Here is a 230686-nt window from a genome sequence, read left to right on the forward strand (position 1 = left end):
GGCCTGCGCGTGACCGCGGCCGAAGTCGATGCCGCCGTGGCGGCCTGCGATGCAGAGACAGTGGATGCCCTGACATTCGCTCGCGACCGCATCGAACTGTTTCACAAGCGCCAGCTGCCCAAGGACGACCGCTTCACCGATGCTCTCGGGGTCGAGCTTGGCTGGCGCTGGAGCGCCATTGAAGCTGTCGGTCTCTACGTGCCCGGCGGCACGGCCGCCTATCCATCGTCGGTGCTGATGAATGCTGTGCCGGCGAAGGTCGCCGGCGTCGAGCGCGTGGTGATGGTGGTGCCGTCGCCGGACGGCAAGCTCAATCCGCTGGTGCTAGCCGCCGCAAAGCTCGGTGGCGTGTCCGAAATCTACCGCGTAGGTGGCGCGCAGGCCGTGGCCGCGCTCGCTTACGGGACCGCGACCATCGCGCCAGTGGCCAAGATCGTCGGCCCGGGCAACGCTTATGTGGCCGCCGCCAAACGGCAGGTGTTTGGCAAGGTCGGCATCGACATGATCGCAGGTCCGTCGGAAGTGCTTGTTGTCGCCGACGACACCGCCAATGCCGACTGGATTGCCGCCGATCTGTTGGCGCAGGCGGAGCACGACGTCAACGCGCAGTCGATCCTGATCACCGACAGCGAGCGCCTTGCGGACGATGTTATCCTTGCCGTCGAGGCCCAGCTCACCACACTGCCGCGCGCCGAGATCGCGCGTGCGTCGTGGGAGGATTTCGGCGCGGTCATTCTGGTCGAGACGCTCGATGACGCCGTGCCGCTCGCCAACGCCATCGCCGCCGAACATCTCGAAATCATGACGGCCGATCCTGAGGCGTTCTCGCTCAAGATACACAATGCTGGCGCCATCTTCCTCGGCGGCCATACGCCGGAAGCGATTGGCGATTATGTCGGCGGCTCCAACCACGTGCTGCCGACCGCACGCTCGGCGCGGTTCTCGTCGGGCCTCGGCGTACTTGACTTCATGAAGCGAACATCGATCCTGAAGTGCGGGCCAGATCAGCTGCGGGCGCTGGGACCGGCTGCGATGACGCTGGGCAAGGCCGAAGGCCTCGATGCCCACGCACGTTCGGTCGGATTGCGCCTCAATTTGCGATGAGTAACGCCCCTCCACCAGAGGATGACAGCAACAACCGCATCGTGGCGGTGACGCTCGATGAGGAATCGATCGGCCGTTCCGGGCCGGATATCGAGCATGAGCGCGCGATCGCGATCTACGACCTGATCGAGCAGAATCTGTTTGCGCCGGAAGGCGCGCATGTCGGCCCGTTTACGCTGCACATCGGCATCACCGGCAGCCGGCTGATGTTCGACATCCGCCGCGAGGACGGCACGCCTGTCGTCGCGCACCTATTGTCGCTGGGGCCGTTCCGCCGCATTGTGAAAGACTACTTCATGATCTGCGACAGCTACTATCAGGCGATCCGTACCGCCACGCCGGACAAGATCGAAGCCATCGACATGGGGCGCCGCGGCATCCACGACGAAGGCTCGCGGACATTGCAGGAAAGACTGGCCGGCAAGGTACGCGTCGATTTCGAGACGTCGCGACGGCTGTTCACGTTGATCTCCGTCCTTCACTGGAAAGGCTAGTCGCTGATGGCCGCGCCGCCACGCGCGCGTACGCCGCAGGCGGTGTTGTTTGCCTGTGGCCAGAATAGCGTGCGCTCGCCGATGGCCGCCAGCCTGTTGCAGCAGATGTTTCCGCAGGCGCTGTATGTGAAATCTGCCGGGGTGAAGAAGGGCGAGCTCGATCCCTTCGCGGTGGCCGTGATGGCCGAACTCGGCCAGGACATCTCCAGACATAAGCCCATGACCTTCGAGGAACTCGATGATTGGGAAGGGCTCAATTTCGATCTCATCATCACGCTGTCGCCGGAGGCGCATCACAAGGCGCTGGACCTGACGCGCACCGATGCCGCCGAGGTCGAATACTGGCCGACGGTGGACCCGACGGGAACCGAAGGTAATCGTGAACAGAAACTGGCCGCCTATCGCGAGGTCTGCGACGGCCTGCTACTGCGCATCCGCAAGCGTTTCGCCAAAGGCAGTGCTGCCAGCGGTTAAATAACCGCACCGCGGTTGTCGAAGCAGGGGGCTTCCGATAGGTTCCGGCCGCATTTCCAGGATCATCAGCCAGCATGCTCGGCCGTCCCAAATTCGTTCTCGCCTCCGGTTCGCCCCGTCGTCTCAGCCTGCTCAATCAGGCCGGGATCGAGCCCGATGCGCTGCGCCCCGCCGATGTCGACGAGACCCCGAAGCGGGGCGAACTGCCGCGCGCCTGCGCCAATCGCCTGGCTCGCGCCAAGGCGGAAGCGGCGCTGAAATCAGTCCAGCTCGACGACGAACTCCGCGGCGCGTTCATTCTCGCTGCAGATACCGTGGTGGCCGTCGGTCGCCGCATCCTGCCCAAGGCAGAACTGGTCGATGAGGCCTCGCAGTGTCTGCGGCTGCTGTCGGGCCGCAACCACCGCGTCTACACGGCGGTCTGCATCGTCACCCCCAAGGAAAGCTTCCGGCAGCGGCTGATCGAGACCAAGGTGCGCTTCAAGCGCCTTAACGAAGAAGACATCTCGACCTATATCGGCTCCGGCGAATGGCGCGGCAAAGCCGGCGGCTACGCTGTGCAGGGCATTGCCGGTTCCTTCGTGGTCAAGATGGTCGGCTCCTATACCAATATCGTGGGCCTGCCGCTCTACGAGACCGTCTCCCTGCTGGGTGGCGAAGGTTTCCCGATCCGTTTCGGCTGGTTGAATGCAAGCTAAGGTGTCCAAACCCGGCGAAAAGCCGTGCCCGATCTGCGGCAAGCCCGTCGTGGAGGCCTCCAAGCCGTTCTGCTCCGAGCGTTGTCGCGACGTCGATCTCAACCGCTGGCTGTCGGGCTCCTATGCGATTCCCGGCAAACCGACGGATGACGAGGACGCCGAATAGGCTCGACGGGCATTCGCGCGGTCCAAGCCAGTCCGAAGCTCCCATTTCCCATTGTTTTGACGGCAAAATCTTCGTTCACAGAAATCCCATCGGGCGGGTGGACAGGGCCGATTTGCCTGACTATAAACCGGCGCTCCCTGGACCTGATCCGGGGCGGCGCCCAGGTAGCTCAGTTGGTAGAGCATGCGACTGAAAATCGCAGTGTCGGTGGTTCGATCCCGCCCCTGGGCACCATTGTCCCCCCTAAGCCTCTGTTTTCCAAGACAAATAAGCAGGATCAAAGACTTAGCGCTACCCAATTGGTACACACGGGTGGTGCGCATGATCCTTGCTATGAGTCGTCCTTGGAAGCATCCGAAGAGCGGCATGTACCGGCTGCGCAAGCGCGTTCCAGACGATTACAATTGCTTGTGGGCAAGCGCGAAGAGAAGCGAAGTCTTCAAACTAGGGACCCCGTTGAAGCCAAACGGCGGCACGCTTAGGCACTCGCTGAGATCGATGCCAAATGGGCCAACATTCGGTCTGGGCAGAAGCAGCTCAGCGTCGCCCGTGCGTTCTGGCCGAGGCGTACGAGCCGGCTGCGCGATATGACCGACGCTCGCCCCGGTCCCGCGTCGAACAGCCCGACCTTGCGCCGAAATCGCGGCCATCAGGCCCGGGCGCCTGAAGATGTTGGAAAGAAGCCTCTCGTAGCTGCTCGCGGCGCGAGATGGAGTCCCAATGCGCGAACAGGGCGTCTAGCATGTCCGTTTTGCCGCCGTCATTGAGCATCAAGCTTACGAAACATCACGAGCGCATCAACATATTCGCCAGTTGGAAGCCGAAAAGCCTCAGGCAACCGCCCGACGATCGCGAAGCCCAACGTCGTCCAGAGTTTTACGGCGCGCGTGTTGTTGCTCACGACACAGTTGAATTGCATCGCGCGAAATCCGGAATTTTTGGCGTTGTCGAGCGAGTGTAGGCACATACTGCGCGCCACACCGCTGCCTTGCGCGCTCGCCAGCGTCATGTAGCCGCAATTGGCCACGTGGCTGCCACCACCGTCCTGGTTGGCACGGAGATAATAGGATCCCACGATCTGTCCCTGGCGCTCGGCAACAAATGTCCGTTTGTCCGGACTGTGCCAGTAGGACAATGCATCGTCCTTCGTCATGAACGGGTCCAATGCGTAGGTGGTCCCTGCACGGATGGTCGGCTCGATGACCGACCAGATGTCGGTCCGGTCGGTCGGCTCGGCGGGGCGAATGATCAGGTCGTTGGCGTGTTGCATGTCTACCAGCTCTGTCGTCTAAGCCAGACTGAAGACGCGCCGGCCTTCGCCGACGTCCGGTCCTTGGGGTTGTCCGATCGCCTTGCGGCGTTCCTCGGACGGGTTGGAGCCGAATGCAGCTTTGAAGGCCTTGCTGAGATGCGAGCCGTCGACGAAGCCGGTTTCGGCGGCGATGGCGGCCAGCGACAGGTCGGTCTTCAGCATCCAGCGCGCATGCTTCAGCCGGAGCCGCAGATAGGTGGCCTGCGGCGACTGTCCGGTTTCCTCTTTGAAGAGGCGCTCGAGTTGCCGCGTGCTCAGACTGACCTTGCCAGCCAATCGCGCGACCGACAGCGGCGCGGATAGGTTCTGTTCCATCATCAGTAGCGCGCGCGAGATTCGCCCGTCGGTCTCGGCAAATTCGGTCGGCGGCGCCGATTGAGCCGATGACCCCGGTTTCATGCGATCGATCAGCATAATGTGGAGCGCCTTCTGCGCGCTCGACAAGCCCATGCGCTGTTCGACGATATGCGCGGCGAGATAGGCAACACCCATACCGCCGGAACAGGTGATGCGGTTGCCGTCGATGACGAAGAGCTGATCGGCCACCGGGAGCGTCTCGCCGAATTCTTCCAGAAAGTCGCGATAGTGGTACCAACTGATGCAGCATTTCTTTTGATTGAGCAGGCCCAACCGCCACAGCACGAAGCTGCCGGTGCAGACGCCGATGAGGTCCACCTTGGTCTGTGCGGCCTCCAGCAGGTATCGCTTGGTCTTCTCGTCGATCTGCGGACCTTGATGTAGGAGGCCGCCAACGACGACGAGGTAGTCGAGTTCGCGCGGATCAAGGAACCGGGAATTCGGATACATGAGCAGGCCGCAGCTCGCGCGGATCGGCTCGTCCGTTTCGGCCATGATGTGCCATTGGCACCGGATCGGACGGCTGTTGTCACCCTCATCTGCGGCGAGACGCAGCACGTCCACGAAGCTCGCCAGCGCGGTCAGCGTGAAGTTCTTCGTGAGAATGAAGCCAACGCGAAGCGGACGGACCTTTGGCTGCATCACCCTACCTTAGCATTCACCATATGGTCGAATGGCACTCCGTGTGATCGCCGTGAGACGACCTCCAAAACGAAGCCATGTCGCATCATTACATGTCTCCAACGCGCTGGGGCAGGTATTTTTGACGGTCTGATCCTAAAAGTACATTACGGCAGGTGCAAGAGCGGGAAGCGTCTCGCCTTGCGTGTGTCGGCTCGACGCGTCTCTGGAACCCGGAGGCTGCGGTTGTAGGCCGCTGCAACCAATAGGCCCGCGGGTGAGGACGGCAGGGGAGGGTCAGCCGTTGGACGGCGGCTCTTCCGGCATCGCGAACAGGGCCTCACGACCGATTGCAGCGAGGAATGTGTCGAGTGCGTTGACCGACAGCGATGTCGTGCGGCTGTTGATGACGGGGTGGCAATTGATGCGCTCCGCCGACCGCAAGCGCACATCGATGACGGGAGTGACCGCTTGATTGGCATCGTTGTAGAGCGCCAGAATCGAGACCGATCCCGGTTCGATCCCAAGCAATTCCTTCAGGGCTTCCGCGCTTCCAAATGACAGCCCGCCTTTGGCACCGATCGTCTTTGCCAGCGACTTCAGGTGAACGGTCGCGGTTTCGTCGGTGACGAACAGGAAGAACCGTTTCTTGCCGTCGCGGAGGAACAGGTTCTTGGTGTGAATGCCGGGAATGTCGCCGCGCAGCGCACGCGACTCTTCCACCGTATGCACGGGCGGGTGTTCGAACGTCTCCACCGCGATCGACTTGTCCTTGAGGTATTGAAGAATCTCGTCGCTGCGTTCGATGCTCATTCTGCGTGTCCTTGATCGTCGGTGGCGGGACTGCGCGCGCCCGGGGCATGCCGTCCTGTCTCCATGGTAGCGATCCGTGTCGCATGGATACGTCGCAAATTCGAGAGCCCGGCGAGCGAAGCCGCGCGGGTTGTCGCAAATCTACGTGTTTCGTGTCGCGGCCTTGCAAACCTGCGGCGTGCCGATGTCGCTCTGATCCAACATGATTGGCGGGCTGATGCTGGCCGCGAAGCGGCAGCGAGTTGTAGGCTCCGTTCAATCACAACGTGGACAGCCATGCAGAAATTTTCAGCGCTTTCATTACTACGGGCAGGGCTGACCGGTCATGCCGGCTGGCAGCGACAGTGGCGTTCGCCTGAACCGAAGTCGGGCTACGACGTCATCATCATTGGCGGCGGTGGCCACGGGCTTGCAACGGCCTACTATCTGGCCAGCCGCTACGGCGTTAAAAATGTTGCGGTTCTGGAAAAGGGTTGGATCGGCGGCGGAAATACCGGCCGCAACACCACGATCATTCGCTCCAACTATCTGTTCGATGAAAGCGCTGGAATCTACGAGCACGCCCTCAAGCTGTGGGAAGGCCTCTCGCAGGAACTGAACTACAACGTCATGTATTCGCCACGCGGCGTCTTGATGCTGGCGCACAACATTCACGATGTGCAGAGCTTCAAGCGACATGTTCATGCCAACCGTCTCAACGGCATCGACAATGAATGGCTGTCGCCGGAGGAATGCAAAGAATTCTGTCCGCCGCTGAATGTCGGTGGGTCTATGCGCTATCCGATCCTTGGTGGCGCGCTGCAGCGCCGCGGTGGCACCGCACGCCATGACGCCGTGGCCTGGGGTTATGCCCGCGCTGCCGACGCGCTCGGCGTGGATATTATCGAGAATTGCGAAGTCACCGGCATGCGCCGCGCGCCGACTGGCGAGGTGGTCGGCGTCGATACGACGCGCGGCAGCATCAATGCGAAGCGCATCGGCGTCGTCGCGGCCGGCAATACCAGCACGGTGATGAATATGGCCGGCGTGCGTCTGCCGCTGGAAAGCTTCCCGCTGCAAGCGCTGGTCAGCGAGCCGGTCAAGCCGATCTTTCCCTGCGTGGTGATGTCGAACACGATCCACGCCTATATCTCGCAGTCGGACAAAGGCGAGATGGTGATCGGCGCAGGAACGGACGTCTACACGTCCTATACGCAGCGCGGCGGCCTGCACATCGTCAATCATACGCTGGATGCGATCTGCGAACTGGTGCCGGCGTTCCGGCGTCTGCGCATGCTGCGCAATTGGGGCGGCATCGTCGATGTCACGCCGGATCGCTCGCCGATCGTGGCGAAGACGCCGGTGTCCGGCCTCTACGTCAATTGCGGCTGGGGCACCGGTGGCTTCAAGGCGACGCCAGGATCGGGCGAGGTGTTCGCCAGCACGATCGCCAAGGACGAGCCGAACAAGATCAATGCGCCGTTCACCATCGAGCGATTCCGCGATGGTGCCGTGATCGACGAAGCGGCCGCGGCCGCCGTGGCGCATTGATAGCGGGGAAAACAAGATGCTGTTGATCAATTGCCCCTATTGCGGGCCGCGCCCGGAAGCCGAGTTCGCCAATGGCGGGCAGGCGCATATCGCCCGCCCGGCGGACCCGATGAGCCTCAATGACGAGGAGTGGGCCGCCTATCTCTATATGCGCGACAACACCAAGGGTCTGCATCACGAGCGCTGGCGGCACGCCAATGGCTGCGGCCGTTTTTTCAATGCCAGCCGCGACACGACCACGGACGTCATCAAGCGCACCTATCGCATTGGCGAGCGCCCCGAAGCCGAACATCAGGGTGCCAAGTCATGAGGGATACGTATCGCGTACGAAGCAGCGATGGCGCTAAGAGCCGCAACACAGTTCATTTCACGTTCGACGGAAAGTCGTATCAGGGTCTGGCCGGCGACACGCTGGCCTCCGCATTGATTGCCAATGGCGTGCATCTGGTCGGCCGTTCGTTCAAGTATCACCGGCCGCGCGGTTTCGTCTCCGCCGGCTCGGAAGAGCCGAATGCGCTGGTCGGTGTGGGCGCGACCCAGTCGCGCTATACGCCGAACCTGCTCGCGACCCAGGTCGAGATCTATGATGGGCTGGTGGCCGAAAGCCAGAATCGCTGGCCTTCGCTCGAGACCGATGCCGGCTTCCTCAACGAATATTTCTCGGCCTTCCTGCCTGCGGGTTTCTACTACAAGACCTTCATGTGGCCGCGCACGGCCTGGAAGAAGCTCTATGAGCCGGTGATCCGGCGGATGGCGGGTCTCGGCAAGGCGCCAGCCGAGCCGGATGCCGATCGCTATACGCAAGTGTTTGCGCATTGCGACGTGCTCATCGTCGGTGCGGGGCCTGCGGGGCTGGCCGCGGCGCTCGAAGCCAGCAACAGCGATGCCACCGTGATCCTGTGCGACGAGCAGGCGGAGATGGGCGGCTCGCTGCTGTCCGATCGTTCGGCATCGATCGACGGCATGCAGGCCGCCGAATGGGCACGCGCGGCGCTCGATGAATTGCGCAAGCGCCCCAATGTGAAGCTGATGTCGCGCACGACGGCGTTCGGCTGGTATCCGCACAATTTTGTCGGTCTCAACGAGCGCGTCACCGACCATCTCAGCAATCCCGCGGCGAACCAGCCGCGTGAGCGGCTCTGGCAGGTCAGGGCCAAGGAAGTCGTGCTGGCCGCCGGCGCGATCGAGCGGCCGCTCGTCTTCACCGACAATGACCGGCCGGGCATCATGCTGGCTGGTGCTGCCCGGACCTATGTGAATCGGTACGGCGTGGTGCCGGGCAAGCAGGTGGTCGTGTTCACCGCCTGCGACAGCGCCTATCGCGCGGCGCTGGACCTCAAGGCAGCCGGGGCCAAGATCCAGGTGATCGTGGATCTGCGCAAGAGCGTGTCAGGCCATTGGGTCGACAAGGCGCGCGCCGAAGGCATCAAGGTCCGCTCCGACAGCATCGTTCGCGGCACATCGGGCTGGCTGCGGGTAAAGTCGGCGCAGATCTCCAACGCGCAGGGCGGCGATGCCGAGACGGTGGCTTGCGATCTCATCCTGATGTCCGGCGGGTTCACCCCGTCGGTGCATCTGTTCTCGCAGAGCCGCGGCAAGCTCAGCTACAGCGAAGAGCTGCGTGCATATGTGCCTGGCGAGTCTGTCGAGCGTGAGCGGTCGGTCGGGGCGTGCAAGGGACTGTTTGCGCTCGAAAGCGTCATCGAAAGCGGCGCCAAGGGCGGCCGCGACGCTGCGGCCAAGGCCGGCTTCTCGCCGCGCGGCGAGCGCAGCTATACGGTCTCCGCCCAGTCGGTGGGCGCCGATGCGTTCATCGGCTCTGTGATGGCCGATCATCAGGCGGAAAAGCGCGCCTGGGTCGATTTCCAGAACGACGTGACGGCCAAGGATGTTCGACTCGCGACCCGCGAGGGCTTCCGGTCGATCGAGCACGTCAAGCGCTACACGACCACTGGCATGGCCACCGACCAGGGCAAACTGTCCAACATGAACGCCCTCGGCGTCGTGTCGAAGCAGATCGACGTGGCCGTGCCGAAGGTCGGCCTGACCACGTTCCGGCCGCCTTATACGCCGACGACTTTCGGATCCTTTGCCGGCCAATCGCGTGGGGATCTGTTCGACCCCGTGCGCAAGACCAGTATCCATCCATGGGCGGAAGCGCAGGGCGCACAGTTCGAGGATGTCGGCGTCTGGAAGCGTGCCTGGTATTTCCCGAAGGCGGGCGAGGACAAGCATGCCGCCGTCGCGCGCGAATGCAAGGCGACGCGCGCGTCGGTCGGCATCTTCGATGCCTCCACGCTCGGCAAGATTGAGATCGTCGGCAAGGACGCTGCCGAATTCATGAACCGCATGTACACCAATGCCTGGACCAAGCTGGAGCCCGGTCGGCTGCGCTATGGCGTGATGCTGCGCGAAGACGGCTTCATCATGGATGACGGCGTCGTCGGCCGCATGGCAACGGATCGTTTCCACGTCACGACGACGACCGGCGGTGCGGCCCGCGTGCTGTCCATGATGGAGGACTATCTCCAGACCGAATGGTCGGACCTCGAAGTGTGGCTCACTTCGACCACCGAGCAATGGTCAGTCATTGCCTTGCAGGGACCGAATGCGCGCAAGGTGCTGGAGCCGCTGGTCGAGGGCATCGATCTGTCGGCCGATGCCATGCCGCATATGAGCGTCCGCGAAGGACGTATCTGCGGCGTGCCGACGCGGCTGTTCCGCGTGTCGTTCACCGGCGAGCTGGGTTTCGAAGTCAACGTCCCCGCCGGCTATGGCCGGGCGGTCTGGGAAGCGATTTTCGCGGCGGGCAAACCTTACGGGATCACGCCCTACGGCACCGAGACCATGCATGTGCTGCGCGCGGAGAAGGGTTACATTATTGTCGGCCAGGAAACCGACGGCACGGTGACGCCCGATGACGCAGGCCTCGGCTGGGCTGTCGGCAAGGCGAAGCGGGATTTCGTCGGCAAGCGCTCGCTGTCGCGGCCGGCGCTGGTCAGGGAAGACCGCAAGCAACTGGTCGGGTTGCTGACGACGGACCCCAAGGTGGTTCTCGAAGAGGGCGCCCAGATCGTGCTCGATCCCACCCATCCGATTCCGGTGCCGATGATCGGTCATGTCACCTCCTCCTACTGGAGCGCGACGCTGAACCGCTCGATCGCGCTGGCACTCGTTCGCGGCGGTCGCTCGCGGATGGGTGAGGAGCTCTCGATCCCGATGCCGGACGGTGTGATCAAGGCGAAAGTCGTCGACTCGATATTGTTCGATCCGAAGGGGGAACGTTTGAATGCTTAGTCCCGCGGTCATGCGTTCGAACGCGTTGTCCCCAATGCAGTCATCCGGCACCACTGCTGCGCCCACCACGACGCTCTCGATTCTTCCCGATGCGGCGAAGCTGGTGTTTCGCGGCAAGACCGAGGCGGTCGAGGCTGCGGGGGCGCATTTTGGCGTCAAGCCGAGCCTTGAGGCCTGCCGCTTCGCGGCGGTCGGCGGCCGGTCGGTCTATTGGCTGGGGCCGGACGAATGGTTGTTCCAGGCGGTGAACGAGGATCCGATCGAGGTATTCGGCGGGATGTCGGCAGCGTTGCAGGTGCAGGCCTGCTCGCTCGTGGATGTCAGCCATCGTTCGGATGGCATCGCGGTTGCAGGTCCAACGGCGGCGCTGGTGCTGAACCATGGCTGCCCGTTGGATCTGTCCCTCAAGGCGTTCCCGGTCGGCATGTGCACGCGCACGGTGCTGGGCAAGGCATCACTTCTGCTATCACGTTCTGAAGAGCACGTGTTCCATGTGGATGTATGGCGTTCGTTCGCGCCCTATGTCTGGCAGTTCCTCGACGAAGCGCGAAACCTGTCCTAGCAGCCTGGCTGCGCCCTGGAGACCGTGCGATGATTGGAACGTTCGATCTCTTCAAGATAGGCATCGGGCCGTCGTCATCGCATACGATGGGACCGATGAAGGCCGCGGCGCTGTTTGCCAGCCAGCTTGCGGAGCGCGGTCTGTTGAAGGATCTCGCGCGCGTGAAGGTCGAGCTGTTCGGCTCGCTGGCCTGGACCGGTCGTGGCCATGGTACCGACAAGGCGGTCGTTCTCGGGCTTGCCGGCAAGTTCCCCGAAACGATCGATCCGGAAGAAGCGGAGACGCTGGTCGATGGCGCCCGCGCGGCGGGCACGCTGCGGGTGGCCGAGCGGCGCAATGTCCCGTTCGATTTTGCCAATGACATCGTTTTTGACGGCGTAACCGAGCCGCCAAACCATCCGAATACGCTGGCGCTCTCCGCCTTCGATGCGGCCGGCAATGTCCTTCACGGCGAGCGCTGGTGCTCAGTCGGCGGCGGCTTTGTCGTTCCGGAAGCGCAGGTCGGTGTGGTCGGGATCGTCGAGGACGTTCCCGTCCCGCATCCTTTCAGGTCAGGCAAACAGCTGCTCGAGATCGGTGCGAAAACCGGTCTGTCGATTGCGCAGATCGTCATGGCCAACGAGATGTCGTCGCTTCCGGCGGACGAGATCGAGCAACGGCTCGATCGCATCATCCAGGTGATGATGGACTGCATCGATCGCGGCATGACCAAAGAGGGGCAGCTGCCGGGCGGGCTGAACGTCAAGCGCCGCGCGCCCTCGCTGCATCGGCGTCTTGTCGCCGCTGCAAGTTCGAACAGTCGCGCCCAGCATGAGGTGATGGATTGGGTCAGTCTGTATGCGATCGCGGTCAACGAGGAGAACGCGGCGGGCAGCAAGGTGGTGACGGCACCGACTAATGGCGCGGCCGGCATCATCCCGGCCACGCTTCGCTATTTCCGCGACCATTGCCGCGAGGCGTCACCCGAAAATATGCGCGTGTTCCTGCTGACGGCCGCCGCGATCGGCGCGCTGTTCAAGATGAATGCATCGATTTCCGGCGCGGAGGTCGGCTGCCAGGGCGAGGTTGGCTCGGCCTGCTCGATGGCGGCTGCGGGGCTTGCGGCCGTGCTCGGCGGCACCAATGAGCAGATCGAGAACGCCGCCGAGATCGGTATGGAGCATCACCTCGGCATGACCTGCGATCCGATCGGGGGGCTGGTGCAGATACCATGCATCGAGCGTAACGCCTTTGGGGCCGTGAAGGCGATCAATGCAGCGTCGCTCGCATTACAGGGCGACGGCACCCATGTGGTGCCGCTCGACAAGGTGATCGCGACGATGCGCGAGACCGGGCGCGACATGCAATCGAAATACAAGGAGACCTCACTGGGAGGTCTCGCTGTCAATCTGGCAGAATGTTGAGGGAAGACCATGACCCAAGCCGAACGCGAGGCATTCTTCACAACCGATCTCGCCCAAGCAGACCCGACCATCTCGTCGTCGCTTGCCGGAGAACTCGGCAGGCAGCGTGACGAGATCGAACTGATCGCATCCGAGAACATCGTATCGCGTGCAGTGCTGCAGGCTCAGGGCTCGGTGCTGACCAACAAATATGCCGAAGGCTATCCGGGCCGGCGTTATTACGGCGGCTGTCACTTCGCCGACGAGGTCGAGGAAGTGGCTATCCAGCGCGCCAAGACGCTGTTCGGCTGCAGCTATGCCAATGTGCAACCGAATTCCGGCAGCCAAGCGAATCAGGCCGTCTTCATGGCGCTGATGAAACCCGGCGACACCTTCATGGGCCTCGATCTTGCGGCAGGCGGTCATCTCACCCATGGCGCCAAGCCGAACATGTCGGGCAAGTGGTTCAATGTCGTCAGCTATGGCGTTCGCCGCGACGACTGCACCATCGATATGGAGCAACTCGAGAAGTTGGCAGTGGAGCACAAGCCGAAGGTGATCGTCGCCGGCGGTTCGGCCTATTCGCGGTTCTGGGATTTTGCTGCGTTCCGCCGCATCGCGGATGCGGTCGGAGCCTATCTGTTCGTCGATATGGCGCATTTCGCTGGTCTCGTGGCCGGCGGCGTCCATCCGTCACCGTTCCCGCATGCGCATGTGGTGACTTCGACCACCCACAAGACGCTGCGTGGCCCGCGCGGCGGACTGATCCTGACCAATGACGAGGACATCGCCAAGAAGATCAATTCAGCGATCTTCCCGGGATTGCAGGGCGGGCCGCTGATGCATGTTATCGCCGCCAAGGCAGTATCGTTCGGCGAAGCGCTGCAGCCCTCGTTCCGTCAATATGCGGCCGATGTCGTTGCCAATGCGCGCGCGCTAGCGGACACGCTTTCAAAGGCCGGCTATCCGATCGTCACCGGCGGCACCGACAACCACCTGATGCTGGTCGATGTCCGGCCGAAGAATCTGAATGGCAAGCTCGCCGAGGCGGCACTCGGGCGGGCGAACATCACCTGCAACAAGAACGGTATCCCGTTCGATCCGGAGAAGCCGACCATCACGTCGGGCATCCGGCTCGGCTCACCGGCCGCGACGTCGCGCGGCTTTGGCGTTGCTGAATTCGTAGAAGTCGGCAAGCTCATTGCCGCCGTCCTGGATGCGAATTCCGGCGCGCCAGACCAAGGAGCGCCGGAGGTCGAGGCAAGGGCACGTGGCCGCGTCGCCGAGCTGGTTGCGTCGTTCCCTATCTATCGGTCCTGATCAGGCGGCTTGATGGAGCGCTTCGGAGAGGGGCAGGTAGAGGGGATATTCATCCAAGGGCTGAATGTTCACGCGCGCCACGGCTTGCTGGATTACGAGGCGCAACTGGGGCAGCGCTTCGTGATCGATATCGATCTGCAGGTCGATCTCTCCGATGCGGCTAGTTCGGACGATATAGGACAGACGATCGACTATGCGTCAGTCGTCGCCACCGCGACTGAGGCGTTTCTGGCGTCGCGCCATGTGCTGCTGGAGAGGGCCGCGGCAGCCATCGCCGACGGCATTCTCGATGTCCATGCGCGCGCAAGCGCCGTGCGCGTCACCGTCCACAAGCCGCAGGCGCCAATCACAGCGATCTTGGAAGACGTCGGCATAAAGCTGACGCGATACCGCGCCGACAGGCATCGGCGGACCGCGTGATGCGGGCGTCCACGCGATCGATCCCACCATCGAGACAAGCAAGATGACGAAGAAGAACTGGATCCTGACCTTCTATTGCCAGGATCGCCCGCGCATCGTGTCGACCGTCACGACGGCGATTTCCGATGTCGATAGCAACATCCTGGAAAGCGCGCAGTTCTGGGACAGGACGACCAACCGCCTGTTCATGCGGATTGCTTTCGAGACGCCGGATTCGATCAGCCGGAAGACTCTGGAATCGGTGCTCAATCCGGTGTTGTCGCGGTTTGAGATGAACGCGGTTCTGGTCGATGCCGCGTCGCGTCCCCGGGTGATCATCATGGTCTCCAAGTCGGACCATTGTCTTGAGCAGCTGCTGTATCAGGTCAAAGTCGGTTGGCTGAAAGCTGAGGTCGTCGCGATCGTGTCAAACCACAGCGATTGCGAAGCGATCGCCGAGAAGGCGGGGATCCCGTACTATCACTGGCCCGTCAGCAACGAGACCAAGCTGGAGCAGGAGCGGCAACTCTACGAGCTGTATCTGAAGGAAGGCGCCGATCTGGTCATTCTTGCACGTTACATGCAGGTCTTGTCGGATGACCTGTCGAGCAAGCTCTATGGTCACGTCATCAACATCCACCACTCTTTCCTGCCGAGCTTCAAGGGCGCGCGGCCCTATCACCAGGCCCACGACAGGGGCGTCAAGATCATCGGCGCCACCGCGCATTACGCGACGCCGGATCTCGATGAGGGCCCGATCATCGAACAGGAGACCGAACGGGTGACGCACGCGTCGTCCTCGGACGATCTTGTCGCCGTTGGGCGCGACATCGAGTCGCGAGTGCTGGCGCGGGCCGTGCGGCTTCATCTCGAACGTCGTGTCCTTTTGAATGGACGCAAGACGGTGGTGTTCTAGCGCCCGGAATGCGACGACGAATGACGCCACGAATGCTCGTTTGAAAAGCACGGACAGGCCAAGATTTAATCTTCGCGATGAATTTTGCAGCGCAGCGGAAATCATTGTGTTTGCTACGCAAAATAGTCTCGACGAGCGGTCGGCGCGCCAACCAAGAACAGGCAGTCGATATTCGGTAGTTATGACGCAATTCTACAAGCAACAGCGCGCGTGCATCCTATCTGCCGTATTCGCGGACCACTAGCGTCGCAGGCTGGATCAACCTGGGAGGATCAGCGATGGGGACGATTACCAAGCGTGGTTTGGCCGCATTGGCCGTTGCGAGCGTATTGCCACTGGCCTTTGGCAGCTTCAGCGCGGCCTTCGCCAAGGACAAGGTCAAGATAGCTTTCGTGGGTCCGCTGACCGGCGCTATTTCGCCTCACGGTATTGGCGGACGCAACTCGGCCGAACTGGCCGTGAAGCTGATGAATGCCGAGCCCAACACCAAATATGAGTACGAGCTCGTCGTGCTTGACGACGAGTGCAAGCCCAACGTTGGCGTGCAGGTCGTCACCAAGATCGCGTCCGATCGTTCGATCATTGCCGCGATCCCGCACTACTGTTCCGCCACGGCGATTGCCACCGTCGATATCTTCAATCGCTTCAAGATGCCGATGGTCGTATGGGCGGCGGTGCTGCCCGAAATTACCTATGCCAAGAAGTATCCGGAAGTGCACCGCGTCAGCGGCATCCTGATCGGCCAGAACCGCATCGGCGCGCAGTTCATGAAGGCACGCGGCTACAAGAAGTTCGTGTCCTTCGCCGACTCCACAGACTACGGCAAGTCGATGAACAAGTACTTCACCCAGTTCACGCTCGAGAACGGCAATGAGATCCTGGGCAGCTTCTCGGTCCCGCCGGATCAGCAGGATCTGTCCGCCGAGCTGACCAAGATCAAGGAGCTCAATCCGGAAGTCATCTATTTCGGTGGCCTGACGCCGCTCGGCGCACGCCTCCGTACGCAGATGGCCAAGTTCGGCATCAACGCGCAACTAGAGGGCAATTCCGGCATCATGGGCGACGCCTTCGTCAACGCCGCTGGTCCGGAGCTTGCCGAGGGCACGCTGACCTTCTTCGACAGCCCGCCGATGTCCAAGATGCCGGGTGGTAAGATGTTTGCGGATGCTTACAAGGCTGCCGGCTATTCCGAACCGCCGGAAGCTTATGGACCGTTCGCCTATGTCGCCACCCGTCTGATCATGGAAACCATCGAGAAGGTCGGGCCGGATCGCGCCAAGGTCACCGCCGACCTTGGCGATGTGAAGGATCGTCCGTCCATCGTCGGTCCGGTCACTTTCGACGACCATGGCCAGAACATCACGCCGTTGACCACGAGCTATGTCGTACAGGACGGCAAGTGGGTGGTCTGGGAAGAAAGCGAATACGTGTCCGGCAAGCGCAAGCTCAAGAATCTGCCATAAGCACGGATCGTCGGGGCATCCCATGGGTATGATCGGTCAACACCTGCTGAACGGTTTGATGCAAGGAACGATCTATGGCCTCGTCGCCATGGGGTTCACCATCTTCTTCGGCGTCATGAACGTGATCAAGTTCTCGCACGGGGACGTACTCACGCTCGGCGCCTTCGGAGGCCTCGTCGCCGTCTGGGCGGCGAACGCGCTGGGACTGTCGGTGCCGCTGCAGTTCATCGTCGCACTGTGCGTGGCAATGGCACTGACCGCGGTGGTTGGCGCCGGCATTTCACATTTTCTCATCATGCCGCTGCGGAATGCGCCGCCGCTCAACATGTTGCTGATGACGATGATGGTCGGTACGGCGATCCGTGAAGCCATCCGGCTGTTCTTTCCTAACGGCACCAATCCGCAGCGCTTTCCGGAGTTGCTGCCGGCCGGTGGCTTCAATATCGGTCCGTCGTTCTTCCGCACCGACGCCATCATCCTGATCATTGCCGGCGCCGCCTCGATCGGCGCCGTCTACTGGATCATCAATCACTCCAAATTCGGCCTCGCGATGCGTGCGGTCGCGGAAGACACCGAAACGGCACGTGTGATGGGGATCAATTTCGGTCGCATCATCCCGCTGACCTTTGCATTGGGCTCTATCACCGCGGGCTTCGCGGGCATGATCTATGCGCTGTATTACAGCGAGATCAATTACAGCATGGGCCTGCTCCTGGCCGTGATTGGCTTCACGGCTGCGATCGTCGGCGGTCTCGGCAATATCTGGGGCGCGATCATCGGCGGTTATCTGTTCGCGGGCCTACAGACCTTTGTCGTCGCCGCGATACCATCGATGAGCGACTACAAGAACGTGTTTGCTTTCGTGCTGATCATCGTCCTCATCACCTGGCGGCCGACCGGGCTTCTTGCCGAACGCGGGAGCGAGCGGGTATGACGCCGACATCTCGGACGCTTGCACGAGTGCCGGTGTGGCCGCTGTTCATTGCTGTGGCCTTCGCCGCAGCGGCACTCACGGCGCTGGTCCTGATCGAAAACCAGAAACTGCTCGGCGCCGCACTGGCGATCACGGCTGCGCTCTGCTTCTGCGCCGCCCGGTTCGGGGGCGTCGCCGCGACGGAAGTCGCCGCTTCGGAAAACCCCTGGCTGCTGCGCGGCCTGATCACGGTGGCGTCGTTCGCCGTCATCTTCGTGCTGCGCGACGATAATTTCGGCCTGCTGATGCTGGCAACGGTGTTGATCTACGCCACCATCTGCCTCGGTCTCACCGTGCAGATGGGCTATGCCGGCCTGACCAACTTTGCAGCCGCAGCTTTCGCCGGCACCGGTGGATATACCGCGGCGATGCTGGGGCAACAGGGCGGTCTGCCCGATGCGCTGGTTTTGGTCTGCGGCGGCTTGGTCGCGGTCTTTATTGGCTCGCTTCTCATCCTGCCGGTGCTGCGCACCCGCGGACACTATGGTGCGCTGACGACGATGGCGTTCGGCGTGATGTTCAACGTTTTTCTCGATGCCAATGACTTCTTCGGTGGTCCGCAGGGTCTGAAGCTTCCCGGCATTAATCTGTTCGGCTGGGACTTCACCAATGACATCCATATTTTCGGCCTCGTGCTGTCGTCTTATGTGAACTACGTGATCCTGACGGGTATTCTGACGGCGCTGGCGATGATCTTTGTCGGACTGCTGGACCGCTCATGGGTCGGTGTCTGGTTCGATGTGGTGCGCCTCGATGAGACCGCAGCATCCGTTTTCGGACTGAAGATCGCTTACTGGAAAGTGCTGGCATTCACGCTCGGCAACTTCCTGGCCGGCCTGATGGGAGCAGTCTATGCCAAAATGACGGGGTTCATCGCGCCTGCGAATTTCACATTCGGTGACTCGCTGGTGATGGTGTCCATCGTGATCCTCGGCGGCATCGGCAATCGCTGGGGCGTGCTGCCGGCGGCGCTGATCGTCGTCCTGCTGCCCGAAAAGCTCCAGTTCATCCAGGAATACCGGCTGATCTTCTATGCCGTCCTGGTCATCGCAATCCTGACCATGCGCCCGGACGGTCTGGTGGCGCGCCGGGTCCGGAAACTGCACACGGAGGCAAGCGCATGATGAGCTTGTCAAATGACGTGCTACTCGAGAGCCGCGGCTTGACGGTCCGGTTCGGCGGCCTGTTCGCACTCAATGAGTTGAATATCGACGTCCGCAATGGCGAAGTACTCGGATTGATCGGGCCGAACGGCTCGGGCAAGACCACCTTCCTCAATGTGATCAGCGGTGTCTATTCCGCAAGCGCCGGCAATATTCTGCTGGGTGGTATCGACATCACCCGCGAGAAGGCACACAACATCTCGTCCTACGGCCTGTCGCGCACGTTCCAGCGCTCGCGCCTCTGCCTGTCGCTGTCGGTGTTTGACAATATTGCGCTGGGTGCCCAGCGAACGCTGAACAATGGCCTCTGGCACAATATCGTGCAGCGGACATTATTCGCTGCGGAAACGCGGAAGATCGCGGATGAAGCCCGCGAACTGCTGCATGTCTTCAATCCCACGCTGCCGGACAAGCTATTCGATCCGGCGATCTCGCTCGGCATGATCGATCGTCGCCGGGTCGAGATCTGCCGCGCCTTGATCGGCAAGCCAAAGCTCGTGTTGCTAGATGAACCATCTGCCGGCATGACGCATGACGAGACGGATCAGGTGGTGGATGAAATTCTCGGCATCCGTAAATCGCTTGGCGGCCTCACGATCATCATCGTCGAGCACGAAATGGGGCTGATCGAGCGTGTCACCGATCGTTGCGTCGTGCTGAACTACGGCAAGAAGATCTGCGAAGGCAAATTCCGTGACGTCGCGGCCGACCCTGTGGTCCGCGAAGCCTATCTGGGGCAAGCATGAGCGGTCATCTCACAGTCGAGAACATCTTCACCGCCTACGACCGGGCCGACGTGCTGTCCGGCATTTCGATCGACGTGCAGCCGGGCAAGATCACCTGTATTCTCGGCTCCAATGGCGCCGGAAAATCGACGCTGATCCGCTCGATTCTGCGGCTGACGCCGCCGCGCGCTGGCTCCATCGCATTCGAAGGCAAGACGCTCGATCAGATGGCCACGCATGAGATCGTCGGTTTGGGGATTGCGTGCATTCCCGAAGGGCGCCGGATCTTCGCGAAGATGACGGTCGAAGAGAATCTTCGGGTCGGCGCCTATCTCGTCCATGCGGAGAAAACGGTCAAAGCGCGCCTCAGCAAGGTCTATGAGGTGTTTCCGCGCCTGAAAGAGCGCGCCAAGCAGCTTGCCGGCACCATGTCCGGCGGCGAGCAGGCGATGGTGTCGATCGGGCGCGGAATGATGACGGATCCCAAGCTTCTGATCATCGACGAGCCGTCGTTGGGCCTGTCTCCGCTCTTCGTACAGGAGAACTTCAACATCGTGCGCCGGCTCAACGAAACCGGCGTGACGGTTCTCCTGGTCGAGCAGAACGTCAACCAGACCCTTGCGATTGCCCATTACGGCTATGTGCTGTCGCAGGGCAAGATTATCGTCCAGGGCGACTCCGAGATGCTGGCAAAGAACGAGGAAGTCCAAAGCGCCTACTTTGGTGGGGCGCACTGATCAGAAAGAACGTCGCGCGCTAGCTGATATGGCTGCCGCATCACAACGAAAAGTCAGACTATCATCTGAAAGGAAACGTCATGTCCTCAACCATCCATGAAAGCGCCATCGTCGTCGATGGATTGATCATCTCGGATTTCGGGCGTCCGGTCTTCGAGGACATGCGCAAGGGCGGACTAACGGCCGCGAACTGCACCTGCTGCGTCTGGGAGGGCTTCGAAGCTACCATGCGCAACGTGGTCAAGTGGAAGCGCTGGTTCGCCGAGAACAGCGACATCCTCAAGCAGGTCTACACCACCGCTGACATCCTCAAGGCCAAGGAAGAAGGCAAGACCGGCATCATCCTGGGCTGGCAGAATGTCACCGGTATCGAAGATCAGATCGGCTATCTCGGTCTGTTCAAGGAACTCGGCGTCGGTATCATCCAGATGGCCTATAACACGCAGAACCTGGTCGGCACCGGCTGCTACGAGTCGAAGGACGGTGGCCTGTCCGACTTCGGTCGCGAGGTCGTTGCCGAGATGAACCGCCTCGGCATCCTCTGCGACCTGTCGCATGTCGGATCGAAGACCAGTGAAGACGTCATCCTCGCCTCCAAGCAGCCGGTTGCCTATTCGCACTGCCTGCCGGCCGGCATGAAGGAGCACCCGCGCAACAAGTCGGACGAGCAGCTGCGCTTCATCGTCGATCGCGGCGGCTTTGTCGGCGTCACCATGTTCCCGCCTTTCCTGAAGCGCGGTCCGGCATCGACGGTGGACGATTATGTCGAGGCGATCGAATATGTCATCGATATTTGCGGCGAGAACAGCGTCGGCATTGGCACCGACTTCACCCAGGGCTATGGCCAGGAATTCTTCGACTGGATCACCCACGACAAGGGCTATGGCCGCCGCCTCACCAATTTCGGCGACGTCATCAATCCCGAAGGCATCAAGACCATCGGCGAATGGCCGAACCTCACCGCGGCCATGGAAAAGCGCGGCTGGAAGGCATCGCGCATCGAGGCCGTCATTGGCAAAAACTGGGTCAATCTCCTGAAGACCGTCTGGGGGGCCTGAGATGGGGAAGCCGCAGGTTGACATCAATGTCGATGACCAAACTGGGCGCTGGTCGGTCGATGCGACGAACATGATCCTGGTGCCGCAGCATTTTTACATGAACAACCACTTCGCCATCGAGGCGGCGGTGGGAGCTGCAGAGCTAGAGCGCATTCTGCGGCCGGCCGGCCATCGCTCGGCCTATTACTGGTGTGAGAAGGAAGCCGAATTCCACGGCATGTCCGGCGTTGATGTGTTCCGTCACTATATGCGCCGCATCACGCAGCGCGGATGGGGCCAGTTCGACGTGCTCGACGTGTCGCCGGATGAGGGGACTGCGACTGTGCGTCTGCGCTATTCGGCGATGGTCGATGACGAGCGTCGCAATAGCGGGCGCAAGGTCTGCTACATGTTTGCATCCTGGCTCGAAGGCTCGCTCGAGTACGTTGCGGCAAGCGCTGGTCGTAAGATGACCCTTCGTGCTCAGGAAGTCTATTGCGAAGCGGAAGGCGAGCACGACCACTGCATGTTCAAGGTCGAGCCGGCCTAGTTTGCGCTAGCGAGATCCGTCGGCGGCTACACTGGCTGTGGCAACCGGAGCGGCCGAGCATTCACGGAGCAGGTCGCTATAAACGAAGACAAGATCGTCGGGATCACGACGGTCCGGCCTTAGCTAGAGGCGCTGACCTCTTCATGCGCACCTAACGTGAAGGCCGCCATCGAGGCCGCCGTACGCGAGGGCGGAGTGCGGGTTCTGTTTAGTGGACACTGCGTGGCAACGAAACATACGCGGCATCGCGGCTCCCTTCGTGTCCCGGGACGGCCGCACCAGAATGTCCATCAATTGCGTTACGAGGACCTTCGCGATGTCGGCGGAGACTTTGACCAACAAGTGGGACCCGCATTCGCGAACGTGGCGCAGGCCCTGTCAGCGCACATCTGAGCGGGCGGCTTTCGAGCGATACTTAAGCGCATCTACAAGCAGGCCGAATGCCGGAAAAAACCTGTCGCCGGCTTGGACGGCGACGGAACACGACGGGTCGTCACGGGGAGGATCCATGATGCAGTCGATCAGGCGGCCGCTGCGGTGCTCCTGATGGCGGCAACAAGTTCGTCGGTGGTCACGATCTCATGCGCCTACGTCGGCGCATCGATATGCACGTCTGCATGCATCGCTTCGTGGGAACAGACGGCGGTGCCGTCACAGACATAGGTGACGTGATAGCCAAGCTCCATGCCGATGTGGGCCGTTGCTTCCAGGCAAGTATTTGCCAGTAGTCTGGCGCAGACGATCTTCTCCTTTCCGTGCCGTCGCGGGAACCGGTCGAGATCAGTATTCGATCAGAGTCTTGCCGGGGGTCTCGTCATGAGCCTCGCAGCATGCGATTAGTCGTTCGGCTTCGCGTTGCGTCAAAGCGCCACAGATGGAACGTGAAGTGACGAATGCTGATATTTTCACCGAAAAGCGCAACGCCAAGCTAATATTCACGGGCGTGAATTCATTCTGCGCTAATTCTAGATCGCCCCCGTTTGGTGTCTCGCGCTGCAAGGCGATCACGCGGCAGTCGCCGCATCTGCCTTTTCTGAATATCGCGATGCTGCGAACGTTTCCGGTTTCCCGGAGCCTGCGATAGTAATTTAAGTATATCATAGGCGAGGGTCGATGACGTTTCGCCATGTTCATAGCGTGGATGCGGTATTACTCCACGCTCCCGATAGCGTTGTGAAGAAAACTCCCGAGTCTATGGGTTTGCTCGAAGTTAATATCATGCAACAGCGAGTGATCGGGTGGTGGTAGAGGCGCCGAGCGTCTTCGACGGATGCTCTCCGAAAAGCGTGTGGTAGTAGTAGGCAAAACGCCCCAATTCGATAAATCCATGTTCGATTGCGACTTTGGCCACTGTGGTTTGCGTCGAATCGCTTTCTCGCAGGATGGAATGAATGTCGCACAAGCGCTTGTGGCGCAGGAACGTCACCGGTCCCATACCCAGAACCTCATCAAATGCACGATGAAGGCTTCGACGAGATACAGCGAACTCGGTGCAAATCTCCGAGATGTGTATTGGCCTCGTGCCCGCCGTATCAATGTAGTTTTCGACGTTCCGGACCAGCGCGGTAGCGGACATGTGTAGCCTTGCAGTGTCAGACGGCAGTGAATGCAGGACAGTTGCCATCATGGCATCCGTGATTGATCGTCTCCAGAAATCGGCCGACTGATTAGGCAAGTCGCCAGTCGAATCCGCGAGGCGCGAGGCGATCTTGCGCAATCTATAAATTGCAATCGCGCCGAGGCGTGGATCGGCCTTGTAGTGGTTCTTTACACTCCATGTCGCGGGATCGGCCAAATCTGTTGCGCCGCCGAAGATGCTGGCGACGTCCGTCAAATCCAGACGAATGGCGGCGTAGGAGGAGGCGCCAAAGAACCTGCCGTCATGGTCGATGCTCGGCGGAATAACCAGAACGTCGCCGGGCTGCATGTCGTACGACCAGTGCGTTACGCGATTGCTGGATCCCAGCAGCATTCCGATGATGAGTTTTTGCTCCTTCGACGTCCGCTGCGTTCGAATTCCGGCTGAGAATGATCCAATGCTGAGAGAGAAATTCCCGATTCCGACGTGGGTCAGAGAACCACTTAGCTTGCCGCGCTCAAGTTGCATCACGTCCACGTGGGAGCCGTGAACTGCTTCGCGAAAACCCTCGAAGTCATTCACGCGGGCGGTTGTCACCGAAAGCTCACTCATCGTGTCGTCCCTTTCAATAGGACAGCAACAGGGTGAAGCACCCAAGACCCGCTTAGAACTTGGCCTTGATCGCTGACGGCATAGGCTTCGCCGATGAATCGACGCTGATGGGAAGCGAGACGGTGAAATAGCCTGCGGTTCCCTCCATGCGATTTTGCACATCGAACTCTCGATAGACCTTGATGCGCGTCGAGACCGGCAACTTTCCGACTTCAAACGTGTAGCCGACTGTTCCGCCGAGTGCGATGACACGGCCTTCAAAGGCCCCGAGGCTCGCGCCCGTACCGCTGTCGGCAGTCAATTGCTGATAGTAGTAGCCAACGAGACCGACGGTGAATTCCTTGGTGATGTACTTCGACGCGGCCCATTCGAGATGGAATTCATCGCCGCTCTTGTAATCCGTTGCCCGGTTGGCCTGATTGAACGTGACTCCCATGGCCATGGATAGATCAACACCGATTTTCGGGTCGAGCCACGTCAGCGTGCCGAAGACATCCACCGCCGGCCGGTTCAACGACGCATTGGACAATTGCCCAGGGACATAGCTTCCGGATGGAATGATGCCGCTGACACCGAGTTGCCAGTGAAAATTTCCTGAGTGCCATCCCAAGAATGAGCCGAGCTGGAAATCGCTCAGGTTGGTCTTGTCATCGGTCACGTTGAGACCAATAGGTCCGAGGCGGGGAGAATTGACCAGCAGGCTGGCATTGACGCGCGGCGCGCCAAAAGTCGGCATGGTCGCCGAGAACGCGAGATCGCCATCCAGAATTTTTACGGGCGTTACCCACAATGTCGTCGGGAGATTGAACCAGCTTTGGGCGCTCACATTTGCAACGAGCAAACCGCCGGTTGGAAGCGAGCGGCCGCCGCCGATCTTTCCCGAATAAAAATACGTGTCGTCCTGGAAATAGACGCCGGGCGGCGGAGTGAAGCCGGCGCCGGGACCGCGCGCGCCGAGTAGATAAACACCGAACCCGCCTTCCGCTGCATCTGCTGACCCGCTCGCAACACCGAGAAATAGCGTTGCCGCGACGCCGATGAAACGAGAAGCGTATCGCATCGTTATCTCCGCTCAAAGGAATCGACGTGCGACCGAGAGTATGGCCGCCTGCAATCTAAGCGGAATTTTTGCGGGACACCAACCTCAAAAGCCAGGCGTAGGAACTCGTGCTGCCTTTTACGCAAATTGCGAGCCGTGACGAGTGTTCCCTTAATCCTGACGGCGCAATCGAGAACTTTGGCACAAACTGCACATCCCAATTTCAGATCCTGCGCCTAGTGTGCTCCTCGCTGGCCATCAAGTGAACTGCGTTATCACCCGACGCGGCTACAGTTTGCTTTTGCTAAAATTTGATTGCGTTGAAACAAGAAGGGACAGACACCATGACCTTCGACGATTCAAGGCTTCGGCGGAATGCTGCGATTGTCATCGCGGCGGGCCTCTTCGTCGCGGTTCAACAAATGCCGGCGACCCGCCGCCGTGCCCGGTCATGGCGCATTGCACAAACTACACGTCCCGACACGTCAGCGGTTGTCTCGGTCGTGGTTATGCGCAGAGGCCGAGCCGTCGTTGGTTCGCGCGGCGGTATTGTTGTGCGCAGATTAACGGTTGTTCGCCCGGCCGTTCGGACTGGTCGCTGGGTGCGCCCCGGGTGGTACAGGTGGCCGCCCGGTGGCGCGATCCCGGCTGGTGCTGCCATCAGTTTCCTAACAGCGGCGACGGCGGCCGCGTGGGCGGAGTCCCCGCCAGCGCCCGGCTACTGCTGGTACTACACCGACCCAAGCCGGAGACAGGGATTCTGAGGCGTTTGCCAATAGTCGATGGTTGGTGGGAATGCATGACGATGTTGCGGGCTGACAACGAGCGAAGCGATCAATCAGCGGACGATCTGCGAATGGACGGTATGATGTGGATTCCGGGCGGGACCTTCCGCATGGGATCGGATCATCATTATCCAGAGGAAGCGCCAAGTCATCGCGTGACCGTTGATGGCTTCTGGATCGACAAAACGCCTGTCACCAACCGGCAGTTCAAGCAGTTCATGAAAGCCACGGGGCATGTGACGCTCGCCGAGGTTCCGCCAGATCCGAAGGACTATCCCGGTGCGATGCCTCACATGCTCTATGCGGGTTCGCTGGTGTTCACCCCGCCGCGCCAGCCGGTCGATCTGCGCAATTGGGCCGAATGGTGGTCCTTCATGAAGGGGGCCGATTGGCGGCACCCCTATGGCCCCAAGACCAACATCAACGTGCACGACAATCACCCTGTCGTGCACGTTTCGTATTCGGATGCGCTCGCTTACGCAAGATGGGCCGACAAGAAGTTGCCGACCGAAGCAGAATGGGAGTTCGCCGCGCGCGGCGGCTTCGATGGTACGGAGTTCGCATGGGGCGACGAGTTCACGCCGGGCGGTGCGCATATGGCCAATACCTGGCAGGGCGAATTTCCGCGGGAGAATCTTGGTCAGGATGGCTTTGAGCGCACGTCGCCTGTGACGGCGTTTCCGCCGAACGGCTACGGCGTCCACGACATGATCGGCAACGTCTGGGAATGGACCAGCGATTGGTACTCACCGAAGCATGAGGCTGATGCGCCAAAGGCGTGCTGCATTCCTGAAAACCCGCGCGGCGGCCGTGAAGACCAAAGTTACGATACCTGCCAGCCGAACATCAGAATTCCACGCAAGGTGCTCAAAGGCGGATCGCATCTCTGCGCGCCAAATTATTGTCGCCGTTATCGCCCGGCTGCCCGACACGCTGAACCGGTCGACACGTCGACCAGCCATGTCGGATTCCGCTGTGTGACAAGGAAACTCGCTACGCAATGACCTTCAACTTCTTTGGGAAGAACGGAGAGTGCAATGACGAGCAGTGCGAAAGACCAGGACAAAGCCGAAGCTGCATCGAACAAGGCCGTCAATCACGCTTTCAGCCGCCGGAATATTCTGCTGGGCTCATCGACGCTGGTGGCAATGGCGGCGATGACGCCGGCCGCAGAGGCTCAAACGCAGAAAGCCGCGCCGGCTACTGCACCGGCAGTGCCGTCCGGACGCAAGCCGAACATCCTCGTCATCTTCGGTGACGACGTAGGCCAGACCAACATCAGTGCTTATTCGTTCGGAGTGGTGGGCTACAAGACGCCGAATATCGATCGCCTTGCCAGGGAAGGCATGATGTTCACCGATTACTATGCGGAGAACAGCTGCACGGCGGGCCGGTCGACCTTCATCACGGGGCAATCCTGCCTCCGTACCGGCCTCTCCAAGGTCGGCGCACCCGGTGCTCCTGTTGGCCTCCAGAAGGGGGATATCACGATTGCCCAGGCGCTCAAGCCGCTGGGTTATGCGACGGGACAGTTCGGCAAGAATCACCTCGGCGACCGCGACGAGTATCTCCCGACCAACCACGGTTTCGATGAGTTCTTCGGCAATTTATATCATCTCAATGCGGAGGAGGAGCCGGAGCGACCTTATTGGCCAAAGGATGATCCGGCTTTCCTTAAGGCATATCATCCGCGCGGCGTGATCCGCAGCTATGCCGACGGCAAGATCGAGGACACAGGGCCGCTGACCAGGAAGCGGATGGAGACGATTGACGACGAGACGTCAGACGCCGCGGTCGATTTCATGACGCGGCAAGTTAAAGCCAACAAACCGTTCTTCACCTGGATGAATGCAACACGAATGCATGCCTTCACGCATGTACGGGAGTCGATGCGTGGACAGAGCGGCATGGTCGGGAATGAGTACGCCGATGGCATGCTTGAGCATGACGGCGACGTCGGAAAACTCCTGAAGGCCATCGACGATCTCGGCATCGCCGACAATACCATTGTCGTCTACACGACCGATAACGGCCCTAACCAATGGTCATGGCCCGATGCCGCAACGACGCCGTTTCGTAGCGAGAAAGATACCAACTGGGAAGGCGCATTCCGCGTCCCAGCGATGGTTCGTTGGCCTGGGAAAATCAAGGCCGGTGAGGTTTCGACTGGGATAGTTTCTGGTCTCGATTGGTTCCCGACGCTGCTCGCGGCTGCCGGCGACACCGACGTCAAGGATCGACTGCTCAAAGGATGGCAGCCGGCTGGCAATCCCACCACCTTCAAGAACTATCTCGATGGCTTCAACCAGCTCGATTACCTGACAGGGAAGTCGCCAAAGAGTGCGCGTAACGAGTTCTATTACTTCAACGACGACGGCGACCTCGTCGCGATGCGTTATGACGACTGGAAGGTGGTTTTCTCCGAGCAGCGTATGCCGGGCGGCTTCGTGGTCTGGGCGAATCCCTTCGCGACCTTGCGTGTGCCAAAGCTCTACAATCTTCGGATGGATCCTTATGAACGCGCCGACGTGGTATCGGATCAATACTATGACTGGCTCGCGAAGAACGATTACCTCATGGTCAAGGGGCAACTGAAGGCCGCTGCCTTCCTGCAGACATTCGCGGAATATCCGCCCAGCCAGCGTCCCGCGAGCTTTAATGTCGAGGGGGTGCGCAAGGAGGTCAACAAGGCGATCGACCAGTCGTTCAAGGCTCGCGGCATCGAGAAGTAGATGCAGCAACGGGGCGCCAGTTGGTGTTGTGCCGGCTGGCTCCCTGCTTTGACAAATTTCGATCGAGTGAGGTCTATCGATGACCGGGAAAATAGATTGTTTCTTTCGTCGCTGCGTCTCGGCTTCGCTTATCGCCAGTTTACTTTGCGTGTTCTTGAGCCAGCGCGCTGTTTCACAAAGCGATCCGCTGCCTTCATGGAACGATGCCGCCGCGAAGAAATCCATCACCGATTTTGTCGCAAAAGTGACCACGCAGGGCGGCGCGGATTTCGTGCAACCCGCCGAACGCATCGCAGTCTTCGACAATGACGGCACGCTGTGGTGCGAGCAACCGGTCTATTTCCAGGCCGCCTTTGCGCTCGACCGCGTCAAGGCGATGGCGGCGCAGCATCCCGAATGGAAGCAGCAGCAGCCGTTCAAGGCGTTTCTTGCCGGCGACAGGAAGGCGCTGGCGGAACAGGGCGAGAAGGGCCTGCTGACGCTGGTGGCCGCGGCGCATAGTGGCATGACCACGGATGCTTTCGCAAAGTCCGTCGCCGACTGGCTCGCAACCGCAAAACATCCGCGTTTCAACCGGCCGTATAACGAGCTGATCTATCAGCCGATGGTCGAACTGCTGGCCTACCTCCGCGCCAATGGCTTCAAGACGTTCATCGTGTCCGGCGGCGGCGTCGAGTTCATGCGGGTATGGGCCGAAAAGGCCTACGGCATTCCGCCCGAGCAGGTGGTCGGCTCGACCGGCGTCACGAAATATCAGCTCGACGCCGCGGGCAAGCCATCGCTGCTGAAGACGGCCAAGGTGCAATTCATCGATGATGGGCCGGGGAAACCTGCCGGCATCAACATGATCATCGGCCGCCGTCCGATCCTCGCCTTCGGCAATTCCGACGGGGACCATCAGATGTTGCAATGGACCATAGCGGGAAGTGGCCCCCGCTATGCCGGCATCGTGCACCACACCGATGCCGCGCGCGAATATGCCTATGACCGGCCGTCGAAGATCGGGCAGCTCGACAAGGCATGGGAAGAGGCGAAGGCAAAAGGCTGGACCGTCGTGGATATGAAGCAGGACTGGAAAAAGGTTTTTGCGTTCGAGCGCTGACAGTTTTCATAGGCATGAATGGGAGCGGGTCATGATCAGATTTGTTTGCGCAGCATTCGCTCTGCTTTTGACGACGGCATGGGCGGCGAACGCCCAACCGCAATCCGCCCGCATCCCGGATCAGGATATCAGTGACGCGTATGTCTATCTTCTTGGCCGGCTATTGGTCACACGTCAGCAGCAACTCGATTTCCAGGAGGGATTTAAATGGAACGAGCTGGTGCATCGCAAGCCCGGCGCCGTGGATTGGCCCAACCCCAATCTTGATGTTGCCTACTCCGAAGCCTGGGTCGCGGTCGACGACGGCAGTTGCACCATCGTCAGCGTTCCCAGGGTCGAGGGACGCTACTACACGGTCCACTTCCTCAATGGCTGGGGCGAGACGATAGCCAACATCAACGAGCGCCTCTTCCCCAAGCGGCCGTTCGGGGAGTTTGCCATGTGCCTCAGGGGCGCGAACGTTGCGATCTCTGCCGAAGCGACGCGCATCGATCTGCCCGTGAAATATTCTCGCGTGCTTGCCCGGGTCGAGCTTGGCTCCGATCCGGATGCGGCAATCGCCTTGCAACATCAGTTCAAGTTCCGGGCAACAGGCACGCCGAAACTCCCGGATATTCCCAAGACGCCGATATTCGAGCTTGAGATATTGCCGGGCGTCGAAGCTTTCGAGGCCGCCGATATCGCACTCGACAGCGAGAAGGACCTCAGCGTCGGGCTGGAAGCGCTAAGCGAGAAAGCCCGTGCCATCGCCAAAGGCGTCAAGGACCCTGCCGAGCGCGCGCGTGTGGATCAACTAATTCGCACCCGCGCCTTCGCCGATTTGGGTAAGGCCGGTGCCATCATCGGCCACGGAACTGTGCAGAATGGTTGGGCGCGTCCCGGTGTCGTTGGAGAATACGGCCTCGATTATCTGGCGCGGACATTGGTCAACAACGGGGGCATCTGGGCCAATATCAAGCCGGAAGTTCTTTACTATCGGGGAAGCCTCGATCAGGCCGGAGACGAGATCAGTGGTGACAACGTCTATACGCTGACCTTTCCGAAGGATGGACTGCCAGCTCAGTATGCGACGTTCTTCTGGTCGGTGATCGCCGTGGACGGCCACCGGTTCCGCGTGCTGCCGAATCCAATCAACCGGTTTCTGATCAACAACCAGTCGAAGCTGCACTACGGCGCGGACGGTTCGCTAACGCTCTATTTCGCCGATCAGAAGCCTGCCGATGCGCCCGACGGCAATTGGCTGCCGACGCCGAAAGGGCAGAAGTACCGCCTCACGTTCCGGTTCTATCGCCCGACGGAAGGCGTGGCGAACGGCACGTATTACCCGCCGTCGCTGGTCAAGCGGTGATGTGAGAGAAGGCGGAAGTTGCAGGCGACTTCGCTATTGCAGGCTGTGAACTGAACACGAAAGGAATTTTCGTCATGAAGACACTTATCACTCTTTTTGTTTCAGGATTGGTGTGCGCCGAAGTCGTCGCCGCGCAGGCTCAAGCACCAGCGGGCGGCACCGTGCCTGTCACTCTGGATAATTTTGCCCGTGCCGAGTCCGATGCCTATATCGGTAATCTTCTCAAGGACGGCAAGTTGGGAAAGTTCAAGCATAACCGCGAGCCGGCGAGCATCGATGATCAGACGGTCATTCGTCTCAACCGCGACACACTCTATTCCTTTGCCGTATTCGACCTCGACGCGGGGCCTGTAACCGTCACGATGCCGAACGCGGGCAAGCGCTTTATGTCGCTGCAGATTATTAACGAGGACCACTATGTTCCGGCTGTCTATTACGGTGCCGGATCATACAAGCTGACAAAGGAAAATGTCGGCACGCGGTACGTCGTGGCCGGTGTCCGTACGCTCGTCGATCCGAACAATCCCGCGGACCTCAAGCAGGTTCACGATCTTCAGGACGCGATCAAGGCGAGCCAGAAAGGCGAAGGGAAGCTCGATCTTCCGAATTGGGATCAGGCGGCCCGGAAAGATATCCACGACGCGCTTCTGGTGCTGGCGAAATATGCAGGCGGCTTCTCGCATGCCTTCGGCACCAAAGGGCAGGTCGACCCTGTCAGGCATTTGATCGGCACGTCGGCGGGCTGGGGAGGCAATCCCGACAAGGACGCGACCTATCTCAGCTTCTCGCCATCGAAGAATGACGGCAACACGATCTACAAACTCAACGTTAAGGACGTGCCGGTCGATGCGTTCTGGTCGGTCAGTCTCTACAATGCTGCCGGCTACTACGAGAAAAACCCGTACAACGCCTATTCGCTCAACAATCTTACTTCGAAAAAGAATGCCGATGGTTCGGTGAGCATCCAGTTCGGCGGCTGTGACGGCAAAATCCCAAACTGCCTGCCGACCATGAAGGGCTGGAACTACACCGTGCGGCTCTATCGTCCGCGCGCCGAAATCCTCACCGGAAAATGGAAATTCCCGGAGGCGCAAGCGGTCAATTAAGGAGGCCTGGATGAGCGGATTCGACATCTTCGCCTGGATCGTTTTGATCATCCTCGCTACCTGCATTATCGGCGTATTCTGTATCGCCGGCTGGCTGCCCGGGCACATCGCGAAAACCCGCGGTCATCCGCAGGCGGAGGCAGTGACGGTCGCGGGCTGGGTGACCCTGATCTGCGGCTTCGCGCTCTGGCCGGTCGCGCTCATCTGGGCTTACGTCGATGTCCCTGTCTCCAGCAAGAGGGAGCAGCAATCATGATGATCGCGATCATGGCGGTTTATCTGGTTCTGCTGTTCGTTCTTGTGCGAACTGGTATTGTTCGTTTCAACCTCTTCTGGAAATGCTCTCCTTTCATTGTCCTTCTGCTTTTGAACCTGTTGCTGTTCATTCCGATGGGATGGGGCGCGCCGCAGGGGCCCGCACTGGTGGTCCGCCACTCGGTCTCCATCGTCCCGGACGTCGCCGGTGAGGTGATCGATGTTCCGGTCGCCGCCAACACCCCGCTCAAAGCAGGTGATGTGCTGTTCAGGATCGACCCGGTGCCCTACGAAGCCCAGGTCAAGGCGATCGAGGCGCAACTGAAATTGTCGGATATGCGCCTTGCCCAGATGACGCAGCTGTTCGAGCGCGATTCCGGCCGCGGCTTCGATGTTGAGCAGCGGCAATCGGAGGTCGATCAGCTGAGTGCACAGCGCGATAGCGCGCGGTGGAATCTGGACAAGACCATCGTGCGCGCACCGGCCGATGGATATGTGACCAATCTCGCGCTGCGCAAGGGCGCGCGAGTGGCAAATCTTCCTCTGACGCCGGTGATGGCCTTCATCGACACGTCGGATACGATTGTCGGCGTCGAGATCGCGCAGAACGATGCGAGGTACCTGCGAGTCGGGCAGTCGGTCGAAGTGACGTTCAAGTTTCTCCCGGGCAAGATCTATACGGGGCGGGTGGAAAGTATCCTGCAAGCTGTCGCCACAGGGCAGACTCAGACGTCGGGCGTTGCCGTGATGCCGAAGGCAGTGCAGTCCGCGCCTTTCGTCGCCCGTGTGAAGCTCGACGACGCCGGGATTGCAGCGCAGTTGCCGGCGGGAAGTGCCGGCGAGGCCGCCATCTTCACCGAGCACGTCAAGGCAACCCATATTATCCGCAAGGTGCTCTTGAGGCAGATTGCGATCCTGAACTATGTCAATCCACTTTGAGTCCCGCGATGACCATTAAGCGTCCAGCAGAGCGGCGCCCACTTCGTATCGGGTTTCGCACATCCATCGTCACGCTGTTCGTGGCGGTGGTGCTGTTTGTCGGATTGACGCTGGTCTATCTCAGCTTCAGCCGTGTCTCCCTGATCACGCAGACAGCAGCAAGCACCTTCATCGACAAGGTGGCGCAGCTCGGTGCCGACCGGATCGATTCAAAATTCCGCAACGTGCGCGACAGCCTCGAAATTCTCGCCGGCCTTCCGTCCATCCAGTCAGCGGAAATCGAGGACAATTCGCGGCTCTACGGCCTGATGGCCTCGATGCTGCGCAACAATCCGCAGATATTCAATCTCTATGTCGGCTATGAGGACGGCTCATTTCTTGAAATGGATGTGATCGACCGGGCCAAGCCGGCTTTCCGTGCAAGCCTCGGCGTGGATGAGGATGCCGCCTTCCGCGTGGTCATCATTTCACGCACCGGCAACGCATCACAGTCGCCCGTGACCATCTTTCTTTCGGATAATCTGATCCAGGTGGCCGAAACCAAGGGCCCCGCGACCTATGATCCTCGTCAGCGGCCCTGGTACGTCGAGGCCTTCAAGGATGAGAAGACACTGCTGACCGGGCCGTATGTGTTCTTTGCGACCGGCCAGCCTGGTTATACTTTGCGCACAGCGCTGAAGGAGGGGCGCCGCGGCGTAGTGGCCGCCGATCTTCTGCTCAATCGCCTTGAGGTGATGCTGGACGAGCAAAGGCTCGGTGACTCCGGGGTTGCATTTTTATTCAATGATTCGGCGCGGATCGTTGCGCATCCCGAGATGAACCGGTTGATGGACGAAATTCCCGAGCGCGGCAACGAGCTGCCGCCAATGAGCGCGATCAGGCTGCCCGGTCTTTCGCAGGCGGTTGAGACGTGGCGAAAGGGCGGTGCGTCTCAGCAGTTTTTTGCGGACGATGCCGGACGAACCTATGTCGCCGCCTTCCACGGCATCGAGACAGCGGGCAATGCCGGTATCAAGCTCGCCGTGATCGCGCCGCTCGACGAGTTTTTCGCAAAGATTATTTCGGAGCGCCGCGGCTTGTTTGCGCTGGCTCTTGCTTTTGTGCTCGGCATGCTGCCGCTGGCGATCTGGCTTGGCTCCATGCTCGCGCGGTCGCTACGAAACCTCGCCCAGCAAACTGACGAGATCCAGCATTTTCGGCTCGCGGATCGCCCGCGCCTGCATTCGGTTATCGATGAGATCAACGACCTCGGCCTGTCGGTATTCACGATGCGAACGGCGATTCGCAATTTTTCAAACTTCGTCCCGCGGCCGATCGTGCGGCAGCTGATTGAGTCCGGAGCATCGATCGAGCTCGGAGGAGCGCGGCGGGAAGTCACCGTGCTCTTCACCGATGTCGCCGATTTCACTGCCAAAACGGAAAAAGCGGATCCTTCCGAGGTCATGATCTTTACGTCGCGCTATTTCGCAGCGCTGTCCGAGGTTATCATGAAACATCACGGCACGATCGATAAATTTATTGGCGATGCCGTGATGGCATTCTGGAACGCGCCCGATGATGACCCCGATCATGTCGTCCATGCCTGCGAGGCCGTGCTCGCCTGCGTCAAACGCAACAGCGAGCTGAACGAACAGTTCCGCGGCGCCGGGTGGCCCGCCTATGGCACCCGCTTTGGCCTGCATGCAGGCGATGCCGTCGTCGGCAATGTCGGCTCCTCCGACCGCATGAACTACACTGCGCTCGGCGCGACCGTTAACCTCGCCGCGCGCCTGGAAGGGCTCAACAAAAATTACGGGACGCAGGTGTTGGTCAGCGCCGCCGTGAAGGAGCGCGTCGAAGGACGCTTTGCTTTCCGCAGCATCGACGAGATCAAGCCGAAGGGCTTTGCGGAGGACGTACGGATCTTTGAACTGCGTTGCGAAGCGGATGGAGCTGCGGAGCATGCCTTCTGCCAGCGCTGGGAAATCGTCTACGCTGCGATCCGGCGGGATCAGCCGGCAGTGGCACTCGTGGCGGTCACCGACTTTCTTGCCCAGTATCCCGACGACGGCGTTGCGCAATACCATGCGGAACGGCTTCGCGTGGAGTTGCAAGCGCCGCGCCGTGTTGCTCGCGGAGCGATGCAATGACGCGCCTGCTCCGTCCTTTCAACAGGCGTCAGGTTCTGGCCGGTGGGCTTGCGGCAGGCGCCGCTTTTGCCGCTCCTGCGATCGCGCAAGCGCGCACACGCGTCCGGCTGGGATACCTCCATGTCGTCGCCGTCGACGGCCAGATCTTCACCGGCCTCGATCTTGGCTCGTTCGACAAGCAGGGTATCGATTTTGAGCTCGTCGAGCGCAACACCGGGCCGGAAGTGTTCGAGGCCATGGCGCGCGGGGAGGTGGACGTGCTGTCGGCTGGCGGAGTGATTTCGAACTATCTCGCGCTCGGCGCCGGTCGCGGCTTTCTGATCAACGATATCGAGATCGCCACCGCGCAGCTCTGGGTTCGCCCGGACCGCGGGGTCAAATCCTTCGCCGATCTCCGCGGCAAGCGCATCGCGACAACGACGAAGACCACGGCGCATATCTTTCTCGACCGTGCCTTGCGCGCCAACGGCCTTGGCCTCGCCGATGTTCAGGTGATCAATAGCAGCATGTCGCAAGCCGTGGGCGCGTTCATTGCCGGAGAGGTGCCTGCCGTCGCGTTGTGGGTGCCGTTTAACCTCAGCGTCCGCGACAAGCTGCCGGATGCCATCAAGCTGGTGGATGCGTCCGCCTTCTATCCGCAGTCGGCAGTAGTTGGCGGCTGGGTCGCGCGGCATGAGTATTATGCCGCCAACAGAGACGTCTTGCAGCGAATCATCCGAGGCTGGGCAGCGGCGAACGACCACATGGTGCGGAATCCCAAGGCCGCAGCGGAGTCTCTCCAGCAGCGGCACTATCAGAACGCCTCGATTGCCGACATCGCAGAGGCGCTTAAGGCGCAAAAGATGTTCTCGTCGCGGGAATGGAAACGGCTTTATGCCGACGGAACGGTTACAAAATGGCTGCAGCAAGTCAGCGATTTCTTCGTGGCGGAATCTGGCGTCACAACGGCGACGCCGGCCACGGACTATTTCGATTCTAGTCTATATTTAGCAACGATAAGCTAGCATCGACCGCAAACGACTCACAAAGAACACCATTTATAGGTGCCGTTCGATCGAGTTCCAATCAAATGGACCTCTGACTGCGGTTTTCTTCTCGTAGTAATTCTGGGTCGGCATACAAAGGAAAAGCATTTTGCCAGCGACCATATAAGAATTTTACGGGCTGCGTCGTCCCCCATGCGGTCGACATCGAACAATCGGCCAACGCGATGGTGACCGGTGCGACCAATTCGCGGAGGTTTCGGCAATGGCCCGTTATAGCGAACAGATAATGTTCGAGCGGAAATGGCCGCTTCTGGCGCAGAGCCGACGTCGAGATGCAAATTTGACCTATTTGATCTGGCCGGTATTTGACGTGGCGCCACGATCATCGGGTCTAGCGACCTTCGTGGAAATCGCGGTTGCTATTGATCGTATTCACTTGAGGGCAGCTGCGCTTCGAGAGATGTTCTCTGCCAAGGTCTGAAGGCTGGGCAGGAAGGTCTTGAGCAATTCACGTCGATCGATTGCAGAGATGAAATAAGTCATCCCAACGGTCGCAAGCACCTTGTCTCCACTCATGATCGGGATAGCGATCGTCCCGGATGAGCGAGGGTCGACGGCGCGATCTCGCTCGGCGTAGCCTTGCTTCCGGATTGATCTCAGCATCGTCAATGTCTGGGCGCGATCGCCGATGAGTTGATCTTCGTCATCCGTCGATCGTGAAAGAAGGTCGAGCAACATCAGGCGCTCCCCGATGGGGCAGAATGCCAGATAGGCACGACCTAACGCGCGGCGCAGCAGGCTGAGATGCATGTTGATCGTTCCGTGGAACGGCGACACCGGACTGTCGGCAATGGTGCTGAAGCGCACGACCACGGACGTGTGGTCGAGGACGCCGATCGCCAATGGCCACTGATGCTGTGACGTAAAGGACAGCGCCCACGGTCGCGCGGCTTCGACCACCAGCGGGTCACCGTGAAAGCCGTTGCTCAAAGATTTAACCCGCGAGGCAACTGTGTAGCCACCTTGCCTGCGATCGTTCGCGACATAGCCCATGGCGCAAAGCGATTTCATCAGCCGCACGATGGTCGATTTCGGCAGACCTGTCGCAAGATGAAGGATCTGGATAGAGGCGACGCGATGTCGGTTCAACTCTTCCAGCAGGATGAGCGTGCGTGCAGCCGCTTCGACCTTCGGTGAACGTGGGGCCATACCAAGATTCCACTCTGCGGAACGCTGGCGAATAGGTATGGCAAATGGCCCGGCCGGTTGCAATATCCGCCCAACAGAATGCGCCGGTGTCCGCTCAGGCCACCGAAGCGCAACCGTGTCGTGGGAGGAAGTGCCGTGTCTTGCGGAGAGGTCAGGGCGCCAATGGCGTCGTCGCACCGCACCAGTATCGCGTGGCTGTCGGTTCACCTGGCATGTCCGGAAAACGTCAGGTGTTGTCGCGATCTGTCGCGCGCGGGCCGATCTGGGCGTGTCGCGCGATGAGGTGCTGGCTGCGGCCCCGCCATTCATCGGCAGATCGCCATTTTCTCAGAACCAGCATCCACTGAAGGGCAGCCATCATGGCCGAGAATTCCGTTTCATATCCTGACACTGTCGCGCTCCCGCCGCTCTCGCGTCCGAAGGAGGTCGAGGAGCTGCTGGTCGATGCGATTGATCTGCACTGCCACAGCGGGCCCGCCGCGATGCCGCGGATACTTGATCACTATGAGGAGATGCAGGATGCTGCCGCCGCGGGTTTTCGCGCGGTGCTATACAAGGATCACTTCTATCCTGGCATGGCGCACGCCATTATTCTGGAAAAACTGTTTCCGCAGTTCGGCGTTCACCTGTATTCGGGCGTGGCGCTGAACAATGCGTCTGGCGGCATCAATCCGCACGCGGTCGATCATGCGATCAAGCTCGGCGGCAAGATCGTCTGGATGCCGACGCTTTCGGCGGCAAACCATATCAACGTTCAGGCCAGCGGTCAGGCCAAGACATTCCCGAAGACATCCCAGAAGATGCTGGATCCGATCCCGCTCACGGCGCTGGACGCCAACGGCAAGCTCACCGATGACACCAAGAAGATCATCGATCTGATCGCGGAGGCCAATATCATCTTGGCTGGCGGCCACCTTCACGTCTCGGAGCAGCACGTCCTGTTCGATGAGGCCAAGCGCCGCGGCGTCAAGAAGATGATGGTCAATCATCCGACCTATGTGGTCGGCTTTGCCGATAGCGATATTCGCCAGTTGGTCGCGCTCGGTGTGACGATGGAACATTCCATCTGCATGTTCATCGAAGGCAAGTCGAAGAAGTTCAGTGCGGACGATCTGGCCCATCTCATTGAGATCGCAGGCGTGGACCGCACCATTCTGTCGTCCGATTTGGGCCTGCTCGGTTCGCAGCGTCCGGTGGACGGTTTCCGCAGTGTCACGCAGATGCTGCTCGATCTTCAGATGCCGCATGCCTCGATCAAGAAACTGATCAGCGAGAACGCAGCGGCATTTCTCGATCTGCCGGCGAAGCGCGCCGCTCAATAGAATCCTGACCGACAAGAACGACCAGCGAAGGTCGGCAAACAAGATCGACGAGGAAATCATGAACGTGGATCGCGAAAGCGAAGAAGCCTTGATGAATCGCATCATGTGGCGGGTCATGCCGCTTGTGATGGCGATGATGATGCTGGCCGTGATCGACAGGTCGAATGTCGGCTACGCCAAACTGCAGATGGCCAGCAGCCTGGGTATGTCCGAGACCGTGTACGGACTGGCGTCCTCGCTGTTCTTTATCGGCTATTCGTTCTTCGAAATCCCGAGCGCGCTGGCCGCGCACAGGTTCGGTGCGCGGCTCTGGTTTGCGCGTATCCTGCTGACATGGGGCATGCTGACGGTGCTGCTGGGGTTCAGCATGACTGGCTCGATGTTTGCGGCGGTACGCTTCCTGGTCGGCGTGGCCGAGGCAGGGGCGTATCCGGGCATCATCTTCTACCTCACCCTCTGGTTCCCCAAGCGCTACCGCGTGCAGGCCGTGGCGCTTCTCACCATCGGCAGTCCGCTCGGCAATATGTTTGGCTCGCTGTTTGGTGGCATCCTGCTGGATTTCGACGGCATGCTTGGTCTCGCCGGTTGGCAGTGGGTCTTCATCGCCACGGGAGCGCCTGCGGCCCTGCTATTCGTGCTGGTGATGCGCTATCTCCCCGACAATCCGCAGACGGCCGGTTTCCTGTCGTCCGAGGAGAGGGCGCGGCTGGCAGACGCGCTCGGCCGCGATGAAATCGCCACCACCATGCATACCAATCCGCTCCGCGTCCTGATCGATGCAAGGGTGTGGTGGTTTTCGTTCGTCTACACGCTGATCACGCTGTCGCTTTACGGAATCATCTATTGGTTGCCAACGGTCGTCAAAGGCTTCGGCACGACCGGCACGCAGAACGGCGTCTTGAATGCACTGCCATGGGCTGTGGCTGCCGCGGTCCTTGTCTGGCTCCCGCGCCATCTACGCGAGCATCGCACAGTCCTGATCGGCATGGCGGTGATCGCTCTGTGCGGGATGGGGGCGTTCTTCACCTCGACATTGCTGACCGAGAACTGGATGCGTTATGTGGCGCTCGCGGTCGGCACGCCGTGCGTCTCGCTGATGTTTCCGTGCTTCTGGTATCTGCCGTCGCAGATCTTCAAGGGAGCGCATGCGGCGGCGGCGATTGCAGCCATCAGCACGATCGGCAGTCTCGGTGGCTTTGCTGCGCAGAATCTCATGCCGTGGGTCGCGGGCCTGTCGGGCAGTGCGCTTGCCGCGATGTCGGTGCCCGCCCTCAGCCTGGGTCTGCTGGCCGCCAGCGCATTCGCGATGTTGCTGACATGGCGCGTCCTGCCGAAGACGGACGGCGAGAGCGAGGTCACTGTTGCGGCTGCTGCCGCTCGCCGGCAGGCCGTATCATGACAGCGCTTCCGTCGGACATGCGGGCGGTCAGGATCACCCGCTTTGGCGGTCCCGAGGTGCTGTCGCTGGGCGAAGAGGCCTTGCCGACTTTGGCGCGCGGCGAAGTACTGATGCGTGTGGTGGCGGCCGGCGTGAACCGGCCGGACATCCAGCAGCGCCGCGGACTCTATCCGCCGCCGCCCGGTGCAACGGAGATCCCAGGCCTCGATATTGCCGGCATCGTGGTCGCAGTAGCGCCGGATGTGAACTGGCCTCGGGTCGGCAGTGCGGTCTGCGCCTTGGTCACAGGCGGCGGCTATGCGGAGTATTGCAGTGTGCCTGCCGTGCAATGCATGTCCATCCCGCAGGGATACGATTTCGCGCAGGCGGCGGTGCTCCCCGAGGTGCTGTTCACCTGCTGGAACAACGTCATTCTTCTCGGCAAGCTTGCGGAGGGTGAGAGCATCCTCGTACAGGGCGGCACCAGCGGTGTCGGCATGGCCACCATCCAGATCGCAAAGCTGCTGCGATCGGCGCGTGTCTTCGCCACGGCCGGGTCGGAAACGAAGCGTCAGATCTGCCGCGACCTCGGTGCGGAGATCGCGCTCGACTATCGCTGCGATTGGGTCAAGCCCCTGGTGGAGGCGACCAAAGGGCAGGGCATCAACGTCATCCTCGACTCGCAGGCTGGTCCTTACACCAATCTGGAGCTGGAACTGCTCGCCTTCGATGGCCGCCTTGTCCTGATCGCGAGTCATCTTGGTGAACGCGCCGACATCAATGTCCGACAGATCGTGCGCCGACGGCTGACGCTGACGGGGTCGACGATACGGCCGCGCCCGCCGGAATACAAAGGCTGGATTGCCAAGGCCCTAATGCGCGAGGTCTGGCCATTGCTCGAGGATCGGCGGATGCGGCTCAACATCTGCGCGGCATTTCCCCTGGAGGACATGGCCAAGGCGCATGCGCTGATGGATGCCAATGAGCAGATCGGCAAGGTCGTGCTGATTGTCGATCCGGCCCTTGCCTATGTGGTGCCGGATGACCGATCGAATTAGAGCACGAAAGACGACGTGATGAGTGATGTCCTGTCAATGCCGGTCGCGGCGGCCGAGGAGTTTCTCGCGGATCTGTTCGAGCGCGCCGGTCTTCCATTGCTGGCGTCCAGGCAGATGGCATGTGCGCTGGTCGATGCCGATGTCGCCGGTCTGCCGTCGCATGGTCTGTCGCAGGCTGAGATGTATATCCGCCGGCTTCGCCTTGGCAGCGTGTCCTCCGCGGTAGCGCCTGTGGTCGTCGAAAGTCGCGCGGCAATAGCTGTGCTGGATGCGCAGGGCATGTTCGGCCATCTGGCGGGTGACGCGGCCATGCAGATAGCCATCGAGCGCAGCAAAGAGACGGGCGTCGGTGTCGTGGCCGTTCGCAACAGTTTTCACTTCGGCGCGGCGGCCCGGTATACACGTCAGGCAAGCGCCCGTGATTGCATCGGCATCGCCATGTGCAACACAAAGCCGATGATGCCGGCACCGGGCGGCCTCGAGAAACTGGTCGGCAACAATCCGCTCTCGATCGCTCTTCCGGTGTCCGACGGGCCCGAATTTGTGCTGGACATGGCGCTGAGTGAAGCAGCGCTCGGCAAGATCCGCGTCTATGAGCGGGAAGGGAAGCCGCTTCCGCCGACATGGGCTGTCGACCGCAACGGCCAGCCCACGACGGATGCCAAGGCGGCGATCGACGGCATGCTGTTGCCGTCAGGCGGCGCGAAGGGCTTCGGCCTGTCGCTGGCGATCAATCTTATGTGCAGCCTGTTGTCGCAGGGGCCTGGTGGTGACGAGGTTGCGCCGCTCTATGGCGATCTCTCGAAGCCGTTTCTGTGCTCACTGCTGTTTCTGGCAATCGATATCGAACACTTCCGGCCGGCCGAAGGCTTCCGCAATGAGGCGTCCGCCGAGCTCGCGAAAATTCGCGGGTCGCGCGCACAGGTGCCGCCACGTACGCCGGGTGAACGCAGCTGGACGAAGCGCCAGAACGATGGCGGCCGGATCGATATTCCGCGCGCATTGTCCGCGACGTTGAACGCGCTCGCAGAGGAAATCGGATCGCCGGAACGTCTGCCGTCTTAACGGCACGCGCTGCCAAAAAGCATCACCGCAAAAACTGAAATGAGATCGGCCGTCATGTCGACGGCCGCAGAACGGACAGGAGCACGGGCGATGCAGGCGCCGCGTCAAAAAATCTTCATTACTTGTGCCGTCACCGGCAATCTGACGACTCCGGAACAGACACCGCATCTGCCGATCACGCCGGCGGAGATCGCCGAGGCCTGTCTCGGGGCGGCCGAGGCCGGCGCCGCGATCGTGCATATCCATGTGAGGGACCCTTCCACCGGGAAGCCTTCGATGGAGCTCGCTTACTACCAGGACGTCGTTGAACGGATACGCGCGAAAAACACTCAGCTGATCCTCAACATCACCACCGGGCCTGGCGGCCGTTTCGTTCCATCCACGGACCAGCCGCGCGTCGCAGCGGCGGGAACGACGCTGATCGCACCTGAAAAACGTGTCGAGCATATCGCGGCGCTCCGCCCGGATATCTGTACCCTCGATCTCAACACCATGAATTCGGGCAGGGAAGTCGTCATCAATACGCCCGGCAATGTCAGGCGAATGGCGAAGGTGATCCGCGAAGTCGGGGTCAAGCCGGAGATCGAGCTGTTCGATTCCGGCGATATCGCTCTGATGAATGATCTGCTGAGGGACAACACCCTCGACGGGCCCGTACTCTGCTCGTTCGTCATGGGTGTTCGCTACGGCTTCCAGCCAAGTCCCGAGACGGTCATCTACGCCCGCAACATGTTGCCGCCGGATGCTCAGTTCACCGCAATCGGCATCGGCAAGACGTCATTCCACAATGTCGCGCAATCCTATCTGTGCGGCGGACACGTTCGCGTGGGTCTGGAAGACGCCGTCTATCTGTCGCGCGGACAGCTCGCGCCGTCGAACGCGGCCATGGTGGAGAAGGCCCGTCGCATCGTCGAGGAACTCGGCGGAGCGATCGCATCGCCACGCGAGGCGCGCGAGATCATTGGCCTTCCTACCCGCCTTGCGGAACACTGAGAGGACTGACGGGATGACGCGTCTTAACGTGGCTGTCGGTCGGACGGTCCTCAAGAATCCGCTGATCGCGGGATCAGCCGAGCACCATATCGACCCTGAAGGCGTCCGGCGCGCGCTGCGCGCCGGCGTCGGCGCGGTGGTGGTCAAGTCCGTCAACGAATCCGAGCGTGGTCGTGACCAGTTGCAGCGCGCGGAGTATATGTTGCTCGACAGCGAGTGGCGCGAAATGGCGTGGACGCCGGATGCGCCTGACACGGCATTCATCGCCTGTCGCTCCGGCCTGACGCCGCAGAGCTTCGATGCGTGGCTCGATCAGACGGTCCAGCTCGACCGCGAGGCCAAACTGGTCGACTCCTATGCGGTCGCAAGCCTGATCGTTGCGGATGTCGCGCGGACGGTCGAAATGGCCAGGCAGGTTGAGCAGGCGGGCGTGCGCGTCCTCGAGCTGAATATCGGCACACCCTATGCCAGCCAGGCAAAAGGCGTGGTGTCCACCGAACTCGATCCCGAGCGGGTGTCCATGATCGTGTCGGCGGTACGGGAGGCGATCGGCATCCCGCTATGGGTCAAGATCACCGGACAGAGCGAACGTGTACCGGATCTGGCCGACGCCGCATTTCGCGCAGGCGGCGAAACCGTGGTCATGGCCGGACGGCTGCTCGGCTTCGTACCGGATGTCGAGACGATGCAGCCCTTTCTGGGAACAACGCTAGGCGTCGGTGGATACTGGAATCTGCCGCTGACATGTCACTGGCTGGCGGTGTCGCGGCAACAGCTTGGCGGCGACAAGCCTTTGATTGCGACCAACGGCGCGCGCTCGGGTCTTGATGTCGCGCGCATGATGCTCGCGGGCGCCAGCGCGGTGGAAATGGCATCGGCCGTGATGCTGCGCGGCGCGGCTGTGTTGTCATCGGCGCTGGATGAACTCGACGCTTACCTGCGCGGCAAGCAGATGACCGCAGCCGAACTGGTCGGCAGGGCTGCAGACCAGCGCAAGACATTCGCCGACATGCCGCTACGTACCGACAACTGGAGAAAATACATTGCCGATCAGCTTTAACGCGGGCGCGCAGTCCGCGCGCTGCGCTTGACGGGCGGTGGCTGATGCGCGCGGCCGTGCCCGAGCTTGTGCGAGATCTGGCGTGCTGCCTCGATGAGCTGGGCGACGTCGGATGGCCGTGTCTTCTCGGGCAGGACCTGGATCGATGCCACGATGGCGATCGAGGCGATGCAGGCATCCTGAGCGTCGAAGATCGGCGCGGCCACTGCATTCATTCCGATCAAGCTTTGCTCGGGGGCGGTGGCAAATCCAAGACGCACGATATCCAAATATTCCTGCTCGAGCTTGCGGACGGACACGACGGTCTTGTCGGTGAAGCGCTGCAGGGGCTGCGCGAGGACGCGCGCCTTCATGGGGCTGGGGGCAAAAGCGAGCAGGACCTTTCCCTGCGCCGACGCATGGAAGGTCAATTCGCTGCCCGGCCGGACGCCAAGTTCAATCGCTGCCGTCCCCGACAGCTTGTGCAGGATCAATGCGCCGCGCGGCGTCATTTCGGAGAGCACGACGAAATGACCAAGCGCATCACGCAACTGCCGCATCGGTCCTTCCGCGAGCTGGATGAGATCCGCATCCGGCGCATGCCGGGCGAGTAACCGGCCCTTCGGGCCGATGCTGTAGCGCGAGGTGCTGGAATTCTGCGTGAGATACCCGCGGTCGACCAGCGTCTGCAGATGCCGATGCACCGATCCTTTCGTCATGCCCAGACGGTCGGCGATCTGCGTCACGCCCAATTCATCGTCCGAGAATGCAACAGCTTCCAGTACGTCGATGGCCAGTTGCACGGAGTGGACGCCGGTTGATGCTGAATCGCTCATCGTTTCTCAATTTCGGGTTCGCCTGTGCTGAACAACGTAGCGAACTGGAATGCAAGTGCAATGTGATTGATGCGTGGAGGTTCGCGATCGTGGTCCCAGAAACTATTGACATGACGTCGCCTCGACCAGTATCTTAAAATGAAACGACGTTCCGCTGTCGCGAACGTCAATGAAGTCGACGGTCGTCAAGGCCGTCGGGATAAAATGCGGTGAGGGAATGACAGAGATAACTGACACCAAGGTCGAGGCGCGCATCGACGCGTTGCTGAAAGGCGCGATTGATCCGCATGTGCATAGCGGGCCGTCCATTGCGCCGCGCGGCATCGACCACGTCACGTTACTTCGGCAGGCCTCGCAGGCGGGTTTTGCTGCGGTCGTCACCAAGGATCACGACTACAGCGGCGTCATGACGGCCGAGCTGATCCGGCAGCACTTTCCTGAGCTGAAAACAAAAATCTATTCCAGCATCGTGCTCAATAATGTGGTGGGAGGCCTCAATCCCTATGCAGTCGAACACACCGCTGCGCTGGGTGGCAGGATTGTCTGGCTTCCGACGCTGGCTGCCGCAAACCATCTGCGATGGCAGGCATCGGCCAATTGGGTTCATCCCGCATCCACCGATCGGATGCGACCGGTCACCGCCATTCCCGTCCTCAACGGCGACAAGTCGGTGCGCGACGACATGAAGGAAATTATCGACATCGTCGCGCGCAACGACATGGTGCTGGCCAGTGGCCACCTGCATGTCAGCGAGACCTGGGTGATTTTCGAAGAGGCGCAGCGCCGGGGCGTCAAGCGCCTGGTGTTCACTCATCCCGAGGACATCGTCGATGCGTCGTTAAACGACGTCAAAGGCATCGCAGCGATGGGGGCCTTCGTCGAACACTCGCTCTGCATGTTCCTTGACGGCTGCAAGTTCAAGAGCCGCGAGGCCGAGGACCTGCGCGACCAGATCGAGGCCGCGGGCGTGGAGCAGACGATGCTGTGCTCGGACCTCGGCCAGACCGGGACCTTCAGCCCGCTCGATGGCTTCCGCCGCGGCATCAGGCTCTGCATGGATCTGGGCTACCACGATGATCAGATCCGCAAGATGGTCTCCGGCAACACCGCGCGCGCGCTGGGTATCGAAGCGGACGTAGCCGCGGCGCGGGCGAGTTAGCTTTCCGGACAAGGCACAATCTCAGGCCGGCGCATTGTGAAACGCCGGCTCCCAAAATTGACATCAAGGGAGATTCCACATGTACGACACCACTGATCCGAGGGCCAAGCTTGCGCCTGCAGCGACAAGCGCAGCGCCTGCAGGTCCTTTCGGCCAGGCGGAATATCTCCGGTTCTATGACGAGCCGCCGCAGGAGGATGGACCGTCAGGCAAGAGCTGGTATGGGCGCGGTCAGAACTTCTTGCTCGTGCATACGGAAGGAAAGGCGGGCGGCGTGCTGGCGCGCGAGGAGCAGCCGGACGAATATGCCGTCCTGTTGTCCGATCCCAAGGTGGTCGTGGAGATCACCACGGCGGATGGCACGCAGCGCGTCAATGGTCGGTCCCTGGCGTTTGTGCCGCCTGGACGGTCCAGCATCAAGATCATCGAAGCCGGCAAGATCGTTCGCATCTTCACCACGCGGTCGGAGGATCTTGCAGCGAAATGCGCCAATGCGGCCTCCTATGTCACGGCCAAGCCTTACGTCGCACCGCTGGAACCGTGGCCGGCGCCGAAAGACGGCTTTCGTCTGCGCGTCTACAGCCTCGACGTGCCGCCGGAGCCGGGCCGCTTCGGTCGCATCTGGCGCTGCACGACCATTATGGTGAACTACCTCGACGGCTATAACGGCCCCCGCGATCCCAGCAAACTGTCGCCGCACCATCACGACGACTTCGAGCAGTGCTCGCTCGCGGTGGAAGGGGAGTTCATTCACCATCTGCGCTGGCCATGGACGATCAACAAGAAGAACTGGCGCAAGGACGATCATGAACTGTGCAAGACGCCGTCCATCGCCGTCATTCCGCCGCCCTCGATTCACACCACCGAGGCCTGTGGAAGTGATTTCAACCAGCTCGTCGACATCTTCTGTCCGCCGCGGCTCGACTTTTCGCAGAAGCCAGGCTGGATCCTGAACGCCGACGAATATCCGATGCCGTAACCGGCAGCCCACCCAGCAACGGCAACAGGACTATTAAAGATGACAACTGCTTCCACATTCCGGCAGCGCATGCTTGGCGGCGAGAAACTGGTCGGCACGTTTCTCAAGACACCGACCGGTCATGGCACGGAAATCCTCGGCGAGATCGGTTACGACTTCGTCGTGATCGATCAGGAGCACGGGCCATTCGATCGCACCAGCAGCGACATCGCGCTGATGGCTGCACGGGCAACTGACACGCCGGCGCTGGTTCGGGTGCCGGGACCGGAGGCCATTCTCTCGGTGCTCGATTGCGGCGCGACCGGCGTTTTGGTCCCTCATGTAAAAAACGCGGCCTATGCGCGCGAAGTTGCGGCGATGTTGCGCTATCGCGGCGGTAGCCGCGGCTTTGCGACCAGCACGCGCGCAGGCCGCTATTCCGGCATACCGATGTGGCGGCACATTGCGGATGCGGATGCCCGGATGGTGTTCGTGGCCCAGATCGAAGATCCGGTGGCGCTGGACGAGATTGATGCCATCGCAGCCGTGGACGGCGTCGACTCGCTGTTTATCGGGCGCGGTGACCTGACCGCGGCCTTCGGCGATGAATCGAAGGACCCGCCCGATGTGTTGCGCGCAGTCGAACGGATCTCGGAGGCCGCACGCAAGGCCAACAAGCCAATCAGCGTCTATGTCGGCAATGCGAGCGAGGCGGCGTGGCTGAATTCGCTCGGCGCCAGCGTCTTCGTGCTCTCCTCGGATCAGGGTTTCCTGCGCCAGGCGGCGACCGCCGGCCTGCGCGATGTCCGGGACAAGGTCGGATGAGCACACACTAGACCAATCAATCTGCAATCAGCGTTCAAGCTGAGAAAAACAGACAGGGGACGGAAACATGAGACCACGCAAGGCGTTAATTTGCGCCACGCTGTTCGCGCTCACGCTGGCAATGCCGGCGTCTGCGCAGCAGACGATCAAGATCGGATCGTCGCTGGGGTTGACGGGATACGGGTCGGCGACCGACGGTCACTGGCGCGACGGGATGCAGATCGCCGTTGAGGCGGTCAATGCGCAAGGCGGTGTGCTCGGCAAGAAGCTAGAACTCGTGATCGAGGACAACAAGTCGACGCCGCAGCAGGCCGTGGTCGTCTATCGCAAGATGATGTCGGACGACAAGGTCGCAGCCTTTGACAGCGGTTGCATCTCGGCCGGTAACTTCGCCGCTGCGAGCTTCGTCTCCAGAGCCAAGCTGCCGATGTTCCTCTGCTCGATTCTGCCGCGCCAGCCGGATGAGCAGAAATGGGCTTTTCAATTCCTGCCGCCACCCAAATTCGAGGTGGATGCGCGCTATCAGTATCTCAAGGACAAGACCGATATCCGTAAGGTCGGAATTCTTTCCGATCCGAGCCCATACAGCCTGCTGATGCGCGGTCTGGCGGAAAAGGGCGCCGAGGAATTCGGACTGACCGTCGTGGCCAACGAATCCTACCAGCAGGATGACGCCGACTTCAGCGTCCAGATCGGACGCATCAATGCGGCTGGCGCCGGCGCTATCATCATGCTGGGGCAGGGCAATGCGGTGGTCACCGTCGCCAACAACATCCGCAGCCTCGGGCTGACCAAGATGCTGATGCTGGGCAGCATCAATGAGCTCGATATCCTGCTCTCGGCGGGCAAGGTGCTTGGCGACCAGTATCTGGTCCCGTCACCGCTTATTCAGGTGGCGGCCGATGACATCAGCGTCATCACGGACCCTGCCGCACGCGCCGCCGCCGAGCCGTTCGTCAAGGCGATGAAAGCCAAGTTTGGCAAGTCTGACAACGCGCAGGCGTCACGCGCCTGGGACTCCATCATGATGATGACCGCCGCCATGAAGAAGGCGAACTCGACGGACGGGACGGCGGTGCGCGATGCCTTCGAGAAACTCGGCCATTACGACGGTGCGGGTGCCTCCTACGACTTCAGCGCCGAGAACCACATCGGCATCACCAGGAATCCTTATGTGATCGCGTCCGTGAAGGACGGCGTTCTGGTTCTCAGGAAATGACGGCGACAACGGACATCACCCCGCTAATCGCGGTGCGCGATCTGACGGCGCGCTACGGTCATATCGAAGCGCTGCGGTCGACCGCGCTCCATGTGGCGCCGGGCGAGTTCGTCACCATTCTGGGGCCGAACGGGGCGGGCAAGACCACCTTGCTGCGTGCCATCACGCGATTGATCGCCAGCACCGGCCAGATCGTGTTCAACGGGCGGGACGTTACCCATCTGCGCACCCATGAGCTGGCGGGGCTCGGCATCATCATGGTGCAGGAAGGACGCGGGCTGTTCGGCGATATGAGCGTGCGGGAGAATCTGCAACTGGGCGCTTACAAACTGTCCGGACCGCAGGCCCACAGCGAGCGGCAGTTAGAGAAGGTTTTCTCCCTGTTTCCGCGGCTGCGCGAACGCATCGACCAGACTGCGTCGTCCATGTCGGGCGGCGAGCAGCAGATGCTGGCTGTCGGCCGCGCATTGATGGCGGATCCGAAGCTGCTCATTCTCGACGAGCCGTCGCTTGGCTTGGCGCCGCGCGTCGCCTCCGAAATTCTGTCGACGCTCGGTGCTCTCAACAAGGAGGGCCTCGGTATTCTGCTGGTCGAGCAGAAAGCACCGCTGGCGCTCAAGCTCGCCCAGCGCGTTTATATTCTTGCCTCTGGAAGCGTTCGGGCCGAGTTGCCGACACAGGAGATTGAATCGCATCATGACCTCGCTCGCTATTACTTCACCTAAGCCGGCTGCACGTCTGGATCGTTTCTCCCTGGGCCTGCTCGGCACCGGAGCGCTGCTGTTCGTCGCCGTCCTTATTTATGGCGGCTACCTGCTGACGGTGATGCAGCTCGCGATGATCTACGGCATCTTTTGCCTCGGATTGAATTTCTTCATGGGCTATACGGGCCAGGCATCCTTCGGTCAGAACGCCTTTGCCTGTATCGGCGGCTACGGCAGCGCCATTCTCTGTGTGCAGTATAATTGGGAGCCTGCGCTCGCCCTCATTGCCTCGATGGGCGTTGCGGGAATAGCCGCGCTCGTGATCGGTTATCCGACGCTACGCTTGCGCGGCCACTATCTCGCGATGGCGACCTTCGCGCTGGGCCTCATCACCTATGACATCTCGGTGCAGTGGACCAGCCTGACCCAGGGCTATATGGGCTATGCCGGCATTCCACCGCTCGGCATCGGCAGCCTGACCATCGAGGATGAACGGCTGAAGCTACTCTGTCTCGGGGGGCTGCTGCTCGTCGGATTCTGGATCTCGCAGCGTCTGCGCGATTCCCGTTTTGGCCGCGGATTGCGCGCCATTTCGGGAAGCGAGAACGGAGCCGCTGCGCTCGGCATTCGCATTTCGCGCTTCAAGCTCATCGCCTTCGTCATCGCCGGATTGTATGCGTCGGCCGCCGGATCGCTGTTTGCGCATACGGTCGGCTTCATCAGTCCCGAAGTGTTTGGTCCGCAGATGGTCATCGTGACCTTCACGATGCTTTATGTCGGCGGCGTCGGCACCCTGATCGGTCCGGTTGTCGGTGCCATCGTTGCATCTTTGCTGCCGGAAATCTTCCGCAGTACCGGCCGCTTCCAGGACATCGCCTATGCGCTGGTGCTGCTGCTCATGCTGATCTATGCGCCCAAGGGGCTCTCGGCCCTTGGAGCCCTGTTTCGCCCGCGCAAAGACAAAGGGGAGGCGTGACCATGGCTCTCCTCAAGGTCAAAGGTCTGACCAAGCGTTTCGGCGGGCTGCTCGCCAATAACGAAATCGATCTCGAAGTGCCCCAGGGCAGTCTCTTCGCGGTGATTGGTCCGAACGGTGCGGGCAAGACCACGTTCTTCAGCATGATCTCCGGCTTCCTCAATTCGACCTCGGGAAGCATCGCGTTCGATGGCCGCGACACCACGCGCATACGCCAGGATCAGATCGCTGCCATGGGGCTGATCCGGACGTTTCAGCTCGTGCAGTTGTTCAAGGGGATGTCCGTTGCCGAGAATGTCGAGGTCGGTTGCCACCTCGCCACCCGGGGCGGCGTCGCCGCGGCGCTGCTGCGACCGTCATGGTTTTGCCGGCAGGAAGCCGAGGTTCATGAACGGGCGCGCGAACTGCTCGATTTCGTCGGGCTCGGCGCGCAGGCTGATCTCGATGCCGAGCTGCTGCCCTATGGCCAGCAACGTCTGCTCGAAGTCGCGCGCGCGTTGGCATCCAGGCCGCGATTGCTGCTGCTCGACGAGCCGGCCGCTGGTCTCAATACGCAGGAGACCGATGGGCTCGCGCATATCATCCAGAAGATCAATCGCCAGGGCACCACCGTGCTGCTGATCGAGCATGATGTCGGTCTGGTCACGCGGATCGCGCACCGGATCGCCGTGCTCGATTTTGGCCGGAAGATTGCCGAAGGCACGCCCGACGAAATCAAAGTTCATCCCGAAGTCATTGCCGCCTATCTCGGCGTAGAGGAGGCAACACATGCCTAGCGCAGTCGAACTCGTTCAGAGCCTGGTCAACGGCGTCGGTATCGGACTGATCTACGGACTGGTCGCAATCGGATTTTGCGTCATCTACAATGCCAGCGGCATCGTCAATTTCGCGCAGGGCGTGTTCGTCATGCTCGGTGGCATGTTCGCACATACGCTGCTGACGCAATTCGGCTTGCCGATCTATGTCTCGGCGGTGCTCTCCACGATCCTGGTTGCGGGCATTGGCGTGCTGGTCCAGATCGCCATCATCAATCCGATGTGGCGTCGTAAGGCGCCCTTGTTCGCGATTATTCTCGCGACTCTGGCCATCCAGCTTCTGATCGAACAGGTCGTCATTCTCACTCTGGGCGATCAGCCGCGGACCTATCCGGAATTCACCCCCGGCGGGCCGCTGAAGATTGGGCCGATAGCGATCGGTTATCAGCTATTCTGGGTGCTCGGATGCGGCGCCTTGATGGTATTCGCACTGACGCAGTTCTTCAACCGCACGTGGATGGGCCGGGCATTGCGAGCCTGTTCGCAAAATCGCGAGGCGGCGGCACTGCTGGGCATTCCCGTCGAGCGCATGCTGATCGTGTCCTTCGCGCTGAGCGCGGCGCTCGGCGCAGCCGCCGGCATTCTCATCACGCCGACGCAATATACGGCCTACAGCGTCGGCGGTCCGTTCGGCATCAATGGTTTCATCGCGGCGATCATCGGTGGCTTCGGGAGTGCGCCTGCGGCGCTGGTCGGCGGCATTTTCCTTGGTGTCATCCAGTCCGGCGCCATCGTGTTTTTCGGCGCCGGTTTCAAGAACATCGTGGCGCTGACGGTGCTGCTCATCGTCCTTCTGTTCTTCCCGAGCGGTTTGTTCGCCGGCAGGGCGAAGAGCGCCTGATCTGAGGCAGATGCCGATGAGAGTATCGCGATGAATGTCCTGATGGTCTATGCGCATCCGGAGCCGACGTCCTTCACCGCAGCCTTGAAGGATGCCGGCGTCGCGACGTTGCGGCAGGCCGGCCACACGGTTGTGGTGTCCGATCTATATGCCGAGCAATTCGATCCGGTCGCCGGACGGCACGACTTCAATGCAGTGGCGGATGCGGAGCGGTTTCACTACCAGACCGAACAGGCCCATGCGCACGGCGCTGGCGGTTTCGCGGCCGATCTCGTGCGTGAGCAGCAGCGATTTCGCGACGCTGATCTTGTCGTCTGGCTCTACCCGATCTGGTGGGGCGGCATGCCCGCCATTCTGAAAGGCTGGTTCGACCGTGTCCTTGCCTTTGGCTTCGCCTATGCTGATGGCCGCCGCTTTGCCAGCGGCTTCTTTCCCGAGAAGCGCGGGCTACTATGCCTCAGCACCGGCGGCACCCGGCAACGGTTCTCGGCTGGCGATGCTTGTGGCGATATCCAGACCGTGCTGTGGCCGGCACAGCGCCTGATGATCGAGTATCTCGGCATGACAGCTCTTGAACCGTTCGTCGCTTACGCAGCGCCGCGTGTCGATGCCGAAGGCCGAGAAGTCTATCTGCGGCAATGGAGCATGCGGCTGCAGCAGGCCGTCGAAGACATGGCGTCGCATGCCAGCATCGCAGCAGTCACTTCCACCGCAACAGGTAGGTCATGAGCACCAGCGACCAAGGGCGGCCCGACCGGGATTCGTTGCGCGACAAGGTCGTACTGGTCACAGGCGGCTCGCGCGGGATGGGAGCTGCGATCGCACGGCGTTTTGCCGGCGCGGGCAGTCGCGTGGCGATTGGCTATCGCAATGAATCCGCAGCAGCGCATGCGGTGCTCGGTGATATCGCCGAGTTGGGAGCGCAAGGCATCGGTGTTGCCGGTGACATTTCCAATCCCGACGATGCACGGGCGATGGTCTCACAGGTCGTCGAGCGGTTCGGGCATCTCGACATTCTGGTAAATTGCGCCGGTATCGCGGAATATCGGCCGTTCGAGGCGGTTGATTCTGAGCTGTTTCGCGCCACTTTCGATACCAATGTCCTTGGCACGATCGCGGTCATTCAGGCGGCGCTCCCGCATCTGACGGCGCCGGGAGGGCGCATCATCAATTTTTCCTCCGCGCTCGCGACCCGGCCGATCCCGACCACCTCGATCTATGCGGCCTCCAAGGCGGCGGTGGCCGCGCTGTCGCATGCGCTCGCCAAGGAATTCGGCCCGCGCGGGATCACAGTCAACACAATCGCGCCTGGTGTGATCGAGACCGACATGACCACGCAGATCCTGGCCGAGCGCGGCGCAGGGATCGCGGCGATGACGCCGCTCGGTCGCATCGGGCAGACCGACGATATCGCCGGTGTCGCGCTGTTTCTGGCATCGCCGGAGGCGAAATGGCTTACCGGGCGGACGATCATCGCCGATGGCGGCGTGAGCTGACAGGGCGCATCGAACAGCAGCCCACATCCGCTGCGCGATCAAATGACGCAGGCTCGACAATAACGGCGGCATTCATACGCCGACCATGTCGGACGCGCCGCTCTGCACATCCGACGATATCACCGCGTGTGCGTGAGCCGCGGCACGCGCCCCATTTTGCGGAGCGACTCACTAAAGCGATCGCCTGCAATGTCGCAGCGAGGCGATACGAGCTCGGTTGGCGAGCTCGCGATCATCGTTCCCGACGTGCCGTGCGCATGCGTTTTGATAGTTGTTCGCGAAGACGAAACGACGCCCTTCATTTGTGCGTCAATGCAACGCGAATGACACACTCCGTTCATCATCGGTCAGGAATTCGTCGCCGTCGTTGACAGGTCGATCCCCCCATCAATATCTTACATCAAAACAGTGTTACGCCCTCGCGAACATCAAATGCGAGCCGGCGATGCGCGGCCAAGTAAGATTTAACTGAGGAAACGAAGGCAATTCGGAGGGCTATAATGACGACGACTATCAAGACTCTTGTTCTCGGCTCGGCTGCAGGGATTCTCGCGATCGGCGGTGCACATGCAGCCGATCTGCCGGTGAAGGCCAAGGCGGTCGAATATGTGAAGATCTGCTCACTTTACGGCGCGGGCTTCTATTACATCCCGGGCACCGACACCTGCATCAAGATCGGCGGTGCACTTCGCATCGATACCGCGTTCAATGCCGCGAGCAATTATGACGTGCCGTACTGGTTCGGCGGTGCTGGCGGCAACAATCTCTACACAAAAGATTACTTCAACACCAAGCCGCGGCTGACGCTGACCACCGATACGCGCACGGCGACCGAATATGGTCTGCTTCGCACATTCTCCAACATTCATTTCGACTTCGCGCAGGGACGTGAAAGCATCGCCGGCGGCTTCGTCGAGGTGGACTTCGCATTCATCCAGTTCGGAGGTTTCACCTTCGGTAAGGCCGTCTCGCAGTTCGACCCGCAATGGGCGCTCGCCAAGCCGACCATTGCCTCCGGTTTCTTCGCGGGCTCCAACAACGCGACTGGCATCCCGCAGCTGGCCTATACGGCGTCGTTCGGCAACGGCGTCTCCGGCACCATCTCGCTCGAGAATGCCTCGCCCTATCGCAATGCCGGCTTGTGGAATGTGAACACGTTCATCGTGGCGCCCGGTGCCTCGCAGTTCACCGGTGCATTCTACGGTTCGTCATCGAATACGTTCCTCGGTAATGCCGCGGGCGGCAACCATATGCCGGACGTTGTCGGCAACCTGCGCCTCGATCAGACATGGGGCACGCTGCATTTCGCCGCAGCCCTGCATCAGGCGACAGCTCAATACTACACCAATGAACCCTCGGGCCACCCTGACGATGCCTACGGCTTCGCCGTGAGTGGTGCTGTCGAGTTCAAGAACCTGCCCACCGGCGCGGGCGACAGCCTCAAGCTGGAAGCCTCCTACGCCAAGGGCGCCGCGAAATATGTCTTCGCGGGCACCGTCGATACGCTCGGCGGCGGGCGGTTCGCCAAGTTCGATGGCAACACGGTCGGCTTCGGCTACGTTCTCGATGGCGTCTATGCGCCCGGCGGTCAGATCGTGCAGAGCTCGGCCTGGGAAGTCAGCGGCTTCTTCGAGCATTACTGGAACCCGGCGTGGCGCACCTCTCTGTTCGCCAATTACAGCTACATCTCCTATGGCGACGCGGGTAACGCTCTGCTGGCAGGAGCCTTCGCCTCGACAACGCGGGGCTTCGGCACCAGTTCGTCCTCGGCAGCGGCTTCGTCCGCCGGCGTTCTGTCCGGGACCACCAACAACTTCGACTTTGCCACCACGCAGGTCGGCACCAGAACAGCTTGGACGCCCGTTCAGAATCTGACGCTCTCGGCGGAATTCATCTACAGCCGCCTGGATCAGAGCCTGGGTGGCACCTACACCGGCAACGTCGTCGGCAAGCCTGCCGGCACATCTTACGCCATCCGCGATCAGAACCTCTACAACGGCGCGGTTCAGATCCTGCGGTCGTTCTGAGCCTGATCGACCACCGCATCGGTGTTGAAAACAAGGCCCCCCGGCAGACATGCCGGGGGACTGTTCATGTAGGAGCGTGAGCAAGCCGTGCCGTACAGCGGAACGGCGGCACATTCCGCAACCGCGATGGCGGTTTGATTGTAGGACATCGAACAGGGAAAGCGCTGCGTAAGACGGCGCCGAACAAGCGGGCACAGCCTGCACATAAAATCGGAGGAAACATGCGTGCATTGTTAGCTGGCCTATGCGGTCTCGTGCTCGCCCTGACGCCCATCCACAGTGTTGTCGCGCAAGGGTGGCCGGAGCGGACGGTCACCATGATCGTGCCGTTTCCCGCAGGATCCGCCGTCGATACGCTCGCGCGCGCCGTTGGTCAGGCGCTGAGCGAGGCGCTCGGCAAGCAGTTCATTGTCGACAATCGTGCGGGGGCAGGCGGCAGCATTGGTGGTGCCGCCGTGGCCAAGGCGAGCGCTGACGGTTACACGCTCCTGTTCGGCACGCCTGCGCCGATTGCGCTCAACAAGCTGATGTATAAGGGGATGACCTATGATTCCGAAAAGGATTTCACGCCGGTCGTTCTCGTCGCCAAGTCTCCGCTCATTGTGACGACGCGCGCCGAATTTCCGGCGAAGACGTTCGAGGAGCTGATCGCTTATGCGAAGCAGAACCCCGACAAGGTCAATGTGGGACATCCTGGCAACGGCACGCTCGGACACATCACGTCGGAACTGGTGCAGAGGTCCGTCGGCGTCAAGATGACCAACGTGCCGTATCGGGGTACATCGCCACTGATGACGGATTTGCTCGGCGGTCAGATCGATGTCGCCATCGACTTCATGCCGACCTATGTGCCGCTGGTCACCTCTGGAAAAATTCAGGCGCTTGCCGTCACGACCAGCCAGCGTGCCGCGCAACTGCCGGCCGTGCCGACAGTGCAGGAGACGGGCTTCAAGGGCTTCGAGGCATCCGCGTGGTACGCCATGGTCGCGCCGACCGGAACGTCGCCCGAGATCGTCAACAAGTTGAACAGCATCGTGAACAGCTTTCTTCAGAGTGAAAAGGGGAAGGCCATTCTCGGGCAGAACGCATTGCTGGGCGTCGGCGGATCGCCGGATGATCTCAAGGCATTCGTCGCAGCCGAACTCGCCAAGTGGCGGCCGGTGATCGAGGCGGCAAAGATTGCAATGTAGCAAGGACGAGGCCGGCACGGCGCAGTGTAGCATTGTCCTCCTTGCGCTGAGTGCAGGCACGTCGACTAATGGTCGGGAGTAATCAAGTGACTGACGAGATCCGCATCGATGTTCCCGCATTATCGACTCCCGCCGTGGCGCTCGTCACCGGCGGCAACAGCGGGATCGGCAAGGCGACGGCGGCGCGCCTTGCCGCCGGCGGATCGGCTGTCGTGGTCGGCTACAACAGCCGCAAGGAACTGGCGGAAGATGTCGTGAGCGGGCTGCGGGGCGCTCGACATCTCGCTCTGCGCATCGCAATCGACGATCCATCCTCCATCGCCGAAGCCGCGGCACGGGTGGAGAAGGAGTATGGCCGGCTCGATGCGCTGGTCAATTGTGGAGGCGCCACGACGCCTGTGCCCGCCAACGATCTCGACGCGCTGACCGACGAAATCTTCGACCGCACCGTGACCATCAACCTGCGGGGGCCTTTTGCCATGGTGCGCGCTTTCCGTCCGTTACTGGAACGCGGCAGCTGCGCTTCTATCGTGAACATTTCGTCCATCGCGGCCCGCACCGGGCTGGGAAGCAGTCTTGCTTATCTGTCCGCCAAAGCGGGTGTCGACGCGCTGACGATTGCGCTCGCGAAAGTGCTTGCACCCAAAATCCGCGTGTTTTCCATCTCGCCGGCCGGCGTAGATACGGATTTCGTCGCTGGCCGGACGCGGGAACAATTGCAGCGGGTCGCTGAGAAACTCCCGCTTGCCCGCATCACGACACCCGACGATGTCGCAAGAGCGGTGATGGCCTGCATCGTCAACCTGACGAGCTCGACAGGGATCGTCGTGCCCGTGGACGAGGGCAGGCATCTCTAAGCACGCGGCGACGGGAGTTGCAGCGAGACAGCGACGGCGGGGCGGCGAGCCCCGGAAATAATGGCTACGCCTCGTATGGGCGTCACGGGTGGAGAAGATGGACAAGCTGAAGTTCTATATCGACGGTGCCTGGGTGGATCCCGCCGCATCGTCAACTCTTGAAATTTTCAATCCCGCGACGGAGGAGGCCTTCGCGCGGATCAGCCTGGGCTCCCGTCAGGATGTAGACCGGGCTGCGCAGGCGGCTCGCCGCGCCTTCGCGACATATTCGGAAGTGAGCGTGAAAGACCGCCTCGCCTATCTTCAAAAGATCATCGAAGGTTTCAGGGCACGTCTGCCGGAACTGGCGCGGATGATGACGCTGGAGATGGGATCGCCGATCACCTTTGCGACAGAACGCCAGGCGACCGTTGCGCTGTTTCATTTCGAGGAAGCTGCGCGCGTGCTTGCGGACTACAGGTTCGAAGAATCGATGGGAGGCGGGGTCGTTCGCCGCGAGCCGATCGGTGTCTGCGGCCTGATCACGCCGTGGAACTGGCCGTTGAACCAGGTGGCTTCGAAGGTCGCGCCAGCGCTGGCCGCCGGCTGCACGGTCATTCTCAAGCCGAGTGAGATCGCACCGCTGAGCTCCATGCTGTTCGCCGAGATCGTGCACAATGCCGGCCTTCCAGCGGGTGTGTTCAATGTGGTGAACGGTGATGGTCCGACGGTGGGCGAGGCAATCGCGGCGCATCCCGAGATCGACATGGTATCATTCACCGGATCGACAACGGCCGGCATCCGGGTGGCCAAGCTGGCGGCGGACTCGGTCAAGCGCGTCGCGCAGGAGCTGGGCGGCAAATCAGCCAATATCATCCTTCCGGATGCCGATCTGAAAGCTGCTGTGATACAGGGCGTACACGCCTGCTACACGAATGCGGGCCAGAACTGCCAGTCTCCCACGCGCATGCTGATCCCGCGCGCGCTGCGCGATGCAGCCTTCGCCGCTGCAAGCGAGGCCGTTAGCAGCATCCGTCTCGGCGATCCGCTCGATCCGGCGTCCACCATGGGGCCTTTGGTGAGCCAGGCACAGTTCGGGAAAGTGCAAGACCTGATCCAGTCCGGCATCGACGAGGGCGCGACTCTGGTCGCGGGTGGAACGGGGCGGCCGGCGGGACTCAATCGCGGATATTACGTTCGCCCCACGGTGTTCGGCGACGTGACGTCGCAGATGAGAATCGCGCGTGAGGAGGTGTTCGGGCCCGTGCTGTCCATCATGAGCTATGACAGCGAGGACGAGGCCATCGAGATTGCCAATGATACGCTGTTCGGACTGGCGGGCTTCGTGCAATCGCGTGACCGCAACCGAGCGCGTACCGTCGCCAATCGCATCCGCGCAGGGCGTGTTTACCTCAACGGCGCTGCATTCGACCGCAGCCTTCCATTCGGAGGATACAAGCAGTCCGGCAATGGGCGCGAGTTCGGGGTTTTCGGCTTCGAGGAATATCTGGAGGTCAAGGCGATCGTTGGGTAGCGAAGCCGGCTTCGCGCTCAAAACACGATAGCGGTTCGCCGCAACTAGTCCGCCACGAGGCTGTCATAGCTCTCGCGGCGCCGCGGTCGCGTGCTTCCTCCAAGTTGGCGCGCGGCCGCACATTTCTTCCCGCGGGGAAATTTGGGCTTCGACTTTGAGCCCGTGCCGCGCAAAGTGGCCCGTTCAGTCATACGGCCTAAAGGACTAGAGGTGAGCTGAGGGCGGCTCTCGGCGCAAAGCGGACAGCACGGGTTCAGCGACGTCTAAGAATGTCCGAAGTCCGGACGGGCGATTTCGCCGAGCCGGCGGCAGGCAACGTAATGCGCGTCGGCCTGGATTTCTAAAGTCGGGAGCGCGTCGCGGCATGGCTCGACCGCAAACGGGCAACGCTGCGCGAAGCGGCAGCCCGGCGGTGGATCGACCGGGCTCGGCGGATCGCCCTTGACTAGGTAGTCCTTCTTCAGCCGATCGCGCAGGGCGCCCGGAGGCGCGGCGGCAGCGATCAACGACCAGCTATAGGGATGCGACGGCGCCGAAAAGAACAGTTGTGCCGGGGCCTGTTCGACGATGCGGCCGAGATACATCACTGCGATCTCGTCGCAAAAATGCTGGATCACGCCGAGATCGTGCGAGATGAAGATATAGGTCAGGCCGCGTTCGCGCTGCAGCTTCTTCAGCAGATTGAGGATCTGTGCCTGAATGGCGACGTCGAGCGCCGACACCGCCTCGTCACAGACGATCAGGTCTGGTTCCGGCGCCATCGCGCGCGCGATGCAAAGGCGCTGCCGCTGCCCGCCGGAGAATTGATGCGGGAACAGGTCGGCAGCCTGCGGCGGCAGGCCGACTTCCTCCAGCAATTGCGTGACGCGTGCCTCGCGTTCGCGCGGCGAGCCGATGCCGAGCAGGTCGAGTGGCTCGCGGATCAGTTCGCCGGCGCGTCGTCGCGGATCGAGTGCCGAGAACGGATCCTGGAACACGATCTGGAATCTTCTGCGGGCGAGCCGCAACTTCTCACCGCGGAAGTCGGCGATGTTTTCGCCGCCGAATACGATCTGGCCCGAGGTCATCGGGATCAGCCGCATCACCGCCTGCGCGGTGGTCGACTTGCCGGAGCCGCTTTCGCCGACGATGCCGAAGGTCGTGCCGCGGCGGACGCGAAAGCTGACACCATCGACGGCGTGAACCTTGGACGGCGGACCGAACATGCCGCGGCGGCCGGCGGGGAAATGAACCACGAGATCGTTGACGTCGAGCAGGACGTCGTTCGGCGCCAACGGCGGCAATGTGTTCAATCCATCGCTCACGGCGCAATCTCCTGATGGCGCCAGCATGACACTGCGGCGCTGGCATCGACGCGGTCGAGCGGCGGTTGCGGCTGCGTGCGGCAGACGTCGCCGACAAAGGCGCAGCGTGGCAGGAACGCGCAATCCGAGCCACGCGCACCGAGCGACGGCACCATGCCTGGGATCTCCTCGAGCACCGCGGGGACATGGTCGCTGGCGCGGCCGAGCTGCAGATGAGGCACGCAGGCCATCAGCCCGCGCGTATAGGGATGGCGCGCATGGGAGATGATCTCATGCGCCGCGCCCTGCTCGATGCAGCGGCCGGCATAGAGCACGGCGACATCATCGGCGAGTTCGGCAACGGCGCCGAGATCGTGGGTGATCAATACGATGGCCGTATCGGTGTCATCCTGCAATTCGCCGAGCAGATCGAATATCTGCGCCTGCACGGTGACGTCCAGCGCCGTGGTCGGCTCGTCGGCGATCAGGAGCTTGGGCTTGCAGGCGAGTGCCATGGCGATCATCACGCGTTGCCGCATGCCGCCGGACAATTGATGCGGATAGGCCTCGACGCGCTTCTCGGCAGCCGGGATCTGCACGGCCTTGAGGAACTGGATTGCCTGTGCGGTGGCATCGCGGCGGCTGAGCCCGCGGTGCTGGCGCAGCACCTCGCCGATCTGGTCGCCGACCGTATAGAGCGGATTGAGTGCGGTCATTGGCTCCTGGAAGATCATCGACATCTTGTTGCCGCGCAGGCTACGCAACTCGCGGGAAGATACCAGCAACACGTCCTCGCCATCGAGCCGGATGCTGCCGGAGGTGACGCGAAAATCCTCGGGCAACAGCTGCATGATCGCCAGCGCCGTCATGCTCTTGCCGCAACCGGATTCGCCGACCAGCGCCATGGTCTTGCCCTGCGCGACATCGAAGGAGAGGTTTTCCAGCACGGGCACCGGGCCGTTGCTGCCATTCAGCGACACGCTGAGATTCTGGACCGAAAGAACAGGCGTCATGGCTCAGCCTCGCTTTCGCAGGCGCGGATTGATGGCGTCGTTGACGCCGTCGCCGATCATGCTGATGGCGAGCACGGCGACGAAAATGGCGAGGCCCGGGAAGGTCACTGTCCACCACGCGTTAAGCACGTAATTGCGGTTCTGGCCGAGCATCAGGCCCCAGCTCATGGTGTTGGGATCGCCGAGACCGAGGAAGCTCAATCCGCCCTCGAACAGGATGGCGACGCCGATGGCAAGCGTCGCTGAGACGATGATGGGCGGCAATGCATTCGGCAGCACCACCTTCAGGATGAGATGGCCGTTGCCGGCGCCTGCGGCGCGCGACGCCTTGACGAAATCGAGATTGCGCAGCCGCATGAATTCCGCGCGCGTCAGCCGCGCCGCCGCAGGCCAGCTGACGACACCGATGGCGATGGTGACGGTGGCCAGCGTCTGCCCAAACAGAGTGACCAGCACCATGGCGAACAGCAGCGCTGGTAGGATCTGGAAGAATTCCGTGACCTTGACCAGCGCGGTATCGATGCGGCCGCCGAAGAAGCCGGCGATCGAGCCGATGGTGACGCCGATGGTGATGGTGATCACCGCGGCAACGCCGCCCACGGTCAGCGTGGCGCGGCCGCCCTGCAGCAGGCCGGCGAGGATGTCGCGGCCGAGATAATCGGTGCCGAGCCAGGTGTCGGCGTCCGGCGGTGCAAACGGCGCACCGGCGATGTCGAGCGGATCGACGCCGTAGATCATGGGCCCGAACACCGTTGCCAGCACGATCATCAGCAGCACCACGGCGCCGACGACGCCTGCGGGGCTGCGGCAAAACTGCCGGAGTGCGAGCATGGCCGGCGAGGTCGCTGCGCGGGCGGGAAGCTCCGCCTTGTCGGGCCTCGTCGCGGTGGCTTCTATCGTAATCATTATGCCCCCAAGCGGATGCGTGGATCGACCAGACGATAGACCAGATCAGTGATGATATTGGCGGCCATGACGAGCACCGCCGAGAAGAACAGCACCGCGAGCAGCGTCGGATAATCGCGCCGCAGGATGGAGTCGTAGACCAGGCGTCCCATGCCGGGCCAGCTGAAGACGGTTTCGACCAGCACGGCGCCGGCGAACAGGTGGCCGAATTGCAGGCCCGCAATGGTCACGATCGGGATCAGCGTATTGCGTAGCGCATGTTTGCCGATGACGATGATTTCCGGCAGGCCCTTGGCGCGGGCGGTGCGGACATAGTCGGCCGTCAACGCGTCGATCATGTTGACGCGGGCAAGCCGGCTATATTGCGCGATGAACACGAGGGCGAGCGTGGTGGCCGGCAGCACCAGATGCTTCAAGACGTCGAACAGATAGGCAAAGCCGGCCTTCGGTCGCGCGACATCGGTCATACCGCTGACCGGAAGGATCGGCCACACCGAGCCGAACAGCAGGAGCAGCATCAGGCCGGTCCAGAACACCGGCGCGGCATAGCCGGCAAGCGAGATCACCGTGACGCCCTGGCTGAACCATCCGTTCGGCTTGCGGGCGCTGATGATGCCGAGCAGGGTGCCGATCACCACCGAGATCGCGAGGGCCGACAGCACCAGATAGAGCGTCGCGGGAATGCGCTGACCGATCAGCGTCAGTACGGGCTCGTTGAAATAATAGGAATAGCCGAAGTCGCCGGTGGCGACCTTGCCGACATAGGTGAAAAGCTGTTCGAGCAGGCTCTTGTCGAGGCCGTATTTCTCGCGCAGCGCAGCGACCACGTCGGCCGAGGCGCCGCCCATCTCGCCGGCGATCACCAATGCGGGATCGCCGGGAGCGGCGTGGATGAGACAGAAATTGAGGACCAGCACGGCGAGCAGAAGGCCAAACGCATTGGCCAACTGTCGCAGGACGTGGATCGCGAGATTCATGATGCTGGACCGTCGTGATGAAGCCTCAGACCATCAGGTCTTCGGCGGGATTTCCCAGTACAGTTCGTCGAGCGGCGACATCATGCCCCAGATCGTCGTCGGCAGACCGCCGAGGCCTTTGCTGAAGGCGTTGTAGTAAGGCGTCGCGTTGACGAAATAGATCGGCACGTCGGTGACGACGATCTTTTGGAATTCAGAATAGAGCGCCTTACGCTTATCCGGCGAGGTTTCCTGCGCGGCCTTGGTGAGCAGCTCGTCGACCTTCGGGTTGCTGTATTGCTGGGTGTTCGACCAGATGATGCCCTTGCGGATATTGCTGGAGAGATAGGTGCGATCGACGCCGATCACCGGGTCGCCCCAGTTGAAGACGGTGTCCATGGTGAGGTCGAAGTCGAAATTCGAGATGCGCTGCGCCCAGGTCGGGAAGTCGGAGGCGGCGCGGACATCGAGATTGATGCCGGCGCGCTTGAGTTGCGAGCGCAGATATTCGGCGACATTGCGCTGCTGCTCGTCGGCGCCGGGGATGTAGTCGATGGTCAGCGTCATGCGCGAGCCATCCGCCTTCTTCGGATAGCCAGCATCGTCGAGCAGCTTCTGCGATTTGGCGAGATCGAGTTTGTACATCTCGACGCCGGGCTCATCGAGCGGCGACCCCGGTGCGATCGGACTGGTGGCGATGGTGGCCTTTCCGCTCATCAGCTTGCTTGTGATGAATTCACGATTGGCGGCAAAAGCGATCGCCTGGCGCACGCGCACGTCGTCGAGCGGCTTCTTCTTGGTGTTGAAGGCGAGCCAGTTGATCGGGCCGACACCGGCGAAGCCCTTGTTGGTGATCGACACGCTCGGCATCTTTTCGAGGCGTTCGATGTCGCGGACGGCGGTGATGAAGGGAAGCGCATTGACGTCGCCGCGCTCCAGAGAAACCACGGCAGCGTTAGCGTCGGAGATCAGCTTGACGACGATCTTGTCGAGCTTGGGCTTGCCGGCAATGAAGAACTTGTCGAACTTCTCGAGCGTGTAATATTCGCCCTGCTTGTAGTCGGTGAGCCGATAGGGGCCCGAGCCGACCGGCTTCAGATTGGCCGGGTGGGACTTGATGTCCTGTCCGTCGCCATAGACATGTTTCGGCATGATCGGCATCAACGCCGGCGACATCGCCAGCAGCAGCGCCGGATGCGGATGCTTCAGGCGAATGACGGCGGTGAGCGGGTCTGGCGTATCGACCTTGTCCACCGCGGCCAGCATGGTCTGGAACGGGTGGTTGGCCTTGATGGTCATGATCGAGAACGCGACGTCCTCCGACGTCACCGGCTTGCCGTCATGGAACAAGGCATTGTCGACCAGCTTCAACGTCACCGACAGGCCGTCCGGCGCCACCTCCCACGACTTGGCGAGATAAGGCTTCGGATTCCAGTTGTCGTCGTAACGCAGAGGGCTGGCGAAAATCTGTGTGCTTGGCATCGCGGTTGCGACGCCGGACTGCACGGCGCCGTTGAAATGGCGCGGGACCTGCGAGGAGGCGATCACCAGCGTGCCGCCATCGGCGGCGAGCGCCGGCTTCACGCTCGGGATGACCGTGCTGGCGGCGATGGCGACGCCAAGGGCGCAAATCAGAAGAGAGGCTTTCAGCGAATGCGGTTGTCGAGACCAGATCGGAGACATGGAGACGGTCCTTCTCTCAGAGGGTGAATGTATCTTGCCGGCGGTTGAAGCCCGCCGTTGTCGGGAGTGTTGGTGAAACGTCGATCAGCGCGGCATCGAGAATGGCGTCGAGCGCGCCGGTATCGGGCAGGGCGTCGGTGCCGACGCCGACCAGCATGATGTCACTTTGTCGGGACATGTCATTCGGGGCATGCGTCAGTGCCCAGTTCTGTCCGACCATTTGCAGCAGCGATGCCGAATTTTCGTTGTCGATGAGGCACGGGCCCTTCAGGCGCAGCAGTTGAGGTGGCAGCGTCGCGAGCGCGTATTCCAGTTTCGCGCGATCGAACGCTCCACTGCGCCGATACGACCAGCGGCGGAAAACCCGCTCATGATCGGCGCGAGTCTCGGCTGCGATTGCAGCAAAGCGCGATGCCGGCTTGAATTCGCCGCTCGGTAGATCAGGCAGCGTATGTTCGGTGGTCTCGATGATCTGGACGCCCGGCCGAAGCGTTGCGACGTCCGCACGCGCGGCATCGACGGCAGCGCGACTGAGCAGGTCGACTTTGTTGAGCAGCACCAGATTGCAACGCTCGAACTGATTGCGCGCGGTGTCGCCGACCCGTGCATCCGCCAGCAATGCGGCGATGCGCGAAGCATCGGTCACCACGATTACGGCATTGAGACGCAGGCTCGGCTCCACCAGCGCGATCTCGGCGATGCGCCAGGGATCGCCGACGCCCGAGGCTTCGATGATAATGTGGTCGAACGGAATTTTGTCGTCGAGTATCCGGCCCAGGGTCGTCAGAAAGCCGTCGCCGATGCTGCAGCAGACGCAGCCATTGGTCAGCGTCATGGTGGTGCCGTCATGCTGTGCGACCAGGCCGGCATCGATATTGACCGCGCCGAAGTCGTTGACCAGCACGGCGTAACGGGCCGTACCGGTGCGCAGCAGATGATTGAGATAGGTCGTCTTGCCGGCGCCGAGAAAGCCGCCGACCACCGTCACGGGCATTTTTGCATGCGCCGGTGTTGTCATGCCCGTGGCGCCTCCCGCACGACGCCGCCGACGACGGTGCCCCACACGGCAATATCCTTGATGGTCTCCGGGGCGACCTCCAGCGGATTGTCGTCGAGCACTGCGAAGTCGGCATATTTGCCGGCCTCGATGCTGCCGACCACGTGATCGAGCTTCAGCGTATAGGCAGCGTTGATCGTGATCGCTGCGAGCGCCTGTTCGGCGGTCAGCGCTTCGGTGTCAGCGCCCAGCACGCGGCCGCCCGACGAGATGCGGTTGACCGCGCACCACGCGGTGAACAGCGGGCTGAGCGGCGTCACCGGCGCATCGGAATGAATGGCGAAGGGCACACCTAAACGCTGTGCGGTGGCGGTGGCGTCGAGCCGTCCAGCGCGCTCCGGTCCCATGGTCAGGTCGTAGTGCGAGTCGCCCCAGTAATACAGGTGATTGGAGAACAGATTGACGCAGATGCCGAGCGCCTTCATGCGCTTGAACTGCGCGGCGTCGGCCATCTGGCAGTGCTGCAGCGTGTGACGGTGGTCCGGGAGCGGCCGCGCGATCTGGGCAGCCTCGATGGCATCGATCGCGACCTCGGTCGCTTCGTCGCCATTGGTGTGGATGTGCAACTGGATGCCGGCATTATGATAGGCAGCCACGATGCCGGGCAGTTCCTCCGGCGCGATGTACCACAGACCGTTAGGGGCGCCATTGTGATAGCCGGGCCAGCGCAGTCGCGCGGTGAAGCCCTGGATCGAGCCATCGACGACCAACTTGACGATGCCGAAATGTAGTTTGTCGGTATTGGATGCCCTCAGCGCCTTGATCTTCTCGACGCCCTGTTCCGGGCTGTGCGACACCGATGCCAGCGCCGGCACCAGCCGCACGGAAAATTCGTCGCGGCGACTGGCGGCGCGATAGACCTCGATGGTCTGCTCGACGAGATCGTTGTGCAGGTCGGTGACCGTGGTGACACCCTGGATACAGCAGGACGATGCATAGCGGTTGACGTCGTCGGCAGTGAGATTGCCGGACAAAGGATTGCTGCCGAGCACGCGGAACACGCGGAAGCGTGCCGCGATGCCCTGGACTTCACCCGAGGGTTCGCCGTCCTTGCCCATCACCACACCTGAAATGTTGGTGGTGCGGTCGAGTTCGGCGCGCTTCAGGACGATGGTGTTGACATTGCTGATGTGAAACGAGGCATGAACGACCATGATAGGCCGCGTCGTGGAGACGCGATCGAGGTCCTGTCGGGTCAGCGATACGCTGCCGATATGCAGGGGATCAAAGCCCCAAGCGAACAGCGGTGCCTCGGGATCGGTCATCGCTGCCTCGGCTTCCTGCAGCCGGGCCACGATGGCGTCGATATCCGCAAGGCCGCCGACCAGTTTGCCTGATGGCGAGCGGCGATCGAAGGCGCCGACATAGGGAAGCGACCACATCATGCCTTCCATGATGTGGCTGTGCCCTTCGACGAAGCCGGGCAGAAGCACCTTGTCCTTGAAGCGGTCGTCGACTTTGCGGCCATTGGTGCCGACGATCTCGTCGATGCTGCCGACCGCGACAATCCGTCCATCCCGCACCGCGACATGGGTCGCCGATGGCCGCGACGGGTTCATCGTTATGATCTTGCGGGCCGAGAAAACAACCGTATCCTGACTCAATGGACCACCCTCAAAATTTCGTCATCGAAGCGTGAGCCCTGGAAGCGTGAGGCCTGATACCGCGCGTAGCCAGCGCCAGATCGGATGGACGAATGGGGCCAGTGCCGTACCGGCCACCTTGGCGCGGCTTTTGCTTAGTCTGTCGCTTGGTGTCTCGCGTAGCCTCGCGCTTGGCCTGTTGTTTAGTCATGAGCTCAAATCCGGGGCGGGCTGCGCCGTCATAGCCGGGACGAATGTGGAGTGAACGATGGGTGATCCCAGGGGTTCGATCAAGTCTGCTGAGGTAGAAGGTCGTCCTGCAATATCGGCGATGGGAGATGCATTGTTCTGGGGCTCGCTGTTTCAGGGCCTGGACCGGCGCGGATCTTTTCTGCAGCTTCAGATCCGTCAGCTGATCTGCACGGCGATCGAGGAAGGGCGTCTGGCGCTTGGCGTGCGCATGCCATCGAGCCGCGAACTGGCAACTTTGCTCGAAGTGTCGCGCAATACAGTCGTGATTGCCTACGAACAGCTGGTCGATCAGAATTTTCTCGTCTCGCGCGAACGCAGCGGGTTTTATGTTGCCGGTCTGCCCAAGCATCTGGGCACCCAGCGGGAGGCGCGTCCGGCGCCGGACGATGATGCAGGCGTGGCGCGCTGGGCTCAGCGCTTTGCGGTCAGGCCATCGACCAACCGCAATATCGTCAAACCGCTCAACTGGCAGGACTACCCGTATCCGTTCATCTTTGGTCAGTTCGATCCAAGCCTGTTTCCGACCAATGATTGGCGCGAAAGTGCGCGCGCGGCGCTCAGCGTTCCCGAAATCAATAACTGGGCCCGCGATCTGATCGACGAGGACGATCCGGCCTTGATTGAGCAGCTTCGCCTGCAGGTGCTGCCACGTCGCGGAATTCGTGCGCGGCCGGACGAGATCATGATGACCATTGGCGCCCAGCATGCGCTGTATCTGATCGCACGATTGTTCATGAAACCGGGCACCCGGGTCGGGATGGAAGATCCCGGATATCCTGACGCCCGCCATATCTTCGGGATGCAGACCGACAACATAGTGCCTCTTACGGTCGATGCCGATGGCATGGTGCCGGATGCCCGCTTCGAGAGCTGTGATCTGGCTTATGTGACCGCCGGTCACCAATGCCCGACGACCGCTGTGATGCCCGAGCAGCGCCGTCTCGAACTGCTGCGTAAGGCGCAGCAGCGCGACATCGTGCTGATCGAGGACGATTACGAGAGCGAACTGATGTCCGAGGGGCCGGCACTCCCGCCGCTGATGAGCCTCGATCGCAACGATCGGGTGCTCTATGTCGGCAGCCTCTCGAAGGCGCTGGCGCCCGGATTGCGACTTGGCTACGTCACGGCGCCTGCGCCGGTGATCCGCGAACTCCGCGCATTGCGGCGCCTGATGCTGCGGCATCCGCCGCTGAACAATCAGCGCGTGGCGGCGTTGTTCATCGGGCTCGGGCATTATCGCTCGCATCTGCAGCGGGTGTTGCGCGTGTTGCTGGAGCGCGCCCGTATTCTCGACCAGCTGCTGCCGCAGCATCTCGGCAATTGCAGTTTCGTGCGCGGCGTCGGCAGCACCAGCTTCTGGGTGACCTGCCCGATAGGATGCGACACCACGGAACTGGCGATGGCCGCGCGCGAGGAGGGCGTGGTGATCGAACCCGGCGACGTGTTCTCGATGACCAGGGGGACGCACGCCAACTGCTTCCGCCTCGGCTTCTCGTCGATCCGGAACGATCGCATCGAGCCCGGTATCGAGCGCCTTGGGCGGATTATCGCGCGGATGAGCTAAGAGCGTGTTCCGAAACGCGGAGGCGGGCTTTCCGCATTTGTCTTGCTCGAATGATGAGCTCAGGTCAGTTCGCTGACGCCTTTGATCGCGCTGACAAGGGCGATCACGCCGAGGCTGGCGATCGAGACCTGGCGATGCCGTGAGTCATCGCCATGCCGGAACGCCAGTTCGCCGAGCCTGGTGCCGAGCCACATCACCGGTAGGCCGAGCAGCGACAATCCGATGGTGTGCACAGTCATCAGGCCGACGCTGACGAAGCTCACGGTGGCCGTGATAGAAGTCATCAGGAAGAACGCCATCAGCGACGCACGTGCCGCCCGGCGCGGCATCGGCAACGACATGTAATAGGCCACCACCGGCGGCCCGGGCATCGCCGCGAGCCCGTTGAACAGGCCGAAGAAAAAACCGGTGATCGAGGTCACCGGCCGCGGCGGGGCCGCGGGCAGCTGAAAGCCGCGGCCGAGCGCGAAAACCGCGAGCAGCGTGATCGCGCTGATCACCAGCCGCGATATCGATGCCGGTATCTCGCTCAGGATCAGGGTTCCAAGCGGCGAGCCGACCAGCGCGCCGATTATCAGCCAGCGCAGCGAGGGCCAGTCGCAGGTCTTCGAAGCGCTGCGAAAGTCGAGCAGGCTGCCGGCGAGCTGCAATCCGATCGCCACCGGCACCGCTTCGGTGGGGGCCATGAACAGGCCGAGCAAAGGCACGGCGGCCAGCGCGAAACCGAAACCGGTATAGCCGCGCAGCACGGAAGCGACGAAGATCGAGGCGATCGACAGCAGAACCAGCTTTGGCGTCAGCGCCGCGCCGAGATCGCCGATCGCGATCATCAGGTCATGCATGTCACGTGGGTCCGTCGCTCCGTCATGCCACCACCATGGCAACATCAGCCAGCCCGGGGAGGGCCAGTGCGCGTCAATCTTTGGGCCAGATCGCCGGCGAGAGCCGTTCCGCTCTGGACAGATGCTTCGCTGCAACTGGCCCTAATCGCGCGGCATGGCCGCTGGCAGTTTCATCCCCATGGCTGGCACGCGGTGCTGACCGTTGTTGAAATGATCGAGAGAGCTTTACAATGTCCGAGCAGCAGACCCAGCGCCACCAGCTTCTCGTTACGCTGTTCGAGGCGTTCAACCGTCACGATGCCGATGGCGTGATGGCCTGCATGACTGACGATATCGTGTTCGATACTGCCGTCGGGTCAGAGATGTATGGCAACCGCGTTATCGGCACCTCCGACGTGAAGGCGGCGTTCGAGAAGGTCTGGGGCGGGATGCCGGACGTGAGCTGGATCTGTACGTCGCACAGCGTGTTCGGCGATCGCGGCCTGTCGGAATGGATTTTCCGCGGCACGGCGGCGAATGGCACTCGCATCGAGGCCGAAGGCTGCGATCTCTTCACCTTCAAGGGCGACAGGCTTTCGCGCAAGAGCGCGTTCCGCAAGGATCGACCGGTGCTGCCGGCGAAGTCTTGATCGCGTCGTGAAGGAAGTCGTGCCGATGTCGATTGCTCCCTACGACCAGCATTACGATCCGCTCGTGTGCCCCGGTCCCGGTACCCACCGCGACTACGCCCCGACTTATTGGGCTGCCACGGCAGGGACACCGCCGGAAGATGACGGCCCGATTTCGGGCGACGTCGACGCCGACGTCGCGATCGTCGGTTCGGGCTACACCGGGCTGGCCTGTGCGATCTTTCTGGCGCGCGAATTCGGCATCAAGGCTGTGGTGCTGGAGGCCAATCGCGTTGCCTGGGGTTGCAGCACGCGCAATGGCGGGCAGGGTCAGAACGCGTCGGGCCGGCTGTCGCGCTCGCAGTGGATCGCACGCTGGGGCCGCGATGTAGCGCTGCGGCTGCATGCGGAAATCCAGGACGGGTTCGAGACTTTCGAGGACTTGATTAAGACCGGCAATATCGATTGCGAACCGCAGCGCGGCGGCCACCTCTATCTCGCGCATCGCCAGCGCATGTTCGAGAAGATCGCGGCCGAGTCGAAAGTGCAGAACGAGGTGTTCGGCTACAAGACTCGCGTGCTGTCCGCCGAGGACGTGCGTCGCGACTACGTGAATGACGCCGAATGCGTCGGCGCGGTACATGAGCCGCTGGGCACTGGCGTCCATCCCGCCAAACTTGCTTTCGGCTATCTGCGCATGGCGCGTGAGCTCGGCGCCAAGGTGCATCCCGGCAGCCCGGTGCTGGAGATCTCCACCCGTAACGGTGTGCATCACTTGCGCACCCCCGGCGGCACCGTGCGTGCCCGCGCCGTCGGTATTGCGACCGGCGCCTATACGTCGCTCGGCCTGACGTCGATGCTGCGTGGCCGCTGCATGCCGATCATGTCCAACTCGATTGTGACGCGGCCGCTGACCGAAGCAGAGCTGCAGGAGACTCGCTTCAAGACCACCGAAGTCATTACCGACACCCGCACACTGCGCTTCTACTATCGCCGACTGCCCGATAACCGCGTGCAAATCGGCAGCCGCAGCGCCATTACCGGAGCGGACGCTGCCAATCCGCGGCATCTGCAGCTCCTGATCGACGGACTGCACCGCAAATTCCCGACGCTCAAGGGAATCCAGATCGACTACTCTTGGTGGGGCTGGGTCGATGTCAGCCACGACATGATGCCGCGTATCTTCCGGCCCGATCCGTCGCAAACGCTGTTTTACGCGCTGGGCTATGGCGGCAATGGTGTCTCTTATTCCGCGCAGGCCGGCCGTCGCATGGCCGAGATGATTGCGGGCAAGAGCTTCAAGGGAGAGGATTTGCCGATCTTTACCTCGCCGCTGCCGACGCATCCGTTCTCGCCGTTCCGCCGTATCGGGCAGCGCATGCTTTACAAGCTCTACCAATCGCGCGACGAAGCCGCGTAGGTCTTTCTAGCGGTCGCTCAAACGTTGATTGTGAGCTCATAGATCACGGGGCACGCAGGAACGATCGATGTCCGCTTATGCCGAAGTGGACGCTTCGATCATCGATGCATAATTTGCTTGAGGAATGCATGGGTTCGATCCTGCTTCGGATCAGAGAAGAAATCGGCCGGCGCGGCTTCCTCGATGATCCGGCCGGCGTCCATGAACAGCATGCGGTCGGCGACCGTGCGCGCGAAGCGCATCTCTTGTCATCCCTTCGCGGGCGATGCCAACCATCACGTCGAGCACCTCCTGGATCATTTCCGGATCAAGCGCCGAGGTAGGCTCGTCGAATAGCATGATCTGCGGTTTCATGCACAGCGCACGCGCGATGGCGACGCGCTGCTGCTGGCCGCCGGAGAGCTGGTTCGGATATTTATCGGCCTGTTGGGAGATCCGTACTCGCTCAAGAAAATAGCGCGCGACCTCGTCGGCCTCCTGCCTCGTTGCGCCGCGGATTTTGCGTGGCGCGATGGTGAGGTTCTATAGCACGGTCAGATGCGAAAACAGGTTGAACTGCTAGAATACCATGCCGACGTCGCGGAGGACTACGTCTGAACGAATGCTGACGGAACGACTGTCATTGGCGCGCTCGTGCAATCAGTAATTTCTTCCCGGCGCCCTGCATAGTTTTGCTGCAGTGAGGCATGAATTGAAGCAACTCTCGCTGTAACAACGTGCTTGACAGTATGGTCGTTCTAGGGGAGCTTAAACTGCAAGCGTTGGGCAGAGCTGCCCGGTAACGCTACAAGTTCAAACCATCTCCAACACCGCGCTTCAAATTCAAGCGTGTCCAGTTGGTGGCGAGGGCGCCCACGGCTTCACAGCCGGCGGGCGTTTTTTTGTTTTGGATCGGGCTAATGACGCGGCAGCACTATCGCATCGGCATAATGTTCTCGACGACCGGGTCTTACAGTGTCGTCGCGCGCTCGATGCTGAATGGCGCGTTGCTGGCGTTCCAGGAGAATGCCGAAGCAGACGGTGCGGTGACGTTGGAGCCCGTCGTGGTCAACCCGTCGGGCGATCTTGAACGTTACCGCGCACTTAGTCTGGAGCTGCTTGGCGACGGCATCCGCCAGGTCTTGGGCTGCTATACGTCGTCGAGCCGCAAGGAGGTCATTCCCTGCTTCGAGAAGTTTGACGGGTTGCTCTGGTATCCGTCGCACTATGAGGGATTCGAGAGTTCGGACAATGTGATCTACACCGGAGCATCGCCCAACCAGCACGTGCTGCCGCTGGTCGACTATCTCGCTTCGCGGGTCGGCACCCGCGCATTCTGCGTCGGCTCCAACTACATCTGGGCTTGGGAGAACAATCGCATTTTCCGCGAAGCGTTGACCGCGCGTGGAGGCACTGTGGTCGCGGAACGATACCTGTCCGTGGGCGATACCGAATTCGACCAAGTGATATCGGCGATCCTCGACCAGCGTCCCGATTTCGTCTTCAACAACCTGATCGGTACGAGCGCCTATGCCTTCTTCCGCGCTTTCCGTGCGGCCTGCCGCGCGCGCGGTATCGATCAAGTCAATGAAATTCCGGTGGCCAGCTGCACGCTGTCAGAGCCGGAGCTTGCGGAGATTGGCGACGAGGCTATCGACGGGCACTTGAGTTCCAGCGTCTATTTCTCCTCGCTGGAATCGCCGGCGAACGCGGCATTCATCGCCGCCTATGCCAAGGCCTTTCCCGAGGGGCCAGTGTCATCAGCCGATGCGGAAGCATCCTACATTGCGGTCAAGCTTCTGGCTGCGGCGCTAGAGCAGGCGGGAACCGACGATGCACGCGCCGTGCGCGCCGCGGTCGCCAGCCAGAGTCTGCTGGCACCGCAGGGCGAGGTGCGCATCGATCCGCAAACCTATCACGCCTGGCTGACACCACGGATCGCCCGTTCCACTCTCAATGGGCAGTTCGAAGTGCTGCTGGAGGCACGCACCCCAATCGCGCCAGATCCCTATCTCGTTCAGTCGTCGCCGCGCTTTGCGAGTGCAATGCGCTCTCCCGTGCTCAGAGTGGTGCAGTCATGACATCCCGGTTGCTGCAGAATTTTAAAGGCGGTCGCGCTCTTGTCGTCATCGGACGCGGTGGAAAGGAAGGCTCACTCGAGTCTACTCTCGCCAAACTTGGTGTGACGACCGAATATCCCGACATCGTTGATGGCCGCGCCCAGATCGACGTCGGCAATCTTCAATCTGAGCGCGATATCCTGTTCGTCGACGGCGATCTCGAGGGCGCAGTTGCGATCGAGGTCAATCCTGTTTCGCGCCTGCCGCCGGTGCCGGTGATTGGTCTGGTCGGCGTCGAGGCGCCGAGCCGTCTCAAGGCGCTGGTCAATCTCGGCGCGACGTCCTTCCTGCGTAAGCCGGTCCATGGCGGCGCCGTCTACACGTCACTGTTCATGGGCGTCAACCAGTTCATGCTGCGCAGCGACATGCATGACCGGCTTCAGGATCTTGAAGAACGCCGTCGTAGCCGCCGCGCGGTGATCCGCGCGGTGATCTTCTTGATGCAGCAAGACGGTCTCGATGAAGAGAACGCCTATTCCCAGCTTCGCCGCGAGAGCATGCGCGCGCGGCAGAACCTGGAACTCTACTGCGAGGAATTTCTGAGCAGGCGGGCAAATGCGCCCGATATTCCCGGCCGCGCGACCAGCATCACGCTGCGAGGCGGCAACAAGCAAGCGATGTAGGAGACACCAACATGACCAAGAATGTGTTGCGGGGGCTGCGCGCCGTGGCCCTCACGGGGACGCTTGTTCTCGCGACAGGTGCGGCGTCTGCGCAAGCCCCGATCAAGCTCGGGGTACTGGAGGACCAGTCCGGGGATTTTGCGGTGGCCACCATCGGTAAAGTGCATGCGATCCAGCTCGCGGCCGAGGAGATCAACAAGGCTGGTGGTATAGGCGGCCGGCCACTTGAGCTAGTCACCTACGACACCCAGTCCGACAACACGCGCTATCAGGAATTCATGCGGCGTGTGCTCCAGCGCGACAAGGTCGACGTGGTATTCGCTGGCTTCTCGTCCGCTTCGCGCGAAGCCTATCGCCCGATCGTCGATCAGTTCAACGGCTTCGCATTCTACAACAATCAGTACGAAGGCGGCGTCTGCGACGGCCATATGATTGTCACCGGTGCAGTGCCGGAACAGCAGTTCTCCACGCTCATTCCCTACATGATGGAGAAGTACGGCAAGAACGTTTACACGCTCGCCGCCGATTACAATTTCGGCCAAATCTCAGCGGAGTGGGTGCGCAACATCGTCAAGGAGAACGGCGGCAAGATGGCCGGCGAGGAGTTTATCCCGCTCGGCGTATCCCAGTTCTCGCAGAGCATCCAGAATATCCAAAAAGCAAAACCGGATTTTGTGGTGACGCTATTGGTGGGTACCGCACAGGCCTCCTATTACGAGCAGGCGGCATCCGCCAACGTAAATCTGCCGATGGCCTCGTCGGTCAATGTCGGGCAGGGCTACGAACACAAGCGCTTCAAGCCGCCAAGCCTGAAGGACATGTACGTCACTACCAACTATATCGAGGAAATCGATACTCCGGCCAGCAAGGCATTCTACGCCAAGTTCAAGGCCAAGTTCCCTAACGAGCCCTATGTGAACCAGGAAGCCGAGAATTCCTATCTCGCGGTCTATCTCTACAAGCAGATGGTCGAACGGGCGAAGTCGACCAAGCGGGAAGATATCCGGAAGGTGATCGCGGTCGGTGATGTCTGCATGGATGCGCCGGAGGGCAAGGTCTGTATCGACCCGAAGAGCCAGCACATGTCGCATACCATTTATCTCGCCAAAGTTGGAGCCGATCACTCGATCTCGTTTCCGAAAGTCTGGGAGGGTATCAAGCCCTACTGGCTCGGTGATGCAGGTTGCGATCTGACCAAGAAGGATCCTATGGCACAGTACACGCCGTCGAATCCGCCGCCAAAACCCTGATCTCGGCGTCGACGCCGCCCCGGCTGGTAATTCTGCCTACCGGGGCGGTGTTCTCGAAGGGTTGAAACTTCCATCGCATTTCGAATTTGCATTACCCTGGTTGGTTCATGGACATCGCAACGCATATATTCTCGGCGCTCTATCAATTCGGCGATGCTTTCGCTTTTCTCGTGCTGTCGGCATGTGGGCTCGCGGTGATCTTCGGTATGATGGGCGTGATCAATCTCGCCCATGGCGAGTTCATCATGTGCGGCGCTTACGTCACGGCTTCCACCACCCATATCGGCCTGCCGCTGCCGCTGGCGATCATGACGGGCGCCATCGTCGCCGCGTTGGTCGGCGCGCTGGTCGAACTCGTGGTGATCCGCCATCTTTATGACCGGCCGCTCGATACCATCGTGGCAACCTGGGGCCTGAGTCTGATTGCGACCCAGGGGACGTTGATCATGGTGGGCTCGAGCATGGCCGGCGTCGGAACTCCGTTCGGCAGTTTTCAGGTTGGCGAGTATTCTTACTCCATTTACCGCCTCGTGCTGTTCGCCTCCGCGCTCGGCGTGCTCGGCGGTCTCTATATGTTGTTTAATTGGACCCGTTTCGGCGTGCTTGCCCGTGCCACCATCCAGGTGCCGCACATGGCCGCGGCTCTCGGCACTGATACGCGCCTGATTTACAGCCTCACCTTTGCCTGCGGTGCCGGGCTCGCCGGTCTTGCGGGTGGCCTGTATGCGCCCACCATGACGCTGGTGCCGACCATGGGCGCCACCTTCATCATGGAAGCCTTCGTCACCGTGGTGATTGGCGGCGCCGACGTGTTCCTCGGTACTGCACCGGCTGGCGCGATCCTCGCGGTGGTGAAGTCGGTGATGACCTCCTGGCAGGGACAATTGTTTGGTCAGATCGGTCTGCTGGTCGCCGTGATCATCGTTGTCCGGGTCCTGCCGAAGGGCATCTCCGGCTTCCTGCTGCGCGAACGAACCTGAAGGATCCGCAGCTGTGAACGGTTTGCCTGGTTTCCTCCGCCGCCTCGAAGGCCCGCAGACTGTGGGTCGTGGTCCGGCGTTCTGGATTACGTTCGCCATCGTGTTCGCGATTGCCTGCGCCTATCCGCTGTTCAGCGACGGCTATACGGTCGGCAATACCGTGTATTTCTTCGTCTGGGTGTTCATCGCGCTCAGCCTGTGTGTGATCTGGGGCTATGGCGGTTCGCTCTCGTTCGGGCAGACCGCGTTTTTTGGTATTGCCGGTTATAGCTACGGCATCCTCACCCTCAATTTCGGCTCGGCTTATGGCTTCACCCTGGTCGCGCTGGTGCTGGCGGTCGTAATCGCCGCGCTGTTTGCGTTGCTGCTCGGCTATTTCATGTTCTTCGGCCGCATCGCCGGCGTCTTCCTCGGTATCGTCACGCTGGCGGTGACGCTGATGTTGGAGCGCTTCATGGCCCAGACCGCGGGCCCGGAGTGGCGCATCGGCGCGGCGCGTCTCAACGGGTTTAACGGCATGAGCGCGATGCCGCCGCTGACGATCCCATGGCCCGGTGGCGACATCGTGCTGTTTGCCGACATCGGGCTCTATTACGCCGTGCTGGGATTGCTGCTGCTGGTCTATCTCGGCCTGCGCATCCTGATGAACTCTTCGTTTGGCAATGTCATTGTTGCTATCCGCGAGAATCCGGAGCGCGCGGAGATGCTGGGCTACGACGTGCGCAAATATCAGCTCATCACCTTCGTAATTGGAGCGGCGCTCGCGGGTATTTCCGGCGTGCTTTACACGGTGTGGGGTCAGTACATCACGCCGTCGAGTATGGGCATGACCGCGGCCGCGCTGCCGCTGATCTGGGTCGCAGTCGGTGGCCGCAGCGATCTCACGTCGACCGTGATCGGCACGCTGGTGGTGCTCGCGGCCTTTCAGGCCCTGACCATTTACGGCAGCCAGTACGCGCTGGTGTTCATGGGCGTGCTGCTCGTGCTGACCGTGCTGATCGCGCCGAACGGGCTCGTGCTCGGTGCCATGAATCTGATTTCCCGGCTCGCCGCGCGCCGCAACAAGGGAGACGTCTGATGGCGCTTCTCGAGCTCCGCGGACTCAACAAACATTTCGGCGGCTTGCACGTCACCAATTCGGTCGATCTTGTGCTTGAAGCGGGTGAAATCCACTGCCTGATCGGTCCTAACGGTGCGGGGAAGAGTACGCTATTTAGGTTGATCCTGGGCGAACACCATCCCGGCAGCGGCGATATCCTGTTCGCAGGCGAGAACATCACCGCGCTTAAATCCTTCGCGCGCATTCACCGCGGGCTGTCGGTTAAGTTTCAGGTGCCGGGCGTATTCAAGGGTTTGTCTGTCCGACAGAACCTCGAGATTGCTCTGCAGCGGACGCATCGCGGCGTTGAGCTGGTGCGCGAGATCGATCGACTGTTGACGTTCCTTAACCTCGAAGCTGAGCAGAAGCAGACCGCCGGAAATTTGAGCCACGGCCAGAAGCAGTGGCTCGAGATCGGTATGGCGGTCAGTCTGAAGCCGCAACTGTTGCTGCTTGACGAGCCGACTGCGGGCATGTCGCCGGAAGAGACGCATCAGACCGGCGAGATGGTGCAGCGGTTGAATGCGGACGGCATGACAGTATTGGCGGTCGAACACGACATGGCCTTCGTGCGCCAGGTCGCGCAGCGCGTCACCGTGCTGCATCTTGGACAGGTCTTCGCGCAAGGTTCGATCGATGAGATCGTCGCCGACGAGCGCGTCGCCGCTATCTATCTGGGGCAGGCCCATGCGTAAGGAAGTTATTCTCTCGACGCAGGCCTTGCGCGCCGGTTACGGCGGCAAGCCGGTGCTGCAGAGTCTCGAAATCGAGGTGCGGGAGAGCGAGATCGTCGCTGTGATCGGCCGCAACGGCGTCGGCAAATCGACGCTGATGAAAAGCCTGATTGGCCTCGTGCCGGCGATGAGCGGTTCGATTGTCTATCACGGCGAGGCCGTCGAGTTATTGCCGCCGCACAAACGAGCGCGGCTTGGCATGGGTTATGTGCCACAGGGGCGCGACGTGTTTCCGCGTTTGACGGTGGCCGAAAACATCGCCGTCGGTGCTGCGATCAAGGGTGATATCCCCGAGGAGGGACGGCGACGGATCGTGGAGGCGTTTCCGATCCTCGCCGAACGCTGGAGCCAACGTGCTGGCACCATGTCCGGCGGCCAGCAGCAGCAACTCGCCATCGCGCGTGTGTTGATCGCTGATCCCCATCTCATTCTGCTCGACGAGCCGTCTGAAGGCATTCAGCCGAACATCGTCCAGGACATTGCCCGCAACATGGTCGAACTCAACCGCAGCACTGGCGTCACCATCATCCTGGTCGAGCAGAATCTCGACATGATCCGCGCCATGGCGCAGCGCTGCTACGTGATGGACAAGGGCCGCATTGTCGCAAGCCTCGATCGGGCCGCGCTCGACGACCAAGTGGAAATGCGCCGCCATCTCGCGGTCTGAAACCATCTCACGCCCATAACAACACAGAGACGAAGGAGAACATCGATGGCCTGGCAGGAAAACTCGATTATGGCGAACAGGGGCGTCGCCAAGGGCAAACCCGGCATCCATCACACAATTACCGAACAGGAGCAGGGCAAGTATCACTACGTCTATGGCCCTTACGTGGGGCCGGTGCTGACGGTCGATCCCGGTGCTGTGGTCTCCGCCGAAACCCACGATGCGTTCGAAGGCGCGATCAAGCACGAGACCGACACTCCGTCGAAAATTCTCAACTTTCCCTTTCTCAATCCACAGAATGGCCCGATCTGGGTTAACGGCGCCGAGAAGGGTGATACGCTCGCGGTCTATATTGAGAGCATCGTGCCGCGGGGGCCACAACCGCGCGGCACCACTGTCGTCATGCCGGAATTCGGCGGGCTGGTCGGCACCGGCCAGACCGCGTTGCTCAATCCGGCTTTGCCCGAGCGCGTCAAGAAGCTCGAGATCACTCTCGAGAACGGCACCAAATGGAACGACAAGATCACGCTGCCCTATGAGCCGTTCATCGGCACCATCGGCACTTCGCCGGAGATCGAGGCGATTTCGTCGCTGGTGCCGGACTATTACGGCGGTAACATGGATCTGCCAGATGTCGGCGTCGGCGCGGTGATCTATCTGCCGATCAATACCAAGGGCGCGTTGCTCTATCTCGGCGACTGCCACGCGGCGCAGGGCGACGGCGAACTCTGCGGTGTCGCGATCGAGCATCCGACCGTGACCACGGTCCAGATCGATCTGATCAAGGGCTGGAGCATTGCCTGGCCGCGGCTGGAGACCAAGGACTTCATCATGACGATTGGCTCGGCGCGGCCGATGGAAGATGCTGCGCGCATCGCCTATCGCGAGCTGTGCCGTTGGATGACGGCCGATTATGGCTTTGAGGAGATCGATGCCTACATGCTGCTGACCCAGACCGGCCGCGTCCGGCTCGGCAACATGGTGGATCCGAAATATACGCTCGGCGCTTCGATCAAGAAATCGTTTTTGGTCTAAAAGGGTGAGCCGATCATGTCGCGCGTGCACAAGGTTGCCACGGTTCAGTTCGAACCGACCATGTTCGAGAAGGAACGCAATATCGCGCGGCTGCTCGAGCTCTGCGAGGCGGCGGCGACAGCCGGCGCCCGGCTCATCGTCACGCCAGAGATGGGTACCACGGGCTATTGCTGGTTCGACCGGGCTGAGGTCGCGCCTTTCGTAGAGACGATCCCGGGGCCGACCGCGGATCGCTTCGCAGCGCTCGCGCGGAAACATGACTGCTACATTGTTGTCGGCATGCCGGAGGTCGACAGCGATGGCATATATTTCAACTCTGCGGTGCTGATCGGACCCGAAGGTGTGATTGGCCAGCATCGCAAGACGCATTCCTATATTGCGGAACCGAAATGGTCGGCGGCAGGCGATCTCGGCCATCAGGTCTTCGACACGCCGATCGGGCGCATCGCGTTATTGATCTGCATGGACATCCACTTTGTGGAGACCGCGCGTCTCGTCGCGCTGCAGGGCGCCGATGTGATCTGCCATATCTCGAACTGGCTGGCGGAGCGCACACCGGCTCCATATTGGATTAGCCGGGCGTTTGAGAATGGTTGCTATCTCATCGAAAGTAATCGGTGGGGACTTGAGCGCACGGTCCAGTTCAGCGGCGGCAGTTGCGTCATCGCGCCGGACGGAACTGTCGTGGCTGTGATCGATAGCGGCGACGGCTTTGCGTTGGCGGATATGGATCTGGATGATTCTCGCGCGAGGTGCGTTGGCGGTGAAGCCGTGTTCTCCCAGCGTCGCCCCGAACTTTATGCAGAGCTGCTCTCCGATACGTTCAGCTGGAATCCCCGCGACTTTTTCAAGTTGTATGGCCACAAGCCTTGGCCGGCGGGGCAGGCGTCGCGGGTGACGGTCGCGCAGATGAAACCCGGTAACGAGGTCGAAGCAAATCTCGCGCGCATCACCTCGCTTGCGCGGCAGGCGAAGCTTGAGGACAAAGCCGACCTCGTCGTGTTTCCGGAGCTAGCGCTGAGCGGCCTCATCAATCCCGGCGTGCGAGCGCAGACTGTTCCGGGGCCGGTGACCGATCAGCTCTGCCGTCTGGCCGCCCAGCTCAAGGTGTATCTTGTCGTCGGCATCGCTGAGCGTAGCGGTGATGCGATCTACAACAGCGCGTGCTTGATCGGGCCTGAAGGCCTCGTCGCGGTTTACCGCAAGACCCACTTGACGGACTCCGAGCGTGCCTGGGCGCGTCCCGGCGATGACTGGGTGGTGGCCGACACGTCGGTCGGGCGCATCGGCCTTCTGATCGGTCACGATGCATCGTTTCCTGAAGCCGGCCGCATCCTTGCGCTGCGTGGCTGCGATCTCATCGTCTGCGTTACAGCGATAAGGCAACGTTTCAGCACGCCGCATGCGGGATCGCTTGTGTCGCAGAACTATCCGATCCCGACCGACGCCGATCCCTATCACTGGCATCATTTCCGCGTTCGCGCCGGCGAGAACAATGTGTTCTTTGCATTCTCGAATGTGTTCGATCCCGTCAACGGATATCCGGGCCTCAGCGGCGTGTTCGGCCCCGACACCTTCGAATTCCCGCGTAGGGAAGCCATCGCGGCGGATACTGAAGGGACGGCGACGGCGGTGGTGGACACCACGAATCTCGATACCGTCTATCCGACCAACGTCGTGCGCCGGAAAGATCTGGTCGCGATGCGGATGCCGCACAGCTACCGCGCGTTGATCACGAAGGCTGCGGGCTGACACGCGCGAGAGCACTGATGACAATCATGCAAGCCGAGCAGTCAGGCATCTCAACTGAGGAGTGAACCATGGATCTGGGATTGAAGGGCACGAACGCTCTCGTGACGGGCGGAAGCAAGGGAATCGGTCGTGCGATTGCGGATATGTTCGCTACCGAGGGCGCCAACGTCGCCATCTGCGCGCGACAACAAGAGCAGATCGACAGCATCGTTGCGGCCTTGCAGGCGAAGAGCGTCAAGGCCTGGGGCAAGTCGACCGATGTCGCCGATCCCGTCGCCCTCAAGCAATGGGTTGACGGCGCGGCCGCCGAGCTCGGCGGCGTTGACATCCTCGTCTGCAATGTCAGCGCGCTGGCAGTCGGCGACATCGCAGAAACCTGGGAAAAGTCATTCCGCACCGACATGATGCACACGGTCAACGCGGTGGCGGCCGCGCTTCCCCATCTGGAAAAATCGAAGACGCCGTCGATTGTCATCGTCTCCAGCGTCTCCGGGGTCGAGGTCGATTTCGCCGCCGGCTCCTACGGTGCCTTCAAGGCTGCACTGATCCACTATGCCAAGGGATTGAGCAATCAGCTCGCCGGCAAAGGCGTCCGTGTCAACGCGGTCTCGCCCGGCAACACCTATTTCGAGGGCGGTATATGGCAGGGCATCGAACACGGCTCGCCCGAGCTTTACAAAACGGCCATGAGCTTGAATCCGACTGGTCGAATGGGAACCGCGGAGGAAGTGGCCGCCGGGGTCGTGTTCGTGGCTAGCCCGATCGCGAGCCGCATCTCGGGTACCAACCTCATCATCGACGGTGCACTGACGAGGGCTGTGTAGCTCTGAATCTCTTCGAAACGAGCCGCGACCAGTCGAGGAGCGGGATAGTTCGACGATCATTGCTGAACTAAGAAACAAGAGAATTCATCCACGCTGATGACTGCATAGGAAACTGCATTTTCCTATGCAGTCATCGCCGATCAGCTAACTCGGTGTGATTTCGCCATTTTGCAATGAGCGACATCAACCCGGCGCCAACGCCAAACTGCAGCCGTAGAAACGAAATGGGCTGGAAGGTGGGGCTCAGTCGGTTGGCGCCCTCATGTGCCTCTAATTGGTGGCAGTGAGGCTGGTGATACGACAGCTATGAGCTATCGGTGACCAGAGCGCTTTTCGGCTAAGCTTGGGGCGATAGGCAGCTCCTGGCGCAAAGCCGACTTTGAAATGCTGCGCGCAAGGCAGGCGGAGGGGAAGGCGGTCCGAAATCGCCATTGACAGGTTCTAAAAAAGAACTGACTAATTCAGGCGTCGGTGTTCAGCCGAAAATCGCGATCGAATGATCGCACGCCGCCGTACCTGTTACTCGGCGAGCTTCAGGGGAGGATTACGATGCGTCGAATATCGACTGCGTTAGCGATGTCGCTTGCCTGCTTGTTTGGCTGCTTGGAGGCCCGCGCGGCAGACGCTCCCGGCGTTACTTCCGGAGAGATAAAAATCGGAGGAGTGTACCCATTTAGCGGTCCGGCTTCCTCCATCGGGCTTACGGGCAAAGGCTTGGTCGCCTATGTCCAATCCATCAACGATCGCGGAGGCATCAACGGCCGAAAGATCAACTATATCGTTTTGGACGATGCCTACAGCCCTCCGAAAGCCGTCGAGCATGTCCGGCGTCTCGTCGAGAGCGATGAAGTGTCTTTCATCTTCGGCCAGCTCGGGACAGCGGGAAATACTGCCGTCGCCAAGTACCTCAAAGGAAAGGGCGTACCGAGCATTGCTGTGGTGAGCGGTTCAAGCAAGTTCACCGACGGGAAGGAGTTTCCGCTGACCACAACTGGACTGGTCAGCTACGACACCGAAGGCAAAATCTACGCGAAATTCTTGAACAAGGCGCTTCCTACGGCGAAATACGCGATCCTCTACCAGAACGACGACTTGGGTAAGGACTACGTGAACGCTTTCCGCTCGTTCATGAAGGCGGATTTCGACAAGCGCGTCGTAACTGCTGCCTACGAAGTGTCGGAGCCGACGGTCGACTCGCAGGTCGTCAATCTCAAGAGCTCAGGTGCCGAGGCGCTCTTCATCGCCGGCACACCGAAGTTCGCCGCCCAGGCCATCCGAAAGGCTTCCGAGATCGGCTGGAAGGCGACGGTTGTCATCAACTTTCCGTCCAGTTCGGTCGGAGGCACGCTGCGTCCGGCGGGACTGGACAAATCCGTGGGCGTCGTCGTCGGCACCATCAGCAAAGACCCTTCGGACGTCCGATGGGAGAACGACGATGGCGTGAAAGCTTACAAGCTCTTTTTCGAAAAGTATCTGTCCGGCTCGGATTACAGCAACACCAGTTACCTCACGGGTTACATGCAGGGCATGATATTGGAGCAGATCCTCAAGCAATGTGGTGACGATCTGTCGCGGAAGAACATCGTGATGCAGGCAAAGGCCATCCACGACATGGCGTTGCCGGTGGCCGCGCCCGGCATCCGGATCAATACCAGTCCGATCAATAACATGGTCTGGACACAGCTACAGTTGCAGCGCTGGAGCGGGACGAGCTGGGAGCCGTTTGGCGAGGTGCTGGACGCAAGCTCGGAGTGACCGCGACATTTCCTTGGTCCGTCCCAAACCGGGATGGGCCAAGGAATCAAGCGGGGCTTGCTTTAGTCTTTCTTCCTTTGGACGCAACGGCCTCGCGAGCTCCGGGACCTGGATGGACGTGGACTTCCTTGGCGAGCACCGGCTCACCGCACTCCGAGCAAATCATAAGCGGGTCGAAGTGCTTGCCACATGTTTTGTGCTCATGAAGCATCGGTCTGCCACGCGAGTCGACCATATGGATGTTGCCCCAATGGACGATCGACATGATGATCGGGTAGAGGTCGAGACCCTTCTGGGTCAGAATGTATTCGTACCGCTTAGGCGCTTCCATATAAGGAATGCGTCGTAGAACGCCGAAGCGAACGAGCTTCTTGAGCCGGTCGGCAAGCAGATGTCGCGTGATTCCGAGAGACGCCTGGAAGGCGTCGAACCTACGCTTGCGCAGGAAGCACTCGCGCAGAATCATTAGGCTCCAGCGGTCGCCAATGACTGCGACCGTACGGGCCAGCGAGCACGGCTCCTCCTCTAGTGCATCCCATTTCATTCAGTCTCTCCGGACTCACGTATCCAGCGCATTCTATTTTGGTACGTAATCTAAAACAATAACGATGTCGCCGGCTTGGTTCCTCGCCCACCTTCAACGTTGACAGTTCTAAAATAGAACTTTATCGTCAAAGCAAGGGCAGACGCTCGATCGCGCCCACGAGCACGATGAAGGAGGTGCGGATGACCAATCGGCTGAGACCAGAATTTCATTTCGATTTCGGCAGTCCGAACGCCTACCTTGCGGAAGCGGCACTGCCCAGCATCGAGCACCGCACTGGCATCAAATTCGAGTATGTCCCGGTCTTGCTGGGCGGCATCTACAAGGCCACCGGCAATATGTCACCGGCAGAGTCCCTTCGCGGCATCAAGAACAAGCCGGAATATCAGAAGCTTGAGTCCGAGCGGTTCATCCGGCGGCACGGCGTCACGAAATTCAAGAGCAATCCGTTTTTCCCAGTCAACACGCTGATGTTGATGCGCGGCGCGGTCGCGGCCCGGTTCGAAGGCGTGTTCGAGCCGTATTTCACCGCGGCCTACCATCACATGTGGGAAGAACCGAAGAAGATGGACGACCCTGAAGTCTTCGCCGCGGCCTTCAGGTCCTCCGGCATTGACATCGACAGGCTAATCGCGCGAGCGCAGCAGGACGACGTCAAGCAAAAGCTCATCAAGGACACGAATGACGCGGTCGCCCGCGGGTCGTTCGGGTCGCCAACCTTCTTTGTTGGAAGCGAGATCTTCTTCGGCAAGGACAGTCTCAGGGACGTCGAAGAAGCGATCGTCGAGCAGATATCCGCGCTCCAGTCGAGGACGGCATAGGCCATTCAAAAGTCAATAGAAGCCGCGCCAAAGCGGCTCTTTCCAGGGAGGGTAGAAATGTTGAAGACGGTTGAGCCAGATCACGCGACCCGCATACTTGCCTCGCTACCTCGCCGCATCCATAGCGTCATCGATCGACATGCGGCGGAAACGCCGGCCCGGATCGCGCTCGTCGAAGATGGGGGGGGCTGGACCTACGGCCACCTGCGCGACGCGGTCGCCGACATCGCGCAGGATCTGACGAAAATCGGCATGAGGCCGGGCGATCGCCTGATGATCGTCAGTGAAAACAGTATTGCTCTCGCTGGCCTTCTTTTGGCGGCGAGCCGTCTTGATGTCTGGGCCATCGTCGTGAATCCGCGGCTGTCCGCGCGCGAATTGGATCAAATCAGGGATCACAGCGGTGCCAGGCGCGTGCTGCTTACCGTCGGCGTTTCGAAGGAAGCGGCCACCCATGCCACGCGGTACGAGGCTCAGGTCCAGACAATTGGCCCTCTTTCCGAGATCGCGATCACGGCACTTAATGAGGAGACGTCTCCCGAACCGGTCGAGGAACGCGCGAAGGACCAGGTCGCCGTCCTGATCTACACGTCGGGCACGACCGGCACGCCGAAGGGCGTGATGCTGACGCATGAAAATCTTCTCGTCAGCGCGATGACGACGGCCGAAATTCGTCGCATGATACCCGCGGACAAGCAGTACATCGTGCTGCCGATCTCGCACATCGTTGGGATATCGTTGCTGGTCATGACGTTGATGACCGGCGCCACTGTCAGGCTGGTCGCCAAATATGATCCGGCCGCGCTGGCGAAGGCGATCGCGGAAGAGGGCATCACCATCCTCAACGGCGTTCCTGCCACCTATCAGCGGCTATTGGAGTACAAAGCTGTCAACGGTCTGGAGAGGCTCGATCCAGGTTCGCTGCGCCTCATTGCTGTGGCAGGGGCGCCGCTTGATCTTGAGCTCAAGTCCCGAGTGCAGCAGGAACTCGGGCTTCCGTTGCTGAACGGCTACGGGATCACCGAGTGCTCGCCCGGACTTTCGGGGGTGCGCATCGATGCCCCGCGCGACGACCAGGCTGTGGGGCCACTGTTGCCTGGCATCGAAGCGAAGATCTTGGGAATGGACGGCGCGGCGAAGCCCGCGGGTGAGGTCGGTGAGCTTCATGTCCGTGGTCGCAACGTGATGCGCGGCTACTACCGCGCGCCTGATCTCACGGCAAAGGCGATCGATCCGGACGGATGGTTCAACACGGGCGACTTGGCGCGCTTCGAAGGCGACTGCCTCTATATCGTAGGCCGCACGAAAGAAATGATCATCCGGTCCGGCTTCAATGTCTATCCGGCGGAGATCGAAGCGGTGCTGAGCACGCATCCCTCCGTGGTGCAATGCGCGGTCGTCGGCCGACCCGTCGAGGGCAACGAGGAGGTCGTGGCCTTCGTGCAGCTTCTTCAGGGTACCGAGACGACCGCCGACGACCTGATCGCGCACGTCAGCCCTCAACTGACATCCTACAAACGCCCGTCCGAGATCATCGTGCTGCCGGCGCTGCCGGCCACGTCCACTGGCAAGATCCTCAAACACAAGCTGGCGGAGTCGCTGCGCAGCTAATCAGATCGCGGCGGCTGTCGTCGCCCCAAACTCGCTTCCGGGAGAACTCAGTTGGAAAAACGCAATGCAACGGTCGCCGTCATCGGCGCCGGCGATTTCATCGGCGGTGAAATCGCCAAAAAATTCGCAGCCGAAGGCTTCACGGTATTCGTAGGCCGGCGCCAGGCTGAGAAGCTGGAGCCGCTGATCAAGGAGATCGAAGCTGCCGGTGGGACCGTGTTCGGACGGGCTCTCGATGCGCGCAAGGAAGACGAGATGGTGAAATTCATCTCCGATGCCGACGCTCATGCTCCTTTGGACGTGTGCGTCTTCAATATCGGCGCCAACGTCAATTTTCCGATCGTCGAGACCACGGAGCGCGTGTTCCGCAAAGTCTGGGAGATGGCGTGCTATTCGGGATTCCTCGCCGGGCGCGAGGCAGCGCGGGCAATGCTGGCGCGCGGCAAGGGGAACATCTTCTTCACCGGAGCGACGGCAAGCCTGCGCGGCGGCAACGGTTTCGCAGCCTTCGCGAGCGCCAAGTTCGGTCTCCGCGCCGTCGCGCAATCGATGGCCCGGGAACTCGGGCCAAAGAACATTCATGTCGCGCACCTGATCATCGACTCTAGCGTTGACACGGAATGGGTGCGGCAGCTGATCACCAGCCGCGAAGGGCCGCAGGCGATGGAAAACCTCGATCCGAACCGGCTCATGCGGCCGGCGGCGGTCGCCGAGGCATACTGGTCCCTCTACCAGCAACCGCGCGACGCATGGACCTTCGAGCATGAGATTCGTCCATTCGGCGAGAAGTGGTAGCTCGCCATGGAGCTCAACCTTTCGGCCGAAGATGCGGCATTCCGTGACGAAGCTCGCTCCTTCATCGCGGAAAACTACCCGAAGGAAATGCGTGTCGCGAATCCCGAGACGGATCTCACGAAAGAGCAATCGCTCCTTTGGCACAGAATCCTCCATCAGAAGGGCTGGATCGCGCCGCTCTGGCCGAAGGAATATGGCGGCCCCGGTTGGTCGCTGACCCAGCGCTTCATCTGGGACCAGGAGACCTCGCGTGCGGGAACGCTTCCGCCGCTCGCCTTCAGCGTGACCATGGTCGGTCCGGTCATCTACACCTTCGGGACGGAGGCGCAGAAGGCGAGGTTCCTGCCGCGCATATTGTCGGGCGAGGACTGGTGGTGCCAAGGTTACTCGGAGCCGGGTTCGGGCTCGGATCTAGCCTCCGTCAGGACCAAGGCGGTTCGTGATGGCGATCATTACGTCGTCAACGGGCACAAGACATGGACCACTCTCGCACAACACGCGGATTGGATCTTCTGCCTCGTCCGCACCGATCCGTCCGCGAAGCCCCAGGCAGGCATCTCCTTCCTATTGATAGACATGAGGGCGCCTGGCGTCACCGTGCGCCCGATCATCACTATCGACGGCTCACATGAGGTCAACGACGTCTTCCTTGAGGACGTGCGGGTGCCGATCGAGAATCTGATCGGCGAGGAAAACAAGGGCTGGACCTACGCAAAATTCCTCCTCGGCAACGAACGCACCAGCATGGCGGGTATCGGTCGTTCGACGCGGTACCTGCGGCGGCTCAAGGACATCGTCAGGGCCGAAATTCCCGAGGACGATCCGAGTTTCGCGGAATTCATCCGCGAGATCGCCCGTGTCGAATTGGATGTGCTGGCCCTTGAAGCGACGGAGTTGAGGGTCGTCGCGCAAATGTCGCGTGGAATCGACCCCGGACCGGCCGCATCGCTCTTCAAGATCAGAGGCACCGAGATCTTTCAGCGCATTACCGATCTCACGCACCGCGCGATAGGCAGCTACGGCGTCGCTCTTCGGGAGCATTCCGTCGGCGGCAATCGCTTCATGCCGGGGCCGGACTATGGGCACACGGCGGCTGAAAAATACCTCAACTCGCGAAAGCTCAGCATTTACGGCGGTTCCAACGAGATTCAACGCAACATCATCGCGAAAGCCGTGCTCGGTCTTTGACCCGCACCAGGAGAGGCGTCCATGGACATCGAACTGACCGAAGACCAGGAATTGCTCCGCAACAGTGTGCAACGTTTCCTGAGGGATGAATACGGCTTCGATGAACGAGCGAAGATCGTCGCGGGCGAAGATGGTTGGAGTCGCGCGGTGTGGGCAAAGTTCGCCGACCTCGGTCTTCTGGCAGCGCCGTTCGCGGAGGAATATGGCGGCCTCGGGAACGGCCCGCTGACGACCATGATCGTCATGCAGGAGTTCGGCCGCAGCCTCGTCGTCGAGCCATATTTCGAGACGGTCGTGCTGGCGGGAGGGCTAATCGAGGCATTGGGGACCGACGACCAACGCGGGGAATTGCTCGCCGAGATCGCAGCGGGCGAGGCGATATGGGCTTTGGCGTGGGCTGAGCCCGGATCTCGCTACAACCTCAACAAGGTGTCGGCGTCCGCCGACCGAAGTGGCGATGACTACGTCCTGTCAGGAACGAAAGCCGCCGTGATCGGTGCTCCGTGGGCCGACCGGCTGATCGTCTCCGCGAGAACGTCCGGCCGAGATGGCGATCGTGACGGCGTGTCCCTGTTCATCGTTGACAGCCGGGCGACCGGTTTACACATGCAAAGCTACCGGACGGTCGACGGTAGGCGCGCCGCCGAGGTCACACTGAAGGATGTTCGCATCCCGGCGGTCAACCTGCTCGGACGCGAAGGCCAGGGGGGCGCCGCGCTCGAGAGCTGTCGCGACCGCGGCATCGGCGGACTGTGTGCCGAGGCCATAGGCGCAATGACCGAGCTGAATGCGGCGACGCTAGACTACAGCAAGACCCGCAAGCAATTCGGCGTGACCCTCGGATCGTTTCAGGTGCTGCAGCACAGAATGGTCGACATGTTCATCGCACTGCAGGAAGCCGTCTCGTTGATGCAGCATCTGACCCTGACGCTTGTGTCCAACGACGCCCATGTCACGAAGCTCGCCTCCGGTGCGAAGACAAAGGTCGGATATGCTGCGCGCTTCATCGGCGAACAGGCGATCCAGCTTCACGGTGGCATGGGCATGAGCGACGAGCTCAAGGTCGGTCACTATTTCAAGCGCATCGGCGCCATCGACATCCAGTTCGGCGACCCCGCTTTCCATCTGATGCGATTCGTCCGCGCCGCGTGACACGCGGTCACGGCCGTCCCATCCAGCAAAGGAAATAATAAATGACCGAAGCCGTAATCGTATCGACCGCCCGCACCCCGATCGGAAAGGCCTACAAGGGGGCGCTCAACAATACCGAAGGTGCGACCATGATGGGACACGCCATTTCGGCTGCGCTCGCACGTGCGAACATCGTCGGTGGAGAAGTCGAGGACGTCGTGATGGGATGCGCCATGCAGCAGGGCACGACGGGGTCGAACATCGCGCGTAAGGCTCTGCTTCGCGCCGGTCTTCCCGTCACGGTCGCCGGCACTACCATCGACAGACAGTGCGCGTCGGGGCTTCAGGCGATCGCGCTTGCCGCTCGGTCGGTGATCTTCGATGGCGTGGAGGTCGCGGTCGGCGGAGGCGGTGAATCCATCAGCCTGGTCCAGAACGAACACATGAACCAGTGGCATGCGGTCGATCCGGAGCTCCTGGCGATCAAAGGCGACGCTTACATCGCCATGCTGGATACTGCCGAAAACGTCGCAAAACGCTACAACATCTCTCGGGACGCGCAGGACGAATACGGTCTCGAAAGTCAGCGCCGCACCGCAGCCGCGCAACAGGCCGGCCGCTTCAATGACGAACTGGCGCCGATCAAGACGACGATGGCCGTGACGAACAAGGAGACCGGCGCCATCTCCTACAACGAGATCGCGCTCTCGACGGACGAGGGCCCGCGTCCCGACACCACCGCCGAGGGGTTGGCCAAGGTCAAGCCCGCGAAGGGCCCGGGCTACACGATCACCGGCGGCAACGCGAGCCAGCTATCGGACGGTGCCAGCGCCACCGTTATCATGAGTGACAAGCTCGCCGCCCAGAAGGGCCTGAAGCCACTCGGAATCTTTCGTGGCTTCGTCTCGGCGGGTTGCGAGCCCGACGAGATGGGCATCGGGCCGATCTTCGCCGTTCCGCGTCTGCTCAAACGTCATGGTCTCAGCATCGACGACATCGACCTTTGGGAATTGAACGAGGCATTCGCGGTCCAGGTTATCTACTGCCGCGACAAGCTCGGCATTGATCCCGAGAAGCTCAACGTCAACGGCGGCTCCATCGCGGTCGGTCACCCCTATGGCATGACCGGCGCGCGTCTGACGGGTCACGCGTTGATCGAGGGGCGTCGTCGAAAGGCAAAATACGCCGTGGTCACCATGTGCGTAGGCGGCGGCATGGGCGCAGCCGGCCTGCTCGAAATCGTCAACTGAGCGCCACGCAAACTAGACAGCAAAAGCCGGAGATCTTCATGAGGACTGCCATCACGGACCTGTTCGGTATCGAACACCCCATCATTCAAGGCGGCATGCACTATGTGGGCTTTGCTGAACTCGCCGCGGCCGTCTCGAACGCCGGTGGCCTCGGCATCATCACCGGATTGACCCAGCGGACGCCTGAGAATCTCGCGAAGGAGATCGCGCGCTGTCACGACATGACCGACAAGCCGTTCGGCGTGAACCTGACGTTTCTGCCGTCGTTCGACGCCCCGCCATATCCGGAATACATCGCCGCGATCAAGGAAGGTGGCATCAAGGCCGTCGAGACCGCCGGCCGAAGTCCTGAGCAGTACATGCCGGCCCTAAAGGAGGCGGGCATCAAAGTCATCCACAAGTGCACGTCCGTCCGCCATTCGTTGAAGGCGGAGAAGATCGGTTGCGACGCGGTCAGCGTCGACGGATTCGAATGCGGTGGTCATCCCGGCGAAGACGACATGCCGAACATGATACTCCTGCCGCGTGCCGCCGAGGAGCTGAAGATTCCTTTCGTGGCGTCCGGCGGCATGGCCGATGCCCGAAGCTTGGTCGCGGCGCTCGCGATGGGCGCTGCCGGGATGAACATGGGCACCCGGTTCGTGGCGACGAAAGAGGCGCCTGTCCATCAGAACGTCAAGGATGCGATCGTCAAGGCGTCGGAACTCGATACGCGTCTGGTGATGCGCTCGTTAAGGAACACCGAGCGTGTTCTCAACAACGCCGGCGTCGAGCGGTTGATCGCAACCGAACGCGCTAAGGGCGACACATTGGTCATCGGCGACATCATCAATGAAGTGGCAGGCGTATATCCGAAAGTCATGGTCGACGGTGATATGGACGCCGGCGCCTGGAGCTGCGGAATGGTCGCGGGCCTCATTAACGACATCCCCACCGTCAAGGAGCTGATCGATCGCATCATGGCGGACGCCGAAAGCATCATCCGCCAGCGCTTGACCGGCTTTCTCGACGCCCCCGCTCGCGAACCCCTGCGCGCTGCAAGCTGAGGACGATGGCATGACGGATCATTTGAAGACGGATGTCATCGATGGCGTGATGACACTCACGATCTCGCGTCCCGAGAAGAAGAACGCGCTGACCGGAGCGATGTACGACGCGATGTCAGAAGGCCTCGAACGTGCCGAAAGGGATCCTGGCGTCAAGGTCGTTCTGTTTCAGGGCGACGGCGACAGCTTCACCTCCGGAAACGACTTGGCGGACTTTGCCGCCCAGTCCAAGGCAAACGAAACCAGCGACAGTCCCGCTTTCCGCTTCATCGGTAATCTAGCAAAGGCGACCAAGCCGCTTGTCGCGGCCGTCCAGGGAAACGCCGTTGGGGTCGGAACCACAATGCTCCTGCATTGCGATCTCGTCTACCTGGCGGAAAATGCGCGCCTCATCACGCCTTTCGTCAACCTGGCGCTGGTGCCCGAAGCCGCGTCGAGTTGGTTGCTCCCTTCGCGGATCGGGCACGTGAGGGCGTATGCCATGTTCGCGTTGGGAGAACCGATGGATGCCGCAACCGCACTTCAATGCGGACTTGCCAATGCCGTTGTCCCTATCGGCGAGGTTCGTGTGAGGGCGGAGACCGCCGCCCTCACTTTGACGCAGCGTCCGACGGGCGCACTTCGCCATACAAAGCTTTTGATGCGGGAGCAGCAGGAGATGGTCGAAAGGATCGCGGAGGAGAGCGCTCTTTTCAAAGAGCGGCTTCAGAGCGCGGAAGCTCGCGAGGCCTTCTCCGCCTTTATAGAGAAGCGAAAGCCCGATTTCACGAAAGTCTAAATCAGCACCGGTCGACCGACACTGGCGGGCAATTTCGCGAATGGCAAGAAGCCGTCGGGTCTCACCATCGGGTGGATCCCCTATGCGGTTGACGGTTCCGGATGATCTGCACCCCGCCGTGTGGCAGCAGGCTGCGTCGCCGTGGTTGATGAATGGCTAACGGAGCCTCCGGGTGGTAACTGGCTGTGGTTCGGCGTGTTCATTCGCTCCACCACTCATATATTATAGCAAGCACACGGACGGTGCCGCTTTTCTCGTTGATCTTTGAATGACCACTAATGGCGCAAAGCGGACATTCATTCGTAAAAGCGGGTCCCTTGCGGAGGGTCTGCCATTGGTGCGGCCGTGGTTGCAGATCACTGACACGCCCGATGCTTCCAGGCGCCGGATTTCTTCGAAGGATTTGACGCAGAGGTCCGGATTTCGCGTATTGCGAGGGGCCGGTATTGCGATCGAGATTTTAGCGCTGGAAGCGTCCTGGCTCCGATCTCAAGCCGTGTGCTGGGCGCCTGGCGAGCTCGGCCATTTGGGTTATACGGTGCAATGTGGACGTCCAGCCTTCCGTGCTGCTACTTGTTCGGTCGCATTCATCTCGATCGTTTGTCCGGGCCCCGTTTCGCATGCAGAATTCCACTGGCCAGAGGAGACGGATGTCGCTGGCGGGCATCCGTCTTGACCGGGCTTCGTCAGTGGCATTGCCCCAGCAAATCGCGGCGCAGATGCGCGACGGGATGCTGCACGGAACGCTGCCGGCGGGCACCCAGTTTCTCGGTTCGCGGGAGATCGCGCGCGAACTCGGCTGCTCGCGCATGGTGGTGCTGAGTGCCTGGGACATCCTCTATGCCGAAGGCTATCTGGAATCGATGCCGCGCGGCGGTGTCTCCGTCGCCGCAGTCAGCCGCAACGCGGCATCGCCGGCAGGTGCGTCTGCGGATACCTCTCGTATCGCCGGTCCCATCTCTCAGCGCTGGCAGTCGCTGATTGGCTTCACCTACGAGACCAATTGGGCGTCCGATTTCAGCCCCGGTGCGCCCGATATCTCGACCTTTCCGTTCGGCGACTGGGCTCGGTTGCTGCGCCAGACGTCGCTGCAACCCGACAAGGAGGAATGCCTCGATTTGTCCCCCGCCGGGCTTCCCGAGCTTCGGCGCGAGATCGCGGATTTCCTCGGCGCGGTACGTGGGCTCGTCTGCACGCCTGAGCAGATCGTCGTTACCTCGGGCACTTCCAGCGCGCTCGACCTGTGCAGCCGCATGATCCTCGATCATGGCGACGAAGTCTGGGTGGAGGAACCGGGCTTCGTCGAGGCGCAGTGGTCGCTGACAGCGGCGGGCGGTAAACTGGTGCCGATACCGGTGGACGACAAGGGGCTGTGCGTCACCGAGGGCATTCGCCGCGCGCCGAACGCGAAGCTGATCGTGGTGACGCCGTCGCATCAATATCCGCTCGGCGTCAGCATGGGGCTGGAGCGGCGGCTGGAATTGCTTGACTGGGCCAATCGCAACGACGTCTGGATTGTCGAGGACGACTACAATTCCGAGTTCCGGCATCAGGACAGTATGATCGCGTCGCTGAAGTCGCTCGACCGCGAGCAGCGCGTGATCTATCTCGGCACCTTCTCCAAGATCATGATGCCGAGCTTGCGCTTAGGCTACATCGTCGCGCCGGAGCGCTTCGTCGAGATCTTCACGAAGGGCCGCGCGCGCATCGACGTGCACAGTTCCGGCATCGGCCAGCGCGCGCTCGCCGAATTCATGCGCGAGGGCCATCTGCTGCGCCATCTCCGCCGCATGCGAAAAGTTTATGCGGAGCGGCAGCAGGCCCTGATGGATGCTATCCGTCAGTATTTGCCGGACGATCTCACCGTCGCTCCTTGTGCAACCGGTCTTCATCTCGTCGCTCTGTTCACCGAGCGCCTGAAGGCGCGGATGAGCGATGTGGAGGCGGCACGGCTGTTGAAGCAAGGGGGTCTCCACGTGCAGCCGCTATCGCAGAATCATCTGGAGACGCCGATCTATGCCGGCCTCGTATTGGGTTATGGCCGCCTCAAGCCCACCGATGCGCCGCGCCTGATCGCGAAAATGGCGCAGATTCTTGGTGTGGAGCCATCCGCAGCAAAAAAATAATACGAGCCGCCAGATGCGTTCCCGGCAACGGCCGCGCGCCTGCGAATTGCTCAATCTTCAGCGGGTGGCGCAGTTGCCGATGCGCAGGTGCGATCTCGTCGACCCATCGATGGTGCGATAACTGCCACACCTCCTGCATCTGAATGAGTCGGCGTGGCCTTGGAATCGTTGCTGCATTCGCGTGCAGCACCTGCACTGTAACAAAGCACCTTGGCGTCTCGCTCGTGCGTTACCCTGTGTTCGGCAATCTGGCCTAGTCGTTTCTGGTAAGTCTGGCTCTATCCGGACGCGCGCGATGCGCCAAGATTTTGCGGAACGAGGTTCGACAGGGGACGGTTGCAGATGACGGCTGATCGCGGGCGTTTATTGAGATTGACGGGCGGCGTGCTGCTGATGGCGCTCATGCCAGCGGCGGTGCAGGCGCAGACGCGGGCCGAGACCCTGCGACAGGTGACCGGCAACAATATCCCCACGCTCGACCCGACCACCCCGGGTGCGACACGCGAAGCCTTCGGCGTCTCGACCAGTATCTATGATCGCCTCGTGGCCTTCGATCGCAAGCGCGATGAAAACGGCGTCTGGGTGTTCGACCGCAGCAAGATTCGCGGCGAACTGGCTGAAAGCTATGAGGTCAGCCCGGACGGATTGAAGATCACCTTCAAGCTGCGCGATACCAAGTGGCACGATGGCACGCCCGTCACCGCCGAAGACGTGAAATGGTCGCTGGATCGTGCCGTCACTGCCAAATCCATTGCCGCAGGGCAAATGGGCACGGGGTCGCTGACCAAGGCCGATCAGTTCGCGATTGTCGATGATCGCACGATCACAGTCACTTTGCCAAAGGCGGATCGTCTGGCCCTGGCGAATCTCGCCACGCCGCTGGCGCCGATCTTCAACAGCAAGCTCGCCAAACAGCACGCGACTGCCGAAGACCCTTGGGCGCAGGAATGGCTGAAGACCAATACCGCTGGCTCGGGAGCCTATACGGTCGAGATGTTCAAACCCGGCGAGCAACTGATCCTGAAGCGTAACGATAACTGGAAAAGTGGCCGGGACGGCAAGCTGCCTTACTTCAAGCGCGTCATCGAACAGACCATCGGCGATCCCGCCACCCGCGCCAATCTGATCGAGAAGGGCGATGCCGACATTGCCATCGATCTGCAGGCCAGCGACGTGCCGTCGCTGCAGCAGCGCGGCAAGGTCAAGGTGGAGTCGTCACCGCAGACCAACGGCTTCACCATGATTGCCTTCAACACGCAGATGGCGCCGTTCGACAATCTCAAGGTCCGTCAGGCCATCGCCATGGCGCTGCCCTATAACGACATGTTCAGCGCAGCAATCTTCAAACGTGGCTTTCCGCTGTTCGGTGCATCGTGGACGTCGCCGCCGAATGGCGACTTCCCGCAGCCGATGCCGGCGAAGACCGATATAGCCAAGGCCAAACAGCTTCTGGCTGAAGCCGGTTTCGAGAAGGGCTTCAAGACCACTTTCAGCATCAATGTCGGCTCCGCCGCTGTCACCGAGCCGATGGCGGCGCTGCTGAAGGAGGCGCTGGCGAAGCTCAACATTGAGGTCGAGGTGCAGAAGCTGCCGGACTCGCAGATGTCGACGCAGATCACCGAGAAGAAGCTGCCGTTCTTCACCGAAGGTTCCACCGCTTGGCTGCCGACCACCGATTACTTCTTTCGCAATTTCTTCACCGGTAACCAGCGCTGGAATTACAGCTCCTGGAATGACGAGCTGGTGGTAAAATTGGCCAATCAGGCTCGGTTCGAGCAAGATCAGGCGAAGTATGACGAGATGGGCAAGCAGATGATCGCGGAATACGTCAAGGAAGTTCCACTGGTGCTCTTATGGCAGGCTAACCAGGACGCCGTGATGATCCCGCAGCTCGATGGCTACACCTACTGGTTCCACCGTCAGGTCGATTTCCGCGATCTCGCCCGCAAGTAAGCGAAGACGAACGACCCGACGATGGTGGTGATGATCAATCGCCGGCCCTGAACGAAAGCGAGACCAAGGCGCGTGACGAATATCTGGGAAATCGGAACCGACATTGGTGGCACCTTCACCGATATCATCGCTATCCGGCGCGACACTGCAGAGACGCGCATTGCCAAGGTGCCGTCACGCCCCCACGCGCCGGTGCAGGCGATGCTGGAAGCGATCGAGGCCGTGGGTCTGCGCAAAAGCGACGTCAAGCGCTTCATTCACGGGACCACCCGGATCACCAATGCCATTGTCGAGGAGCGCCTGCCGAAAGTGGCGCTGATCGCCACCAAAGGCTTCGAGGACGTGCTGGAGATAGGCCGCTATCGCCGGCGCGATCTCTATCGTCTCGACATCGTTCCCAAGGCAAAGTCGCTGGTGCCGCGCGAGCTGTGTTTTGCGCTGAATGAGCGCATGACTCACGATGGCCAGGTGCTGCAGGCACTGGATGAGGCCGAGATCGAGCGGTTAATCGTCTGGCTCAAGGGCACCGGCGCGCAGAGCGTCGCGGTATCGCTGTTGCATGCCTATGCCAATCCGGCACACGAAAAGATGCTGGCCGAACGGCTGAAGGACGTCGTGCCTTACGTCTCATTATCCCATGAGGTGAATGCCGAGGCGCGCGAATATGAGCGGACGTCATCGACGGTGTTCAACGCCGCGGCGATGCCCATTGCAGTTGAATATCTCAGCGAGCTCGAGGAGCGACTGCCGCTCGGCGCGGGTCTGCAGGTGTTTCACTCCGCCGGCGCGATGATCCCGATCTCGGCGGTGAAGCGCCGTCCATTGGTGATGGCGATGTCCGGTCCCGCGGCGGGCGTCTCTGCCTCTGTCAGTATCGCACGCCAGCTCGACAAGTCCCGCGTGCTCACTTTCGACATGGGCGGCACGACGACCGATGTCTGCCTGATCGTCGACGGCCAGGCCGAAATGACCGACGGCAAGCTGCTTGCTGATCGGCCGTTGCGCCAGCCGATGCTCGCCGTGCATTCGATCGGCGCCGGCGGTGGCTCCATCGTGCGCGCTGGTGCCGGCGGTCTGACGGTCGGACCGGAAAGCGCCGGCTCCGAGCCCGGTCCGGCCTGCTACGGCCGTGGCGGCAACGAGCCGACCATCACTGACGCCAATGCGTTGCTCGGCTATCTCAATCCGGCGACCAAGCTTGGCGACCGCATCGGCATCGATATCGAGGCTGCCGTCCGCACGGTTCAGCCGATCGCCGACCTGCTCGGCCTCAGCCTGATGGAAACCGCGCTCGGCATCATCAAGGTCGCCAACGCGACCATGGCGCGCGCGCTGCGCCGCGTCACCGTGGAACGCGGCATCGACGGCCGCGACTGCACGCTCCTGGCTTTCGGCGGTGGCGGCCCGATGCATGCGGCGGGTCTCGCCGATCTCTACGGGATCACCGAGATCGTGGTGCCGGCGGCATCGAGCGCGTTCTCGGCGCTGGGCTGTCTCACCGCCGATTTCAGCTTCCTGCAGCAGCAGACGCTCCGCGCACCGCTGGACGGCATCGATCTCGCCAAAGTTTCCGAGCGGATCGACGCCATGGTCGAACTGACGCTGGAGCCGCTGCTCGCCAACGGCATTGCGAAGTCCTCCATCGAAGTCGATCTGGTCGCGCTGATGCGCTATGCCGCACAGGCTGACGCCATTCCGGTGCCGTTCGCACTCCCGCTCGATCCGGATTTCCTGCGCGAGCAATTCCTCAAGAAGCACCGCGAACTGTTTGGCTATGCCACGACCGAGCCCTGCGTTATCGAATCCGTGCGCGTGCAGGCACGCCAACCCTCGACCACCCAGGTAGGCCGACCGGGCATCGATACCCGGCGCACCGAATTCGTGCCGCGCAAATGTTCGTTCGACAATGCCCATGACGTCATGACCGACGTCATCGGTCGCGGCACCATGTCGGCCGTGATCATCGGTCCCGCAATCATCGAGGACGCCTGGTCGACGGTGGTGGTGCCGCCGGGCTGGCAGGCGGCGCCCGACGCTGGCGGAAACTTGTTTATGACCAAGGTGGCAGCATGAAACTTGATCCGTTTGCCGTCGAAGTGATCCGCCATGGCCTGTCGGCCGCAGCGGAAGAGATGAGCCTGGTGATGACACGCTCGGCGCGCTCGCCGCTGCTGCGCGAGGCCGGCGATCTGTCCTCGGCGATTACCGATGCGCAGGGCGAGCTCGTCGGGCAGGGCCGCGACATCCCGGTCCATCTCGGCGCCATGGCCTATACGGTCAGCGAGACCCTGAAGCGCGTGCCCGCGTCGACTCTTAAGGAAGGCGACGTGCTGATCTACAATGTCGCCGAACTCGGCGGCAATCATCTCAACGACGTCAAGGTGGTGCGCCCGGTATTCTTCGAGGGCGAGATCGTCGCCTTCGCCGTTAGCCTCGCACACTGGCCGGATATCGGCGGCTTCTGGCCGGGCAGCTATTACGCCAAGGCGATCGACACCTTCCAGGAAGCGCTGCGTATCCCGCCGATCCGCGTTGCCACCGCTGATGGCATCAGCGACGCCGTGGTCCAGTTCCTCAAGGCCAATGTGCGCGATCCGGAATCCTGCGAGGGCGATTTGCTCGGTCAGATCGCCTGCACGCTGGCCGGCGAGAAGCGCATCATTGAACTGTGTAAGACTCACGGCAAGGCGATGTTCGTCGCCACGCTGTCGCGCCTGCACGATCTGTCCGAAGCCGAGATGCGCGAGGCCATCCTGGCCTTGCCCGATGGCGTCTATGAGGGCGAGGACTTCATGGACGACGGCGGCCCCGGCAACGAGCCGGCGCGCATCCATGTCAAGATCATCATCAAGGGTGACGAGGCGACCTTCGATCTGTCCGGCAGTTGCGATCGCGTCTCGAATTTCTGCAACACGACGTTGTTCATCGCGCGCTCCGCGGTGGCGTATTCCGCCCGCATCATGAGCGGCCGCGACATGCAGCAGAACGGCGGTGCGCTGCGCCCCCTCAATATCATCACCCGGCCCGGGTCGATCCTCGATCCCGGTCTCACCGCGCCGGTCGCGGCGGGCAATCACGAGACGTCGCTGCGCATCGTCGATGCGATTTTCCTCGCCATGAAGGACGTCATCCCGGAGCGGCTGTCGTCAGGCGGCGCTACCACGTCCGGCATGATCTCCTTCGCCGAGCCGCGCGATGATGGCTCGTGGAGGATGCTCTACGAAGTCCATGCCGGTGGTGAGGGTGCCCGCCACAACCGTATCGGCTGTTCGGCAACCCGCGTGCATCTCACCAACACATCGAACACGCCGGCCGAGATGATCGAGGCCAATTACAACATCCTCGTCGAGAAGCAGGCGATCCGCTGGGGCTCCGGCGGCGGTGGCAAGTATCACGGCGGCGACGGCGTGGTGCGCAGCTATCGCGTGCTCGCGCCCAGCATGCATCTCACCAGCAGCGTCGAGCGCAAGGTCATAGCGCCGTTCGGCCTGCATGGGGGCGAGCCCGGCAAGACGGCCCGACTGACGCTCTCGCGCGGCGGCGAGACCACGGAGATCGACGGCAAGTCGAACCTCGTGCTGCAGCAGGACGATCTCGTGACCATCGAAATGTGCGGCGGCGGCGGCTTCGGCCCGGCAACGTGAAGAAAGACATGCAATGAGTAGACTTTTGCGGACCGGCCTCAATGCAGGCGACAGCGCACCCCTGACAGTGGTTGGCGGCGAAGGCGTGTATTTCCATCTGCAGGATGGCCGTCGCCTGATCGACGGCAGCAATACCGGCGGCGGGCTCGGCCATCGCCACCCGAAAATGGTGGAAGCCATTCGTGCAGCCGCGGATACGCCGGTCGTGAATGAGGGCTGGACCTGGATCGGCCGCGAGAAAGCCGCCGATGATCTGATCGGCACCGCCTTCGCGGGCGAGGAGGACTGGGTCGGCGGCGTGCGCTTCTGTATCAGCGGCTCTGAGGCCAACGACATGGCGCTATCGTTGTGCCAAGCCCTGTCGCAGAAGACGGCATTGGCGACGCGCGAGCGCGCCTATCACGGCCTCGTCGGTCTGTCGCGCAGCATGACTGTGCAGCCGCACTGGCATGGCGGCCTCGCCGTGCAGGCCGGCGGTTCGCGTCTGCCCGCGCCGATGGCGCCGGTGAAGATCCTGCCTGCACCTGACGGGGCGATCTACGGCGCGCCGCTCAGCAACCAGCCGGTCAAAGACGTGCTCGCCGATGCCGGCGCTGTTCTGGCGGATACAGCGGCGACCATCATCGACTACACGCAGGGCGGCAATTACCACGACGGCGACTATCAGGACGAAGTCGCTGATCACGCCGCGAAAGCAAATTCGATCTGGATCGCCGACGAAGTCGTCACCGGTGCTGGCCGTTCAGGCCGCTGGTTCGCGTTCCAGGGCGCCAAGAGCCGTCCGGATATCGTCACCATGGGCAAGTCGCTCGGCGGTGGTGCTGCAGCGGTCGCTGCCGTGATCGTGTCCAAGAAGATCGTTGAGCAGCTCAAGGGATCGAGCTGGCAGAACTACGGCACGCTGCGTGGCCATCCGATCAGCATGGCCGCCATCAGTGCCTATCTCAATGTGGTGACGGAAGAGGACATTCTGGCGCGCGTGCGTGCGATGGAAGCGTTTTTCAAAAAACGCCTGCTTGAGCTTGCGCGCAGTCATCCGAGCGTCAGCCGCGTCGCAGGCCAGGGTCTGCACTGGACCGTCGAACTGCACGGGCCCGACTGGCGTTCATGGGCTGCCGACACCAAGGAAAATCCGATCGCCTCGCGTGTCGCCGCGCGAGCGATGGAAGCCGGCGCGGTGATCGGCACATCAGGCGAGCAGACCTCGCTGTTCCTGGCGCCGCCGCTGATCATCAGCGAAGCGGATGCCGAACGCCTGCTCGCAGCGCTCGATCACGGGCTCGAACTTGCCGACCAGGAACACGCGCGTTCCGGTGGCCTCAACTGACACACGACAACAGAGACTTGAAGATGCAAGACGAACAGGACATCCGCGCCGTCATCGCCGGCTATTTCGAAGCGCTGTATCACGGCGATGTCGCCGGTTTCCGTCGGGTGTTGCACCCGCAGGTGCGGCTGTCCTCGGCAACCGATGGCACGCTCGTCAATCTCGATCTCGAAACCTATATGGGCATGGTTGCCGCGCGGCCGTCGTCGGCGTCGCGGGGCGACCCGCGCGAGGACGAGATCGTGAGCGTGTCCGTGGCATCGCCGACCACGGCTCATGCCCGCGTCAAGGACATGTATCTGCCGAAGCGCTTCGTCAACGAGCTCTCCTTCATCAAGATCGATGGCCGCTGGCAGATCATTGCCAAGGTCTGGCACTTCTTCGCCTGACCAATTGCTGAAATGTACCTGTCAGGAGGCTTGTCGTGAGTGCCGTCTCTCCGTTCTGGCCGCCCGGCGGCTCGAACGCGCTGCCGCTGCCTGAAGGCGTCCTCTACGACGCGCTGGTGCGGACGGCGACCGCACGGCCAGATCACGCTGCGCCTGACCAGCGTGCCTGCTGATAGAGATGCCGGGCATTGGACGCATGCGTCAGGCTTCAATTGCCCTTCGGAGCATAGCGGCCGGAAAGGGTGCGAAATGCTTCGCGTCCCTGGTCCGCGGTCGATTGGTACGCGGCCAAAGAAGGTTCAGCGAAGCGGGGCGTCTTCGAAAGACGATCGATTAAGCGCCTGGTTCTCACACGCGCTGCGGCGCTATCCACGTGGTAGTACGTATCGAGCATGTGAGAGGCGTCAAAGGAAGAGTCCGCGAGCTCCCCGATCGTAACGATGCCCATTTCGGCAAATAGCAAACGCGCATTTCGCTGAAGGTCATCGGAGTGATAACAGCCCTCGCCCGCGATCGCCGGCCACGTCACGTAAATCTGGACGTCGGCCCTGTTTTGAAGGTCACGCAATGCGCGCGCTGCCCAGCGCATGTCTTCCACGATCGGCCCTTCCGAACCGAGATATTCCGAGCATTCGATACCGGTTACGCTTGATCGTCGTCGGCTATCGTCTTTACGATCGCCATATGGGAAATTTCGCAGCAGCTTCCCGATGTTGGCGACGTGATCGCGTGCTAGGCTGGGCTTGAAGTAAAGGCGAAGCGCATCCGATACGTTATGCAGTGACAGGGATCTCACGACAAACTGCAGGCGAGCCAATAACGGCAGGCTGCCATAATAGGAAGCGTATTCGTCTGGCGTCTTATCGATAAAGTCGGACGGCATCTGCGAGCGAGTATAGTAAACCCATTCGAGAGGGAGGATGATGATATCGCCACGACGTGCGTATTGTAATATGCGATGCACCTTCATCGTCAATGGAATGCTTGCGTTGTCCGCTGCGACCACGACCGGAATGCGGAATTCCTGTTCAATCATGTCCGGCGCTATTCCGAACATCGAGCTGGAACCCCCGTCGACCACTATCCTTGGGCCGACGACGGCTTCGAGAAGAAACTTGCTGTGATCAAACGGGACCGATCGATTGGCGCTGGTCAACGCGTCGTAAGTTCCGACAAGCGTAGCGGTTGCCAATAGTGCGCCAATCACCATAGACGCCGCAAATAGAACGAGCTGCCTCACGAGACCTCAGAAATTGTAATAGATGAACGGTGAGGGAAGAGACGTATTTGTAGCAACAAAGGCGAGTAGTAGTGCAAATCCGGCCGTTGCGCCCGCCCACACAGTCTTATTGCGTGTCTCAATCCTGGACAGGGCTGTGCTGGTGGGGCAAAGCCAGATCAGAGTTGCACCCACGATTAGAAGTGGCCAGATAACGAGTATTCTCTCATTTACGCCGGCCGACGGAGAGAGCATGGCCTTCAACACTGCGGCAGCCGAGTTCAGATCGGGAGCACGGAAGAAAACCCACGCGAAATTGACGAAAAGGAGCGTCATAAGAACTCCAGCCAAGTGGGGTAATTTGAAGCCTGCCGCCTGCCATGCCTTCTGTATGCAGCACGCAGCTCCGTGAAGTGCGCCCCAAGCAACGAATGTCCAAGCAGCGCCATGCCACAATCCGCCAAGGAGGAAAGTGGCGAAGAGATTGAAGTAAGTGCGTGTTGTACCGAGCCGATTCCCGCCGAGTGGGATATAGAGATAATCCCTGAGCCAGAGCGAGAGCGTTATGTGCCAACGACGCCAGAAGTCCTGTATTGAATGAGCGTGATAGGGGGCGTCGAAGTTCAACGGTAGTCGTACGCCGAACAGAAGCGAAACTCCGATGGCCATATCGGCGTACCCCGAAAAGTCGAAGTATAATTGAAAGGTATAACCGAGGCTGAGAAGCCAAGCGTCAAGGAACCCGACGGTATCAATGCTCCTCCAGCCATTGTCTACAATCGGCGCCAATTGGTCGGCTATGAGCAGCTTCTTCATCAGTCCAATCGAGAAAAGAAGAATTCCCTCTTGAAGACAGGATCGTGACACAATCCATCCAACCGCCGTGGCATCTGCTTTTGACAGTCGCTCGAACTGGGGAATGACGTCGCGCCAATGAATAATCGGACCTGCGACCAAGTGAGGAAAATACGTCGCGAAGAGACCGTAGGAAGTCAACGTACTTCGCTGAAAATGGCCCCGGTAAACGTCGATCAAGAATGCGACTTGAGTGAAGGTGTAGAAGGAAATTCCGACGGGCAACGCTATCGGCTGGATTTGCCAGGCGAGCCCGAGCGATGAGTAAACATTCTCGAGAACAAAGTGAGTGTATTTGTAGCCGCTCAGCAATGCGAGATTAAACAAAATCGCGGCTGTGAAGACTGCACCCCGCCGTCTCGTTCCGATTTGCATCTTCGATAGTTTGCTGCCGAGGAGAAAGTTGACGAGAACCGAACACGCGAGGATTGGCAGGTGGTGCAAATCGCCGAGAGCGTAGAAGGCAAGCGAAGCGCATAGTAGGATCGGAATCGTCAAGGCGCGCCAGCCGGCGGCCGCTGCCATGTAAAAGAGCAGTAGAACCAGCGGAAGAAAGCCGAAGAGGAAGGTTCGGTCGGTAAATAGCATAGGCCACGAGTTTCCCAGATTTCTAGCTAGAATAATCCTCAATGTACTCGACAGAGGTATACTTAGGTGTGCGTCACGCTTTCAGCCTTCTCGGAGGAGGCTGGCAACACCGAACCTGCTGCATCGAATTAAGCAATCGTCGCTTCGACACGGAACACAATCGCATCGCAATTTGGTCAGCTCGTAAACTAGCTAACCGAAAGGATGTCGCAACCATTATGACTTGTTCTAGCAGTTGCTATTGACGCTGCCCGTGGCGAAAAGCGCTATCCCGCGGGACGCGATTTGGCGGGATTCTGGGGCAACGATGCCATCGAGAATTTCGCGACATCGACGCATCTGAACCCGGTGCTGGACGCACTGGTATTTTAACGATCGAAACTGGGCGGAGGGCGATAACTCCAGGTCGTCGCAGAAGGCGAGGGGGCGACCTTGCGCGATGGCTTTAGGGGACACAATTGAGCCAGCTACCGATGTTTGCTTGGGATCTGGACCGATTTGCGTGGTGATGGCGCAAAGTTGATGCGCCGACACTGTAAGCTTCTATCGTGATCAATTGATCGTGTCGTCTCCGCGCCTGAAGGTTTCGGTACTTCCGGAATGCCCGCTGGCCGTTCGATACTCCGGGCTTGCCCGGCTGGCATCCGCAAACAGAGGATGGTGCTATGAGACAATGGGACACTCGAAAGCGCGTGCGTGCGGAGCGGATTGCGGCAGGTGCCTCATTCGCGGACGGAAAGCTGATCGACGCCGACAGGCTCGTCGATTTCTTCGAAGCAGTCCTGCGACCGGGCGACCGGGTCTGCTTGGAAGGCGATAACCAGAAACAGGCTGATTTGCTTGCACGTGCGCTGGCCGATATGGATCCGACGCGCGTCCACGACCTTCACATGGTGCAGTCCGGCGTCGTCCTTCCCGAGCATCTCGACCTATTTGACAAGGGCATCGCGAAGCGTCTCGATTTTTCCTATTCGGGGCCGCAATCGGCGCGGATTGCTCAGATGCTTTTCAGCGGCAAGATCGAGCTGGGCGCCGTCCACACCTATCTGGAGCTGTTCGCACGCTATTTCGTAGATCTGACACCGCAGGTCGCGCTGATCGCCGCGGTCAGCGCGGATCGCCATGGCAACCTTTACACGGGTCCCAACACCGAGGACACGCCGACCGTGGTCGAGGCGACCAGCTTCGGTAGCGGCCTGGTCGTGGCCCAGGTTGGCGAGATTGTGGACACGCTGCCGCGCGTCGACATTCCCGGCGACCAAATTCATTTCGTGGTCGATGCCAAGAAGCCCTTCTATGTCGAGCCACTGTTCACGCGCGATCCGGCGGCGATGACGGAGACACAGATCCTCACCGCGATGATAGCAATCAAGGGCCTTTATGCGCCGTACGGTGTTCGCCGGCTCAACCACGGCATCGGCTTCAATACCGCGGCGATCGAACTTCTGCTGCCGACCTATGGCGAGAAGCTTGGCCTGAAAGGCAAGATCTGTACGCACTGGGCGCTGAATCCGCATCCGACCCTCATTCCCGCGATCGAGGCAGGGTGGGTCGAGCAGATCCATTGCTTCGGATCCGAGGTCGGCATGGAAGATTACCTCGCCGCCCGGTCTGACATCTTCTTCACCGGTACCGACGGGTCGCTGCGATCGAACCGCGCCTTCAGTCAGGCTGCGGGGCTTTACGCATGCGACATGTTCATCGGTTCGACACTGCAAATCGATCTCTCCGGGCACAGCTCGACCGTGACCGCGGACCGGGTCGCGGGTTTCGGCGGCGCGCCCAACATGGGATCTGATGCGCGCGGCAGGCGGCATCCGAGTGCGCCATGGTTACAAGCGGGTGCCGAGGCGGATCCCGATACGCACGCAGCGCTCAGACGCGGCCGGAAGCTCGTTGTACAGATTGGCGAAACGTTCGGCGAGGGGAACGCCCCGTTGTTCGTTGAGAAGCTCGGCGCTCTCGAACTTGCCGAGAAACTGAATCTGCCGCTGGCGCCGATCATGGTCTACGCCGATGACACGACGCATATCGTGACCGAGGAAGGGATCGCCAACCTTCTGCTGTGCCGCGACAAAAACGAGCGGGAGCAGGCGATCCGCGGCATCGCCGGCTTCACCGGGGTCGGCCGTGGGCGCGACAAGGCAATGGTCGCGCGGTTGCGCGAGCGTAAGGTGATCCAGCGTCCTGAGGATCTTGGCATCGATCCACTCGATGCCAACCGCAATATACTCGCCGCCCGCTCAATCAAGGATCTCATGCTGGCATCGGGTGGGCTGTATCGGCCGCCGAGCCGCTTTCGCAACTGGTAGGAGGAACGGTCATGGAAAAACTGTCGTTCGATCTGGCGGCACCCAATGCACCCACGGGGACGCGTCCGATGGCGCTGGTCGGGGTCGTAGCCTCCGGCAATCTCGAAATATTGCTCGAACGCGGCGGAGCACCGGGGCGCTGCATCATCGAGGTGAATACCGCTGCTCACGGTTTTCAGCCGCTGTGGGAAGCAGTGACCGCTGACTTTGTCGCACGCCGCGCCGCCGGGGGACTGCGCATTGCGATCAACGATGGCGGCGCTCGGCCTGACACCGTTTCGTTGCGGCTCGCCCAGGGCGTCCGCTCGATCGAGGAGCCCGAGGCATGAGCAACACACAGAAAAGTTGGTACGAGGCAGGCGCGCGTGAACGTGTTGCAGCGCTCGTCGATCGCGACAGCTTTGCGGAATTCATGGGCCCCGAGCGTCGCGAGATCAGCCCGCATCTCGCGGTCTTCGATCTTCCGGCACAATTTGACGACGGCATCGTCGTTGGCGCCGCGACGATTGATGGCACCAACGTGCTGGTCGCTGCGCAAGAGGGGCGATTCATGGGAGGCGCTTTCGGCGAGGTCCATGGCGCCAAACTCACAGGGTTGCTGCAGGCAGCAAAAGCAATGAAGCGCGACGTGGTCATTGCGTTCGACACTGGTGGTGTGCGCTTGCAGGAAGCCAATGCCGGAGAACTGGCGATCGCGGAGATTATCCGCGCCATTGTGCAAGCGCGGATGGCTGGAGTTCGCGTCGTCGGGCTGATCGGCGGACGCGCCGGATGCTATGGCGGTGGCGGCCTGATTGCGGGGTGCTGCTCGACACTGATCGTGTCCGAACAGGGGCGCATCAGCGTATCGGGCCCCGAGGTGATCGAGACGAACAAGGGAGTCGAGGAGTTCGACTCGCGCGACCGTGCGTTTGTGTGGCGGACGATGGGCGGCAAGCAGCGAATGCTGATCGGTGGCGCGGACGCGTTTGTCGATGATGACGTCCTGGCATTCCGGAACGCCGCGATCGTTGCGCTGGCGCATCCCGCAGCACTCGACGCGAAAACCTTGGCCGCCGAACAGACGCGACTCCAACGACGCATCGCCCGGTTCGGCGAGGCGGCCGACGCCACCGACATCTGGGCCACACTCGGCATCGACGACCCGGATTCGGTGCCAGACATGCCAGCGGATCGCTTCATCGCGCTGGCCGCTGAACATAGGGAGAGCGCCGATGACGCCCGCTGAAATCCTGAATTCGCTGTTTCCATCTGGGCACGATGTCACGACCCATGGCAATCTGTCATTTGGCACGGGGTCGATGAATAACACTGTCTCGGTTCACGTGATCGGCGCGGGCGGCGGCGGTGCGATTGGTATCGAGGAAGCGCTCCAGCTCGCCGCGCATGTACTGACGCTCGCTAACAGCGGCGATGGCCGGCCGATCTTGCTCCTGGTGGATACGTCGAGCCAGCGGATGAGCCGACGCGACGAGATGCTCGGACTCAGCGAATATCTCGCACATCTCGCCAAGTCCCTGTTGCTGGCAGAGGCGCATGGTCACCGCACGATCGGTCTGCTCTATGGCGGCAGCGCGGCTGGCGCATTCATCGCGACCGCATTGGCATGCGACACACTCGTGGCTCTGCCGGGTGCTCACCCGGAGGTCATGGACCTCCCGTCAATGGCGCGCGTCACCAAGCTTCCGATCGAAGTGTTGAAGGAAAAGGCCAAGGCCACCCCGGTATTCGCACCGGGGCTCGACAATCTCGCCCAAACCGGCGCGATCGCCGAAACGTGGGATCCTGACGCGCCGCTCTCGGACAAACTGGCGGCACTGCTGGCGCGACCGCGGAACGGTGATGACCGCGCAATGCTCGGCAAGGTGCGTGGCGGCCGTCCAAAGGCGGCAATCATCGCCAACGAGGTCGCGACACTCGCACAGGCAAGGGGATGATCCGATGCATCTCGACAGACACCAGATAGTGCATATCGATCCGGCCGCCTGGCCCGCTCTGGTCGACGCGCAGCCGAACCTCAAGGCGATCTCCGCCATCGAGGAATGGGCGATCCGCGGGCGACCGCTCATTGCGCGTCGGAAGGTTTGCAGCGATGTCGCGGGCAGGATACCGCTCGGCCTCCCGCTTCCGCCATCGATGGGCAAGCAGCGCCTGGCCTTCGCGGTCGCACCTGAGGTGGTCATGTCAACCAGTCTGCCGCCGTTGCTGGCCGATGCGATTCCTTTCGCTCCGGTTGCGTGGCGCCCGACGCTCGCCGCGCTGGTCGCGATCGAGCCCGACGTTCGCTGCTTCGGCAGCCTGGCCTGGGAGTATCTGACCGGCTTGCCGTATGTCTCGGCCACGTCAGACATCGATCTGCTGTGGCAGGTCATGAGGACGCGTGACGCCGACGCCCTCGTTGCGGCTATCGCTCCTATCGAAGCGTCGGCCCCGATGGGGATCGACGGCGAGCTCGTCGCGCCCAGTGGGCTTGCGATCCAATGGCGCGAATGGGCCAGTAGCGCTTCCGACGTTCTGGCCAAGGCTCGTGACGGGAATCAGATGATCCCGCGTCAGTCGGTATTCGCATGACAGCGCTTCTTCAGCCTTTCGAATGGGTGGATGCCGAGGCTATCGGCCGTGCCGCAACGGTCTGCCTCAAGCACGAAATTGCCATCTATCCAAAGCCCGGTCTCGTCAGCCCGGTCGATAACGGCGCGCATGACGACATGGATGCGGTGATGATGGATCGCAGCGCGGATACGCTTGGGCCGTTCTTCGCGCGCTTGGCGGGCGCGGGAGCTGCTGGTGCCGAAATGGGGCGCCTTCGGGCGATCGGGGTCGAGGCTGAGATCGCCATGATGGCGGTCACCGGTGGCGTGAACACCCATCGTGGCGCGATCTTCGGTATGGGGCTTCTATGCGCGGCAGCGGGATTTCGCGCGCGCTACGCCATGCCAGGCACGCTTGGGGCAATCGTGGCGCACCGATGGGGCCCGGAGATCGTCGGCGGTCCGGTCATGCTCCACAGCCACGGCAGCGCGGCGGCGCGGCAGCATGGCGCCGGAGGCGCACGCGCGGAGGCTTCGGCGGGCTTTCCTTCGCTTTACGCGGTCGCGCTTCCCGCGCTGGCGGAAGGGCGCCGCCTCGCACCCCGCAATCCGGAAGCCGCGCAAGTCCACACTCTGATGATGCTTGTGGCACGGGTCGCGGACACCAACCTGTTATATCGCGGCGGCGCTGAAGGACACGCGTTCGCGCAAGGTCAGGCACGCGCGTTCATTGATGCGGGTGGTTGCGGCGCATCTGCATGGCGCGCACGTGCCGTCACCATGCACAAGGCGTTTGTCGCCCGCAGGCTGAGTCCCGGCGGTTGTGCCGATCTTCTCGGAATGGCGCTATTCGTCGAGGGGCAGGAGTCATAAGGCCATGGTCTCGATCATCCTGAAGGGGCTTGTCTCCATTTTCTTCGCGATCCTGCTCCTCTATCCGCAATAGGATCGCCGATGTCACTCGCCATCCTGTGTTCGGGTCAAGGCCAGCAGAACGCTGAAATGTTCGATCTCGTCGCCGACGCACCTGAGGCATCCAGGCTGTTTGAAGTTGCTGCCGGCCTGCTCGATGGCAATGATCCGCGTGACCTTGTGCGGAATGCTGCGTCGGAGGTGCTGGAAGCGAACCGGAACGCGCAGATACTGTGCGTGCTGCAGGCCGTCGCACTCCAGGTTGCATTAGGCGATGCTTTGCCGAGGCACCGCTTGGTTGCGGGCTACAGTGTCGGAGAGGTAGCTGCGTGGGCGCTCGCGGGATTAATCGGTGGTGCCGATGCGCTCCACCTTGTCGCCACGCGTGCGGAAGCAATGAATGAGGCCAGCCGCGGCGCGCAAGGTTTGACGTTCGTCCGGGGGCTGACGCGTAAGACGATTGACGCGTTTTGCGACGCGTTGGATATTGGGCTCGCGATCGTTGATCCTGGCGACGGCTTCGTGGTTGGCGGCGCGATTGCCGCGCTCGATGCGTTCGAGAAAGAAGCGTTAAAGAGCGGTGCGCAGCGATTAGTGCGTCTGAAAGTTCATGTTGCCTCGCACACACGGTGGCTTGCAACGGCATCTGTTGCCTTTTCAAAAACCTTGAAGGACGCCGAAATCCGACCGGCGCTAATAGCTGGCGTTCGCCTTTATAGCGGTATCGATGGAACCGCGGTACTTGATATCGCGTCGGGAAAGACGAAGCTCGCCGATCAGATTTCCCACACCGTTGAGTGGGCAAGATGCTTGGAAAGTTGCGTTGAGGCCGGAGCGACTACGTTCTTGGAACTTGGGCCGGGGCACGCATTAAGCGCGATGGTGTCCGAAGCCATTCCAAGAGTAAGTGCACGATCTGCCGGTGAATTTAGAACGCTCGCGGGACTACGCACTTGGATCGCGGGAAAAGTAGGATAGTGCTCCACATGGGAGGATTACCTGCTGCGGCTGCTGCTGTCCGGCGGGCGAGCATCAACCTTTGACTACCGCATCGAACGCGAAAAGCCAGTGATAGCGGTCGCGGACCTTCGGTTCGCTCCACTGCATAGATACATAGCGACTTGCGTCGTCTGCATCCATTAGACGCTCATTATGGAAGATGTCGCGGTTTCGCTCGGCCGCGACGACGCAGCGGTTTGCGCGCGTCACACGCTCGGCTTCATAGGCAGAGAAGGCGGCCACGTGATCATCGCGATTTGCCGCAAGGCAGCGAGCCAGCGTGATCGAGTCCTCGATAGCCATGACGGCGCCCTGCGCCATGAAGGGCAACATCGGGTGACAGGCGTCGCCGACCAGAATCACGCGTCCGGCTGACCATCGCTCCATCGGCGGTCGGCTCATCAAAGCCCATCGGTAATGCACGTCAATATTGTCGATCAGTGCGTGGATATCCGGATGCCATCCAGCGAAGTCATCGGCGCATTCGGCCCGGGTGCCCCTGGCGGTCCAGGATTCCGTTTCCCACCCGGAGCGCTCGACGACGCCGACGAAGTTGAAGAGTTCGCCTCGTCGCAGCGGATAGGTCACGACATGGCGGCCGGGGCCGACCCAGTTCGTCCCGATATCGCGTCGGATGTGCGACGGCAGGCGCGATGATGGAATGACTCCGCGCCATGCCATGCAGCCGGTGAAATGCGCCGGTCCGGCTCCGAATACGGCCGACCGTACGCCTGAATGGATGCCGTCGGCTCCGATCAGGATATCGCCGCTGACGCGTTCGCCACTCGACAACGACACCGTCACGCCATCGGTGTGGTTCTCGACCTCGACAACGCCGGCGCCCTGACGGATCGCGTCCGGATCGAGTTGCTTCACGGCGTTTGCCAGCGTCGTGTGCAGGTCGCCGCGATGGACCATCAGATAGGGAAAACCATATTCGGCGACCGACATGGCGCCGAGATCGAAGAGCGACCACGTCTCACCGCTATTCCACAAACGGATCGTCTTGGCCGTCGGCTCGACTGCCAGATCTCGTAGCGCATCGAGCACGCCGAGGGATGCGAGCACCCGCGTTCCGTTCGGGCTGATCTGCACACCGGCACCGGTCTCGCGCAACGTTTCGGCCTGCTCGCAAATCGTCACGTGAAAACCGCGCTGTATCAGCGCGATCGCCGTGCAAAGCCCCGCGATGCCGGCCCCCGCAATCAGAATTCGCTGCGTCATGATCGAGTGTCCTGCGGGCGTGGTCTGCCTAGGCTATTCAGAGGTGATCTCGGCATCCTTGACGACTTTGGCCCAGCGCAGACGATCTTTCGCGATGAGCGCTGCCAATTGATCGGGTGGGCCGCCCCGCGCGATCAAGCCTTGCTTGTCGAGAAGCGCCCGAACGTTTGGCTGGTTCAGTATCGTGTTGAACTCGACATTGTAGCGGTCGACGATCGCCTTCGGCGTGCCTGCCGGGGCGAGGACGCCGTACCACAGATCCACGTCGAAATCGGCAACGCCGGCCTCCGCAAGTGTCGGCACATTTGGAGCCTGCGGCGCCCGAGACTTGCCCCCAACGGCGAGGATACGGATCTGTCCGACTTCTGCGAGAGGGAGTGCGGTATGGATCGGCAGGAACATGGCTGACACATGTCCGCCCGCGAGATCCTTCACGGCGCCGGCCGAACCCGGATAGGGAATATGCGTCAGCTTGACTTGCGCCGTCAGCTTGAACAGCTCCATCGCAAGATGTTGCGGCGTGCCGCGGCCGGGTGAGGCATAGTTGATCTCATCCGGCTTGCTTCGAGCACGCGTGATCAGTTCCTGCAGCGTGTTGACGTTGAGCGAAGGATGCACGACCAAGGCAAGCGCACCCGTCGCGATCTCCGCGATCGGCGCGAAACTCTTCTCCGGATCGTAAGGAAGCGCACGATAGAGGCTCGCATTCATCACGAACGTATTGACCGTCACCAGAAGGGACTGGCCATCCGGCGCAGCACGGGCCGCGGCCTCGGTGCCGATATTGCCGCTCGCCCCGGCCTTGTTCTCGACGATCACCGGCTGATTCCAGCGTTGGCGCAGTTCTTCACTGAGCAGGCGCGCGAGCAGATCGGGGCCTGTGCCCGGCGAAAAAGGAACATTGAGCCGGATGGGCTGCTGCGACGATATTTGGGCGAAGCTTGGCCTGGCCGAGAGAGGCGCCAGAGCCATGAGTCCAAGTACCGTGCGACGTGAATGTCTCGCGGGCATGCGTTTCCTCGCTGTCATGGCCGCCGGTGACACCCAGCTGGCAAAAATCTCAAAATCTCTTATTGTAAGATTGTAGAGAGTATGAGCCGATCCGGTCGGCCAGTTCAAGATTGATTTTAGTCATGCGGAAAAAGTATCTGCCGTGAGAGCCGCGATGCGGGACCGAATTGGAGCGACGACAGATCATGCGTCCTGCGAGATGAAACCAAGCAACAGTCTGGAGCGAGTGCTCGCGGTCCTCGAGGTCTTCTCGGAGGAGCGGCTGGAGTGGACGTCCGAGGATCTGATGGCGCATCTCGGCTATAGCCGGCCTACGCTCTATCGATATCTGAAGATCTTGAAGGACGCCGGCCTTCTGATGTCGTCGCGCAATGCAAGCGTGACGCTCGGGCCAAAAGTCGTCGAGATGGATTATCTCGCGCGACGATCCGATACGCTGGTGCTGTCGGGCCAGCCGCATCTGAAAGCGCTGACGACGCGCTACTCCTGCAATGCGATGATCCTGCGCTGGTACGGAAACAAGATTCTCTGCGTGGTGTCCGAAACATCCGCAAAGAATCTCGTCAGTTCCTATCCGCGCGGCCGTCCGATGCCGCTCGGCCGCGGCGCAATCGCGCGTTCGATCATGGCGTATCTGCCACGCGCGCGCCTGGTGCCACTCATCGAGCAGAATCTCGACGATCTGCGTTCCGTCGGACTCGGCATGACCGTCGAAGACGTCCGGCAGAGCATGAAGCGCGTGCGTAAGGCGGGATACGCGGTCGCGTTCGGCGAGGTTACCGCGGGTGCGGTTGGCATTGCTGCGCCGGTGCTTGACGACCGTGGCACACCGATCGCCAGCGTATGCGTGACGATCACAGGAGCGCTGGTGGATGGCGCCGGAATCGACCGGATCGCCGCCGACGTCAAAGCGATCGCAAATGAGATATCGGCGGCCCACGCAGCTCCTGAGAATACATAGAAATCTCACATTGTAAGATTATGCTTGACTTCGCAAGCTCGCTGCGGTCCCTTCACGCCAACGAGTTCGAGAAGTGGGCAGGCGAGGAATGACGGCTGAGACTTTGTCCTCACCGCAGGTGATCATTGTCGGGGGTGGGCCGGTAGGTCTCGGACTTGCAATCGATCTAGGCCAGCGCGGTGTCCGATGCGTCCTGATCGAGAAGTACGAGAGCCCGCAGCCGATTCCGCGGGGCCAGAACCTGACCCAGCGTACGCTGGAGCATTTTCACTTCTGGGGCGCGGAACCAGCGCTTCGAGCGGCGCGTACGATACCGCGAGAATATGGCATCGGCGGCATGACCGCGTATGGCACGCTCCTGAGCGATTATCGCTACGATTGGTTGCAGCGGGAATTGGTGCGCCCCTTCTATTTCATGGACAACGAACGCCTGCCGCAATATGCGACCGAGGCTGTATTGCGGCAGAGGCTCAGTGAGCTTTCCTCGGTCGAAACGCTGTACGGATGGACCGCCGAAACGGTGGCGCAGGACGATGATGGTGTCGAAATCTCGCTGCGTGCGCGCGGCAGCGGCGAGGCGCGTCGGCTGCGGGCGGAGTATGCGGTCGGCTGCGACGGCAGCCGCTCTCTGGTCCGCGATGCCTGCGGTATCACCCAGACGAAATCGGACCATGACCGGCTGATGGTCCTCCTGGTGTTCCGTTCGGAGGGACTCCACAAACTACTCGAGCGCTATCCGAACAAGTCGTTCTACAACGTCCTGCATCCGGACCTGAAAGGCTATTGGCGCTTCTTCGGTCGGGTCGATCTCGGAACGACCTGGTTCTTTCATGCGCCGGTCCCGATGGGCACTACCAAAGACAACTTCGATTTCCGTGCGTTGGTGCATGAGGCAGTCGGCGCGGATTTCGATATCGAGTTTGAGCACATCGGCTTCTGGGAGTTGCGCGTTGCTATCGCAGATCGCTACCGTAACGGCCGAGTATACGTTGCGGGCGATGCCGCCCACAGTCATCCGCCCTATGGCGGATACGGCATCAATACCGGTCTCGAGGACGCCGCCAATCTCGGGTGGAAATTGGCTGCTGTGCTGCAAGGCTGGGCTGGCCCGGAACTGCTCGACACCTATGACGAGGAGAGGCGCCCCGTCTTCATCTCGACCGCGCGCGATTTCATCGAGAAGGCGATCGAGAGCGACCGCGATTTCCTCGCCGCATATGATCCTGTGACCGACAAAGCAGCCTTTGAATCCGAGTGGCAGGCGCGCGCGTCAGGCGCTCGGTCGGAGGTGCATTCGTTCGAGCCGAACTACGAGGGATCGCCGATCGTGACGGGCGCGAATGGCGGTGCGCCGAGTGCAATCGGCGCACATGAATTCGTAGCACGTGCCGGTCATCATCTGGCGCCATATCGAATGGCGTCGGGCCGCGACGTCTATGACGAGTTAGGCGCGGATTTCACTCTGATTGATCTTGGTGCGGCTCCGGAAACCGTCGCGGAATTCAAATCCGCTGCAGACGCCTTACGCGTGCCATTGAAGGTTGTGACGGATAAAAACGATGCGGCGCAGACGCATTACGATGCACGCTTGATCTTGGTGCGGCCAGACCAGTTCGTGGCGTTCAGCGCGAAAGATGCGTCGAGCGATCCCGCACGAGTGCTGCAGCGAGCCATTGGTAACACCGGCTGAACTTACGCAACGACGACCAAGATGACGACGCCGAAAACGGCGCGAAAACACAGGGAGACCCAAGGCATGAGCCGTCACAGCGCTGCGCATTATTTCCTTGAAGGGCTCGTCGATCTCGGCGTCGAGTACATCTTCGCCAATCTGGGCACCGACCATGTCTCTCTGATCGAGGAGATCGCGCGCTGGGATGCGGAAGGCCGCAAACATCCCGAGGTCATTCTCTGCCCACATGAGGTCGTGGCGGTGCATATGGCGGGTGGCTACGCCCTCGCGACCGGACGGGGGCAGGCTGTCTTCGTGCATGTCGATGCCGGTACTGCCAATGCCTGCATGGCAATCCAGAATCTGTTCCGCTATCGCCTTCCAGTGATGCTGTTCGCGGGCCGCGCGCCGTTCACGCTGCATGGCGAACTGCCGGGATCGCGCGACACCTATGTGCACTTCGTGCAGGATCCGTTCGACATTGCCAGCATCGTCCGGCCTTACGTCAAATGGGAGTATTCGCTGCCGTCAGGTGTTGTCGTGAAGGAGGCGCTGGCGCGTGCCGGCGCGTTCATGCAGAGCGCGCCTCTGGGACCGGTCTATATGATGCTGCCGCGCGAAACGCTGGCGGAAGAGTGGGACACTGACCAGATGCCGTCCTACACGCCTGCGCGCTATGGCAACGTCGAACTTGGCGGCATCGATCCGGAGCGTGTTGATGCCATAGCACGCAGGTTGATGGCGGCGAGCAATCCGATCGCGATCACCGCCTATCTCGGACGCAATGCCGACGCCGTGGAAGCCCTTGAAGCGCTCGCGCTTGCCTGCGGCATCCGTGTCGTCGAATTCAATTCGATCGACTTCAACATTTCACAGGCCTCGCCATGCTTCGCCGGCTTCGATCCGCAACCCGTCCTTAACGACGCTGATCTCGGACTCTTGCTCGATACCGACGTGCCTTTCATTCCGCAATATGCGAGGCGCTTCGCCGAGATCGACTGGATTCAGATCGATGTCGATCCGCTCAAGGCGGAGTTTCCGATGTGGGGTTTCCCGACTGATATGCGCATTCAGGCCGACTGCGCAAAGGTGCTCCGCCAGGTTTTCGAGCGCGTGCAGTCACTCGCGGACGACTCCTACCGCGCGTCGGTCGCGAAACGCACGGCGACCTGGGAAGATGCGCGCCGCGCCCGCGAGGGCAAGCGCAAGGCTGCGGCAGCCACGCAAGGGACAGTCGGCGGCCTCGGCACGGCTTACGTTCTTGCGACGCTGAACGACAGGCTTTCCTCGCAGGACGTCGTCATCAACGAGGCGATCCGCAACGGCCCGATCGTGCAGGAGCAGATCGTCCGCACCGAACCGCAGAGCTATGTCGGTCTCGCCGGCGGCGGGCTCGGCTTCTCGGGCGGCATGGCGCTCGGGCTCAAGCTGGCCCAGCCGCAACGCCGCATCGTCCAGATCATCGGTGATGGGGGCTTTCACTTCTCGTCGCCGGATTCGGTCTATGCCGTCGCACAGCAATACGAAATCCCGATCCTCACCGTGGTGCTCGACAACGGCGGCTGGCAGGCGGTGAAATCGTCGGTTCAGCGTGTCTATCCCAAGGGTTCAGCAGCCGCCAGTAACGCTTTCCAGTCGCGGTTGCGCTCCGGAAGACAGGACGAGCGGCGAAGCTTTTCCGAAGTCGGGCGAGCGTTCGGCGCACACGGCGAGCATGTGAGGGACCCGGAAGCGCTTGCTGCCGCGATCGATCGTTGTCTCGCCGTCGTGGATGGTGGCCGCGCAGCCGTCTTGCATGTCGAAATTACCCCGCTGTAAGGGGGCAAACGGCCGTCAGAGCCGTGCATCATCACGAACATTCGGGAGGAAACCATGAGAGCCGGACGTATCGCCGTGTTGTTTTGCCTAGGTCTCGCGCTGCATGTCACCACCGCAAGAGCCTCGGATGATGCGAGCACGTACCCGAACCGACCGATCCGCCTTGTCGTCGGCTTTACCGCCGGTGGTGGCAACGACATCATTGCCCGGGTGATCGGGCAGAAACTGTCGGAGAGCCTCGGCCAGCCTGTCATCGTCGAGAACAAGCCGGGGGCCGGCGCCGTCGTCGCTACCGAATATGTCGCGCGTTCCACGCCCGATGGCTACACGCTGCTGATCGGCGCGAGCGGCGCCATGGTCATCAACCCAGCGGTTTACGAGAAGCTCAACTATGACACGCTTCGCGATTTCGCGCCGATCTCCGAGCTGGGCTCGTTTCCACTGATCCTGATCGTCAACGCCTCCTCGCCGTTCAAGTCGGTCGCGGATCTGGTCTCCTATGCGAAAGCCAATCCGGGCAAATCGAACTACTCGTCGGCCTCCGCCGCGTTCCAGCTTGCGACTGAGCTCTTCAAGCAGAAGACCGGGGCGCCGATGCAGATGATCCCCTACAAAGGCGCCAACGACAGCGTAACGGCCGTCATTGCTGGCGAGGTTACCGCGACGGTCGCTGACGCCGGCCCGGTGATGGGTCAGATCACGGGCGGCCAAGCGCGCGCGCTCGCAGTAGCTGCGCCCAAGAGGATGGCGGAACTGCCCGATGTACCTACAATGAAGGAAGCCGGCGCGGATTTTGAAGCTGTGCTGTGGAGCGGGGTTTTCGCGCCGAAGGCGACGCCACCCGCCATCGTGAAGAAGCTGCAGGACGAATTCGTGCGGATCGCCCGGATGCCGGACGTGGTCGCGCGTCTCAAGACCCTCAGCATCGAATCCGTCGGCAGCACGTCGGATGAGTTTTCGCGGATCATCGCTTCCGATATCGAGCGCTGGGTCGCAGTCGCGCGCGCCGGAAACATCCGGCTCACGCAGTAAGCGTCTCGGGCAGAGGACTTCGTCATGAGCGATGATCCCATTCGCCTGAATGCCGACGTCGTTGTTGTCGGCGCGGGGCCGGTCGGGCTCACGCTCGCGATGGACCTTGCCTCGCGCGGCGTCGAGGTGATCGTCCTCGAAGCCCGCCTGCGCGGTGAGCTACCTAATGTCAAATCGAACCACGTATCGGCGCGGTCGATGGAAATCTTCCGCAGACTTGGCGTGGCTCGGAAAATACGCGATGCCGGTCTACCCGCGGATTATCCCAATGACGTTGCCTATCGCACCACTTTTCTTGGACGCGAGATCACGCGCATTCCGATTCCCTGTCGTGCAGACCGCTATATTGCCTCGGAAGGCCCCGACACCGACTGGCCGACGCCCGAGCCACCGCATCGGATCAACCAAGTCTATCTGGAACCGGTCCTGTTCGCACATCTCGAAGCGATCCCGAGAGTTCGTATCCTCTCCGCGACGACGCTAACAAACTTCACTCCATCAGAGGATAGCGTCGTGGCGCGCGCGACGGACGCGCAAGGAAGGGAGGTCGAGATCGCATGCGACTATCTGGTCGGTTGCGATGGCGGCCGTTCCGGCGTCCGCAAGGCCATCGGTGCGACGTTGAGTGGCGACGTGGCCCTTCAGCATGTTCAGTCGAGTTACATCCGTGCGCCAAGCTTGCTGCCGATGCTGCGCGAAAAGGGCGGCGTACCGGCCTGGGCGTCGTTCTCCCTCAATCCGCAGCAGTCGGGAAATGTTTATGCAATCGACGGACGAGAGACCTGGCTGGTCCACGTCTATCTTAGGCCCGGTGTGACTGACTTCGAGGCGATCGATCGCGATCATGCGATCCGCACCGTCCTCGGCGTCGACGGGTCGTTCGCGTATGATCTCCTGAGCAAGGAAGATTGGATCGGCCGTCGTCTGATCGTCGACCGGATGCGGCGCGACCGTGTCTTCATCTGCGGCGATGCTTCTCATCTCTGGGTGCCTTATGCAGGCTACGGCATGAACGCAGGCATCGCCGATGCTGCGAATCTGGCGTGGCTATTGGCGGCGCGCCTTGCGGGTTGGGGCGCCGACGGCATCCTTGCAGCTTACGAAGCCGAACGGCTGCCGATCACCGAACAAGTATCGCACTTCGCGATGAATCACGCCCATGCGATGACGAAAGCGCGCGGAGCGGTTTCATCCCAAATCGATGCCGAAGGACCGGAGGCAGACGTTTATCGCGCCTCGATCGCCAAATCGACTTACGATCTCAATGTCCAGCAATATTGCTGCGCCGGACTCAACTTCGGCTATTACTACGAGCGATCTCCGCTTATCGCCTATGACGGCGAAGCTGCTCCTCCTTATTCGATGGGCGAATTCACCGCTTCCACAGCGCCCGGCGCGCGCGTGCCGCATTTCACGCTTGCGGACGGGCGATCGCTATATGATGCGCTCGGTCAAGGCTACACCCTGCTACGCTTCGATCCCTTTGTGGACGTCACTGCCTTCATGCAGTCAGCGAACGCGTCAGGCGTTCCCGTCGACGTGCTAGACATCATCTCGGGGGCAGCACCTGTTGTCTATCGGCATAAGCTGCTGCTGGCGCGACCGGATCAGCACGTCGCGTGGCGCAGCGACGATCTTCCAGCCGATCTGGAGGAGCTCATCAGCACGATCCGAGGCGCATCCTCCTCGATTGCCAATGTCTAACCCATCAATTCTGCCCGCTAGTGGCGCAAAGCAGGCAATTGGCTTCATCGAGTCTTGAGTATCGACCGCTAGCCCAACATTTGGGTGTCGCCGCAGATCGAAATAGCCTGGCCCGAGATCGTGCGCCCGCGTGGGCTGGCCAGGAACAGGATCTGGTCGGCTATCTGCTCCGGTGTGACGTAGTCCTTAATCGACGTATAGGAGAACGCCGTTTTCTCCATCTCCGCAAAGGAAATGCCGCGCTGCTGCGCCTTGGCTTCCAGCACGCGGCGCTGGCGGTCACCGGCGACGAGGCCGGGCAGGATCGCGTTGACGCGGATGTTGTCGGGGCCGAGCTCGATGGAGAGCGATTTCGTGAAGCCGATGACGCCCCATTTCGCTGCGGCATAGGGCGAGCGCATCGCGAAGCCCACGCGGCCAGCTGCCGAGGACAGGTTGACGATGGAGCCGTTGCTGCTCTGGCGCAGCAGCGGTACGGCCAGGCGCGTGCAGTTGAACTGGCCGGTCAGGCAGATGTTCAGGCAGCGATCCCAGTCATCGGGATGCATCTCCTCGACCTTGGCGGTCGGGCCCGCAATGCCGGCATTGTTGACGAGGACATCTAGGCCGCCGAGTTTAGCTGTTGCCTCATCGAACAGTCTTTGAACTGATGCACGATCAGCAACGTCGCAATGTGTCTGTGTGATTGCGGGATCACTCGCTGTGAGTGCGGCGAGAGCAGCTTGGTCCACATCGCAGACATGAACGCGTGCGCCTTCGCCGGCAAAGGCGCGTGCGATGGCCAGGCCGATTCCGTTGGCGCCCGCGGTAACGATGACGCGCAAACCCTTGATGTTGAGATCCATGATGGCTCCGGGGACTTTGTGGGAACTAGGCGGAGAGGCCGCCGCGCGACAGGATGAAATTGGCAGCGCTGGTGATATCGACAGCGATCCCGGCTTTGGCAGCTTCGGCATCGCCGATCTCGATCGCCTTGCGAACGTCCGCATGAAACCGAATGGCTTCACCTTTGGCGAGGCGATCGGGATTGCCGCGCAGATCGAGATTGATGACGGGGCCAGCCTTGAGCCAGAGCGCACGGATGATCTCGACCAGGATCGGCGATTGCGCGGCCTCGTAAACGGCAAAGTGAAACGTCTTGTTGAGTTCGACGGCGCGCGGAAGGTCGGGTGCCTTCAATTCACTTTCCGCACGCATGGCCGCTTCTGCGGTAGCGATGGAAGCGAGATTGCGGTCTCCACGTAGTCGCGCTGCCTCTGCTGCGGCATGACCCTCGATAGCGATACGCACCTTCGTCAGATCGCGAAACTGCGTGGCCGACATAACGGGCACACGCACCGCACGGTTTGCTGCGACTTCCAATGCCTTGTCGGCGACGAGGCGTGACACCGCTTCGCGCACCGGCATGATCGACACGCCAAGCACTTCGGCGGCCGTCCGCAGCGACAGTTTTTCACCCGGAGCGAGCCGTCCCGAGATCAGCAGATCCGCCAGTTGCGCGTAAGCGCGCTCCCCCAGCGTCTGGCGGTCGAGCGGCTCCACAAGGGTCAGCGCAGTTGGCAGGTTCAACGCGGTCTCCGGGTATCGTCGCGAAATTGCAGGGAGGGACTCGACAAAGTCCCCGTCTTTTGCAACTCTAACTGTGATCACAGATCACGGCAAGCGGACAAAGCCCTCTCAGCAGAAGAGTGCGGCGCCTGCCGGAGGGGAAACAGCCGCGCCGCGCGGCCGTATCAGGGAGACGAATCTGATGTCGAACACCAATCAATTCACGCGCCGCAGTCTGCTAAAGACCGCGGGCGGTCTCGCGCTTGCGTCTGGCCTGTCGGCGCCTTCGATCCTCAGTGCGCAGACCTCCGACGTCATCCGCATCGGCCATCTCACGCCGCGTACCGGCTTTCTCGGCCCGCTCGGCGAATATGGCGTGATGGCCATCGATCTCGCTGTTGAAGAGATCAATGCCGCTGGCGGCATGATGGGGCGCAAGGTCGAGCTGCTCAAGGAGGACTCGATCAATCCTCAGACAGCCTCGACCAAGGCGGAGCGCATGATCGAGCGCGACAAGGTCGCCTGTATCATCGGCGAAATTTCTTCGGCATCGTGTCTGACCATCGCGCAGGTCGCCACGCGCAACAAGACGCTGTTCATCAACACCGGCGGAAATTCCGATGCGCTGCGCGGCAAGGACTGTCAGCGCTACATGTTCCACGTCGAGTCGCAGAACTCGATGTATGTGAAGACCGTGGGCCGCTCGTTCCTGCGCGATGGTCTCGTGAAGGGCAAGAAGTGGTATTCACTCACGGCGGACTATGCCTTCGGCCATGACCTGCTAAGCGTGTCGAAGCGATTCATGCAGGCCAATGGCGGCAACTTCGCCGGCGACGACCTGGTGCCGACCGACGCCACGGACTTTTCTGCCTATCTCCTCAAGATCCGCGAGGCCAAGCCCGATCTCGTGGTGATCAATCTTGCCGGCAACCAGATCACCAACTTCCTCAAGCAATATGCCGAATTCGGTCTGACTTTCCCGGTCGGCGGTTTCGGCTTCGACACGGCTCTGGCCTGGGCTGCAGGCAAGGGCAATTTCGTAGGCACCTGGCCTGTGGTCTGGCATCATCTGCTGGATACGCCCGGCAGCAAGGCCTTCGTTGCGGCCTTCACCAAGAAGTACAACAAGCCGCCGGAGAACCAGGCCTGGGGCGACTACATCGCCACCAAGATCGTGGCGCAGAGCATCAACGAGCTGAAATCGGCTGAGTCGCCAAAGATCATCGAGCATTTCGAGAAGGGTGCGAAGTTCGATCTCCTGAAGACGCGTCCCGGCTACTTCCGCGCATCGGATCATCAGCTGATGCACGAAATGTATGCGGTGACGGCGCTGCCCGCGGACAAGATCAAGAACCAGTGGGACATCTTCTCATCGAGCCCGGCCGTCCCGGGGCCGGATGAACCGCTCGAAGTGATTGCGTCCACCGCGGAAGAGAACGTCTGCAAATTCCCGAGCTAGCAACGATGTCGGCGTTTCGCCCTCGGGCCAGACGCCGACATTCTACTCGCGAAGTTGCTTTCGTCTCGTCCTTCCGACCCCTGTCAGATGCGCGTCAGCGCACGGCTGCGGAGCCCATATCATGTCCGCCATGTTGCTCACCCAGCAGATCCTCAACGGGCTGCTCGATGGTGTCTATTATCTTCTGATTGCGCTCGGCCTGTCGCTGATCTTTTCGCTCGGTGGCATCGTGAATCTCGCGCATGGCGCGTTCTATGCGATCGGCGCCTATCTTACCCTTGTCATTTCGCCCTATCTCGGCTTCGGCGGCGCATTCGTCGTGGCCCCCGTTGTCGTTGCGCTGCTCGGCGTTGTCATCGAGCGGACGTTGTTCCGGCGCTTCTATCGGTCGGATCCCATTCTCTCGCTGCTGCTGACGTTCGGACTCGCGATGGTCGCCGAGCAGGCCTTGCGCATGATCTTCGGCGCGCCGCCTTTGTCCTATTCGATCCCGCCGGGGCTGCGCGGTCAGGTGGCGATCGGAAGCTTTATCTATTCATTCTATCGCGTCGTGCTGCTCGGCATCGCCGTGGCCTGCGTGCTCGGGCTTTGGGTCTTGCTGCAGAAGACCTCGTTCGGTCGCGTCGTGCGGGCCGGCGTGCAGAATCCTGACATGGTCGGTGCACTCGGTATCTCGCTGCAGCCCTATATGTCGGTCGTCGCAGCCCTGGGTATTGGTCTGGCGGGACTCGCGGGCGTGTTGCTGGCGCCGATCTATTCGATCCATCCTGCGATGGGGCAGGAGATCATCACGCCCGCCTTCGTGGTGGTCGTGATCGGTGGCCTCGGCTCGTTCTGGGGTGTGGTGATCGCGGCGCTCTTGGTCGGACTGGTCAAGGGCGTGATGGTCGGCATCGGCTATTCCGCCGCCTCTACGGCGGCGATCTATCTTCTGATGCTTCTGGTGCTGCTGTTCCGGCCGCGCGGCTTATTCGGCGAACGCATCATGCGGTTCGAGTAAGGCGATGCCAATGTTGAATCGTCTTCCCGTTCCATTGCTGATCGCGGGCGTCGGCTTGCTCATCCTGCCGCCGATCTTGCTGGCGCTCGGATTGACCGTGACGTCGGCGACGGAGATCGTCGTCTTCGCACTGGCCTGCATGGCTCTGAATATCCTGGTGGGGCACACCGGTCTCGTCTCGTTCGGTCATGGCGCCTGGTTCGGCCTCGCGGCCTATGCTGCAGCGCTGATCCAGCGCAACTGGATGCCGAATTCATTCGTCGGGCCGACACTGCTTGGGCTTGTCGTGGTGGCCATCACGGCGGCTGCCTTCGGCTACCTGATCCTGCGCCGCCGCGGCGTGTATTTCTCGCTGCTGACGCTGGCGCTCGCGGCCATGCTCTACAGCGTCTCGTTCCGCTGGACCGACGTCACCGGCGGCGAGAACGGCCTCGGCGGCATCACCCGGCCGGTGCTGCTCGGCTTCGACCTCGATGCGGGTGCGACCTATTACTGGTTCGTGGCGCTGATCGCGTTTCTTGTGCTGATCCTGCTGTGGCTCTTCCACAATTCTACGGTCGGTTCGGTGCTGGTGGCGATCCGTGAGAACGAACAGCGCGCGCGCTTCCTCGGCTATCCCACTAATCGCTACAAGCTCGCCGCCTTCGTGCTGTCGGCCGCCGTCACAGGTTTGGCCGGCATTCTGCTGCTCTATAAGAACCGGATGACGTCAGCGGATCCCATTTCGGTGGCCTTCTCTGGCGAGTTGCTGGCTATGGTCGTGATCGGCGGCATGCGCAGCTTCCTCGGGCCAGCGTTGGGCGCGCTGTTCTTCATCCTGTTTCGCGAGTTCCTGGGCATCTACTCCGAGAATTGGCTGTTCTGGTTCGGCCTGGTCTTCGTCGGCTTCATCATCTTCTCGCCCACCGGTCTGATCGGCATGGGCGAGCGCCTGATCGCACCGTTCCGCAAGAAAGTGGAAGAAGACGCGGCGATGTCGGCGCGGCGCATCGAAGTCCTGCCGTTGCCGGAATTTCTGAAGCCGAAATCGTCGGTCGATGGCGCTGTGCTTGCCGCCAGCCATATCGTGAAGAGCTTCGGTGGCATCAAGGCGGTGCAGGGCGTCGATATCGCCATCGCCGATCGCACGCTGCATGCGCTGATCGGTCCGAACGGTGCCGGCAAGACCACCGCGTTCAATCTGCTGTCGGGCATGTACAAGCCGGATCAGGGCAGTGTGTCGCTGATGGGCAGGCCTATCGCCGGCCATACGCCGGAAGATATTGCGAGGGCAGGTATTGGGCGTTCGTTCCAAATCACCAACCTGTTTCCCGCGCTCAGCGTTGGCGAAAATATCCGCCTCGCGGTGCAAGCACGGCATCCGCGGCGCTTCGATCCCGTGACCAACGCGCTATCGATTGGCGCAATCAACGCGGAGACCGATGCGGTGATCCGCTATCTCGGCCTCGCAGGAATCGAGAAGGCAGAGGCAGGCATGCTGTCTTACGGCGGTCAACGCCTGCTCGACATGGGCGTCGCGCTGGCCACAGCGCCGCGCGTCCTGTTGCTTGACGAACCGCTTGCAGGCCTCGCTGCTGCCGAACGTGAACGTATCGGTGCGATCATCAAGCGCATCTCGACCGATTTGCCGGTTCTGCTGGTCGAGCATGACATCGATCGGGTGTTCCAGCTGGCCGACCACGTCACCGTCATGAATGAGGGACGCGTATTGCTGGATGGCTCCGTCGAAGAGGCGCGGTCCAGCCCGAAGGTGCAGGAAGTTTATATTGGGTCGGGTACGACGGCTGTGGCTGCGCGCCCCCGCGAGACCGCGGCGGGGGCGAAGCCGCTGCTGACGGTGAAGAATGTCGATACGTTCTATGGCAAGAGCCACATTCTCAACGACGTCAATTTTACCCTGCACGAGAACGAGATTATCGCACTGCTCGGGCGCAATGGCGCGGGTAAGTCGACCTTGCTCAAGTCGTTGATCGGGATCGCGCCGGCATCGAATGGCTCTATTCAACTGGCAGGCAGCGAGTTGATCGGCCTGTCGTCTGCGGAAGCTGCGCGGCTCGGCATCGGCTACGTACCACAGGGACGAGCCTTGTTCGCAGGCATGACCGTCGAGCAGAATCTCGAACTTGGTGGTCTCAAGCGGCAGACTGGCAATGGTGTGCATTGGACCCGCGAGCGCATCTACGACTATTTCCCGCGCATTCGTGAGCGTCTCGACAGCCCCGCCGATTATCTGTCAGGCGGCGAGCAGCAGATGGTGGCCGTGGCGCGCGCGCTGTCGGGCGACGTCCGCGTCTTGTTGCTGGATGAGCCGTTCGAAGGATTGGCGCCCGCGGTCGTGGAGCAGTTGTTTGAAACCTTCGACCGGCTCCGCAAGGAAATTGCCATCATCATCGTCGACCATAATCTCGATCTGGCTTTGGCTTTGTCCGATTCGACGGTGGCGCTGGAGCGGGGCAAGGTAATTCATCAGGGGTCGTCGAAGGCCCTGCGTGACGATCTCGATCTGCGCCGCAAGGTGCTGTGGCTGTGAGAGCATCAATGACACTGAACAATCGACATGTAGCGATCGTCGGCGTTGGCTTGATTGGGCGGGCCTGGGCAACGATCTTCGCCCGCGCAGGCTGGACCGTGCGATTGACCGATCCGCATCGCCCGACGCTGGATGCTGCGCCCGGGCTTATTCGCGATGAACTGCACGCGCTCGCCCGCCACAGACTGGCCAACGATCCCGACGGGGCTGCCGGACGCATTTCGATTGCTGGGAGCTTGGCCGATGCGGTGAAGGACGTTGCCTTCGTGCAGGAGAACGGCCCTGAAAATGTCGATCAGAAGATCGCCATCTTCGCCGAACTCGACCGTCTCGCGCCTCCGGATGCATTGCTCGCGTCATCCACCTCGGCCATCGTCGCCTCTCGCTTCACGGAAGCGCTTCCGGGGCGCGCGCGCTGCCTCGTCGGCCATCCCGTCAACCCGCCGCATCTGGTGCCGCTGGTCGAACTATGCGGCGCACCCTGGACCTCGCAGCAGACAGTGGATCGCGCGCGCGAGATCTATCGCGAGATCGGACAGGTACCGGTCACCGTCAACCGCGAGATCAACGGCTTCATTCTCAACCGGCTGCAGGGCGCGTTGCTGGCTGAAGCGTTCCGCCTGGTCGGCGAAGGTTATGTCTCTGCGGAGGATCTCGACCACACCGTAAAGGACGGCCTTGGCCTGCGATGGTCGTTTCTCGGCCCGCTGGAAACCATCGAGCTCAATGCGCCCGGCGGCATCCCCGATTACTGTGCGCGCTATACCGGCTTCTACAAGGATCTGGCCGCTGCATCGGCAGGACCCGAAGTCTATCAGAGCCCGAATGTCGAGCGGGTGATAGCGGCGTGGCCGCATCAGCCGTCGCCCGACCGGATTGCGGCACTCACGCAGCAACGAAACGAACGCCTTGCAGCGCTGGCGGCACACAAGGCCGCGCAGGGCGGCAAATTCTGACCACACGATCTCTTAACAGCAAGACGGAGACTGACATGAGCCGCAAAGTCATCATCACCTGCGCCGTGACGGGCGCTATTCATACGCCCTCGATGTCCAAGGCATTGCCGGTGACGCCGCAGGAAATCGCCGATGCCGCCGTCGATGCGGCGGAAGCGGGTGCCGCCATCGTACATCTGCATGCACGCAATCCGAAGACCGGGCAACCCGATCAAAGCCCCGAAGCCTTTGCACCATTTCTGAAGATCATCAAGCAGCGCACCAATGCGGTGATCAATCTGACCACCGGCGGAGCGCCCACCATGACGGTGGATGAACGCGTACGGCCTGCTGCGGTCTACAAGCCGGAAGTCGCCTCGCTCAATATGGGTTCAATGAATTTCGGCTTTTTCGGCATGCTGAACCGTTTCAAGAAGTTCGATCATGATTGGGAATTGAAGCACCTGCAGAACAAGGACATCGTGTTCCGCAACACGTTTCAGGACATTGAGTACGTCCTGAAGACGCTGGCCGAGACGGGCACGCGCTTCGAGTTCGAATGCTACGACACGGCGCATCTCTATAATCTCGCCTACTTCCTCGAACAGGGGCTGGTGAAGCCGCCGCTGTTCATCCAGACGGTGTTCGGTCTGCAGGGCGGCACAGGTGCACATCCCGAAGACGTGCTGCACATGAAGCGCACGGCGGATCGTCTGTTCGGCGACAAGTATGTCTGGTCGGTGCTCGGTGCCGGTCGCAATCAACTGCCGATCGCGGCGATGGCTGCGGCCATGGGCGGCAATATCCGCGTCGGTCTGGAAGACTCGCTGTGGGCGGCGCCAGGTCGCATGGCCTCCTCGAATGCCGAGCAGGTCACCCTCGCGCGTAAGATCGTCGAAGGCCTCGGCCTTGAAATTGCAACCCCGGATGAAGCGCGCGAGATGCTTGATCTGAAGGGTGGAGACAAGCTGGAGGTTTAAGCTATCCTTGGAGGAGGCGGGCAGTGCAAGAGATGTCCGCCTCCTCTGCTTTAGGGGAACCCCGTTGGCAGATGCCCACTTCTGACACAAAGTCGACGTTGTGGGTTACCACTCTTGGCGCAAATCGGACATTTGGCGCGCTGGACGTTGCGGGGATCGCATACTTTATCGTTCATGAATTTGGCGTTTCTCAACCAAATCTCTCTGTATGATTCTGTTCACCATCTGCTTTAGGGAAGCAGCGAGCCGCATAAGAGATGCTGTGTCATGTTCGAAGATCAACTTCGACAAGGAGGCGTCAATGGCCCTTATCATTATGCCGTTTTTGGTGACCGCAGCGGCTGTCGGTATGTTTGTCCTGGCGACCGAACGCACCGATAACAAACAATGCAGTTAGGCGCGCGGCTGGTCAGATTTAGAAATCTCCGGCTGATTGGAGAGCAGCAGAACAGCTTGCGAGATCAACAAGGCTACATCGCTTAGATCCAGGCGTTGGGCCCGGCCTCGCATGATGTGCAGATCGTTTTTCAACAGAATAAGTTGAGCGCGGCGAGAAACATCAGACATCTTAGGTTCCCTAGCGTGGGAACCGCCCAGCTTCATCATATGGAATGTAGAGTTCGGCCGAGTTACTGCAGATCAATGGTCTATGCATCCCATATGACGTCAGATCTGTCATGCAACTCGCTCCGGTCTGATCACTCGCTTGTTATCGCTTGGGCGTAGCCGCTTCTGGATTCGGCCGAATCGATAAGGAAGCTCGGGGGCGTTTGCCGATATGCGAGTCCGCTCTTGGTTCAAGCGAAGGGGCGCAAACCAGAATCACGTTGGCTCAATTGATCAGATCCAGCGCCTGGTCTATCGGGAGATCCTTGGTGGCTGTGTCGAGCGGCGCACGACGAGCAGTGGTGCTGTGACGACATAAGGCGCATCGCCACGGACGCCTTCGATCAGGTCGAGCAGGAGTTGGCCGGTCTGTTCACCCATCTCGCGGTGGCTGATGCGGATCGTGGATAGCGGCGGATCCACCAGATCCACCAGCGGCATGTCGTTGTGACCGATCACTGACAGATCTTCCGGACATCGCCGGCCCGTTTCGCGCAACGCTTCATAGATGCCGAGCGCGAGGAGATCGTTGGCTGCGACGATGGCGGTGGCCTCAGGCTGTCGTGCGAGCAGTCTGAGTGCGGCAGCGTGTCCTGCCTCGCGCGTGAATGCTTCAGCTTCTTCGATATCACTGTCAGCCGGCGCGAAACCCGCTTCGTGCATTGCCTCTACGAAACCGCGGCGGCGAAGCGAGCCGGTTGATAGCATTTGCGGGCCGGCGAGGTGGAGGATGTGGCGATGCCCAAGCTCGAGAAGATGCGCAACCGCGAGCCGCATGCCGGCCACATCGTCCGAGACCACCGAAGGCACGCGCGCCTCAGCTTCCGCGCGATTGACAAGCACGACAGGGACTTTCCAACTCAGACAACGTTCGATCGAGTTATCCTTGAGCGCGACATTCGCCAGGACGAGGCCGTCCACGCGGCGCGCGACGAGCCGTTGAACGATGTCGTCGGTGCCCGTCCGTTGCGGTTGCGGGTCGGCGACGATCAGCGCGTAGCCGCGCGCCGATAGCACGTCCTCGAGGCCGCCGATGATCGGTGAGAAGACGGGGTTCGCGATGTCTGGGACAATGATGCCGACCATGTTCGAACGGCCACTGCGCAGACTCGCGGCCACGGTGTCCGGGCGGTAACCCAGCCGCTCCGCTGCTTCCAGAATCCGGCGAACGACCGGCTCGCCGATCCGTCCGCGGCGGGCGGGGTCGAGCGCACGCGACACCGTGGAGGGGTGCACCCCCACTTCGCGCGCCACGTCTTTGATTGTCGTCATCCCTGCCACGATCTCCAAACTATCTGCTGCGGTTGACTTGCGCAATCGATTGCATTAAATGTGCAATCGATTGCGCATCTAGGATACCCAAAAAGTCGCAATGTGAGGGAGTGGTCGATGATCATTACGCGTCAGGAGGACGTGACCGACGTTGTGCTTGCCGCGATGAGCGGTGCGCCAAACGAGCGGTTGCGCACGGTCATGACCGCTTTCGTTCGCCATCTGCACGAGTTTGCCCGCGAGGTCCGGCTGACCGAAGCGGAATTCGAGTTTGCCATCGATTTCCTGAACCGCATCGGCCAGGCGACCAACGACAGCCATAACGAGGGCGTTTTGTTCAGCGACGCGGTCGGGCTCTCGACGTTGGTCTGCCTGTTGAACAACGGCCAGGACGGCGCGAGCGAGACCGCTGCAGCGTTGCTCGGGCCATTCTGGCGGGCGAACGCTCCGCGCGTGGAGAATGGTGCCTCGATCTTGCGTTCGCCGACGCCCGGTGCACCGCTGTTCGTCGATTGCCGTATCACCGACGCGCTGGGAGCGCCGCTCTCGGGTGTCAGCGTTGATGTCTGGCAGGCCTCGCCATCCGGAATGTACGAAAACCAGGACGCCGGTCAGGCCGACATGAATTTGCGCGGCGTGTTTGAGACCGATGCGAACGGCCGCTTCGCTTTCCGCTCGGTCAAGCCTGCAGGCTATCCGGTGCCGACTCATGGTCCGACCGGAGAGATGCTGGCCGCGCAGCGTCGGCATCCGTTCCGGCCGGCGCATCTGCATGTGCTTGCCTTCAAGTCAGGCTTCAAGACGCTGATCACGCAGATCTTTGTCGATGACGACGAGCATCTGGAGAGCGATGTCGTATTCGGCGTGACGCGCGCGCTGATTGGCGATTTCCGCAAGGGCGAAGGCGCGCCGCCAGCGCCAGATGTCGCTGGCGAATGGTTCAGCCTCAACTACACATTCGTCATGGAGCCCGGCGAGGCCGTGCTCCCGCATCCTCCCATCAAGTGAGCTGTCGATGTCGGATATTCTCGCGAACAAGGTAGCCGTGGTGATCGGCGGTTCGGGCGGCATCGGCGCCGCGGCCGCGCAAGCCTTGGCCGCCGAAGGCGCCCGTGTCGTCGTGACCTGGCGCTCCGGCGAAGCAGCCGCCAACGCGTTGCTGGCCGGCCTTCCGGGCGAGGGCCATCTCGCCAGACGCGCGGTAATTGAAGATAGCGCAACGCTGACGGCGCTTGCCGGCGAGGTGGAGCGAGCGTTCGGTCGCTGCGATATTCTTGTCAATACCGCGGGCTACACCAAGCCCATTCCGATCGGCGATCTCGACGCGCTGACCGACGACTTCATCGACGACATGTTCAAGGTGAACTGGCGCGGCCAGTTCGCGGCTATCCGCGCTTTCGCACCGCTGCTCAAGGCGAGCGGCGACGGGCTCATCGTCAACGTCTCCTCGATTGCGGGGCTGAACGGTATCGGCTCCAATCTGGCTTACGCGGCGATCAAGGCCGGCATCGACACCATGACCAAGTCGCTCGCGCGGTCATTGGCGCCGGCAGTGCGGGTGATGGCGGTGTCGCCGGGCGTGGTGGCTACTGACTTTGTGCCGGGCCGCGATGCGGCCGCGCTCGAAAAGGTCGCAGGGACGATCCCGCTCAAGCGTGTTGCGACGGCCGAGGATGTCGGCCGCGCAATCGCGGCCTGCGCCACCCACCTGACCTATTCCACCGGCTCGCTGATCGTCGTCGACGGCGGCCGAGCATTGTAAGGAGAGATTGATGCGCCCGATGCTCGACAAGATCGTCATCACTTGCGCCGTCACCGGCAACCTGACGCGGCCGGACCAGACCCCGCATCTGCCAATCACGCCGGAAGAAATCGCCGACGCCTGCCTCGGTGCCGCAGAAGCCGGTGCGGCGGTTGCACATATCCATGTGCGCGAGCCCGGCACCGGCGCGCCGTCGATGAAGCTCGAATATTATCAGGACGTCGTCGGACGCATTCGCGCGCGCAATCGCAATCTGATCCTGAACATCACCACTGGTCCCGGTGGTCGCTTCGTGCCTTCGCAGGACGATCCCAAGGTCGCCGCCGCCGGCACCACGCTGATGAACCCGGAAGAACGCGTTGCCCATATCACGGCGCTGAAGCCTGACATCTGCACGCTCGATCTCAACACCATGAATTCTGGCGGGCAGGTGGTGATCAACACGCCTGGCAATGTGCGCCGCATGGCGAAGGTCATCCGCGAGGCGGGCGTGAAACCCGAGATCGAACTGTTCGATTCCGGCGATATCGCGCTACTGCACGATCTCCTCGCCGACGGTACGCTCAGCGGCCCGGCGCTCACCTCCTTCGTGATGGGCGTGAAATACGGATTCCAGCCGTCGCCGGAAACGGTGCTGTATGCGCGCGGTCTGCTGCCGCGGGATGCGCATTTCACGGCCATCGGCATCGGCCGCTCCACATTTCCCATGGTGGCGCAATCGGTGCTCGCCGGCGGTCATGCCCGCACCGGTTTGGAAGATGCGGTGATGCTCGGCCGCGGCGTATTGGCGCCGTCGAACGCTGCGATGGTGGACAAGGCACGCCGTATTATCGAAGAACTCGGCGCGCAGATCGCGACGCCTGCCGAGGCACGCGCACTGTTCGATTTACCGGGCGCCGCATAACACAGCATTTGAGGACTGAAATGACCGCAGTCGCCAAGACTTCCTCCAGCGTCACCGCAACATGCCTGCGGGTCGCCGCCAAGGCTGATCGCATCGAGAATGTGGCACTCGGCATCGAGCAACGTACACTCGCCTGCGTCAGGCCGGGCGATGCGCTGGTCGAGATAAGGGCTGCTGCGATCAATCCGTCAGACGCCAAGGCGACGCTCGGTCTGATGCCGCATGCCGTATTTCCGCGTACGCCTGGTCGTGACTTCGCCGGCGTCGTGATCGACGGACCGGCCAACCTGATCGGCAAGGACGTGTTCGGCTCGTCCGGCCAACTCGGGATCGGCCGCGACGGCACCCATGCCACGCATCTGGTGGTCGAGGCGTCTGCGCTGGTCGAGAAGCCGCCAAACATCAGCCTCGCGGAGGCGGCCGGCATTGGGGTGCCCTTCGTCACCGCGCAGGAAGGTTTTCGCCGCAGCGGCATGCCGAAACCCGGCGAGACCGTGTTGATCCTTGGTCTGAACGGCAAGGTCGGTCAGGCGGCGACGCAGATCGCATCATGGCAGGGCGCCCGCGTGATCGGCGTCGTCCGCAAGGACGAGCCATATGCTGGCCATGCCCATGGCGAGGTGACGGTCATCGATTCCAGCCGCAATGACGTCGCCGCGACGGTGCGCGAACTCACCGCCGGCAAGGGCGCGGATATTGTCTACAACACAGTCGGCGAACCGTATTACGACGCCGGCACGAAATCGCTCGCGCATCTCGGCCGCCAGATCTTCATTGCCTCCACCAAGGCCACGGTGCCGTTCGACATCTTCGCCTTCTATCGCGGCAAGCACACTTTCTTCGGTGTCGACTCGCTGTCGCTGTCATCGCCGGAAGCCGGCGAGATCCTGCGCGAATTGGTGCCGGGTTTCGCCAGCGGCGCATTGAAGCCGTTTCCGATCAAGTCGGACGCGATCTACCCGCTGGAGCGCGCTGCAGAGGCCTATGTCGCCGTGCTCGGCTCCTCGCGCGACCGTCTCGTTTTTCAGCCGAACGGGTGAAGCCATGCATGTCGTCCGCCTGAACGATGCCCCGCGCTACGAGGCTCCCGGCCACAATGACATGCGGATGTTCCGCCTGCAGGGCCGCGACGCCGGGCCAGGCGATGTGATGTGGCTCGGCATGAGCCAGATCCTGCCGGGCGGCGGCATCACGCCCTCGGCCTCGTCGGAGGAGAAGTTCTATGTCGTCCTCGAAGGCGAGGTGACCTTCGAGACGCCGGATGGCATCACCACTCTGGGCATCTGGGATTCCTGCCGCATTGCGCCCAACGAGACGCGCGCGCTGCGCAACGAGACGAAACGACCGGCGGTGGTGTTGCTTGCAATGCCGCTGCCCAACACCGCCAGAGGCTGAAAGCCCGGCACTTGGTTTTTTTAAGGGAGAGAATGATGGATCGCCGACACTTCATGATCGGCTCCGGCCTCGCCGCGACTGCGGCGCTGATGGGTAGCGGAGCCATTGCACAAACTTATCCGAACCAGCTCGTGCGTATTATCGTGCCGTTTTCGGGTGGCAGCCTCACCGACATCCTTGCCCGTTCGGTGGCCGAAAAGCTTGCTGCGAAGTGGAAGCAGCAGGTCATCGTCGAGAACAGGCCCGGCATCGCCGGTGTCAGCAGCGTCGCCAAGGGCCCGACCGATGGCTCGCAGATCATGCTGACCTCAAACGGGCATAGCGTGATCGGCGTGGTCAACAAGAACCTCAACTTCGATCCGATCAAGGATTTCGCTGCGATCAGCCGTGTCGGATCGACGCCGTCCATCCTGATCGTGCCGCCGGATGCGCCGTTCAAGACGCTGGCCGAACTGATCGCCGCGGCAAAGGCCAAGCCGGATTCGCTGAGCTACAGCTCTGCCGGCGTCGGTAGTTCCACCGGTATCGCCGCCGAACTGTTCAGGCATCTCACGCAAACCAAGATGGTGCTGATCCCACATCGCGGACTGCCGGAATCCCAGATCAGCATTATGCGCGGCGACACCTCGGTTGCCTTCACTTTCTTCGGTGTTGGTGGCGACCTGATCCAGTCGGGAAAGTTGCGTGCATTGGCGGTCACCGGCAAGAGCCGCATGGCGCAACTGCCTGATGTGCCGACCTTTGCCGAGGCGGGGCTCCCCGAATTCACCTACGATAGCTGGTTTGGCATGCTCGCCGCCGCGGCGGTGCCGAAACCCATCGTCGGCCAGATCGCGCGCGATCTCGCCGAGGCGCTCAGCGATCCGGCCCTGATCAAGCAGTTCGCCGCGCAGGGCGCCAACATCGCCAGCTCGACGCCGGAAGCGTTCGACGCCGAGTTGCGCAGCGATGCGGAGCGTTATGGCAAGCTCGTCGCGATGTCGACGGACGGGGCGGCCAAGTAAGAAGGCGGGCCTGCAGCACGCGATGCGTCTGCAGGCCCGTTGGCGTTACTTCGCGATATAGGCGTCGAGCGTCGGGCAGGTGCGGTCCTTGTAGGGGACGAGCCAGGGCGCGTAGTTCGCCTTGGTGATGATCGCGCCCGGAATCGTGACCTGCTTCGGTGCGCTCTGGCCGCGAATAGCGTTGAGGCCGACTGCAGTAGCGATGCAGCCGATCTTGAAGCCGTCAAACTCGGCGATCGCCAGCAGGCTGCCCGCCTTCACGGCTTCGACGGCCTCCGGTACGCCGTTGATCGACACCACAGCAACGTTATTGCGGCCGGCTGCATTGAGCGCCTCGATGGCGCCGAGGGCGGACGCGTCGGCAGCGGCGATCACGCCGTCGATGGTGCTGAACTGCTGGATCAGGTTTTCCATCGTCTGCATGCCGAGCAGCCGCTGGAAGTTGGTGGGCTGCGAGGCCAGTATCTTGATATTCGGATAGTCCTTGGCTGCGGCGTCGAAGCCGCGCTTGCGTTCGTCGCCCGTCGTGGAACCTTTGACGCCTTCGAGGATCACCACGTTGCCCTTGCCGCCGAGGTGGTCGAACAGGGTCTTGGCGATGTCGTGGCCGAGCTTGTAGTCGTCCTGGCCGATGAAAGACAGGAACGACGCGTCGCCGCCGCGGTCGTTGTAGTTGATGATCGGCAGGCCGGATTCGATCAGGCGCTTGATCGTCGGCAATTGCGCCTTGGCGTCGATCGGCATGAACAGCATCAGATTGGGCTTGGTTACGCCGACGTCTTCGAGCTGCGACATTCCCTCGGTGATATTGTTCGGTTTGGTCGGCGTGTAGTTCTTGACCGTCGCGTTCATCCGCTGGGCCATCTGCGCCACGCCGGCGCGTACGCCCTCGAAATGCGGGTCCACCTGGTTCTTGGTGAAGGCTGCAATCACTTCGCCATCGGCCCACGCAGCCGGACTGGACAACGTGCCGCAAATGATCGCAGCGAGGACGCATCGACGTGGTCTGGTGGTTCGCATGGTGGCCCCTTTTGGTTGTGGATGACGAGACGGTGAAAAGGTGTGATGCGGCCCTATCCGCTCCTCGACCGGCGCCGACTGACGACGAAGTCCGCGAGGATGGCGATGAGGACGACGGCGCCGTTGACGAAGGGATGCCAGGTGGCGGCGACGTTGAGCAAATTGAGCCCGTTGACGATGATGGTAAGCAGGATGGCGCCAAGCACGGTGCCGACGATATTGCCGCTGCCACCGAACAAGGATGTGCCGCCGACGAGCACGGCTGCGATTGCGGGAAGCAGCAAGGGTTCGCCGATGCCCGGTTCGGCGGCATTGAGGCGCGCCAGATAGACCAGGGCCGCGATGCCGGCAGTCAGGCCGCTGAGCACATAGAGCAGCAGTCGTCGGCGCTCCACGGCAATGCCCGAGAGAAGCGCTGCAGTCTGGTTCGCGCCCATGAAGTAGGCTTCACGGCCGAAGGTCGTACGGTGCAGGACAATGCTGCAGACGACGCAGACCACGAGCGTGATCCAGATCGGCAGCGGCACGCCAAGAAAAAAGCCTGTGCCGAAGTAGCGGAACGACATCGGCATGCCATAGATCGTCTGCCCCGCCATGAACCAGTAGGCGGTGCCTTGTGCGACCCATAACATGCCGAACGTGGCGAGAAACGGCGGCAGGCGCAAACGATTGATCATCAGCCCATTGGCAAAACCGATGAGCGTGCCGCTGGCGACGGCGGCCGCGACGCCGTACCAGGGATTTCCGGTGGTCTTGATCGCTGCTGCCGCAAGGCAGGCCGAAAGTGTCAGATTGGAGCCGACTGACAGGTCGAGGCCGCCTCCGATGATGACGAGCGTGAGGCCGGACGCGATGAGAAACAGCAGGCTCGCCTGCCTCAGCATGTTCAGAAGATTGCTCACCGAGGCAAAGCCGGGATCGATTGCGGTTAGCGCGCCCGCGATCAGCACGATCAGAACGAGCCGGCCGAGCAGAGCCACCGCATCGGGCGACAGGGATGGAGACCGGGTGTCGAGCATTGCCGGGATCGTCATGTTGCCCGCCTCGAATAGTGTTTCCGCGCCCGGTCGATCAGCAATGCGAGTATGAGGAGGATGCCGATACAGACCACTTGCAGCGATGAGTCGATGGAGAGGATGTTGAGGCCGTTACGCAGCACGGTGATGGCGAGCGCGCCGAGCACGGCGCCGAACAGCCAGCCCTGGCCCTTTTCGAAAGACGTGCCGCCGAGCACCACTGCGGCGATCGCCTCGAACTCCATGCCGATGCCAACGGTCGGATGCGCCGAATTGGTGCGCCCGATGAGCAGCACGGCGGAGAGACCGACGATCGCGCTGCCGAGCACATAGACGGCGAGATGAACGAGATTGGCGCGAATGCCGGCGAGGCGCAGCGCATCCTTGTTGCCGCCGATGGCGATCACGTAGTTGCCGAGCCGGGTCCGGTACAGCAGCAGCCAAAGTGCGGCATAGAGGGCCACGGCAACTACAATCGGCATCGGGAAAATCCAGAGCTGAGAGCGGTAGAAGATCTCGACGGCGGGCGTGAAACCGCCGACCGGATCGCCATTGGTCATGACCAGCGCGATGCCCTGCATCAATCCCATGGTGCCGAGGGTGACAACGAAAGCGGGCAGCGTCAGATAGGCGATCAGGACGCCATTGAGGGCGCCGAAGGCGGTGCTGATCGCGAGTGCTGCCGCGCAGGCAGCGAACATGCTCCAGCCTGCGAGAAGCGCCTCGGCCACGATCACACCGCTCAGGCCGAGCAGCGCGCCGGCCGACAGATCGAGGCCCTCGGTCAGAATGATCAGCGTCATCGGCAAGGCGATCATCAGCAGCAGCGACGCCTGCAGGCCGACATTGACGAGGTTGGTCTGGGACACGAAACGCGGATTGGCGATCGTGAACAGTGCCAGCATCAGGACCAGCAGGATACCCGCGCCGGGGATTGCGCTGAAAAGCTGGCCGGCGCCGGACCGTCGCTGCAATTTAATCTGCGCGGTCATTGGTGCACCACCAGTTCGAGAATGGCTCGTTCGGTCAATGCGTCGCCGTCGAGATGGCCGACGATACGATGGTCGCGCATGACATAGGCGCGATCACAGAGCTGGACGAGTTCTGGCAGTTCCGAGCTGATGACGACGACGCCGGCTCCGCCGTCGACGAGCTGGTCGATCAACCGATAGATCTCTGCTTTGGCGCCGACATCGACGCCGCGTGTCGGTTCATCCAGCAGGAACAGCCTGGACCCTGCCGCCAGCCATTTGGCCAGCACGACTTTCTGCTGGTTGCCGCCGCTGAGCGTGCGGACGGTCTGGTGGGTCCCATGGGCAGCGATGCCGAGCTGCGCAATCAATCCCCGCGTATCCCGCTCAGCGGCCACGGGCGAGAACCAGCCGGACGTGAAGCGGCGCCATAACGAGGCCACCGTTGCGTTGTCGCGAATGTCGAGCGGGAGCGCGAGCCCCTCGCGTTTACGGTCTTCCGGCAGCAGTGCCATGCCTGCGCGGACCCGCGCATCCAGCGTTGCCGGCGCGCGCGATCCTGAAAGAGCGATCTCGCCGCCAGTGATCGGATCGGCGCCGAACAGAGCGCGCACGACTTCGGTCCGGCCGGATCCAACCAGGCCGGCGAGCCCCACCACCTCACCCGCGCGGATTTCGATGGAAATATCCGACAGCTTCGCCGTGCTCATGCCCCTGGCGAACAGGATGGGTTCGCCCGGCGCACGCGGTGTCCTTGCGAGCTGCGATCCCGAGGGGCGGCCGATCATCGCGCCGACCATCTCGGCTTGGCTCATCTCGCCGCGCAGGACGCTCGTCACCACGGCGCCGTCCCGCAGGATAGTGATGCGGTCGCCGAGCATCTGGACCTCCTTCATGCGATGGGAGATGTAGACGATGGCGACGTTCTTCTGCGTCAGCCGCGCGATTGTCGAGAACAGCCGTTCCGCCTCACGCTCGGAAATAGCGGCGGTCGGCTCGTCCATGACGAGCACGCGTGCGTTCTGCGACAGCGCCTTGGCGATCTCCACCATCTGCTGGTGTGCCACGCCGAGATCGGCGGCGGGCTGGTGTGTGTCGTAATCGAGTCCGAGATCGTCGAGGATGGTACGCGCGGCAGCATGCATGGCCTCGGAATCGATGAGACCAAAGCGCGCGAAGGCGGCTTCGCGCCCGAGATAAATGTTCTGCGCGATGTCGAGATAGGGGACCAGCGAGAATTCCTGGAAGATCACGGCAATGCCGAGCGCGCTTGCATCGGCAGGGCGGGCGACAGCGGCACGCCGGCCTCCGACCTCGATGTGGCCTTTGTCGGCCGCATGGGCGCCATACAGCGTCTTGATCAGCGTCGACTTGCCGGCGCCGTTCTGTCCGAGGATGACGTGGACCTCGCCGGCATGGATGTCGAGCGAGACGCCCCTGAGCGCATGTACGCCGGGGAAAGATTTGTCGATGTCGATCAGGCGCAGCAGCGGCGCGGCGGCCTGGCCCGCCGCGTGCTGGCCGGCTGTCGTTGCCGCATGCACCGCGTGATCTCCTTGCGCTTCAGTGCCGTGCATCATTGTCGGCCTCGTTCGGCCCGGGACCCGGGGCCGGCGGGAAGTCTCAGCCGGCTTATTTTTGCGGGGGAATGGCGGCGATCATGTCGAGCTCGACGCGGGCGCCCTGCGTCGAGAGCTGGTTGATGCAGATCGTGGTGCTAGCTGGCGTCCAGTCGCCGAAATATTCCTTCATCACCTTCACCATGCCGTCCTGGTCCCGGATGTCGGTCAGGTACTTCGTGACCTTGACGATGTCGGTCCAGGCCAGACCTTCGTGATCCAGGATCGACTGGATCGTCTTCATGGCGCGATGGGTTTGCTCCTCGATCGAATTGGGGTGCTCATGCTCTTCGAGAACATGCGGGTGCTTGTGATAGAGTGGCGAGGGCGTCGCTCCGGAAATGAAAAGCATGCCGCAGGGTACTTCGACACGGATCGCCGGCGCATAAGGCATGTCCGGCTTCCGCTCCGGCATCGTCTGGATTTCCTTGACGTGCGGATTGGATGGCGATGTTGCAAAGGCCGGCTTGGCTGTCATGATCAATTCCTCGATGGCGGGCGTTGGTAACCGCGTGACCTTCTCGCGAGATGGCATCCGGCCAACCCATCATGAAGCGTGAGATCAAACTATCTTTTAGTCAAGATAAAATATCTTGGCGCAAAGATAGATGAATTTGCATATATTCGGTGCCCCGTGCCTATATGCTGGTCAGCATGACCACCGATTCGATTGATGAGATCATTGCCGGCTGGAGCCGGCGGCGGCCCGACCTCGACGCCGGCCACCTCGACGTCGTCGGCCGGATTGTTCGGCTGTCCGTGCATATGCGCAGCGCCATCGAGCCGGCGCTCGAGGAGCAGGGCTTCAATTGGGAATTGTTCGACCTGCTCCTGACGATTTACCGTCGGGAGGCCGATGACAGTATCGGTGTTCGACCGACCGACCTCTATGCGGAGTGCCTGCTGTCGTCGGGCGGGCTCACCGCGCGGCTGCGGCGCGCCGAGCAGGACGGTTTCATCGTCAGGCGCCAGGATCCTGAAGATGGCCGCGGTGCGCGGATCACGCTTACGGCCAAGGGACGAAATTCCGTCGACAAGGCGATTGCCCAGCACTTCAAGCTGTCCCGTTCGGTCGACGAGATACTGACGGCCAACGAACGTCAAACGCTCACGCGGCTGCTACGGAAGCTTCTGATGTCGGTCGAGAAGCCAGATCCGTAACGGATCGCTTCTGGGCGCCCCGTTCTCGGCAAATTCGGATCAGTCGCTGGCGTCTTTCGATGCCACCGCCGCGGAGCGGGTCAAGTTTCGCTTAGCTTTGTCGGTGCCGTGTTCTGGCTTCTCTTTTGGCCGCGTCAGAAAAATCTGACGAACGTGTCTTGGTCGGCAGCTTGATCGCCGCGACAGAATCCCGCGCGAGTAAAATCGGCTTCAGCACGATCCGATCGTTTTGAACCGGCGTTCCCTTGATCATCGCAATAAGGATGTGAGACGCCTGCGTTCCCAGCTCCGCAGTCGGCGTACTGATGGTCGTCAGTGCCGGCGCTATCGCGTCCATGAACAGCATGTCGTTCATGCCGACCAGCGAGATGCTGCCGGGACATGAAATGCCCTTGTTTCTCAGGTGCCGAAGGCAGCCTACGGCCAGCATGTCGTTGCCGGCCACAATCGCCGTAATATTGGGGTTCTCCGCCAGCAAACGTTCGCAGGCGAACTCGCCTTCCTCGACCGTAAAGGCCTCACCGAAGACGGCAGTGGGCACAACTCCGTCTTGAGCCAGAGCTTTGCAGGCGCGCCGGAAACCGCGATAGCGGTGGTAACCCGTCGACACGTTTTGCGGGCCGCCGACATGAGCAATCTGCCTGTGTCCACGTTCGGCGAGATGATGAACCGCCAGTTCCATTGCCTTCGCGTCGTCGACCCGGACGCTCGGTATGAATTCGCTTTCAGGATCGCGAAACACTGCGACGACGGGGATGTTGGCCTCGACGCAGGCTGCAATGCCAGGATCATTGCGCTCGAAGGTCGCGACGATCAGACCCTCGACGCCTTGCTGGATGAACCGTTCGATCAGCGCGGCCTGCCTGAGCGGATGGTTGTCGGTGTTGCCGACAATGGTGACGTATCCAATCTCCGCGAAGCGATCCTCGATTGCCCGCACGATGGGCGGATGGACGGGATCGCCGAGATTCGAAACGATGACGCCGACCGTGCGAGATCGCTGCGTGCGAAGCGCCGACGCCATAGCGTTTGCGCGATAACCGAGTTTCTTCGCGCAGGCCTCGACGCGCGCGATCATCTCCGGCGAGATCAGGTGACGCTTCTCGGGATTGAGGCCGCGCGAAACGGTCGACCAATGAACGCCGGCGCACTTCGCAACATCGATGATCGTCTTGCGTGATGTGCGGTCTTGCTGCGTCGATGAGTTCTTTTTGATCTTCTTGGGCATCGCCATCCAGCCTGCTCGCGCGCATCGTCGTGTCCGCTGACGATCTCGTGAGAATGCCTCATCTTGCACAAATTGACAAACGTGTGCAGAGTTTCTTGACAAACGTGTGCACGGGAATGATTGTAGCGAAAAATCTGCTGCATGCCCTGGTGCAATGCAGCAGAAGCGCGCTAACGGCGTCGACGATCAGGGATGGAAATGGTGGAGAGCTTCGTCTATCAGGCGGCGCCCATGCGGGTCGTCTTCGGCTCGGGACGGCTGGCAGATCTGGCCGCCGAGCTCGACCGACTCGGCATTAAGCGCGCGCTCGTTCTGACGACAGCCCAGCAGAAATCTCACGGCGAGCAGATTGCCACGCTGATCGGTGATCGCGCGGCGGGGGTCTATGCAGGCGCGGTGATGCATACGCCGGTTGATGTGACCGAACTTGCGATGGAGCAGGTCAAGGCTCTGCAGGCCGACGGCATCGTCGCGGTGGGCGGCGGGTCGACCATCGGGCTAGGCAAGGCGATCGCGCTGCGGACCGACCTGCCGCAGATCGTTGTGCCGACCAGCTATGCCGGGTCCGAGATGACGCCGATCCTGGGTGAGACCCGCGACGGGCTGAAGATCACGCAATCGAGTCCGAAGATACTCCCCGAAACGGTCATCTACGACGTCGACCTGACGCGCACATTGCCGCCTGCGTTTGCGGTGACGTCGGGCGTCAATGCTATCGCTCACGCTGTCGAAGCGCTCTATGCGCGCGATGCCAATCCGGTCGTGTCGTTGATGGCGGAAGAGGGTATCCGCCTGTTCGCCGGCGCGCTGCCGAAGCTCGCGGCTGGCGAGGACGACGCGACGGCGCGCGATGATGCACTGCGTGCTGCATGGTTGTGCGGGGCCTGTCTCGGCGCCGTCGGCATGGGACTTCACCACAAGCTCTGCCATACGCTGGGCGGCACGTTCAATCTGCCGCATGCCGAAACCCACACGGTGATCCTGCCGCATGCGATGGCCTATAATGCTCCGACCGTGCCGGTTGCAGCGGCTCGCGTCGCGCGCGCATTGGGCGCCGGACAGGCCGCGCAGGGACTATTCGATCTCACGCAGGGCCTTGGCGCCAAAGTCGCGCTGCGTGATCTGGGAATGCCGAAAGATGGCATCGAACGCGCCGCCGACCTTGCCGTCAGCAATGCCTACTGGAACCCACGGCCTCTGGAACGCGATGCCATCCGCGATCTGATCGCGCGGGCCTGGGCGGGCGAACCTCCTGTCATGGCGGAGGCGTTGCGATGACGGCCACGCGCACGCTTATCAAAGCCGCCACCATCCTGACAATGGACGACACGATCGGCGACCTCACGCAGGCCGACCTGCTGATTGAAGGCGATCGCATCGTCGACATCCGGCCGGACCTCGATGTCGGCGATGCAGAGATCGTCGATGGTCGTGGCCGCATCGTCATTCCGGGCCTCGTCAACGCGCATATGCATACGTGGCAGACCGCCTTGCGCGGCTTCTCCGCGAACTGGACGCTTCCTGAATATTTCCGCCGTATGCATGCGGGACTGGCTACAGTCTTCCGTCCCGAAGATATCCATATCGGCACGCTGATGGGCGCGCTGAACCAGATTAATTGCGGCACCACCACGCTGGTTGACTGGTGCCACAACAACCCAACGCCTGCGCACAGTGATAGCGCCGTCGCGGCGCTGAAAGAGAGTGGCATCCGTGCGGCCTTCTTCCACGGCTCGCCGAAACCGGAGGCGGCGCCAGGGCAGCCGCACTTCTCCGAGGTTCGGCATCCGCGCTATGAGGTCGAGCGCTTCTTGGCAGGGGCGCTGTCTAACCGCAGTGACCGCGTCACGCTCGGGCTTGCGATTCTTGGCCCACATTATTCGACCATGGATGTTGCCATCCATGATTTCGAACTGGCGCGTGAGTTCGATCTGATTGCCTCGATGCATCAGGGCGGAGGCCCGGCCAAGACGCCGGGGGGCTGGGCGAGACTGATTGCAGCTGGTCTCGTCGGCCCCGGCACCAACATCGTGCACGGCAACGATCTTCCTGACGATCTGCTGCGCCAACTTGTCGATCTCGGCGTGTCGTTCTCGGTTACGCCGGAAAACGAAATGAATCAGGGTCACGGTTACCCGATCACTGGGCGGCTGTTGAAGCTGGGATCGCGGCCATCGCTCGGAGTCGATCTGGAATCCGTGCTGCCTGGTGACATGTTCAATGTTGGCCGCATCGCACTGTCGATGCAGCGTGCGCTGGACAATGCCGAGAGCCGGCAGGCCACGGGCGCCATTCCTGCGGCCACCACGATCACGACGCGTGAGGCCTTGCGCTGGATCACCATCGAGGGCGCCCGCATGCTCGGGCGTGAAAGCAGCATCGGCTCGCTCACGCCGGGCAAGAAGGCGGATCTGGTCGTCATCAATGCCACTGACCTGAACCTCTGGCCGGTCCATGATCCGGTTTCCACGGTACTGATGCAGTCCAGCATCGCCAATGTCGAGGCGGTCATGATCGACGGCATCTGGCGCAAGCGTGGCGGACGCCTGCTGGTGGAGAACCTCGATCACAAAAAGAATGAACTCGAGCGATCAGCCATGCGCATCGTCTCCGAGATCGAACGTCAGGAGAAAGCGGCATGACAACCCCGTCGAGAGATCAAGCACAGGCTGTAGCCTGGATCGGTGTTGGCAAGATGGGCTTGCCGATTGCGGGCCGTATGGTGGAGGCCGGTATTCGTGTCACCGGTTACGACCCGGGCCAGCAGCGCATGGTGTTGGCACAGCAGCTTGGGCTTCAGACGGCCAACTCGGCCGCAGACGCCGCTGCAAACCACTCGATCATCTTCACATCGCTGCCTGACGATGCCGCGTTGCGTTCCGTGGTGCTCGGACCAGGCGGCCTGCTGAACAAGCTGACACGCGGTGCGGTTCTGATCGAGACCAGCACTGTCAGTGCCGAAATATCGGCTGAAGTTGGCGTTGCGGCGGAGGCAAGCGGTGTGGCCTATCTGCGCGCGCCGGTGTCCGGCAATGCAGCGATCGCGCATACCGGCGCGCTGACCTGCTTCGTGTCGGGACCGCGCGATGCGTTCGATGCAGTTCAGCCGGTGCTGGCGACGTTCACCCGCGCGCAAACCTATCTCGGCGTGGCCGAGGAAGCGCGATTTGCCAAGCTCGCGGTCAACTTGATGATCGCGGTGTCCGCCGGAATGATGGCCGAAAGCCTCGCGCTGGCGCGCAAGGGTGGCATCTCCTGGCCGGATATTCTCAAGGTTCTGGACGACAGCGCGGTCGCCTCGCCGATGGTCAAGTATAAGACACCGCCGCTGGCCACGCGCAACTTCGACTCCACCTTCTCATGCCGGCAGATGGCCAAGGATCTCGACCTCATCATCGGGGCCGGTCATTACGTTGGCGTGCCGCTGCAACTCGCAGCACAGGTGCGGGAAATCTATGGATCTCTTGTTGCACAGGGCGATGGCGAATCCGACTTCATCGCCACCGTGCGCCATGTCGAGCGACTGTCGGGTCTCGGCGAGCCGAAGCTTGGGTGAGGGGAGGCCATGCGAAATTTCGACGAGAACACCATTACCGACGCCGTATTGGATCGCATTACAGATGCCGGCCAACCGCGGATCAGGCAGATCAGCGAGGCGCTGGTACGCCACCTGCACGCCTTCGTCCGGGAGGTTCGGCCAACCCAGAGGGAATGGGAGCAAGGCATCGAATTCCTGACGCGCACCGGTCACATGTGCGACGATAAGCGCCAGGAGTTCATCCTGCTTTCGGATACGCTCGGGGTGTCGATGTTGGTCGATGCTATCAATCATGGTGCCGAAAAAGGTGTGACGGACACGACCGTGCTCGGGCCGTTCTTCGTCCAGGCGGCCCCAGAGAAGAAGCTTGGCGAAGACATCTCCGGTGGCATGGAGGGCGACCCGATGATCGTGACAGGCTCGGTCTCGACGCCGGACGGTAAGCCGATCGCGGATGCCACAATCGACGTTTGGCACTCTGACGACGATGGGTATTACGATGTTCAGCAGCTCGACAAGATCGGCGATCTGGCGATGCGGGCGCGGTTTCACGCTGACGTCGAGGGCCGTTTCCGCTTCTGGTCGATCAAGCCGGCGGCCTATCCGATCCCGCATGACGGGCCCGTCGGCGATATGCTTACGGCTCAGGGGCGTCATCCGTGGCGACCTGCCCATGTTCACTTCATGATCTCGGCGCCTGGCTTCGAGCAACTGGTGACGCATGTGTTCGTCGCGGGCGACAAGTATCTCGACTCCGACGTCGTCTTCGGCGTCAAAGATACGCTCATTCGCGAATTCGTCCTGAAAGATGCCGGCGAAGCTCCCGACGGGCGCACGCAGAACACGCCTTACTATCATTTGAATTACGAGTTCGGTTTGAAGCCAGACGCCAACAAGGCGCATGCTGTCTAGCTAACAATGCGCATGACGGGCCGCAGAGCCTGAGCGCCGATATGGAAGGGGAGGATGCTATGGGAGCGCCAGTGAGCGCCGAGACGGCCGTGGTCCGTCTGAATGAGATCATTGGGGCGCGCGCGACGATTGCGCGCGGCGTGCTCGATGATCACGGTCGCAGCGAGGCCTATCACGTCAGCCGTTCGCCGGACGTCGTCGTGTTTCCGGAAACCACGCAGGAAGTCGCTGAGATCGTGAAACTCTGCGGCGAACTCGGAATGCCCGTCGTTCCATTCGGCGCGGGCACCTCGCTCGAAGGCAATGCAGCATCGGTGGCGGGCGGCGTCTGTATCGATTTTGCGCGGATGAACCGTGTGCTCCAGGTGCACGACAAGGACCTCGATGTCGTCGTGCAGCCCGGCATTACGCGCAAGCAACTCAACGCGCATTTGCGCGACACCGGATTGTTCTTTCCGATCGATCCCGGCGCCGATGCGTCGATCGGCGGCATGACATCGACGCGTGCGTCCGGGACCATGGCCGTTCGCTACGGCACCATGAAGGACAATGTGCTCGCGCTCGAAGTCGTGCTGCCGGATGGGCGGGTGATCCGCACCAGCCAGCGTGCCCGCAAGTCATCGGCCGGTTACGATCTCACACGGCTGTTCGTCGGCTCCGAAGGCACCCTCGGGGTGATCACCGAAATTACGCTGAAATTGCATCCATGGCCGCAGGCGATCTCGTCCGCGGTCTGCAGTTTCGGACGGCTCGATCAGGCGATCGATGCCGCGATTGAAGTGATCCAGTCGGGTATCCCGGTCGCGCGGATGGAGCTGCTGGATGAAGTCATGATGCGCGGCATCAACGGCTATTCCAAGCTCGGTTATCGCGAGGCGCCGACGCTGTTCTTCGAATTCCACGGCACCGAGGCGAGCGTCGCGGAGCAAGCCGAACTGGCGGAGGCGATCGCCGCCGAACATGACGGCCAGGGCTTCCAATGGGCGCGTGCGGCGGAAGACCGGACGAAGCTGTGGCATGCCCGTGACAATACGCTTTATGCGGGTCTTAGCCTGAAGCCAGGCGCCAAGGCCATGATCACGGATGTCTGCGTGCCGATCTCACGGCTGACGGAATGTCTCACCGAAACCCGCCGCGATATCGATGCGAACGGACTGATTGCGCCCGTCGTGGGCCATGTCGGCGACGGGAATTTCCATCTGCTCATCCTGATCGATCAGGACAATGCCGACGAAGTCGCGCGCGCCAAGGCGCTGCACGCGCGATTGGTGGCACGTGCGATCGCGATGGAGGGTACCTGTACCGGCGAGCACGGCATCGGAACCGGCAAGATCGGTTTCCTCCAGGACGAGCTCGGCGACGCCGTCGATATCATGCGTGGCATCAAGGCGTCGGTCGATCCGAAGGGAATAATGAACCCCGGCAAGATCTTCTTGCCCAATGCACCGGTGCTGGCATGACGCAACTCGCGCAGTCCGATGCTGCTATGTCGATCGGTCGAGCCGCGCCGCCGCTGTTCGAACTACGCGGCATTTCCAAGGAATTTCCTGGAGTAAAGGCACTCGACGATGTGTCGTTCTCGGTCTGGCCCGGCGAGGTGCACATGCTGCTCGGCGAGAACGGAGCAGGCAAATCGAGTCTGATGAAGGTGCTGTGCGGGGCCTATCGCGCCGATAGCGGCTCGTTCCACTACAACGGCGAGACAGTCGAGATCGCGTCGCCAGCCGATGCGCAGAAGCTCGGCATCGCCGTCATCTTCCAGGAATTTTCGCTGGTCCCCTATCTCGACATCGCGCAGAACATCTTCCTTGGCCGCGAGCCGGCGGGACGTGTTCCCGGCACGATCGATCGCAAGAAAATCCTGGCTGACGCCAGGCGCGTGCTGGATTCGATCGGATTCGACATAGATCCAGCGATCCGGATCGAGAAGCTAGGCGTCGCCCAGCAGCAGATGGTGGAGATTGCGAAGGCCATCAGCCAGAACGCGCGAATTCTCGTGATGGATGAGCCGACGGCGGCACTGTCCGATCGCGAGACGGAATTGCTGTTTGCACTGATCGCGCGGCTCAAGGCGGACGGCGTCGCTATCATCTACATCTCGCACCGCATGGCAGAGGTGTTTTCGCTCGGTGACCGCATCACGGTGCTGCGCGATGGGCGCCGTATCGATGAAGTGAAACCCGAGGCCGTGTCATCGGACGATCTGGTCCGGATGATGGTCGGTCGCAGCGTCGATATGAGCTATCCACGGACCTTCGCCCAGACCCCTGGCAAGGTCATGCTTGAGGTGAAGGGTCTCGCCTCTGCCTCAGGCATTGCGGGCATCGACTTGGTGGTGCGGCAAGGCGAGATCGTCGGGCTGTGCGGGCTGGTCGGCTCGGGGCGCACCGAAGTGGTGCGGGCCATTTTCGGAGCCGACAGGGCGACCGCGGGACGGATCCTGTTCAACGGCCAGGAGAAGTCCGGCGGTCCCGACGAAGCGGCCAGACTGGGGCTCGCGCTGATTCCAGAAAGCCGCAAAGCCGAAGGTCTGGCTCTGATCCGCTCCGTCGGAGACAACCTGATCGTTTCCGCGTTGCGCAAGATCTTTCCGCGCGGTCTTTTCGATCAAGGGAAGTCCAGGCAGGTTGCGAATGATCTGATCCGGCAGTTGAGGATCGTGACCCCATCGGACAAGCAGGCCGTCGGTCTTCTGTCCGGCGGCAACCAGCAGAAAGTCGTCATCGGCAAATGGCTGGCCGCCGGTGCCAAGCTGTTCATCTTCGATGAACCGACACGCGGCATCGACGTCGGAGCCAAAGCCGAGATCTTCGCGCTCATCGACCGGCTGGTCGCGGATGGTGCCGCTGCGCTGATGATCTCGTCGGAGCAGGCAGAAATCTGCCACGTCTGCGATCGCGCCTATGTCATGTGCGACGGACGGATCGCGGGTGAACTGGCTCGCCACGAACTGAGTGAGGAAAACATCGTGAAGTTGGGGATGCAGCATGCGTGAACAAGCGATGGTATTGAACACCAATCCGCTTCAGCGGATTCCCGGCGTTGCCGTTATGCTGGTGCTGCTATGCGTCGTCTTCAGCCTGATGACACCGGGCTTCCTGACGGTGCCGAACATTTCCAACGTGCTCGTCCAATCGACGATCCTGCTGATGCTGGCGCTGCCGATGACGCTGATCATCATGACCGAAGGTCTCGACCTGTCGATGGGCGCAGTGTTGACGCTGACCTCGCTGATCGTCGCCATCGTCGCTTTGGCCACTGGCTCACTGCCGCTCGGCCTGCTTGCGGCAATGGCCGTTGGAATCTTGTTCGGGACGGTCAATGGCTGGCTGGTTGCCGTTGTCGGTATTCCTCCCTTTGTCGCCACGCTGGGCACACTTGGGATGGCGCAGGGGCTCTCGCTGATCGTCAGCGATGGCCAGAGCGTCGTCGGCATGCCGGCGGCCGTTCGCGGCGTCTATTCCGGGACGCTCGGCGGCGTTCCGCTTCCGATCGTACTGGGGTTGGGAAGCTACCTTGCCTTCCACGGATTGCTCTACCACACGCGTTTCGGGACCTACATTTTCGCACTCGGCGGCAACCGCGAAGCGTTGAAATTCGCGGGCATCTCGGCGCGTCGCTTGCTGATCCTCGTCTACGCGCTCGGCGGCGCCATGGTCGGCTTGGCCGGTCTCCTGATGACCGCGCGAATGAATTCGGGGCATCCGACTGCTGGGCTTGGTCTTGAGTTCGATGCCATTGCAGCGGTTGCGGTCGGCGGCACGTCGTTCGAGCGCGGCAATGGTTGGCTCCTTGGCACCTTGCTCGGCGTGGTCACCGTAGGCGTGTTGCGCAACGGATTGAATCTGCTGGCGCTGCCGTCTTCCATTCAGGTGGCAAGCGTCGGCTTGCTGGTGATTGCAGCATTGTTCGTCGATGGATTGCGGAGCCGATCATGACCGATATCTCAAAGCCGATCGCAGGCGGGCGAATGTTGCTCTCCGACGAGATGATCCAGGTGTTCTATCGCCTGCTCGCCGCGTTTCTGATCTGTGCGGCGCTGACCATCCTCACTAACTCGTTCTTCAGTCTCGGCAACATCCTCAACGTCCTGCGCCAGGCGAGTCTGCTCTTCTTCATCGCGTCGGGTCTGACGTTGGTGGTGCTGACAGGTGGCCTCGACCTTTCGATCGGTGCCAATGTCGCTATTTCCGCGTGTATTGCCGGAACGGTGATTCATCAGACGGGCTCGCCGACTTTGGGGGTACTGACAGGCATCGGCGTTGGTGGCGCGGTGGGGATGCTGAACGGCGTGATGGTCACGGCGCTTCGAATCCCATCTTTCATTGCGACCTATGGAATGCTTTGGGTGCTGCACGGCATCACTTACTGGTACATGGGCGGAGAGACCATGCACGGTTTCCCGGCTGGCTTTCGCCAGATCGGCAGTGGTTATTTTCTCGGTCTTCCGATCCCGGTCTATCTGTTGCTGGTCTTCCTCGCCATCGGAACCATTTTCGCGCAGCGCACCACGTGGGGACAGGAAATCTATGCCATCGGTGCCAACCCGGTCGCCGCGCGGTTGTCAGGCATTCCCGTCGCTCGCCGACTTCTGCTGGTCTACACAGTGTCGGGCGCAATGGCCGGGCTCGCCTCGATCATCTTTCTTGCGCGGCTAAACTCTGCCGAGGCCGACATCGGCGAAAGTCTGACACTGCCGGCGATCGCCGCGGTTCTGATCGGCGGCACCTCACTGTTCGGCGGTCTCGGAACGGTGTTCGGCACGTTTGTCGGTGCACTCATTTTGACCCTGGTCCTCAATGGCATGAACCTGTTGTCGGTCAACGCGAGTTGGCAGCCACTGGTGACCGGCGTCATTGTCATTCTGGCTGTATGGCTGGATATGAAAACACGGCGCCGCGCGGCGTAAGTGTTCGATCTTAAAAACAAAATGGAGGGAACGACTATGAAGAAAGCCTATGGCGCGCTTGCTGCACTGCTTCTGACGACATCACTCTCATCCCACGCACTCGCTGACGGTGAGACGATCGCGGTGTTTACAAAAAACCAGACCAATCCGTACTTCCAGACAGTGCGGGTCGGATCCGACGCAGCCGCGAAGGCGATGAAGGCAAAGACGCTGCATTACATCCCGACAAAGCCGGACAGCATTCCGGAGCAGCTCAGCCAGATTGAGGACGTGGTGGTGAAGAAGCCATCGGCGATCGTCTTCATCCCGGTCGACTACAAGGCGATGGTCCCCGGCGTCGAGAAGATCAATGACGCAAAGATCCCGGTGGTCAACGTGACGGACCGCTCGGCCGGCGGCAAGTTCGTCGCCTTTGTCGGTGCCGATGATTACAGTCTGGGTCTCGAGACCGGGCGCTATCTGCTGAAGACGCTCGGCGGCAAGGGCAATTTCGTGATCATTGAGGGCGTCAAAGGGTCCTTGACGAGCATCGATCGCGTCCGCGGCTTCAACGATGCCTTGAAGGAAAACCCCGGGGCCAAGCTGCTTGCGTCGCAGCCGGGCAACTATCAGCGGCTGCAGGCGCTTCAGGTCATGGAAAATCTCATGCAGTCGAATACCCAGATCGACGGTGTGTTGGCTGCCAATGATGCGATGGCGATCGGTGCGATCGAGGCGCTCGATGGTGCCAATCGCAAGGCCCAGGTCATCGGCGTCAATGGCACCAAGGAGGCGATCGACGCGATCAAGTCCGGGAAGCTGCTGGCGAGCGGCGACTACAATGGCTTCATGCAGGGATGCCTCGGCATGATGATCGCCATTCGTTCGCTGCGCAACGAACCGGTGATCACCGAGATTGTTCTCAAACCCACGGTCATCGGCAAGGAGAACTATCAGCCCTACGACGTGCCGCTGGAATCGCGGACCTGCCCGAGCTGGGACGAGGCTGCGAAGCTCGGCACCAAGTAATATCTTCGACACTTCAGGCGGTCGCCGCAAGCCGGCGGCCGTCTTCTGCTTTTCAGGAGCTACGTATGCTGTTTGCCATCCATGCCGTCGATCATGCTGGGGCGCTCGACAAGCGCTTGTCCCACTACGAGGCTCACAAGGCCTTTTTGTCCGACACCACGGCCTATGACGTGACGATCGTCATGTCCGGTCCGCTGACAGGCGATGACGGCCAGGCCATGATTGGCAGCCTGTTTCTCGTCGAGGCCGCTGACCGCGCGGCGGTCGAGAAATTTCATCATGCCGATCCGTTCTTTGCCGCTGGCATCTGGCAGACGGTCACGATCACCGGCTTCTTGCGTAGGCAGGGATAGGCACAATGGAGGCCGGCACCTCGCTTGTCGGCGAGGCAGTCGTTCGGCATTTGAACGCCGACAACGAAATCAGCCTGGGATCTGATCGGATCCCAGGCTGATTCTGCGATGAGCTGAACCGTGAGGACTAGCCGAACTGGTTCATCGTGTTGTGCGCGCCGCCCGCCTTCAGGGCTGCCTCACCGGCGAAGTATTCCTTGTGTTCGTCGCCGATGTCCGAACCAGCCATGTTCTGATGCTTCGCGCAGGCGATGCCTTGACGGATCTCGGCGCGCTGGACGTTCTTGACGTAGCCCAGCATGCCCTGTTCGCCGAAATACTCCTTGGCGAGGTTGTCGGTCGACAGCGCAGCCGTGTGGTAGGTCGGCAGCGTGATCAGGTGATGGAAGATGCCGGCACGCTTGGCTGAATCAGCCTGGAATGTCCGGATGAGCTCGTCGGCTTCGACCGCCAGCGGGGTGCTGTCGTACTCCACCTTCATCAGTTCGGCGCGGTTGTATTTGCTGACATCCTTGCCGGCTTCCTTCATCGCGTCATAGACCTGCCAACGGAAGTTGAGCGTCCAGTTGAACGACGGCGAGTTGTTATAGGCCAGCTTCGCATTCGGGATCACCTCACGAACGCGATCGACCATCTTGGCGATCTGCTCGATATTCGGCTTCTCAGTTTCGATCCACAAAAGGTCGGCGCCGTTCTGCAGCGAGGTGATGCAGTCGAGCACGCAGCGGTCCTGACCCGTGCCTTCGCGGAACTGGTACAGGTTGCTGGCCAGACGCTTCGGGCGCATCAGCTTGCCATTACGCGTAATGACGACGTCGCCGTTGCCGATCTTTGAAGCGTCGATTTCCTCGCAATCCAGGAAGCTGTTGTACTGGTCGCCGATGTCGCCCGGCTTGTGGCTGACAGCGATCTGCTGCGTCAGGCCAGCGCCGAGCGAGTCGGTGCGGGTGACGATGATGCCGTCTTCGACGCCCATTTCGAGGAAGGCGTGGCGGCAGGCGCGGATCTTCGCGAGGAAGACCTCGTGCGGCACGGTGACCTTGCCATCCTGATGGCCGCACTGCTTCTCGTCCGAGACCTGGTTCTCGATCTGCAGTGCACAGGCGCCAGCCTCGATCATCTTCTTGGCGAGCAGATAGGTTGCTTCCGCATTGCCGAAGCCGGCATCGATATCGGCGATGACGGGAACGACGTGGGTCTGGAAGTTGTCGATCTTGTTGATCAGTTCTTCTTCCTTCGCCTTGTCGCCAGCCTTGCGGGCCGCGTCGAGGCTGCGGAAGATGTCGTTGAGCTCGCGCGAGTCAGCCTGACGCAGGAAGGTGTAGAGCTCTTCGATCAGCGCGGGCACCGAAGTCTTCTCGTGCATCGACTGATCCGGCAGCGGGCCGAATTCCGAGCGCAGCGCCGCGATCATCCAGCCCGAGAGGTACAGGTAGGTGCGGTCGGTGGTGCCGAAATGCTTCTTCACCGAGATCAGCTTCTGCTGCGCGATGAAGCCATGCCAGCAGCCGAGCGACTGGGTGTACTTGGTGGTGTCTGCATCATAGGCGGCCATGTCGGCGCGCATCAGCGACGCGGTGTAGCGTGCGACGTCGAGACCGGTCTTGAAGCGGTTCTGCAGGCGCATGCGTGCGACGGCCTCGGCGGTGACGCCGTTCCAGGTGTCCTTGGTCTTGAGTAGCGCCGACGCCGCCTCGACTTCGCTCCGATAGGAGCCGGCGCCGAGGATGGTCTGGTTGCTGATCCCGCGTGGCTGGAAGTTCATTTTCTCGATCCCTTTGGCTGACGAAAAACCTGTCCTTGGTTGTAAGCGCGGGATCGCCAGCCGCTAGACGGAATGCGGATAACTTGTCATACTTTACAAATATCGAGTGTAAGTCTGTAATTTAATTACAAGGTATTGGAGTGCGTGATGGCCGCCTCGGCAGGTCGTTCGGTGTTCATGGGTCCCCGATTACGGCGGCTTCGGCGCGATTTGGGCCTGACTCAGGCCGATATGGCGGCTGATCTCGAGATTTCCGCGCCTTACGTCGCGCTGCTGGAGCGCAACCAGCGGCCGATGACGGCGGACATGCTGCTGCGTCTGGCGCGCACCTACACCATCGATCTGGCCGATCTCGCCGGCGATGGTGGCGCCGACAATACAGCGCGGATGCAGTCGATCCTGAAAGAGCCGATGTTCTCGGACATCGATATCCCCGCGCTCGAAATCAGCGATCTCGCGGTGAGCTATCCCGGCATGGCCGAGGCGTTCCTGCGCCTCTACACCGCCTATCGCGAGGAGCAGCTAGCGCTTGCGGATCGGCGCGCACCGGCGCTCACCGGTGGCGCGTCGTCTTCGGATAGCGAGGGCTATGACGCCAACGATCCCGTTGCCGAGGTCAGGCGGTTTCTCGCCGCACGCCGCAATAATTTCGCGGGCCTCGACGACGCGGCCGAACGTCTCGTGCAGACGACGTCGGGGCCTAGCGGTTTCGTCGAGCGTCTCAAGACCCGGCACAAGCTGCAAGTGCGCTATCTGCCGCCAGACGTCATGCTCGGCTCGGTCAGGCGACTGGATCTGCATCGCAAGCAGTTGCTGCTTGAAGACTCGCTCGATACCGCAAGCCTCCATTTCCAGTTGGCGCAGCAACTCGCTTATCTCGAAATGGAAAACGAGATCGGGACGGCGCTCGAGGACGGCCAGTTCACCACCAAGAGCGCAGAGCTGCTGGCGCGCCGCGCGCTTGCAGGCTATGCCGCCGCGGCATTGATCATGCCCTATGCAGCCTTCGCGCGCGCAGCCGAGACGCGGCGCTACGATCTCGAAGCGCTGGCGCGCCAGTTCGGCGCTAGCTTCGAGCAGACCGCGCATCGCATCACGACACTGCAGCGGCCGGGCGCCGAGAAAGTCCCGTTCTTTTTGATCCGAGTCGATCCCGCCGGCAATATTTCAAAATTGCTCGACGGTGCGGGCTTTCCATTTGCGAAACACGGCGGCGCATGTCCACTGTGGTCGGTGCACGACGTCTTCCGAACGCCGCGCCAGATCGTCACGCAGTGGTTGGAATTGCCGGACGGCCAGCGCTTCTTCTCGATCGCCCGTACCGTCACCGCCGGCGGTGGTGCTTACGGCGCACAACGCGTGGAGCGCGCCATTGCGATCGGTTGCGCAGCCGAATATGCGGGCCAGTTGATCTATACGCGCGACGCGTCAGCGCCGCGCGCGGATGCGCCCACGCCGATCGGCGTCGCATGCCGTGTCTGTCATCGTCCGCGCTGCGCGGCGCGCTCGGCGCTTCCGATCGGGCGCGAGTTGTTGCCCGATGATTTCAGGACGCTGAACGTACCGTTTGGATTCTCGGCGGACTGAAACAGCTCAGGCCTGCTCGGCGGCAGCTTCCTCGGCATTGGGATCGCCGGGCGCCGTAGCCCAGGCCAGTTCGACGAGCGTCACGATGCGCCGACCGGCGCCATCGAGCTGGCACACGATGAGGCCTTGCTCCTCGATATAGGTCAGCAGGCGCTGTGCGCGGCGCAGCGAATGCGAGCCATAGGCGCGGGCGATCGCAGCATTGCTCGGGCAGGGCCAGCCTTCCTTGGCGGCCCGGGCGATCATCATGAAAACGCCCTGCATATCCTCGGGCAGGATCGAGGCGCGGACCGAAACGTCCTGCCATCCGTCATCTTCTGTCATCTCGGAGCCGAGCCCGGCGCGGGCGCGCGTCAGCATGCGGCGGAAGTCGTCGAGGTCCGGCACGGCGGCGCCGAGACCCTCGATGCGGCAGCGGACCACGAACTCCTGATAGAGCACGCCGACGACCCGGAAGCCTGCATCGGGCTCTGCCATCAAGGCCTGCAGAACGCGGTCGACGCGCATGCGCCGTTCCGCCAGCTCTTCGGCGCTGATCGGCGTCTCCGCCACATCCGGCCGAAGTTCCAGCGCTGCGGACTTCGCCGCCATGAGCTGGCCGAGGAGATCCGGCGATGATGGCGTGCGACGCTGCGGCCGGGTCGGCTCCGGCGGCGGCGCTGCGAGAATCGTGGCGCGCACGTCGTCGAGTGTTGCTTCCGGTAGCGGCATCAGGCGCGGCGTTGCATTGCGCGGGCTTGTTTCGGTGACACCGATGCGCAGGCCCAGCGGACGACGGGAGAGGGCGGGACCCAGCGCCATGAACTGGCCGCGCTCGAGATCGCGGAAGGATTCGGCCTGTCGTCGCTCCATGCCCAGAAGGTCGGCGGCGCGTGCCATATCGATATCGAGGAAGGTGCGGCCCATCAGGAAATTCGACGCTTCGGCTGCGACGTTCTTGGCGAGCTTCGCCAGTCGCTGTGTGGCGATGACGCCGGCAAGGCCGCGTTTGCGGCCGCGGCACATCAGGTTGGTCATGGCGCCGAGCGAGAGCTTGCGTGCTTCGTCGGACACCTCGCCGGCGACGGCCGGGGCGAACAGCTGGGCTTCGTCCACCACCACGAGCATCGGATACCAGTGGTCACGCGGCGCGTCGAACAGCCCGCCCAGAAAGGCGGCGGCGCGGCGCATCTGATTCTCGGCGTCGAGGCCTTCGAGATTGAGCACCGTGGAGACGCGATGCATGCGCGCACGCTCGCCGGCGACCTGCAGCCCGCGTTCGGTATGCGCCTCGGCATCGATCACCAGATGGCCGAATCGCTCCGCCAGCGAGACGAAATCACCTTCAGGGTCGATAATGGTCTGCTGCACCCATGGGGCACTCTGTTCGAGCAGCCGGCGCAGCAGATGCGATTTTCCGGAACCCGAATTGCCCTGCACGAGCAGGCGCGTCGCCAGCAGTTCCTCAAGGTCCAGAGCCGCCGGGGCGCCTGACGTCGTATGCCCCATCTCGATCGCAACGGTCATGTCTCGACTCAGGTCTCCTTGAGCAGAGGGCTTACCAACCAGAGCGTGGCTCGTCGAGCGCATGCGGCGGATTGCCTGGAGTTCCGCACGGCTTTGGACATTGTCGTCAGGCCGCATCCTTCGGAATTTCGAACACCAGGCACGTGGTAGTCGCATGCGCCAGCAGCCGTCCCTTCGCGTCGGTGATGCGCGCTTCCGCGGTCGCCGCGCGGCGGCCGACATTCAGCGTCTTGCCTTCGGTGCGAACGGCGCCAGAATCCTTGCTCATCCCGCGGATGAAGCTGATCTTGAATTCCAGCGTGGTGTAGCCGATTCCGACAGGCAGCATGGTGTGCACGGCGAGGCCCATCGCCGAATCCAGCAGGATCGCTGCGTAACCGCCATGCACCGAGCCGATCGGATTGTAGTGCCGAAAGCCTGGGACGCTGTGAAACGCCACGGTGCCGGCCTCGATCGCGGAATCGAACGGCTCGACATTCTCCATGATCGGAGGCTGCGGAAATTCGCCGGAGAAAATCTTGCGGACAAAATCGAGCCCCGGCATCGAGGCCATCAGGCTGGAGGGCACGACGTCGTAGCGGGGGGAGGGCGTGTCGGTCATCGTGCGCTTCCTTTTTATGATGATGGGCATCATAAAAAATGGAAAGCGCGGCGGCCAGCGGCATTGGCGTCTGGTCTATCCACGTCATTGCGAGGGGCGTCGCGACGAAGCAATCCAGAAATAAAAAGCGCAGCAAAGCTGGATTGCTTCGCTGCGCTCGCAATGACGACTGATGGGCTTGGGCCTTACGACGCCTTCTTCGCCCGCATCAGATCCGCGAACCGCTTGAACAAATAGTGCGAGTCGCGCGGGCCGGGGGAGGCCTCCGGGTGGTACTGCACCGAGAACACCGGTTTGCCATCGAGCTGGATGCCGCAATTTGATCCATCGAACAGCGAGATATGGGTCTGCGTGGCGCCCTTCGGCAGCGTCGCTTCATCCACCGCGAAGCCGTGGTTCATCGAGGTAATTTCCACCTTGCCAGTGGTCTCATCCTTGACCGGGTGATTGGCGCCGTGATGGCCCTGATGCATCTTCTTGGTCTTGGCACCGACCGCGAGGCCGAGCATCTGGTGACCGAGGCAGATGCCAAATGTGGGCACGCCGGAAGCGATCACCTGCTTGATGACGGGCACGGCATATTTGCCGGTCTCGGCGGGATCGCCGGGGCCATTCGACAGGAATACGCCGTCCGGCTTCAGCGCCATGATCTCTTCTGCCGAGGTCGTGGCCGGAACGACCGTGACCTTGCAGCCCTCGCCGGCCAGGAGGCGCAGGATGTTGCGCTTGATGCCGTAATCGATAGCGACGACGTTGAATTCAGGATTGGTCTGGCGGCCGAAGCCCTTTTCCCATTCCCAGGGAGTCTCGTCCCAGGTGAAGCGCTGGGCGGATGTCACCATCGGCACCAGGTCCATGCCTTCGAGGCCGGGCCATTCGCGTGCTTCTTCCTTCAGACCATGCAGGTCGAATTGGCCGTCCTTCGCGTGCACAAGCACCGCATTGGGCATGCCCTTGTTGCGGATCAGCGCCGTCAGGGCGCGGGTGTCGATGCCGGAAATGCCGATGATGCCGCGCGCCTTCAGCCAGGCGTCGAGATGCCGGGAAGAGCGATAATTCGACGGGTCGGTGATCGCCGAGCGCAGGATCACGCCGCGGGCGCCTGGCGTCGCCGCCATGTTCACCGTCTCGATATCCTCGTCGTTGGTGCCGACATTGCCGATATGCGGGAAGGTGAAGGTGATCAGCTGCCCGGCATAGGACGGGTCGGTGAGGATTTCCTCATAACCGGTCATCGCCGTGTTGAAGCAGACTTCGCCCACGGCCTGGCCTTCCGCACCGAGGCCGAAGCCTTCCAGCACGGTGCCATCGGCGAGCACGAGGAGCGCGGTCGGTTTGTGGTCCGGCCAGGCTGAGGATGTATCTGAGGGGGTCATGAGGGGACTACATAGTCCGGGCATCCGCCGCCGTCAAAGCCGGAACGGCCGGATTCACACGTCAGCCATGGCCTGGAGGGTTAGCAATCGGCGCTTTGCCGGATGGACGGGCCCCGGACAGAGCTTCGTGAAGGAATGATATCTTATCTGGCAAAACTGTGGTGTTCCGGTTGTCCGGTGAAACCGGCACGCCGATAGCGCGTAATTTGCAGAATGAGATGTAAAATCAACTAATTATAATTACGAATGCTTGCCGGAACTCACTTTCGCCGGTAGCAAGCTACGACTTCGCCGTATTTCCGGATATTTCAGTGCAATTGGACTATTTCGCCAAGATGGCTGCGCGTTCGGCCATCGCGCCGGCTCGATGGCGCAGGCCGTTCCTGACCTGGCTCGATGGTATCGAGACGGGCTGGACGATTCCTGCGCTGATCGTCAGCTTCGCGGGAATCTGGCTGCTGTTTCTGGTGATCGCCTATCAGAGCGGCGATCTGCATGCGGATGCGCTGGAAACCTGGACGCTTGGCCGCGAATTCGCATGGGGGAATCCCAAACATCCGCCCTTGATGGGCTGGGTCGCGCGGCTGTGGACGCTGGTTTTCCCGTTGACCGATTGGTCGTTCCAGTTGCTGTCGATGACCAATGCTGCGGTGGCGCTTTGGGCCGTCGATCTGATTACGCGCCGCTTCGTGCGCGGCGATTCGCGGGCGGTCGTATTGCTGCTGCTGATGCTGCTGCCGGCCTATCAGTTCCACGCCCAGCGCTTCAACGCGAATACGGTGCTGCTCGCGATCTGGCCGCTGGCGACTTACTGCTTCCTGCGCTCCTATGAAACGCGCGCCATCGGCTGGGCCGCTGCCACCGGTGTCCTGGCCGCGCTGGCCATGCTCGGCAAGTATTATTCGATCTTCCTGGTCGGCAGCTTCGCGCTCGCAGCGATCGTGCATCCGCAGCGCGCGGTTTATTTCAGGTCCTCGGCGCCGTGGGTCTCGACACTCGCCGGGCTCGTTGCCCTTGGGCCGCACATCCATTGGCTCGTGACGACCGGTGCTGCGCCGTTCACCTATGCCATGCAGGTTCACGGCGGCATCGACTTCGGTCAGTCACTGATCGAAGCCAGTATGTTTTTGCTCGGTCTCGCGGCGACAATGGCGTTGCCGGCCATTGTGTGGGTTTTGTCGGCCGAGTTGCGTCTGAAGTACTTTTCGGCCGATTTTCGCGCGATGGGTCCAGGGTTACTGCTGCTGTTCTGGGTGTTCATCGGCACAGTGCTGTTGCCGGTCGTGACCACCGTCACGCTTGGCACCGATATGCCTTCGCTATGGGCGCTCCAGGGCTTGTTCCTACCTGCTATTTTGATTGTCTGTGGCGCTCGCTTCACGCTCGAACGCCTGTATGTGGTCAATATGGTGGTGTTCGTCGCTGGCATCGCGATCATCGCGACCGTTGTGGCGGCGCCCATCCACGCCATCTACCGCAACAGCATCAATCCTAACGAACGGACTTACTATCGGTTGGCCGTTCAAGAGCTGACCGACCGGTGGCACCAGATGGCAGGCCGGCCGATGCCACGGATCAGTGGCGACGACGGGCTGGCATTCGCGACAGCTTTTTACAGCCCTGACCATCCCGTCTACAGCCGCCCGTTCCAGTATCAATACAGTTGGGGCATGCCGCGCGCGACGACGCTGCAGAAGGGATGGGCTGCGATGTGTTTTGCGACAGATAGCGATTGCCTGATTTGGATGGGCAAGGTCGCGATGCTCGAGCCGCGGCACGTCAAGTTTGATTTCGAGGTTCAGCCTCGGCTATGGGGCCAGGCCGGTATTCCGGCCACCATATCGGCGTTGATGGTTTTGCCGTACGTCGCTGGGGCCAACGCGCCCGGGCCATTGTCCGCAGGCGTGGAGGATTTTAGCTCCAGCCATCGACAATAGGTTTGGGCAGCAGGTCCGGGCAATAGCTCCGGGCCAGCCCGGCGAATTGGCGGGTGCAGTTGTGTATAGCCCTTAAAGCGCTTAGATCGGGGCCAACCGAGTTCCGGCGCTGTTATTGGCGGCCGCAAGAGGAGACGCAGATGCTGCGCGATGACATCAACAACGCCGTCAAGGACGCCATGCGGGCCAAGGACGAGCGCAAGCTTTCGACGCTTCGCATGGTCAATTCGACCATCAAGAATGCCGATATCGAAGCGCGGGGCCAGAGCAAGCCGCCGCTGTCGGACGCCGATCTGCTGAGCCTGCTGCAGAAGATGATCAAGCAGCGCCAGGAATCCGTCGAGCTCTATGACAAGGGCGGCCGCGCCGAACTCGCGGCCCAGGAGCGCGAGGAAATCGCGATCATTTCCGCCTATCTGCCGCAGCAGATGTCGGAGGACGAGACCAAGTCCGCCATCGCAGCCGAGATCGCAGCGACCGGTGCTGCCGGCATGAAAGACATGGGCAAGGTGATCGCTGCGTTAAAAGCGAAATATGCCGGCCAGATGGATTTCGGCAAAGCCAGTGGCTTGGTGAAAGCCGCGCTCAACGGCTGAGGCTCTCGTCGCCCCACAAATTGAAAACCTCTCCTCGCATTGCGAGGAGAGGTTTTTCTTTGACTACGCCGCCGCAGTCGGCAGGCTATACGTCTTGAACTGATCGCGCAGCGCGGTCTTCAGGATCTTGCCCGTCGCGGTGTGCGGGATGGCGTCGACGAACACCACGTCATCCGGCATCCACCACTTGGCGATCTTGCCATCCATGTATTTCAGGATGTCTTCGCGCGTCGCGGTTTGATCCTGCTTGAGTTGCACGATCAGCAGCGGTCGCTCGTCCCATTTCGGATGATAGACGCCGATGACGGCGGCTTCCGCCACCTGCGGATGACCGACGGCAAGGTTCTCCAGATCGATCGACGAGATCCATTCGCCACCGGACTTGATGACGTCCTTGGAGCGGTCAGTGATCCGCATGTAGCCGTGGGCGTCGATGGTCGCGACGTCGCCGGTGTCGAAATAACCTTCCTCGTCGAGAATCTCGTCCTCGACACGGAAATAGGCGCGCGACACTGACGGGCCGCGCACCTTGAGACGGCCGAAGGTCTTGCCGTCCCAGGGCAGGCTCTTGCCGCTGTCGTCGGTGATTTTCATCTCGACGCCGAATGGCGGATAGCCCTGGGTCTGCAGGATATCCAGCCGCTCGTCGCCTTCGAGCTGATCGAACGGCGGCTTCAACGCGGCCAGCGTGCCGATCGGGCTCATTTCGGTCATGCCCCAGGCATGGCGCGCGCCGATGCCCATATCGACGAAGGCCTTGATCATCGAGCGCGGCATCGCCGAGCCGCCGCACACCACCATGCGCAGGTCAGGCAGTTTCAGATTGTTCTGCGACATGTAGTTGAGCAGCATCAGCCACACTGTCGGCACGCCGGCGGTATGCGTCACCCTTTCGGTCGAGAGCAATTCGTAGATCGAGGCGCCGTCCATCTTGGCGCCCGGCAGTACGAGCTTGGTGCCCATCGACGGCGCGGAAAACGCGATGCCCCAGCTATTGGCATGGAACAGCGGGACCACCGGCAGCATGGTGTCGGCGGCATTGGCGCCGAGCGAGTCACCGGTATTGGCCATCAGCGCATGCATCACGTTGGAGCGGTGCGAGTACAGCACGCCCTTTGGATCGCCTGTTGTTCCCGATGTGTAGCACATCGCCGCTGCGGTGTTCTCGTCGAACTCCTTCCATTTGAAGTTGCCGTCGACCTCAGCGATCCAGTCCTCATAGGCCACGACGTTTTTCAGCGTGGTCTGCGGCATGTGCGCCTTGTCGGTGTAGACGATGTAGCGCTCGACTGATGGCAACTGGTCGGCGAGTTTCTCGAGGATCGGGACGAAGGTGAGGTCGGTCATCACGATACGATCTTGCGCATGGTTGATGATCCACGCGATCTGATCCGGGAATAGACGTGGATTGACGGTGTGGCAGATAGCGCCGATGCCCATGATGCCGTACCACGTTTCCAGGTGCCGCCACGTGTTCCACGCGATGGTGGCGACGCGGTCGCCCATCTTGATGCCTTCGCGGTCGAGACGCTGTGCGACCTTCAGGGCACGGGTACGAATTTCGGCGTAATTGGTGCGGTGGATGGGACCTTCGACTGATCTGGTCACGACCTCGCGTTCGCCGTGGACTTGGGCCGCATGATCGATGATCCGATGACACAGCAAAGGCCAGTCTTGCATCAAGCCACGCATTTGATCGTTCCTCCGTCTTGTGATTGCCGTGCCGGCTCCCCGATCGTTGCCGGGGAACTTCGACCGTGTTCTTGCTTTAGGTCTTGGCATGAAGTTTAGCGCGGGGAAAGCGGCCCGGAAATGGACTTTTGGCCTATCCGGCTGCGACCAAAGGACAATTGGAGCGGTTCTGGCGTTGCTGCTGGTTGCCGCGCCGGCGCAGGCCTATCTGACGACATCGCGTGTGCCGCTGCCAAAGGCCCGACCGGCAGAAGCGCCGGCGACCGAGCCGGCGCAAAAGCCCGGTGAGGAGCCCGCCAAGTCCGAACAGTCCCCTGAGCCCGAGAAGCCCGCCGCCGAAGCGCGCCCGCCGGAGCCGCCGACGCCTTCAGCCTGCCGCCTGGCGCTCACCGATGCCATCGCCGTTGCGCCGAGTATTCCCGATATCAAGGGGCCGGGCGCCTGCGGCGGACCCGACATGGTGCGGCTGGAAGCGGTCGTGCTGCCGGACAAGACGCGCGTGCCGCTGAAGCCGGCGGGAACGATGCGCTGCGCCATGGCAACGGCCGTGGCTGAATGGATCCGTACTGACATGGCGCCGCTTGCGACCAACCTCGGCACCAAGCTCCTCGAACTTGATAATTTCGACTCCTTCGATTGCCGCGGTCGCAACCGTGTCGTCGGTGCAAAACTGTCAGAGCATGGCCGCGCCAATGCGCTGGACGTGCGCGGGCTGAAACTCGCCAATGGCCGCTCGATCGCGCTCACCGAGCGCAACACGCCACGCGAGCAGCGCGAGGCGGTGCTGCATTCGGTCTGCACGCGGTTCACCACCGTGCTGGGGCCGGGCTCCGACGGCTATCACGAGGATCACATCCATCTCGATATGGCCGAGCGGCGCGGCAATTACCGTCTCTGTCAGTGGGACGTCTGGGATGAATGGCCGCGCATTGCGCCGCTGATGCCGGCGCTACGTCCGGATGAGGCACCGCCGCGCGAAGTGGCGGAAGAAAAACCGGGGGAGGCGAATACTGAAGCCGCCAAGCCTGCTGAGCCTGCAACAGCTCAGCCCGCAGCGGCGGAGCCCGAACCGGAAGCAGCCGAGCCCGTGCCGGAACAGCCCAAGCCGAAGCCAAAACCCAAGCCGAAGAAGCGTCGCGCTGCGCCGCCATCGCCGTTCAGCTTTTTGCGATGATGCTTTCTTCTCCCTCCCTCCAGCGCGCAGAGCCGCGCGCGGTGGGGAGGGTGGCGCGTTTGAGAGCGCAGCGAACAAACGTGACGGGTGGGGCGCCACACGCGCGACAGCATTTGGGGAAGCACCCCACCCCGGGCCTATCGGCCGACCCTCCCCACTGCGCTTCGCTTGGGGGAGGGAGGCCACTCGCGTCTGCGTTTCAATTTCGTCCAAAACAAAAAAAAGCGCCGGAAAAACCGGCGCTTTTTTTAATCGGATAAAACCCTGTCGGCTCAGTACGGCGTTCCGCCGCCGCCCTGCAGGGCCAGCTTCGAGTTATACGGCGAGTCGCCGGCCTTCGGCTCAAGCACGACGACCACAGCGCCGGGCTTGACGCGGCTGTAGAGGTCGATGACGTCTTCGTTGGTCATGCGGATGCAGCCCGACGAGATCGAGGCGCCGATATATTCCGGCTGATTGGTGCCGTGAATGCGGAACAGCGTGTCCTTGTTGCCCTGATAGAGATAGAGGGCGCGGGCACCGAGCGGATTGTCGACGCCGCCGGGCACCTGGGCCGGCAGGCCTTCGATGCGGGCGTGAATGTCCTTGGTCGGGGTCCACTTCGGCCACTCAGCCATGTTGCCGACGCGCGCGACACCCGAGAAGGCCAGCGCTTCTTCGCCGACGGTCACGCCATAGCGGATCGCCTTGCCGCCGTCCTGAACATAGTAAAGGTAATGATTGTCGGAATCGACCACGATCGAACCCGGCAGTTCCTTGCGATGGAAATCGACGATGGCGCGGCGGAACGGCTCGGCCGGCTGCACCTTCGCGTAACGCGCCTTGGCGAGCTGTGCCTTGTCCGCGGGCTTGAGGCTGGCTTCCGGAGCGGCCTGGAATTGCGTGGCGGTCTGCATGCAGCCCGACAGCATCAGGCCGGCGGCGACAATCAGTCCAAGCTTAATTTTCAGCGGCGACATGTCATTGTTCCAATTGCGTGAGGTCCGATTCAGACAGGCTGGTGCAAGGAAACGCACCCAAGATAGCCTTCGAACGCCACGATTCCGTTAAAGCTACTATCGCTGAAATCCGCTGCAATTCCAGCGGTTAGATGCGCTGCGCATCATGCAGCGCACAACCTGTGTCATATTTGCCGCAGAATTTCCGACCCTCCGGCCAAATCCTGTGCAGAACCGCAACGCCTCGCGAAGCCGTGATGCGCGCGTGACAATTTTGTCAGATCGAGCCTCGTAAAATGCGTGATCTCGCGGGAAAAATTCCCGGGTTCGCGCGGGGTTGGCGCGCCGCACAAAGGCTGTCATGACGGCTGCATCCGCGTCGGTCATGGTCGGTCGCCCCCGCCGATTCTGCCCGGATCGTCCGTATTGCAGTTTCCCACCTTTTCAATCTTCCGGAGTTGCCATGCTCGCTGTCTTCACCCCTGCCGACCACGCCTTGAGGAAATCCGAGCCGACCGATCTCGAGGCGTTGCCGGACAATGCGGTGTGGATCGACATGGTGAAGCCGTCGCCGGCCGAGGACAAGGCGGTGGAGAAACTGGCCGGGGTCGAGATCCCGACCCGTGAAGACATGCAGGAGATCGAGATCTCGAGCCGTCTCTATATCGAGAACGGCGCCCGCTACATGACCGCCAGCTTGATGTGCGGTTCCGACACCGAGTCGCCGCGGATCACGGCGGTGACCTTCATCCTCACCCGGCAACGGCTGGTGACTGTGCGCTACGACACACCGCGCCCGTTCGCGTCCGTCGAACTGAAGCTTGGCCGCAACGCGCCGGCCGGCGCCAATGGTGAAACCACTCTGCTCGAACTGCTCGACGCGGTGATCGATCGCTGCGCCGACATTCTCGAACGCGTCGGCGCCGATGTCGATCAGGTCAGCCACGACATCTTCGAGCCGGATGAGTCGCTGCGGACCGGCCATGCCAAGCGCTATTCGGAAATCCTGATCACCATCGGTCGCAAGGGCGACCTGACCTCGAAAGTGCGTGAAAGCCTCGTCTCGATCGGCCGCGTCGTCACCTTCATCACCGCCGAGGCGGAAGGCGTGAAGTGGTCGAAGGACATGCGCGCGCAGCTCAAGACCATGCAGCGCGACGTGGTCTCCCTGACCGATCACGCCTCCTATCTGTCGAACAAGATTACCTTCACGCTCGATGCGATGCTCGGTGTCGTCAATCTCGAACAGAACAACATCATCAAGCTGTTCTCGGTCATGGCTGTGGTGTTGATGCCGCCAACGCTCATCGCATCGGTCTACGGCATGAATTTCAAGGCGATGCCGGAACTGCAATGGGATGTCGGTTACCCCATGGCGCTGATCATGATGCTGTTCGCGGCGGTGCTGCCTTACATGTTCTTCAAGTGGAAGAAGTGGCTGTAGGAACAGCGGCAGCAACAAGCGTGTAGACGCGTTGACTTCTCATTTGTCATTCCGGGCCACGCTTGAGAGACTGTCATTCCGGGGGCACGGGCGCGCCTTCGCGCACGTGAACCCGGAATCTGCTCATGTTTTGCCGAACATATCGGGATTCCGGGTTCACGTCCGGCAAGTGCCGGCGGCGCCCCGGAATGACGAGTGGGTAGCGGCATAGCCGTGTTCAAACATTTTTTCCTGCCAACCATTGACAATATACCTACAAGGATTATTATCCGTTAATCCTGTTCATGAGGGGCGCTTCTAGAGGCGTCTTGAAGTGGAACAAGGATGCGGCGCCTGCGGGTGTGGGGTGACGTACCCTGCGCACTCGGGAGGCCTTGGGTAGCCGTCCGGGCCCACTACGGGGCTCTGCCGCTTGCGGCTGGACGGGTGCGGGCGAAGGTGGGCGAAAGCCTGCCGGATGACGGGCGCGATGCTCGTGCCCAGTACCCGGAAGCACGGCCCCGGGGACAGAAAAGCCGCGGTGGCGCGCCTGATGGCGTTGCGCGATTGCAGCTTACCGGCGTTCCGGCGGAGCGGATCGCGAAAATTACCACCATTTCGCGTCGTCAGGCGCGCTGCCACCCCTCATGTTCCAGGAGGGGACACCGCTTAGACAACCCCGAGCATGCACTCGCGGGACCATAAACGCGCGGATGTCTGAATCTTTTTCCAACTATCAAAACGCATTCATGATGCGTGTTCGAAAAGCCCAATGATCATAGGCTTCGCGCGATTCCCGCCACAATTTATCCGGTAAAATTCGAGCGTTCCGCTGAACGGTTGCGCTAATGGTTGCTGTCATAACGCTGTCAGAAGCGATGAGGACAGCAATGGTTGACAAAACAGAAACATCGGGACGGAACGTCGTCGATCTCAGGTCCTATCAACAGGCGCGCATGGCCGGCAGAGCTCAGACAATCTCTGCGCGAACCTGTCGGCATTGCGGCGCAGGGTTGATGGACGGCGAATCCGAAGACGATTGTTCCAGCGCCGGGATCAGCGCGGCTGCGCCGATGCCGCGGAAGTTTTACGCGGACTAGAAAGTCCCGCGTGTCTTGGGGAGCGCCAGAATGGCGCGGTCCTCAGCATGACTATTCCTCACCTGTTATCGCTGATCAGACGTGCTGGCCGCCATTAATGTGGATTTCGGCGCCGTTCACGTATGAACTCGTTTCCGTACACAGCACATAGATGATCTTGGCGACTTCGTCGGGCGTGCCGAGCCGATGCAGCGGGATCTGCTGATCGACGATAGTCTGGGTGCCCGGCGACAGGATCGAGGTGTCGATCTCGCCCGGCGCAATAGCGTTGACGCGGATGCCGAGGCGGCCGAAATCCGACGCCATTTCGCGGGTCAGCGACGCCAGCGCCGCTTTCGATGTGGCATAGGCCGCGCCGGCAAACGGGTGCACGCGCGAGCCGGCGATCGAGGTGACATTCACCACCGAGCCTTTGGCCGCCTTCAACTGTTCGATCAGCCCGCGGGCCATCATGATCGGCGCGAAAAAATTGACGTTGAAGACGTGGCTCCAGGTTGCGACGTCAGTATCGATGGAGCCCATGCGCGCGCCGCCTTCGGCCTTGGGCGAGATCGCGGCATTGTTCACCAGCGCATGCAGCGCGCCGCCGTTCAGCCGTTCCTTGATGTCGTCGATGGCGCGGACAGTGTCGTCATGATCGGCGAGATCGACCTGGATGTGATCTTCGGGGCCGGCATCCCATGGGCAGACTTCCGGAAACGGATGCCGCGAACAGGTCAGCACACGCCAGCCGGCACTGGAAAAGCGCATCACGGTGGCATGACCGATGCCGCGGCTCGCGCCGGTCAGCAGCATGGTGCGCTTGGGCGCGTTCGATCCTGGATGGTTCACGTGTCTGGTTCTCGTCTCGTTGTCGGCGTTCACGGATACAGTCTCACCTTGGACCAGGACGTATCTGCTGCCGCGGTGTCGCGGCGGAATTCGATGCGGTCGTGCAGGCGGAACGGCCGGTCGTGCCAGAATTCGAAACGAACAGGCGTGATGCGCCATCCGCTCCAACCTGGCGGACGCGGAACGGCGCCGATCAGGTGCTTGGCGCCTTCCTTGGCGATGGCCTGTTCGAACGCAAAGCGGCTTTCCAGCGGCTGTGACTGTTTGCTCGCCCAGGCGCCGATCTGCGCCTGTTTGGGGCGGGTCGCAAAATACTCGTCGGCCTCGGCATCGGTCACTGATGTGACAGGACCGCGAATGCGGACCTGCCGGCGCAGCGACTTCCAGTGAAACAGCAGCGCGGCCTTGGGATTGGCGGCGAGCTCCTGACCCTTCTGGCTGGCAATGTGGCTGTAGAACACGAAACCGTCGGTGTCATAGCCCTTCATCAGCACCATGCGGACGTCCGGCAGGCCGTCGGCGTCGACGGTGGCCAGCGCCATCGCGTTCGGATCGTTGGGTTCTGAGGCCCTTGCCTCGGTAAACCACTCGGAAAACAGCGCAAATGGTTCCGCAGCGGCCGTAAAATCACCTGACGTTAACGGAGTTGAGTCTTTGATGGGGGAGGTCGTGTCGGTCATGTCCGGAGTTCCGCTTGCGTTGGCCTGTTGTAGAGAGCTTGCTGCTGCCCCTGCATAGGCAAGACCTATATAGGATACGGCAACGCATTGGCCTATCGGCCATCTGCCCGCTCGGTGCGGCTTTGACAGCAATTCTTATCGGCAGCACCCTCGGCGGTTGCAGTATGGGCCGAAACGAGTCTGCGCTGGCCAGGATGGAGGGCGGCGATGTCACCGGCTCCATTTCGCCGGCATCGGTTCAGGCCACCAATTATGAGCCCACGGAAGCCGATCTTGTCCTGACGCGCACTGCGGCCTCCGATGTCCTCACCAAGGGCAGCAAGGATTCCAGCCAGCCGTGGGAAAACCCATCGACCGGGGCGCGCGGGTCGGTGACGCCTTTGTCCAGTGCCTATGTCGCGGAAGGTCGCACCTGCAGGGATTTTCTGGCCAGCTATGTTAACGGCACCAGCGAAAGCTGGATGCAAGGTGCGGCCTGTAAGGGTGACCGCGGCAGCTGGGACGTGCATACGCTGAAGCCGTGGAAACGGAGCTAGTTTTCGCCGGCCGGCCGCTTGCGGCCGAGTTGCAAAAATGACACGAAGTCACCAGATGAAGAAGCAGTAGGGCAGTTGCCCGCCAACCAACAAGGCGGGTTTCGGCCGGCAAATCCAACATGCGGGCAGATTGCCCGCCTTTTAGTTATCTGAAGGAGAGACGACGGATGCGCGACCCCTATGAGGTCTTGGGGGTGCAGCGGGGCGCCAGCGCTGCGGCGATCAAGAGTGCCTATCGCAAGCTCGCCAAGAAGCATCATCCCGACAGCAACAAGGACGATCCGAAAGCCGCCGACCGGTTTTCGGAATTGAATGCGGCCAACGAGATCATCGGCGACGAGGACAAGCGCAAGCAGTTCGACCGCGGCGAGATTGATGCCGAGGGTAAAGCACGCTTCCAGGGATTTCCGGGCGGTGGCCGCGCCGGCGCGTCGCAGCGCGGCTTCGAGCACGCCTTCCGCGGTGGTCCCGGTGCGCAGCAGGGTTTTCCCGGCGGTGCCGGTGCCGGTGGCGGTTTCGAGGACATCCTCAACAGCATGTTCGGTGGCGCCAGCCCGCGCGGCGCGCGGCCGGGTGCGCAGGGCTTTGAATTCGACAGCGGCGGCTATGCCGGCGGGATGCCCGATCTGGATCTCAACGTCGCCATGACGGTGACGCTGGAAGAGTCCGTGAAGGGCGCCGAGAAGCGTGTGCGTCTGCCGTCGGGCAAGGAATTGGACGTCAAGATACCGGCCGGCGTCACGACGGGCCAGCAGATCCGGCTCCGCGGCCAGGGCGAAACCGCGCCAGGACATCGTCCCGGCGATCTGATGATCACGGTCACCATCGCGCCCCACGCTCACTTCAAGGTGGATGGCAACGACCTGCGCGTCGATCTGCCGATCACGCTCTACGAAGCCGTGCTTGGGGCCAAGGTGCGCGCACCGACACTCACCGGTGCCGTGGAGCTTTCAATTCCGAAGAACACGTCGAGCGGACGGGTGTTTCGCCTGAAGGGCAAGGGCCTGCCGCTGGCCGGAGGTGCCGCGGGTGATCTCTACTTCACCATCAGGATCATGCTGCCGGACGGTCACGACGCCGCGCTGGAAGCCCTGATGGAGAAGTGGCGCGACGGGCACCCGTATCATCCGCGTAGCGATCTGGGGTGATGCGAGCAGCGATCAGCTCGCTGTCTCATCCCCCCACCTTCTCCGTCTGATCGTAGATCTGGCGCGCGACCTGATTGAGTCGGTCCTTGTCGGTCGGGCCTGATACGACATAGCCGACGCCCTTGTCGGCCCAGAACATGGCGCCATCCTTGTCCTGCGCGGCATAGCGCATCTGGGTCGGGTCAGCCTTCGCCGCCCGCGATGTGTACAGCGTGTAGCGTTCGCCCGACGGGCTTTCATACATGAAGAAGGCCGCAGGCGCTTCGGGGCCGGGCAGCAGTCGTCCGCCGACCAGCTTCAATCCGGCTGCATCGAGTTCAGGCGCCTTGATCTCATAACCGACGCGCTTGGACAGCCACTGCTGTAGATGCGCGCGCTCATTGGCTGCGACCTCGACGGGATGGCGCACTTCGACCACATAGGTCCGGTGCGCATCGAGCGCATCCACCGTGAAATTCCGGAAGATCGATGGCGCAGCCGCAGCGCCGCGTGCGACCCAGCCCGCGCTCCCACCTGCGATGAAGGCGACCAGCGTGGCCGCAACGGCGCCGTAGATCCAGCGCCGCGGCTGCTGAACCAGTCGCTCGATTTCCAGTCGCTGCGGCACGGCCTCGTCGGCAATAGCATCGTAGCGTGCATGCAGCAGCTCGGCCATCGCGTGCCACGATGCGACGCGCTCGGCATCGTCTGGATGTGTCGCGAGCCATGCCTCGACATCGGCGCGGCGCTCGGCCGGCAATTCATTGTCGACGAAGGCGTGCAATTCGTCTTCGGTCACGGGAATATTCGGTCCGGTCATTATCGTCTTCCCTTTAAATCATTTGACCGCGCGCAGCGCCGGGCGCTCGCCGTCGAGATAGGCTTTGACATGGGCGCGGGCGCGCGCGAGGCGCGACATCACGGTGCCAATCGGCACGCCCTGGATGTCGGCGACTTCGCGGTAGCTCAGACCTTCGAGCATCACGAGCAGCAGCACCGAGCGCTGCTCTTCGACGAGGGCGGCAAGGGCGCGCGAGATGTCGCGCCCTTCGGCTTCGGTCCCGCTGGCATCCGGATTGTTGTCGAACAGCTCGGTAAAGACTGGTTTGCGTGCCAGCGACCGGCGGCGGTTGCGGTTCAGATTGGTCAGGATCGTATAGAGCCAGCTTCTGAGATCGCCGCCGATGAACAACTTCTCCGAGCGCAGCGCGCGCACCAGCGTGTCCTGCACCAGGTCGTCGGCAATGTCGGTGTCACGCGCCAGCGCCCGCGCGTAGCGGCGCAGCGCCGGAATCATGCTCTCAACGCTCTCGCGAAAGGCGCTCATGGGGCTCGTGCCATCCGTTGCAATCCTGACGGTATCTTGGGCGGTCCGCAATTGCGCCGCATCTATCATAACACCTTGGCGGATCGTCTATTCCGGCGTTAGGCCCGGACGGTAAACAGCCGCATAACCGGGCTTTTGGGCTGTACCGGACGCAAGTGCTGGTGTACCCCCAAGGCCAGATTGGCATGGACTGCCAAGTTATCAGCCAAGCAAAACAGGATGCGATATGAGTGAAGTTTCAGGCCTGATGAAGGGCAAGCGCGGTGTCATTCTGGGCGTCGCCAACAACCGCTCCATCGCCTGGGGCATCGCCAAGGCGTGCCAGGCGCAGGGCGCGGAGATTGCGCTGACCTATCAGGGCGATGCGCTGAAGAAGCGCGTCGAGCCGCTGGCGGCGGAACTTGGCGCCGAGCTGCTGGGCCATTGCGACGTCACCGACGCAGCCACCATCGATGCGGTATTCGACCGGGTGAAGGAAAAATGGGGCAAGATCGATTTTGTCGTCCACGCCATCGCCTTCTCGGACAAGGACGAGCTCGAAGGTCGCTATGTCGACACATCGGCCGAGAATTTCAGCAAGAGCATGCTGATCTCCTGCTACTCGCTGACGGCCATCGCACAGCGCGCCGAGAAGTTGATGACCGAAGGCGGCTCCATCGTTACGCTGACTTATTACGGCGCCGAGAAGTGGATGCCGAACTACAATGTGATGGGTGTCGCCAAGGCTGCGCTGGAAGCCAGCGTGCGCTATCTGGCGGCTGACCTGGGCGTGAAGGGCATCCGCGTCAATGCGATCTCTGCCGGCCCGATCAAGACGCTGGCCTTCGCAGGGATTGCCGACTCCCGCTATCTGCTGAAATACAACGAGGTCAACGCGCCGCTGCGCAAGAACGTTTCCATCGACGAAGTTGGCCAGAGCGCGGTGTATTTCCTGTCCGATATGTCCACCGGCGTGACCGGTGAAGTGCATCACGTCGATGCCGGCTATCACGTGCTCGGCACCAAGGTGCCGGATGCGCCGGACATCAGCATGGGCGGCAAGGACTGATTGCTGACGTCCATGCCGAAGCCAACCATCTATTATATTCGCCACGGCCAGACCGAGTGGAACGCCGCCGGTCGCTTTCAGGGCTCGAAGGACATTCCGCTCAACGATCTCGGTCGTGAGCAGGCGGCACATGCCGGCACCGTGCTGAGGGATATTCTGGCACGGGACGGGCGCACTAGCGGCGATGTCGCATTCGTCTCCAGTCCGCTCGGCCGCGCGCGCAACACCATGGAACTGGTGCGCGGCAAGCTCGATTTGCCGCATGACGACTACGGCCTCGACGATCGTCTGCGTGAGATCGGCTTCGGCCACTGGGAAGGATTTACGCTGGCCGAGCAGGAAGCTGCGCATCCCGACATCTTTGCGGCGCGTCTTCTGGACAAATGGAGCCTGCCGGCGCCGGGCGGCGAAAGCTATGCCGAAGTGCAGCTTCGGATGCGTGAATGGGTTGACGGCCTCACGGGCGATACCGTCGCGGTGGCGCATGGCGGCACGGCGCGTGCGCTGATGGTGGCGCTGGGCTTTGAGACGCCGGACGGCGTCAGTGAGCTGCCGATCCAGCAGGGCGCGGTCTACGTGTTCAACGCCGACGGGATGGATAAGTTTAGTTAAGCATTTCGGCCGACCGGGGCGATTTGACCCCTCGGACGGCCCGCGTTACGACATCTGCTCAATCAGCGAGCGCCCCATGTCCCACAACACCTTCGGCCACATGTTCCGCGTCACGACCTTTGGCGAGAGCCACGGGGTGGCGATCGGCTGCGTGGTCGATGGCTGTCCGCCGCTGATCCCGCTGGATGTGGCCGAGATCCAGGCCGATCTGGATCGCCGCCGTCCCGGCCAGTCGCGCTTTACCACGCAACGGCAGGAAGCTGACGCGGTCAAGATCCTGTCCGGGGTCATGGCGCATCCGGAAACCGGTGTGCAGGTCACGACGGGGACGCCGATCGCGCTCTTGATCGAGAATACCGACCAGCGCTCGAAGGACTATTCGGAGATCAAGGACAAGTTTCGGCCAGGCCATGCCGACTTCACCTATGAAGCCAAATACGGGTTGCGCGATTATCGCGGCGGCGGCCGTTCGTCGGCCCGCGAGACGGCGACGCGTGTCGCGGCCGGCGCGATCGCGCGAAAAATCATTCCCGGCATGACCGTGCGCGCGGCGCTGGTGCAGATGGGGCCGCACAAGATCGACCGCCGCAACTGGGACTGGGACGAGGTTGCGCGCAATCCATTTTTCTGCCCGGACAAGGACAAGGCCGCGTTCTTCGAGGGCTATCTCGACGGTATCCGGAAATCCGGCTCGTCGATCGGCGCGGTGATCGAGGTGGTCGCCGACGGCGTGCCGGCGGGTTTGGGCGCGCCCATTTACGCCAAGCTCGATGGCGATCTGGCAGCGGCGCTGATGAGCATCAATGCGGTGAAGGGCGTCGAGATCGGTGACGGTTTCGGTGCGGCGGAATTGTCCGGGGAAGACAATGCCGACGAGATGCGCATGACCAATCACGGCCCGTCATTCCTCTCCAATCATGCCGGGGGTATCCTCGGCGGCATTTCCACAGGCCAGCCGGTCGTGGCGCGTTTCGCGGTGAAGCCGACTTCGTCGATCCTGTCGCCGCGCAAGACCGTCGATCGCAACGGCGCCGACACGGATATCCTGACCAAAGGCCGCCATGATCCGTGCGTCGGCATCCGTGCCGTGCCGGTGGCCGAAGCCATGGCCGCTTGTGTGCTCGCCGATCATTTCATTAGGCATCGCGGGCAGGTCGGTTAGACTTGAATGACTGACCGCAACCCGCGTTTGCGCAAGTTTGAAAGTGCCAGCCGTGTTGCCCGACAAGCTCAGAGAGATCATCGACTGGCTCAGTGACGGTGCGCGATCCGCGCCGACGCCATCGCGCATGATGGCGGAATGTTGCGAGCGGCTTGTCGCTGCGGGGCTGCCGCTGTACCGCGTGGGCATCTTCATCCGCACCCTGCATCCGGAAATCTTCGGCCGCAATTTCATCTGGCGTCCGGAGACCGGGGTAGTCCTCAGCTCGGTTGATTTCGACATTCAGGAGGCGCCTGAATTCCTCAGCAGTCCGCTTGCGCTGGTCTTCCGTGAAGGTGTTGAGGTCCGCAGCCGACTTCATGAGCCATCAACCACACCCTTTCCTTTTTTCGACGATATGCGCGCCGAAGGCGTTACCGACTACATCGCGATCCCGCTCACCTTCGTCGACAACATGCTCCACGCGTCAAGCTGGACCACGAAGCAGCCCGGCGGTTTCACGGATGAGCAGCTAGCCGCCTTGAAAACGGTGCTGCCGACATTGGCGCGGTTGATCGAGGTCATCGGCATACGACGAGTGACGGTGACACTGCTCGATACCTATGTGGGCAATCGCGCTGGCGGACGTATTCTCGGTGGTCAGATCCGGCGCGGCCATACCGAGACCATGCGCGCAGCGATCTGGTTGTCGGATCTGCGCGGCTTTACGGCGCTGTCGGACCGGCTGCCGCCGGAAAGCGTCGTCGAGATTCTCAACCGTTACTTCGATTGTCAGGTGCCTGCGATCCTCAAGCATGGCGGCGAAGTGCTCAAATTCATGGGCGATGGCCTGCTGGCCGTGTTTCCCATTGCCGAGGACGATGCGGACCGTTCGATGGTGTGCGGTCACGCGCTGGAGGCGGCGCGTGAAGCCAGCACTGCCGTTGAAGCGTTGCGCTGGTCGGATGCGGCAGGTGCTGAAGAGCGCTTTCGCTTCGGTCTGGCACTGCATGTCGGCAAGGTACTTTACGGCAATATCGGCGGCGGCAACCGGCTCGACTTCACCTGCATCGGCCCCGCCGTGAATCTCGCCGCACGTCTGGAGAAGATCGCGGGCAAGCTGCATCGGACGGTGGTCGCGTCCGCGACCTTCGCCGACGCAACGACGACGGACTGGACCGATCTCGGCGAATTTCCCATCGCTGGCTTCGCGAAGGCGGAGCGCGTCTATGGGCTGGCCGATGAAACCGCAGTCGCCGGCTGAGATCAGTCGCCCCGCAGATGGGATTGCTTGAGAGCCGCGGTCAGGATCATCAGGGTCACCCAAAGCCGCAGCATCGCGAAGCCGAAGATAAAGACGAAGAAGATCAGGTTTCGGATGAAGGTGTTCGTCGTCGGCGCTTGCCCGTAGATCGCAATCGCGTTGCGAACGAGACCCTGGACAAAACCGAGGCCGAAATAGGCGGCGGTCAGGGCCAGAAGGCCCACGCCGAGCCAGGCGCTTCGCCTGGCGAATTCACGGCAAGCCGCGAAGAAACGAACCCTGTTGTCATGGCGTTCGACACCGACGATCATCAGCAAGATCAGCGTGGCGATGGAGGCATTCCAGATCTTTCCGACCGCCGTCGGCTGATCGAACGCCATGCCATCGATGCCGCCCATGAAGTTCAGGTCCAGCGGCGAGATCCCGAGTGATACAGAGATCACGCTTGCTGCCAGCATCAGCGCGCCGATACGCACCAGAATGCGCAGCGATAGTCGGAATTCATCCTGGAACGTCATCGCTCCGAGATGGGTCTTGCCGTCGGCAAGCTCGATCGACCGCCGTGCGGTCACCTGAAACGCGAGAAGAACGGCAACCGTGGCGACGAAGATGGCCGGCAAGGCGATAACGCCACCGCTGAACGCGATCACGCGCATTCCCGCTGCCAGCACGAGCCAAGGCAGGCATTCGATGAAGCGCAAAGGCCCGAACGACAATTCCGGCCGGGATACATATTGCTTGCGGAGTGCAATCGACATCTGGCGAGCTTGCCAGATGCAGCCCAATCTCGGATTGAGGCGATCGTTAAATTTTTATCGTTTTGGTTGGTCGGACAGAAACGCCACGTTCTATTCTTCCGGCTCGGTCGTGAACAGAAGCGGATAGCCTTTGGCGCGGCCGGCATCTGTCGCGCGGGTCGCCTTGGTCTCGGCGACGTCACGGGTGAACACGGCGACGACGCAGACGCCGCGCTGATGCGCCGTCATCATCACCTTGGCGGCCTGATCCTCGGACATGCGAAATTCCGCTTTCAGCACCCGCACGACGAACTCCCGCGGCGTGAAGTCGTCATTAACGAGGATGACCTTGTACAATTTCGGCCGCTCGACCTTCGGCTTGGCCTTGGTCTGTGGGGCGGTGACACTCTCGGGCATGCACACTCATCCGGACGATCGCGCTCTGTGGCGGCGCCGCGACGACGATCAGCCGGCCGGGCAATCCTTGAGGCGTTGCACGGCATCCTGATCGCCGCGCTGCACGGCCATTGGCTTCAGTTTACAGGCTCCGGGGACGTCGCGAAACTGCGGGTTCTGCGATAGTTTGAGATCGACCAATGCGGCAAGTGCGTCAGGCTCGCCAAGTTCCGCAGCCTGAATTGCCTCAAACAGAACGATGTTGAGCGAAGAGATCTGAACCTGTGGGTGGCTGGCCAGCAACCGCAGGGCCTTCAGCCGGGAGTCGTAATCCCAAACCCCGGCAGTGATCAGTAAGTCGATCCCCTTTGACACGTCGCGTGGCACCAGCTTTCCATCGAGATAAAGCTCGCCGAGCAGGCCACTCGCGCTCGCCTGATGGCGCTGGCTTTGCAAGATCGATAGTGCGCGCTTCGGATCGGCCGGGCCGCCTTCGCCGTCGAGCAGCATCTGCGCCAGTTCGGTATCGCCTCCCAGACGATCGCGCGCAGCCTCTTCAAATAGTTTGCGGGCGCGCACGGGATCGCTGGGTCGCGTGGCCACCGCCAGCGCTGCCTTGGCGCCAAAGGAGCCGCCCTGCGCGAGACGCTCGAGTAAATTCTGACCGGCGGTCTGCTCGTCCGGCTGTGGGGATCGGGCGAGAAGCCGAGCAAGCCTGATCTGCTGGTCCGCACGGGTGACGTTCTCCGGCAGCGGCAGCCGAAGCGCGCGCTCGGTCCAGTATCGTTCGGCAGACGGGTCCCGCTTCACGATGCCGCCACGACTATAGAGGATGGCGAGCCTGTTTACCGCTGACGGGTTGTCCAGTTCGGCTGCCCTGATCAGCGCGCGCTGTGCCTCGTCGCGCGCAATCATCTGCGGGCGGTCAAGATGATAGTCCCATGAATTGTGCGACTCATAGATTGCGTAATTTGCCTCGCCATCGTTCCGGGCTGCGGCCTCGCGCAACAGGGCGACCGCCTCGGCGCGCCGTTCATGCGGCAGCGATTGAGCAAAGGCCACCTTGTTGCGGACATCGTCCGGAGCTGTAGCGAACGCTTCGCTGCAGGTGGCCTGGCGCGTTCGGTAACGCAGCTTCTCTTGTTGCTCGGAGAGGTATTCGGTGGCGTTCCGCGAAAGACGGCGGCATTCGTCGGCTGCGTTTGCGCCGAACGGTCGAATAGGTTCGTCCTGTTCGGTAGCCCCTGTCTTGCGCTGTTCGGCAGGTGCTGAAACGAACAAGGCGATCGCTGCGCCGATGCAAGCGAGCAGTACGGCCCACACGATTGCGTGCCGCGTTGCGGGCTGGCGGCCACCGTTCATCGGCGCGTTCAAGGCGGCACTCATGTCGGCCATTCCGGTCAGCAATGGTGGATGTGGCGTTGGCGACATCCTGCGCTAGCTTTGTCTCGCGAGCGTGCAAACCGTTCAAATCCGGGGGGAGGCGCCCGTTAACTCTGCCGCAGCGGCATCGCCGCCATGACCGGATTGTGAACATGCCTGCAGGTTCCTGCTTTGCGGCTCGTCATTTGCATGTCACCATTCGATTCTCAACGGGAGGGCCGCTATGCGCTGGTGTGTCTCGATTGGAGCGGTACTCGTCGCGGGAGCGATGGCCGGCGGCGACGTCGCGAGCATGGCTGCGACAGGCCCGAAAGCGCAGTTTGCCCAGAGCAAGCAGGACCCCGTAGTTGATGTCGAACTGGTGCTGGCGGTCGACGTCTCCTATTCGATGGATATGGACGAGCTGGCGATCCAGCGCGAAGGCTATGCCCAAGCCATCGTTTCCAAGGAATTCCTTACCGCGCTCAAGAGTGGCCCGACAGGCAAGATTGCGGTCACTTATTTCGAATGGGCGGCATCGTCAGACCAGAAGCTGATCATTCCCTGGCGTGTCATCGATGGTCCTGAATCCGCCGACGCGGTGGCATCCGAAATCATGAAGACGCCGATCCGCCGGGCGTCGCGGACGTCGATCTCGGGCGCGATCTACTACGCCATGCCGCTGTTCGATGAAAATGCGCTGCACGGTCTGCGCCGGGTCATCGATATTTCGGGCGATGGGCCGAACAACAACGGAGGACCGGTGACGGTCGCACGCGACGAGGCAGTCGCGAAAGGCATCGTCATCAACGGCCTGCCGATCATGGCCAAGGAACTGTCCTACTCGACCATGGATATCGAAAACCTCGATCTCTATTACGAGGACTGCGTGATCGGCGGCGCGGGCTCCTTCGTGGTGCCGATCAAGGAGCGCGACAAGTTCAAGGAAGCGATCCGCACCAAGCTGGTGTTGGAAGTCGCAGGATTGATGCCCGAGCCGCGCGCGATTCCTGTCGCCAACACGACGAAGGAGCCCCGCGTCAACTGCCTGATCGGCGAGAAGATCTGGCAGGATCGTTGGGGGCGCTGATCCCCGGCTAGCGATCGAGCTGCGCAATCGCGTGGAAGAACGTGCCGGTGACATGACCGCGCCGTCCGCCGCGTTCGGCCATGGGCTCGCCTTGCGCATTCTGCAGATCGACCAGAGGCTCGTCGTTACCCGCGTCGGTCAGTGATGCGTAGTGGAATTCGTGCCCGCGGATGAGCGATCCCCGTGGCCCGATCGAACACTCCGAGAGCAGCCGGGCCTCGCGATAGCCGAGATGCAGGCGCCGCTTCTGAAAGCTCGTTGTGTGCCCGAGCAGACCGGTCATCGCATGTCGGTTGCCGTCGGCATCCTCAAGGCCTTCGCCGAGCACCATATAGCCACCGCATTCGCCATGGATCGGACGCGTCAGCGCAAAGCGGACGATTCCATCGCGGAAAGTTTGCGCGGAGGCGAGCGTGGCGGCGTGTAGCTCGGGATAGCCGCCGGGCAGCCAGCAGGCATCGCAATCATCCGGCGGTGCTTCATCGGCAAGCGGCGAGAAGCGCACGATCTCCGCGCCGGTTTTGCGCCACCCGTCGATCAGATGCGGATAGATAAAGGTGAATGCAGCATCGGTGGCCAGCGCGATGCGCTGACCGGGCGGCGGCAAGGCCGGCGCAGCATTGAATGTTGGCTGCTGGTCGATGGGCACGGCCAGCGCGACGATAGCGTCGAGATCGAGATGCTTCTCCGCCATGTCGGCGAGAGCGGCGATCCGTCCATCGAGGTCACCATGTTCGCCGGCCTGGATCAGGCCGAGATGGCGCTCCGGCAGCGCCAGCGCCGCGTCGCGCGGAATGGCGCCAACCACGGGAATACCGAGCGGCGTGATCGCGTCGGTGATGAGACGGCGGTGGCGGTCGCTACCGACACGGTTCAGGATCACGCCGGCGACGCGGACCCCCGGATGATGGCTGGCAAAGCCGCGTACCATGGCGGCAGCGGATTGCGATTGCGCCGTCACGTCGAGCACCAGCAGCACCGGCAGCCTGAAGCGTGCGGCGATACTGGCGCTGCTGCCGTCGCGGTCCGCGACGCCGGGCACGCCGTCGAACAGACCCATCACGCCTTCGACCACCAGCAGGTCGGCGGCCTCGCTGGCGTCGGCCATGAGCGCCTGCAGCAGCGGTGGCGGCATCGTCCAGCTATCGAGATTGATGCAGGGCGCGCCGGTGGCGACCGCGTGGAAGGCGGGATCGATATAATCAGGTCCGGCTTTGGCGGCGCGCAGCACCATGCCGCGCCGCGCCAGCGCGGCGAGCAGGCCGAGCGTGACCGTGGTTTTGCCCGCGCCGGAACGCGCTGCGGAAATCAGCAGACCGGCGGTCATGATGGGTGGACTTGCGACATCGCCGCGGATTACCGCGGCGGATGCAAGGCCGCAAGAGCGCGGTCTAGGCCGATGCCTTTTCCTTCTTCGGCCAATACTTGTCGCGCAGATGCCGCTTCACCAGCTTGCCGGTGGGCGTGCGCGGCAATTCAGGCTCGAAGTCGATGCTCTTGGGGCATTTGATCGGGGACAGGTGCTTGCGGCAGTACAAGATTAGTTCGGCCTCCAGCGCCTTGCCAGCGCGGCTCATGTCATGCGGCTGCACCACGGCCTTGACCTCTTCGCCCATTTCCTCGTTCGGCACGCCGAACACCGCGACATCGGCGATATCCGGATGGGTGATGAGAACGTCCTCGGTCTCCTGCGGGTAGATGTTCACGCCGCCGGAAATGATCATGTAGGACTTGCGGTCGGTGAGATAGAGAAAGCCCTCGTCATCGAGATAGCCGACATCGCCGAGCGTGGACCAGCCGCGCGAATTATAGGCGCGCTTCGTTTTCTCGGGATCGTTGTGATAGGTGAAAACAGGTGCATCGGCGAAATACACCGTGCCGATCTCGCCGACCGGTAGTTCCTGATCCTCCTCGTTGAGAATCTTGATGACGCCGGTCACGGCCTTGCCGACGGTGCCGCGATGCGACAGCCACTGCTGCGAGTTCGATACGGTGACACCGTTGCCTTCGGAGCCGGCGTAATATTCGATCAGGATCGGTCCCCACCAGTCGATCATGCGTGCCTTGACCTCGACCGGGCAGGGCGCTGCGGCGTGGATTGCACCGTTCAGTGAGGATACGTCGTATTTCAACCGGACCTCATCCGGCAGTTTCAGCATGCGCACGAACATGGTCGGCACCAGCTGTGACTGGGTGACCTTGTACTTCTCGACGAGCTTGAGGAATTCCTCCGCGTCGAAATGCTCCATGATCACCGACGTGCCGCCGAGCGTGATCGCCATCATGTTGAAGCGCAGTGGAGCCGCATGATACAGCGGCGCTGGCGACAGATAGATCGAATCCGACACCATGCCGCACATGTCGGCGCAGAGCTTCTTCAGGAACGGATTGGGCACGGTGATCGGATTGTTCTCCGAGGCGCGCTTGATGCCCTTCGGCCGGCCCGTGGTGCCCGACGAATACAGCATGTCGTAGCCGGCGACTTCGTCGGCAATCGGCGTAGCGGGCTGAGCGGCGAGTGCGGTATTCCAGTCGCGGAAACCGGTGCGCGAACCGTCGACGATATAGAACATCGGCTCGGCCGCGTTGGTGATCAGCGCCGCAACCACATCAGCGCATTTCTCGGAGGTGATGACCACGCGAGCGCCGCAGTCTTTGACGATATAGGCGATCTCGTCTTGCGTGAGGTAACGGCTGATCGCGGTGTAATAGAGCCCGGCGCGCTGGGCAGACCAGCAGATCTCCATGAAGTCGAGCCGGTTCTCCATCAGCAGCGCGATGTGATCGCCGGCCTTCAGACCCAGCGCGCGAAACAGCTGCGCGCCGCGGTTGGAGCGTTCGTCGAGTTCGCGATAGGTGAGCGCCTGGCCGGAGCCGGCCATGCGGTAGGCAATCTTGTCGGGATTCGTCTTCGCGTGAATCGACGGATGCGTCATGGGCGTTTCCTCTGAAGGCCGGCGGATTTTCCCGCTCGTGGTGTGTCTTTCCCCTCGCCCCCGGACGCGGCGTAGCCGCGGCTGGCGGGAGAGGGTGGATCGACCGCGCCAGCGGTCGAGACGGGAGAGGGGCGCTTCGCCGGAAGCAAAAGCCCTCTCCCGCCTTCGCTTCGCTCAGGCACCCTCTCCCGCTGCGCGCGGCTTCGCCGCGCTGGGGGAGAGGGTAATAAGAGCGTTTACAACCGCTCCACGATCGTCACATTGGCCATGCCGCCGCCTTCGCACATGGTCTGCAGCCCGTAGCGCTTGCCTGTCTGTTGCAGCGCGTGCACCAGCGTGGTCATCAGCTTGGTGCCGGAGCCGCCGAGCGGATGGCCGAGCGCGATGGCGCCGCCATTGACGTTGAGGCGCTTAGGATCGGCACTGGTGGCCTTCAGCCAGGCCGTTGGAATCGAGGCGAAGGCTTCGTTGACTTCGAACAGGTCGATGTCGTCGATCTTCATGCCAGCTTTTTTCAGCGCGCGTTCGGTGGCCGGCAAGGGTGCTTCCAGCATGATGACGGGATCGCCGCCCATCATGGTCATGTGATGGATGCGGGCCATCGGCTTGACGCCGAGCTGCTTGAGGCCGCGTTCGTTGACGACCATCACGCCCGATGCGCCGTCGCAGATCTGGCTGGCGGATGCTGCGGTGAGCTTGCCGTTCTCGGCGATCAGCTTGACGCCGCGGATTCCGTCCAGCGTTGCATCGAAGCGAATGCCTTCGTCGATGTGATGCGTATCCGTGGAACCATCGGCGCGGGTGATCTGCAACGGGATGATCTCGTCCTTGAAGCGGCCGGCCTCGGTCGCAGCGATGGCGCGTTGATGGCTCTCGAAAGCGTACTGATCGAGTTCATCCTTGGTCAGACCGTATTTCGCGGCGACCATCTCGGCGCCGGTGAACTGGTTGAACTGGATGTTGGGATAACGTGCCTCCATGCCGGGGCTCTTGTAGTGGCCCATGCCGGCTTTTGACGCGAGAATGCTTGGCGAACCCATCGGCACGCGGGTCATGCTCTCGACGCCGGCGGCGATCACGATGTCCATGGAGCCGGCCATCACGGCCTGGGCCGCGAAATGCAGCGCCTGCTGCGACGATCCGCACTGGCGGTCGATCGAGGTGCCCGGCACGCTTTCCGGCAACTTGGAGGCCAGCACTGCGTTGCGCGCGACGTTCACAGCCTGCTCACCGCCCTGGCCGACGCAGCCCATGATAACGTCTTCAACTAAAGCGGGATCTGCGCCGGTGCGTTCAACCAGCGTGTTCAAAACCGAGGCAGCGAGATCGGCCGGGTGCCAGCCGGCTAAGCGGCCGCCCTTGCGGCCACCTGCGGTCCGTGCGGCGGCGACGATATAGGCCTCGGCCATGCGTGATCTCCCTTTTTTGCCTTGTTTGGCGGCGTTTTTCGTGGCGTTGAACGCGCGGGATTAAAGTGTCCGCGGAGAGTTTAGTCAATCGGTCAATTAACTCTTGAGTGCGGCCGATTGTTCGTATTATCTGCGCTCCGAATGGCATCGACTGTGAACCCCAGCACCTCCGTGAAAACCGCCCCCGGCCGTAATCCGACGGCCGACAAGCTGTTGCTTGCGGCAAGCGAACTCATGATCTCCAGCAACTCCATCGAGGTGTCGCTGAGCGAGATTGCGCAGCAGTCCGGGGTCAATGCGGCGCTGGTGAAATATCATTTCGGCAATAAAGACGGCTTGCTGCTGGCGCTGCTCGCGCGCGATGCCGCCACCGAGATGACCAATCTGGAATACCTGCTGGCGCAGCCGATCTCGGCCACTGCAAAACTGCGGCTGCATATCGCCGGCATCATGAAGGCTTACTACCAGTTTCCCTACATGAACCGGCTGATCCACTATTTGCTGCACGAAAGCAGCAACGAGGCGGCCGATGAAGTGTCGAAGTTTTTCGTGGGGCCGCTGCTCGGCTTCCATCGCCGCCTGCTGGCGGAGGGACTCGAATCCGGCGAATTCCGCAAGGTCGATCCCGTGCTGTTCTACACCAGCCTGATCGGCGCCTGCGACAATCTGTTCTTCAGCCGTCATGCCATGTCACGCGCCATTGGCGTCGGCCCGGTGACGGATGAAGTCTGCCGCGACTACGTCGCCCATATGGAGGCGATGTTGCTCGGCGGGATCGTGACAAACAAGAAGGCCGCCAAGGCCTGACCACAGAGCTAAGAAGAAACGGCCCAAGGAAAACTGCCAAGAAAATTCAAAAACGTCGGGAAACGCCCAAGGAACTAAATTCAAGAACCAAAAAATAAGAAACGCCCAAGGATCAGTTTCAAGAACAACAACCAAGAAAACGCCCAAGGACCACTTCTTCTTTTTCTTCTTCGTCGCGACCAAAAATTCAAGAAACGATCAGGAACGCCCAAGGAAAGGCTCTATCGATGCAGCTTAAAGACGTAGCCGTATTCATCACCGGCGGTGGCTCGGGGCTTGGTGCCGCGACCGCGCGCGCGATGGCTGCCAAGGGCGCCAAGGTTGCCGTGTTCGATCGTGCGCAGGACAATGCCGAGAAGGTCGCTGCCGAAGTGAAGGGCGTCGCCACCGTCGGCGACGTCACCAGCGAAGCTGACGTCAAGGCGGCGCTGGCCAAGGCCGCCGCCGCGCATGGCACAGCGCGCGTGCTGGTGAACTGCGCCGGCATCGGTGGTTCGCAGCGCATCGTCGGCAAGCAGGGCGTCTATCCGCTCGAGAAGTTCACCAATGTCATCATGGTCAACCTGATCGGCACCTTCAACTGCCTGCGCCTGTTCGCTGAACAGCTCGTGACGCAGGACGCCATCGGCGAAGAGCGCGGCGTCATCATCAACACCGCCAGCGTCGCGGCCTATGAAGGTCAGATCGGCCAGATCGCCTATGCCGCATCGAAGGGCGGCGTTGTCGGTCTGACCCTGCCGGCTGCACGCGATCTGTCGTCGCAGAAAATCCGCGTCAATACGATTGCGCCGGGCCTGTTCCTGACACCGCTCCTGATGGGCCTCAACGAGGAAGCCCGCGCCAGCCTCGGCGCGCAGGTCCCGCATCCGGCCCGCCTCGGCGACGCCTCGGAATACGGTAACCTCGCCGTTCATATGGTCGAAAACCCGATGCTGAACGGCGAAACCATCCGCCTCGACGGCGCCATCCGCATGGCCCCGCGCTAGTCATCAGAACACCGTCCCCGCTGTTGCGGGGACGGCTCGTTGTTGAGTCGCGGATGGGTGTGGAGTGGGCGTTGTGACCGAGCCTCTGCTGATCGAACATGACGATGGCGTGGACCGGGTGACCCTCAATCGTCCGGAGAGCCTCAACGCCCTCGATCCTGCGCTGATCGACGCGCTCAACGATTATTTCCAAAGCCTGCAGCGCAATCGCAAGACACGCGTCGTCGTCCTCAGAGGCGCCGGCGCCAATTTTTGCGCCGGGTTGGATCTCAAACATGCGATGGCCTCGCGTGCCGGCCAGAACTCGCCGCGCACCGTCACCGAGTCCCTGGATTCCCAGCGCCGCATCGCCGATATCGTGATGCTGATGCGCCGCTGCCCGCAGCCGATCGTGGCGCTGGTGCAGGGCGCGGCTGCCGGCGGCGGCTTCGCGCTGGCGCTCGCCGCAGATATCCGTATTGCCGCGAAGTCTGCGCGGATGAACTGCGCCTTCATCAAGCTTGGCCTTGGCGGCTGCGATATCGGCTCGAGCTATTTCTTGCCGCGCCTGGTTGGCGTCTCCGTGGCCTCGGAACTGATCCTGACCGGCCGCTTCATTCACGCGGATCGCGCGCTGGCTGTCGGCCTCGTATCTGAGGTCGTCGAGGACGGCCAACTTGAAGCTGCGGCTGCGCCCTATGTTGATGCGATGATAACGGCGTCGCCTGTCGGCCTGCGGCTGTCGAAGGAATGTATCAACATGTCCGTCGATGCCGGCTCGATCGAGGCCGTGATTGCCATGGAAGATCGCAATCAGGTGTTGTGCAGCCGCTCGGAAGATTTCGAGGAAGGCATCCGCGCCTTCATCGAGAAACGAAAGCCGGTTTACGTCACACGTTAAAGCGTGATCTCACGCAACAAATACAAGGTCCGACAAACGAGACCATGGTTCGACAAGAACGGTTTTGGGAGAAACCACATGAACGCCCAGGCTGCCGCGGTGCTGACAAAGCCCGCCTTCCGCAAGATCCACTGGATGGAGCGCGACATCGATGTCGAGCGCCGCACGGATGGCGTGATTGTCATGAAGTCGCTGATACCGTTGATGGCCTATGAGACGCATCTGCCGGCGTCTCTGGCGAAGTGGGCCAAGGAGCGTCCCGATCACACCTGGCTGGCCCAGCGCGCCGGCGATGATAGGCAATGGCGCCGGCTCAGCTATAGCGAGGCGAAGCGGACCGCCGATGCGCTGACCCAGGCGCTGCTCGACATGAAGCTCGCGGCCGATGGACCGGTTGCGATCCTGTCAGGCAATTCCATCGAGCATGCGCTGATGACCATGGCGGCGATGCAGGCGCGGCATCCGGCAGCGCCGGTGTCGCCGGCCTATTCGTTGATGAGCCAGGATCACGCCAAGCTCAAATATCTGTTCGATCTGATAAAGCCTGTCGCGGTCATGGTGCAGGACGGGGCGACCTTCCAGAAGGCGCTGGATGCGCTCGACCTCACCGGCATCAAGATCATCCATGTGGCGCGCCCGCCAGCGGGGATCGCCAGCACCGCCTATGCCGACATGGTCGCGACCAAGGTTACGCCCACGGTCGACGCATCGCTCGCGCGGATCACGCCCGATACGGTCGGTAAGCTGCTGTTCACCTCGGGCTCCACCGGCATGCCCAAGGCCGTGATCAACACGCAGCGGATGATGACGGCGAATGCCGCGATGATGATGCAGACGCGCCCGCGCGATCCGAACGCGCAGCCGCCGGTCTATCTCGATTGGATGCCGTGGAATCACACCATGGGCGGCAACGCTCTGTTCAATCCGCTGTTGATCGATGGCGGAACGCTCTATATCGACGATGGCCGTCCAATGCCGGGCATGATCGACGAGACATTGCGCAATCTGCGCGAAATCTCGCCGACCTATTACGCCAACGTACCGGCCGGCTATGCGGCGATCGCCAGCGCGATGGAGAAGGACGATGCGCTGGCGCGCTCGTTCTTCAAGAACCTGAACCTGATGGCCTATGGCGGTGCCCGGCTGCCGGACGATCTCTACGATCGTATGCAGGCATTGGCCGTGCGCGCCACGGGCGAGCGCATCGTGTTCTACACCGGCTGGGGCTGCACCGAGACGTCGCCGACTTCGACCGGCACTTATTGGGACACAGAGCGCGTCGGCCTGATCGGTCTGCCGTTTCCTGGCGTCGAGCTGAAGATGGTGCCGGTGGATTCGAAATATGAATTGCGCCTGCGCGGTATCAATGTGATGCCGGGCTACTATCGCCAGCCGGACCTGACCAAGGCCGCCTTCGACGAGGAAGGCTTCTACAAGATCGGCGACGCCGGCGTGTTCGTCGACGACAACGATCCGGTCAAGGGCCTGATCTTCTCCGGCCGCGTGGTGGAGGATTTCAAGCTGACGACCGGCACCTTCGTGCATGTCGGCTCGTTGCGCACCGACGTGATCGCCGCGGCGACGCCGGTGGTGCAGGACGCGCTGATCACGGGACAGGATCGTCCCTATATCGGCGTGCTCGCCTGGCCCAACCTGCCGGCCTGCCGAATCATGATCGGCGAGCCCGAGGCGACATTTGCCGATGTGGTGAAACATCCAGCGGTTCTTGCCTGTCTGAAGAAGGGGCTGCAGGCACATAATGCGTCGTGCGAAGGCGCCAGCAGCCGGCGCATTGCGCGCGCGATGTTCATGGTTGAGCCGGCGTCGATCGACGGCAACGAACTCACAGACAAGGGCTACATCAACCAGCGCGCCGGCCTCGAACGCCGCGCGGCACTGGTCGCCCAGCTTTACGCCGAGCACCCCGGCGAAGACGTCATCATCCTCAACTAGACTTTCATCGATCAGAGCAGAGTACACCGCCATGAACTTCGATTTCTCCGACGACCAGAAGCAGCTTCGCGACGAGGCCCGGCGTTTTCTTACCGAGAAGTGCCCGCCGAAGGCTGTGCGCGCCGTGATCGACGGCAAGGCGCCTTATGATCGCGAGCTCTGGAAGGGCTTGGCTGACATGGGCTTCCTCGGCGTCGCCATCCCGGAAGCCTTTGGCGGTTCGGGCGCAGGTCATCTCGAACTCTGCGTGATCGCCGAGGAAATGGGCCGCGCGCTGGCGCCGGTGCCGTTCTCGTCCACGGTTTATCTCGCCGCTGAAGCGCTGCTGCTCGCAGGCTCCGATGCGCAGAAGCAGAAATGGCTGCCGGCAATTGCACAGGGTAATGCCATCGGTACGCTGGCGCTATTCGAAGGCTCCGGTAATCCGTCGCCAAAGGCGATCAAGCTCACGGCGGCCAACGGTGTGCTCAACGGCACCAAGAAGCCGGTGCCCGATGGCGCCATTGCTGACTTCGCGATTGTCGCCGCCCGCACGGGCTCGACCGGTCGCGACAGCGACATCGCGCTGTATCTCGTGGATCTCACCAGCGAAGGCGTCGAAGTCAAGGCGCTGACCTCCATCGATCCTTCGCGCAATCAGGCGGAAATCTCCTTCAAGAATGTGAAGGCTGAGTTGCTCGGCGCCGCCAATGAAGGCTGGAGCATTCTCTCTCAGGTGCTCGATCGTGCTGCGGTGCTGATCGGCTTCGAGCAGGTTGGCGGCTCCGATCGCGCACTGGAAATGGGCCGCGATTACGCGCTGGATCGTATCGCTTTCGGTCGCCAGATCGGCTCGTTCCAGGCTGTGAAGCACATGCTGGCGGATATGTATGTCTCCGCGACGCTGGCGCGCTCCAATTGCTACTACGGCGCCTGGGCGCTCTCGACCAACGCGTCCGAACTGCCGGAAGCTGCCGCCGCCGCGCGCATCAGTGCGACGCAGGCGTTCCAGCATTGCTCCAAGAATAACATCCAGGTCCATGGCGGCATGGGCTTCACCTGGGAGTTCGACTGCCATCTCTATTATCGCCGCTCCAACGCTGTTGCTGTCGGTCTTGGCTCGCTGTCCTATTGGGAAGACCAATTGATCGAGCGCATGCGCCAGAAGAACGCGGCGTAGGGATCATCGCGATGAATTTCGATGACACCCCGCAGGAGGCCGAATTCCGTGCCGAGGCGAAAGCCTGGATCGCGGCCAATGCGCCCAAGCAATATGAAGACGAGCTGAAGAAGGCCGCGCTCGGCCGCATTCAGCTCAAGAGCGCGAATATTCTGGAAGTCGCAAAAGCCTGGCAGAAGAAGAAGGCCGATGCCGGCTGGGCCGTACCGCATTGGCCGAAAGACTATGGTGGTCGCGGCGCGTCGCCCATCGAGCGCGTGATCTGGCAGCAGGAAGAGGGCGTGTTCGGCAAGCTCGGCGCGCTGTTTATCATCGGCCACGGCATGTGCGGACCGACCATGATGGCCTATGCCTCCGAGGAGCATAAACGGCAGTATCTGCCGCCGCTGGCCTCCGGGGAAAAGATCTGGTGCCAGCTGTTCTCCGAACCCGCAGGGGGATCCGACGTCGCCGGTCTGCGCACCCGTGCGGAAAAGGACGGCGATGACTGGGTCATCAACGGTCAGAAGATCTGGACCTCAGGTGCGCATTACTCGGACTACGGCATCCTGATCACCCGCACCGACCCGACTGTGCCGAAGCATAAGGGGCTCACCATGTTCTTCCTGGACATGAGGAGCCCGGGCGTCGAGGTGAAGCCGATCAAGCAGGCCAACGGTCAGGCCGAATTCAACGAGGTCTATTTCACCGACGTCCGTATCCCGGACTCGCAGCGGCTAGGCGCTGTCGGCGATGGCTGGAACGTATCGCTGACCACGCTGATGAACGAGCGTATGGCGATCGGCGCCAATGTCGCGACCGGCTTCCCGGAACTGTTCGAGTTCTGCAGCAGCCTGATGCTGGACGATGGTCCGGCCATCGACGACCCCGCCGTGCGCTCCAAGCTTGCCAACTGGGCGGTGCGTGCCTCGGGCCTGCGTTATACGGCATTCCGTTCAATCTCGGCGCTGTCACGCGGCGAACGGCCGGGGCCGGAGAATTCCATCGGCAAGCTGGTCGCCGGCGCGATGCTGCAGGACGTCGCGACATACGCGCTCGACCTGCAGGGTGCGGCAGGCGTGCTGAACGGGCCGGAGGATGCGGAGGTCGCCGGCAAATTCCAGGCGATGCTGCTGCGTTCGCCTGCGACACGCGTCGAGGGCGGCACCGACGAGATCTTGCGCAACATCATCGCCGAGCGCGTGCTCGGCCTGCCGGGCGACATCCGCGTCGACAAGGACGTGCCATTCAACAAGATCCCGACCAAGGGACGATAACTGGCGGCCAGGGTGGCTTGCTGCCCTGGTCGCGGTTTTTCTTTTTCGTAGAGGACGACTGCCATGAACTTCGATGACACGCCGCAGGAAGCCGAATTCCGCGCTATCGCGCGCAAGTGGATCGATGCCAATGCGCCCAAGGAGCTGGAAGCCGAGCTGACCAAGCCGTCGGCGAAGCGTGCCGGTGAAAAGCGCGACGCGATGCTCGATGTCGCCAAGGCGTGGCAGAAGAAGAAGGCCGATGCCGGCTGGGCCTGTCTGCATTGGCCGAAGGAATATGGCGGCCGCGGCTCGACGCCGATCGAGCGCGTGATCTGGCAGCAGGAAGAGGGCGTCTATGACAAGCTCGCGCGGCCCTTCGCCATCGGGCAGGGCATGTGCGGTCCGACAGTGATGGCCTATGCCTCCGAAGACCAGAAGCGCAAATATCTGCCGCCGCTGGCCTCCGGCGAGAAGGTCTGGTGTCAGCTGTTCTCCGAACCCGCCGGTGGTTCCGACGTCGCCGGTCTGCGCACTCGGGCGGAAAGGGACGGCGATGATTGGATCGTCAACGGCCAGAAAATCTGGACTTCCGGCGCGCATTATTCGGATTATGGCATCCTCATCACCCGCACCGACCCGAATGTGCCGAAGCACAAGGGTCTGACCATGTTCTTCCTCGACATGAAGAGCGAAGGCGTTGAGGTAAAGCCGATCAAGCAGGCCAATGGCATGCAGGAATTCAACGAGGTGTTCTTCACCGATGTGCGGATTCCCGACGCGCAGCGGCTCGGCGCCGTCGGTGACGGCTGGAACGTGTCGCTGACCACGCTGATGAACGAGCGCATGTCGATAGGCTCGCGCGTCGCGACCGGCTTCCCGGAACTGTTCGAGTTCTGCAGCAACCTGATGCTGGAAGACGGCCTCGCCATCGACGATCCCAATGTGCGTTCGAAGCTGGCGGGTTGGGCGGTGAAGAATTCCGGTCTGAAATACACCAGCTATCGCTCGATCTCGGCGCTGTCGAAAGGCGAGCGTCCGGGGCCGGAAAACTCGATCGGCAAGCTCGTCTCGGGCATGATGATGCAGGACATCGCGATGTTTGCTGCTGATCTGCAGGGCGCCTCCGGAGCCCTGGTCGGCGCCGATGCCGAAGCGGCCGGTGAATTCCAGGCGACAATTTTGGGCTCGTCCTCGATGCGTATCGCCGGCGGCACCGACGAGATCCTGCGCAACATCATTGCTGAGCGCGTGCTCGGCTTGCCTGGCGACATCCGCGTCGACAAGGACGTGCCGTTCAACAAGGTCCCGACCAAGGGACGGTAAGGTTTGTAATGACTGCTTCTATCGATACGGTCGAGAATCTTCTGGCGTCACGTTACTCCTGCCGTGCCTACAAGACCGAGCAGGTGCCGCGCGATATCATCGACCGCATTCTCAATGCCGCGCAGAAGACGGCGTCATGGTGCAACAGCCAGCCATGGCAGGTGACGATCACATCGGGCGAGGCGACGAAGAAATTTCGCGACGTGCTCTATCCCGTTGCAGCCTCTGGCGCGCCGAATTCGGGAGACTTCCCGTTCCCGCGCGAATATCGCGGCGTCTATCTGGATCGGCGCCGTGAAAGCGGCTTCCAACTCTACAATACGCTGGGCATCGCGCGCGGCGACAAGGCGGCCTATGCCGAGCAGGCGTTGCAGAACTTCAACTTCTTCGGCGCGCCGCATGTGGCGATCATCACCTCGGACGAAGCGCTCGGCGTCTATGGCGCAGTGGACTGCGGCGGCTATGTGAGCAATTTCATGCTAGCTGCACAGGCGCTCGGCCTCGCGACCGTGCCGCAGGCGGCACTGGCGTTTCACTCGGCCGTGGTGCGCAAGCATTTCGGCATGAGCGACGATCGCCGCGTCGTTTGCGGCATCTCGTTCGGCTATCCGAACCGCGAGCACAAGGTGAACAGCTATCGGACCAACCGCGCGCAGTTGCCAGACGTCGCGACATTTGTGGAGTGATCTTGGCCGTCATTCCGGGGCGCCGGAATGCGGCGAAGTCGCATGCAGGCGAACCTCAGCCACTCCAATTGGAGTGGCGGGGAATCTCGGCATGGCTAAACACTTCGGGATTCCGGGTTCACGCGAGCAAGGGCTCGCGCGCCCCGGAATGACGAGTGAAGCCTAAAACCTCGGCGCCCGCTTCTCCGCAAACGCCTTCGTCCCTTCCTTGATCTCATCGCCGCGCATGCTGTCGCGAGCGCGCTGGTCTGCCGCCGCTTCGTCCAGTTCACCGCGGGCGAATTCGTTGATCGCCTGCTTCATGCCGCGCATGGCGATCGGGGCGTTGCCGGCCAGAATCGTGGCGAGCTTGTCGACTTCCTCGTCCAGCGCCTCGGCCGGCACCATGGCGGTGAGGTAGCCGATCCGCAGCAGTTCGGTGGCTTCCAGCTTCTGCGCGGTGAGAAACAATCGCTTGGCGTTGTCGACCCCGAGCCGGCTCACATAGCGTTTGATGCCGCCTTTGTAATAATGAAGGCCGAGCCGGGCCGCGGGCATGAACATCTCGCAGGTGTCGACGCCGACCCGGAAGTCACAGGCCAGTGCCAGATCGGTCGAGCCGCCATAGACGCCACCATTCAGTCGGCAGATGGTCGGCAGCGCCAGGTCCTCCAGCCGGTTTGCCACGGCCTCAAAGGCCGACCCGGACGAACCTTCGGCTACGGGCTTGGGCGCGCTGGCAGCCCGTTCGGAGATCGCATTGAGGTCGAAGCCGGCGCTGAAGGCGCGGCCGTTGCCTGTCAGGACTAGCACCCGGATGGCGCGATCGGCCTCTACGCGATCGAACAGCTGCATAAGGGTGTCCAGGTCGAGCTGGGACAGCCGGTTCAGCTTCTGGGGCCGGTTCAGGCGGATGGTGGCGCGGGGGCCGTCGATGGTCAGAATGGGTGGCGAGGACTGGTCAGATGCGGTTTCCGTCGTTTCCGACATGTTGTTCTTCTCCATAGCGTTTTCGAGCGAAGGGGATGCCCGGTTCGCGTTCAGAAAACGCGTCAAATCTAAAGGCGCGCGCCTCTCGCGCGGGCAGAGGGTGACCGTGCCCGCACCCGGATGGGACGTCAATCCGAGCACCAGACCGTGATTTCGAGCGGTTACAAGACGGGCTATTTTAACCGGATGGGCTATATTGCATACGCAAAGGCCCGGTCATCCGTCCTTCATGTCGGCGGGTGACGTTGCGGCCGTTCCTAGAAACCCGGTTTGCTCCCATGGATATGTCTTATCTCCATCACGCCGGCAGTGCCTTTGCTACCATCTTCGTAGTGGCGACCTGCACGATGCGCACGATGATCCCGCTGCGGGTGTTCGGCATCATGGCCAATGTCCTGCTGATCGCGATCTCGATCCCAACCCACAATTATCCAACCATGGCGCTGCACGCGGTGCTGCTGCCGCTCAACATCTACCGTCTGCGCCAGATGCTGCAGTTGGTCCAGGATGTGAAAAAGTCGGTGAATTCGGACCTGTCGATGGAATGGCTGAAGCCGTTCATGACCAAGCGTCCCTGCAAGGCCGGCGAGATCCTGTTCTACAAGGACGAGAAGGCCGAGGACATGTTCTACATCGTGTCCGGCCGCTATCGTCTCGTCGAGTCCGGCATCGAGCTGCCGGTCGGCGCTATCGTTGGTGAGCTTGGCATGCTGTCGCCGACGAATGAACGCACCCAGACGCTGGAATGTATCGAACCCGGCATGGTGCTCAGCGTCAGCTACAGCCAGGTCGAAGAGCTGTACGTGCAGAATCCGGAATTCGGTTTCTTCTTCCTGCGTCTCGCCAGCGCGCGGTTGTTCGAGAATATCGACAAGCTGGAAGCGCGTCTGATGAAGCAGGACACGCCCGCATTGCCCATGGCGCCGCAGCACGCATAAGCATCAGGACGTCCCGTGGCAGGTTTCATCAACGTCATCCGCTCCACGCTCGCCGAGTTGGCGAACAGGAACGAACCTGCAGCGCCGGTTTTGCCGGTGGGCCTGCCGGCTGCGGTGCGTTCTGTAGCGGAAGATGGCGTGGCGCTGCTGATCAACTATCAGAGCGCCGTCTACGCGCAGCTCTACAGCAATCGGCTGCGTCGCTTTGTCGGACGGCGCAATATCAGCGACGAACTGTTCAGCGAGATTGCGCGGCTGCTCGCGATGCGCATGAGTTATCACGACCCGATCCGCATTGCGCAGCTCAAGCTGCAGGAGCCGGTGATATCCGGCCGGCCGCCTGTCGTCGACAAGCGGCGGTTCCGGCTGGATGAGCTGGTGTCGGCATTGCCGGAGATCGTCGGCGATCCCCTGATGTGGGCGCTCGAGCGCATTTATTGCGCGCATCGCACGGTGCCGATCCGTTTCAGCAAGGTCAGTATCTGGGGCGTCAAACGTCTTGAACTCGAATCCTGGCTGCGACGCTGGCGCCTGTTGTCGACGCGTTATGAGACGGAGCGCGTCTGGGTCGAACGCTGGCTGCATATGATCGATCGCGCGCTGACCAAGCAGCCGGACGCGGCAATGGCCATCGTGCAGACGGCAACCATGATCGAAGGTTACGGCACGGGCTATCGGCATGGCATGGCCGCCTGGCATCAGATCATCGACGGGCTGGCCAAGCCGGCTTTCGATGGGACGCTGGTTATCACCGATCTGGCGGACGCGATCACGCGTGCCCGTGCGGTGCCGCGCGACCCGAAGGGTGACCAATTACGCAAGGCGATCGGCGAACTGCGCGCGCATGCCGTGATAAACTAGCGTGGAAGTGGAATAGGGGCGAGGATGTCTCGACCGATGGGGCGGCAAGGAAGTGGTGGGTTTTCGGTTCCGCGGCGTGCATTCCCGGTTTCGGAGTGTCATAAATAGGGCGAGCGATCCAGGCCGGCTCGGCGCGCCGTCCTGTCGTGACCGGTGAGAGGGACGTCAGCTTGTTGTTTCCTGCAATGTCGTCGTCGATTGCTCTGGGCGGGCTCGTCGGGTGGATGCTCGTCCTCACCGTCAAGCATGTGATCGCTGATTTCCTGCTGCAGAACGCCTGGATGGCGATGGGCAAGGATCAGCGGACCGGTTGGGCGCTGCCGCTGCTGGCGCATTGCGCGATCCATGGCGTGCTGACGACGCTGTTCATTGCCGTTGTACAACCCAAGCTCTGGTTCCTGGGGCTGGTCGATTTCGCGATCCACATCACCATCGATCGGCTCAAGGGCATCTGCGTCTCGCATTTCGGGGTGGCGCAGGGCCATCGCTGGTTCTGGTGGCTGATCGGCATCGATCAGGCACTGCATCACCTGACCGACTTCTTCCTCACCATCTTCATCGTCGCCAACAGCTGATGCGCGTTTGAACGCATCGAGTTCCAATGTGGCGGTAGCAGGGCACGGCTGCCACATTTCAAACTGTTACTCAAGAGTCGCACACGGCCATTAAGGCTGTTAGTTAACTCTGCGTTAGGAAATTCAACCGCATCCTCATTAACGAGGAGAAACCCCATGCGGTCCAGCCGTCAAGCTTTTGAGAACGATTTTTGCCCCGTCGAGGAAGATCTGCTCGGTGCAATGTATCGTGCAAATGAAAATGGCCTGCCCCATCTCGTGGCCAGCGTTTCATCCGATGTCCGCGCGATGCTGGCTCTGTTCTGCTATCGCCGCAGTCATCTCCACGCTTTGGCGATCTCGATCGCATCGAGCTGCAGCGAGCGTGAGCTGATCGAATTCGGTGGCCGCGTCGGTTCTACACTCTACGCGCTGTCGCACGACACCGCTGTGGCGCGTCCTTCGGTGTCGGCCTATCACAACCGCAAGGCGATCACGCTGTCGACCAAGCCTCTCTCGACGCTGGCGCCGATGGATGATGATCTCGACGACGAGCTGGATGACAAGGAACTCGCTCACGCCGTCACGGCGTAAGCTGACATCAACTACTCTACGGCTGCCAGAATTGGCAGCCCGTGCCGGCGCCGCGCCATGGCACATTCGGGATCGCCGGGCATGCAGGTCCGGCACACGTCCGGTCTGACGGCGTAAATCCCGCAGGCTGTGGCCTCTCCAACCTTTCCGTTCAGCGCGCTGCAGCGGTCTCCGTCGCAGCGCATTCCCGACTCACGATCATTGACATATTTGGCTGGGATCAGATTGAGATCGGCATCGTCTTCGATGGTGAAGCGCGGCCAGTTGCTGGAATACGAACAGCACGCACCACAGGCTTGGCACGGGCTGGCTTCGCTGATCGTGGCTGCGTCGTTTGTCATGCCGCGGTTTATCGCGATCGGGCGGGTTTCACCAGCGGCGTAGATGCAGGCTCGGCTGTTTCAGGTATCCTGTGGCCGCTCCCAGCTCAGTGTCTTGCGCCATTTGCTGCGCAGCGTTTCGCGTCGCTCCGGATACTTCTCATCGAGGAAATGCGCCTCGATCGCGCGGTCGGTTCGAAAACTGCGGAAATCCTTGCGAAGCTCGCACCACGCCGCTAGCAGCCGCACGGCTTCCAGATAACCCACTGCGATCGGCCAGACGACGCGCTCGCTGTTACGACCGGCTTCGTCCCGGTAAAGCAGCCGGACCTTCTTGCCCGCATGAATATGCGCACGCATCTGCACCATATCCATACTGTCGGCGGCGCCGTGGAAATCCGGCCGCGCGCGGCTCGCGGGTTCCAGCACGAAGGGGCGCAAGCGCTCGGGCACGGTGTCCGCGATCTTCGCAATGAGATCCTGTGCCGCCTTGGCCAAGGCCGGATCCGCGTGGCCCATCACCCATTGCGCGCCAAGCACGGCGGCTTCGATCTCGTCGGGCGTCAGCATCAGCGGCGGCATGTCGAAACCGCGCTCGAGGATATAGCCCATGCCGGCTTCGCCGCGGATCGGGACGCGCTGGCCCATCAGCGTCGCGATGTCGCGATAGATCGTTCGTTTGGACGTTTCCAGTTCGGCGGCAATGGCATCCGCCGTCAACGGCTTCCGCGTGCGGCGGAGCACCTGGATGATCTGAAACAGGCGATCGGCGCGTCTCATGGTCGTCTCTCTATCTTCGTTGGCCGATGTCGATGCTGACAGCATGTTGGCAGCAGGGGGCAGTCATACAGGACCCAGGTTCAAACGAACGAAGGATTCTGCAATGACCGCTTTCGATAGCCTCGAGGCATTTTCGCATGATGACTGGCTCTGGCGCATCCGGGTATGGCTGCTCGAACGCACAATTTTTGTCCTGTCCGGAGACCTCCGCTGGGCCCTGATCGGGCTCGGCTGGCGCATGGTTTCCAGCGCGGCGGTCCAGACGCGTGTCTGGGTCGTGGGTGCGACCCGGCGTGACCACTGCTGACACCACGGTGGCAGCAGCGGCTGCCTAGTCTCGTCCTCTCAATACCAGGAGAACTGCAATGATCATCCTACATGGTGCTGGCGCCGGCTTTGGCCTGCCTGAAATCAGCCCTTTCGTGACCAAAACCGAGGTCCAGCTCAAGATGGCTGGCTTGCCCTATCAGAAGCAACCGGCACGGCCGCAAGATTCGCCGAAAGGACAGATGCCTTATATCGACGACGGGGCTCAGTGCATTGCCGACTCCACTTTTATTCGCGCCTACATCGAACATAAGTACGACGTGGATTTCGATAAGGGTCTCGATCTCGCCCAGCGCGCTCAAGCCTGGGCGATCGAGCGGATGATCGAGCATCATCTCTACTGGTCACTTGTCGGGGTGCGCTGGGTCGATAGCGATAATTTCGCCAAGGGACCGTCCCACTTCTTCGACGGCATTCCGGAAGCTCAGCGCGACGAGATTCGTGCATCCGCCCGGAAGTCCGTCATTCAGAGCCATCTGGCGAACGGTCTTGGCCGGCATCCTGCGGATGAGGCCCTCCAACTCGCCGATCGTTCGCTGATGGCGCTGTCGGTACTGCTGGCCGGAAAGTCTCACCTGATGAGCAACCGTCCCGCCGGTGTCGACGCAACCGCATTCGGCGTCCTGGCGGGGATCCTGGCGCCGCTGTTTCCGTCGCCCTTGCAGCGTCAGTTGCAGCGTTACGGCAATCTCGTCGCTTATGTCGATCGCATGATGGCAGAGTATTATCCCGAGCACGTCTGGCAGTGCAGCGTCGCTGCCTGACGCTGCGTGGCCTTCAACGCGGCGACGCTGCACCCTTCAGCGTCGCCAGTTCTGCTTCCAGCTCGACGATCCGTGCTTCGCGGGCTGCCAGTGCCGCTGCGACATCGGCTGCATCGAATTTCTGCGGGATATGCTGTGGGCAATTGGTGTCCCATGCGCCGATCGTGAACAGGATCACCTGTTCGGGCTTGGCACGATAACCTTGCGGCATTAGCGACGCCAACAGCGCCGGATCGTCCTCGACCACCCGCGCGGTACCCCAGAGCTTGACGCGTCGGCGATGCGCGTAATCCATGATGAAGATGTTGGCCTTCGGATTCTCGGCGAGATTGCCCTGGGTGATGTATTGCCGATTGCCGCTATAGTCCGCAAAGGCCAGCGTCTGCTTGTCGAGGATCTTCACGAAGCCCTTCGGTCCGCCGCGATGCTGCATATAAGGCTGCCCGTCAGCGCTGGCGGTAGCCAGAAAGAAGCTGTTCGCCTCGGCAAGAAACGCTGCGAGATTGTCGTCGACTTCGGTGCGCCAGCCGCCGTTTTCCTCGACATGCGCATAGCCGGAACGCGACCCCTTGCGGGTCTGGATCGCCTTGACGGTCGGCGTGAAAGCAATGTCGCTGGAATAGGTGTGGATGTCTGACATGGCTTACTCCCTGTTGGAGCCGCGAACGGGATGCGTTCTCCGTAGGCCATAAAGTGGCTCCTTCCTCTCGCAAGAACAATCGTTGGAGTTGACACTTCATTATTGCGATATATGAAATGATCCGATGGATCGGATCGAAGCAATGACCGTCTTCGTCGCCGTGGCGGACCTGCAGGGGTTTGCGCCTGCGGCCCGCAAGCTCGGATTCTCCGCCTCGGCGGTCACCCGCATGGTGGCGGCGCTGGAGGAGCGCCTTGGCGCCCGCCTGCTGCAGCGGACCACGCGTTCGGTCATGCTGACGGATGTCGGCGCGCGCTATCTGCATCGGGCGCGCCAGATTCTCGCGGATATCGAGGAGGCCGAAGGCTCCGCACAGGCCGAACGGGCGCGGCCGAGCGGGCGTCTGGTTGTCTCGGCACCGGTTGGCTTCGGACGCCTGCATGTCACGCCGTTGATCTCGGCCTATCTGCAGCGCTACGCGGACGTATCCGGTGAATTGCGGCTGACCGATCGCATGGTCAGCCTGGTGGAGGACGGGATCGATGTCGCCGTCCGGATCGGTCATCTCCCCGATTCTAGTCTGGTGGCGCGCCAGGTCGGCAGCATGCCGCGCGTCGTTGTGGCGTCGCCAGATTATCTGGCGCGGCGCGGCCAACCAAAGACGCCGGACGACATCGTGAAGCACGATACGATCCAGTTTGGTGTCATTGCATCAACGCCGGAATGGCGCTTCGTGCAGGATGGCGACGACATTCGCATCACGCATATGCCGCGTTTCACGACCGACGTTGCCGATGCCGCCATCTGGCATGCCGAGCATGGTGGCGGCCTGACCCGCGTACTGGCCTATCAGGCGGCAGACGCGCTGGCGGCCGGGCGCCTCAAACGCGTGCTCACGGAGTTCGAGCCGCCGGCGGTACCGATCCACATCGTCTATCCGACCTCGCGCTTACTCTCGGCGAAAGTGCGCGTCTTCATCGATCTCGCCGCCGATACCTGCCTGTGGGATTTCAGCAAGCGATAGCTTTCGCTACACTTTTGGTGGGGCCACGCTGAACGTGCCATTCGCTCGGGCGCAAGGCTCGTCATCCGCTGATATCAGCGCCTGCGCAAAGCAGAGACGTTTGCCGGTCTTGATTACCTCGGTGTCTATCTGCAGCCATTGTCCGACCTGTGCTGAGCCGAGAAAATCGGCGGAGAGATTGACGGTGAGCAGCCGTGTGCCGCCGCCGAGCACATGGCCGCAGCTCAGGCCCATCGCATTATCGGCCAGCGCTGTGATCAGCCCGCCATGCGCCATGCCGCGCGAATTGGTATGCGCTTCGGCGATCCGGAGACCGAGGATGACATTGGTGTCGGTCACCTTGGAATAGATCGGCTCCCACGGGGCGGTGAGGGGGCTTTTGCGATAGTGTGGCGCGAAGCCGTGGGGGATGGTGGTGTCGGTCATGGCGCATCCATCTGGATTGTTTGCGCTATTGAAGCGAAAGCACACGCAAAGGACAGACCAACAAAGTTTGAAACGGGTCTGACGGCCGTTTAAAACAAGGCACGTCTACGATCCTAATACGGCAGCCCGACGTAATTCTCCGCCAGCGATGCCGTCGCGACGTCCGAATGCACGACGTAATCGAGTTCAGCCTGCTGCAGCTTCGTGCCGAAGCCGTCATTGTCGGGGAAGCGGTGCATCATCGAGGTCATCCACCACGAAAAGCGCACGGCCTTCCACACGCGCTTCAGCGCGATGGCCGAATAGAAGTCGAGACCGCTTGAGGATTTCTCGTCGTAGAATTCGCGCAGCGCCATCGATAGGTAATGGACGTCGGAGGCCGCGAGGTTGAGCCCCTTGGCGCCGGTCGGCGGCACGATGTGGGCGGCGTCGCCGGCCAAAAAGAGCCTTCCGAAGCGCATCGGTTCCGCGACAAAACTACGCAGCGGCGCGATGCTCTTTTCCAGCGACGGGCCAGTGATGAGGCTTTCGGCGGCCTCCGTGTCGAGGCGGCGGCGCAACTCGTCCCAGAACATGTCGTCTGTCCAGTTCTCGACTTTTTCGTCGAGGGAGCACTGGACGTAATATCGGCTGCGCGTCATCGAGCGCATCGAGCACAGCGCGAAGCCGCGTTGGTGATTGGTGTAGATCAGCTCATGCGACACTGGCGGCGTATCCGAGAGCAGGCCGAGCCAGCCGAACGGATAGACGCGCTCGAAAGTCTGCATGGCGGAGGCCGGAACACTCTGCCGTGACACGCCGTGGAACCCATCGCAGCCGGCGATGAAATCGCAGGAGATCTCGTGGCTTATGCCGTCCTTGACATAGCGGACGCGCGGGCTTGTGCCGTCGAAATCATGGAGCGAGACGTTGTCGGCGTCATAGACTGTGGTCAGCCCGGCCGCGTCGCGGGCATCCATCAGGTCGCGGGTGACTTCGGTCTGGCCATAGACGGTGACGACCTTGCCGCCAGACGCTTTCTTCAGGTCGAGGCGGTGGCGAATTCCGCCGAACAGCAATTCGATGCCATCATGGATCAGGCCTTCATGGTGCAGACGCTCGGTAATCCCCAGCTTTTCAAGGAGGCCAACGGTGCCCTGTTCGAGCACGCCGGCGCGGATGCGGGCGAGGACATAGTCGCGGTCCTTGCGCTCGAGAATGACGTTATCGATCCCATAGGCGTGCAATAGTTGCCCAAGCAACATTCCAGCCGGACCAGCTCCAATGATTGCAACTTTTGTGCGCAACATCTGCTCCCGCGTTGATATAGGCTCTGTCGTCCGACTGAGTTGACAAGTCAAGCGCGGTCGCGACACTAGCCGCGCAGCACGTGCAGTCGCACTGCTTGCAAAGATGATTATAACATATAACAATATTTGCAAAGGGCCGTTCAAGGTCCGGTGAACACGTTCGAAAGAACACGTCCGAACGGACGCAGAGGGAGAGACGTCGATGAGGAAAGCAATTCTCGCATTGCTGGTGGCTGGTTGCATCGTGCCGGCACTGACGCCCGCACAGGCGCAAGACAAAACCGTCAATATGAAGGTATCGCTATGGGTGCCGCCGGCGCATCCGCTGGTGCCGGCCACGCAGGCCTGGGCGGCCGATATCGAAAAGGCCTCGGGCGGCAGCATCAAGATGTCGGTGTTCCCCTCCGAACAGCTCGGCAAGGCTTTCGACCATTATGACATGGCGCGTGACGGTATTGCCGACATCACTTACGTGAATCCCGGGTATCAGCCCGGGCGCTTTCCCATCGTGGCCGCGGGCCAGCTGCCCTTCGTGTTCTCGGACGGCAAGAAGGGCACCCTCGCGCTGAACGAGTGGTACCAGAAATACGCCAAGACGGAGATGAAAGACACGAAACTCTGCTTCGCCTTCATCCACGATCCCGGATCGTTGCACGGCAAGAAGAAGATCGTCGTGCCGTCAGATCTGAACGGCGTGAAGGTGCGCCCGGCGCAGAGCACGATCGGCGAGATGGTCAAGCTGTTCGGTGGCACCAATGTCCAGGCCTCGGCGCCGGAATCGCGCGACGCCATCGAACGCGGCGTGGCCGACGAGATCGCATTCCCGTGGGGATCGATCTTCCTGTTCGGCATCGACAAGGTGGTGAAGTATCACATCGATGCGCCGCTCTATTCGACGGTGTTCACCTACAACATCAACCTCGCCAAATATAATTCGATGTCGCCCGCGCAGAAAAAGATCATCGACGATCACTGCACGCCCGAATGGGCCTCCAAGGTCACCGATCCCTGGGTCGACTTCGAAGCCAACGGCCGCACCAAGATGAAGGCGCTGCCGGATCACGAGGTCTACAAGCTGACACCCGAGCAGCTCGCCGAGTGGAAGAAGGGCGTCCAGCCGCTCAACGCCGCCTGGGCTGCAGCCGTGAAGAAGGCCGGCGGCGACGCCGATGCCATTGATGCGGATCTCAAGGCGATGCTGAAGAAGCACGACGCGGGGCTTTGATCCAACACCGTCATTCCGGGGCGCTTCATCGGTGCGTCAGCATCGATGAGGCGAACCCGGAATCCCGAAGTGTTCAGCCATGTCGAGATTCCGGGTTCGTGCGGGCTTCGCCCGCCCCGGAATGATAAGTTTCTGGTCCGGAATGACGAACTGAAATCGAATCCATCATGACCGCCACGTCCGAAATCTCCCAATCCAGCGCCCTCGGCATTCCGCCGGATCCGCCCCGCAAGAACGTGATGGATCGCTTTATCGATTCCATCGAATGGATCGCCGCGTTCTTCGTCGGCATCGTCGCGCTGAACACCTTCGTCGCGGTGTTCATGCGCAAATTCTTCGCGGTCACGATCCCCGATTACTATAATATCGGCCAGTTCATGCTGGGTGTGCTGATCTTCTGGGGCATCGCAGCGACCTCTTATCGCGGCTCGCACATCACCGTCGATCTGGTCTGGGCCAATGCGACGCCGAAATATCAGCGCTGGATCGACGTATTCGCAACATTGGTCCTGCTGTTCGTCGTGACGGTGCAGACCTACACACTGTTCGACAAGGTCGCGGACACTTACCGCAGCAATCTTGTCACCATGGATCTGCAGCTGCCGGTCTGGCCGTTCTTCCTGCTGTCCTGGATCGGCGACGTCTCTGCCGTGCTGCTGATCGGCATTCGTACTTACAGGCTGATCTTCCATCCGGAAGAGATGCATGAACCCAAAATCAAGACGGCAGAGTAAGTCGCATGGACCTCAGCAATGAAGCGGTTGCCGTTATCGGCTTTGTCAGCCTGTTTGTGCTGATGCTGCTGCGTGTGCCGGTGGGCATGGCGATGGGCCTCGTGGGCATTACGGGCTTCGGCTATCTCACGGGCTTTGCGCCGGCGCTGAAGCTGGTCGGCCAGACCACCATGCGCACGGTGACGGATTATTCTTTCGGCGTGATCCCGATGTTCCTGTTGATGGGCGCCTTCGTCTCGGTGTCCGGCATCAGCCGCGAACTGTTTCGCGCTGCGAATACGTTTGTAGGCCACTGGAAGGGCGGCCTCGGCATTGCCACCATCGCCGCCTGCGGCGGCTTCGCGGCGATCTCCGGCTCGTCGGTGGCGACGGCCGCGACATTCTCCGCGGTGGCCTATCCGGAAATGCGCCGCTTCAATTATCCGCAGAGCTTCGCCACCGGCGTCATCGCCGTCGGCGGCACGCTCGGCGCCATGCTGCCGCCGTCCACGGTGCTGGCGGTCTATGGCATCATCACCCAGCAGGACATCGGCAAGCTGTTCATTGCCGGTATCGTGCCGGGTCTGCTCGCCATCGTCATGCATATGATCACCATTGCCGTCATCGGCCGGGTCAAGCCCGGCTTCCTGCCGGCAGGTCCGAAAGCATCCTGGCGCGAACGGGCTGCTGCGATCCGTGATGTGTGGTCGCCGCTGCTGCTGTTCGTCTTCGTGATCGGCGGCCTCTATGGCGGTTTCTTCATCCCCACCGAGGCCGGCGCGGTGGGGGCGGTCGGCGCCTTCATCATCGGCGTGTTACGCGGCAAGCTGACGAAAGACGGCATCCTGCAATCGCTGTTGCAGGCAACGCGCACCGCGGCGGCTGTCTTCACTGTGCTGATCGGCGCGCTGTGCTTCGGTTATTTCCTCACCATTACGCAGACGCCGCAGCACGTCACCGAATTCCTTACTGGTTTGGGCATCGGCCCCTATGGTGTGCTGGCGCTGATCCTTCTGATGTATCTGGTGCTCGGCTGCCTGATGGACGCCATGGCCATGGTGATCCTCACCGTGCCGATCGTGTTTCCGGTGGTGATGGCGCTAGGCTTCGACCCGATCTGGTTCGGAATCGTCATCGTCATGACTGTCGAACTCGGCCTGATTCATCCGCCGGTCGGTATGAACGTGTTCGTTATCAAGAGCGTGATCAAGGACGTCAGCATGGCCACGATTTTCAAAGGCGTTTTGCCTTTCGTGGTTACCGACCTGATCCGCCTTGTGCTGCTGATCCTGTTCCCGTTGATCGCCACCTGGCTGCCGATGCGCATGATAGGATGATGCGATGACGACACCACAGCTTGCGACGAAATACGTGTTCAGCCTGTCGATCAAGGTCGGCACGCCGATCGTGGCCGGCGATCTCGGCTATGGCATCCGTCGCGTCATCCCGGTCCTTGGCGGGACCGTGCAAGGCGAGGGCATCAAGGGCACGATCCATCCAAGCGGCGCGGATTTCCAGATTATCCGCCCGGATGGCTTTACCGAGCTTGAAGCGAAATACGCGTTCGAACTCGATGACGGCGCCGTGGTCTATATCGAGAATATAGGCGTCCGCTTTGGCCCGAAGGAGGCGCTTGATCGCATCGCTCAGGGCGAGGCGGTCGATCCCGCGCTGATCTACTTCCGCTCGGTGCCGAAATTCGAGACAGGGCATCCGAAGTATCGTTGGCTGATGCAGAACCTGTTCATCGGCGTGGGAGCAAGACATCCCGACCGCGTCGAACTCGCGGTGCATCAGGTGCTGTAGGTACGCTCTCGCACAAGCCTCTCCACGTCATGCCCGGCCTTGTACCGGGGCATCCACGCCTTGGCCGCACAGTAAGGCGTGGATGGCCGGGACGAGCCCGGCCATGACGGAGTGCGGTAATGGCTCACGATCCTTCTGCTTACTTTCTCCGCAATTTCTGTAGTTAACTCCCGATCGACCGGCAAAAAGCCGGCGAACATAGGGAGGCGACGATGCTGAGAGCGTATCTGCTTGGAACTGCCATTTCACTTGTCATGGTTGTTCCGTCGATGGCGCAGGACTGGACCAAATCAAAATGGGGGCCGAACGACGAAATCGGTGCCGCCAACTACATGAAACCCGACCTGGTGAAGTCGGCCGCGCAACTGGTGAAGACTGGGAAGACCTATGCACTCGGCATTCCGGTGGGTGCGGACACGCCGGCCTATCCGCCCCGCGGTTTCAAGATCACCGTGGTACAGCCCGGTCAGGCCGGCAATCCCGGGCTCGGTCCCAATCACGCGACCTACAACGACGACATGCTCAACGGCTGGGTCGGCGTCGGCAGCCAGATGGACGGGCTCGGCCATCTTGGCGTCAACCACGTCTACTATAACGGCAACAAAATTGCAGACTTCGGTGATCCCACTGGCCTTAAGAAGCTCGGCATCGACAAGGTGCCGCCGCTGGTCACCCGTGGCGTGCTGCTGGACATGGCGGCTTACTACAAGACTGACGTCGTCAAGGAGGGCACGGCCTTCAACGTCAAGGAAATCGAGGAAGTCGCCAAGGCGCAGGGCGTCGAGATCAGGCAAGGCGACGTCGTGCTGTTCCACACCGGATGGCTCAGCCTGCTCGGCAAGGACGATAAACGCTACAATGCGGGCGAGCCCGGCCTTGGCGCTGAGGGTGCCAAGTATCTGACTAGCAAGGGTGTCGTCGCGGTAGGCGCCGATACTTGGGGCGTCGAGGTGCTGCCGTTCGAAACTGGCAATGTGTTTGAAATCCACCAGATACTGCTGGCAATGAACGGGACCTATATCCTCGAAAACATGGACACATCCGAACTGGCCAAGGACAAAGGCTACGAGTTCCTGTTTGTGCTCGGTCAGCCCCGCTTCAAGGGCGGTGTGCAGAGCATGATTAACCCGGTGGCGATCCGCTAGCCATCGCAGGAGAGGCGATCCGGTCTGTCCTGCGGGGCAGGTGAGACCGGATCGCTGTTGTGCACCGGAATACCTGACTTTTTGGAGGACGAAATCAGCCCCTATTGCACCGCAAGATTGACTCATGCGACATTCGTTATAAGATATAATTATTCTAGCTAGGACCTAATAGCGCTCATGAACCAAGCCGTCGCCGCTGCCGCCGCCATGCTCCAGATCGAAACCCGGGGCCGTGTGCTGATCGTGGGCCTGAACCGTCCCGCCAAGCGCAACGCGCTGAACGATGGACTGATCCTGGAGATCGAGCGTTGCTTCGCGTCGCTGCCGGACGATATCGGCGCGGTGGTGGTGCATGGCATCGGCGGGCATTTTTCCGCGGGTCTCGATCTGTCCGAACTCACCGAGCGCGACGCGACGGCCGGCCTGATGCATTCGCGGATGTGGCACCGGGTGTTCGATATCATCCAGCATTGCCGCGTTCCGGTGATCGCCGCACTACAGGGCGCAGTGATCGGCGGCGGGCTTGAACTGGCTTGCTCTGCGCATATCCGCGTTGCCGATCCCTCGGTCTACTATGCGCTGCCGGAAGGCAGTCGCGGGATCTTCGTTGGTGGTGGCGGTTCGATGCGCCTGCCGCGCCTGATCGGTGTGCACCGGATGGCTGACATGATGCTCACGGGCCGCGTCTATAAGGCGGAAGAGGGCATGTCGCTCGGCTTCGCGCAGTATCTGACGGAAGCCGACGGATCCTTGCCCAAGGCCATAGAGCTTGCCGAACGTGTCGCGCAGAACGCGCCGTTGACAAATTTTGCCGTGCTGCAGGCCTTGCCGCTGATCGCCGAAGCCAGTCCGCAGACAGGCCTGATGCTCGAAGCGCTGATGGCCTCAGTGGCGCAGAGCGATCAGGAGGCGAAAAATCGCATCAGGGATTTTCTGGAGCGCAAGGCCGGCAAGGTGAAACCCGGCTAATCCGGCAAGACGACAACGAACAAAAATAAAAGCAACAATCGAGACGAATACACAGGGCGGAAACAATGTCTGCAGGTGCCGACAAGATCGATCAGACCAAGCGGGCAGAGGCGGCGCATCCGTTGCGGCCGATATCCTATGGCGATCCTGCAGTCACTATCGAGCGCCACGATAACGGCACCATCTACCTGCGGCCGACCCATGCCATCGGCGACTATCCGGAGCGCGTCACCGATTATCTGCATCACTGGGCCAGGGAGACGCCGGATCGCGTCTTCATGGCTGAGCGCGCGGAAGGCGGCGGCTGGCGTGAAGTTACTTACGCGCAGATGCTGGACGCGGCGCGCCACATCGCCTCGGCTCTGCTGGCCCGCGGGCTGTCGGCCGACAGGCCCATCGTCATCCTCTCCGGCAATTCGGTCGATCACGCACTGATCGCTTTTGGCGCGCTCTATGCCGGTATCCCCTATGCGCCGGTGTCGCCGGCCTATTCGCTGGTGTCGAAGGACTACGGCAAGCTCGGCTATCTCATGAAGCTGCTGACGCCGGGGCTGGTGTTCGTCGACGACGGCGACCTGTTCGCGGATGCCATCCGCTTCAATGTCCCTGCCGATGTCGAAGTCGTCGTGTCGCGCGGTATGCTGCCGGATCGCGGTGTGACAAAGCTCTCCGAGCTTCTTACGACGCAGGAGGCAGCCAATCTCGACGCAGCGAACGCTGCCATCGGTCCTGACACAATCGCCAAGTTTCTGCTGACTTCGGGCTCGACAGGCAATCCGAAGGCTGTGATCAACACCCAGCGCATGATGTGCGCCAACCAGATCATGCTGCGCGACACGCTGGCTTTCCTGAAGGACGAGCCGCCGGTCATCATCGACTGGCTGCCGTGGAATCACACTTTCGGCGGAAATCACAATATTGGGCTGACGCTGTTCAATGGCGGCTCGATGTATCTCGACGACGGCAAGCCGACGCCGGCGGGCATCGAGCAGACCATCCGCAATCTCCGCGAGATTTCGCCGACGGTCTATTTCAACGTTCCCAAGGGCTATGAATCGCTGCTGCCCTATCTGCGCGAGGACGTCACGCTGCGCGAGAAATTCTTCGCGCGACTGCACGCGATGTTTTTCTCGGGCGCTGCGCTGTCAGCCTATGTCTGGGACAGTCTCGATGAACTGTCGGTCCAGACCACCGGCGTGCGCGTGCCGATGCTGACGGGTCTTGGCGCGACCGAGACCTCGCCCTTCTTCATGTGCGTCAATCCCGTGACCAGCCGTTCCGGCCATGTCGGTCTCCCGGTGCCGGGCAACGATGCCAAGCTGGTGCCTAACAACGGCAAGATGGAAGTGCGCGCCAAGGGGCCGAACATCACGCCGGGCTATTGGCGCGAGCCGGAACTGACCGCGAAGGCGTTCGACGAGGAAGGTTATTACATCTTCGGCGATGCGCTGAAGGCCGTCGATCCCGATGATCTCTCTGCCGGCTTCGATTTCGACGGCCGTATCTCCGAGGACTTCAAACTCGGCAGCGGCACCTGGGTCAGCGTCGGCCCGCTTCGCGCGCGCTTCGTCGGCACCTGCGCGCCACTGGTGCGCGATGTCGTCATCGCAGGTATCAACCGCGACGAACTCGCAGCTCTCGTTATTCTCGATCTCGATGGCTGCCGTGTGATCAATCCCGATCTTCCTGCGGGCGACCTCGCTGCGGCAGCCAATGATCCGATCGTCCGCGACGCGTTCCGTGAGCGCCTCGCACGTTTTATGGCCGGTGCTACCGGTTCATCCACGCGGATTGCCAAGGCGGTGCTGCTCGACACCCCGCTGTCCATCGATCGCGGTGAGGTCACGGACAAGGGCTCGGTCAATCAGCGCGCAGTGCTGGAGCATCGCGCAAGGCTGATCGACGATATTTATGAGAATCCGGAAGTTGCGAAAGTAATTGCGATCTAGCTGAAGGTCGCCAATGAACGGCAGAGAAATCGAACAAGGGAGGATATCATGCAACTGAAGAACCAGGCCGCTATCGTCACGGGTGGCGCTTCCGGTCTCGGCGCCGCGACCGCCCGCAGGCTCGCCGCGGAGGGCGCGAAAGTCGCGCTGCTCGATCTCAACACCGCGCTCGCCGAAACCGTCGCCAAGGAAATCGGCGGTGTTGCTATTTCCTGCGACGTGTCCGACGCCGCCTCCGCTGAAGCCGCGGTCGCCGCCGCCGCCAAGGCGCACGGTCCGGCGCGCGTGCTGGTGAATTGTGCTGGCATCGGCGTTGCCAAGCGCGTAATCGGCCGGGATGGTCCGATGGCGCTCGGCGATTTCGACAAGGTGATCCGCGTCAATCTGATCGGCTCGTTCAACATGATCCGTCTGGCGACCGATCCGATGTCCAAGCTGGAGCCGCTGGAGACCGGCGAGCGCGGCGTTGTGATCTCGACGGCCTCGGTGGCGGCCTATGACGGCCAGATCGGCCAGTCCGCCTATTCGGCCTCCAAAGGTGGCATCGTCGGCATGACACTTCCCATCGCCCGCGAGATGGCCCAGTTCGGCATCCGCGTGCTGACCATCGCGCCGGGCCTGTTCATGACGCCGCTTCTGGCAGGGCTGCCGCAGGAGGCGCAGGACAGCCTCGCCGCGGCGATCCCGTTTCCTCGCCGGCTCGGCCATGCCGACGAGTTTGCGTCTCTCGCACTGCACATGATCGACAATCCGTATCTCAACGGTGAGGTGGTCCGGCTCGACGCCTCGTTGCGCATGGCGCCACGTTAAGCCTGCGGCAAAGCATCAGTGCGCCAGCCCTTTACCGGTACGGGCGCACTGACCTAAAGAAGGGGCTGATAAAGCAGCCGAACTTTGATTTAGCTGACGACATAAAAAATAACCTTGAGGGAGAGACCCATGACCAAGCATCATTTGGCGATCGCGGCCGTCGCCGCTTCGCTGGCATTGGCCGGCCCGGCCATTGCCCAGACTTCGGACATCACCATCGGCATCACCACGTCGACCACGGGTCCCGCGGCAGCCCTCGGCATTCCCGAGCGTAATGCGCTCGAATTCGTGCCCAAGGAAATTGGCGGCGTACCGCTCAAGATCATTGTGCTCGACGATGGCGGGGATCCGACCACCGCGACCACCAATGCCCGCCGTTTCATGACCGAATCCAAGGCCGACATCATCATGGGCTCGGCGGTGACGCCAACCAGCATTGCGGTGTCCAATGTGGCCAACGAAGCTGGTATCCCGCATTTCGCTCTGTCGCCGCTGCCGATCACTCCGGAACGTGCCAAGTGGTCGGTGGCCATGCCGCAGCCGGTGCCGATTGTCGGCAAGGTGATGTACGACCACATGAAGTCCAAGGGCATCAAGACCATCGGCTATATTGGCTATTCGGATAGCTATGGCGATCTGTGGTTCAACGATCTCAAGAACCAGGCAGTGCCGATGGGCATCAATATCGCGGCCGAAGAGCGTTTTGCCCGTCCGGATACGTCGGTCACTGGCCAGGTGCTGAAGCTGATTGCCGCTAATCCTGACGCGATCCTGGTCGGTGCCTCCGGCACCGCGGCAGCGCTGCCGCAGACCGAACTGCGCGACAAGGGCTACAAGGGCCTGATCTACCAGACCCATGGCGCAGCCTCGATGGACTTCATCCGCATCGCCGGCAAAGCCGCCGAAGGCGTGCTGATGGCCTCCGGCCCGGTGATGTATCCGGAAGGTCAGGCCGACACCGCGCTGACCAAGAAGCCCGGCATGACGCTCAACACCGCCTATGAGGCCAAATACGGTCCCAACAGCCGCAGCCAGTTCGCCGGTCATTCCTACGACGCTTTCGAGGTGCTCAAGCGGGTGGTTCCGACGGCGCTAAAGACCGCAAAGCCCGGTACCCCCGAGTTCCGCGAGGCGATCCGCCAAGCGCTGCTCACCGAGCGTGAGATTGCCGCCACCCAGGGCGTCTACAACTTCACTGAAAAGGATCGTTACGGCCTTGATGAGCGCTCGCGCATCCTGCTGACGGTGAAGGACGGGAAATACGTTCTCGCCCAGTAATGCAGATCTGACAGAGGGCAGGGGCGCTAAGCGCCTTTGCTTCCCCGGCATTTTTCGATAACAAGGCCGGCCCTCGCCAGAGGGTCGGCTTTTTGCTGCGCGCGAGCCTTCGCGCGGTCACAACCAGCGCCATGTCTGCCGGTATCGCTGCCGCTTTCGGCGCTCTCCGCTTCCACACGAGAAAGATACGACATGTCCAAGCTTCATCTGGCGATCGCGGCTGTTGCCGTCTCGCTGGCGATTGCCACCCCCGCCGAAACCCAGACCGCCGAGATCACTGTCGGCATCAGCATCTCCACCACCGGCCCTGCCGCCGCGTTGGGCGTGCCTGAGCGCAACGCGCTGGAATTCGTGCCGAAGGACATCGGCGGCGTGCCATTGAAGCTGATTGTGCTCGACGATGGCGGCGATCCGTCCATCGCCACCACCAATGCGCGCCGGTTCGTGTCGGAATCGAAGGCCGACATCATGGTCGGCTCGTCGATCGTACCGTCCTCGATCGCCATGTCGGCGGTCGCCAACGAAGCCGGCGTGCCGCATTTCAGCCTGTCGCCGATGCCGTTCACGCCGGCGCGTGTGAAGTGGTCGGTAGATATGCCGCAACCGGTCGAGATTGTCGGCAAGGTCATGTACGATCACATGAAGGCCTATGGCGTGAAGACCATCGGCTATGTCGGTTACTCAGACAGCTATGGCGACCTGTGGTTCAATGACCTCAAGGCCCAGACATCAGTGATGGGCATGGCCATCGTCGACGACGAGCGTTTTGCGCGCCCGGATACCTCGATCACCGGTCAGGCGCTGAAGCTGATCGCAGCAAATCCCGATGCGATCCTGATCGGCGCCGCCGGTACTGGCGCCGGCATGCCGCAGTCCGAGCTGCGTGACCGCGGCTACAAGGGGCTGATCTACCAGACCCATGGCGCCGCCTCGAGCGATTTCATCCGCATCGCCGGCAAGTCTGCGGAAGGCGTGCTGATGGCCGCTGGACCCGTGATGTATCCGGAAGGTCAGCCGGACACGGCGCTGACCAAGAAGCCCGGCCTCGAACTCAACGCGGCCTATGAAGCGAAATACGGCGCCAATAGCCGCAGCCAGTTCGCCGGTCACGCCTATGACGTGTTCGAAGTACTGAAGCGCGTCGTGCCCGTGGCGCTGAAGACCGCCAAGCCCGGTACCCCGGAATTCCGCGAAGCCATCCGCCAGGCGCTGATGAGCGAGAAGGAAATCGCGGCCACCCAGGGCGTCTACAACTACACCGAAAAAGACCGCAACGGCGTCGACGATCGCTCGCGAATTTTGCTGACTGTGAAGGACGGGAAATACGTTCCGGCGAAGTGAGGCGGAGCGCAGCTCAACGAAAGCCGGCGGTCGTAAGACTGCCGGCTTTTTGTTTGATAAACGGACCTCTCAACTGTCATGGCCGGGCTTGACCCGGCCATCCACCTTGCTTTCCGAGATGAGCCATAAAAATGGATGCCCGGGTCAAGCCCGGGCATGGCAGCGTTTGTTGCGGACTGATGCGCTTAGATCGCGCTCTCGCCTTCGTGCTGAAAGCCAAGATAGCTCGCGACCACGCGCTGGTTGCTGGCGATGTCGCTGGCGTTTCCGTCGAGGATGAACTCGCCAAGCTCCATCACATAAGCGCGGTCAGCGATCTTCAGTGCCGCCTGCGCATTCTGCTCGACCAGCAGCACCGAGACGCCGGCTGCCCTGAGCTCGCTGACGATGCGGAAGATGTCGGCGACGATGATCGGGGCGAGGCCGAGGCTCGGCTCGTCGAGCATCAGCAGCTTCGGCGCTCCCATCAGCGCACGACCCATGGCGAGCATCTGCTGTTCGCCGCCGGACATCGTGCCGGCTAGCTGCTTGCGACGTTCCTTGAGGCGCGGAAATAGCGTGTAGACTCGCTCGAACGAACGCGCAGCCGTTGCCTTGTCGATGCGGAAGGCGCCGAGAAGCAGATTGTCTTCCACATTCATGGTGGCGAACAATTCGCGATGTTCGGGGACGAGGCTCAGGCCAGCGGCGACACGATCCTCGATATCGAGTTTGGATAGATCCTGTCCCGCGAATGTCACGCCGCCTTTCAGCGGCAGGATTCCCATCGTCGCATTCAGCAATGTCGTCTTGCCGGCACCATTGGCGCCGATGATGGTGACGATCTCGCCTTCGCGAACCTCGAGATTGACCGCACGGACCGCCTCTACCTTGCCATAGGCGACATGCGCATCGGTAACCGTCAATAACGCGCTCATGCGACCGCTCCCAGATAGGCCTTGATGACGTCGGGGTTGGTCTTGATGTCAGCGGGTGTGCCCTCGGCGATCTTGGTGCCGAAATCGAGCACCACGATGCGGTTGGCGAGATTCATCACGAAGCCCATGTCGTGTTCGACCAGCAGTACCGACATGCCGCCGTCGCGGAGTTGGCGCAGGAGCGCTGCGAGCTGCTGCTTCTCCATGTGGCGCAGGCCGGCCGCGGGCTCGTCGAGCAGCAGCAGCATCGGATCGACGCAGAGTGCGCGGGCGATCTCGACGATGCGCTGCTGGCCGAGAGACAGGGATCCTGCGAGTTGGTTCATCTGGTCGCCGAGGCCGACGCGTTCGATCTGCTTGGCGGCTTCCGCCAGCAGCTTGGCTTCGTCGGCGCGGTCGAGCCGCAGCATGCTGGCGATGGCACCCGAACGTCCACGCAGATGCGCGCCAAGGGCGACGTTTTCCAGCACGGTCATGTCGGGCACCAGCTTCACATGCTGGAAGGTACGGGCAATGCCGAGCTTGACAATCTCCTGCGGCGGCGCGCCGGACACACTCTTGCCGAGTACTACGACCTTGCCGGCGGTCGCGGCCAGTACGCCGGTGATGAGGTTGAAGGTCGTGCTCTTGCCGGCGCCGTTGGGGCCGATCAAAGCGACGATCTCGCGCGCCTGCACATTGAACGACACGTCGTTGACGGCGACGACGCCGCCGAACTGCTTGCGTGCCTTGTCGACCTGCAGCAATACGCCGGTATCCGGACGGTGGTCATTGCGGGCGGGCAGTGCATCGGCTGGCGCGGGGCGCTTGCGGCTGTCGCCAGACGGCAGCCACGCGGTCAGCCACGGCCACATGCCGGTCGGCGCGAGCTGGAGCAGCGCGACGAGTAGGATGCCGAACACGATGGTTTCGAGCTGGCCGCCGCCGCCGAAGATCAGCGGCAGATAGCTTTGCAGTACTTCCTTGAGGATCACGACCACGGCCGCACCGAGCACACCGCCCCAGACATAGCCGGCGCCGCCGACTACCGCGATGAATAGATATTCGATGCCGAGATGCGGTCCGAATGGCGTCGGATTCGCCGCGCGCTGGAAATGCGCATAGAGCCAGCCGGACAGGCCGGCGAGAACTGCTGCGTAGATGAAGACCAGAAGCTTCGCACGCGCCGTCTGCACGCCGAAGGCTTCGGCCGCGATATGGCCACGGCGCAGCGCGCGGATGGCGCGGCCGGTGCGCGAGTCCAGAAGGTTCATCGACAGCAGCGCGCAGATGATGACCGCGATCCAGATCGGGAAATAGATCGAGCCGGGATCCAGCATCTTCCACGTTCCGATCGACAGCGGAGGGATGCCCGAGATGCCGTCGTTACGTCCGAGGAATTCCAGCTTGCTGAACAGGTAAAAGAGGCTGATGCCCCAGGCAATGGTGCCGAGCGGAAGATAATGGCCCGACAGACGCATGGTGATGATGCCGAGCAGCACCGCGGCGAGGCCTGAGACGATCAGCGACATCGGCAGCGTCAGCCACGGCGACATGCCGTAGGCGGTGGTGAGATAGGCCGTCGTATAAGCGCCGAAACCGCAGAACGCCGCTTGGCCGAATGAGGTCAGGCCGCCGACGCCGGTGAGCAGCACGAGGCCCATGGCGACGAGCGCGGCGAGGCCGATATTGTCGAGCAGCACGATCCAGAATGGAGGCACGCCGGGCACGAACGGGATCGCGGCCATTACCAGCGCGAAGACGAGAATGGGAAGGAGACGCTGTTGCATGGCGCTTAATCCTTCTCTTCTTCGACTGCGGGCGCGGCGAGCGAGCGCAGCACCAGAACCGGAAGGATCAGCGTGAAGACGATGACCTCCTTGTAGTTGCTCGCATAGAAGGACGAGAATGCCTCGACGCAGCCGACCAGGATTGCGGCGGCAGCCGTCAGCGGATAGCTGACAAGGCCGCCGATGATCGCGGCGATGAAGCCCTTCAGGCCGATCAGGAAGCCGGTGTCGTAATAGAGCGTGGTGATCGGGACGATCAGAATGCCTGAGATGGCGCCGATGACCGAGGCCAGCAGGAACGCGATCTGACCCGACAGTGAGGTGCGGATGCCGGCGAGGCGGGCGCCGAGGCGGTTCACCGCCGTGGCGCGCAGCGCTTTGCCATAAAGTGTGTAGCCAAAGAACAGCCACAACCCGACGATCAGCGCGATGGTGATGCCATAGACGGCGATGCTCTGGCCGGTGAAGCGCAGCGCGCCGATGGTGATGGCATCAGAGGAGATCGCCGGGCCGCGCTGACCTTCGGCGCCAAAGAAGACGAGGCCGAAGCCCTGCAGCGCCAGGTGGCAGCCCACCGAGGCGATCAGCAGCACCAGCACCGAGGTGTGGGCAATCGGCTGGAACGCGATGCGATAGAGATAAAGGCCGATGGCGGCGACGATCAGCAGCGACAGCGCGATGTTGAGGGCAATATTCCCCGGCCGTCCACCCAGCGCCCACATCACGCCCCAAATCGCCAGCGGGAACACGATATTGACTGCAATTGAGCGCAGTACGCGCTTGGCATGGAGTGCCTTGCGGAAGGTGAAGAGATCGAAGGCAAAGGCCACGACGCCCATGGCGACGGCGAGCTTGATGGTGCCCGGCATCTGGCCGGCCGAGAGGCTGGCATAGGTCAGCGCGCCAAAGGTGATGAATTCGCCCTGGGGGATCAGGATGATGCGTGTAACCGCAAAGACCAGCACCAGGGCCAGCCCTAGCAGCGCATAAATCGCGCCATTGGTGATGCCGTCCTGCAAAAGGAACAGCAAAATCGTCGTATTCAAAGCCGCGCGCTCCCCCACACTGTCTGCGCCGGATACCACAGGCGCGGGACGATCAACAATGGCGGTTGAAACCCGCCGTCTATTTGATATATCTCATAACGATTATCGAACATAATCTCAAGGCCCGTCGCACTTCGATCGGGTGTTTCATTCAAGCTGCCGGCTACCGCGGAAAGCGAGCAATGACTGTTTCAAAGACGTCGTCTCAGGATCAAGCCAAGCAAGTCGCGCTCGTCGGGTTCGATGAGGAGGGTGGTGCGCTGCAACTCGGCGAACTCTCCGAACTGTTGGGCTATTCGCTGAAGCGCGCGCAGTTGAAGGTGTTCGAAGACTTCCTGCGCTGCATGGCGCCGCTGCAGCTGACGCCGGCGCAGTTCTCGGTGCTGCTGTTGCTGGACAAGAACCCTGGCCGCAACCAGACCGAAATCGCCAATACGCTCGGCATTCTCCGTCCAAATTTCGTTTCGCTGCTCGACGCTCTGGAGAGCCGCGACTTGCTGACGCGGATGCGCTCGCCGAGCGATCGCCGTTCCCATGTCTTGATGCTCACCGATAAGGGCCGCGCCACGCTCACCCGCGCCAAGAAGCTGGTGGCGACGCGGCATGAAGCCCGATTGATCGAGGTGCTGGGGCCGGCCGAGCACAAGGCGCTGCTCGGGATGATGGCGAAGATCGCTCGGGAGTTCTAATTGTCATTCCGGGGCGCGATCTCGGCGCAGCCGAGAGCGCGAGCCCTGAATCTCGACATGTTCATCACTCCGGGATTCCAGGTTCGCGAGTGCCAAGTGGCGCCCGCGCCCCGGAATGACGGTGTAGCTCAATCCACTAAAATTACCCTGACATCATTCACATTGGTCAGCGTCGGCCCAGTCTGCAGCAGATCGCCTGTCGCGGTGAAGAACGTCGTCGCGTCGTTATTCGCCAGCGTTGCCTTCGCATCCAGATTCTGCGCGCGCATTGCCTCGAATGTACGTGCATCGATGACCGCGCCGGCGGGATCGCTGGCACTGCCGGCGCCGCCATCGGCGCCGTCGGTGTCACCGGCGAGCGCGACGATGCCGCTGGTGTCCTTGAAAGCATCCGCGAGCGCCAGCGCGTATTCCTGGTTCGGGCCGCCGCGGCCATTGCCGGTCACGGTCACCGTCAATTCGCCACCCGAGAGGATCGCGAGTTTCTTGCCGTCGGCCCTGGCCTTTAATGCGAGCTTCGCATGGTCAGCGGCAACCTCGCGGGCTTCGCCTTCGAGGTCGGCACCGAGATCGATGATCTCGTAACCTGCGTCCCTGGCAATCTTGATCGCGGCATCGAGCGACTCGCGCGGCCGGGCGATCAGCTCGAAACGCGCACGTGCGAATGCCGGGTCGTTCGGCTTCACGCTTTCATTGGCGCTGTCGTCAAGCGCCGCCCGTACCGCGTCGTCGATGGCGAGATTGAATTTCGCGATGATGGCACGGGCATCGGCCAGCGTTGTTGTATCCGGCACCGTCGGTCCCGATGCGATCACCGCCGGATCGTCATGCGGCACGTCGGAAATCGCAAGCGTGACGATCTCGGCCTTCTGCCCGGCGCGGGCGAGACGGCCGCCCTTGATGCGCGACAGATGCTTGCGCACGGTATTGATCTCGCCGATCACTGCGCCGGAGCGCAGTAGCGCGCGGTTGAGCTGCTGCTTCTGCTGGAAGGTGATGCCCGCCACCGGCGCGGTCCAGTTGGCTGAGCCGCCACCGGAAATCAGCACCAGCAGCAGGTCGTCGGCAGCGGCTTCCGCCGCGAGCTTGAGGCTGTCGTCGGCACCTTTGAGGCCCGCTTCGTCGGGGACGGGATGGCCGGCCTCGACCACGCGGATGCGCCGGGTCGGTACGCCGTGGCCATGGCGGGTGGTAGCGATGCCGGTAAGGCGCGCGGGATCGAATTTCAGCGTGTCGAGATAATGCGCCTCGGCGGCGGCGGCCATGGCCGCGGCGCCCTTGCCGGCGGCGAGGCAGATGATGCGGCCCTTCGGCGGCGCCGGCAGATGGGCGCTAAGGATGACATCAGGATGCGCCGCAGCAACTGCGGCATCGAAAATTGCGCGGAGCAGGGGGCGTTTGTCGGTCATGCCCGGGGTTATGCCGCTCTACGGCAGGGACGGCAAGATGGGCTTTCTTCCCCTCTCCCTCAGCTGCGCGCCGGGCGAGAGGGTGCCCAGGCGGCCTCCGGCCGCCGTTCTTTCAAAAAGAGACGCCGATGCAATGCATCGGTTATGGCGAAGCGAAGGCGGGAGAGGGGTGGCGCCGGAGCTGCGCCGCATCCTCTCCCGTCTCGAACCCGCTTCGCGTGTTCGATCCACCCTCCCCCACGATGGGGGAGGGGAAAGAAGATTAGCCGCCCGCGCCGAGTTCGCCGGTCAGCACGTCGCCGAATAGCTTCCAGTTCTCGCCTTCGAAACGCATCAGCTGCATCTGCTCAATGGGCGAGAAGTCGGTTGGCGAGGTGTTGACCTTCACGCCGGGCAGCAGCGTCGATTGCTGCACGTCCTTGAGGTTCGCCGCCTGCTTCATCACATTGGCGCGGGTGAGATCGTCGCCGCACTGCTTGAGCAGGATCGCCATGGTCTCGGCGATGTTGTAGCCGGACATCAGCGACGAATCCGACGGGTTGCCGTCGGGCACGTATTTGGCGAGGAATTCGCGATAGGCCTTGATGCCCGGATCGTCCTTCCACTGCGGGTCGGTGGCGTCCTTGGAGTAATGCGCGGACAGCAGGCCCTGGGCGTTCTCGAAGCCCGCGGGACGCAGCACCTGGCCGATCGAGACGCTGACGCCGGGCACAATCATGGTCGGCTTCCAAGCGAGTTCGGCGATCTTCTTGATCGTCTGCGCAGCAAACTTCGGTGTCGCGAAGATGATGACCACGTCGGGATTGAGCGACTTCATCTTGACGATGTGGGAATCCACGGTCGGTTCGGTGAGCTCATAACTTTCCTCGATGATGATGGCGGAAGCCTTGTCGCCGAGGCCGTCCTTGACGCCCTTCAGGTAGTCCTTGCCGAAGTCGTCGTTCTGATAGAGCACGCCGATCTTGGCGCCGGCCTTTTCCTTCAAGAGGTACTTGGCATAGATGCGACCTTCGCTCTGGTAGCTCGGCAGCCAGCCCATGGTCCACGGGAAGTTCTTCGGGTCCGCCCATTTGGTGGCTCCGGTGGCGAGGAACAGTTGCGGCACCTTCTTGGCGTTGAGATATTTCTGGATCGCGGTGTTTGATGGCGTGCCGAGCGCCGAGAACATCAAGAGCACTTCGTCGGACTCGACCAGTTTGCGGGTCTGCTCAACAGCCTTCGGCGGCGAATAGGCGTCATCATAGCTGATGTAGTTGATCTTGCGGCCGTTGATGCCGCCCTGATCGTTGATCATCTTGAAATAGCCTGCCTGCGCCTTGCCCACCGCGCCATAGGCCGAAGCTGGTCCGCTATAGGGCACGATATTGCCGAGCTTGATTTCGGTGTCGCTGGCGCCGGTGTCGTATTTCTTTTGGGCGAGGACGTGGGTTGAGGAGACGGCGAGCAACATGGCGGCGGCCGAGAGCGACAATAGCCGCGCGGACGTGGCAGACATTTGAGTTCCTTCCCTTGCTTCCAAGGCGAGATTTTCTTGTTCTGCAGGCTCTTTTGCGCCTGCGAGATAGTCATACCGCGATTGCACAATGGCTCAAATGGAAAGCGACCAAAAACGCAACAAGGCCCGCGCTGTTTTGGCGCGGGCCTTATTATTTTCCGTTATGTGGAATGAGGGCGGTCAGCCGCCCACATCAGCGCTAATGACCTCGCCGAACAGCTCCCATTTGTCGCCCTTGAAACGCATCAGCTGAAGCTGGCTGATCGGTGCAAAGTCGGTCGAAGATGTGTTGATCTTGATGCCGGGCAGCAGCACCTCAGTTCGGAAGTCCTTCAGGCTAGCCGCCTGCTTCATGACGTTTTCGCGGGTCAAGTTGTCACCGCACTTCTTGAGAACCTCGACCAGCGTCTGGGCGACCCCGTAACCGGTGACGATCAATCCATCGAGTTTGTTGCCTTCCGGAAAATCCTTGTCGAGGAAGGCGAGAAATTCCTTCATGCCGGGGTCGTTGTTCCACTGGGTGTCCGCGACATCCTTCAGATACGCCGCGGAAATAATGTCCTGCGAGTTTTCGAAGCCGGCCGGCTTCATCACACTGCCGATCGAGTTGGATACGTTGTTGAGGAAATGCATCGGTTTCCAGCCGATCTCGGCGGCCTTCTTGATTGCCTGAGCCGCAAATTTCGGCGTCGTGATGTTGACGAACACGTCGGCGTTCAACGACTTCAGCTTGACGATATGATTGTCGATGGTCGGCTCGGAGGTCTCGTAGCTCTCCTCCACCACGATCATCGAAGCGGCCTTCGCACCAAGGCCGTCCTTCAGACCTTTGAGATAGTCCTTGCCGTAGTCATCGTTCTGGTAAAGCACGGCGATCTTCGCGCCGGGCTTTTCCTTCAAAAGATATTTCGCATAGATCTGTGTCTCGCTCTGGTAGTTGGGCTGCCAGCCCATGGTCCAGGGGAAGTCCTTCGGGTCGTTCCACTTCGTGGCGCCGGTGGCCACGAACAGTTGCGGTACCTTCTTGCTGTTCATGTATTTCTGGATCGCCGAGTTCGGCGGTGTGCCAAGCGAGTTGAACACCAGCAGAACTTCGTCCGATTCCACCAGCTTGCGCGCCTGCTCGACGGTCTTTGGCGGTGAATAGGCATCGTCATAACTGATGAAGTTGATCTTGCGACCGTTGATGCCGCCAGCGGCATTGATCTTCTTGAAGTAGGCTTCCTCGGTTTTTCCGATCACGCCATAGGCGGAGGCGGGTCCGCTATAGGGCATGATGTTTCCGATCTTGATTTCCGTGTCCGAGGCACCGGTGTCGTATTTTTTCTGGGCGAGCGCGCCGGTAGCGGACGCAGCAAGTAAAGCCAAGCCAGCCAAATAGGCGGCTGGAAACGCGGCCAAACGCAAGTGCATTGCGGGCATTTCTGATCTCCCTGATCAATTGTGATGTGTCACGTTTCTTGACGTGGAGCTCTGCGGCTCCTGAGAGCATTCAACACCCGCCGGCATGTCGCAGCAAGAAAAAGCCCCCGCGACATGATCGCGAGGGCGGTATAATTCGTGTTCGCTGATGCAGCAGAGCTGCAGAGTTATTGCGTGACGGCGTCGGCGCTGAAGATCTCGCCGAAGCGCTCCCACTTGTCGCCCTTGAAACGCTGCATCTGCAATTGCGAGATCGGGGCGAAATCGGTGGGCGAGGTATTGATGGTGATGCCCGGCAGCAGTGTGTCGGGGATAAAGTCCTTCAGGCTGGCGGTCTGCTTCATGACATTCGCCCGGGTCAGGTCGTCTCCGCACATCTGCAGCACCTTGACCAGCGTCTGCGCTGCACCGTAGCCATAGACCGTGCTCGAATCCGCCTTGTTGGCGTCCGGCATGTATTTGTCGAGGAACGCGTTCCACTTCTTCATGCCGGGATCGTCCTTCCACTGGGAGTCGGTGCCGTCCTTGGTGTAGGAGGCCGACAGCACGCCTTGCCCATTGTCGAAGCCGGCGGGCTGCATCACCGCTCCCACGGAGACGCTGACATTGGCGAGAATCTGCAACGGCTTCCAGCCAAGCTCGGCGGTCTTCTTGATAGTCTGCGCCGCGAATTTTGGCGTCGTGAAGATCATCAGCACGTCGGGGTTCGCAGCTTTCAGCTTCACCACATGGGTGTCAATGGTCGGTTCGGCGATCTCGTAGCTATCCTCGATGGTGATCATCGATGCTGCCTTGTCGCCGAGGCCGTCCTTGAAGCCCTTCAGATAGTCCTTGCCGAAATCGTCGTTCTGGTAAAGCACGCCGATTTTCGCGTTCGGCTTCTCCTTCAGAAGGTACTTCGCATAAATCTGTGCTTCGCTCTGATAGGAGGGTTGCCAGCCGATCGTCCAGGGGAAGTTCTTTGGATCGTTCCATTTGGTGGCGCCGGTGGCGACGAAGAGCTGCGGCACTTTCTTGCCGTTCAGATATTTCTGGATCGCGGTATTGGACGGCGTGCCGAGTGGATTGAAGACCACCAGCACCTCGTCGGATTCGACCAGCCTTCGCACCTGCTCCACGGCTTTCGGCGGCGAATAGGCGTCGTCGTAACTGATGAAGTTGATCTTGCGTCCGTTGATGCCGCCCTGTGCGTTGATCATGTTGAAATAGGCGGTCTCGGTCTTGCCGATCGTTCCATAGGCAGATGCCGGGCCGCTATAAGGGATGATGTTGCCGATCTTGATTTCAGTATCGGTGGCGCCGGTGTCGTATTTCTTCTGCGCGAGCGCGCTGGACACACTGGCGGCCAGAAGCGCCATAGCAGCAGGCAGTGCTGCAAGGCGCATGGATCGTGCGAGCATCATGGATCTCCGTGATCATTTCTTCCCAGGTCTTTGTTGGAGTTCTGCGACTCCTGTCCGCATTGAATACCCCTGATGCGCCAGTCACAAGAATAAGCCCCTGCGACCAAATCGCAGGGGCTCCGTTGTTTCAGTGGTGCAGTGCAAAGTGCTGCGGTACTAGTCCGCCGCAGTCGTGTCGGCATTGATCACGTCGCCGAACAGCTCCCACTTGTCGCCTTTGAAACGCATCATCCGCAACTGCGCGATCGGCGCATAGTCGGTGGCCGAGGTGGAGATGGTGATGCCCGGCAGCAGCGTATCTGGCGCGAAGTCCTTCAGACTTGCGGCTTGCTTCATGACATTCTCGCGGGACAGGTTGTCGCCGCACATCTCCAGCACCTTCACCAGCGTCTGCGCGGCGCCATAACCGTAGACGAGGCTGTTGTCGGTGCGGTCGGCGCCCGGCATGTATTTGTCGATGAAGGCCGACCATTTCTTCATGCCCGGGTCGTCCTTCCACTGCGAGTCAGCGCCGTCCTTGCGATAGTCGGCGGACAGGACGCCCTGCGCATTGTCGAAGCCGGCGGGCTGCATCACGGCGCCGACGGAGACGCTGACATTGGTGACGAGCTGCAGCGGCTTCCAGCCGAGTTCACCGATCTTCTTGATGCCCTGGGCTGCGAATTTCGGCGTCACGAAATGGACGACGACATCGGGATTGAGCGACTTCACCTTCACGATGTGGGAATCGATGGTCGGCTCCGAAATCTCATAGCTCTCTTCGGTGACGAGCATCGTGGCGGCCTTGGCACCCAGCGCTTCTTTGAACGCCTTCTGGTAGTCCTTGCCGAAATCGTCGTTCTGATAGATCACCGCGACCTTGGCGTCCGGCTTTTCCTTCATCAGGTATTTTGCGTAGATCTGCGCCTCGACGGCGTAGCTCGGCTGCCAGCCCATCGTCCACGGGAAGTGCTTCGGATCGTTCCACTTGCTGGCGCCGGTGGCGACGAAGAGCTGCGGCACCTTCTTGGCATTCATGTATTTCTGGAACGCTGTATTCGACGGCGTGCCGAGCGAATTGAAGATGAACAGTGCCTCGTCGCTTTCGACCAGCTTGCGGGCCTGTTCGACCGCCTTGGGCGGCGAATAGGCGTCGTCGTAGCTGATGAAATTGATCTTGCGGCCGTTGATGCCGCCCTGGTCATTGATCATTTTGAAATAGGCGGTTTCGGTCTTGCCGATCAGTCCGTAGGACGAGGCAGGGCCGCTATACGGCATAATATTGCCGATCTTGATTTCGGTGTCAGTGGCGCCGGTGTCGTATTTCTTCTGGGCCAGCGCGCTGCCGCTGGCTGCGACGCTGAGGGCCGCGGCAACCGACAAAGTCAGTGCGCGCGATCGGATCGAAGGCATTTCAGAACTCCCTGATTTTTATTCGTCTTGTTTTGCGGGCCTTTGCGGCTCCGGCGGGATTGAACACCGTTCGCGTGTATGCGGCAACAAAAAGCCCCTCGCGATGACACCGCGAAGGGCTGCTTTATTGGGCAATGGATATGCCGTCCCCCGGTATAATTCAGCGGCTGATCTCGCCCGAGATCACAGGGCCAAATAGCTCCCATTTGTCGCCCTTGAAGCGCATCATCTGCAACTGTTCGATCGGGTAGAAATCAGTCGCGGACGTGTTGAGCTTGACGCCCGGCAGCATTGTGTCGGGCGCGAAGTCCTTCAGGCTAGCAGCTTGCTTCATCACATTGGCACGGGTGAGATCGTCGCCTGCCTGCTTCAGCACCTGAACCATGGTCTGCGCCGCGCCATAGCCGTAGACTACCGAGATGTCATTGCGGCGAGCATCCGGCGCGTATTTGGCCAGG

At 61.6% G+C, this 230686-nt stretch carries 213 protein-coding genes, 1 tRNA gene and 1 pseudogene (2 of these 215 cut by a window edge); 151 read left to right on the forward strand and 64 right to left on the reverse strand.

Annotation, left to right across the window (positions count from 1 at the left end; translation table 11 throughout):
* The 6 genes from hisD to AB8A33_RS04555 all read left to right on the forward strand — a co-directional run.
* Nucleotides 1–1104 carry the 3' portion of a histidinol dehydrogenase gene (gene hisD / locus AB8A33_RS04530; RefSeq protein ID WP_439091630.1) on the forward strand. 192 nt of this gene lie to the left of the window's left edge, so 1104 of the gene's 1296 nt are visible here — the last part of the coding sequence; its start codon lies off the left edge, out of view; it ends in the stop codon at nt 1102–1104.
* Nucleotides 1101–1598 carry a UPF0262 family protein gene (locus AB8A33_RS04535; RefSeq protein WP_089266102.1) on the forward strand — a complete coding sequence of 166 codons (498 nt, stop codon included), beginning with the start codon at nt 1101–1103 and terminating at the stop codon, nt 1596–1598. Before hisD ends, AB8A33_RS04535 begins: the two co-directional genes overlap by 4 nt.
* Nucleotides 1599–1604: 6 nt before the next feature.
* Nucleotides 1605–2072, forward strand: coding sequence for a low molecular weight phosphatase family protein (locus tag AB8A33_RS04540; RefSeq protein WP_439091631.1), 468 nt, complete (start codon nt 1605–1607; stop codon nt 2070–2072).
* A 74-nt stretch (nt 2073–2146) separates the two neighbouring features.
* Complete coding sequence (locus AB8A33_RS04545; RefSeq protein ID WP_068734776.1) at nt 2147–2770, forward strand: Maf-like protein; 624 nt, start codon at nt 2147–2149, stop codon at nt 2768–2770.
* On the forward strand, nt 2760–2936 hold the full coding sequence (gene yacG, locus AB8A33_RS04550) for a DNA gyrase inhibitor YacG (protein WP_439091633.1): 177 nt from the start codon (nt 2760–2762) through the stop codon (nt 2934–2936). The genes AB8A33_RS04545 and yacG overlap by 11 nt, the downstream gene beginning before the upstream one ends.
* 158 nt (nt 2937–3094) lie before the next feature.
* A tRNA-Phe gene (locus AB8A33_RS04555) sits at nt 3095–3170 on the forward strand.
* A 526-nt stretch (nt 3171–3696) separates the two neighbouring features.
* Here AB8A33_RS04555 and AB8A33_RS04560 read toward each other — a convergent pair.
* The 3 genes from AB8A33_RS04560 to AB8A33_RS04570 all read right to left on the reverse strand — a co-directional run bounded on the left by AB8A33_RS04560 (nt 3697) and on the right by AB8A33_RS04570 (nt 6039).
* Nucleotides 3697–4188 carry a GNAT family N-acetyltransferase gene (locus AB8A33_RS04560; RefSeq protein ID WP_439095855.1) on the reverse strand — a complete coding sequence of 164 codons (492 nt, stop codon included), beginning with the start codon at nt 4186–4188 and terminating at the stop codon, nt 3697–3699.
* Nucleotides 4189–4224: 36 nt separating this feature from the next.
* Nucleotides 4225–5247: a GlxA family transcriptional regulator gene (locus tag AB8A33_RS04565; protein ID WP_439091635.1), complete on the reverse strand. Its 1023-nt coding sequence runs from the start codon at nt 5245–5247 to the stop codon at nt 4225–4227.
* A 276-nt stretch (nt 5248–5523) separates the two neighbouring features.
* On the reverse strand, nt 5524–6039 hold the full coding sequence (locus AB8A33_RS04570; protein WP_439091636.1) for a prolyl-tRNA synthetase associated domain-containing protein: 516 nt from the start codon (nt 6037–6039) through the stop codon (nt 5524–5526).
* 276 nt (nt 6040–6315) lie between these two features.
* Between AB8A33_RS04570 and AB8A33_RS04575 the strand changes: the two genes are divergently transcribed.
* The 15 genes from AB8A33_RS04575 to AB8A33_RS04645 all read left to right on the forward strand — a co-directional run bounded on the left by AB8A33_RS04575 (nt 6316) and on the right by AB8A33_RS04645 (nt 22093).
* Entirely contained in the window at nt 6316–7569 is a 1254-nt protein-coding gene (locus AB8A33_RS04575; RefSeq protein ID WP_439091638.1) for a sarcosine oxidase subunit beta family protein, read from the forward strand.
* 16 nt (nt 7570–7585) lie between these two features.
* Entirely contained in the window at nt 7586–7879 is a 294-nt protein-coding gene (locus tag AB8A33_RS04580; RefSeq protein ID WP_439091640.1) for a sarcosine oxidase subunit delta, read from the forward strand.
* Nucleotides 7876–10866: a sarcosine oxidase subunit alpha gene (locus AB8A33_RS04585; RefSeq protein ID WP_439091642.1), complete on the forward strand. Its 2991-nt coding sequence runs from the start codon at nt 7876–7878 to the stop codon at nt 10864–10866. The genes AB8A33_RS04580 and AB8A33_RS04585 overlap by 4 nt, the downstream gene beginning before the upstream one ends.
* Complete coding sequence (locus AB8A33_RS04590; protein ID WP_439091643.1) at nt 10859–11428, forward strand: sarcosine oxidase subunit gamma; 570 nt, start codon at nt 10859–10861, stop codon at nt 11426–11428. Before AB8A33_RS04585 ends, AB8A33_RS04590 begins: the two co-directional genes overlap by 8 nt.
* Nucleotides 11429–11457: 29 nt before the next feature.
* The gene (locus tag AB8A33_RS04595; RefSeq protein ID WP_439091645.1) at nt 11458–12831 is read left to right on the forward strand and encodes an L-serine ammonia-lyase; all 1374 of its coding nucleotides are present in this window, start codon (nt 11458–11460) and stop codon (nt 12829–12831) included.
* Nucleotides 12832–12840: 9 nt separating this feature from the next.
* The gene (glyA, locus tag AB8A33_RS04600; RefSeq protein WP_439091647.1) at nt 12841–14130 is read left to right on the forward strand and encodes a serine hydroxymethyltransferase; all 1290 of its coding nucleotides are present in this window, start codon (nt 12841–12843) and stop codon (nt 14128–14130) included.
* Between the two features lie 12 nt (nt 14131–14142).
* The gene (folB, locus tag AB8A33_RS04605; protein ID WP_439091648.1) at nt 14143–14550 is read left to right on the forward strand and encodes a dihydroneopterin aldolase; all 408 of its coding nucleotides are present in this window, start codon (nt 14143–14145) and stop codon (nt 14548–14550) included.
* 43 nt (nt 14551–14593) lie between these two features.
* The gene (gene purU / locus AB8A33_RS04610) at nt 14594–15445 is read left to right on the forward strand and encodes a formyltetrahydrofolate deformylase (RefSeq protein ID WP_439091650.1); all 852 of its coding nucleotides are present in this window, start codon (nt 14594–14596) and stop codon (nt 15443–15445) included.
* A gap of 278 nt (nt 15446–15723) precedes the next feature.
* Entirely contained in the window at nt 15724–16908 is a 1185-nt protein-coding gene (locus AB8A33_RS04615) for a branched-chain amino acid ABC transporter substrate-binding protein (RefSeq protein WP_439091652.1), read from the forward strand.
* Nucleotides 16909–16930: 22 nt separating this feature from the next.
* Entirely contained in the window at nt 16931–17842 is a 912-nt protein-coding gene (locus AB8A33_RS04620; protein ID WP_092145239.1) for a branched-chain amino acid ABC transporter permease, read from the forward strand.
* On the forward strand, nt 17839–19005 hold the full coding sequence (locus tag AB8A33_RS04625) for a branched-chain amino acid ABC transporter permease (RefSeq protein ID WP_439091654.1): 1167 nt from the start codon (nt 17839–17841) through the stop codon (nt 19003–19005). The genes AB8A33_RS04620 and AB8A33_RS04625 overlap by 4 nt, the downstream gene beginning before the upstream one ends.
* Nucleotides 19002–19790, forward strand: coding sequence for an ABC transporter ATP-binding protein (locus tag AB8A33_RS04630; protein ID WP_439091656.1), 789 nt, complete (start codon nt 19002–19004; stop codon nt 19788–19790). The genes AB8A33_RS04625 and AB8A33_RS04630 overlap by 4 nt, the downstream gene beginning before the upstream one ends.
* Nucleotides 19787–20506, forward strand: coding sequence for an ABC transporter ATP-binding protein (locus tag AB8A33_RS04635; protein WP_439091658.1), 720 nt, complete (start codon nt 19787–19789; stop codon nt 20504–20506). The genes AB8A33_RS04630 and AB8A33_RS04635 overlap by 4 nt, the downstream gene beginning before the upstream one ends.
* A gap of 80 nt (nt 20507–20586) precedes the next feature.
* Nucleotides 20587–21564, forward strand: coding sequence for a dipeptidase (locus AB8A33_RS04640; protein ID WP_115030402.1), 978 nt, complete (start codon nt 20587–20589; stop codon nt 21562–21564).
* Between the two features lies 1 nt (nt 21565).
* Nucleotides 21566–22093: a DUF5943 domain-containing protein gene (locus AB8A33_RS04645; protein ID WP_439091660.1), complete on the forward strand. Its 528-nt coding sequence runs from the start codon at nt 21566–21568 to the stop codon at nt 22091–22093.
* Nucleotides 22094–22680: 587 nt separating this feature from the next.
* Here AB8A33_RS04645 and AB8A33_RS04650 read toward each other — a convergent pair.
* The 4 genes from AB8A33_RS04650 to AB8A33_RS04665 form a co-directional block, all read right to left on the reverse strand.
* Nucleotides 22681–22836 carry a hypothetical protein gene (locus tag AB8A33_RS04650; RefSeq protein WP_439095856.1) on the reverse strand — a complete coding sequence of 52 codons (156 nt, stop codon included), beginning with the start codon at nt 22834–22836 and terminating at the stop codon, nt 22681–22683.
* 37 nt (nt 22837–22873) lie between these two features.
* Complete coding sequence (locus AB8A33_RS04655) at nt 22874–23101, reverse strand: hypothetical protein (RefSeq protein WP_439091662.1); 228 nt, start codon at nt 23099–23101, stop codon at nt 22874–22876.
* Nucleotides 23102–23309: 208 nt separating this feature from the next.
* Nucleotides 23310–24284: a helix-turn-helix domain-containing protein gene (locus tag AB8A33_RS04660; protein WP_439091664.1), complete on the reverse strand. Its 975-nt coding sequence runs from the start codon at nt 24282–24284 to the stop codon at nt 23310–23312.
* Nucleotides 24285–24336: 52 nt separating this feature from the next.
* A complete protein-coding gene (locus AB8A33_RS04665) occupies nt 24337–25344 on the reverse strand; it encodes a SphA family protein (protein WP_439091666.1) in 1008 nt (335 codons plus the stop codon).
* 784 nt (nt 25345–26128) lie between these two features.
* Between AB8A33_RS04665 and AB8A33_RS04670 the strand changes: the two genes are divergently transcribed.
* From AB8A33_RS04670 to AB8A33_RS04710, 9 genes are all read left to right on the forward strand, one after another.
* Nucleotides 26129–27112 (forward strand): formylglycine-generating enzyme family protein, encoded by a 984-nt coding sequence (locus AB8A33_RS04670; protein ID WP_439091667.1) that lies wholly within the window; start codon nt 26129–26131, stop codon nt 27110–27112.
* Between the two features lie 153 nt (nt 27113–27265).
* Complete coding sequence (locus AB8A33_RS04675) at nt 27266–28840, forward strand: arylsulfatase (RefSeq protein WP_439095857.1); 1575 nt, start codon at nt 27266–27268, stop codon at nt 28838–28840.
* A gap of 79 nt (nt 28841–28919) precedes the next feature.
* Nucleotides 28920–29942, forward strand: coding sequence for an HAD family hydrolase (locus AB8A33_RS04680; RefSeq protein ID WP_439091669.1), 1023 nt, complete (start codon nt 28920–28922; stop codon nt 29940–29942).
* A 31-nt stretch (nt 29943–29973) separates the two neighbouring features.
* On the forward strand, nt 29974–31290 hold the full coding sequence (locus tag AB8A33_RS04685) for a DUF1214 domain-containing protein (RefSeq protein ID WP_439091671.1): 1317 nt from the start codon (nt 29974–29976) through the stop codon (nt 31288–31290).
* Nucleotides 31291–31364: 74 nt separating this feature from the next.
* A complete protein-coding gene (locus AB8A33_RS04690; RefSeq protein WP_439091673.1) occupies nt 31365–32396 on the forward strand; it encodes a DUF1254 domain-containing protein in 1032 nt (343 codons plus the stop codon).
* A gap of 10 nt (nt 32397–32406) precedes the next feature.
* Nucleotides 32407–32652 (forward strand): DUF3302 domain-containing protein, encoded by a 246-nt coding sequence (locus AB8A33_RS04695; protein ID WP_439091675.1) that lies wholly within the window; start codon nt 32407–32409, stop codon nt 32650–32652.
* A complete protein-coding gene (locus AB8A33_RS04700; RefSeq protein ID WP_439091677.1) occupies nt 32649–33590 on the forward strand; it encodes an HlyD family secretion protein in 942 nt (313 codons plus the stop codon). Before AB8A33_RS04695 ends, AB8A33_RS04700 begins: the two co-directional genes overlap by 4 nt.
* An 8-nt stretch (nt 33591–33598) precedes the next feature.
* The gene (locus AB8A33_RS04705) at nt 33599–35719 is read left to right on the forward strand and encodes an adenylate/guanylate cyclase domain-containing protein (protein ID WP_439091679.1); all 2121 of its coding nucleotides are present in this window, start codon (nt 33599–33601) and stop codon (nt 35717–35719) included.
* Nucleotides 35716–36723 (forward strand): ABC transporter substrate-binding protein, encoded by a 1008-nt coding sequence (locus AB8A33_RS04710; protein WP_439091681.1) that lies wholly within the window; start codon nt 35716–35718, stop codon nt 36721–36723. Before AB8A33_RS04705 ends, AB8A33_RS04710 begins: the two co-directional genes overlap by 4 nt.
* Before the next feature lie 414 nt (nt 36724–37137).
* Here the strand turns inward: AB8A33_RS04710 and AB8A33_RS04715 are convergent, their stop codons facing one another.
* A complete protein-coding gene (locus AB8A33_RS04715; RefSeq protein WP_439091683.1) occupies nt 37138–37977 on the reverse strand; it encodes a DNA-binding transcriptional regulator in 840 nt (279 codons plus the stop codon).
* A gap of 296 nt (nt 37978–38273) precedes the next feature.
* Between AB8A33_RS04715 and AB8A33_RS04720 the strand changes: the two genes are divergently transcribed.
* From AB8A33_RS04720 to AB8A33_RS04745, 6 genes are all read left to right on the forward strand, one after another.
* Nucleotides 38274–39236 carry a DUF6282 family protein gene (locus tag AB8A33_RS04720; protein ID WP_439091685.1) on the forward strand — a complete coding sequence of 321 codons (963 nt, stop codon included), beginning with the start codon at nt 38274–38276 and terminating at the stop codon, nt 39234–39236.
* A 58-nt stretch (nt 39237–39294) separates the two neighbouring features.
* Nucleotides 39295–40635 carry an MFS transporter gene (locus AB8A33_RS04725; RefSeq protein ID WP_439091687.1) on the forward strand — a complete coding sequence of 447 codons (1341 nt, stop codon included), beginning with the start codon at nt 39295–39297 and terminating at the stop codon, nt 40633–40635.
* Nucleotides 40632–41672, forward strand: coding sequence for an NAD(P)H-quinone oxidoreductase (locus AB8A33_RS04730; RefSeq protein WP_439091689.1), 1041 nt, complete (start codon nt 40632–40634; stop codon nt 41670–41672). Before AB8A33_RS04725 ends, AB8A33_RS04730 begins: the two co-directional genes overlap by 4 nt.
* 18 nt (nt 41673–41690) lie before the next feature.
* Nucleotides 41691–42737 carry an Ldh family oxidoreductase gene (locus AB8A33_RS04735; protein ID WP_439091691.1) on the forward strand — a complete coding sequence of 349 codons (1047 nt, stop codon included), beginning with the start codon at nt 41691–41693 and terminating at the stop codon, nt 42735–42737.
* Between the two features lie 90 nt (nt 42738–42827).
* Nucleotides 42828–43730 (forward strand): 3-keto-5-aminohexanoate cleavage protein, encoded by a 903-nt coding sequence (locus tag AB8A33_RS04740; protein ID WP_439091693.1) that lies wholly within the window; start codon nt 42828–42830, stop codon nt 43728–43730.
* A 13-nt stretch (nt 43731–43743) separates the two neighbouring features.
* Complete coding sequence (locus tag AB8A33_RS04745) at nt 43744–44790, forward strand: tRNA-dihydrouridine synthase (protein ID WP_439091695.1); 1047 nt, start codon at nt 43744–43746, stop codon at nt 44788–44790.
* On the opposite strand, the gene AB8A33_RS04750 is transcribed toward AB8A33_RS04745, so the two are convergent.
* Entirely contained in the window at nt 44787–45605 is an 819-nt protein-coding gene (locus tag AB8A33_RS04750) for an IclR family transcriptional regulator (RefSeq protein WP_439091697.1), read from the reverse strand. The genes AB8A33_RS04745 and AB8A33_RS04750 overlap by 4 nt on opposite strands.
* A 217-nt stretch (nt 45606–45822) precedes the next feature.
* Between AB8A33_RS04750 and AB8A33_RS04755 the strand changes: the two genes are divergently transcribed.
* The 14 genes from AB8A33_RS04755 (at nt 45823) to AB8A33_RS04820 (ending at nt 60185) form a co-directional block, all read left to right on the forward strand.
* Nucleotides 45823–46764: a DUF6282 family protein gene (locus tag AB8A33_RS04755; RefSeq protein ID WP_439091699.1), complete on the forward strand. Its 942-nt coding sequence runs from the start codon at nt 45823–45825 to the stop codon at nt 46762–46764.
* 79 nt (nt 46765–46843) lie between these two features.
* Nucleotides 46844–47743 carry a hypothetical protein gene (locus AB8A33_RS04760; protein WP_439091701.1) on the forward strand — a complete coding sequence of 300 codons (900 nt, stop codon included), beginning with the start codon at nt 46844–46846 and terminating at the stop codon, nt 47741–47743.
* A 39-nt stretch (nt 47744–47782) separates the two neighbouring features.
* A complete protein-coding gene (locus tag AB8A33_RS04765) occupies nt 47783–48547 on the forward strand; it encodes an HpcH/HpaI aldolase family protein (RefSeq protein ID WP_439091703.1) in 765 nt (254 codons plus the stop codon).
* 67 nt (nt 48548–48614) lie between these two features.
* A complete protein-coding gene (locus tag AB8A33_RS04770; protein ID WP_439091705.1) occupies nt 48615–49766 on the forward strand; it encodes an ABC transporter substrate-binding protein in 1152 nt (383 codons plus the stop codon).
* Nucleotides 49763–50491, forward strand: coding sequence for an ABC transporter ATP-binding protein (locus tag AB8A33_RS04775; protein WP_439091707.1), 729 nt, complete (start codon nt 49763–49765; stop codon nt 50489–50491). The genes AB8A33_RS04770 and AB8A33_RS04775 overlap by 4 nt, the downstream gene beginning before the upstream one ends.
* Complete coding sequence (locus tag AB8A33_RS04780) at nt 50463–51446, forward strand: branched-chain amino acid ABC transporter permease (protein WP_439091709.1); 984 nt, start codon at nt 50463–50465, stop codon at nt 51444–51446. Before AB8A33_RS04775 ends, AB8A33_RS04780 begins: the two co-directional genes overlap by 29 nt.
* Before the next feature lie 2 nt (nt 51447–51448).
* A complete protein-coding gene (locus AB8A33_RS04785; protein ID WP_439091711.1) occupies nt 51449–52222 on the forward strand; it encodes an ABC transporter ATP-binding protein in 774 nt (257 codons plus the stop codon).
* Nucleotides 52215–53102, forward strand: a complete 888-nt coding sequence (locus tag AB8A33_RS04790; RefSeq protein WP_439091713.1) for a branched-chain amino acid ABC transporter permease — start codon at nt 52215–52217, stop codon at nt 53100–53102. The genes AB8A33_RS04785 and AB8A33_RS04790 overlap by 8 nt, the downstream gene beginning before the upstream one ends.
* A 30-nt stretch (nt 53103–53132) precedes the next feature.
* Nucleotides 53133–53831 carry an NAD(P)H-dependent oxidoreductase gene (locus AB8A33_RS04795; RefSeq protein ID WP_439091715.1) on the forward strand — a complete coding sequence of 233 codons (699 nt, stop codon included), beginning with the start codon at nt 53133–53135 and terminating at the stop codon, nt 53829–53831.
* A complete protein-coding gene (locus AB8A33_RS04800) occupies nt 53828–54598 on the forward strand; it encodes an SDR family NAD(P)-dependent oxidoreductase (protein ID WP_439091717.1) in 771 nt (256 codons plus the stop codon). The genes AB8A33_RS04795 and AB8A33_RS04800 overlap by 4 nt, the downstream gene beginning before the upstream one ends.
* A 500-nt stretch (nt 54599–55098) precedes the next feature.
* Entirely contained in the window at nt 55099–56625 is a 1527-nt protein-coding gene (locus tag AB8A33_RS04805) for a porin (protein ID WP_439091719.1), read from the forward strand.
* A gap of 221 nt (nt 56626–56846) precedes the next feature.
* Nucleotides 56847–57815, forward strand: coding sequence for a Bug family tripartite tricarboxylate transporter substrate binding protein (locus AB8A33_RS04810; RefSeq protein ID WP_439091721.1), 969 nt, complete (start codon nt 56847–56849; stop codon nt 57813–57815).
* 86 nt (nt 57816–57901) lie between these two features.
* A complete protein-coding gene (locus AB8A33_RS04815; RefSeq protein WP_439091723.1) occupies nt 57902–58672 on the forward strand; it encodes an SDR family NAD(P)-dependent oxidoreductase in 771 nt (256 codons plus the stop codon).
* A gap of 97 nt (nt 58673–58769) precedes the next feature.
* On the forward strand, nt 58770–60185 hold the full coding sequence (locus tag AB8A33_RS04820) for an aldehyde dehydrogenase family protein (RefSeq protein WP_439091725.1): 1416 nt from the start codon (nt 58770–58772) through the stop codon (nt 60183–60185).
* 263 nt (nt 60186–60448) lie between these two features.
* On the opposite strand, the gene AB8A33_RS04825 is transcribed toward AB8A33_RS04820, so the two are convergent.
* The 7 genes from AB8A33_RS04825 to AB8A33_RS04855 are packed head-to-tail and all read right to left on the reverse strand — an operon-like array spanning nt 60449 to nt 68687.
* Nucleotides 60449–61489: an ABC transporter ATP-binding protein gene (locus tag AB8A33_RS04825; protein ID WP_439091727.1), complete on the reverse strand. Its 1041-nt coding sequence runs from the start codon at nt 61487–61489 to the stop codon at nt 60449–60451.
* Nucleotides 61486–62481, reverse strand: coding sequence for an ABC transporter ATP-binding protein (locus AB8A33_RS04830; protein ID WP_439091728.1), 996 nt, complete (start codon nt 62479–62481; stop codon nt 61486–61488). Before AB8A33_RS04830 ends, AB8A33_RS04825 begins: the two co-directional genes overlap by 4 nt.
* 3 nt (nt 62482–62484) lie before the next feature.
* Complete coding sequence (locus tag AB8A33_RS04835) at nt 62485–63387, reverse strand: ABC transporter permease (RefSeq protein ID WP_439091729.1); 903 nt, start codon at nt 63385–63387, stop codon at nt 62485–62487.
* On the reverse strand, nt 63387–64364 hold the full coding sequence (locus AB8A33_RS04840) for an ABC transporter permease (protein ID WP_439091730.1): 978 nt from the start codon (nt 64362–64364) through the stop codon (nt 63387–63389). Before AB8A33_RS04840 ends, AB8A33_RS04835 begins: the two co-directional genes overlap by 1 nt.
* Nucleotides 64365–64397: 33 nt before the next feature.
* Entirely contained in the window at nt 64398–66026 is a 1629-nt protein-coding gene (locus AB8A33_RS04845; RefSeq protein ID WP_439091731.1) for an ABC transporter substrate-binding protein, read from the reverse strand.
* 16 nt (nt 66027–66042) lie between these two features.
* Complete coding sequence (locus AB8A33_RS04850; RefSeq protein ID WP_439091732.1) at nt 66043–67044, reverse strand: CobW family GTP-binding protein; 1002 nt, start codon at nt 67042–67044, stop codon at nt 66043–66045.
* Nucleotides 67041–68687, reverse strand: coding sequence for an amidohydrolase (locus tag AB8A33_RS04855; protein ID WP_439091733.1), 1647 nt, complete (start codon nt 68685–68687; stop codon nt 67041–67043). Before AB8A33_RS04855 ends, AB8A33_RS04850 begins: the two co-directional genes overlap by 4 nt.
* A 247-nt stretch (nt 68688–68934) precedes the next feature.
* Here AB8A33_RS04855 and AB8A33_RS04860 point away from each other — a divergent pair, with 247 nt between their 5' ends.
* Nucleotides 68935–70482 carry a PLP-dependent aminotransferase family protein gene (locus AB8A33_RS04860; protein ID WP_439091734.1) on the forward strand — a complete coding sequence of 516 codons (1548 nt, stop codon included), beginning with the start codon at nt 68935–68937 and terminating at the stop codon, nt 70480–70482.
* 59 nt (nt 70483–70541) lie between these two features.
* On the opposite strand, the gene AB8A33_RS04865 is transcribed toward AB8A33_RS04860, so the two are convergent.
* Complete coding sequence (locus tag AB8A33_RS04865; protein ID WP_439091736.1) at nt 70542–71324, reverse strand: sulfite exporter TauE/SafE family protein; 783 nt, start codon at nt 71322–71324, stop codon at nt 70542–70544.
* A 230-nt stretch (nt 71325–71554) separates the two neighbouring features.
* Here AB8A33_RS04865 and AB8A33_RS04870 point away from each other — a divergent pair, with 230 nt between their 5' ends.
* Nucleotides 71555–71953, forward strand: coding sequence for a nuclear transport factor 2 family protein (locus AB8A33_RS04870; protein ID WP_439091738.1), 399 nt, complete (start codon nt 71555–71557; stop codon nt 71951–71953).
* Between the two features lie 25 nt (nt 71954–71978).
* On the forward strand, nt 71979–73352 hold the full coding sequence (locus AB8A33_RS04875) for an NAD(P)/FAD-dependent oxidoreductase (protein ID WP_439091740.1): 1374 nt from the start codon (nt 71979–71981) through the stop codon (nt 73350–73352).
* 98 nt (nt 73353–73450) lie between these two features.
* Here the strand turns inward: AB8A33_RS04875 and AB8A33_RS04880 are convergent.
* Nucleotides 73451–73946: pseudogene (locus AB8A33_RS04880) on the reverse strand (amino acid ABC transporter ATP-binding protein); the annotation flags it as partial.
* Nucleotides 73947–74251: 305 nt separating this feature from the next.
* On the opposite strand from AB8A33_RS04880, the gene AB8A33_RS04885 reads away from it, so the two are divergent.
* The 11 genes from AB8A33_RS04885 (at nt 74252) to AB8A33_RS04935 (ending at nt 86170) form a co-directional block, all read left to right on the forward strand.
* Nucleotides 74252–75412, forward strand: a complete 1161-nt coding sequence (locus AB8A33_RS04885; RefSeq protein WP_439091742.1) for a transporter substrate-binding domain-containing protein — start codon at nt 74252–74254, stop codon at nt 75410–75412.
* Entirely contained in the window at nt 75409–76074 is a 666-nt protein-coding gene (locus tag AB8A33_RS04890) for an ANTAR domain-containing response regulator (RefSeq protein WP_439091744.1), read from the forward strand. The genes AB8A33_RS04885 and AB8A33_RS04890 overlap by 4 nt, the downstream gene beginning before the upstream one ends.
* Nucleotides 76075–76085: 11 nt before the next feature.
* Nucleotides 76086–77324: an urea ABC transporter substrate-binding protein gene (locus AB8A33_RS04895; protein ID WP_439091746.1), complete on the forward strand. Its 1239-nt coding sequence runs from the start codon at nt 76086–76088 to the stop codon at nt 77322–77324.
* Nucleotides 77325–77431: 107 nt separating this feature from the next.
* On the forward strand, nt 77432–78304 hold the full coding sequence (locus AB8A33_RS04900; RefSeq protein ID WP_439091748.1) for an ABC transporter permease subunit: 873 nt from the start codon (nt 77432–77434) through the stop codon (nt 78302–78304).
* 13 nt (nt 78305–78317) lie between these two features.
* Nucleotides 78318–79382, forward strand: coding sequence for a branched-chain amino acid ABC transporter permease (locus AB8A33_RS04905; RefSeq protein WP_439091750.1), 1065 nt, complete (start codon nt 78318–78320; stop codon nt 79380–79382).
* Nucleotides 79382–80098, forward strand: coding sequence for an ATP-binding cassette domain-containing protein (locus tag AB8A33_RS04910; RefSeq protein ID WP_439091751.1), 717 nt, complete (start codon nt 79382–79384; stop codon nt 80096–80098). The genes AB8A33_RS04905 and AB8A33_RS04910 overlap by 1 nt, the downstream gene beginning before the upstream one ends.
* Nucleotides 80091–80804 carry an ABC transporter ATP-binding protein gene (locus AB8A33_RS04915; protein WP_439091752.1) on the forward strand — a complete coding sequence of 238 codons (714 nt, stop codon included), beginning with the start codon at nt 80091–80093 and terminating at the stop codon, nt 80802–80804. The genes AB8A33_RS04910 and AB8A33_RS04915 overlap by 8 nt, the downstream gene beginning before the upstream one ends.
* Before the next feature lie 45 nt (nt 80805–80849).
* Nucleotides 80850–81839 (forward strand): acetamidase/formamidase family protein, encoded by a 990-nt coding sequence (locus AB8A33_RS04920; protein ID WP_439091753.1) that lies wholly within the window; start codon nt 80850–80852, stop codon nt 81837–81839.
* Nucleotides 81840–81854: 15 nt separating this feature from the next.
* Nucleotides 81855–83591 carry a nitrilase-related carbon-nitrogen hydrolase gene (locus AB8A33_RS04925; RefSeq protein WP_439091754.1) on the forward strand — a complete coding sequence of 579 codons (1737 nt, stop codon included), beginning with the start codon at nt 81855–81857 and terminating at the stop codon, nt 83589–83591.
* Nucleotides 83592–83659: 68 nt separating this feature from the next.
* Nucleotides 83660–84415 carry an SDR family NAD(P)-dependent oxidoreductase gene (locus AB8A33_RS04930; RefSeq protein ID WP_439091755.1) on the forward strand — a complete coding sequence of 252 codons (756 nt, stop codon included), beginning with the start codon at nt 83660–83662 and terminating at the stop codon, nt 84413–84415.
* A gap of 549 nt (nt 84416–84964) precedes the next feature.
* The gene (locus AB8A33_RS04935) at nt 84965–86170 is read left to right on the forward strand and encodes an ABC transporter substrate-binding protein (protein ID WP_439091756.1); all 1206 of its coding nucleotides are present in this window, start codon (nt 84965–84967) and stop codon (nt 86168–86170) included.
* 46 nt (nt 86171–86216) lie between these two features.
* Here AB8A33_RS04935 and AB8A33_RS04940 read toward each other — a convergent pair whose 3' ends face one another.
* The gene (locus AB8A33_RS04940) at nt 86217–86714 is read right to left on the reverse strand and encodes a winged helix-turn-helix transcriptional regulator (RefSeq protein WP_439091757.1); all 498 of its coding nucleotides are present in this window, start codon (nt 86712–86714) and stop codon (nt 86217–86219) included.
* Nucleotides 86715–86896: 182 nt separating this feature from the next.
* Between AB8A33_RS04940 and AB8A33_RS04945 the strand changes: the two genes are divergently transcribed.
* The 15 genes from AB8A33_RS04945 to AB8A33_RS05015 all read left to right on the forward strand — a co-directional run bounded on the left by AB8A33_RS04945 (nt 86897) and on the right by AB8A33_RS05015 (nt 104946).
* Nucleotides 86897–87535, forward strand: a complete 639-nt coding sequence (locus AB8A33_RS04945; RefSeq protein ID WP_439091758.1) for a 2-hydroxychromene-2-carboxylate isomerase — start codon at nt 86897–86899, stop codon at nt 87533–87535.
* Nucleotides 87536–87592: 57 nt separating this feature from the next.
* A complete protein-coding gene (locus tag AB8A33_RS04950; protein WP_439091759.1) occupies nt 87593–89146 on the forward strand; it encodes a class I adenylate-forming enzyme family protein in 1554 nt (517 codons plus the stop codon).
* A 51-nt stretch (nt 89147–89197) separates the two neighbouring features.
* On the forward strand, nt 89198–89941 hold the full coding sequence (locus tag AB8A33_RS04955) for an SDR family NAD(P)-dependent oxidoreductase (RefSeq protein WP_439091760.1): 744 nt from the start codon (nt 89198–89200) through the stop codon (nt 89939–89941).
* A gap of 6 nt (nt 89942–89947) precedes the next feature.
* Nucleotides 89948–91129, forward strand: coding sequence for an acyl-CoA dehydrogenase family protein (locus AB8A33_RS04960; RefSeq protein ID WP_439091761.1), 1182 nt, complete (start codon nt 89948–89950; stop codon nt 91127–91129).
* 21 nt (nt 91130–91150) lie between these two features.
* The gene (locus AB8A33_RS04965) at nt 91151–92281 is read left to right on the forward strand and encodes an acyl-CoA dehydrogenase family protein (protein ID WP_439091762.1); all 1131 of its coding nucleotides are present in this window, start codon (nt 91151–91153) and stop codon (nt 92279–92281) included.
* Between the two features lie 41 nt (nt 92282–92322).
* Complete coding sequence (locus AB8A33_RS04970; protein ID WP_439091763.1) at nt 92323–93510, forward strand: acetyl-CoA C-acyltransferase; 1188 nt, start codon at nt 92323–92325, stop codon at nt 93508–93510.
* Nucleotides 93511–93548: 38 nt separating this feature from the next.
* Complete coding sequence (locus tag AB8A33_RS04975) at nt 93549–94556, forward strand: NAD(P)H-dependent flavin oxidoreductase (RefSeq protein ID WP_439091764.1); 1008 nt, start codon at nt 93549–93551, stop codon at nt 94554–94556.
* Between the two features lie 10 nt (nt 94557–94566).
* On the forward strand, nt 94567–95334 hold the full coding sequence (locus AB8A33_RS04980) for an enoyl-CoA hydratase (RefSeq protein ID WP_439091765.1): 768 nt from the start codon (nt 94567–94569) through the stop codon (nt 95332–95334).
* A gap of 650 nt (nt 95335–95984) precedes the next feature.
* Nucleotides 95985–97460: a PLP-dependent aminotransferase family protein gene (locus AB8A33_RS04985; protein WP_439091766.1), complete on the forward strand. Its 1476-nt coding sequence runs from the start codon at nt 95985–95987 to the stop codon at nt 97458–97460.
* A gap of 342 nt (nt 97461–97802) precedes the next feature.
* Complete coding sequence (locus AB8A33_RS04990) at nt 97803–99413, forward strand: ABC transporter substrate-binding protein (RefSeq protein ID WP_439091767.1); 1611 nt, start codon at nt 97803–97805, stop codon at nt 99411–99413.
* 72 nt (nt 99414–99485) lie between these two features.
* On the forward strand, nt 99486–101486 hold the full coding sequence (locus AB8A33_RS04995) for a hydantoinase/oxoprolinase family protein (protein ID WP_439091768.1): 2001 nt from the start codon (nt 99486–99488) through the stop codon (nt 101484–101486).
* Nucleotides 101483–103057, forward strand: coding sequence for a hydantoinase B/oxoprolinase family protein (locus tag AB8A33_RS05000; protein WP_439091769.1), 1575 nt, complete (start codon nt 101483–101485; stop codon nt 103055–103057). The genes AB8A33_RS04995 and AB8A33_RS05000 overlap by 4 nt, the downstream gene beginning before the upstream one ends.
* Before the next feature lie 13 nt (nt 103058–103070).
* Nucleotides 103071–104384 (forward strand): aminotransferase class III-fold pyridoxal phosphate-dependent enzyme, encoded by a 1314-nt coding sequence (locus tag AB8A33_RS05005; protein ID WP_439091770.1) that lies wholly within the window; start codon nt 103071–103073, stop codon nt 104382–104384.
* Between the two features lie 23 nt (nt 104385–104407).
* Nucleotides 104408–104773: a nuclear transport factor 2 family protein gene (locus tag AB8A33_RS05010; protein ID WP_439091771.1), complete on the forward strand. Its 366-nt coding sequence runs from the start codon at nt 104408–104410 to the stop codon at nt 104771–104773.
* Between the two features lie 35 nt (nt 104774–104808).
* Nucleotides 104809–104946, forward strand: a complete 138-nt coding sequence (locus AB8A33_RS05015; RefSeq protein WP_439091772.1) for a hypothetical protein — start codon at nt 104809–104811, stop codon at nt 104944–104946.
* 35 nt (nt 104947–104981) lie between these two features.
* On the opposite strand, the gene AB8A33_RS05020 is transcribed toward AB8A33_RS05015, so the two are convergent.
* Entirely contained in the window at nt 104982–106013 is a 1032-nt protein-coding gene (locus tag AB8A33_RS05020; RefSeq protein ID WP_439091773.1) for a hypothetical protein, read from the reverse strand.
* 6 nt (nt 106014–106019) lie between these two features.
* Nucleotides 106020–107435: an MBOAT family O-acyltransferase gene (locus tag AB8A33_RS05025; protein ID WP_439091774.1), complete on the reverse strand. Its 1416-nt coding sequence runs from the start codon at nt 107433–107435 to the stop codon at nt 106020–106022.
* Between the two features lie 665 nt (nt 107436–108100).
* Here AB8A33_RS05025 and mdcA point away from each other — a divergent pair.
* The 7 genes from mdcA to AB8A33_RS05060 all read left to right on the forward strand — a co-directional run bounded on the left by mdcA (nt 108101) and on the right by AB8A33_RS05060 (nt 114168).
* Complete coding sequence (mdcA, locus tag AB8A33_RS05030) at nt 108101–109747, forward strand: malonate decarboxylase subunit alpha (protein WP_439091775.1); 1647 nt, start codon at nt 108101–108103, stop codon at nt 109745–109747.
* A gap of 11 nt (nt 109748–109758) precedes the next feature.
* On the forward strand, nt 109759–110076 hold the full coding sequence (gene mdcC, locus AB8A33_RS05035) for a malonate decarboxylase acyl carrier protein (RefSeq protein ID WP_439091776.1): 318 nt from the start codon (nt 109759–109761) through the stop codon (nt 110074–110076).
* Nucleotides 110073–110975 (forward strand): biotin-independent malonate decarboxylase subunit beta, encoded by a 903-nt coding sequence (locus AB8A33_RS05040; protein WP_439091777.1) that lies wholly within the window; start codon nt 110073–110075, stop codon nt 110973–110975. The genes mdcC and AB8A33_RS05040 overlap by 4 nt, the downstream gene beginning before the upstream one ends.
* Nucleotides 110962–111684 carry a biotin-independent malonate decarboxylase subunit gamma gene (locus AB8A33_RS05045; RefSeq protein WP_439091778.1) on the forward strand — a complete coding sequence of 241 codons (723 nt, stop codon included), beginning with the start codon at nt 110962–110964 and terminating at the stop codon, nt 111682–111684. The genes AB8A33_RS05040 and AB8A33_RS05045 overlap by 14 nt, the downstream gene beginning before the upstream one ends.
* 4 nt (nt 111685–111688) lie before the next feature.
* Entirely contained in the window at nt 111689–112318 is a 630-nt protein-coding gene (gene mdcG, locus AB8A33_RS05050; protein WP_439091779.1) for a malonate decarboxylase holo-[acyl-carrier-protein] synthase, read from the forward strand.
* Nucleotides 112315–113151 carry a triphosphoribosyl-dephospho-CoA synthase gene (locus tag AB8A33_RS05055; protein ID WP_439091780.1) on the forward strand — a complete coding sequence of 279 codons (837 nt, stop codon included), beginning with the start codon at nt 112315–112317 and terminating at the stop codon, nt 113149–113151. The genes mdcG and AB8A33_RS05055 overlap by 4 nt, the downstream gene beginning before the upstream one ends.
* An 81-nt stretch (nt 113152–113232) precedes the next feature.
* Nucleotides 113233–114168 (forward strand): acyltransferase domain-containing protein, encoded by a 936-nt coding sequence (locus tag AB8A33_RS05060; RefSeq protein WP_439091781.1) that lies wholly within the window; start codon nt 113233–113235, stop codon nt 114166–114168.
* Between the two features lie 54 nt (nt 114169–114222).
* On the opposite strand, the gene AB8A33_RS05065 is transcribed toward AB8A33_RS05060, so the two are convergent.
* Nucleotides 114223–115413, reverse strand: a complete 1191-nt coding sequence (locus AB8A33_RS05065) for an FAD-dependent monooxygenase (RefSeq protein ID WP_439091782.1) — start codon at nt 115411–115413, stop codon at nt 114223–114225.
* 33 nt (nt 115414–115446) lie between these two features.
* On the reverse strand, nt 115447–116385 hold the full coding sequence (locus AB8A33_RS05070) for a tripartite tricarboxylate transporter substrate binding protein (protein WP_439091783.1): 939 nt from the start codon (nt 116383–116385) through the stop codon (nt 115447–115449).
* A gap of 238 nt (nt 116386–116623) precedes the next feature.
* On the opposite strand from AB8A33_RS05070, the gene AB8A33_RS05075 reads away from it, so the two are divergent.
* From AB8A33_RS05075 to AB8A33_RS05095, 5 genes are all read left to right on the forward strand, one after another.
* Nucleotides 116624–117385, forward strand: a complete 762-nt coding sequence (locus AB8A33_RS05075) for an IclR family transcriptional regulator (protein WP_439091784.1) — start codon at nt 116624–116626, stop codon at nt 117383–117385.
* Nucleotides 117386–117488: 103 nt separating this feature from the next.
* Entirely contained in the window at nt 117489–119075 is a 1587-nt protein-coding gene (locus AB8A33_RS05080; protein WP_439091785.1) for an FAD-dependent monooxygenase, read from the forward strand.
* A 66-nt stretch (nt 119076–119141) separates the two neighbouring features.
* Complete coding sequence (locus tag AB8A33_RS05085; protein ID WP_439091786.1) at nt 119142–120875, forward strand: thiamine pyrophosphate-requiring protein; 1734 nt, start codon at nt 119142–119144, stop codon at nt 120873–120875.
* Nucleotides 120876–120929: 54 nt separating this feature from the next.
* A complete protein-coding gene (locus tag AB8A33_RS05090; RefSeq protein WP_439091787.1) occupies nt 120930–121907 on the forward strand; it encodes a Bug family tripartite tricarboxylate transporter substrate binding protein in 978 nt (325 codons plus the stop codon).
* Nucleotides 121908–121931: 24 nt separating this feature from the next.
* Nucleotides 121932–123611 (forward strand): FAD-dependent oxidoreductase, encoded by a 1680-nt coding sequence (locus AB8A33_RS05095; protein WP_439091788.1) that lies wholly within the window; start codon nt 121932–121934, stop codon nt 123609–123611.
* A gap of 68 nt (nt 123612–123679) precedes the next feature.
* Here AB8A33_RS05095 and AB8A33_RS05100 read toward each other — a convergent pair whose 3' ends face one another.
* Together AB8A33_RS05100 and AB8A33_RS05105 are read right to left on the reverse strand one after the other, a co-directional pair.
* Nucleotides 123680–124456, reverse strand: coding sequence for an SDR family oxidoreductase (locus tag AB8A33_RS05100; protein ID WP_439061837.1), 777 nt, complete (start codon nt 124454–124456; stop codon nt 123680–123682).
* A gap of 25 nt (nt 124457–124481) precedes the next feature.
* Nucleotides 124482–125180, reverse strand: a complete 699-nt coding sequence (locus AB8A33_RS05105; protein WP_439091789.1) for a GntR family transcriptional regulator — start codon at nt 125178–125180, stop codon at nt 124482–124484.
* 181 nt (nt 125181–125361) lie between these two features.
* On the opposite strand from AB8A33_RS05105, the gene AB8A33_RS05110 reads away from it, so the two are divergent.
* The 5 genes from AB8A33_RS05110 (at nt 125362) to AB8A33_RS05130 (ending at nt 132063) form a co-directional block, all read left to right on the forward strand.
* Entirely contained in the window at nt 125362–126618 is a 1257-nt protein-coding gene (locus AB8A33_RS05110) for an ABC transporter substrate-binding protein (protein WP_231079636.1), read from the forward strand.
* A gap of 121 nt (nt 126619–126739) precedes the next feature.
* A complete protein-coding gene (locus tag AB8A33_RS05115) occupies nt 126740–127618 on the forward strand; it encodes a branched-chain amino acid ABC transporter permease (RefSeq protein WP_439091790.1) in 879 nt (292 codons plus the stop codon).
* A 10-nt stretch (nt 127619–127628) separates the two neighbouring features.
* Complete coding sequence (locus tag AB8A33_RS05120) at nt 127629–130148, forward strand: branched-chain amino acid ABC transporter ATP-binding protein/permease (RefSeq protein WP_439091791.1); 2520 nt, start codon at nt 127629–127631, stop codon at nt 130146–130148.
* An 8-nt stretch (nt 130149–130156) separates the two neighbouring features.
* Complete coding sequence (locus tag AB8A33_RS05125) at nt 130157–131104, forward strand: 3-hydroxyacyl-CoA dehydrogenase (RefSeq protein ID WP_439091792.1); 948 nt, start codon at nt 130157–130159, stop codon at nt 131102–131104.
* A gap of 35 nt (nt 131105–131139) precedes the next feature.
* Nucleotides 131140–132063, forward strand: coding sequence for a 3-keto-5-aminohexanoate cleavage protein (locus tag AB8A33_RS05130; protein WP_439091793.1), 924 nt, complete (start codon nt 131140–131142; stop codon nt 132061–132063).
* A gap of 393 nt (nt 132064–132456) precedes the next feature.
* Here AB8A33_RS05130 and AB8A33_RS05135 read toward each other — a convergent pair whose 3' ends face one another.
* The gene (locus AB8A33_RS05135; protein WP_439091794.1) at nt 132457–132630 is read right to left on the reverse strand and encodes a hypothetical protein; all 174 of its coding nucleotides are present in this window, start codon (nt 132628–132630) and stop codon (nt 132457–132459) included.
* A gap of 291 nt (nt 132631–132921) precedes the next feature.
* Nucleotides 132922–133950 (reverse strand): LacI family DNA-binding transcriptional regulator, encoded by a 1029-nt coding sequence (locus tag AB8A33_RS05140; RefSeq protein ID WP_439095858.1) that lies wholly within the window; start codon nt 133948–133950, stop codon nt 132922–132924.
* A 108-nt stretch (nt 133951–134058) separates the two neighbouring features.
* On the opposite strand from AB8A33_RS05140, the gene AB8A33_RS05145 reads away from it, so the two are divergent.
* The 6 genes from AB8A33_RS05145 to AB8A33_RS05170 are packed head-to-tail and all read left to right on the forward strand — an operon-like array spanning nt 134059 to nt 139006.
* The gene (locus AB8A33_RS05145; protein WP_439091795.1) at nt 134059–134949 is read left to right on the forward strand and encodes a dioxygenase; all 891 of its coding nucleotides are present in this window, start codon (nt 134059–134061) and stop codon (nt 134947–134949) included.
* Between the two features lie 7 nt (nt 134950–134956).
* The gene (locus AB8A33_RS05150) at nt 134957–135703 is read left to right on the forward strand and encodes an SDR family NAD(P)-dependent oxidoreductase (protein WP_439091796.1); all 747 of its coding nucleotides are present in this window, start codon (nt 134957–134959) and stop codon (nt 135701–135703) included.
* Between the two features lie 19 nt (nt 135704–135722).
* Entirely contained in the window at nt 135723–136607 is an 885-nt protein-coding gene (locus AB8A33_RS05155) for a 3-keto-5-aminohexanoate cleavage protein (RefSeq protein ID WP_439095859.1), read from the forward strand.
* Between the two features lie 20 nt (nt 136608–136627).
* Nucleotides 136628–137647 (forward strand): quinone oxidoreductase family protein, encoded by a 1020-nt coding sequence (locus AB8A33_RS05160; protein ID WP_439091797.1) that lies wholly within the window; start codon nt 136628–136630, stop codon nt 137645–137647.
* A gap of 4 nt (nt 137648–137651) precedes the next feature.
* Nucleotides 137652–138002, forward strand: a complete 351-nt coding sequence (locus AB8A33_RS05165; RefSeq protein ID WP_439091798.1) for a cupin domain-containing protein — start codon at nt 137652–137654, stop codon at nt 138000–138002.
* Nucleotides 138003–138037: 35 nt separating this feature from the next.
* A complete protein-coding gene (locus tag AB8A33_RS05170) occupies nt 138038–139006 on the forward strand; it encodes a Bug family tripartite tricarboxylate transporter substrate binding protein (protein ID WP_439091799.1) in 969 nt (322 codons plus the stop codon).
* Between the two features lie 45 nt (nt 139007–139051).
* On the opposite strand, the gene AB8A33_RS05175 is transcribed toward AB8A33_RS05170, so the two are convergent.
* From AB8A33_RS05175 to AB8A33_RS05195, 5 genes are read right to left on the reverse strand one after another with little or no spacing between them, the layout of a single operon-like run.
* On the reverse strand, nt 139052–140026 hold the full coding sequence (locus tag AB8A33_RS05175; protein ID WP_439091800.1) for a sugar ABC transporter substrate-binding protein: 975 nt from the start codon (nt 140024–140026) through the stop codon (nt 139052–139054).
* 53 nt (nt 140027–140079) lie between these two features.
* Nucleotides 140080–141060 carry an ABC transporter permease gene (locus AB8A33_RS05180; RefSeq protein WP_439091801.1) on the reverse strand — a complete coding sequence of 327 codons (981 nt, stop codon included), beginning with the start codon at nt 141058–141060 and terminating at the stop codon, nt 140080–140082.
* Nucleotides 141057–142034, reverse strand: coding sequence for an ABC transporter permease (locus AB8A33_RS05185; protein WP_439091802.1), 978 nt, complete (start codon nt 142032–142034; stop codon nt 141057–141059). Before AB8A33_RS05185 ends, AB8A33_RS05180 begins: the two co-directional genes overlap by 4 nt.
* Nucleotides 142031–143593 carry a sugar ABC transporter ATP-binding protein gene (locus tag AB8A33_RS05190; protein ID WP_439091803.1) on the reverse strand — a complete coding sequence of 521 codons (1563 nt, stop codon included), beginning with the start codon at nt 143591–143593 and terminating at the stop codon, nt 142031–142033. Before AB8A33_RS05190 ends, AB8A33_RS05185 begins: the two co-directional genes overlap by 4 nt.
* 52 nt (nt 143594–143645) lie before the next feature.
* Nucleotides 143646–144110 carry a RidA family protein gene (locus tag AB8A33_RS05195; protein ID WP_439091804.1) on the reverse strand — a complete coding sequence of 155 codons (465 nt, stop codon included), beginning with the start codon at nt 144108–144110 and terminating at the stop codon, nt 143646–143648.
* 164 nt (nt 144111–144274) lie between these two features.
* Between AB8A33_RS05195 and AB8A33_RS05200 the strand changes: the two genes are divergently transcribed.
* Nucleotides 144275–144793, forward strand: coding sequence for a MarR family winged helix-turn-helix transcriptional regulator (locus AB8A33_RS05200; RefSeq protein ID WP_439091805.1), 519 nt, complete (start codon nt 144275–144277; stop codon nt 144791–144793).
* Nucleotides 144794–144884: 91 nt separating this feature from the next.
* Here the strand turns inward: AB8A33_RS05200 and AB8A33_RS05205 are convergent, their stop codons facing one another.
* A complete protein-coding gene (locus tag AB8A33_RS05205; RefSeq protein ID WP_439091806.1) occupies nt 144885–146027 on the reverse strand; it encodes a LacI family DNA-binding transcriptional regulator in 1143 nt (380 codons plus the stop codon).
* A 192-nt stretch (nt 146028–146219) separates the two neighbouring features.
* On the opposite strand from AB8A33_RS05205, the gene AB8A33_RS05210 reads away from it, so the two are divergent.
* The 10 genes from AB8A33_RS05210 (at nt 146220) to AB8A33_RS05255 (ending at nt 156741) form a co-directional block, all read left to right on the forward strand.
* Complete coding sequence (locus AB8A33_RS05210; protein WP_439095860.1) at nt 146220–147299, forward strand: maleylacetate reductase; 1080 nt, start codon at nt 146220–146222, stop codon at nt 147297–147299.
* On the forward strand, nt 147296–148663 hold the full coding sequence (locus AB8A33_RS05215; protein ID WP_439091807.1) for an amidohydrolase family protein: 1368 nt from the start codon (nt 147296–147298) through the stop codon (nt 148661–148663). The genes AB8A33_RS05210 and AB8A33_RS05215 overlap by 4 nt, the downstream gene beginning before the upstream one ends.
* The gene (locus AB8A33_RS05220) at nt 148660–149577 is read left to right on the forward strand and encodes an NAD(P)-dependent oxidoreductase (protein WP_439091808.1); all 918 of its coding nucleotides are present in this window, start codon (nt 148660–148662) and stop codon (nt 149575–149577) included. The genes AB8A33_RS05215 and AB8A33_RS05220 overlap by 4 nt, the downstream gene beginning before the upstream one ends.
* Before the next feature lie 9 nt (nt 149578–149586).
* Nucleotides 149587–150471, forward strand: a complete 885-nt coding sequence (locus AB8A33_RS05225) for an intradiol ring-cleavage dioxygenase (RefSeq protein ID WP_439091809.1) — start codon at nt 149587–149589, stop codon at nt 150469–150471.
* A gap of 59 nt (nt 150472–150530) precedes the next feature.
* Nucleotides 150531–151931 carry an FAD-linked oxidase C-terminal domain-containing protein gene (locus AB8A33_RS05230; RefSeq protein ID WP_439091810.1) on the forward strand — a complete coding sequence of 467 codons (1401 nt, stop codon included), beginning with the start codon at nt 150531–150533 and terminating at the stop codon, nt 151929–151931.
* 26 nt (nt 151932–151957) lie between these two features.
* Nucleotides 151958–153466 carry a sugar ABC transporter ATP-binding protein gene (locus tag AB8A33_RS05235; RefSeq protein WP_439091811.1) on the forward strand — a complete coding sequence of 503 codons (1509 nt, stop codon included), beginning with the start codon at nt 151958–151960 and terminating at the stop codon, nt 153464–153466.
* The gene (locus AB8A33_RS05240; protein WP_439091812.1) at nt 153459–154409 is read left to right on the forward strand and encodes an ABC transporter permease; all 951 of its coding nucleotides are present in this window, start codon (nt 153459–153461) and stop codon (nt 154407–154409) included. Before AB8A33_RS05235 ends, AB8A33_RS05240 begins: the two co-directional genes overlap by 8 nt.
* Nucleotides 154406–155380: an ABC transporter permease gene (locus AB8A33_RS05245; protein ID WP_439091813.1), complete on the forward strand. Its 975-nt coding sequence runs from the start codon at nt 154406–154408 to the stop codon at nt 155378–155380. Before AB8A33_RS05240 ends, AB8A33_RS05245 begins: the two co-directional genes overlap by 4 nt.
* Nucleotides 155381–155416: 36 nt before the next feature.
* On the forward strand, nt 155417–156388 hold the full coding sequence (locus tag AB8A33_RS05250; protein ID WP_439091814.1) for a sugar ABC transporter substrate-binding protein: 972 nt from the start codon (nt 155417–155419) through the stop codon (nt 156386–156388).
* 65 nt (nt 156389–156453) lie between these two features.
* Nucleotides 156454–156741 carry a YciI family protein gene (locus AB8A33_RS05255; protein WP_439091815.1) on the forward strand — a complete coding sequence of 96 codons (288 nt, stop codon included), beginning with the start codon at nt 156454–156456 and terminating at the stop codon, nt 156739–156741.
* A gap of 127 nt (nt 156742–156868) precedes the next feature.
* Here the strand turns inward: AB8A33_RS05255 and AB8A33_RS05260 are convergent, their stop codons facing one another.
* Entirely contained in the window at nt 156869–158506 is a 1638-nt protein-coding gene (locus AB8A33_RS05260) for an isocitrate lyase (RefSeq protein ID WP_439091816.1), read from the reverse strand.
* Nucleotides 158507–158653: 147 nt separating this feature from the next.
* On the opposite strand from AB8A33_RS05260, the gene AB8A33_RS05265 reads away from it, so the two are divergent.
* Nucleotides 158654–160093, forward strand: coding sequence for a helix-turn-helix domain-containing protein (locus AB8A33_RS05265; protein WP_439091817.1), 1440 nt, complete (start codon nt 158654–158656; stop codon nt 160091–160093).
* A 6-nt stretch (nt 160094–160099) separates the two neighbouring features.
* Here AB8A33_RS05265 and AB8A33_RS05270 read toward each other — a convergent pair whose 3' ends face one another.
* From AB8A33_RS05270 to carA, 3 genes are all read right to left on the reverse strand, one after another.
* On the reverse strand, nt 160100–161599 hold the full coding sequence (locus AB8A33_RS05270; protein ID WP_439091818.1) for a helicase HerA domain-containing protein: 1500 nt from the start codon (nt 161597–161599) through the stop codon (nt 160100–160102).
* A 106-nt stretch (nt 161600–161705) separates the two neighbouring features.
* Nucleotides 161706–162200 (reverse strand): PaaI family thioesterase, encoded by a 495-nt coding sequence (locus tag AB8A33_RS05275; protein WP_439091819.1) that lies wholly within the window; start codon nt 162198–162200, stop codon nt 161706–161708.
* A 185-nt stretch (nt 162201–162385) separates the two neighbouring features.
* Nucleotides 162386–163576, reverse strand: a complete 1191-nt coding sequence (carA, locus tag AB8A33_RS05280; protein WP_439091820.1) for a glutamine-hydrolyzing carbamoyl-phosphate synthase small subunit — start codon at nt 163574–163576, stop codon at nt 162386–162388.
* A gap of 467 nt (nt 163577–164043) precedes the next feature.
* On the opposite strand from carA, the gene AB8A33_RS05285 reads away from it, so the two are divergent.
* Both AB8A33_RS05285 and AB8A33_RS05290 read left to right on the forward strand, forming a co-directional pair.
* Nucleotides 164044–165513, forward strand: a complete 1470-nt coding sequence (locus tag AB8A33_RS05285; protein WP_439091821.1) for a glycosyltransferase family 39 protein — start codon at nt 164044–164046, stop codon at nt 165511–165513.
* A 140-nt stretch (nt 165514–165653) separates the two neighbouring features.
* Entirely contained in the window at nt 165654–166109 is a 456-nt protein-coding gene (locus tag AB8A33_RS05290) for a GatB/YqeY domain-containing protein (RefSeq protein WP_093756874.1), read from the forward strand.
* A 63-nt stretch (nt 166110–166172) separates the two neighbouring features.
* Here the strand turns inward: AB8A33_RS05290 and AB8A33_RS05295 are convergent, their stop codons facing one another.
* Nucleotides 166173–167801 carry a fatty-acid--CoA ligase gene (locus tag AB8A33_RS05295; protein ID WP_439091822.1) on the reverse strand — a complete coding sequence of 543 codons (1629 nt, stop codon included), beginning with the start codon at nt 167799–167801 and terminating at the stop codon, nt 166173–166175.
* 88 nt (nt 167802–167889) lie between these two features.
* Between AB8A33_RS05295 and AB8A33_RS05300 the strand changes: the two genes are divergently transcribed.
* Nucleotides 167890–168975 (forward strand): extensin-like domain-containing protein, encoded by a 1086-nt coding sequence (locus tag AB8A33_RS05300; protein ID WP_439091823.1) that lies wholly within the window; start codon nt 167890–167892, stop codon nt 168973–168975.
* A 272-nt stretch (nt 168976–169247) separates the two neighbouring features.
* Here AB8A33_RS05300 and AB8A33_RS05305 read toward each other — a convergent pair whose 3' ends face one another.
* Entirely contained in the window at nt 169248–169934 is a 687-nt protein-coding gene (locus AB8A33_RS05305; RefSeq protein ID WP_439091824.1) for a L,D-transpeptidase, read from the reverse strand.
* Between the two features lie 442 nt (nt 169935–170376).
* Between AB8A33_RS05305 and AB8A33_RS05310 the strand changes: the two genes are divergently transcribed.
* Entirely contained in the window at nt 170377–171357 is a 981-nt protein-coding gene (locus AB8A33_RS05310; RefSeq protein WP_231079669.1) for a magnesium transporter CorA family protein, read from the forward strand.
* 1154 nt (nt 171358–172511) lie between these two features.
* Here the strand turns inward: AB8A33_RS05310 and AB8A33_RS05315 are convergent.
* Together AB8A33_RS05315 and pdxH are read right to left on the reverse strand one after the other, a co-directional pair.
* Complete coding sequence (locus AB8A33_RS05315; protein ID WP_089265492.1) at nt 172512–173231, reverse strand: SDR family NAD(P)-dependent oxidoreductase; 720 nt, start codon at nt 173229–173231, stop codon at nt 172512–172514.
* A gap of 65 nt (nt 173232–173296) precedes the next feature.
* A complete protein-coding gene (gene pdxH / locus AB8A33_RS05320; protein ID WP_439091825.1) occupies nt 173297–173947 on the reverse strand; it encodes a pyridoxamine 5'-phosphate oxidase in 651 nt (216 codons plus the stop codon).
* A 122-nt stretch (nt 173948–174069) separates the two neighbouring features.
* Here pdxH and AB8A33_RS05325 point away from each other — a divergent pair, with 122 nt between their 5' ends.
* Both AB8A33_RS05325 and AB8A33_RS05330 read left to right on the forward strand, forming a co-directional pair.
* Nucleotides 174070–174483 (forward strand): RT0821/Lpp0805 family surface protein, encoded by a 414-nt coding sequence (locus tag AB8A33_RS05325; protein ID WP_089265490.1) that lies wholly within the window; start codon nt 174070–174072, stop codon nt 174481–174483.
* A 167-nt stretch (nt 174484–174650) separates the two neighbouring features.
* Complete coding sequence (locus tag AB8A33_RS05330) at nt 174651–175631, forward strand: DnaJ C-terminal domain-containing protein (RefSeq protein ID WP_439091826.1); 981 nt, start codon at nt 174651–174653, stop codon at nt 175629–175631.
* Nucleotides 175632–175656: 25 nt separating this feature from the next.
* Here the strand turns inward: AB8A33_RS05330 and AB8A33_RS05335 are convergent, their stop codons facing one another.
* On the reverse strand, nt 175657–176430 hold the full coding sequence (locus AB8A33_RS05335; protein WP_439091827.1) for an anti-sigma factor family protein: 774 nt from the start codon (nt 176428–176430) through the stop codon (nt 175657–175659).
* Between the two features lie 18 nt (nt 176431–176448).
* The gene (locus AB8A33_RS05340) at nt 176449–176937 is read right to left on the reverse strand and encodes an RNA polymerase sigma factor (RefSeq protein ID WP_089265487.1); all 489 of its coding nucleotides are present in this window, start codon (nt 176935–176937) and stop codon (nt 176449–176451) included.
* 226 nt (nt 176938–177163) lie between these two features.
* On the opposite strand from AB8A33_RS05340, the gene fabI reads away from it, so the two are divergent.
* From fabI to AB8A33_RS05360, 4 genes are all read left to right on the forward strand, one after another.
* Nucleotides 177164–177985 (forward strand): enoyl-ACP reductase FabI, encoded by an 822-nt coding sequence (gene fabI / locus AB8A33_RS05345; protein ID WP_315843345.1) that lies wholly within the window; start codon nt 177164–177166, stop codon nt 177983–177985.
* A 12-nt stretch (nt 177986–177997) separates the two neighbouring features.
* Entirely contained in the window at nt 177998–178597 is a 600-nt protein-coding gene (locus AB8A33_RS05350) for a histidine phosphatase family protein (protein ID WP_439091828.1), read from the forward strand.
* 76 nt (nt 178598–178673) lie between these two features.
* On the forward strand, nt 178674–179759 hold the full coding sequence (gene aroC / locus AB8A33_RS05355) for a chorismate synthase (protein ID WP_439091829.1): 1086 nt from the start codon (nt 178674–178676) through the stop codon (nt 179757–179759).
* A 52-nt stretch (nt 179760–179811) separates the two neighbouring features.
* On the forward strand, nt 179812–181002 hold the full coding sequence (locus tag AB8A33_RS05360; protein WP_439095861.1) for an adenylate/guanylate cyclase domain-containing protein: 1191 nt from the start codon (nt 179812–179814) through the stop codon (nt 181000–181002).
* Nucleotides 181003–181004: 2 nt separating this feature from the next.
* On the opposite strand, the gene AB8A33_RS05365 is transcribed toward AB8A33_RS05360, so the two are convergent.
* The 3 genes from AB8A33_RS05365 to AB8A33_RS05375 all read right to left on the reverse strand — a co-directional run bounded on the left by AB8A33_RS05365 (nt 181005) and on the right by AB8A33_RS05375 (nt 183521).
* On the reverse strand, nt 181005–181760 hold the full coding sequence (locus tag AB8A33_RS05365) for a hypothetical protein (protein WP_439091830.1): 756 nt from the start codon (nt 181758–181760) through the stop codon (nt 181005–181007).
* A 90-nt stretch (nt 181761–181850) separates the two neighbouring features.
* Nucleotides 181851–182156: an ATP-dependent Clp protease adapter ClpS gene (clpS, locus tag AB8A33_RS05370; protein WP_115030259.1), complete on the reverse strand. Its 306-nt coding sequence runs from the start codon at nt 182154–182156 to the stop codon at nt 181851–181853.
* Between the two features lie 48 nt (nt 182157–182204).
* On the reverse strand, nt 182205–183521 hold the full coding sequence (locus tag AB8A33_RS05375) for a tetratricopeptide repeat protein (RefSeq protein WP_439091831.1): 1317 nt from the start codon (nt 183519–183521) through the stop codon (nt 182205–182207).
* 220 nt (nt 183522–183741) lie between these two features.
* Here AB8A33_RS05375 and AB8A33_RS05380 point away from each other — a divergent pair, with 220 nt between their 5' ends.
* Nucleotides 183742–184587, forward strand: coding sequence for a DUF1194 domain-containing protein (locus tag AB8A33_RS05380; protein ID WP_092145074.1), 846 nt, complete (start codon nt 183742–183744; stop codon nt 184585–184587).
* Nucleotides 184588–184594: 7 nt separating this feature from the next.
* Here the strand turns inward: AB8A33_RS05380 and AB8A33_RS05385 are convergent, their stop codons facing one another.
* The 3 genes from AB8A33_RS05385 to AB8A33_RS05395 all read right to left on the reverse strand — a co-directional run bounded on the left by AB8A33_RS05385 (nt 184595) and on the right by AB8A33_RS05395 (nt 188932).
* The gene (locus tag AB8A33_RS05385; protein ID WP_439091832.1) at nt 184595–185914 is read right to left on the reverse strand and encodes a cobyrinate a,c-diamide synthase; all 1320 of its coding nucleotides are present in this window, start codon (nt 185912–185914) and stop codon (nt 184595–184597) included.
* 64 nt (nt 185915–185978) lie between these two features.
* The gene (locus AB8A33_RS05390; protein WP_439091833.1) at nt 185979–187523 is read right to left on the reverse strand and encodes an acyl-CoA synthetase; all 1545 of its coding nucleotides are present in this window, start codon (nt 187521–187523) and stop codon (nt 185979–185981) included.
* A 236-nt stretch (nt 187524–187759) separates the two neighbouring features.
* Nucleotides 187760–188932: an acetyl-CoA C-acetyltransferase gene (locus tag AB8A33_RS05395; RefSeq protein WP_439091834.1), complete on the reverse strand. Its 1173-nt coding sequence runs from the start codon at nt 188930–188932 to the stop codon at nt 187760–187762.
* A 141-nt stretch (nt 188933–189073) separates the two neighbouring features.
* Between AB8A33_RS05395 and AB8A33_RS05400 the strand changes: the two genes are divergently transcribed.
* The 8 genes from AB8A33_RS05400 (at nt 189074) to AB8A33_RS05435 (ending at nt 197964) form a co-directional block, all read left to right on the forward strand.
* The gene (locus tag AB8A33_RS05400) at nt 189074–189739 is read left to right on the forward strand and encodes a TetR family transcriptional regulator (protein WP_439091835.1); all 666 of its coding nucleotides are present in this window, start codon (nt 189074–189076) and stop codon (nt 189737–189739) included.
* Between the two features lie 227 nt (nt 189740–189966).
* Entirely contained in the window at nt 189967–190725 is a 759-nt protein-coding gene (locus AB8A33_RS05405) for an SDR family NAD(P)-dependent oxidoreductase (protein WP_439091836.1), read from the forward strand.
* A 73-nt stretch (nt 190726–190798) separates the two neighbouring features.
* Nucleotides 190799–191605, forward strand: coding sequence for an enoyl-CoA hydratase/isomerase family protein (locus AB8A33_RS05410; RefSeq protein ID WP_439091837.1), 807 nt, complete (start codon nt 190799–190801; stop codon nt 191603–191605).
* 78 nt (nt 191606–191683) lie between these two features.
* Nucleotides 191684–193558 (forward strand): AMP-binding protein, encoded by a 1875-nt coding sequence (locus AB8A33_RS05415; protein ID WP_439091838.1) that lies wholly within the window; start codon nt 191684–191686, stop codon nt 193556–193558.
* Between the two features lie 31 nt (nt 193559–193589).
* On the forward strand, nt 193590–194717 hold the full coding sequence (locus AB8A33_RS05420) for an acyl-CoA dehydrogenase family protein (protein ID WP_439091839.1): 1128 nt from the start codon (nt 193590–193592) through the stop codon (nt 194715–194717).
* Between the two features lie 11 nt (nt 194718–194728).
* The gene (locus AB8A33_RS05425) at nt 194729–195973 is read left to right on the forward strand and encodes an acyl-CoA dehydrogenase (protein ID WP_439091840.1); all 1245 of its coding nucleotides are present in this window, start codon (nt 194729–194731) and stop codon (nt 195971–195973) included.
* Nucleotides 195974–196036: 63 nt separating this feature from the next.
* Nucleotides 196037–197278 carry an acyl-CoA dehydrogenase gene (locus tag AB8A33_RS05430; RefSeq protein WP_439091841.1) on the forward strand — a complete coding sequence of 414 codons (1242 nt, stop codon included), beginning with the start codon at nt 196037–196039 and terminating at the stop codon, nt 197276–197278.
* A gap of 8 nt (nt 197279–197286) precedes the next feature.
* Entirely contained in the window at nt 197287–197964 is a 678-nt protein-coding gene (locus AB8A33_RS05435; protein WP_439091842.1) for a nitroreductase, read from the forward strand.
* 162 nt (nt 197965–198126) lie between these two features.
* On the opposite strand, the gene AB8A33_RS05440 is transcribed toward AB8A33_RS05435, so the two are convergent.
* Nucleotides 198127–198933, reverse strand: a complete 807-nt coding sequence (locus tag AB8A33_RS05440) for an enoyl-CoA hydratase/isomerase family protein (protein ID WP_439095862.1) — start codon at nt 198931–198933, stop codon at nt 198127–198129.
* A 278-nt stretch (nt 198934–199211) separates the two neighbouring features.
* On the opposite strand from AB8A33_RS05440, the gene AB8A33_RS05445 reads away from it, so the two are divergent.
* From AB8A33_RS05445 to AB8A33_RS05460, 4 genes are all read left to right on the forward strand, one after another.
* Nucleotides 199212–199871: a Crp/Fnr family transcriptional regulator gene (locus AB8A33_RS05445; protein ID WP_439091843.1), complete on the forward strand. Its 660-nt coding sequence runs from the start codon at nt 199212–199214 to the stop codon at nt 199869–199871.
* A gap of 15 nt (nt 199872–199886) precedes the next feature.
* The gene (locus tag AB8A33_RS05450; protein ID WP_439091844.1) at nt 199887–200732 is read left to right on the forward strand and encodes a DUF6537 domain-containing protein; all 846 of its coding nucleotides are present in this window, start codon (nt 199887–199889) and stop codon (nt 200730–200732) included.
* A gap of 170 nt (nt 200733–200902) precedes the next feature.
* Nucleotides 200903–201307, forward strand: coding sequence for a DUF3307 domain-containing protein (locus AB8A33_RS05455; RefSeq protein WP_439091845.1), 405 nt, complete (start codon nt 200903–200905; stop codon nt 201305–201307).
* Between the two features lie 156 nt (nt 201308–201463).
* Nucleotides 201464–201880 carry a hypothetical protein gene (locus tag AB8A33_RS05460; RefSeq protein ID WP_439091846.1) on the forward strand — a complete coding sequence of 139 codons (417 nt, stop codon included), beginning with the start codon at nt 201464–201466 and terminating at the stop codon, nt 201878–201880.
* An 11-nt stretch (nt 201881–201891) separates the two neighbouring features.
* On the opposite strand, the gene AB8A33_RS05465 is transcribed toward AB8A33_RS05460, so the two are convergent.
* Nucleotides 201892–202221, reverse strand: coding sequence for a YkgJ family cysteine cluster protein (locus AB8A33_RS05465; protein ID WP_439091847.1), 330 nt, complete (start codon nt 202219–202221; stop codon nt 201892–201894).
* 60 nt (nt 202222–202281) lie between these two features.
* Nucleotides 202282–202980, reverse strand: coding sequence for a helix-turn-helix transcriptional regulator (locus tag AB8A33_RS05470; RefSeq protein WP_439091848.1), 699 nt, complete (start codon nt 202978–202980; stop codon nt 202282–202284).
* Between the two features lie 103 nt (nt 202981–203083).
* Here AB8A33_RS05470 and AB8A33_RS05475 point away from each other — a divergent pair, with 103 nt between their 5' ends.
* Nucleotides 203084–203287: a hypothetical protein gene (locus AB8A33_RS05475; protein ID WP_439091849.1), complete on the forward strand. Its 204-nt coding sequence runs from the start codon at nt 203084–203086 to the stop codon at nt 203285–203287.
* Nucleotides 203288–203345: 58 nt separating this feature from the next.
* A complete protein-coding gene (locus AB8A33_RS05480) occupies nt 203346–204071 on the forward strand; it encodes a glutathione S-transferase family protein (protein ID WP_439091850.1) in 726 nt (241 codons plus the stop codon).
* A gap of 13 nt (nt 204072–204084) precedes the next feature.
* On the opposite strand, the gene AB8A33_RS05485 is transcribed toward AB8A33_RS05480, so the two are convergent.
* Nucleotides 204085–204711 carry a pyridoxamine 5'-phosphate oxidase family protein gene (locus AB8A33_RS05485; RefSeq protein ID WP_439091851.1) on the reverse strand — a complete coding sequence of 209 codons (627 nt, stop codon included), beginning with the start codon at nt 204709–204711 and terminating at the stop codon, nt 204085–204087.
* Nucleotides 204712–204835: 124 nt separating this feature from the next.
* Here AB8A33_RS05485 and AB8A33_RS05490 point away from each other — a divergent pair, with 124 nt between their 5' ends.
* Entirely contained in the window at nt 204836–205735 is a 900-nt protein-coding gene (locus AB8A33_RS05490; RefSeq protein WP_439091852.1) for a LysR family transcriptional regulator, read from the forward strand.
* A gap of 6 nt (nt 205736–205741) precedes the next feature.
* Here AB8A33_RS05490 and AB8A33_RS05495 read toward each other — a convergent pair whose 3' ends face one another.
* Both AB8A33_RS05495 and pobA read right to left on the reverse strand, forming a co-directional pair.
* On the reverse strand, nt 205742–206161 hold the full coding sequence (locus AB8A33_RS05495; protein WP_439091853.1) for a PaaI family thioesterase: 420 nt from the start codon (nt 206159–206161) through the stop codon (nt 205742–205744).
* Nucleotides 206162–206274: 113 nt separating this feature from the next.
* The gene (pobA, locus tag AB8A33_RS05500; protein ID WP_439091854.1) at nt 206275–207447 is read right to left on the reverse strand and encodes a 4-hydroxybenzoate 3-monooxygenase; all 1173 of its coding nucleotides are present in this window, start codon (nt 207445–207447) and stop codon (nt 206275–206277) included.
* A gap of 205 nt (nt 207448–207652) precedes the next feature.
* Between pobA and AB8A33_RS05505 the strand changes: the two genes are divergently transcribed.
* The 10 genes from AB8A33_RS05505 (at nt 207653) to AB8A33_RS05550 (ending at nt 218686) form a co-directional block, all read left to right on the forward strand.
* On the forward strand, nt 207653–208675 hold the full coding sequence (locus tag AB8A33_RS05505; protein WP_439091855.1) for a TRAP transporter substrate-binding protein: 1023 nt from the start codon (nt 207653–207655) through the stop codon (nt 208673–208675).
* A 239-nt stretch (nt 208676–208914) separates the two neighbouring features.
* Entirely contained in the window at nt 208915–209409 is a 495-nt protein-coding gene (locus tag AB8A33_RS05510; RefSeq protein ID WP_439095863.1) for a TRAP transporter small permease, read from the forward strand.
* 5 nt (nt 209410–209414) lie between these two features.
* Entirely contained in the window at nt 209415–210725 is a 1311-nt protein-coding gene (locus AB8A33_RS05515; protein WP_439091856.1) for a TRAP transporter large permease, read from the forward strand.
* Nucleotides 210726–210729: 4 nt separating this feature from the next.
* On the forward strand, nt 210730–211194 hold the full coding sequence (locus tag AB8A33_RS05520) for a DUF3237 domain-containing protein (protein WP_439091857.1): 465 nt from the start codon (nt 210730–210732) through the stop codon (nt 211192–211194).
* A 212-nt stretch (nt 211195–211406) separates the two neighbouring features.
* The gene (locus AB8A33_RS05525) at nt 211407–212339 is read left to right on the forward strand and encodes a cyclase family protein (RefSeq protein ID WP_439091858.1); all 933 of its coding nucleotides are present in this window, start codon (nt 211407–211409) and stop codon (nt 212337–212339) included.
* A 177-nt stretch (nt 212340–212516) separates the two neighbouring features.
* Nucleotides 212517–213308 (forward strand): crotonase/enoyl-CoA hydratase family protein, encoded by a 792-nt coding sequence (locus tag AB8A33_RS05530; protein WP_439091859.1) that lies wholly within the window; start codon nt 212517–212519, stop codon nt 213306–213308.
* Nucleotides 213309–213373: 65 nt separating this feature from the next.
* Nucleotides 213374–215257 carry a feruloyl-CoA synthase gene (locus tag AB8A33_RS05535; RefSeq protein WP_439091860.1) on the forward strand — a complete coding sequence of 628 codons (1884 nt, stop codon included), beginning with the start codon at nt 213374–213376 and terminating at the stop codon, nt 215255–215257.
* A 48-nt stretch (nt 215258–215305) separates the two neighbouring features.
* A complete protein-coding gene (locus AB8A33_RS05540; protein ID WP_439091861.1) occupies nt 215306–216067 on the forward strand; it encodes an SDR family NAD(P)-dependent oxidoreductase in 762 nt (253 codons plus the stop codon).
* 129 nt (nt 216068–216196) lie between these two features.
* Complete coding sequence (locus AB8A33_RS05545) at nt 216197–217345, forward strand: ABC transporter substrate-binding protein (RefSeq protein ID WP_439091862.1); 1149 nt, start codon at nt 216197–216199, stop codon at nt 217343–217345.
* 192 nt (nt 217346–217537) lie between these two features.
* Nucleotides 217538–218686, forward strand: a complete 1149-nt coding sequence (locus AB8A33_RS05550) for an ABC transporter substrate-binding protein (RefSeq protein ID WP_439091863.1) — start codon at nt 217538–217540, stop codon at nt 218684–218686.
* A 185-nt stretch (nt 218687–218871) separates the two neighbouring features.
* On the opposite strand, the gene AB8A33_RS05555 is transcribed toward AB8A33_RS05550, so the two are convergent.
* From AB8A33_RS05555 to AB8A33_RS05565, 3 genes are read right to left on the reverse strand one after another with little or no spacing between them, the layout of a single operon-like run.
* Nucleotides 218872–219603, reverse strand: a complete 732-nt coding sequence (locus tag AB8A33_RS05555) for an ABC transporter ATP-binding protein (protein WP_439087939.1) — start codon at nt 219601–219603, stop codon at nt 218872–218874.
* Nucleotides 219600–221372, reverse strand: a complete 1773-nt coding sequence (locus AB8A33_RS05560; RefSeq protein ID WP_439091864.1) for a branched-chain amino acid ABC transporter ATP-binding protein/permease — start codon at nt 221370–221372, stop codon at nt 219600–219602. The genes AB8A33_RS05555 and AB8A33_RS05560 overlap by 4 nt, the downstream gene beginning before the upstream one ends.
* Nucleotides 221373–221377: 5 nt before the next feature.
* Nucleotides 221378–222418 (reverse strand): branched-chain amino acid ABC transporter permease, encoded by a 1041-nt coding sequence (locus tag AB8A33_RS05565; protein ID WP_439087941.1) that lies wholly within the window; start codon nt 222416–222418, stop codon nt 221378–221380.
* Between the two features lie 182 nt (nt 222419–222600).
* Between AB8A33_RS05565 and AB8A33_RS05570 the strand changes: the two genes are divergently transcribed.
* A complete protein-coding gene (locus tag AB8A33_RS05570; RefSeq protein WP_439091865.1) occupies nt 222601–223107 on the forward strand; it encodes a MarR family winged helix-turn-helix transcriptional regulator in 507 nt (168 codons plus the stop codon).
* Nucleotides 223108–223235: 128 nt separating this feature from the next.
* Here the strand turns inward: AB8A33_RS05570 and AB8A33_RS05575 are convergent, their stop codons facing one another.
* The 6 genes from AB8A33_RS05575 to AB8A33_RS05600 form a co-directional block, all read right to left on the reverse strand.
* Nucleotides 223236–224516: a glycerate kinase type-2 family protein gene (locus tag AB8A33_RS05575; RefSeq protein WP_439091866.1), complete on the reverse strand. Its 1281-nt coding sequence runs from the start codon at nt 224514–224516 to the stop codon at nt 223236–223238.
* Between the two features lie 262 nt (nt 224517–224778).
* Entirely contained in the window at nt 224779–225966 is a 1188-nt protein-coding gene (locus tag AB8A33_RS05580; RefSeq protein WP_439095864.1) for an ABC transporter substrate-binding protein, read from the reverse strand.
* A gap of 225 nt (nt 225967–226191) precedes the next feature.
* Nucleotides 226192–227433, reverse strand: a complete 1242-nt coding sequence (locus tag AB8A33_RS05585; protein WP_439091867.1) for an ABC transporter substrate-binding protein — start codon at nt 227431–227433, stop codon at nt 226192–226194.
* Nucleotides 227434–227600: 167 nt separating this feature from the next.
* A complete protein-coding gene (locus tag AB8A33_RS05590) occupies nt 227601–228836 on the reverse strand; it encodes an ABC transporter substrate-binding protein (protein WP_439091868.1) in 1236 nt (411 codons plus the stop codon).
* Between the two features lie 156 nt (nt 228837–228992).
* The gene (locus tag AB8A33_RS05595; protein WP_439091869.1) at nt 228993–230228 is read right to left on the reverse strand and encodes an ABC transporter substrate-binding protein; all 1236 of its coding nucleotides are present in this window, start codon (nt 230226–230228) and stop codon (nt 228993–228995) included.
* 160 nt (nt 230229–230388) lie between these two features.
* Nucleotides 230389–230686 carry the 3' portion of an ABC transporter substrate-binding protein gene (locus AB8A33_RS05600; RefSeq protein WP_439091870.1) on the reverse strand. The gene runs 926 nt beyond the window's last position, so 298 of the gene's 1224 nt are visible here — the last part of the coding sequence; its start codon lies beyond the right edge, outside the window; the stop codon is at nt 230389–230391.

The sequence above is a fragment of the Tardiphaga sp. 813_E8_N1_3 genome (assembly GCF_051811025.1).
GTDB lineage: Bacteria > Pseudomonadota > Alphaproteobacteria > Rhizobiales > Xanthobacteraceae > Tardiphaga.

Bases quoted from the DNA above. Each gene is read 5' to 3' on its own strand.
- AB8A33_RS04535 (WP_089266102.1), top strand. From the start codon at position 1,101: ATGAGTAACGCCCCTCCACCAGAGGATGACAGCAACAACCGCATCGTG.
- AB8A33_RS04540 (WP_439091631.1), top strand. From the start codon at position 1,605: ATGGCCGCGCCGCCACGCGCGCGTACGCCGCAGGCGGTGTTGTTTGCC.
- AB8A33_RS04545 (WP_068734776.1), top strand. From the start codon at position 2,147: ATGCTCGGCCGTCCCAAATTCGTTCTCGCCTCCGGTTCGCCCCGTCGT.
- yacG (WP_439091633.1), top strand. From the start codon at position 2,760: ATGCAAGCTAAGGTGTCCAAACCCGGCGAAAAGCCGTGCCCGATCTGC.
- AB8A33_RS04565 (WP_439091635.1), bottom strand. From the start codon at position 5,247: ATGCAGCCAAAGGTCCGTCCGCTTCGCGTTGGCTTCATTCTCACGAAG.
- AB8A33_RS04570 (WP_439091636.1), bottom strand. From the start codon at position 6,039: ATGAGCATCGAACGCAGCGACGAGATTCTTCAATACCTCAAGGACAAG.
- AB8A33_RS04575 (WP_439091638.1), top strand. From the start codon at position 6,316: ATGCAGAAATTTTCAGCGCTTTCATTACTACGGGCAGGGCTGACCGGT.
- AB8A33_RS04580 (WP_439091640.1), top strand. From the start codon at position 7,586: ATGCTGTTGATCAATTGCCCCTATTGCGGGCCGCGCCCGGAAGCCGAG.
- AB8A33_RS04585 (WP_439091642.1), top strand. From the start codon at position 7,876: ATGAGGGATACGTATCGCGTACGAAGCAGCGATGGCGCTAAGAGCCGC.
- AB8A33_RS04590 (WP_439091643.1), top strand. From the start codon at position 10,859: ATGCTTAGTCCCGCGGTCATGCGTTCGAACGCGTTGTCCCCAATGCAG.
- AB8A33_RS04595 (WP_439091645.1), top strand. From the start codon at position 11,458: ATGATTGGAACGTTCGATCTCTTCAAGATAGGCATCGGGCCGTCGTCA.
- glyA (WP_439091647.1), top strand. From the start codon at position 12,841: ATGACCCAAGCCGAACGCGAGGCATTCTTCACAACCGATCTCGCCCAA.
- folB (WP_439091648.1), top strand. From the start codon at position 14,143: ATGGAGCGCTTCGGAGAGGGGCAGGTAGAGGGGATATTCATCCAAGGG.
- purU (WP_439091650.1), top strand. From the start codon at position 14,594: ATGACGAAGAAGAACTGGATCCTGACCTTCTATTGCCAGGATCGCCCG.
- AB8A33_RS04615 (WP_439091652.1), top strand. From the start codon at position 15,724: ATGGGGACGATTACCAAGCGTGGTTTGGCCGCATTGGCCGTTGCGAGC.
- AB8A33_RS04620 (WP_092145239.1), top strand. From the start codon at position 16,931: ATGGGTATGATCGGTCAACACCTGCTGAACGGTTTGATGCAAGGAACG.
- AB8A33_RS04625 (WP_439091654.1), top strand. From the start codon at position 17,839: ATGACGCCGACATCTCGGACGCTTGCACGAGTGCCGGTGTGGCCGCTG.
- AB8A33_RS04630 (WP_439091656.1), top strand. From the start codon at position 19,002: ATGATGAGCTTGTCAAATGACGTGCTACTCGAGAGCCGCGGCTTGACG.
- AB8A33_RS04635 (WP_439091658.1), top strand. From the start codon at position 19,787: ATGAGCGGTCATCTCACAGTCGAGAACATCTTCACCGCCTACGACCGG.
- AB8A33_RS04640 (WP_115030402.1), top strand. From the start codon at position 20,587: ATGTCCTCAACCATCCATGAAAGCGCCATCGTCGTCGATGGATTGATC.
- AB8A33_RS04645 (WP_439091660.1), top strand. From the start codon at position 21,566: ATGGGGAAGCCGCAGGTTGACATCAATGTCGATGACCAAACTGGGCGC.
- AB8A33_RS04660 (WP_439091664.1), bottom strand. From the start codon at position 24,284: ATGAGTGAGCTTTCGGTGACAACCGCCCGCGTGAATGACTTCGAGGGT.
- AB8A33_RS04665 (WP_439091666.1), bottom strand. From the start codon at position 25,344: ATGCGATACGCTTCTCGTTTCATCGGCGTCGCGGCAACGCTATTTCTC.
- AB8A33_RS04670 (WP_439091667.1), top strand. From the start codon at position 26,129: ATGTTGCGGGCTGACAACGAGCGAAGCGATCAATCAGCGGACGATCTG.
- AB8A33_RS04675 (WP_439095857.1), top strand. From the start codon at position 27,266: ATGACGCCGGCCGCAGAGGCTCAAACGCAGAAAGCCGCGCCGGCTACT.
- AB8A33_RS04680 (WP_439091669.1), top strand. From the start codon at position 28,920: ATGACCGGGAAAATAGATTGTTTCTTTCGTCGCTGCGTCTCGGCTTCG.
- AB8A33_RS04685 (WP_439091671.1), top strand. From the start codon at position 29,974: ATGATCAGATTTGTTTGCGCAGCATTCGCTCTGCTTTTGACGACGGCA.
- AB8A33_RS04690 (WP_439091673.1), top strand. From the start codon at position 31,365: ATGAAGACACTTATCACTCTTTTTGTTTCAGGATTGGTGTGCGCCGAA.
- AB8A33_RS04695 (WP_439091675.1), top strand. From the start codon at position 32,407: ATGAGCGGATTCGACATCTTCGCCTGGATCGTTTTGATCATCCTCGCT.
- AB8A33_RS04700 (WP_439091677.1), top strand. From the start codon at position 32,649: ATGATGATCGCGATCATGGCGGTTTATCTGGTTCTGCTGTTCGTTCTT.
- AB8A33_RS04705 (WP_439091679.1), top strand. From the start codon at position 33,599: ATGACCATTAAGCGTCCAGCAGAGCGGCGCCCACTTCGTATCGGGTTT.
- AB8A33_RS04710 (WP_439091681.1), top strand. From the start codon at position 35,716: ATGACGCGCCTGCTCCGTCCTTTCAACAGGCGTCAGGTTCTGGCCGGT.
- AB8A33_RS04720 (WP_439091685.1), top strand. From the start codon at position 38,274: ATGGCCGAGAATTCCGTTTCATATCCTGACACTGTCGCGCTCCCGCCG.
- AB8A33_RS04725 (WP_439091687.1), top strand. From the start codon at position 39,295: ATGAACGTGGATCGCGAAAGCGAAGAAGCCTTGATGAATCGCATCATG.
- AB8A33_RS04730 (WP_439091689.1), top strand. From the start codon at position 40,632: ATGACAGCGCTTCCGTCGGACATGCGGGCGGTCAGGATCACCCGCTTT.
- AB8A33_RS04735 (WP_439091691.1), top strand. From the start codon at position 41,691: ATGAGTGATGTCCTGTCAATGCCGGTCGCGGCGGCCGAGGAGTTTCTC.
- AB8A33_RS04740 (WP_439091693.1), top strand. From the start codon at position 42,828: ATGCAGGCGCCGCGTCAAAAAATCTTCATTACTTGTGCCGTCACCGGC.
- AB8A33_RS04745 (WP_439091695.1), top strand. From the start codon at position 43,744: ATGACGCGTCTTAACGTGGCTGTCGGTCGGACGGTCCTCAAGAATCCG.
- AB8A33_RS04750 (WP_439091697.1), bottom strand. From the start codon at position 45,605: ATGAGCGATTCAGCATCAACCGGCGTCCACTCCGTGCAACTGGCCATC.
- AB8A33_RS04755 (WP_439091699.1), top strand. From the start codon at position 45,823: ATGACAGAGATAACTGACACCAAGGTCGAGGCGCGCATCGACGCGTTG.
- AB8A33_RS04760 (WP_439091701.1), top strand. From the start codon at position 46,844: ATGTACGACACCACTGATCCGAGGGCCAAGCTTGCGCCTGCAGCGACA.
- AB8A33_RS04765 (WP_439091703.1), top strand. From the start codon at position 47,783: ATGACAACTGCTTCCACATTCCGGCAGCGCATGCTTGGCGGCGAGAAA.
- AB8A33_RS04770 (WP_439091705.1), top strand. From the start codon at position 48,615: ATGAGACCACGCAAGGCGTTAATTTGCGCCACGCTGTTCGCGCTCACG.
- AB8A33_RS04775 (WP_439091707.1), top strand. From the start codon at position 49,763: ATGACGGCGACAACGGACATCACCCCGCTAATCGCGGTGCGCGATCTG.
- AB8A33_RS04780 (WP_439091709.1), top strand. From the start codon at position 50,463: ATGACCTCGCTCGCTATTACTTCACCTAAGCCGGCTGCACGTCTGGAT.
- AB8A33_RS04785 (WP_439091711.1), top strand. From the start codon at position 51,449: ATGGCTCTCCTCAAGGTCAAAGGTCTGACCAAGCGTTTCGGCGGGCTG.
- AB8A33_RS04790 (WP_439091713.1), top strand. From the start codon at position 52,215: ATGCCTAGCGCAGTCGAACTCGTTCAGAGCCTGGTCAACGGCGTCGGT.
- AB8A33_RS04795 (WP_439091715.1), top strand. From the start codon at position 53,133: ATGAATGTCCTGATGGTCTATGCGCATCCGGAGCCGACGTCCTTCACC.
- AB8A33_RS04800 (WP_439091717.1), top strand. From the start codon at position 53,828: ATGAGCACCAGCGACCAAGGGCGGCCCGACCGGGATTCGTTGCGCGAC.
- AB8A33_RS04805 (WP_439091719.1), top strand. From the start codon at position 55,099: ATGACGACGACTATCAAGACTCTTGTTCTCGGCTCGGCTGCAGGGATT.
- AB8A33_RS04810 (WP_439091721.1), top strand. From the start codon at position 56,847: ATGCGTGCATTGTTAGCTGGCCTATGCGGTCTCGTGCTCGCCCTGACG.
- AB8A33_RS04820 (WP_439091725.1), top strand. From the start codon at position 58,770: ATGGACAAGCTGAAGTTCTATATCGACGGTGCCTGGGTGGATCCCGCC.
- AB8A33_RS04830 (WP_439091728.1), bottom strand. From the start codon at position 62,481: ATGACGCCTGTTCTTTCGGTCCAGAATCTCAGCGTGTCGCTGAATGGC.
- AB8A33_RS04835 (WP_439091729.1), bottom strand. From the start codon at position 63,387: ATGATTACGATAGAAGCCACCGCGACGAGGCCCGACAAGGCGGAGCTT.
- AB8A33_RS04840 (WP_439091730.1), bottom strand. From the start codon at position 64,364: ATGAATCTCGCGATCCACGTCCTGCGACAGTTGGCCAATGCGTTTGGC.
- AB8A33_RS04845 (WP_439091731.1), bottom strand. From the start codon at position 66,026: ATGTCTCCGATCTGGTCTCGACAACCGCATTCGCTGAAAGCCTCTCTT.
- AB8A33_RS04850 (WP_439091732.1), bottom strand. From the start codon at position 67,044: ATGACAACACCGGCGCATGCAAAAATGCCCGTGACGGTGGTCGGCGGC.
- AB8A33_RS04860 (WP_439091734.1), top strand. From the start codon at position 68,935: ATGGGTGATCCCAGGGGTTCGATCAAGTCTGCTGAGGTAGAAGGTCGT.
- AB8A33_RS04865 (WP_439091736.1), bottom strand. From the start codon at position 71,324: ATGCATGACCTGATGATCGCGATCGGCGATCTCGGCGCGGCGCTGACG.
- AB8A33_RS04870 (WP_439091738.1), top strand. From the start codon at position 71,555: ATGTCCGAGCAGCAGACCCAGCGCCACCAGCTTCTCGTTACGCTGTTC.
- AB8A33_RS04875 (WP_439091740.1), top strand. From the start codon at position 71,979: ATGTCGATTGCTCCCTACGACCAGCATTACGATCCGCTCGTGTGCCCC.
- AB8A33_RS04885 (WP_439091742.1), top strand. From the start codon at position 74,252: ATGACGCGGCAGCACTATCGCATCGGCATAATGTTCTCGACGACCGGG.
- AB8A33_RS04890 (WP_439091744.1), top strand. From the start codon at position 75,409: ATGACATCCCGGTTGCTGCAGAATTTTAAAGGCGGTCGCGCTCTTGTC.
- AB8A33_RS04895 (WP_439091746.1), top strand. From the start codon at position 76,086: ATGACCAAGAATGTGTTGCGGGGGCTGCGCGCCGTGGCCCTCACGGGG.
- AB8A33_RS04900 (WP_439091748.1), top strand. From the start codon at position 77,432: ATGGACATCGCAACGCATATATTCTCGGCGCTCTATCAATTCGGCGAT.
- AB8A33_RS04910 (WP_439091751.1), top strand. From the start codon at position 79,382: ATGGCGCTTCTCGAGCTCCGCGGACTCAACAAACATTTCGGCGGCTTG.
- AB8A33_RS04915 (WP_439091752.1), top strand. From the start codon at position 80,091: ATGCGTAAGGAAGTTATTCTCTCGACGCAGGCCTTGCGCGCCGGTTAC.
- AB8A33_RS04920 (WP_439091753.1), top strand. From the start codon at position 80,850: ATGGCCTGGCAGGAAAACTCGATTATGGCGAACAGGGGCGTCGCCAAG.
- AB8A33_RS04925 (WP_439091754.1), top strand. From the start codon at position 81,855: ATGTCGCGCGTGCACAAGGTTGCCACGGTTCAGTTCGAACCGACCATG.
- AB8A33_RS04930 (WP_439091755.1), top strand. From the start codon at position 83,660: ATGGATCTGGGATTGAAGGGCACGAACGCTCTCGTGACGGGCGGAAGC.
- AB8A33_RS04935 (WP_439091756.1), top strand. From the start codon at position 84,965: ATGCGTCGAATATCGACTGCGTTAGCGATGTCGCTTGCCTGCTTGTTT.
- AB8A33_RS04940 (WP_439091757.1), bottom strand. From the start codon at position 86,714: ATGAAATGGGATGCACTAGAGGAGGAGCCGTGCTCGCTGGCCCGTACG.
- AB8A33_RS04945 (WP_439091758.1), top strand. From the start codon at position 86,897: ATGACCAATCGGCTGAGACCAGAATTTCATTTCGATTTCGGCAGTCCG.
- AB8A33_RS04950 (WP_439091759.1), top strand. From the start codon at position 87,593: ATGTTGAAGACGGTTGAGCCAGATCACGCGACCCGCATACTTGCCTCG.
- AB8A33_RS04960 (WP_439091761.1), top strand. From the start codon at position 89,948: ATGGAGCTCAACCTTTCGGCCGAAGATGCGGCATTCCGTGACGAAGCT.
- AB8A33_RS04965 (WP_439091762.1), top strand. From the start codon at position 91,151: ATGGACATCGAACTGACCGAAGACCAGGAATTGCTCCGCAACAGTGTG.
- AB8A33_RS04970 (WP_439091763.1), top strand. From the start codon at position 92,323: ATGACCGAAGCCGTAATCGTATCGACCGCCCGCACCCCGATCGGAAAG.
- AB8A33_RS04975 (WP_439091764.1), top strand. From the start codon at position 93,549: ATGAGGACTGCCATCACGGACCTGTTCGGTATCGAACACCCCATCATT.
- AB8A33_RS04980 (WP_439091765.1), top strand. From the start codon at position 94,567: ATGACGGATCATTTGAAGACGGATGTCATCGATGGCGTGATGACACTC.
- AB8A33_RS04985 (WP_439091766.1), top strand. From the start codon at position 95,985: ATGTCGCTGGCGGGCATCCGTCTTGACCGGGCTTCGTCAGTGGCATTG.
- AB8A33_RS04990 (WP_439091767.1), top strand. From the start codon at position 97,803: ATGACGGCTGATCGCGGGCGTTTATTGAGATTGACGGGCGGCGTGCTG.
- AB8A33_RS05000 (WP_439091769.1), top strand. From the start codon at position 101,483: ATGAAACTTGATCCGTTTGCCGTCGAAGTGATCCGCCATGGCCTGTCG.
- AB8A33_RS05005 (WP_439091770.1), top strand. From the start codon at position 103,071: ATGAGTAGACTTTTGCGGACCGGCCTCAATGCAGGCGACAGCGCACCC.
- AB8A33_RS05010 (WP_439091771.1), top strand. From the start codon at position 104,408: ATGCAAGACGAACAGGACATCCGCGCCGTCATCGCCGGCTATTTCGAA.
- AB8A33_RS05025 (WP_439091774.1), bottom strand. From the start codon at position 107,435: ATGCTATTTACCGACCGAACCTTCCTCTTCGGCTTTCTTCCGCTGGTT.
- mdcA (WP_439091775.1), top strand. From the start codon at position 108,101: ATGAGACAATGGGACACTCGAAAGCGCGTGCGTGCGGAGCGGATTGCG.
- mdcC (WP_439091776.1), top strand. From the start codon at position 109,759: ATGGAAAAACTGTCGTTCGATCTGGCGGCACCCAATGCACCCACGGGG.
- AB8A33_RS05040 (WP_439091777.1), top strand. From the start codon at position 110,073: ATGAGCAACACACAGAAAAGTTGGTACGAGGCAGGCGCGCGTGAACGT.
- AB8A33_RS05045 (WP_439091778.1), top strand. From the start codon at position 110,962: ATGACGCCCGCTGAAATCCTGAATTCGCTGTTTCCATCTGGGCACGAT.
- mdcG (WP_439091779.1), top strand. From the start codon at position 111,689: ATGCATCTCGACAGACACCAGATAGTGCATATCGATCCGGCCGCCTGG.
- AB8A33_RS05055 (WP_439091780.1), top strand. From the start codon at position 112,315: ATGACAGCGCTTCTTCAGCCTTTCGAATGGGTGGATGCCGAGGCTATC.
- AB8A33_RS05060 (WP_439091781.1), top strand. From the start codon at position 113,233: ATGTCACTCGCCATCCTGTGTTCGGGTCAAGGCCAGCAGAACGCTGAA.
- AB8A33_RS05065 (WP_439091782.1), bottom strand. From the start codon at position 115,413: ATGACGCAGCGAATTCTGATTGCGGGGGCCGGCATCGCGGGGCTTTGC.
- AB8A33_RS05070 (WP_439091783.1), bottom strand. From the start codon at position 116,385: ATGGCTCTGGCGCCTCTCTCGGCCAGGCCAAGCTTCGCCCAAATATCG.
- AB8A33_RS05075 (WP_439091784.1), top strand. From the start codon at position 116,624: ATGAAACCAAGCAACAGTCTGGAGCGAGTGCTCGCGGTCCTCGAGGTC.
- AB8A33_RS05085 (WP_439091786.1), top strand. From the start codon at position 119,142: ATGAGCCGTCACAGCGCTGCGCATTATTTCCTTGAAGGGCTCGTCGAT.
- AB8A33_RS05090 (WP_439091787.1), top strand. From the start codon at position 120,930: ATGAGAGCCGGACGTATCGCCGTGTTGTTTTGCCTAGGTCTCGCGCTG.
- AB8A33_RS05095 (WP_439091788.1), top strand. From the start codon at position 121,932: ATGAGCGATGATCCCATTCGCCTGAATGCCGACGTCGTTGTTGTCGGC.
- AB8A33_RS05100 (WP_439061837.1), bottom strand. From the start codon at position 124,456: ATGGATCTCAACATCAAGGGTTTGCGCGTCATCGTTACCGCGGGCGCC.
- AB8A33_RS05110 (WP_231079636.1), top strand. From the start codon at position 125,362: ATGTCGAACACCAATCAATTCACGCGCCGCAGTCTGCTAAAGACCGCG.
- AB8A33_RS05115 (WP_439091790.1), top strand. From the start codon at position 126,740: ATGTCCGCCATGTTGCTCACCCAGCAGATCCTCAACGGGCTGCTCGAT.
- AB8A33_RS05120 (WP_439091791.1), top strand. From the start codon at position 127,629: ATGTTGAATCGTCTTCCCGTTCCATTGCTGATCGCGGGCGTCGGCTTG.
- AB8A33_RS05125 (WP_439091792.1), top strand. From the start codon at position 130,157: ATGACACTGAACAATCGACATGTAGCGATCGTCGGCGTTGGCTTGATT.
- AB8A33_RS05130 (WP_439091793.1), top strand. From the start codon at position 131,140: ATGAGCCGCAAAGTCATCATCACCTGCGCCGTGACGGGCGCTATTCAT.
- AB8A33_RS05135 (WP_439091794.1), bottom strand. From the start codon at position 132,630: ATGTCTGATGTTTCTCGCCGCGCTCAACTTATTCTGTTGAAAAACGAT.
- AB8A33_RS05145 (WP_439091795.1), top strand. From the start codon at position 134,059: ATGATCATTACGCGTCAGGAGGACGTGACCGACGTTGTGCTTGCCGCG.
- AB8A33_RS05150 (WP_439091796.1), top strand. From the start codon at position 134,957: ATGTCGGATATTCTCGCGAACAAGGTAGCCGTGGTGATCGGCGGTTCG.
- AB8A33_RS05155 (WP_439095859.1), top strand. From the start codon at position 135,723: ATGCTCGACAAGATCGTCATCACTTGCGCCGTCACCGGCAACCTGACG.
- AB8A33_RS05160 (WP_439091797.1), top strand. From the start codon at position 136,628: ATGACCGCAGTCGCCAAGACTTCCTCCAGCGTCACCGCAACATGCCTG.
- AB8A33_RS05165 (WP_439091798.1), top strand. From the start codon at position 137,652: ATGCATGTCGTCCGCCTGAACGATGCCCCGCGCTACGAGGCTCCCGGC.
- AB8A33_RS05170 (WP_439091799.1), top strand. From the start codon at position 138,038: ATGGATCGCCGACACTTCATGATCGGCTCCGGCCTCGCCGCGACTGCG.
- AB8A33_RS05175 (WP_439091800.1), bottom strand. From the start codon at position 140,026: ATGCGAACCACCAGACCACGTCGATGCGTCCTCGCTGCGATCATTTGC.
- AB8A33_RS05180 (WP_439091801.1), bottom strand. From the start codon at position 141,060: ATGACGATCCCGGCAATGCTCGACACCCGGTCTCCATCCCTGTCGCCC.
- AB8A33_RS05185 (WP_439091802.1), bottom strand. From the start codon at position 142,034: ATGACCGCGCAGATTAAATTGCAGCGACGGTCCGGCGCCGGCCAGCTT.
- AB8A33_RS05190 (WP_439091803.1), bottom strand. From the start codon at position 143,593: ATGATGCACGGCACTGAAGCGCAAGGAGATCACGCGGTGCATGCGGCA.
- AB8A33_RS05195 (WP_439091804.1), bottom strand. From the start codon at position 144,110: ATGACAGCCAAGCCGGCCTTTGCAACATCGCCATCCAATCCGCACGTC.
- AB8A33_RS05200 (WP_439091805.1), top strand. From the start codon at position 144,275: ATGCTGGTCAGCATGACCACCGATTCGATTGATGAGATCATTGCCGGC.
- AB8A33_RS05205 (WP_439091806.1), bottom strand. From the start codon at position 146,027: ATGGCGATGCCCAAGAAGATCAAAAAGAACTCATCGACGCAGCAAGAC.
- AB8A33_RS05210 (WP_439095860.1), top strand. From the start codon at position 146,220: ATGGTGGAGAGCTTCGTCTATCAGGCGGCGCCCATGCGGGTCGTCTTC.
- AB8A33_RS05215 (WP_439091807.1), top strand. From the start codon at position 147,296: ATGACGGCCACGCGCACGCTTATCAAAGCCGCCACCATCCTGACAATG.
- AB8A33_RS05220 (WP_439091808.1), top strand. From the start codon at position 148,660: ATGACAACCCCGTCGAGAGATCAAGCACAGGCTGTAGCCTGGATCGGT.
- AB8A33_RS05225 (WP_439091809.1), top strand. From the start codon at position 149,587: ATGCGAAATTTCGACGAGAACACCATTACCGACGCCGTATTGGATCGC.
- AB8A33_RS05230 (WP_439091810.1), top strand. From the start codon at position 150,531: ATGGGAGCGCCAGTGAGCGCCGAGACGGCCGTGGTCCGTCTGAATGAG.
- AB8A33_RS05235 (WP_439091811.1), top strand. From the start codon at position 151,958: ATGTCGATCGGTCGAGCCGCGCCGCCGCTGTTCGAACTACGCGGCATT.
- AB8A33_RS05240 (WP_439091812.1), top strand. From the start codon at position 153,459: ATGCGTGAACAAGCGATGGTATTGAACACCAATCCGCTTCAGCGGATT.
- AB8A33_RS05245 (WP_439091813.1), top strand. From the start codon at position 154,406: ATGACCGATATCTCAAAGCCGATCGCAGGCGGGCGAATGTTGCTCTCC.
- AB8A33_RS05250 (WP_439091814.1), top strand. From the start codon at position 155,417: ATGAAGAAAGCCTATGGCGCGCTTGCTGCACTGCTTCTGACGACATCA.
- AB8A33_RS05255 (WP_439091815.1), top strand. From the start codon at position 156,454: ATGCTGTTTGCCATCCATGCCGTCGATCATGCTGGGGCGCTCGACAAG.
- AB8A33_RS05260 (WP_439091816.1), bottom strand. From the start codon at position 158,506: ATGAACTTCCAGCCACGCGGGATCAGCAACCAGACCATCCTCGGCGCC.
- AB8A33_RS05265 (WP_439091817.1), top strand. From the start codon at position 158,654: ATGGCCGCCTCGGCAGGTCGTTCGGTGTTCATGGGTCCCCGATTACGG.
- AB8A33_RS05270 (WP_439091818.1), bottom strand. From the start codon at position 161,599: ATGACCGTTGCGATCGAGATGGGGCATACGACGTCAGGCGCCCCGGCG.
- AB8A33_RS05275 (WP_439091819.1), bottom strand. From the start codon at position 162,200: ATGACCGACACGCCCTCCCCCCGCTACGACGTCGTGCCCTCCAGCCTG.
- carA (WP_439091820.1), bottom strand. From the start codon at position 163,576: ATGACCCCCTCAGATACATCCTCAGCCTGGCCGGACCACAAACCGACC.
- AB8A33_RS05290 (WP_093756874.1), top strand. From the start codon at position 165,654: ATGCTGCGCGATGACATCAACAACGCCGTCAAGGACGCCATGCGGGCC.
- AB8A33_RS05295 (WP_439091822.1), bottom strand. From the start codon at position 167,801: ATGCGTGGCTTGATGCAAGACTGGCCTTTGCTGTGTCATCGGATCATC.
- AB8A33_RS05300 (WP_439091823.1), top strand. From the start codon at position 167,890: ATGAAGTTTAGCGCGGGGAAAGCGGCCCGGAAATGGACTTTTGGCCTA.
- AB8A33_RS05305 (WP_439091824.1), bottom strand. From the start codon at position 169,934: ATGTCGCCGCTGAAAATTAAGCTTGGACTGATTGTCGCCGCCGGCCTG.
- AB8A33_RS05310 (WP_231079669.1), top strand. From the start codon at position 170,377: ATGCTCGCTGTCTTCACCCCTGCCGACCACGCCTTGAGGAAATCCGAG.
- AB8A33_RS05315 (WP_089265492.1), bottom strand. From the start codon at position 173,231: ATGCTGCTGACCGGCGCGAGCCGCGGCATCGGTCATGCCACCGTGATG.
- pdxH (WP_439091825.1), bottom strand. From the start codon at position 173,947: ATGACCGACACGACCTCCCCCATCAAAGACTCAACTCCGTTAACGTCA.
- AB8A33_RS05330 (WP_439091826.1), top strand. From the start codon at position 174,651: ATGCGCGACCCCTATGAGGTCTTGGGGGTGCAGCGGGGCGCCAGCGCT.
- AB8A33_RS05335 (WP_439091827.1), bottom strand. From the start codon at position 176,430: ATGACCGGACCGAATATTCCCGTGACCGAAGACGAATTGCACGCCTTC.
- AB8A33_RS05340 (WP_089265487.1), bottom strand. From the start codon at position 176,937: ATGAGCGCCTTTCGCGAGAGCGTTGAGAGCATGATTCCGGCGCTGCGC.
- fabI (WP_315843345.1), top strand. From the start codon at position 177,164: ATGAGTGAAGTTTCAGGCCTGATGAAGGGCAAGCGCGGTGTCATTCTG.
- AB8A33_RS05350 (WP_439091828.1), top strand. From the start codon at position 177,998: ATGCCGAAGCCAACCATCTATTATATTCGCCACGGCCAGACCGAGTGG.
- aroC (WP_439091829.1), top strand. From the start codon at position 178,674: ATGTCCCACAACACCTTCGGCCACATGTTCCGCGTCACGACCTTTGGC.
- AB8A33_RS05365 (WP_439091830.1), bottom strand. From the start codon at position 181,760: ATGTCGATTGCACTCCGCAAGCAATATGTATCCCGGCCGGAATTGTCG.
- clpS (WP_115030259.1), bottom strand. From the start codon at position 182,156: ATGCCCGAGAGTGTCACCGCCCCACAGACCAAGGCCAAGCCGAAGGTC.
- AB8A33_RS05375 (WP_439091831.1), bottom strand. From the start codon at position 183,521: ATGAGTGCCGCCTTGAACGCGCCGATGAACGGTGGCCGCCAGCCCGCA.
- AB8A33_RS05380 (WP_092145074.1), top strand. From the start codon at position 183,742: ATGCGCTGGTGTGTCTCGATTGGAGCGGTACTCGTCGCGGGAGCGATG.
- AB8A33_RS05385 (WP_439091832.1), bottom strand. From the start codon at position 185,914: ATGACCGCCGGTCTGCTGATTTCCGCAGCGCGTTCCGGCGCGGGCAAA.
- AB8A33_RS05390 (WP_439091833.1), bottom strand. From the start codon at position 187,523: ATGACGCATCCGTCGATTCACGCGAAGACGAATCCCGACAAGATTGCC.
- AB8A33_RS05395 (WP_439091834.1), bottom strand. From the start codon at position 188,932: ATGGCCGAGGCCTATATCGTCGCCGCCGCACGGACCGCAGGTGGCCGC.
- AB8A33_RS05400 (WP_439091835.1), top strand. From the start codon at position 189,074: ATGGCATCGACTGTGAACCCCAGCACCTCCGTGAAAACCGCCCCCGGC.
- AB8A33_RS05405 (WP_439091836.1), top strand. From the start codon at position 189,967: ATGCAGCTTAAAGACGTAGCCGTATTCATCACCGGCGGTGGCTCGGGG.
- AB8A33_RS05415 (WP_439091838.1), top strand. From the start codon at position 191,684: ATGAACGCCCAGGCTGCCGCGGTGCTGACAAAGCCCGCCTTCCGCAAG.
- AB8A33_RS05420 (WP_439091839.1), top strand. From the start codon at position 193,590: ATGAACTTCGATTTCTCCGACGACCAGAAGCAGCTTCGCGACGAGGCC.
- AB8A33_RS05425 (WP_439091840.1), top strand. From the start codon at position 194,729: ATGAATTTCGATGACACCCCGCAGGAGGCCGAATTCCGTGCCGAGGCG.
- AB8A33_RS05430 (WP_439091841.1), top strand. From the start codon at position 196,037: ATGAACTTCGATGACACGCCGCAGGAAGCCGAATTCCGCGCTATCGCG.
- AB8A33_RS05435 (WP_439091842.1), top strand. From the start codon at position 197,287: ATGACTGCTTCTATCGATACGGTCGAGAATCTTCTGGCGTCACGTTAC.
- AB8A33_RS05440 (WP_439095862.1), bottom strand. From the start codon at position 198,933: ATGTCGGAAACGACGGAAACCGCATCTGACCAGTCCTCGCCACCCATT.
- AB8A33_RS05445 (WP_439091843.1), top strand. From the start codon at position 199,212: ATGGATATGTCTTATCTCCATCACGCCGGCAGTGCCTTTGCTACCATC.
- AB8A33_RS05460 (WP_439091846.1), top strand. From the start codon at position 201,464: ATGCGGTCCAGCCGTCAAGCTTTTGAGAACGATTTTTGCCCCGTCGAG.
- AB8A33_RS05465 (WP_439091847.1), bottom strand. From the start codon at position 202,221: ATGACAAACGACGCAGCCACGATCAGCGAAGCCAGCCCGTGCCAAGCC.
- AB8A33_RS05470 (WP_439091848.1), bottom strand. From the start codon at position 202,980: ATGAGACGCGCCGATCGCCTGTTTCAGATCATCCAGGTGCTCCGCCGC.
- AB8A33_RS05475 (WP_439091849.1), top strand. From the start codon at position 203,084: ATGACCGCTTTCGATAGCCTCGAGGCATTTTCGCATGATGACTGGCTC.
- AB8A33_RS05480 (WP_439091850.1), top strand. From the start codon at position 203,346: ATGATCATCCTACATGGTGCTGGCGCCGGCTTTGGCCTGCCTGAAATC.
- AB8A33_RS05485 (WP_439091851.1), bottom strand. From the start codon at position 204,711: ATGTCAGACATCCACACCTATTCCAGCGACATTGCTTTCACGCCGACC.
- AB8A33_RS05490 (WP_439091852.1), top strand. From the start codon at position 204,836: ATGGATCGGATCGAAGCAATGACCGTCTTCGTCGCCGTGGCGGACCTG.
- AB8A33_RS05495 (WP_439091853.1), bottom strand. From the start codon at position 206,161: ATGACCGACACCACCATCCCCCACGGCTTCGCGCCACACTATCGCAAA.
- AB8A33_RS05505 (WP_439091855.1), top strand. From the start codon at position 207,653: ATGAGGAAAGCAATTCTCGCATTGCTGGTGGCTGGTTGCATCGTGCCG.
- AB8A33_RS05510 (WP_439095863.1), top strand. From the start codon at position 208,915: ATGGATCGCTTTATCGATTCCATCGAATGGATCGCCGCGTTCTTCGTC.
- AB8A33_RS05515 (WP_439091856.1), top strand. From the start codon at position 209,415: ATGGACCTCAGCAATGAAGCGGTTGCCGTTATCGGCTTTGTCAGCCTG.
- AB8A33_RS05520 (WP_439091857.1), top strand. From the start codon at position 210,730: ATGACGACACCACAGCTTGCGACGAAATACGTGTTCAGCCTGTCGATC.
- AB8A33_RS05525 (WP_439091858.1), top strand. From the start codon at position 211,407: ATGCTGAGAGCGTATCTGCTTGGAACTGCCATTTCACTTGTCATGGTT.
- AB8A33_RS05530 (WP_439091859.1), top strand. From the start codon at position 212,517: ATGAACCAAGCCGTCGCCGCTGCCGCCGCCATGCTCCAGATCGAAACC.
- AB8A33_RS05535 (WP_439091860.1), top strand. From the start codon at position 213,374: ATGTCTGCAGGTGCCGACAAGATCGATCAGACCAAGCGGGCAGAGGCG.
- AB8A33_RS05540 (WP_439091861.1), top strand. From the start codon at position 215,306: ATGCAACTGAAGAACCAGGCCGCTATCGTCACGGGTGGCGCTTCCGGT.
- AB8A33_RS05545 (WP_439091862.1), top strand. From the start codon at position 216,197: ATGACCAAGCATCATTTGGCGATCGCGGCCGTCGCCGCTTCGCTGGCA.
- AB8A33_RS05550 (WP_439091863.1), top strand. From the start codon at position 217,538: ATGTCCAAGCTTCATCTGGCGATCGCGGCTGTTGCCGTCTCGCTGGCG.
- AB8A33_RS05555 (WP_439087939.1), bottom strand. From the start codon at position 219,603: ATGAGCGCGTTATTGACGGTTACCGATGCGCATGTCGCCTATGGCAAG.
- AB8A33_RS05560 (WP_439091864.1), bottom strand. From the start codon at position 221,372: ATGCAACAGCGTCTCCTTCCCATTCTCGTCTTCGCGCTGGTAATGGCC.
- AB8A33_RS05570 (WP_439091865.1), top strand. From the start codon at position 222,601: ATGACTGTTTCAAAGACGTCGTCTCAGGATCAAGCCAAGCAAGTCGCG.
- AB8A33_RS05575 (WP_439091866.1), bottom strand. From the start codon at position 224,516: ATGACCGACAAACGCCCCCTGCTCCGCGCAATTTTCGATGCCGCAGTT.
- AB8A33_RS05580 (WP_439095864.1), bottom strand. From the start codon at position 225,966: ATGTTGCTCGCCGTCTCCTCAACCCACGTCCTCGCCCAAAAGAAATAC.
- AB8A33_RS05585 (WP_439091867.1), bottom strand. From the start codon at position 227,433: ATGCCCGCAATGCACTTGCGTTTGGCCGCGTTTCCAGCCGCCTATTTG.
- AB8A33_RS05590 (WP_439091868.1), bottom strand. From the start codon at position 228,836: ATGATGCTCGCACGATCCATGCGCCTTGCAGCACTGCCTGCTGCTATG.
- AB8A33_RS05595 (WP_439091869.1), bottom strand. From the start codon at position 230,228: ATGCCTTCGATCCGATCGCGCGCACTGACTTTGTCGGTTGCCGCGGCC.